At 68.1% G+C, this 228997-nt stretch carries 194 protein-coding genes, 3 tRNA genes and 1 pseudogene (1 of these 198 cut by a window edge); 76 read left to right on the top strand and 122 right to left on the bottom strand.

Translation table 11 applies throughout. The features are described 5' to 3' along the window. Nucleotides 1-18: 18 nt before the first annotated feature. Complete coding sequence (locus LTH96_RS02285) at nt 19-1539, bottom strand: RIP metalloprotease (RefSeq protein ID WP_241464073.1); 1521 nt, start codon at nt 1537-1539, stop codon at nt 19-21. Beyond that, nucleotides 1536-2819, bottom strand: a complete 1284-nt coding sequence (dxr, locus tag LTH96_RS02280; protein WP_241464072.1) for a 1-deoxy-D-xylulose-5-phosphate reductoisomerase — start codon at nt 2817-2819, stop codon at nt 1536-1538. Before dxr ends, LTH96_RS02285 begins: the two co-directional genes overlap by 4 nt. Before the next feature lie 109 nt (nt 2820-2928). Between dxr and LTH96_RS02275 the strand changes: the two genes are divergently transcribed. Then, nucleotides 2929-3396 (top strand): GNAT family N-acetyltransferase, encoded by a 468-nt coding sequence (locus LTH96_RS02275; RefSeq protein WP_241464070.1) that lies wholly within the window; start codon nt 2929-2931, stop codon nt 3394-3396. Between the two features lie 2597 nt (nt 3397-5993). Continuing rightward, nucleotides 5994-6248 (top strand): response regulator transcription factor, encoded by a 255-nt coding sequence (locus LTH96_RS13135; protein WP_370642692.1) that lies wholly within the window; start codon nt 5994-5996, stop codon nt 6246-6248. 16 nt (nt 6249-6264) lie between these two features. Here LTH96_RS13135 and LTH96_RS02265 read toward each other — a convergent pair whose 3' ends face one another. Then, nucleotides 6265-6834 (bottom strand): RNA polymerase sigma factor, encoded by a 570-nt coding sequence (locus LTH96_RS02265; protein WP_241464068.1) that lies wholly within the window; start codon nt 6832-6834, stop codon nt 6265-6267. A gap of 336 nt (nt 6835-7170) precedes the next feature. Between LTH96_RS02265 and LTH96_RS02260 the strand changes: the two genes are divergently transcribed. Next, a complete protein-coding gene (locus LTH96_RS02260) occupies nt 7171-8271 on the top strand; it encodes a Gfo/Idh/MocA family protein (RefSeq protein ID WP_241464067.1) in 1101 nt (366 codons plus the stop codon). Between the two features lie 68 nt (nt 8272-8339). Here the strand turns inward: LTH96_RS02260 and LTH96_RS02255 are convergent, their stop codons facing one another. The 4 genes from LTH96_RS02255 to LTH96_RS02240 are packed head-to-tail and all read right to left on the bottom strand — an operon-like array spanning nt 8340 to nt 12050. Beyond that, nucleotides 8340-9872 carry a cation acetate symporter gene (locus LTH96_RS02255; protein WP_241464066.1) on the bottom strand — a complete coding sequence of 511 codons (1533 nt, stop codon included), beginning with the start codon at nt 9870-9872 and terminating at the stop codon, nt 8340-8342. Next, nucleotides 9869-10390, bottom strand: a complete 522-nt coding sequence (locus LTH96_RS02250; RefSeq protein ID WP_241464065.1) for a hypothetical protein — start codon at nt 10388-10390, stop codon at nt 9869-9871. The genes LTH96_RS02255 and LTH96_RS02250 overlap by 4 nt, the downstream gene beginning before the upstream one ends. Next, the gene (locus LTH96_RS02245) at nt 10390-11148 is read right to left on the bottom strand and encodes a LytTR family DNA-binding domain-containing protein (protein ID WP_241464064.1); all 759 of its coding nucleotides are present in this window, start codon (nt 11146-11148) and stop codon (nt 10390-10392) included. Before LTH96_RS02245 ends, LTH96_RS02250 begins: the two co-directional genes overlap by 1 nt. Continuing rightward, the gene (locus LTH96_RS02240) at nt 11148-12050 is read right to left on the bottom strand and encodes a sensor histidine kinase (RefSeq protein WP_370642653.1); all 903 of its coding nucleotides are present in this window, start codon (nt 12048-12050) and stop codon (nt 11148-11150) included. The genes LTH96_RS02245 and LTH96_RS02240 overlap by 1 nt, the downstream gene beginning before the upstream one ends. A 217-nt stretch (nt 12051-12267) precedes the next feature. On the opposite strand from LTH96_RS02240, the gene LTH96_RS02235 reads away from it, so the two are divergent. Together LTH96_RS02235 and LTH96_RS02230 are read left to right on the top strand one after the other, a co-directional pair. Continuing rightward, on the top strand, nt 12268-12630 hold the full coding sequence (locus LTH96_RS02235) for a DUF485 domain-containing protein (RefSeq protein ID WP_241464062.1): 363 nt from the start codon (nt 12268-12270) through the stop codon (nt 12628-12630). After that, entirely contained in the window at nt 12630-14288 is a 1659-nt protein-coding gene (locus tag LTH96_RS02230; protein ID WP_241464060.1) for a cation acetate symporter, read from the top strand. Before LTH96_RS02235 ends, LTH96_RS02230 begins: the two co-directional genes overlap by 1 nt. 287 nt (nt 14289-14575) lie before the next feature. Here the strand turns inward: LTH96_RS02230 and LTH96_RS02225 are convergent, their stop codons facing one another. The 7 genes from LTH96_RS02225 to rpsB form a co-directional block, all read right to left on the bottom strand. Further along, complete coding sequence (locus LTH96_RS02225; protein WP_241464058.1) at nt 14576-14761, bottom strand: hypothetical protein; 186 nt, start codon at nt 14759-14761, stop codon at nt 14576-14578. A 388-nt stretch (nt 14762-15149) separates the two neighbouring features. Then, the gene (locus tag LTH96_RS02220) at nt 15150-15707 is read right to left on the bottom strand and encodes a DivIVA domain-containing protein (RefSeq protein WP_241464056.1); all 558 of its coding nucleotides are present in this window, start codon (nt 15705-15707) and stop codon (nt 15150-15152) included. A gap of 2 nt (nt 15708-15709) precedes the next feature. Further along, a complete protein-coding gene (locus tag LTH96_RS02215; protein WP_241464054.1) occupies nt 15710-16564 on the bottom strand; it encodes a phosphatidate cytidylyltransferase in 855 nt (284 codons plus the stop codon). Beyond that, nucleotides 16564-17121, bottom strand: a complete 558-nt coding sequence (gene frr / locus LTH96_RS02210; RefSeq protein WP_241464052.1) for a ribosome recycling factor — start codon at nt 17119-17121, stop codon at nt 16564-16566. The genes LTH96_RS02215 and frr overlap by 1 nt, the downstream gene beginning before the upstream one ends. 65 nt (nt 17122-17186) lie before the next feature. Next, nucleotides 17187-17909: a UMP kinase gene (pyrH, locus tag LTH96_RS02205; RefSeq protein ID WP_241464050.1), complete on the bottom strand. Its 723-nt coding sequence runs from the start codon at nt 17907-17909 to the stop codon at nt 17187-17189. Between the two features lie 190 nt (nt 17910-18099). Then, the gene (gene tsf / locus LTH96_RS02200) at nt 18100-18939 is read right to left on the bottom strand and encodes a translation elongation factor Ts (RefSeq protein WP_241464049.1); all 840 of its coding nucleotides are present in this window, start codon (nt 18937-18939) and stop codon (nt 18100-18102) included. Between the two features lie 19 nt (nt 18940-18958). Next, complete coding sequence (rpsB, locus tag LTH96_RS02195) at nt 18959-19900, bottom strand: 30S ribosomal protein S2 (RefSeq protein WP_241464047.1); 942 nt, start codon at nt 19898-19900, stop codon at nt 18959-18961. Between the two features lie 529 nt (nt 19901-20429). Between rpsB and LTH96_RS02190 the strand changes: the two genes are divergently transcribed. Together LTH96_RS02190 and LTH96_RS02185 are read left to right on the top strand one after the other, a co-directional pair. Beyond that, entirely contained in the window at nt 20430-20852 is a 423-nt protein-coding gene (locus LTH96_RS02190; RefSeq protein WP_241464045.1) for a M23 family metallopeptidase, read from the top strand. Nucleotides 20853-20931: 79 nt separating this feature from the next. Beyond that, nucleotides 20932-22131, top strand: coding sequence for an aromatic acid exporter family protein (locus LTH96_RS02185; protein WP_241464043.1), 1200 nt, complete (start codon nt 20932-20934; stop codon nt 22129-22131). A 47-nt stretch (nt 22132-22178) separates the two neighbouring features. Here LTH96_RS02185 and LTH96_RS02180 read toward each other — a convergent pair whose 3' ends face one another. Continuing rightward, nucleotides 22179-23279 (bottom strand): glycosyltransferase family 1 protein, encoded by a 1101-nt coding sequence (locus tag LTH96_RS02180; protein ID WP_241464436.1) that lies wholly within the window; start codon nt 23277-23279, stop codon nt 22179-22181. 67 nt (nt 23280-23346) lie between these two features. Between LTH96_RS02180 and LTH96_RS02175 the strand changes: the two genes are divergently transcribed. From LTH96_RS02175 to LTH96_RS02160, 4 genes are all read left to right on the top strand, one after another. Further along, nucleotides 23347-24405 (top strand): zinc-binding alcohol dehydrogenase, encoded by a 1059-nt coding sequence (locus LTH96_RS02175; protein ID WP_241464041.1) that lies wholly within the window; start codon nt 23347-23349, stop codon nt 24403-24405. A 48-nt stretch (nt 24406-24453) separates the two neighbouring features. After that, nucleotides 24454-24840, top strand: coding sequence for a 6-carboxytetrahydropterin synthase (locus tag LTH96_RS02170; protein ID WP_241464040.1), 387 nt, complete (start codon nt 24454-24456; stop codon nt 24838-24840). A gap of 68 nt (nt 24841-24908) precedes the next feature. Continuing rightward, nucleotides 24909-24982 (top strand) — tRNA-Ile (locus LTH96_RS02165). 100 nt (nt 24983-25082) lie between these two features. Further along, entirely contained in the window at nt 25083-26357 is a 1275-nt protein-coding gene (locus LTH96_RS02160) for a PQQ-dependent sugar dehydrogenase (RefSeq protein ID WP_241464039.1), read from the top strand. Nucleotides 26358-26424: 67 nt separating this feature from the next. Here the strand turns inward: LTH96_RS02160 and LTH96_RS02155 are convergent, their stop codons facing one another. The 3 genes from LTH96_RS02155 to LTH96_RS02145 all read right to left on the bottom strand — a co-directional run bounded on the left by LTH96_RS02155 (nt 26425) and on the right by LTH96_RS02145 (nt 29345). Then, nucleotides 26425-27639, bottom strand: a complete 1215-nt coding sequence (locus LTH96_RS02155) for a glycosyltransferase (protein WP_241464435.1) — start codon at nt 27637-27639, stop codon at nt 26425-26427. Between the two features lie 83 nt (nt 27640-27722). Further along, nucleotides 27723-28364, bottom strand: coding sequence for a CDP-alcohol phosphatidyltransferase family protein (locus LTH96_RS02150; RefSeq protein WP_241464037.1), 642 nt, complete (start codon nt 28362-28364; stop codon nt 27723-27725). Nucleotides 28365-28373: 9 nt separating this feature from the next. Beyond that, nucleotides 28374-29345: a phage holin family protein gene (locus tag LTH96_RS02145; RefSeq protein ID WP_241464035.1), complete on the bottom strand. Its 972-nt coding sequence runs from the start codon at nt 29343-29345 to the stop codon at nt 28374-28376. A gap of 80 nt (nt 29346-29425) precedes the next feature. On the opposite strand from LTH96_RS02145, the gene LTH96_RS02140 reads away from it, so the two are divergent. Next, nucleotides 29426-29872: a TM2 domain-containing protein gene (locus LTH96_RS02140; RefSeq protein ID WP_241464033.1), complete on the top strand. Its 447-nt coding sequence runs from the start codon at nt 29426-29428 to the stop codon at nt 29870-29872. 70 nt (nt 29873-29942) lie between these two features. Here the strand turns inward: LTH96_RS02140 and LTH96_RS02135 are convergent, their stop codons facing one another. Beyond that, the gene (locus LTH96_RS02135) at nt 29943-30812 is read right to left on the bottom strand and encodes a siderophore-interacting protein (RefSeq protein ID WP_241464032.1); all 870 of its coding nucleotides are present in this window, start codon (nt 30810-30812) and stop codon (nt 29943-29945) included. A 226-nt stretch (nt 30813-31038) separates the two neighbouring features. Here LTH96_RS02135 and LTH96_RS02130 point away from each other — a divergent pair, with 226 nt between their 5' ends. Next, nucleotides 31039-31485, top strand: coding sequence for an Hsp20/alpha crystallin family protein (locus LTH96_RS02130; RefSeq protein ID WP_241464030.1), 447 nt, complete (start codon nt 31039-31041; stop codon nt 31483-31485). 99 nt (nt 31486-31584) lie between these two features. Here the strand turns inward: LTH96_RS02130 and purU are convergent, their stop codons facing one another. Together purU and LTH96_RS02120 are read right to left on the bottom strand one after the other, a co-directional pair. Next, the gene (gene purU, locus LTH96_RS02125; RefSeq protein ID WP_241464028.1) at nt 31585-32460 is read right to left on the bottom strand and encodes a formyltetrahydrofolate deformylase; all 876 of its coding nucleotides are present in this window, start codon (nt 32458-32460) and stop codon (nt 31585-31587) included. Nucleotides 32461-32600: 140 nt separating this feature from the next. Beyond that, nucleotides 32601-32672: transfer RNA gene (locus LTH96_RS02120), tRNA-Asn, on the bottom strand. Between the two features lie 65 nt (nt 32673-32737). On the opposite strand from LTH96_RS02120, the gene LTH96_RS02115 reads away from it, so the two are divergent. Next, nucleotides 32738-33343, top strand: a complete 606-nt coding sequence (locus LTH96_RS02115) for a TIGR00730 family Rossman fold protein (RefSeq protein WP_241464026.1) — start codon at nt 32738-32740, stop codon at nt 33341-33343. A gap of 25 nt (nt 33344-33368) precedes the next feature. On the opposite strand, the gene LTH96_RS02110 is transcribed toward LTH96_RS02115, so the two are convergent. From LTH96_RS02110 to dapE, 3 genes are all read right to left on the bottom strand, one after another. After that, nucleotides 33369-33803, bottom strand: a complete 435-nt coding sequence (locus LTH96_RS02110) for a GNAT family acetyltransferase (protein WP_241464025.1) — start codon at nt 33801-33803, stop codon at nt 33369-33371. Nucleotides 33804-33813: 10 nt separating this feature from the next. Then, nucleotides 33814-34527 carry an SDR family oxidoreductase gene (locus LTH96_RS02105; RefSeq protein WP_241464023.1) on the bottom strand — a complete coding sequence of 238 codons (714 nt, stop codon included), beginning with the start codon at nt 34525-34527 and terminating at the stop codon, nt 33814-33816. Between the two features lie 74 nt (nt 34528-34601). Next, a complete protein-coding gene (gene dapE, locus LTH96_RS02100; protein WP_241464021.1) occupies nt 34602-35735 on the bottom strand; it encodes a succinyl-diaminopimelate desuccinylase in 1134 nt (377 codons plus the stop codon). A gap of 87 nt (nt 35736-35822) precedes the next feature. On the opposite strand from dapE, the gene dapD reads away from it, so the two are divergent. Together dapD and LTH96_RS02090 are read left to right on the top strand one after the other, a co-directional pair. Further along, nucleotides 35823-36776 carry a 2,3,4,5-tetrahydropyridine-2,6-dicarboxylate N-succinyltransferase gene (dapD, locus tag LTH96_RS02095; RefSeq protein WP_241464020.1) on the top strand — a complete coding sequence of 318 codons (954 nt, stop codon included), beginning with the start codon at nt 35823-35825 and terminating at the stop codon, nt 36774-36776. A 47-nt stretch (nt 36777-36823) separates the two neighbouring features. Next, nucleotides 36824-37897, top strand: coding sequence for a hypothetical protein (locus tag LTH96_RS02090; RefSeq protein WP_241464019.1), 1074 nt, complete (start codon nt 36824-36826; stop codon nt 37895-37897). Nucleotides 37898-37995: 98 nt separating this feature from the next. Here the strand turns inward: LTH96_RS02090 and LTH96_RS02085 are convergent, their stop codons facing one another. From LTH96_RS02085 to LTH96_RS01975, 23 genes are all read right to left on the bottom strand, one after another. Further along, complete coding sequence (locus LTH96_RS02085; protein ID WP_241464017.1) at nt 37996-39279, bottom strand: citrate synthase; 1284 nt, start codon at nt 39277-39279, stop codon at nt 37996-37998. A gap of 130 nt (nt 39280-39409) precedes the next feature. Beyond that, on the bottom strand, nt 39410-40579 hold the full coding sequence (gene dapC / locus LTH96_RS02080; protein ID WP_241464016.1) for a succinyldiaminopimelate transaminase: 1170 nt from the start codon (nt 40577-40579) through the stop codon (nt 39410-39412). Between the two features lie 38 nt (nt 40580-40617). Continuing rightward, nucleotides 40618-40938: a ferredoxin gene (fdxA, locus tag LTH96_RS02075; RefSeq protein WP_036474056.1), complete on the bottom strand. Its 321-nt coding sequence runs from the start codon at nt 40936-40938 to the stop codon at nt 40618-40620. A 37-nt stretch (nt 40939-40975) separates the two neighbouring features. Beyond that, nucleotides 40976-41440, bottom strand: coding sequence for a hypothetical protein (locus tag LTH96_RS02070; RefSeq protein WP_241464015.1), 465 nt, complete (start codon nt 41438-41440; stop codon nt 40976-40978). Beyond that, nucleotides 41440-43386, bottom strand: coding sequence for a translational GTPase TypA (gene typA / locus LTH96_RS02065; RefSeq protein ID WP_241464014.1), 1947 nt, complete (start codon nt 43384-43386; stop codon nt 41440-41442). The genes LTH96_RS02070 and typA overlap by 1 nt, the downstream gene beginning before the upstream one ends. Before the next feature lie 279 nt (nt 43387-43665). Then, the gene (locus tag LTH96_RS02060; RefSeq protein ID WP_241464013.1) at nt 43666-44721 is read right to left on the bottom strand and encodes an ABC transporter ATP-binding protein; all 1056 of its coding nucleotides are present in this window, start codon (nt 44719-44721) and stop codon (nt 43666-43668) included. Further along, nucleotides 44718-45821 carry an ABC transporter ATP-binding protein gene (locus LTH96_RS02055; protein WP_241464012.1) on the bottom strand — a complete coding sequence of 368 codons (1104 nt, stop codon included), beginning with the start codon at nt 45819-45821 and terminating at the stop codon, nt 44718-44720. The genes LTH96_RS02060 and LTH96_RS02055 overlap by 4 nt, the downstream gene beginning before the upstream one ends. Nucleotides 45822-45834: 13 nt before the next feature. Then, nucleotides 45835-46767: an ABC transporter permease gene (locus tag LTH96_RS02050; RefSeq protein WP_241464011.1), complete on the bottom strand. Its 933-nt coding sequence runs from the start codon at nt 46765-46767 to the stop codon at nt 45835-45837. Next, nucleotides 46760-47686, bottom strand: coding sequence for an ABC transporter permease (locus tag LTH96_RS02045; protein ID WP_241464010.1), 927 nt, complete (start codon nt 47684-47686; stop codon nt 46760-46762). Before LTH96_RS02045 ends, LTH96_RS02050 begins: the two co-directional genes overlap by 8 nt. A 310-nt stretch (nt 47687-47996) precedes the next feature. Continuing rightward, nucleotides 47997-49631, bottom strand: coding sequence for an ABC transporter substrate-binding protein (locus LTH96_RS02040; RefSeq protein ID WP_241464009.1), 1635 nt, complete (start codon nt 49629-49631; stop codon nt 47997-47999). A gap of 178 nt (nt 49632-49809) precedes the next feature. Then, the gene (locus LTH96_RS02035; RefSeq protein ID WP_241464008.1) at nt 49810-51555 is read right to left on the bottom strand and encodes an ABC transporter ATP-binding protein; all 1746 of its coding nucleotides are present in this window, start codon (nt 51553-51555) and stop codon (nt 49810-49812) included. Beyond that, nucleotides 51555-52721 (bottom strand): ABC transporter permease, encoded by a 1167-nt coding sequence (locus tag LTH96_RS02030; RefSeq protein ID WP_241464007.1) that lies wholly within the window; start codon nt 52719-52721, stop codon nt 51555-51557. Before LTH96_RS02030 ends, LTH96_RS02035 begins: the two co-directional genes overlap by 1 nt. Beyond that, nucleotides 52718-54241, bottom strand: coding sequence for an ABC transporter permease (locus LTH96_RS02025; protein ID WP_241464006.1), 1524 nt, complete (start codon nt 54239-54241; stop codon nt 52718-52720). Before LTH96_RS02025 ends, LTH96_RS02030 begins: the two co-directional genes overlap by 4 nt. 141 nt (nt 54242-54382) lie before the next feature. Beyond that, complete coding sequence (locus LTH96_RS02020) at nt 54383-56221, bottom strand: ABC transporter substrate-binding protein (RefSeq protein WP_241464005.1); 1839 nt, start codon at nt 56219-56221, stop codon at nt 54383-54385. Between the two features lie 459 nt (nt 56222-56680). After that, nucleotides 56681-57952 carry a YihY/virulence factor BrkB family protein gene (locus LTH96_RS02015; protein ID WP_241464004.1) on the bottom strand — a complete coding sequence of 424 codons (1272 nt, stop codon included), beginning with the start codon at nt 57950-57952 and terminating at the stop codon, nt 56681-56683. A gap of 39 nt (nt 57953-57991) precedes the next feature. After that, nucleotides 57992-58351 carry a monovalent cation/H(+) antiporter subunit G gene (locus tag LTH96_RS02010; protein ID WP_241464003.1) on the bottom strand — a complete coding sequence of 120 codons (360 nt, stop codon included), beginning with the start codon at nt 58349-58351 and terminating at the stop codon, nt 57992-57994. Continuing rightward, nucleotides 58351-58617, bottom strand: a complete 267-nt coding sequence (locus LTH96_RS02005; RefSeq protein ID WP_241464002.1) for a monovalent cation/H+ antiporter complex subunit F — start codon at nt 58615-58617, stop codon at nt 58351-58353. Before LTH96_RS02005 ends, LTH96_RS02010 begins: the two co-directional genes overlap by 1 nt. Continuing rightward, nucleotides 58614-59021 carry a Na+/H+ antiporter subunit E gene (locus LTH96_RS02000; protein WP_241464001.1) on the bottom strand — a complete coding sequence of 136 codons (408 nt, stop codon included), beginning with the start codon at nt 59019-59021 and terminating at the stop codon, nt 58614-58616. The genes LTH96_RS02005 and LTH96_RS02000 overlap by 4 nt, the downstream gene beginning before the upstream one ends. Continuing rightward, nucleotides 59018-60622, bottom strand: coding sequence for a monovalent cation/H+ antiporter subunit D family protein (locus tag LTH96_RS01995; RefSeq protein WP_241464000.1), 1605 nt, complete (start codon nt 60620-60622; stop codon nt 59018-59020). The genes LTH96_RS02000 and LTH96_RS01995 overlap by 4 nt, the downstream gene beginning before the upstream one ends. Further along, entirely contained in the window at nt 60619-61152 is a 534-nt protein-coding gene (locus tag LTH96_RS01990) for a sodium:proton antiporter (RefSeq protein WP_241463999.1), read from the bottom strand. Before LTH96_RS01990 ends, LTH96_RS01995 begins: the two co-directional genes overlap by 4 nt. Further along, nucleotides 61149-64157 carry a DUF4040 family protein gene (locus LTH96_RS01985; RefSeq protein WP_241463998.1) on the bottom strand — a complete coding sequence of 1003 codons (3009 nt, stop codon included), beginning with the start codon at nt 64155-64157 and terminating at the stop codon, nt 61149-61151. The genes LTH96_RS01990 and LTH96_RS01985 overlap by 4 nt, the downstream gene beginning before the upstream one ends. Before the next feature lie 199 nt (nt 64158-64356). After that, nucleotides 64357-65181, bottom strand: a complete 825-nt coding sequence (locus LTH96_RS01980) for a superoxide dismutase family protein (protein ID WP_241463996.1) — start codon at nt 65179-65181, stop codon at nt 64357-64359. A 61-nt stretch (nt 65182-65242) separates the two neighbouring features. Beyond that, on the bottom strand, nt 65243-66193 hold the full coding sequence (locus tag LTH96_RS01975) for a cation diffusion facilitator family transporter (RefSeq protein WP_241463994.1): 951 nt from the start codon (nt 66191-66193) through the stop codon (nt 65243-65245). Nucleotides 66194-66288: 95 nt separating this feature from the next. On the opposite strand from LTH96_RS01975, the gene LTH96_RS01970 reads away from it, so the two are divergent. Together LTH96_RS01970 and LTH96_RS01965 are read left to right on the top strand one after the other, a co-directional pair. After that, nucleotides 66289-67458 (top strand): amidohydrolase, encoded by a 1170-nt coding sequence (locus tag LTH96_RS01970; RefSeq protein WP_241463992.1) that lies wholly within the window; start codon nt 66289-66291, stop codon nt 67456-67458. Nucleotides 67459-67586: 128 nt separating this feature from the next. Then, complete coding sequence (locus LTH96_RS01965) at nt 67587-67928, top strand: acylphosphatase (protein ID WP_241463990.1); 342 nt, start codon at nt 67587-67589, stop codon at nt 67926-67928. A gap of 55 nt (nt 67929-67983) precedes the next feature. Here the strand turns inward: LTH96_RS01965 and LTH96_RS01960 are convergent, their stop codons facing one another. Then, a complete protein-coding gene (locus tag LTH96_RS01960) occupies nt 67984-70113 on the bottom strand; it encodes a S9 family peptidase (RefSeq protein WP_241463988.1) in 2130 nt (709 codons plus the stop codon). A gap of 128 nt (nt 70114-70241) precedes the next feature. On the opposite strand from LTH96_RS01960, the gene LTH96_RS01955 reads away from it, so the two are divergent. Then, complete coding sequence (locus LTH96_RS01955; RefSeq protein WP_241464434.1) at nt 70242-70850, top strand: DNA-3-methyladenine glycosylase I; 609 nt, start codon at nt 70242-70244, stop codon at nt 70848-70850. A gap of 40 nt (nt 70851-70890) precedes the next feature. Here the strand turns inward: LTH96_RS01955 and LTH96_RS01950 are convergent, their stop codons facing one another. The 5 genes from LTH96_RS01950 to infC form a co-directional block, all read right to left on the bottom strand. Next, nucleotides 70891-71196 carry an RNHCP domain-containing protein gene (locus LTH96_RS01950; RefSeq protein ID WP_241463987.1) on the bottom strand — a complete coding sequence of 102 codons (306 nt, stop codon included), beginning with the start codon at nt 71194-71196 and terminating at the stop codon, nt 70891-70893. Next, the gene (locus LTH96_RS01945) at nt 71193-72164 is read right to left on the bottom strand and encodes an RNA methyltransferase (protein WP_241463985.1); all 972 of its coding nucleotides are present in this window, start codon (nt 72162-72164) and stop codon (nt 71193-71195) included. The genes LTH96_RS01950 and LTH96_RS01945 overlap by 4 nt, the downstream gene beginning before the upstream one ends. A 166-nt stretch (nt 72165-72330) precedes the next feature. Then, on the bottom strand, nt 72331-72711 hold the full coding sequence (gene rplT, locus LTH96_RS01940; RefSeq protein WP_058888465.1) for a 50S ribosomal protein L20: 381 nt from the start codon (nt 72709-72711) through the stop codon (nt 72331-72333). Between the two features lie 49 nt (nt 72712-72760). Further along, on the bottom strand, nt 72761-72955 hold the full coding sequence (rpmI, locus tag LTH96_RS01935) for a 50S ribosomal protein L35 (RefSeq protein WP_241463983.1): 195 nt from the start codon (nt 72953-72955) through the stop codon (nt 72761-72763). A 257-nt stretch (nt 72956-73212) separates the two neighbouring features. Next, the gene (infC, locus tag LTH96_RS01930) at nt 73213-73983 is read right to left on the bottom strand and encodes a translation initiation factor IF-3 (protein ID WP_241464433.1); all 771 of its coding nucleotides are present in this window, start codon (nt 73981-73983) and stop codon (nt 73213-73215) included. Between the two features lie 75 nt (nt 73984-74058). Here infC and LTH96_RS01925 point away from each other — a divergent pair, with 75 nt between their 5' ends. The 8 genes from LTH96_RS01925 (at nt 74059) to LTH96_RS01890 (ending at nt 83280) form a co-directional block, all read left to right on the top strand. Next, a complete protein-coding gene (locus LTH96_RS01925) occupies nt 74059-74439 on the top strand; it encodes a DUF1844 domain-containing protein (protein ID WP_241463981.1) in 381 nt (126 codons plus the stop codon). Between the two features lie 102 nt (nt 74440-74541). Continuing rightward, the gene (locus LTH96_RS01920; RefSeq protein ID WP_241463980.1) at nt 74542-75882 is read left to right on the top strand and encodes a glycosyltransferase family protein; all 1341 of its coding nucleotides are present in this window, start codon (nt 74542-74544) and stop codon (nt 75880-75882) included. Beyond that, the gene (locus LTH96_RS01915) at nt 75872-77230 is read left to right on the top strand and encodes a glycosyltransferase family 4 protein (RefSeq protein WP_241463978.1); all 1359 of its coding nucleotides are present in this window, start codon (nt 75872-75874) and stop codon (nt 77228-77230) included. The genes LTH96_RS01920 and LTH96_RS01915 overlap by 11 nt, the downstream gene beginning before the upstream one ends. After that, a complete protein-coding gene (locus LTH96_RS01910) occupies nt 77227-78498 on the top strand; it encodes a glycosyltransferase family 4 protein (RefSeq protein ID WP_241463976.1) in 1272 nt (423 codons plus the stop codon). Before LTH96_RS01915 ends, LTH96_RS01910 begins: the two co-directional genes overlap by 4 nt. Then, nucleotides 78495-80432, top strand: coding sequence for an ABC transporter ATP-binding protein (locus LTH96_RS01905; RefSeq protein ID WP_241463974.1), 1938 nt, complete (start codon nt 78495-78497; stop codon nt 80430-80432). The genes LTH96_RS01910 and LTH96_RS01905 overlap by 4 nt, the downstream gene beginning before the upstream one ends. Beyond that, nucleotides 80429-81613 carry a phosphotransferase family protein gene (locus LTH96_RS01900; protein ID WP_241463972.1) on the top strand — a complete coding sequence of 395 codons (1185 nt, stop codon included), beginning with the start codon at nt 80429-80431 and terminating at the stop codon, nt 81611-81613. Before LTH96_RS01905 ends, LTH96_RS01900 begins: the two co-directional genes overlap by 4 nt. Continuing rightward, nucleotides 81610-82668: a phosphotransferase family protein gene (locus tag LTH96_RS01895; protein WP_241463971.1), complete on the top strand. Its 1059-nt coding sequence runs from the start codon at nt 81610-81612 to the stop codon at nt 82666-82668. Before LTH96_RS01900 ends, LTH96_RS01895 begins: the two co-directional genes overlap by 4 nt. Nucleotides 82669-82809: 141 nt before the next feature. Continuing rightward, nucleotides 82810-83280 (top strand): hypothetical protein, encoded by a 471-nt coding sequence (locus tag LTH96_RS01890; protein WP_241463970.1) that lies wholly within the window; start codon nt 82810-82812, stop codon nt 83278-83280. Between the two features lie 35 nt (nt 83281-83315). Here the strand turns inward: LTH96_RS01890 and LTH96_RS01885 are convergent, their stop codons facing one another. Both LTH96_RS01885 and LTH96_RS01880 read right to left on the bottom strand, forming a co-directional pair. After that, nucleotides 83316-83975 (bottom strand): response regulator transcription factor, encoded by a 660-nt coding sequence (locus LTH96_RS01885; protein ID WP_241463968.1) that lies wholly within the window; start codon nt 83973-83975, stop codon nt 83316-83318. Beyond that, complete coding sequence (locus LTH96_RS01880) at nt 83972-85618, bottom strand: cell wall metabolism sensor histidine kinase WalK (RefSeq protein WP_241463966.1); 1647 nt, start codon at nt 85616-85618, stop codon at nt 83972-83974. The genes LTH96_RS01885 and LTH96_RS01880 overlap by 4 nt, the downstream gene beginning before the upstream one ends. Before the next feature lie 84 nt (nt 85619-85702). On the opposite strand from LTH96_RS01880, the gene LTH96_RS01875 reads away from it, so the two are divergent. Then, on the top strand, nt 85703-87022 hold the full coding sequence (locus LTH96_RS01875) for a phosphotransferase (RefSeq protein ID WP_241463965.1): 1320 nt from the start codon (nt 85703-85705) through the stop codon (nt 87020-87022). Here the strand turns inward: LTH96_RS01875 and LTH96_RS01870 are convergent. After that, on the bottom strand, nt 86997-87449 hold the full coding sequence (locus LTH96_RS01870; protein ID WP_241463963.1) for a hypothetical protein: 453 nt from the start codon (nt 87447-87449) through the stop codon (nt 86997-86999). The two genes, LTH96_RS01875 and LTH96_RS01870, sit on opposite strands and share 26 nt — an antisense overlap. Nucleotides 87450-87869: 420 nt before the next feature. Between LTH96_RS01870 and LTH96_RS01865 the strand changes: the two genes are divergently transcribed. Next, the gene (locus LTH96_RS01865) at nt 87870-88118 is read left to right on the top strand and encodes a WhiB family transcriptional regulator (RefSeq protein ID WP_036474112.1); all 249 of its coding nucleotides are present in this window, start codon (nt 87870-87872) and stop codon (nt 88116-88118) included. A 3-nt stretch (nt 88119-88121) separates the two neighbouring features. On the opposite strand, the gene LTH96_RS01860 is transcribed toward LTH96_RS01865, so the two are convergent. From LTH96_RS01860 to LTH96_RS01845, 4 genes are all read right to left on the bottom strand, one after another. Continuing rightward, on the bottom strand, nt 88122-89780 hold the full coding sequence (locus tag LTH96_RS01860; RefSeq protein ID WP_241463961.1) for a sensor histidine kinase: 1659 nt from the start codon (nt 89778-89780) through the stop codon (nt 88122-88124). A 51-nt stretch (nt 89781-89831) separates the two neighbouring features. Next, complete coding sequence (locus LTH96_RS01855; protein ID WP_241463959.1) at nt 89832-94664, bottom strand: NAD-glutamate dehydrogenase; 4833 nt, start codon at nt 94662-94664, stop codon at nt 89832-89834. An 87-nt stretch (nt 94665-94751) separates the two neighbouring features. Further along, the gene (locus LTH96_RS01850; protein WP_241463958.1) at nt 94752-96134 is read right to left on the bottom strand and encodes an AAA family ATPase; all 1383 of its coding nucleotides are present in this window, start codon (nt 96132-96134) and stop codon (nt 94752-94754) included. Next, entirely contained in the window at nt 96135-96902 is a 768-nt protein-coding gene (locus LTH96_RS01845) for a hypothetical protein (protein WP_241463956.1), read from the bottom strand. Between the two features lie 203 nt (nt 96903-97105). Between LTH96_RS01845 and LTH96_RS01840 the strand changes: the two genes are divergently transcribed. Further along, entirely contained in the window at nt 97106-97363 is a 258-nt protein-coding gene (locus LTH96_RS01840; protein ID WP_241464432.1) for a helix-turn-helix domain-containing protein, read from the top strand. Here the strand turns inward: LTH96_RS01840 and LTH96_RS01835 are convergent. Continuing rightward, entirely contained in the window at nt 97349-97951 is a 603-nt protein-coding gene (locus tag LTH96_RS01835) for a hypothetical protein (RefSeq protein ID WP_241463954.1), read from the bottom strand. The genes LTH96_RS01840 and LTH96_RS01835 overlap by 15 nt on opposite strands. A gap of 145 nt (nt 97952-98096) precedes the next feature. Between LTH96_RS01835 and LTH96_RS01830 the strand changes: the two genes are divergently transcribed. Next, nucleotides 98097-98948, top strand: a complete 852-nt coding sequence (locus LTH96_RS01830; protein WP_241463952.1) for a LysM peptidoglycan-binding domain-containing protein — start codon at nt 98097-98099, stop codon at nt 98946-98948. A gap of 166 nt (nt 98949-99114) precedes the next feature. Next, on the top strand, nt 99115-99741 hold the full coding sequence (locus LTH96_RS01825) for an Rv3235 family protein (protein WP_241463950.1): 627 nt from the start codon (nt 99115-99117) through the stop codon (nt 99739-99741). 94 nt (nt 99742-99835) lie between these two features. Here LTH96_RS01825 and secA read toward each other — a convergent pair. The 6 genes and pseudogenes from secA to mtrA all read right to left on the bottom strand — a co-directional run. Continuing rightward, nucleotides 99836-102421, bottom strand: a pseudogene (gene secA, locus LTH96_RS01820) (preprotein translocase subunit SecA); the annotation flags it as partial. 253 nt (nt 102422-102674) lie between these two features. Further along, nucleotides 102675-103364 (bottom strand): ribosome hibernation-promoting factor, HPF/YfiA family, encoded by a 690-nt coding sequence (gene hpf / locus LTH96_RS01815; protein WP_241463949.1) that lies wholly within the window; start codon nt 103362-103364, stop codon nt 102675-102677. Nucleotides 103365-103491: 127 nt separating this feature from the next. Continuing rightward, nucleotides 103492-104400: a ComF family protein gene (locus tag LTH96_RS01810; RefSeq protein ID WP_241463947.1), complete on the bottom strand. Its 909-nt coding sequence runs from the start codon at nt 104398-104400 to the stop codon at nt 103492-103494. Between the two features lie 129 nt (nt 104401-104529). Continuing rightward, nucleotides 104530-106254, bottom strand: a complete 1725-nt coding sequence (locus LTH96_RS01805; RefSeq protein WP_241463946.1) for an LpqB family beta-propeller domain-containing protein — start codon at nt 106252-106254, stop codon at nt 104530-104532. Beyond that, nucleotides 106251-108020 (bottom strand): MtrAB system histidine kinase MtrB, encoded by a 1770-nt coding sequence (gene mtrB / locus LTH96_RS01800; protein ID WP_241463945.1) that lies wholly within the window; start codon nt 108018-108020, stop codon nt 106251-106253. The genes LTH96_RS01805 and mtrB overlap by 4 nt, the downstream gene beginning before the upstream one ends. A 77-nt stretch (nt 108021-108097) precedes the next feature. Next, nucleotides 108098-108787 carry an MtrAB system response regulator MtrA gene (gene mtrA / locus LTH96_RS01795; protein ID WP_036473691.1) on the bottom strand — a complete coding sequence of 230 codons (690 nt, stop codon included), beginning with the start codon at nt 108785-108787 and terminating at the stop codon, nt 108098-108100. A gap of 149 nt (nt 108788-108936) precedes the next feature. On the opposite strand from mtrA, the gene LTH96_RS01790 reads away from it, so the two are divergent. The 9 genes from LTH96_RS01790 to LTH96_RS01750 all read left to right on the top strand — a co-directional run bounded on the left by LTH96_RS01790 (nt 108937) and on the right by LTH96_RS01750 (nt 117940). Next, nucleotides 108937-110139 carry a hypothetical protein gene (locus LTH96_RS01790; RefSeq protein ID WP_241463942.1) on the top strand — a complete coding sequence of 401 codons (1203 nt, stop codon included), beginning with the start codon at nt 108937-108939 and terminating at the stop codon, nt 110137-110139. After that, nucleotides 110120-110755 carry a DUF4129 domain-containing protein gene (locus tag LTH96_RS13130; RefSeq protein ID WP_241463940.1) on the top strand — a complete coding sequence of 212 codons (636 nt, stop codon included), beginning with the start codon at nt 110120-110122 and terminating at the stop codon, nt 110753-110755. Before LTH96_RS01790 ends, LTH96_RS13130 begins: the two co-directional genes overlap by 20 nt. Continuing rightward, entirely contained in the window at nt 110752-112053 is a 1302-nt protein-coding gene (locus tag LTH96_RS01780) for a DUF4350 domain-containing protein (protein ID WP_241463938.1), read from the top strand. Before LTH96_RS13130 ends, LTH96_RS01780 begins: the two co-directional genes overlap by 4 nt. After that, nucleotides 112046-113062: a MoxR family ATPase gene (locus LTH96_RS01775; RefSeq protein WP_241463937.1), complete on the top strand. Its 1017-nt coding sequence runs from the start codon at nt 112046-112048 to the stop codon at nt 113060-113062. Before LTH96_RS01780 ends, LTH96_RS01775 begins: the two co-directional genes overlap by 8 nt. Before the next feature lie 105 nt (nt 113063-113167). Next, a complete protein-coding gene (locus tag LTH96_RS01770) occupies nt 113168-114490 on the top strand; it encodes a DUF58 domain-containing protein (RefSeq protein ID WP_241463936.1) in 1323 nt (440 codons plus the stop codon). A 145-nt stretch (nt 114491-114635) separates the two neighbouring features. Next, nucleotides 114636-115790 (top strand): tRNA 2-thiouridine(34) synthase MnmA, encoded by a 1155-nt coding sequence (mnmA, locus tag LTH96_RS01765; RefSeq protein WP_241463935.1) that lies wholly within the window; start codon nt 114636-114638, stop codon nt 115788-115790. Nucleotides 115791-115816: 26 nt separating this feature from the next. Further along, on the top strand, nt 115817-116254 hold the full coding sequence (locus LTH96_RS01760; RefSeq protein ID WP_241463933.1) for a chorismate mutase: 438 nt from the start codon (nt 115817-115819) through the stop codon (nt 116252-116254). Beyond that, nucleotides 116254-117393: a hypothetical protein gene (locus tag LTH96_RS01755; protein ID WP_241463931.1), complete on the top strand. Its 1140-nt coding sequence runs from the start codon at nt 116254-116256 to the stop codon at nt 117391-117393. The genes LTH96_RS01760 and LTH96_RS01755 overlap by 1 nt, the downstream gene beginning before the upstream one ends. A 133-nt stretch (nt 117394-117526) precedes the next feature. Next, the gene (locus tag LTH96_RS01750) at nt 117527-117940 is read left to right on the top strand and encodes a VOC family protein (protein ID WP_241463930.1); all 414 of its coding nucleotides are present in this window, start codon (nt 117527-117529) and stop codon (nt 117938-117940) included. Nucleotides 117941-118061: 121 nt separating this feature from the next. Here the strand turns inward: LTH96_RS01750 and LTH96_RS01745 are convergent, their stop codons facing one another. Continuing rightward, nucleotides 118062-119294: a cysteine desulfurase family protein gene (locus LTH96_RS01745; RefSeq protein ID WP_241463929.1), complete on the bottom strand. Its 1233-nt coding sequence runs from the start codon at nt 119292-119294 to the stop codon at nt 118062-118064. 43 nt (nt 119295-119337) lie between these two features. Here LTH96_RS01745 and LTH96_RS01740 point away from each other — a divergent pair, with 43 nt between their 5' ends. The 4 genes from LTH96_RS01740 to rraA all read left to right on the top strand — a co-directional run bounded on the left by LTH96_RS01740 (nt 119338) and on the right by rraA (nt 123351). After that, a complete protein-coding gene (locus LTH96_RS01740; protein WP_241463928.1) occupies nt 119338-120405 on the top strand; it encodes a J domain-containing protein in 1068 nt (355 codons plus the stop codon). 84 nt (nt 120406-120489) lie between these two features. Then, a complete protein-coding gene (locus LTH96_RS01735) occupies nt 120490-120972 on the top strand; it encodes a tRNA (cytidine(34)-2'-O)-methyltransferase (RefSeq protein WP_370642659.1) in 483 nt (160 codons plus the stop codon). Nucleotides 120973-121030: 58 nt separating this feature from the next. Continuing rightward, entirely contained in the window at nt 121031-122815 is a 1785-nt protein-coding gene (locus LTH96_RS01730) for an anti-sigma factor domain-containing protein (protein ID WP_241463926.1), read from the top strand. After that, nucleotides 122815-123351 carry a ribonuclease E activity regulator RraA gene (gene rraA, locus LTH96_RS01725; RefSeq protein WP_241463925.1) on the top strand — a complete coding sequence of 179 codons (537 nt, stop codon included), beginning with the start codon at nt 122815-122817 and terminating at the stop codon, nt 123349-123351. The genes LTH96_RS01730 and rraA overlap by 1 nt, the downstream gene beginning before the upstream one ends. 21 nt (nt 123352-123372) lie before the next feature. On the opposite strand, the gene LTH96_RS01720 is transcribed toward rraA, so the two are convergent. Both LTH96_RS01720 and LTH96_RS01715 read right to left on the bottom strand, forming a co-directional pair. After that, nucleotides 123373-124122: a PIG-L deacetylase family protein gene (locus LTH96_RS01720; protein WP_241464431.1), complete on the bottom strand. Its 750-nt coding sequence runs from the start codon at nt 124120-124122 to the stop codon at nt 123373-123375. Nucleotides 124123-124159: 37 nt separating this feature from the next. After that, nucleotides 124160-125677 carry a trypsin-like peptidase domain-containing protein gene (locus LTH96_RS01715; RefSeq protein WP_241463924.1) on the bottom strand — a complete coding sequence of 506 codons (1518 nt, stop codon included), beginning with the start codon at nt 125675-125677 and terminating at the stop codon, nt 124160-124162. A gap of 552 nt (nt 125678-126229) precedes the next feature. Between LTH96_RS01715 and LTH96_RS01710 the strand changes: the two genes are divergently transcribed. The 5 genes from LTH96_RS01710 to LTH96_RS01690 all read left to right on the top strand — a co-directional run bounded on the left by LTH96_RS01710 (nt 126230) and on the right by LTH96_RS01690 (nt 131408). Further along, complete coding sequence (locus LTH96_RS01710; RefSeq protein ID WP_241463922.1) at nt 126230-127729, top strand: hypothetical protein; 1500 nt, start codon at nt 126230-126232, stop codon at nt 127727-127729. Nucleotides 127730-127852: 123 nt separating this feature from the next. Further along, nucleotides 127853-128659: a PspA/IM30 family protein gene (locus LTH96_RS01705; RefSeq protein ID WP_241463920.1), complete on the top strand. Its 807-nt coding sequence runs from the start codon at nt 127853-127855 to the stop codon at nt 128657-128659. Nucleotides 128660-128771: 112 nt separating this feature from the next. Continuing rightward, a complete protein-coding gene (gene pdxS / locus LTH96_RS01700; RefSeq protein ID WP_342357709.1) occupies nt 128772-129683 on the top strand; it encodes a pyridoxal 5'-phosphate synthase lyase subunit PdxS in 912 nt (303 codons plus the stop codon). Beyond that, complete coding sequence (pdxT, locus tag LTH96_RS01695) at nt 129680-130291, top strand: pyridoxal 5'-phosphate synthase glutaminase subunit PdxT (RefSeq protein WP_241463919.1); 612 nt, start codon at nt 129680-129682, stop codon at nt 130289-130291. The genes pdxS and pdxT overlap by 4 nt, the downstream gene beginning before the upstream one ends. Nucleotides 130292-130364: 73 nt before the next feature. Further along, complete coding sequence (locus tag LTH96_RS01690; protein ID WP_241463917.1) at nt 130365-131408, top strand: hypothetical protein; 1044 nt, start codon at nt 130365-130367, stop codon at nt 131406-131408. 8 nt (nt 131409-131416) lie between these two features. Here LTH96_RS01690 and LTH96_RS01685 read toward each other — a convergent pair whose 3' ends face one another. After that, nucleotides 131417-132172 carry a methyltransferase domain-containing protein gene (locus tag LTH96_RS01685; RefSeq protein ID WP_241463915.1) on the bottom strand — a complete coding sequence of 252 codons (756 nt, stop codon included), beginning with the start codon at nt 132170-132172 and terminating at the stop codon, nt 131417-131419. Nucleotides 132173-132528: 356 nt separating this feature from the next. Here LTH96_RS01685 and LTH96_RS01680 point away from each other — a divergent pair, with 356 nt between their 5' ends. The 9 genes from LTH96_RS01680 to LTH96_RS01640 all read left to right on the top strand — a co-directional run bounded on the left by LTH96_RS01680 (nt 132529) and on the right by LTH96_RS01640 (nt 143097). Continuing rightward, the gene (locus LTH96_RS01680) at nt 132529-133893 is read left to right on the top strand and encodes a hypothetical protein (protein ID WP_241463913.1); all 1365 of its coding nucleotides are present in this window, start codon (nt 132529-132531) and stop codon (nt 133891-133893) included. Between the two features lie 166 nt (nt 133894-134059). Continuing rightward, nucleotides 134060-135328: a cytochrome P450 gene (locus LTH96_RS01675; protein ID WP_241463912.1), complete on the top strand. Its 1269-nt coding sequence runs from the start codon at nt 134060-134062 to the stop codon at nt 135326-135328. After that, nucleotides 135325-136413: a PEP/pyruvate-binding domain-containing protein gene (locus LTH96_RS01670; RefSeq protein WP_370644356.1), complete on the top strand. Its 1089-nt coding sequence runs from the start codon at nt 135325-135327 to the stop codon at nt 136411-136413. The genes LTH96_RS01675 and LTH96_RS01670 overlap by 4 nt, the downstream gene beginning before the upstream one ends. Nucleotides 136414-136463: 50 nt before the next feature. Continuing rightward, entirely contained in the window at nt 136464-138335 is a 1872-nt protein-coding gene (locus LTH96_RS01665; protein ID WP_241463910.1) for a PEP-utilizing enzyme, read from the top strand. Beyond that, on the top strand, nt 138332-139087 hold the full coding sequence (locus tag LTH96_RS01660) for an SDR family NAD(P)-dependent oxidoreductase (RefSeq protein ID WP_241463908.1): 756 nt from the start codon (nt 138332-138334) through the stop codon (nt 139085-139087). Before LTH96_RS01665 ends, LTH96_RS01660 begins: the two co-directional genes overlap by 4 nt. A gap of 31 nt (nt 139088-139118) precedes the next feature. Further along, nucleotides 139119-139439: a 2Fe-2S iron-sulfur cluster-binding protein gene (locus tag LTH96_RS01655; RefSeq protein ID WP_241463907.1), complete on the top strand. Its 321-nt coding sequence runs from the start codon at nt 139119-139121 to the stop codon at nt 139437-139439. Nucleotides 139440-139453: 14 nt separating this feature from the next. Next, nucleotides 139454-140821, top strand: a complete 1368-nt coding sequence (locus LTH96_RS01650; protein WP_241463905.1) for an NAD(P)/FAD-dependent oxidoreductase — start codon at nt 139454-139456, stop codon at nt 140819-140821. A 12-nt stretch (nt 140822-140833) separates the two neighbouring features. Further along, nucleotides 140834-141574: an HD domain-containing protein gene (locus tag LTH96_RS01645; protein WP_241463903.1), complete on the top strand. Its 741-nt coding sequence runs from the start codon at nt 140834-140836 to the stop codon at nt 141572-141574. Continuing rightward, a complete protein-coding gene (locus LTH96_RS01640) occupies nt 141571-143097 on the top strand; it encodes an aldehyde dehydrogenase family protein (protein WP_241463902.1) in 1527 nt (508 codons plus the stop codon). Before LTH96_RS01645 ends, LTH96_RS01640 begins: the two co-directional genes overlap by 4 nt. A gap of 28 nt (nt 143098-143125) precedes the next feature. Here LTH96_RS01640 and LTH96_RS01635 read toward each other — a convergent pair whose 3' ends face one another. From LTH96_RS01635 to LTH96_RS01620, 4 genes are read right to left on the bottom strand one after another with little or no spacing between them, the layout of a single operon-like run. Then, on the bottom strand, nt 143126-143905 hold the full coding sequence (locus LTH96_RS01635) for an IclR family transcriptional regulator (protein ID WP_342357784.1): 780 nt from the start codon (nt 143903-143905) through the stop codon (nt 143126-143128). Between the two features lie 39 nt (nt 143906-143944). Then, nucleotides 143945-144370, bottom strand: a complete 426-nt coding sequence (locus LTH96_RS01630; protein ID WP_241463900.1) for a DUF1801 domain-containing protein — start codon at nt 144368-144370, stop codon at nt 143945-143947. Nucleotides 144371-144401: 31 nt separating this feature from the next. Further along, nucleotides 144402-145394 (bottom strand): arsenic resistance protein, encoded by a 993-nt coding sequence (locus LTH96_RS01625; protein WP_241463899.1) that lies wholly within the window; start codon nt 145392-145394, stop codon nt 144402-144404. Nucleotides 145395-145449: 55 nt separating this feature from the next. Continuing rightward, the gene (locus LTH96_RS01620) at nt 145450-148263 is read right to left on the bottom strand and encodes an HAD-IC family P-type ATPase (RefSeq protein WP_241463898.1); all 2814 of its coding nucleotides are present in this window, start codon (nt 148261-148263) and stop codon (nt 145450-145452) included. Between the two features lie 413 nt (nt 148264-148676). Here LTH96_RS01620 and LTH96_RS01615 point away from each other — a divergent pair, with 413 nt between their 5' ends. Next, nucleotides 148677-150047, top strand: coding sequence for a hypothetical protein (locus LTH96_RS01615; protein WP_241463897.1), 1371 nt, complete (start codon nt 148677-148679; stop codon nt 150045-150047). 55 nt (nt 150048-150102) lie between these two features. Here the strand turns inward: LTH96_RS01615 and LTH96_RS01610 are convergent, their stop codons facing one another. Next, entirely contained in the window at nt 150103-151278 is a 1176-nt protein-coding gene (locus tag LTH96_RS01610; protein WP_241463896.1) for a M14 family zinc carboxypeptidase, read from the bottom strand. Between the two features lie 450 nt (nt 151279-151728). On the opposite strand from LTH96_RS01610, the gene LTH96_RS01605 reads away from it, so the two are divergent. Continuing rightward, a complete protein-coding gene (locus LTH96_RS01605) occupies nt 151729-152652 on the top strand; it encodes a 1-phosphofructokinase family hexose kinase (RefSeq protein WP_241463895.1) in 924 nt (307 codons plus the stop codon). Between the two features lie 44 nt (nt 152653-152696). Here the strand turns inward: LTH96_RS01605 and LTH96_RS01600 are convergent, their stop codons facing one another. Both LTH96_RS01600 and LTH96_RS01595 read right to left on the bottom strand, forming a co-directional pair. Continuing rightward, nucleotides 152697-154214 (bottom strand): L-lactate permease, encoded by a 1518-nt coding sequence (locus tag LTH96_RS01600; protein ID WP_241463893.1) that lies wholly within the window; start codon nt 154212-154214, stop codon nt 152697-152699. 11 nt (nt 154215-154225) lie between these two features. Beyond that, nucleotides 154226-155230, bottom strand: coding sequence for a 2-hydroxyacid dehydrogenase (locus LTH96_RS01595; RefSeq protein ID WP_241463891.1), 1005 nt, complete (start codon nt 155228-155230; stop codon nt 154226-154228). A gap of 570 nt (nt 155231-155800) precedes the next feature. Between LTH96_RS01595 and adhP the strand changes: the two genes are divergently transcribed. Together adhP and LTH96_RS01585 are read left to right on the top strand one after the other, a co-directional pair. After that, a complete protein-coding gene (gene adhP / locus LTH96_RS01590) occupies nt 155801-156829 on the top strand; it encodes an alcohol dehydrogenase AdhP (protein WP_241464428.1) in 1029 nt (342 codons plus the stop codon). Between the two features lie 107 nt (nt 156830-156936). After that, the gene (locus LTH96_RS01585) at nt 156937-157278 is read left to right on the top strand and encodes a carboxymuconolactone decarboxylase family protein (RefSeq protein WP_241463890.1); all 342 of its coding nucleotides are present in this window, start codon (nt 156937-156939) and stop codon (nt 157276-157278) included. 526 nt (nt 157279-157804) lie between these two features. On the opposite strand, the gene LTH96_RS01580 is transcribed toward LTH96_RS01585, so the two are convergent. The 5 genes from LTH96_RS01580 to LTH96_RS01560 all read right to left on the bottom strand — a co-directional run bounded on the left by LTH96_RS01580 (nt 157805) and on the right by LTH96_RS01560 (nt 165143). Further along, a tRNA-Met gene (locus LTH96_RS01580) sits at nt 157805-157878 on the bottom strand. Nucleotides 157879-158026: 148 nt separating this feature from the next. Continuing rightward, nucleotides 158027-161146, bottom strand: a complete 3120-nt coding sequence (locus LTH96_RS01575) for a UPF0182 family protein (RefSeq protein WP_241463888.1) — start codon at nt 161144-161146, stop codon at nt 158027-158029. Between the two features lie 89 nt (nt 161147-161235). Beyond that, complete coding sequence (locus tag LTH96_RS01570) at nt 161236-162327, bottom strand: PDZ domain-containing protein (protein ID WP_241463886.1); 1092 nt, start codon at nt 162325-162327, stop codon at nt 161236-161238. 52 nt (nt 162328-162379) lie between these two features. Beyond that, nucleotides 162380-163924 carry a zinc-dependent metalloprotease gene (locus LTH96_RS01565; RefSeq protein ID WP_241463884.1) on the bottom strand — a complete coding sequence of 515 codons (1545 nt, stop codon included), beginning with the start codon at nt 163922-163924 and terminating at the stop codon, nt 162380-162382. Between the two features lie 178 nt (nt 163925-164102). After that, the gene (locus LTH96_RS01560) at nt 164103-165143 is read right to left on the bottom strand and encodes a hypothetical protein (RefSeq protein WP_241463883.1); all 1041 of its coding nucleotides are present in this window, start codon (nt 165141-165143) and stop codon (nt 164103-164105) included. Nucleotides 165144-165216: 73 nt separating this feature from the next. Between LTH96_RS01560 and LTH96_RS01555 the strand changes: the two genes are divergently transcribed. Beyond that, nucleotides 165217-165756 carry a M48 family metallopeptidase gene (locus tag LTH96_RS01555; RefSeq protein WP_241463882.1) on the top strand — a complete coding sequence of 180 codons (540 nt, stop codon included), beginning with the start codon at nt 165217-165219 and terminating at the stop codon, nt 165754-165756. A 7-nt stretch (nt 165757-165763) separates the two neighbouring features. Here the strand turns inward: LTH96_RS01555 and LTH96_RS01550 are convergent, their stop codons facing one another. Together LTH96_RS01550 and nudC are read right to left on the bottom strand one after the other, a co-directional pair. Continuing rightward, entirely contained in the window at nt 165764-167956 is a 2193-nt protein-coding gene (locus LTH96_RS01550; protein WP_241463881.1) for an ATP-dependent DNA helicase UvrD2, read from the bottom strand. Continuing rightward, nucleotides 167953-169029: an NAD(+) diphosphatase gene (gene nudC, locus LTH96_RS01545; protein WP_241463880.1), complete on the bottom strand. Its 1077-nt coding sequence runs from the start codon at nt 169027-169029 to the stop codon at nt 167953-167955. Before nudC ends, LTH96_RS01550 begins: the two co-directional genes overlap by 4 nt. 174 nt (nt 169030-169203) lie before the next feature. On the opposite strand from nudC, the gene LTH96_RS01540 reads away from it, so the two are divergent. The 3 genes from LTH96_RS01540 to LTH96_RS01530 all read left to right on the top strand — a co-directional run bounded on the left by LTH96_RS01540 (nt 169204) and on the right by LTH96_RS01530 (nt 173059). Further along, entirely contained in the window at nt 169204-170853 is a 1650-nt protein-coding gene (locus LTH96_RS01540) for a phosphotransferase (protein ID WP_241463879.1), read from the top strand. Nucleotides 170854-171073: 220 nt separating this feature from the next. Then, a complete protein-coding gene (locus tag LTH96_RS01535; RefSeq protein WP_241463877.1) occupies nt 171074-172321 on the top strand; it encodes an MFS transporter in 1248 nt (415 codons plus the stop codon). Between the two features lie 48 nt (nt 172322-172369). Further along, entirely contained in the window at nt 172370-173059 is a 690-nt protein-coding gene (locus tag LTH96_RS01530; protein ID WP_241463875.1) for a TenA family protein, read from the top strand. 7 nt (nt 173060-173066) lie between these two features. Here the strand turns inward: LTH96_RS01530 and LTH96_RS01525 are convergent, their stop codons facing one another. The 4 genes from LTH96_RS01525 to LTH96_RS01510 form a co-directional block, all read right to left on the bottom strand. Further along, nucleotides 173067-176018: a DUF3427 domain-containing protein gene (locus LTH96_RS01525; RefSeq protein ID WP_241463873.1), complete on the bottom strand. Its 2952-nt coding sequence runs from the start codon at nt 176016-176018 to the stop codon at nt 173067-173069. Beyond that, nucleotides 176015-176413 carry a (deoxy)nucleoside triphosphate pyrophosphohydrolase gene (locus tag LTH96_RS01520; RefSeq protein WP_241463872.1) on the bottom strand — a complete coding sequence of 133 codons (399 nt, stop codon included), beginning with the start codon at nt 176411-176413 and terminating at the stop codon, nt 176015-176017. Before LTH96_RS01520 ends, LTH96_RS01525 begins: the two co-directional genes overlap by 4 nt. A 62-nt stretch (nt 176414-176475) precedes the next feature. Next, nucleotides 176476-180147 carry an ATP-dependent DNA helicase gene (locus LTH96_RS01515; RefSeq protein WP_241463871.1) on the bottom strand — a complete coding sequence of 1224 codons (3672 nt, stop codon included), beginning with the start codon at nt 180145-180147 and terminating at the stop codon, nt 176476-176478. Further along, entirely contained in the window at nt 180144-183836 is a 3693-nt protein-coding gene (locus LTH96_RS01510; RefSeq protein ID WP_241463870.1) for an ATP-dependent DNA helicase, read from the bottom strand. The genes LTH96_RS01515 and LTH96_RS01510 overlap by 4 nt, the downstream gene beginning before the upstream one ends. Nucleotides 183837-183952: 116 nt before the next feature. On the opposite strand from LTH96_RS01510, the gene LTH96_RS01505 reads away from it, so the two are divergent. Together LTH96_RS01505 and LTH96_RS01500 are read left to right on the top strand one after the other, a co-directional pair. Next, entirely contained in the window at nt 183953-184738 is a 786-nt protein-coding gene (locus LTH96_RS01505; protein ID WP_241463869.1) for a 3'-5' exonuclease, read from the top strand. A gap of 166 nt (nt 184739-184904) precedes the next feature. Continuing rightward, nucleotides 184905-185945, top strand: coding sequence for a zinc-dependent alcohol dehydrogenase family protein (locus LTH96_RS01500; protein ID WP_241463868.1), 1041 nt, complete (start codon nt 184905-184907; stop codon nt 185943-185945). 75 nt (nt 185946-186020) lie between these two features. On the opposite strand, the gene hemL is transcribed toward LTH96_RS01500, so the two are convergent. The 8 genes from hemL to hemE form a co-directional block, all read right to left on the bottom strand. Next, a complete protein-coding gene (gene hemL / locus LTH96_RS01495; RefSeq protein ID WP_241463867.1) occupies nt 186021-187328 on the bottom strand; it encodes a glutamate-1-semialdehyde 2,1-aminomutase in 1308 nt (435 codons plus the stop codon). A gap of 17 nt (nt 187329-187345) precedes the next feature. After that, on the bottom strand, nt 187346-188476 hold the full coding sequence (gene hemB, locus LTH96_RS01490; RefSeq protein ID WP_241463865.1) for a porphobilinogen synthase: 1131 nt from the start codon (nt 188474-188476) through the stop codon (nt 187346-187348). A gap of 108 nt (nt 188477-188584) precedes the next feature. After that, a complete protein-coding gene (locus tag LTH96_RS01485) occupies nt 188585-189397 on the bottom strand; it encodes a uroporphyrinogen-III synthase (RefSeq protein WP_241463863.1) in 813 nt (270 codons plus the stop codon). Nucleotides 189398-189408: 11 nt separating this feature from the next. Next, entirely contained in the window at nt 189409-190428 is a 1020-nt protein-coding gene (gene hemC / locus LTH96_RS01480) for a hydroxymethylbilane synthase (protein WP_241463861.1), read from the bottom strand. Continuing rightward, complete coding sequence (locus LTH96_RS01475) at nt 190429-191763, bottom strand: ferrochelatase (protein WP_370644355.1); 1335 nt, start codon at nt 191761-191763, stop codon at nt 190429-190431. Continuing rightward, the gene (gene hemQ / locus LTH96_RS01470) at nt 191760-192482 is read right to left on the bottom strand and encodes a hydrogen peroxide-dependent heme synthase (protein ID WP_241463860.1); all 723 of its coding nucleotides are present in this window, start codon (nt 192480-192482) and stop codon (nt 191760-191762) included. The genes LTH96_RS01475 and hemQ overlap by 4 nt, the downstream gene beginning before the upstream one ends. Nucleotides 192483-192589: 107 nt before the next feature. After that, a complete protein-coding gene (locus tag LTH96_RS01465) occupies nt 192590-194179 on the bottom strand; it encodes an NAD(P)/FAD-dependent oxidoreductase (protein WP_241463859.1) in 1590 nt (529 codons plus the stop codon). Nucleotides 194180-194190: 11 nt separating this feature from the next. Beyond that, a complete protein-coding gene (hemE, locus tag LTH96_RS01460) occupies nt 194191-195411 on the bottom strand; it encodes a uroporphyrinogen decarboxylase (protein WP_241463858.1) in 1221 nt (406 codons plus the stop codon). A 59-nt stretch (nt 195412-195470) separates the two neighbouring features. Here hemE and LTH96_RS01455 point away from each other — a divergent pair, with 59 nt between their 5' ends. Beyond that, the gene (locus LTH96_RS01455) at nt 195471-196934 is read left to right on the top strand and encodes a glutamyl-tRNA reductase (RefSeq protein WP_241463857.1); all 1464 of its coding nucleotides are present in this window, start codon (nt 195471-195473) and stop codon (nt 196932-196934) included. Between the two features lie 272 nt (nt 196935-197206). Here the strand turns inward: LTH96_RS01455 and LTH96_RS01450 are convergent, their stop codons facing one another. From LTH96_RS01450 to LTH96_RS01395, 12 genes are all read right to left on the bottom strand, one after another. Further along, entirely contained in the window at nt 197207-198112 is a 906-nt protein-coding gene (locus LTH96_RS01450) for an ABC transporter substrate-binding protein (protein ID WP_241463856.1), read from the bottom strand. A gap of 94 nt (nt 198113-198206) precedes the next feature. Further along, nucleotides 198207-198986 carry an ABC transporter permease gene (locus LTH96_RS01445; protein WP_241463854.1) on the bottom strand — a complete coding sequence of 260 codons (780 nt, stop codon included), beginning with the start codon at nt 198984-198986 and terminating at the stop codon, nt 198207-198209. Beyond that, complete coding sequence (locus LTH96_RS01440; RefSeq protein WP_241463852.1) at nt 198983-199663, bottom strand: ABC transporter permease; 681 nt, start codon at nt 199661-199663, stop codon at nt 198983-198985. The genes LTH96_RS01445 and LTH96_RS01440 overlap by 4 nt, the downstream gene beginning before the upstream one ends. Beyond that, on the bottom strand, nt 199660-200574 hold the full coding sequence (locus LTH96_RS01435) for an ABC transporter ATP-binding protein (protein WP_241463850.1): 915 nt from the start codon (nt 200572-200574) through the stop codon (nt 199660-199662). The genes LTH96_RS01440 and LTH96_RS01435 overlap by 4 nt, the downstream gene beginning before the upstream one ends. Next, the gene (locus tag LTH96_RS01430; RefSeq protein WP_241463848.1) at nt 200571-201476 is read right to left on the bottom strand and encodes a site-specific DNA-methyltransferase; all 906 of its coding nucleotides are present in this window, start codon (nt 201474-201476) and stop codon (nt 200571-200573) included. The genes LTH96_RS01435 and LTH96_RS01430 overlap by 4 nt, the downstream gene beginning before the upstream one ends. Before the next feature lie 11 nt (nt 201477-201487). After that, a complete protein-coding gene (locus tag LTH96_RS01425; protein ID WP_241463846.1) occupies nt 201488-203269 on the bottom strand; it encodes a DEAD/DEAH box helicase in 1782 nt (593 codons plus the stop codon). 11 nt (nt 203270-203280) lie between these two features. Further along, entirely contained in the window at nt 203281-203514 is a 234-nt protein-coding gene (locus LTH96_RS01420; RefSeq protein WP_241463845.1) for a DUF3107 domain-containing protein, read from the bottom strand. A 107-nt stretch (nt 203515-203621) separates the two neighbouring features. Then, on the bottom strand, nt 203622-204272 hold the full coding sequence (locus LTH96_RS01415) for a TetR/AcrR family transcriptional regulator (RefSeq protein ID WP_241463843.1): 651 nt from the start codon (nt 204270-204272) through the stop codon (nt 203622-203624). Nucleotides 204273-204350: 78 nt separating this feature from the next. After that, the gene (locus LTH96_RS01410) at nt 204351-205142 is read right to left on the bottom strand and encodes a carbohydrate ABC transporter permease (protein WP_241464426.1); all 792 of its coding nucleotides are present in this window, start codon (nt 205140-205142) and stop codon (nt 204351-204353) included. A 98-nt stretch (nt 205143-205240) separates the two neighbouring features. Then, nucleotides 205241-206362 carry a carbohydrate ABC transporter permease gene (locus LTH96_RS01405; RefSeq protein WP_241463841.1) on the bottom strand — a complete coding sequence of 374 codons (1122 nt, stop codon included), beginning with the start codon at nt 206360-206362 and terminating at the stop codon, nt 205241-205243. Further along, nucleotides 206359-207618 (bottom strand): extracellular solute-binding protein, encoded by a 1260-nt coding sequence (locus LTH96_RS01400; RefSeq protein WP_241463840.1) that lies wholly within the window; start codon nt 207616-207618, stop codon nt 206359-206361. The genes LTH96_RS01405 and LTH96_RS01400 overlap by 4 nt, the downstream gene beginning before the upstream one ends. Further along, nucleotides 207615-208655 (bottom strand): LacI family DNA-binding transcriptional regulator, encoded by a 1041-nt coding sequence (locus LTH96_RS01395; RefSeq protein WP_241463838.1) that lies wholly within the window; start codon nt 208653-208655, stop codon nt 207615-207617. Before LTH96_RS01395 ends, LTH96_RS01400 begins: the two co-directional genes overlap by 4 nt. Before the next feature lie 137 nt (nt 208656-208792). Between LTH96_RS01395 and LTH96_RS01390 the strand changes: the two genes are divergently transcribed. After that, nucleotides 208793-210667 (top strand): glycogen debranching N-terminal domain-containing protein, encoded by a 1875-nt coding sequence (locus LTH96_RS01390; protein ID WP_241463836.1) that lies wholly within the window; start codon nt 208793-208795, stop codon nt 210665-210667. Nucleotides 210668-210741: 74 nt separating this feature from the next. Here the strand turns inward: LTH96_RS01390 and LTH96_RS01385 are convergent, their stop codons facing one another. Further along, complete coding sequence (locus LTH96_RS01385; protein WP_241463834.1) at nt 210742-211590, bottom strand: PHP domain-containing protein; 849 nt, start codon at nt 211588-211590, stop codon at nt 210742-210744. An 83-nt stretch (nt 211591-211673) separates the two neighbouring features. Here LTH96_RS01385 and LTH96_RS01380 point away from each other — a divergent pair, with 83 nt between their 5' ends. Both LTH96_RS01380 and LTH96_RS01375 read left to right on the top strand, forming a co-directional pair. Continuing rightward, nucleotides 211674-213266: an aminopeptidase P family protein gene (locus LTH96_RS01380; RefSeq protein ID WP_241463832.1), complete on the top strand. Its 1593-nt coding sequence runs from the start codon at nt 211674-211676 to the stop codon at nt 213264-213266. A gap of 160 nt (nt 213267-213426) precedes the next feature. Further along, nucleotides 213427-213702: a GlsB/YeaQ/YmgE family stress response membrane protein gene (locus LTH96_RS01375; protein WP_241463831.1), complete on the top strand. Its 276-nt coding sequence runs from the start codon at nt 213427-213429 to the stop codon at nt 213700-213702. Between the two features lie 161 nt (nt 213703-213863). Here the strand turns inward: LTH96_RS01375 and LTH96_RS01370 are convergent, their stop codons facing one another. Next, entirely contained in the window at nt 213864-214805 is a 942-nt protein-coding gene (locus LTH96_RS01370; RefSeq protein ID WP_241463829.1) for a general stress protein, read from the bottom strand. Nucleotides 214806-214892: 87 nt separating this feature from the next. Here LTH96_RS01370 and LTH96_RS01365 point away from each other — a divergent pair, with 87 nt between their 5' ends. Beyond that, the gene (locus LTH96_RS01365) at nt 214893-216023 is read left to right on the top strand and encodes a P-loop NTPase (RefSeq protein ID WP_241463827.1); all 1131 of its coding nucleotides are present in this window, start codon (nt 214893-214895) and stop codon (nt 216021-216023) included. A 91-nt stretch (nt 216024-216114) separates the two neighbouring features. Here LTH96_RS01365 and LTH96_RS01360 read toward each other — a convergent pair whose 3' ends face one another. Beyond that, nucleotides 216115-216708: a twin-arginine translocase TatA/TatE family subunit gene (locus tag LTH96_RS01360; protein WP_241463825.1), complete on the bottom strand. Its 594-nt coding sequence runs from the start codon at nt 216706-216708 to the stop codon at nt 216115-216117. A gap of 26 nt (nt 216709-216734) precedes the next feature. Continuing rightward, nucleotides 216735-217628, bottom strand: coding sequence for a hypothetical protein (locus LTH96_RS01355; protein ID WP_241463823.1), 894 nt, complete (start codon nt 217626-217628; stop codon nt 216735-216737). A gap of 156 nt (nt 217629-217784) precedes the next feature. Between LTH96_RS01355 and LTH96_RS01350 the strand changes: the two genes are divergently transcribed. Then, entirely contained in the window at nt 217785-218435 is a 651-nt protein-coding gene (locus LTH96_RS01350; protein ID WP_241463821.1) for an O-methyltransferase, read from the top strand. Between the two features lie 92 nt (nt 218436-218527). Here LTH96_RS01350 and LTH96_RS01345 read toward each other — a convergent pair whose 3' ends face one another. The 4 genes from LTH96_RS01345 to LTH96_RS01330 all read right to left on the bottom strand — a co-directional run bounded on the left by LTH96_RS01345 (nt 218528) and on the right by LTH96_RS01330 (nt 221102). Continuing rightward, nucleotides 218528-218698 carry a DUF3117 domain-containing protein gene (locus tag LTH96_RS01345; RefSeq protein ID WP_084479395.1) on the bottom strand — a complete coding sequence of 57 codons (171 nt, stop codon included), beginning with the start codon at nt 218696-218698 and terminating at the stop codon, nt 218528-218530. A 100-nt stretch (nt 218699-218798) separates the two neighbouring features. Further along, complete coding sequence (locus LTH96_RS01340; RefSeq protein WP_241463820.1) at nt 218799-219248, bottom strand: DivIVA domain-containing protein; 450 nt, start codon at nt 219246-219248, stop codon at nt 218799-218801. A gap of 70 nt (nt 219249-219318) precedes the next feature. Next, nucleotides 219319-220245: an undecaprenyl-diphosphate phosphatase gene (locus LTH96_RS01335; protein WP_241463819.1), complete on the bottom strand. Its 927-nt coding sequence runs from the start codon at nt 220243-220245 to the stop codon at nt 219319-219321. Continuing rightward, the gene (locus LTH96_RS01330; protein ID WP_241463817.1) at nt 220242-221102 is read right to left on the bottom strand and encodes an NAD-dependent protein deacylase; all 861 of its coding nucleotides are present in this window, start codon (nt 221100-221102) and stop codon (nt 220242-220244) included. Before LTH96_RS01330 ends, LTH96_RS01335 begins: the two co-directional genes overlap by 4 nt. A 49-nt stretch (nt 221103-221151) precedes the next feature. Here LTH96_RS01330 and LTH96_RS01325 point away from each other — a divergent pair, with 49 nt between their 5' ends. Continuing rightward, the gene (locus LTH96_RS01325) at nt 221152-221784 is read left to right on the top strand and encodes a DUF4870 domain-containing protein (RefSeq protein ID WP_241463816.1); all 633 of its coding nucleotides are present in this window, start codon (nt 221152-221154) and stop codon (nt 221782-221784) included. 50 nt (nt 221785-221834) lie between these two features. Here the strand turns inward: LTH96_RS01325 and LTH96_RS01320 are convergent, their stop codons facing one another. The 5 genes from LTH96_RS01320 to dnaG all read right to left on the bottom strand — a co-directional run. Next, nucleotides 221835-222665 carry an ABC transporter permease gene (locus LTH96_RS01320; protein WP_241463815.1) on the bottom strand — a complete coding sequence of 277 codons (831 nt, stop codon included), beginning with the start codon at nt 222663-222665 and terminating at the stop codon, nt 221835-221837. After that, entirely contained in the window at nt 222662-223651 is a 990-nt protein-coding gene (locus LTH96_RS01315) for an ATP-binding cassette domain-containing protein (RefSeq protein ID WP_241463814.1), read from the bottom strand. The genes LTH96_RS01320 and LTH96_RS01315 overlap by 4 nt, the downstream gene beginning before the upstream one ends. Nucleotides 223652-223772: 121 nt before the next feature. Then, nucleotides 223773-225977 carry a prolyl oligopeptidase family protein gene (locus tag LTH96_RS01310; protein ID WP_241463813.1) on the bottom strand — a complete coding sequence of 735 codons (2205 nt, stop codon included), beginning with the start codon at nt 225975-225977 and terminating at the stop codon, nt 223773-223775. A 44-nt stretch (nt 225978-226021) separates the two neighbouring features. Further along, nucleotides 226022-228727 (bottom strand): phosphoenolpyruvate carboxylase, encoded by a 2706-nt coding sequence (locus LTH96_RS01305; protein ID WP_241463812.1) that lies wholly within the window; start codon nt 228725-228727, stop codon nt 226022-226024. A 208-nt stretch (nt 228728-228935) separates the two neighbouring features. Beyond that, nucleotides 228936-228997, bottom strand: partial view of a DNA primase gene (dnaG, locus tag LTH96_RS01300; protein WP_241463811.1) — the 3' portion only. It continues 1873 nt past the right edge of the window; 62 of the gene's 1935 nt are visible here — the last part of the coding sequence; the start codon falls outside the window, past its right edge; the stop codon is at nt 228936-228938.

Here is a 228997-nt window from a genome sequence, read left to right as displayed (position 1 = left end):
CGCCCGGTGTGGACGCGGCTAGTCGAAGAGGCGGATCGGGTTCACGATGTCCGCATAGATCAACAACACGCCCATGACCAGCAGCATTCCAACGACCACATAGGTCAGCGGCAGCAGCTTGGAGATGTCGAAGGGTCCCGGATCCGGGCGGCCCAGCAGCTTGGCGAGTCGACGGCGCAGGCTCTCATACAGCGCCCCGGCGACGTGGCCGCCGTCGAGCGGCAGCAGCGGGATCAGGTTGAACACCATCAGCGCCACGTTGACCCCTGCCACCAGGGAGATCAGCGAGGCGAAGCGAGACTCCAGCGGGATCTCCTCCTGAGCGGAGAGCTCCCCGGCGATCCGCCCCACACCCACCACCGAGAGCGGCCCGTCGGGGTCCCGCTCGGCGGAGGTGAAGGTGGACACGGCCACGTCGTAGAGGCGCACCGGCAGGTTCGCGACGACGGCTCCGACCGCCTTGGACTGCTCCCACACCACCGGCCCGGCCTCCCAGAACGGCTGCTGGACCAGCTCCTGGTCAGCACCCATTCCGATGAAGCCCACCGGTTCGGTGATGAGCGCGCCGTCGTCGTCACGCTGGGCCCGGCCCAGCCCGTCGCTGATCGGTCGCTCGGTGAGGATCGGGGTCAGCGTGGTGGTGGTCTCCTCACCGGCGCGGACGTAGGTGACCTCGCTGGACTCGTCGGCCGACTCGCGGATCAGCTCGGTGAGCTCGTCCCAGGTGTCCACCGACTGACCGTTGAAGGCGAGGATCTGATCGCCCGGGCGCAGACCCGCCTCATAGGCCGGTCCGGCGGGGTCGTCGGCGGTGCACTCGCTCTGCCCGGCGTCGGCGGCATCGGCGGAGACCACGCATTCGAAGACCTCGCGGACCGTGGTGTTTGGTTCGGCGGTGCCGTGGAAGGAGATGATCCCGGCGGTCAGCGACAGCGCGATCAGCCCGTTCATGGCCGGGCCGCCGAGCATGATGATGATCCGCTTCCAGGTGGGCAGCCGGTAGAACATCCGGTCCTCGTCCCCGGGCTGCAGATCCTCGGCCGCGACCTCGCGGGCGTCGGCGGAGAGCTGCTGGAAGATCCCGGTGGACTGCGAGCGGACGGTCTTGGTCGTCGTGCCGGGTCCGCTGCCGGGTCCGCCGCCGTCAGCACCTGCACTCGACGACGACGCGGCGGGGGCGCCGTACTGGGCGCCGACCTCGCGCAGATAGGGGTCCCGCGGGGCGGCATCCTCGCCCAGGGCGGCCTCGGCCGATTCGTGGTCCTCCTCGACGGGGTGGTTCATCGTCCCGGTCTCATCCGGGGGCGGGTACATCCCGATCATCGCGACGTAGCCGCCCAGCGGGATCGCTTTGACCCCGTATTCGGTCTCGCCGCGGCGGCGGGACCACAGGGTGGGGCCGAAGCCGACCATGTACTGGGTGACGCGGACCTTGAAGAGCTTGGCGGGCAGCAGATGCCCGATCTCATGCAGCGCGATGGACAGCGCGATCCCGAGGGCGACGATCACGATGCCGGCGATCATCAGCAGCGCGATCATGCGCGCACCTGGACTGATCCGGCGGCGATGCGCTCATCGGCGGCGGCCCGGGCCCAGTGCTCCGCGCCCAGGACCTCCTGGAGCGAAGGTGCGGCGCGGCTGCTCGTGGGGTGGTAGCGCTCAAGCACGGCTTCGACCGTGGCGACGATGCCCGGGAAGCTGAGCCGGCCGGCGTGGAAGGCCTCTACGGCTTGTTCGTTGGCGGCGTTGTAGACGGCCATGTGGGTGGGTGAGGCGGCGCAGGCGCTCTTGGCCAGGGCGACGGCGGGGAAGGCCTGCTCATCGAGCGGCTCGAAGTCCCACTGCATGGCCTGGGTCCAGTCGATGGGCACATCGATCTGCTCGAGGCGTTCGGGCCAGGACAGTCCCAGCGCGATCGGGATCAGCATCCGTGGGTGGCCCGCCTGGGCGATGGTGGAGCCGTCCCGGAACTGGACCATCGAGTGGATCCACTGCTGCGGATGCACCACGGTCTGGATGTCCGCCAGCTCGATGTCGAAGAGCAGATGCGCCTCGATCACCTCCAGCGCCTTGTTCACCATGGTCGCGGAGTTGGTGGTGACCACCCGGCCCATCGCGTAGTTCGGGTGTTTCAGCGCCTGGGCAGGGGTGACCTCGGCGAGCGCGGCGGCGTCCCAGCCGCGGAAGGGCCCGCCGGAGGCGGTGACCACCAGGCCGGAGACCTCCGAGGCGCCGCTGAGCTGGGAGTTCCCGTGTGCGGGGACGGAGCAGAGTCCACGCTCATGTCGACCGGAGCTCAGCGCCTGCGCCAGCGCGGAGTGCTCGGAGTCCACCGGGACCAGCTGTCCCGGGCGCTGCAGCGCCTCGGCGACCAGCGCGCCGCCGACCACCAGTGACTCCTTGTTCGCCAGCGCCAGGGTGGCGCCGGAGCGCAGCGCGGCGAGGGTGGGGCGCAGACCGATGGAGCCGGTCATCCCGTTGAGCACGACGTCGGCGCCGGACTCTCCGGCGATCTGCACGGCCGCTTCCTCACCGGTGAGGATCTCGGGGCGGCGCCCCGCCGTGCCGACCGCCGGGGACGAACCCGGCGAGCCGGCTGACAGCGCGCGCTGAAGCTCGCCGGCCGCGCCGTCGTCGGCGATCCCGACCAGCTCGGCGCCGGTTGCGGCGACCTGCTCGGCCAGCAGTGCGGCATTGGACCCCGCGGCCAGAGCCACGACCTCGAATCGGTCCGGGTGTGCGGCGATGACCTGCAGCGCCTGGGTTCCGATGGAACCGGTGGAACCGAGGATCGCCACGCGGCGCTTGGGGGAAGCCATAGCCACCATTATGGCGCACCGAGGTCGCCCGTGATGGGCGTGCACAGTACGCTGGGAGCACAGCAGTTGCAGACCCATGCGGCCACAAGCCGATGAAGGAGCCTCACCGATGATCACACTGCGTGCAGTGGAGACCGAGGACCTGGAGCAGTTCTTCGTGTTCCAGCAGGATGCCGACGCCGCACATATGGCCGCATTCGCCTCGACCAACCCCAAGGACCGCAGCGTCTTCGACCACCATTGGGGCGAGCTGCTGAACTCCGATGACATCATCGTGCGCACCATCGATCGCGACGGCCAGCCTGTCGGCTCGATCGCCGCGTTCGAGGATGAGGACAGCCGGGAGATCACGTTCTGGATCGAGAAGCGCTTCTGGGGCCAGGGCATCACCACCGAGGCCGTGCAGAAGTTCCTCACCGAGTTCCCCGAACGCCCCGTCACCGCCCGCGTGGTGGTGGACAACCTCGGCACGCTGAAGATCCTGGAGTCCCTGGGCTTCACCGAGACCGGCGAAGAGTCCAGCTTCTCCAACGTCCGCGCCAAGGTGGTGCAGGAGAAGATCCTGCAGCTGGGCTGAGCGGCCCTGCGACTCCGCCTGCACCCTTGCCGCGCCTGCCGCGCTGAACAGTGTCAAATCGCGACACACTCATGACATTGTTCTGACCTGGGCCTAGTATGTGTTCAATGCCACTGACGGTGACGTCTTGAACCTAAGGGGGTCCGCGCGTGAACGCCACAGCCGCCAGGGTCGCGATGGGTCGAGACCCGGAGCGCGCGAAGGTGCTGCGCGCGATCTACAGCACTCTTGCCGGGCGGAGTGCCGTCTGCTTCCTCGAGGGCACCATCGGTTCTGGGAAGTCCACGCTCGCGGGCGAGGCGCGAGCCTGGGCGGCCTCCGCCGGACTGACCGTCATGGCCGTCTCCGATCTGACACCAGACGCAGAAGTGGGCGAGGCGCTGCAGCAGCACGGACCGGGCCCGTACTGCCTGGTGGCCGATGACCTGCACCGTGTCGAGCCCGGGATCCAGGCGTCCCTGGAGCAGCTGATCGATCACGGCGCGCTGACGCTCAATGCGGGTCCTCCGGTGCTGATCATCGCGACTGCCTCCCCCACCACCGATCCACTCACCCGTCGGCTCGCGAAGATGGCCGCGCAGACCGGGACCCGGATCACCCTGCGTGGCGTCACAAAGCACGAGCTCGACAAGCTGCTGCGCCAGCACGGCCATCGCCTCGCCGAAAAGTCTCTCGCTGTGGTGCACGCCCGCGCGGCCGGAAACCGTGGCCTCGCACTGCGCCTCGCCGGCGCCGGACTGACCTCCGACGCCATGGCCCGCTCAGTGATTCCACAGTCATTCCTGCAGCCCGAACTCGAGCAGATGGCACCATGTCTGCGCACCTTCCTCGAGGTCCTCGCCCTCGACGGCGGCGACTCGTCGACCGGGCAGACCGCGGAGGTCGCCGCACTCGCCCTCGAAGCGGCCACCCGCACGGTGACGGCCGCGTTGGACGTCGATTCTCTGGTAGATGCGCTCAACCCCATCCTGACCGGCAATGGTCGAGAAGTGTGTCTTCACGATCAAGCCTGGCGCGAGGCGACGGTCGCGCTGATCGACCCTGCCAGGCGTCGGCGGCTGCACGATCTCCTCGCCCGGCGCACGAGCGGTCTCGCACAGGCCAGACATCTCAGCGCGGCCTCCCCCGACGGGGACCCCGAGCTCGGCGACACCCTCGAAAGCGAAGGGATCCGAGCGCTGGAAGCGGGAGACTATTCCTCCAGTGCGGAATACCTTGCGCTGGCCATGGGTGTCAGCCGTGGGCCCGAACGGTACCGGCGGATGGTCTCCTCCTGTCTCACCGTGGGCATCGCGGAGAACCCGGGCGGCATGGCCTCCCTCTTCACGGAGGTCGGGCTGCTCGAAGACCCCGCCCTGGCCGCGTTCTTCCACGCCGGACTGGCGTTCTTCACCGGTCGGCTCGCCGAGGCCCGCCGCCTGCTGCTGACCCAGCTGCGCAATCCATGGTCGAACAAGTCCTTGGACGATCTCACTCATTGGCGCATGCTGATCCTGCTGTGCTCTGTGGAGATCGCCGCGGCCGATGCGCGTGCCGCACAGGCCGCCGTCGCGGCGGCACAAAGCCTTGAGGTCGAGCCCGCCACCCCCATCGACAGGGCCCTGAGCCGAGTGCTGGTCATGCACGAGGTCTACGCGCTGTGGAACTCCGGAGCAGTCGAGGAGTCCATCACTCGTCTGAACGCCTTCCTGATCGAAGCCGCCGATACCGCCGAACACACCGATGCGCTCTACTTCCGCGCACGCGCGCACTTCTACGCCGGCCATACGACTGCCGCACTGGATGATCTGGAGCGCGCCGAGGAGGGCCGGCATCGCCGGGTGGTCCCTGCGGCGGCCCAGCGCGGAATGGCTGAACAGGCCATGATGGAGTTCCAGCTGGGACGCTGGACCGACGCGATCCTGCGCGCGGAGCGGGTGATCGCGATGGCTCGCACCACGCATGACTGGCGTGGTCTCGCAAGCTCCCATGCGGTCCTGGCGATGGCCGCCGTCGCCCATGCCGATGAGACCGCCGCCGCCGAACATGCTGACTGGCTGAGTCATCATGTGACCACCTCCAGCGCACTGCCCCTCTATAACGTCATGACCGCGATGGCCTGGACGGCGAGGATGGCTGGGGACCAGGAGCGGGCCCTCGGCGTGATCGCCGATTTTCGGGGCAGCAAGCTGAGCACCTGGACCGAGCGCGTGGGTCTCATCGGGTGGCGGGCGCTGGAGATCGAAGCGCTGCTGGACCTCGAGAATCCGACCCGAGCGCGGCTTGCAGAGGCCGAGCGACTCCTGGCGACGTTCTCGCAGAAGGTGGCCGCGCACCCCGCGCTGCCGCTGCCCTATGGCCACCCGCAGGCGCTGCGGGCCAAGCTCGCCGCGCAGCGCGGAGATCTCATGACTGCCGTGGCGGACTACCGGGCCGCCATCTGGCTCACCGCAGACTTTCCGCACACCAAGGCCCGACTCCACCACAGCCTCGGCGTCGTCCATCGCGAACGCGGAGAGCACACAGAGGCTGACGATCAGCTCGAGGCGGCGCGGGACATCTTCGCCCAGCTCGGCGCGGCTCCGGAGCTGACCGCGGTCAAGGGCAGACTTCTCTCCGTGGCTGGCCGCTATGCCTCGCTCACTCCGCGGGAACGGGACATCGCTCACCTGATCTCTCAGGGCCGGACCAACCGTCAGATCTCCGAGAGCCTGTTCGTCTCGCAGAAGACCGTGGAGTATCACGTGGCGAACCTGCTGCCGAAGCTGAGGATGGACTCCCGGCGTGAGCTCTGGACCGCGGCGGCGGTGACCTCGCAGCGCACCAGCCCCCCGGAGCAGACGCCGGGATTCGCACCCGGCGTCCGCGCCTGAGCCGGGACCAACCAGCTCAGTCGTAGGCTCGCTGTACGTCATCGGCGCCTCCGGCCGCGAAGGCATCTCCCTCCTCGCGCGCATGGCCTCCCAGGGCCGTCCGCAATGATCTCAGCCCGTAATACATCCGCGTCCGCAAGGTCGCGACCGGAACCCCCGTCTGCGCCGAAAGCTCCGAATAGCCGACGCCGTTCAGCTGGACAGCGGCGATCACCTGGCGGTGCTCGTAGGTGAGTGTGGCCAGGGCCTCATAGAGGACCAGCCGCTCCACAATGAGGATGTCCTCCGTCACCTGCTCGCTCGGCCACTGCATCTTCTCCAGGTCCGACGGCGCCGGGCGCCGGGCGCGGGCGCGCAGGGAATCGATGATCAGGTTCCGCGTGATGGCGAACAGCCATGTCCGCACCGAACCCCGTTCGCTGCGGTAGAGGTCTCTGTTTCGCCAGGCGCGGATGAAGGCCTCCTGAACACAGTCCTCTGCCTCGGCTCGGTCACCCAGGGCCTTGCGCGCGAAGGAGAAGAGAGCCCCTCCATGCGCGGCAAAGGCGTCACGGACGTCCAACTGTGTGTCATCTTCTGCCTGCATCGGAGGCACCCCCTCGTGTGGCGGTGGAGCGCTCCTGGCGGCTGCGGGTCGAGAACTGGTCTTGCCTGGAAGGGAGTGGGCTGAGGGCAGGCGGCGGGGCAGTCACGGCGGAGCTGGGAGGAACAGGCATAGCGAAGCATCCCGGAGATCTGGCAGGGAGTCCTGCAGGGGTGGATCCACCGGCGAAGGGGCCGGCGGGCCCTTGTTCACTCTAGAGACTAAAGTCCACACCCTCCGGGGTGCCCTGGGGTGCCACCCTAGGGTTTTGCCGCTGCGCAGACCATTGTCCGAATCAGCAGCCTGAGGAAAACTCCTGCTCGGTGTATTCTCAGGCCCATGACTGTGAGCCACGCAACGCCGGCGTTTCCCGAAGACTCTCCCCTCGACTCCGCTCGCTCCGCCGAGACACAGGTCGAGACACACCCCGCGGCCCCCGCTCCACGCCCGGGTTCACTGCGCTGGGGCATCCTGGCCACCGGGTTCATCGCCGGGCAGTTCACCTCCGATGCGCTGATCGCCGGACTCGACGTGCGCGCCGTAGGCTCCCGCTCTGCGGAGTCCGCGCAGCGCTTCGCAACCACCTATGGGATTCCCCGCGCCCACGACTCCTATGAGGCGCTCGTGGCGGACCCCGAGGTCGACATCATCTACGTGGCCACCCCGCATCCGATGCACCGCGAGACCGCCGGGATGGCGCTCGAAGCGGGCAAGCATGTGCTCGTGGAGAAGCCGTTCACGCTCAACCGCGCCGAAGCCGTGGAGCTGCGCGACCTCGCCGCGCGCCGGGGACTGCTGGTCATGGAGGCCATGTGGACCCGATACCTGCCGCATATGCGCCGGATTCGCGAGATCATCGCCGCCGGCGGAATCGGCGAGGTCCGCACCGTCTTCGCCGATCACACCCAGTCCCTGCCCACCGACCCGGAGCACCGGATCAACGCGCTGACCCTCGGCGGCGGCGCCCTGCTGGACCTCGGCATCTACCCGATCTCCTTCGCCTGGGACATCCTCGGCGAACCGATCAGCATCCAGGCCGCCGCACATTTCGGTGCCACCGGCGCGGACACCGAGGTCGCCACCGTGATGACCCACCTCTCAGGGGCACTCTCGACGACGACGACCTCCTCGCGCGCGAAGGGCCCCAACACCGCCCATATCGTGGGCACCGAAGGGCGGATCGACATCGACGGGGTCTGGTACACCTCGACGGACTTCAGCCATCGCGCCGCCGACGGCACGCTGCTGGAGCGCTACGAGTCTGCCCGCGACGGTGTGGGCATGCAGCATCAGGCCCTCGCGGCCGAGGACTACGTGGCCCGCGGGGTGCTCGGAGGCGAGCGGCTCAGCGTGGACGATTCGGTGCGGATCATGGGCACCCTGGATGAGATCCGCGCCCAGATCGGACTGCGCTACCCGGGCGAGCCACGGCTGCGCTGAAGTTCAGCTGCACCTGAACTTCAGGTGCACCGAGCTTCAGGTGCCCTGCGTCTCGGGCCGGCTGCGCGTCAGCGGCCCGGCCGCAGCGCGGCGAGCTCAGGCGTGTGCAGCCGTTCCATGACCGCATCGGTGTGACTCGGCGGCTGTTGACGACCGAACCTGCTCACCAGCACCGTCACCGCGAAGGCCAGCGGGACGCACCACAGCGCCGGGGAGACCAGCAGCTGCGTCGCTCCGTCCTGCACCGGGCCCTCCCCCAGGGCCAGACCCAGCACCTGCGCGGTCAGCGAGCTCACCGCGCCCACCGTCATGCCCCAGAACGCGCCCTGCGCGGTGAGCCCGCGCCACCACACCCCGAGCAGCATCACCGGGGCCAGCGCGGAGGCGGTGAAGGTGAAGACCATCGCCACCGCACCGGCGAGCGCCAACTCGGAGGTCGCCGATCCCACCACCAGCGGGACCGTGATCGCCAGCAGCGCACCGAGCCGGAATCCGCGCACGGTGCCGGAGAAGAACTCCTGCGAGAGCACTCCAGACACCGAGACCACCAGCCCGGAGGTGGTGGAGAGGAACGCGGCGAAGGCTCCCCCGGCGATCAGCGCGGTGAGCAGGTCGCTGGCCAGACCGTCGAAGACCGCGGCAGGCAGCCGCAGGATCGCGGTGTCGTGGCTCAGACCACCGGTGCCCGCCAGCGCACCGGCCCCCGTCGTCGTGCCCCAGACCATCCGGGCGATGACCCCGAGCAGCACCGGCAGCAGGTAGAACAGCACGAGCAGGCCCAGCAGGAAGGTGGTGGTGCGGCGGGCGGCGCCGCCGTCGGGGTTGGTGTAGAAGCGGACCAGGACGTGGGGCAGCCCGAGGGTGCCCATCATCAGGGCCACCATCACGGAGAGGCTGCGGGAGAACTCCCCCCACTGGTCCCCGGAGTCGCTCAGCGAGGCCAGCCCGGCGGACCAGGCGCCGTTGAACTCCGGCAGCTCCAGCCGCTCCCAGAATCCGACCTGGAGCAGGATGAACACCGTGGGCACCAGCAGCGCGGTGAGCTTGACCCAGTATTGGACCGCCTGGGCGAGGGTCACCGAACGCATCCCGCCGGTGAGCACCACGAAGAGCACCACGAGGGCGACCAGCAGCGGTCCCACCCAGCCGGGCGCCCCGCCGGTGGCCGAGAGCGCGATCGAGGCGCCATGGAGCTGCGGGACGATGTAGAGCCAGCCGGCGGCGACCACGACGATGACCGTCATCCTGCGCATCATCGCGGAGCGGAAGCGCAGCACCACGAAGTCCGGGATCGTATAGGCCCCGGATCGGCGCAGCGGGGCGGCCATGAACAGCAGCACGATCAGGAAGCCTGCGGTGTAGCCGACCGGGAACCACAGCCCGTAGGTCCCGTGGGCCAGGATCAGCCCGGCCACGCCCAGGAAGCTCGCTGCGGAGAGGAACTCCCCGGCGATCGCCGAGGCGTTCATCCAGGGCGGGACCCGGCGTGAGGCCACGAAGAAGTCCCCGGTGCTGCGCGAGAGGCCCGGGCCGCCGAGCAGCAGGGTCACCGCGCACACCAGGGCGACGGCGCCCAGGACGGCGATCTGCTCACCGGTCACCGCGGGTCCTCGGCGGTCGGGGCGGTCTGGGCGGTCTGGGCGGGTGAGGCTACGGCTGCTGTGCGGGGCCTGGTGCCGGGGCTCTGCAGGCTGAGTCCGAGCACCTCGGCCCACAGCTGCTCATTGGCCTCTGAGCGCCGGCGGAAGTACCAGGCCAGGCCCAGCAGCACCGGGAAGAAGCCGACGCCGGGGACGGCCCAGGTCAGCGGCACGCCCCAGAGCGTGAGCGATCCGAGCCCGGTGGTGACCAGCAGCAGGCTGGTCACCACCACGGTGCAGAAGAATCCGACGCCGAGGATCAGCGCGAGCCGCAGCTGGGCGCGGATCAGCCCACGCACCGCCTGGGCGCGCTGATCGGAGTCTGCTCCGGCGGTACGGGCGTGGTCGGCGGCCTGGCTGCGGGTCAGCAGCGCCTCGCGCACGGTGGGCACCGCCTCGGGGCCGCGAACCGCGATCCGCAGGGCGGCGGGGCCTGTTGGGCCGGTGGGGCCGGTGGGGCCTGCGTCGGAGTCGCTCATCAGCGGCCGGTCTCCAGGCGCTCGCGCACCTGGGGCATCAGCCGTCGGCTGACCTCAAGCTCGGCACCGGGCACTTCGATGAGCATCCGTCCCTGTCGGCGGGTCACCCGCTGCACGTGGATGAGGTTGACCAGGGAGGACCGGTGGGTGCGGATGAACCCGTGCTCCTCCCAGGCCTCGGCAAGCTCCGCGAGCGGGGTGCGCAGCAGGTAGGTCCCGGCCTGGGTGTGGAGCCGGGCGTAGTCTCCATGGGCCTGGACCCAGCGGATGTCCTGCAGGTTCACCAGCACCGTGGAGTCTCCCTGCAGCACCGCGACCCTGACCGGCTCGGGCCGATCCTGCGCGGCGGTCTCCCGGGCCGCCGCCGCCCGACGCAGCGCCTCGGCCAGCCGCTCGCCGCGCACCGGTTTGAGCAGATAGTCCCGGGCTTCGAGCTCGAAGGCCTCCACCGCCGGATGGGCATCGGCGGTCACGAAGACCACCTGCGGTCCGGCCTCAGCCTGGGGCTCGACCGCCGGGAGGTCCCGCAGCCGGCGCGCCAGCGCCAGACCGCTCATCCCGGGCATGTGGATGTCCAGCAGCACCACATCGATCCGTCGCTGCTGCAGCACCTGTTCCGCGCTGCGCGCGTCCGCTGCGGTGAACACCTCGCCCGCCTGGGGTTCGGCGGCGAGCAGCCACTTCATCTGAGACAGCGCCAGCGGTTCGTCGTCGACCACCAGGACGGTCAGGCCCTGCGGATTCACACTCGCTTCCATCAGGATCCTCCCTGGGGCTCATGACGCTGGACTGGCTGCTGCTCTGGGCGGTCTGGGTGGTGCTTCTCGGGCTGGAACGGATCGGGCTGGAACGGATCGGGCTGAAACTTCGGGACCCGCATGGAGACCTTCATCCCGGCCCCGAGTGCGGTCTCCACCACCAGCCCGGCGTCGGCGCCGTAGGCCTGGCGCAGCCGCAGATCCACATTGCGCACCCCGATGTGGGCGTTGCCGGCCTCCCCGTGGAGCACCTGGTGCATCGCTTCGGGATCTGCGCCGTGCCCGTCGTCCTCCACGCTGATCTCGGCATGGGTGGCGGTGTCCGCGGCTCGCAGCCAGACCGTGCCGGATCCGGAGTCCGAATCCATTCCGTGGCGGACCGCATTCTCCACCAGAGGCTGCACCGCAAGGAAGGGGATGCGCACGCCGAGCACCTCCGGGGCGATCTGCAGCTTCACCTGGATGCGGTCGCCGAAGCGCGCCTTCTCCAGCAGCACATAGCTTTCGACCGCGGCCAGCTCCTCGCGCAGCGTGGTGAACTCCCCTTCGGCGCGCAGGCTGTACCGGGTGAAGTCTGCGAAGTCCAGCACCAGCTCACGCGCCCTGACCGGGTCGGTGGGAATCGTCGCGGCGATGGCGTTGAGGCTGTTGTAGATGAAGTGCGGGGAGATCTGCGCGCGCAGCGAGCGCAGCTCTGCCTCGACGAGCTGGCGCCGCAGCTGCTCCTCCACCGGCGCCTCGCTCAGCTGTGCCCGGATCTCCGGGCTGATCACCGCATCCCGGGTCGAGGCGGGGCCGGCGTCGTCGTCGTGGGTGCGGTAGAGCAGGACGGCAGCCAGGATCACCCCGACCACCAGGGCCAGGGCGAGCACCAGGGGGGCGAGCTCTGCCAGGAAATTCATCGTGCTCATCCTATGAGGGCGCGGGTCGATCTGTTGCACAGCTCATGATCCGACCGCCAGGCGCAGCCCGATGACCACTCATCGCTAATCCAGTGCCGCTCATCGCACAACATCGCGCTGAGGCCGATCGTGACCCGGGTCACACTGCACTCTGGAGGTACACACATGTGACCGAGGCCCGCTTCCGCGTGCCGACGCTACTTTTTAAGGAGCCGCAATGACACAAGTCAATGCCCCCGACGCGGGGCCCGTTGACTACCAGGAGGTGCAGGCGCGCGAAGACTTCCAGGAGCTTCGCCGGACGCACCGGAGCTTCGTCTTCCCGATGACGGCGTTCTTCCTCATCTGGTACATCGCGTTCGTGATCGTCGCCGCGTTCTTCCCGGACGTGATGGCGATCCCGGTCTGGGGAAACATCAACCTCGGCCTGGTGCTCGGACTCGCGCAGTTCGTCACCACATTCGTGATCACCGGACTCTATGTCTGGTTCAGCAACTCGAAGATGGACCCGAAATCCTCGGCGATCCGCATCGAGCTCGAAGCCCGAGGCGCGGGCCTTCCTGAGGAGGACAAGCACTGATGAACTCCCTGATCAACGCATCGATCACAGATGCCGGACTGACGCCGCTCGCGACCGCGGCCGCGGAAGCGGGCTCCGACGTCGGCAGCCCGCTGGCGAACATCTCCATCTTCCTCGTCTTCGTGGGCGTCACGCTGTTCTTCGTGATCCGCGCGTCGAAGAACACCAGCACCGCCGCCGACTACTACGCAGGCGGACGCTCCTTCTCCGGCACGCAGAACGGCACCGCCATCGCCGGCGACTACCTCTCGGCGGCGTCCTTCCTGGGCATCGTGGGCGCCATCGCGATCTACGGCTACGACGGCTTCCTCTACTCCATCGGCTTCCTGGTGGCATGGCTGATCGCCCTGCTGCTGGTCGCCGAACTGATGCGCAACACCGGCAAGTTCACCATGGCCGACGTGCTCAGCTTCCGTCTGCGTCAGCAGCCGGTCCGCATTGCCGCAGCCATCTCAACCCTTGCGGTCTGCCTGTTCTACCTGCTCGCACAGATGGCGGGCGCCGGCGCGCTGGTCGCGCTGCTGCTCGGCATCGAGAGCGGGATCGGTCAGTCACTGATCATCGCTGTGGTCGGCTCGCTGATGATCTTCTACGTCTTCATCGGCGGAATGAAGGGCACCACCTGGGTGCAGATCATCAAGGCCACCCTGCTGATCGCCGGCTCTGCCGTCATGACCGTCTGGGTCCTGGCGCTCTACGGCTTCAACTTCTCCGAGCTGCTCGGCGCAGCGGTGGACAACACCGGTGAAGAGGCTCTCCTCGAGCCCGGCCTGCAGTACGGCGCGGATCTCTTCACCAAGCTGGACTTCATGTCCCTGGGCATCGCACTGGTTCTGGGCACCGCCGCCCTGCCGCACGTGTTGATCCGCTTCTACACGGTTCCCACCGCCAAGGACGCACGCAAGTCCGTCGTGGTGGCCATCGCCCTGATCGGCGCGTTCTACCTGTTCACCCTGGTGCTGGGCTACGGCGCAGCGGCACTGCTGGACACCGAGACGATCCTGGCAGCACCCGGCGGGCAGAACTCCGCGGCACCGCTGCTGGCCTACGAGCTCGGCGGGACGTTCCTGCTGGGCTTCATCGCCGCCGTCGCCTTCGCCACCATCCTCGCGGTGGTCGCGGGTCTGACGATCACGGCCTCGGCCTCCTTCGCCCACGACGTCTACGCCCAGGTCATCAAGAAGGGCAAGATCGACTCCGCCGGCGAGGTCAAGGCTGCCAAGATGACCGTGATCGTGGTCGGCATCCTCGCGATCCTCGGCGGCATCGGTGCACAGGGGCAGAACGTCGCCTTCCTGGTGGCGCTGGCCTTCGCGGTCGCCGCCTCGGCGAACCTGCCGACGATCCTGTTCTCGCTGTTCTGGAAGCGCTTCACCACCCGTGGCGCGCTGTGGTCCATGTACGGCGGACTCGGCTCGGCGCTGCTGCTGATCGCCTTCTCGCCCGTGGTCTGGGGCCGCGACACCTCGTTCTTCCCGGAGATCGACCTGGCGCTGTACCCGCTGACCAACCCGGGTCTGATCTCGATCCCGCTGGCCTTCCTGCTGGGTTGGATCGGTTCGCTGACCTCGAAGGTGGCGGAGGATCCGGCCAAGCAGGCCGAGATGGAGATCCGCTCGCTGACCGGTGTCGGCGCCGAGAAGGCCGCCGACCACTAGGCCTTCTTCACCCCCATTCGTTGAGGGGCGGATTCTACGAGTACTTCATGCCGGAAACGGCAGAGGCTGCTCGGAGAATCCGCCCCTCAACTGTGTGTGGTGGGATTTTCGGGACGCCAGCCTTGCTGGACCAGGACACACTGGATGCGTTGGATCCCGCGGCGCCCCTGATCCCCCATGTGGTCCGCGGTGATCCTGACCTCGAGCCAGCCCAGCTGCTCGGTGATCTCGCTGCGGCGCACATCTTTACGGACGCTGCCCGGTGTGGAGTGGAGCTCCTCCCCCTCCTACTGGATCGAGACGCGGAACTCCGGGATCGCCAGGTCAGGCTCGAACCACGGGTGCCCGCTGGGATGCCGGATCACCGGATTCACCCGCGGTTCAGGCAAGCCGGCGAGATGCATGAAGAAGCGCAGTCGGGACTCCTGCGGCGAATCGACGCCTTCGCAGATGAGCTCCAGCGCCTCCCGCACGCCCCAGATAGGCGGGCGAGGTGACCCTGAAGCCTGCGAGGTCGACGATGAACCGCTCAGGCACCGTGATCCGGTGCCCCACAACCAAGTCAGGCCGCTGCACGCGGGAACCTCCTGCGGGGCTGCTGATATGGAACGGCGGCGCGGCATGCCGGAGGCCAGGAGACGCGCCCGTCGTCGTCCTGTCGCCGGCACGAACAGCGCGCGTCGGCGGCGACCATCCCGGGGCAGGTCCAGTGACTCCACGGTATTCAGTGCACACCCGGGCAACGCGCCAGGGGCGGCCGAGGCCTCGGCTGTGGAGCCGGAGCAGCTGATCCGGTCCTGGGGAAAACTCCGCGGAGCCGGGTCCCAGGACCCTCATCGAGAAGAGAGAGAAAGGAAAGGGTCAGCCGACGGAGGCCATGATCTCGGTCATCTTGTCCAGGAAGGCGTCCACCTGGGCCTCGTCGTAGCCGTTGTGGCCGTGGGCGCCGCTGAAGGTGATGGTGCGGACCTCGTCGACGCTCATCGGGTTCTCACCGTCGAGGTACTGCTCAAGCTGGCGGCAGAGCTCGTCGACCTGCTCCTTGCGGTAACCGTTGGAGGCCGAGTGCGCGGGCTCGCGGAAGCGTCTGCCGTCCGGGCGGGAGAGCCGTCCGCGCAGCGGCTCAGCGCGCTCGGCGAGCATCTCGTACCAGGCGTCCTCGCCGTGGGCATCGATGTATTTGTCCCGCTCGGCGCTGGCGAAGGCGTCCTCAAGCCGGTCCAGCGCGCCGTCCACCTCAGCAGGGTCATAGCCGCCGCCGGTCATGGAGAAGCTGACGTCACGGATCTCGGACAGGGCCATGCCCTCGCCGGAGTCATAGGCCACGCGGGCCCGAGCCATGAATTCGTCAACCTCGTCGCGGTTGTACCCCTGCTCCTGGTCGCTCAGAAGCGTGAACAGTGCAATCTCGTTCGCCATGGTCATAATCCTAGTGGCACTCCGCCGGCATCCGCGTTAAGCGCCACGATCACGAAGAACGCGGTGGGCATCGCGAAGACCAGCGAGTCCAGCCGATCCATCACTCCGCCGTGACCTGGGAGGAGTCGAGACATGTCCTTGATGCCGAGCTCGCGTTTGACCATCGACTCGGAGAAGTCGCCCGCGGTGGAGGCGATGACCACGGCGACAGCGAGCACCGCGCCGATGTAGACCGGCTCGTCGAAGATCAGCCAGGAGGCCAGCACCCCGACGCCGGTGGCACCGAGCAGCGAGCCGCCGAAGCCCTCCCAGGACTTCTTCGGACTGATCTTCGGCGCCATCGGGTGCTTGCCGAGGAACACCCCGAAGATGTAGCCGAAGGTGTCGTTCGAGACCACCAGCAGCACGACGACGACGAGGCGCCAGTCACCCTGGTCGAGGTTGAGCAGCAGCACGGCGAAGGACATCATGAACGGCACCCAGCTGGCCACGAAGATCGAGGACAGGATGGAGCGCCCCGGATCCCGGACCTTCCAGAGGGCTGCCGCGACGACGATGGCCAGTCCGGTGGCGATCAGCGCCAGCGTCAGCGCCTCCACCCCGCCGAAGTAGGCGGCGGTGGGCATCGCGACGGCACCGAGGAACAGCGGAATCTTGGGGAGCCGAAGCTGGTGTCCGTTGGGGGTCACGCGCGTCTCGAGCGCGCGGGCCACCTCCCAGACACCCATCGAGAGCAGGATCGTCCAGACCAAGATCAGCATCAGCTCGAAGAAGAAGATCCCGAGCAGTGCGGGCACCAGCAGGACGACGCCGGTGATGATGGCTGCGGGCAGATTCCTCCCAGCTTTGCCCGACATCAGACCTCGAGCAGCTCAGCTTCTTTGCGCTTGCTCATCTCGTCGATCTTCTCGACGTAGGTCTTGGTGAGGCTCTCGAGCTCCTTGGTGCCCCGCTCGCCGTCGTCCTTGCCGACCTCGCCGTCCTTGATGGCCTTCTCGATGATCTCCTTGGACTTGCGCCGGGTGTTGCGCACCGAGACCTTGTGGTCCTCGCCCTTGGACTTGATCAGCTTCACGTACTCCTTGCGGCGCTCCTCGGTGAGGTCCGGGATCGTGATCCGGATCTGTTTGCCGTCGTTCGAGGGGTTGGCGCCGACCTCGGAATCGGAGAGCGCCCGCTCGATGTCGCGCATCGCGGAGACGTCGAAGGGGGTGATCAGGATGGTCTTGGCATCCGGGGTGGCGAAGGAAGCCAGCTGCTGCAGCGGTGTGGCGGAGCCGTAGTAGTCCACCAGCACGCGGGAGTAGATCGCCGGATTGGCTCGGCCGGTGCGCACGGTGCTGAAGTCGACCGAGGTGGCCTCGATGGCTCGTTCGAACTGCTCCTTGGCATCTGCCAGGGTCTCATCAATCACGGGGGTCTCCTTAGGGGATGACGTTGAGGATGGAATTGAGGTTCAGTCTAGTCGGGGCCACCAGGTCAGGGGGTGACCAGCGTGCCGATCTCCTCGCCGAGCAGGGCACGGGTCACGTTGCCCTCCCCCTCCATGCCGAACACGCGCATGTTGAGGTCGTTGTCATTGCACATGGTCATCGCGGTCTGGTCCATGACCCGGATGTTCTTGCGCAGCGCATCGGTGTAGGTCAGGTGATCCAGCTTCTGCGCGTCGGGGGTGGTCTTCGGGTCCGCGGTGTAGACCCCGTCGACCCCGGACTTGGCCATGAGCACCATGTCGGAGTGGGTCTCCAGGGCGCGCTGGGCGCAGACGGTGTCGGTGGAGAAGTAGGGCATGCCCGCGCCGGCGCCGAAGACGACCACCCGGTCCTTCTCCATGTGGCGCACGGCGCGCAGCGGGATGTAGGACTCGGCGACCTGGCCCATGGTGATGGCGGTCTGCACGCGGGTGGGCTGGCCGGCCTGCTCCAGGAAGTCCTGCAGCGCCAGCGCGTTCATCACGGTGCCCAGCATGCCGATGTAGTCGGCGCGGGCCCGGTCCATGCCGGCCCGGGAAAGCTCGGCGCCGCGGAAGAAGTTGCCGCCGCCGACGACGACGGAGACCTCCACCTTGCCCTTGACCGCGGCGATCTGCTCAGCGATCCCGCGGACCGTGGCCGGATCGACTCCCACTGCGCCTCCGCCGAAGACCTCTCCGGAGAGCTTCAGGAGCACTCGGCGGCGGTGTGTCGGTGTCTCTGCGGTCATGGGTGTCCTCCAGGGGATCGTGGGGCGTCGGTGGTGCGGTCTTCCGGGCTGCTGGGACCCGGTGAGGCCGGTGTGGGCACAGAAAAGGGGGTGACCACCTCGTGTGAAGTGGTCACCCCCTTGACGTCTGAACTGTTGAGCTGCGACCAGTCTAGTGGTCAGCCGCCCTCCACTTCAGCTGCGTTGAGTATCAGGCTCCGACGCGGAAGCGAGCCAGACCCTTGGCAGACGTGCCGGCGGACTCGAGGACCTGGGTGACGGTCTTCTTCGGGTCCTTGGCGAACGGCTGGTCGACCAGCACGTTGTCCTTGAAGTACGCGTTGGTGCGACCTTCGATGATCTTGGTCATCGCCTGCTCGGGCTTGTTCTCGGCCCGGGCGGTCTCCTCGGCGATGCGGCGCTCGTCTGCCACGGTCGCTGCGGGGACCTCGTCGCGGGTCAGGAACTGCGGGGACAGCGCGGCGGCGTGCACCGCGATGTCGTGAGCAGCCTCTTTGGCCTGATCCGAGTCGGCGTCGACGGCGAAGAGCACGCCGACCTGAGCCGGAAGGTCCTTGGAGGTCTTGTGCAGGTAGGCGTCCACGAAGGCACCCTCTACCGTGGCAAGACGACGCACGACGACCTTCTCGCCGAGGATCGCACCCTCTTCGGTGACGAAGTCGACGAGCTTCTTGCCCTCGACGTCGGCCTCCAGGAGTGCCTCCACGGTGGTCACGTCGTGGGCGACAGCGGTCTCGAGGACCTTGTCGGCCAGCGCGACGAACTTCGCGGACTTGGCCACGAAGTCGGTCTCGGCGTTGATCTCGACCAGGAAGCCCTTGGTGCCGTTGACGACCTTGGCGGTGACCAGGCCCTCAGCGGCGGAACGGCCTTCGCGCTTGGCGGCACCCTTGAGTCCGCGGATACGGATGGCCTCGAGGGCCTTCTCGGTATCGCCGTCGGTCTCGTCGAGAGCCTTCTTCACGTCCATCATGCCGGCGCCGGTGCGCTCACGCAGGGCCTTGATGTCTGCAGCGGTGTAGTTCGCCATAGAAAAGCAGTTCCTCTCTTTACTTGGCTTCTTCAGCCGGAGCTTCGGTGGACTCGGTGGACTCGGCAGCGGGCGCCTCTGCGGCCGGCTCGGACTGCTCAGCCTTGGCGGGCTCGGCGGCCTCGTCTGACTGCTCGGTCTTGGCTGGCTCTTCGGTCTTGCCGGACTTCTCAGTCTCGGCGGACTTCTCAGTGGCGTGCTGCTCGAGCAGCTCGCGCTCCCACTCGGCCATCGGCTCTGCAGCCGTGCCGGAGCCGCCGCCGCGCTTGGATTCGCGAGCCATGAGGCCATCGGCCACGGCGTCGGCGATCACGCGGGTCAGCAGGTCCACGGACCGGATGGCGTCGTCGTTGCCCGGGATCGGGTAGTGGACGTCATCGGGATCGCAGTTGGTGTCGAGGATGGCGATCACGGGGATGCCGAGCTTCTTGGCCTCATCGACGGCCAGGTGCTCTTTGTTGGTGTCGACGATCCAGACCGCGGAGGGGGTCTTGGTGAGGTTGCGGATACCACCGAGGTTGGACTGCAGCTTGGTGAGCTCGCGGCGCATCAGCAGCAGTTCCTTCTTGGTGTGACCGGAGCCTGCGACGTCGTCGAAGTCGATCTCCTCGAGCTCCTTCATGCGCTGGACGCGCTTGGAGACCGTGGCGAAGTTGGTCAGCATGCCGCCGAGCCAACGGTGGTTGACGTAGGGCTGACCGACGCGGGTGGCCTGCTCGGCGATGGCTTCCTGGCCCTGCTTCTTGGTGCCGACGAAGAGGACGGAGCCGCCGTGGGCGACGGTCTGCTTGACGAACTCGTAGGCAGTGTCGATGTAGGAGAGGGACTGCTGGAGGTCAACGATGTAGATACCGTTGCGCTCGGTGAAGATGAAGCGCTTCATCTTCGGGTTCCAGCGGCGAGTCTGGTGACCGAAGTGGACACCGGAGTCGAGCAGCTGGCGCATGGTGACGACAGGCATGGTATTTCCTTTCAATGCCGGGCTTGGAACATGGAGGACATGCCTCATGCAGCTCCGGCTGGGTTTCTCGGTTGGACAGTGGCCCGGTTCTCTCGGGCTCCTGGCAGAAGAGGGAGGGGACTCGCGTTCTCTCCGCACGGCTGTCCCAGAGTAGAGAACAGCTGTCATGCGGACCGATGAGAAACGCCCCGATCGCTCGGGCAACCTCTGCGCGTAGTCAGCTGATTCAGGCATGCCGAGGCACGAAGAAGTCAACTGCTGGGGTTCAGCTTAGCGGCTCGACGCCGTTTTCCCCAACCGCCACAGGGATCCGCCAGCGCCCTGGATGCTCCACACATCCGCGGACTCGCGGGGATCGGAGTTCGGGGTGGTCGAGGCTGGGTGCATGGGCAGGCGGGGGCGAGGATTCACGGAGGCGAAGGTCGCTGCGCTGAGTGTCGCGCTGCTGATTGTTCTGGGTGGGCTGACGCCGGCCTCGGCGGGGTCATCGGCGGTGGAGCCCTTCTCGGCGGGGCGCTCTTCGCCAACGATGGCACAGGCGCCCTGGCGGCTGCCCGTGGCCGCGGATGAGCTGCGGCCCTTCGCCAGGCCCCCCTCCCCCTGGGGTCCAGGGCACCGCGGGGTTGACCTGGGGCCGTTGAGCGTCGGGGCGACCATCAGGGCTCCGACGGACGGTGAGGTCAGCTTCACGGGCGTGGTGGTGGATCGTCCGGTGCTCTCCATCCGACACGGGAAGGGGTACCTCAGCTCCTTCGAGCCGGTGGAGACCACTCTGGAGGTCGGCGATCGGGTCAGCGCCGGGGATCCGGCGGGGACGCTCGCTGCCAGCTCAGGCCATTGCGATGCACCCTGCCTGCACTGGGGCGTGCGGCTCTATGGGGAGTACATCAACCCGCTGCTGCTCACCGGCGACGTCGAAGCTTCGGTGCTGCTGCCGCTGGGCGACGAGTGATGGTGCCGGTGGAGGGCATCGAACCAGATCTAGTAGGCTCTTGTCCCCCGATCGCCGACCAAGACCCCGAGGAGCACGCGTGGCCCGACGTTCCCAGGAGGAGACGACGAACCGCAGCCACCAGGACGCGAAGAACACCCCTGGGCGCAGCCCGGCATCTGAAGGGGATGCCAGGAAGATCCGACACCTGGTGCAGCGGCCGGAGTTCCTCACCGATCTGCTGCAGATCCTCAAGACCGTGATCGCAGGCACCGGTGCCTGGTGGGTCTCCACCTCGGTGCTGGAATCCGAGCTGGCGTTCCTCGCGCCGTGGACCGCGCTTCTCACCGTCCACGCCACGGTCCATCGTTCGCTCTCCCGCGGCATCCAGACCACCATCGCATCGAGCCTCGGCGTCGGTCTCTCCTTCCTGATCGGCTACTTCCTCGGCGTCAGCCTGTGGACCTTCGCCCTGGCCCTGCTGGTCGGGGTGGTCGCGGCTCGGATCTCCTGGATCCGCGATGAGGGGATCGCGATCGCCACCACCGCGATCTTCGTGCTCGGCAGCGGCTTCGATGATCAAGCGGGGCTCCTCGATGACCGGATCCTCGAAGTCGCCGTCGGTGTGGCCGCCGGCCTGCTGGTCAACCTGCTGATCGTGCCGCCGCTGCGAGACAAGCAGGCCAGCCGCTACGTGGACAGCATCAATGAGCGCATGGGCAGCGTGCTGGTCAGCATCTCCCAGGAGTTCTCCGATTCATGGGACACCGATCAGGCTGAAGCATGGTTCCGGGAGACCGAATCGATGACCGAGGAGCTGAACTCGGCCTGGACCGTGGTGCGCTTCGCCCGTGAATCTCGCCGGGCCAACCCCCGCGCGCGGCAGGGCATTCAGAGCTTCGAGGTCAGCAGCTGGAACTCCGAGCAGGCAAGCTACGAGGAGATCCTCGAACGCGTCGACGAGGGGATCTCCCATCTGCGGCACCTGGCTCGCACCCTGCGAGAGGCGACCTACACCGACGGGGAATGGGACCATCGCTTCCGCGAACAGTGGGCACAGATCGTCGGAGACGCGGGCCGGGCGATCGCAGATCCCGATGCCGAGGTCGCATCCATGCACGACAACCTCAGCTCCCTCTCCACCGAGATGTCAGAGGGCGAGGGACTGCCCGGAGACTCCTGGCCGCTCTACGGCTCCCTGATCTCCAGCGTGCGCCACATCGTCGTCGTCGTCGACGACGTCGCCTCGGCGCGCCAGGCGCGTGAAGCGACATCCGAGAACCCGACCGTCTCGCACTGATCCGCGCGAGACACCCTCCGGGGTCAGCACGAGACAGTCCACCTGGGTCAGCGCCGGGCCGCCCGCCCGTGCCCGGCGAGGCGCTCCCCCAGCGCGACCAGCGCTGAAGCCGAGTCCGCCCAGGAGAACTCCTGGCTTCGCGCCCGGGCCGCGATCGAGGCGCGGGCGAAGGTGGCAGGGTCCTGAAGTCGGCGCACCGCCTGGGCTAGGGCTTCAGCATCCTGCCCGGGGACCACCTGGGTGCCGGCCTCCGCCATCGCCGCTCCCCCGATCTCGCGGAAGATCGGCAGGTCGGAGACCACGCAGGGCGTGCCATGGGCCATCGCCTCCACCACGGGCAGACCGTAGCCCTCCGCCTGGGAGAGCGTCACCAATGCGCTGGCCCGCCGCAGCAGGGTGCGATAGTCGGCGTCGGAGATCCCGTGGTGGAAGACCAGCTGTTCAGGGTCGGCCGCAAGGGTGCGGAGCTGCGCCTCGCGGGCGGCCTGGATCGGGCTGCACAGGTGCAGGGTGTATCCGGGCAGCCGGTTCAGGCCCGCGATGACGGATTCGACGTTCTTGTACCCCATGAAGGACCCCATATAGATGAGCTCCTTCGTCGGCGCCGCGCCCGGTTCGCGGGGGCACTCGACCGCGGGCGGAGCATTGGAGATCAGCTCCACCGGCCTGCGGGTGAGCCGGTGCCGGCGGATCAGCCCGCGGGTGGTCTCGGAGACGGTCGCAACGGCGTCGGCCTGGTTCAGCACCAGCCGCTGAGGCAGATAGGAGAGGTGGTAGGCCCGCCAGCCGAGGCGCACCAGTGCGGGCAGATCCCGCGGCGGGGTGCGGTGTGCGTAATAGATCAGGTCGTGCAGGGTGAGGATCAGCGGGTAGTTCCGGCCCCGTCCCCCCATGGTCTGCATCGGGGAGAACACCACGTCTGGGCGGTGCGGATTGATCTGCCGGGCGACCCAGGGCTCCCGAGCCGAGGTCGGCGAGGAGATCTGCAGATGAGGAAGGGCTGGGAGCAGGTTCAGCTGCTGCGGATCGCTGATCAGCATGGTGACATCGGCCTGTTCGGCGGCCGCCTCCACCAGGGAGGCGGTGAACCTGGAGATGCCGTCGTGGACCTGGGTCCGGGTGTACCGGCAGTCGAAGAAGAGCTTCAGCACATGCCGATTCTGGCACAGCCGTCGACGGGGCGACGGAGTGGACGGCTCTGGCATGATGAGTGTCATGAGCGAGTTGCGTTTCACCGGTGTCAGCGCGGATGTCCAGGGCCACGGCCAGACTCCCGAAACCTCTCGCCAATATTGGACGGAGTCCGCCGACACAGGGGCGCTGCGCGATGTCCCACTCCCGTCGCCCCGCCCCGGCGAGCTGCTGATCGAGACCCTGCACAGCGGCATCTCCCGCGGCACCGAGTCGCTGGTCCACCGCGGCGAGGTGCCCGCGAACATCACCGAAGTCATGCAGGCCCCCTTCCAGCTCGGCGAGCTGCCCTTCCCGGTCTCGCACGGCTATCTCAACGTCGGGGTGGTCCGGCAGGGCAGCGAAGCGCTGATCGGGCGGACGGTCTTCACCCTGGCCGGGCACCGCGAACATGTCGTCGTCCCCGAGTCCGCCGCCCACGTGCTCCCCGAAGACTGCCCCCCGCAGCGGGCGCTGCTCGCCGGGATCGGCGAGGTGGGACTCAACGGCCTCTGGGAGGGGCCCGTGATGGTCGGCGACCGGGTCGCCGTCGTCGGCGGCGGTCTGATCGGGCTGACCACGGCGCTGCTGGCCTCGAAGACGGCGCTGCAGCGTCTGCAGGTCGTGGAGATCGACGCCGAGCGGCGAGCCTTCATCGAATCCCTGGGCCTGGACGCCGTCACCCCCGAGGAGGCTGGACTCGACAACGATGTGGTCCTGCACAGCTCGGCCAGCTCCTCAGGGCTCGCCACCGCACTGCGTCTGGCCGGTGACGACGCCGTGGTCGTGGAGCAGTCCTGGTACGGCACCGGAGATCAGCAGATCCCGCTGGGTGCCGACTTCCATGCCCGCCGGCTTCGCATCGTCGCGACCCAGGTCGGTCAGGTGTCCGGCCCACGGCGGATGCGCCGCACCCGCGGCCAGCGTCTCGCCACGGCCTTAGGCCTGCTCGACTCCCGCTTCGACATGCTGATCAGCGGGCACTCGCCGCTGGCCGAGCTGCCTGCCGTGATGCAGGACGTCGCCACCGGTGCGCCCTGGACCCGGGAGCAGATCCTGCACGTGATCGATCACCCGCTCGCCGCGCACTACGCCTTCGGGTGAGGCTCGCGCAGCGACGATTCCCATCCACCACCACCACCTAGGAGAGCCATGAGCCGATTCCGCCTGACCGTCGATGACCACATCATGATCGCGCACAGCCTGAAGGACCCGTTCTTCGGACCGGCGCAGAACCTCCATGGCGCCACGCTGAGCATCGAGGCCAGCTTCTTCCGCGAGAGCCTCAACGAGTACGGCGTGGTCCTGGACATCGGGGCCGCCACCGAGCTGCTCGCCGCCACGCTGGAGCCGCTGCGCTATAAGAACCTCGACGAGGTGACCGAGCTCGCCGAGAAGTTCACCACCACCGAGGTGATCATCGAGCACATCGCCGAGAAGCTGGTCGCGGGACTCCCCGCCGACCATGGGCTCACGGCGCTGGAGGTGCAGGCCGAGGAGCACCCCCGGGCCCGCGCGTCGGTCAGGGTTCAGCTCTGAGCGGGCAGGCTCGGTAGTATGTCGGAGTGTCCTCGCGACTCGACTCTTCATCGTGCGCGCGGACCCGAGGGGCGTTAGCTCAGTTGGTTAGAGCAGAGGACTCATAATCCTTTTGTCCTGGGTTCAAGTCCCAGACGCCCTACCGTCGAAAGTCAGGTTCAGGCGGGCTGCGTCTGCTGACGAGCCACCGTGACCTCTGTCACACGTTCCGGCCGGGCACACGCTTGAACTAGGGTCGGGTCATGGGACGTCTACCTGCGATATCTGCCGGAATCCTCACCTCTCTGCTGCTCGTCAGCTGCGCCGAACCCTCCACGGAGCAAGCCGGCGACGGTGCTGAGACCGGCACCGACGCGGCAGACTCTCAATCCACAGACCCTGAATCACCAGACGCCGAATCACCGAACTCTGAAGCACCCGACGCGGACCCGAGCCCCGACTCTGACGCTGCGCCGTTCAGCATCGAAGAGCAGGGCAGCTATGACGCCCCCTGGGCGCTGGAGTTCCTGCCCGGGACCGAGCAGATGCTCATCACCAGCAGATACGGCGAGCTGTTCCTGCGCAGCGCGGACGGCTCTGCCGCGCCGGAGGACTCTGCGGACGCCGATGACATCAGCGTGAGCGGCCTGCCCGAGGACATCGTCGTCGAGGGTCAGGGCGGCCTGGGCGACGTCGTCGCCGCCCCAGACTTCGACGACAGTCAGCGCGTCTACCTGAGCTGGATCAACGCCTCGGAGGCGGGCACCGGTGCCGTCGTCGGACACGCGCAGCTGGTGGACTCCGGGGACACTGCGACGCTTGAGGACCTCACGGTGATCTGGGAGCAGGACCCCAAGACCTCCGGCGCAGGGCATTTCTCGCACCGCCTCGCGTTCAGCCCGGACGGAGAGCACCTCTTCGTCACCTCCGGGGACCGTCAGCAGCTCGACCCGGCGCAGGATCTCTCCAGCGGCCTGGGCAAGGTGATGCGTCTGACCCCCGAGGGCGAACCGGCTCCGGAGAACCCCTTCACCGAGGACGGGGACGTCACCGAGGAGATCTGGACCTATGGTCACCGCAATCCGCTGGGCATCGACTTCGACGCCGACGGGGAGCTCTGGATCTCCGAGATGGGCCCCGAGGGCGGCGACGAGCTGAACCTGCTAGAGGCGGGCGAGAACTACGGGTGGCCCGAGGCTTCCAACGGCTCCCAGTACGGCGGCGCAGAGATCCCGGACCACACCGAGGGGGACGGCTTCGCGGCCCCCGCCGCCTGGTGGACCCCCTCCATCTCCCCCGGCAGCCTGATGATCTACCAGGGTGAGATGTTCCAGGACTGGACCGGCAGCGCCTTCATGGGGGCGCTCTCGGGTGAAGCCCTGGTCCGCGTGGAGCTCGACGGCGATCAGGCCGGGGAGGAAGAGATCTGGGACATGGGGGCCAGGATCCGCGACGTGGAGCAGGCCCCCGACGGGAGCATCTGGATCATCGAAGACGGCGACGGCGCCGAACTGCTGCGCCTGACCCCGGCGGAGTGACCTCGGCACAGTGACCTCGCCAGCGGACGCGACGGCAGAGACGCGACGGCAGAGACGCAGGCCTCCGCTACTGCGGGTGCTTGCTCTCGATCCAGTCCGCGCCGCGGTAGAGCTTCTCGAAGGCGTTCATCGTGGTGTTGAGGCTGTGCCGGCCCGCCCGCTCCCGACTGCGCTCCCCCATCGCGGTGCGCTGTTCCGGGCTCATCGTGAACAGCTGCTCCAACCGTGCCGCCAGATGTGCGGAGTTCCCGGGCTCGAAGAGGTAGCCGTTGACCCCCTCCTCCACCAGGTGCGGCAGCGCCAGAGCGTCGGCGAGCACCACGGGAAGCCCGGCTGACATGGCTTCCAGGGAGACCAGCGACTGCAGCTCAGCGGTCCCGGGCTGGCAGAAGACATCGGCTTCGAGGTAGGCGCGGCGCAGCGCGTCCTCGTCGACATGGCCGCGCATCCGCACTCGATCGTCCAGGCCCAGCTCCTGGATCTGTGCGGCGAGACGATCGCGCTGCTCGCCGTCGCCGACGATGTCCAGTCCGATCCCCAGCCCCGGATCGGTCTTGCCGATCGCGTCGATGAGCACATCCACGTTCTTCTCCACGGCCAGACGGCCCACGAAGAGCACCGTGGGCCTCTCGGGCGGGGTCAGCACCTCACCGCGACGCAGCCGGTAGTTCTCGACGTCGATCCCGTTGGAGAGCGGGAGCACCTTCTTGAATCCTGCCCGCTCCATCATGGTCCGCGCCGCCAGCGGGGTCGGGGTGGTCACCACGGCGGCCTTGCCCATCAGCTTGCCCATGTCCCGCCAGGAGTTCTTCGCCACGATCCGGCGGAACCAGGCAGGGAAGGGCAGGAACGGGTCCAGGTTCTCGGGCATGAAGTGATTGGTCGCGATGGTGCGCAGACCGCGTTCGGCGGCGGCATCGATCGCAGCCTTGCCGATCATGTAGTGGCACTGGACATGGACGACGTCGGGCTGCAGCTCGTCCATCAGCCGCCCCATGGCGGGCTCCACCAGCCAGGGCAGGCAGAGCCGGATGTACTCGTGGGTCGGGGCCTTGAATGACCGGAACCGGTGCACGGTGGCCTCGTCGGTGTGTTCGACCATGTCAGGGCCGCGGCTGGTCCTCGCGGCAGCGATGTGGACCTCATGACCGCGGGCCGCCATGTTCTTCGCCAGCCGGTGGCTGAAGACCGCCGCGCCGTTGACGTCGGGCGGGTACGTGTCGGCGGCGATCAGGATCCTGAGCTTCCCACCGGGGTGCTCATCGGGGTTCACCTCAGGCATCTCTGCGGGCTTCTCTGCGGGCTCCCCGGCAGACTTCTCCCCCGGCTCATCACGGCGAGCATCGGCGGGCACGTGGTTCATCATCAGGCGGTCGAATCCTCCTCGGTGTCCGGGCGGGCCTGTGCGCCGCGCAGCCGCGCCGCCTCGCGGCGGGCCTTGATGAAGTAGTCGATTGAAGCAATGATATGCATCGCCGCGCCGAGCGCCAGCAGCACGAAGGCGATGTCAGGAATGAGGCCCTCGCGCAGCATCCCGGTGGAACCCAGCAGGGCCAGCGGCAGCCCGATCAGCAGGCACGCGGTGCGCAGCTTGCCCAGCAGCGTGACCTTCAGCGGAGGCGGTCCCTTGAAGAGCAGATAGGTGTTGACCGAGAGGATCAGGTCGGGGATGACCACGGCGAGCACGACCCAGATCGGCACGATGCCGAAGGTGGCCAGGGTGGCGCTGACGGTGATCAGTGCGAGCCGGTCCGCCAACGGATCCAGCCACTGGCCCACCGTGGACATCTGATCGAAGCGTCGGGCGATGTACCCGTCGATCCAGTCAGTGCTGGAGAGGACGACCAGCACCCAGAACGCAGCCATGTACTGGTCCTGCGCCACGAGCCAGACGAACACGGGGATCAGCAGGGCCCGCAGCACGGTCACGATGTTAGGCGCGGTCCAGAACGTCTCGCGCATGGTGTACTCGAAACCATCCTGGGTTCCGGCACCGATCAGTCTCACCGGGGCAGTTTATTTCTTCACAAGCTCGCGGAGGAAGACTGCACCTGCAGCAGCAGAACCGGCGACGACGGCGAGCGGCTTCCACCGCGCAGCCACGAACTCTCCGGCAGCGTGTGCGCCCGACTCCTGGCCTGCGGCGGCGGGGACGCCCTCGATCTTGGGCTCGGCGGCGGGTGGGACGCGTACCGGCTCACCGGCGGCACCGAGGGTCTTCGGCTTGGGTCCGACCCGGTCGGAGGAGCCGCGGTCGGCCTTGGGCTTCGGTTTGGAACCGCCGCGGGCCTTGGAGCCGATGCTCTCGGCCTTGTCCTTGACGTTCTCAGCCCGGTCCTTGACGCTCTCGGCGATGGTTCGGGTGCTGGAGGTGATCTGGTCCTGAAGCGAGGCCAGGTGATCGCGGCGCAGGCCGGTGCGGCGAAGCAGCTCGCTGTAGGTGGGAGGTGTCGGGGAACCGGCGCCGGGAGTCTTCGCGTCCTTCTTCGCCTGTTCGGCCGCCTGACGCTTGGACTCTTCCTTCTGCCGACGCTTCTCGGAATCCGCCTGATCCAGGCTCTGCGGATCGAAGCGGGTGCCTTCGCGGGCCACTCCGAGATCGAGGCGGAAGCCGCGGATGGCGTCTTCGGGCAGCAGCGGCAGCGTCTTGCGGAACTTGAGCAGCCCGATGAGCGCGAAGATCAGCGCGATCAGCAAGAAGATGCCGGCCACGATGAGCGCGGCGGCCCAGAGTTCAAAGATCAGCGCGAACGCGGCCACGGCGGCGACGATGAGCGCCACCACGAGGAAGGTGAGAAAGACGACGCCGACGACCATGAGGGCCACGGCGATGCCCGCGGCCACACCTTTGGTCTTCATCTGGCCGATGGCCAGCTGGATCTCGTCGTTGATCTGCTTGGGGCCGAGTCGCAGTACGACCTTGATCACATCGAGCAGCGACGTACGGGGCGCCGTGCCCTTTGTGCGGCCGGTTCCGGGCTGAGACAAGACTGCGCCTCCATAAGAGAGATGGTGCTCGAGGGTGGGTGTTCAGTTCACTACAAACTACCACCTATACGATTGAGAACATGGCTGACCAGTACGATTTCGAAGAGCTCTATGCCAACACCTACACCGAGGCTGACCAGCGGGCGTACGAGAGCCAGCCCACCTCGGAGAAACGTTTTGTGATCGCCTGGCTCCTGACACTTCTCATGGGGCCCGCAGGGGCGCATCGGTGGTATCTGAACCGCCCGGTGACGGCGTCGCTGATGGTGCTGGTGAGCATCGCCGCCGTCGCGCTGATGGTCTCAGGATTCGCGAATCTCGGGCTGCTCTGCATCACGATCATCTTCACCTGGACGCTGATCGACCTGATCATGCTGCTCGCCGGGTCCATGCGTGACCGTGCGGACCTGCGACTGGCCGGGCACCGCGAGCGGGCTGGCGTGTGCTCGGCGATCACGATGCTGCTGCTGGCGGTCGGCCTGGTCTTCGCCCTGGTGGTCGGCACCAGTTCAGGGGTGGCGGGCTGAGCCGACGCGGGATGGGCGGAGTCGTCGTTCCTGGTCTCCCTGGCTCGCTGCTCCGCTCTGCGGACCCCGCTCAGTCCTCGATCCGCCCCACCGGGGTGCGCTTCTCGGCCTGGAACTGGTCCTCGATCCGGCCGTTCGCCCAGTATGCGGAGAGTGACATCGCCTTGCGCTCCAGCCCCTTCTGATCCACCAGCATGCGGCGGATCCGCTTCATCTGGGCCCGCTCGCCGTGCACGAAGACCTGCACATCACCTTCCGGGATGGCCAGCTCCTCCAGGTACTCCGCGAGCATCGTGGTCTCCGGGCTGAAGTCGGCCTCGCGGTGCAGCCAGACCAGGTCCATCCCTGCGGGGACATCCAGCGGCTGGCGCTCGGCCGCGTCACGGACCTCGACGACGGCGACCCCGCGCGCGTCCTCAGCCATCGATTCAAGCGCCGAGGCGATCGCGGGCAGCGCGGCCTCGTCACCGGCCAGCAGGTGCCATTCAGCCTCCCCGCGCGGAGCGTAGCCGCTCCCGGGCCCGAAGAAGCTGATCTGCTCCCCGATCTGCGCGTTCTTCGCCCAGACTCCGGCGCGGCCCTCCTCGCCGTGGACCACGAAATCCACCCAGATCTGCGAGTTCTCATGGTCGACGTGGCGGATGGTGTAGGTCCGGGTCGCCGGCATCTGTTCGGTGCGCAGCTGTTCGCGCAGCGCGTCCATGTCATAGGGGCGGCTGAGGTCCAGACCCTCGGGCAGCTGCGCGGCCTCCGCGGCGCTCTGCGGAAGGAAGAGCAGCTTGATGTACTGGTCCGTGGCAGGCGACTCCCCCACGGACTTGAACTCGATCGCCTCGAACCCGGGTCCGCCCAGGACCAGCCGGATCATGTGCGGACTGAGCTGCTTCTTGGCCTCGACGGCCAGGACGTGCTGGATGCGCGTTTTCTTTGACTTGGACACCCCGGCACTCTAATCGAACCGGGTGACCCGGCGGAGGTGAGCCTCAGCTGCGGGGGCCTGTATTGCGACAGAAGCCCGTGCTCGAATCGTTGTCCAATCCGTCGAAAAAGTTGAGTGCATCATGCTCAACTTGGGAATATACTGGGTGTGGGTTCCACAGGAACCGACGCCGCAAGGCACTGACCCAGTCCTATAGAGCGATGAGCATAAGGAGCTGATTGCCGTTATGAACAACTCTCTGACCCGTCTGGACCCCTTCGCCCTGATCGACGATGTCTTCCGCAGCATGCGGACTCCCTCGATGGATGCGGCCCAGCGCCAGGCCGGCTTCGTGCCCGCCGTGGATGCCCATCGCGAGGGTGAGGACCTGGTCCTGCGCGCCGACCTCCCCGGCATCGACCCGGACAAGGACGTCGCGGTCGAACTGACCGGACGCACGCTGACCGTGTCCGGGGAGCGTCGCAGCGAGACCGAGGCCGAGGGTCTGCGCGAGGTGCGCTACGGGTCCTTCTCCCGCACCATCACCCTGCCGGGCGAGGTCTCCAGTGACGCGATCTCCGCGACCTACGAGTCAGGCGTGCTCACGGTCCGCGTGACCGGGGTCTACGCCACCGAGGAGCCGCGCAAGATCCAGGTCACCTCCACCGAGCGCGAGAAGAACCTCGAATCCTGATCCCTCCCTCTTCTCGCTGAGAGGCGGATCCTCCGGCCAGTCTGGGCTTCCCGGCCCGTCAGGCACCCGGAGAATCCGCCCCTCGACGGAGGAGAAGAGCTAGAAGACGATCGTGGTGCTGCCGTTGCGGATGACCCGGTCTTCGCAGTGCCACTTCACCGCGCGGGAGAGCACGGCGCGTTCGACGTCGGCGCCGAAGCGGGTGAGCTGGGCCACGTCGTCGCTGTGCGAGACCCGGATGACGTCCTGCTCGATGATCGGACCCTCGTCGAGGTCCTTGGTCACGTAATGGGCAGTGGCGCCGATGAGCTTCACTCCGCGGTCAGCGGCCTTCTGGTACGGGCCGGCGCCGATGAAGGCGGGCAGGAAGCTGTGGTGGATGTTGATCACCGGAGCCCCGACATGTTCGAGGAAGTCCTCGGAGATGATCTGCATGTACCGGGCGAGCACGATCATGTCGACGTTGCCCTTCAGCAGCTCCAGGTGCCGGGCCTCGGCCGCAGCCTTGTCCCCGTTGATCACCGGCACGTGGAAATACGGGATCCCGAAGGGCCGCACATCTTCGGCGAGGTCGGCGTGGTTGGAGATGACCATGACGATGTCCATCGGGATCTCACCGCGGCGGTGCCGCCAGAGCAGATCCAGCAGGCAGTGGTCGGTCTTGGACGCGAAGATCGCCACCCGCTTGGGCTGATCTGCCGCTGCCAGCGAGTAGTCCATGGAGAAGCGATCAGCAAGCTTCGTCTGGATGGCCTGCTCCACCGCGGGCTTCGCTGCGGCGAGTCCGGGCAGGTGGAACACGGTGCGTTGGAAGAATCGGCCGTCCTCCACGCCGGTGGAGTACTGGTCCAGGCTGATGATGTTGCCGCCGACCTCGGCGATCAGCTCCGAGACCGCCGCCACGATCCCTGGCTGGTCCGGGCAGGAGATGATCAGCCGGGCGATGTCGTGGGTCTTCGTCTCAGGGGCGCTCATCAAGTCTCCGAATCAGGTTCACCAGGTCAGGGCGGCGGGACAGCCTTGCATCATCGAAGCGGCCCCGTCACGGACAGCGTCGCACGAAGCACACTATGACATGAAAAACGCCCCCACCCGTGAGGGCGAGGGCGAATCTGCTCCCCCAGTTGGATTCGAACCAACAACCGCTCGATTAACAGTCGAGTGCTCTGCCGTTGAGCTATGGAGGATTGCGACTACGAAAGTCTAACAGGGGTTCCTGGTCGCTGTGAAATCGCTGTGGAATCATAGATCCGTGACGCCTGTATCTCTCGACACCCCAGCGACTGCCCCTGCCCCGCGGTTCAATGCTCTCACGGTCTTCACCGGTTCCGCCTCCGGAGCTGATCTCGACTACACCGAAGAGGTCCGCCGGCTCGGCACCGCGCTGGCCGGGGCCGGCATCGGCGTGGTCTACGGCGGCGGGAAGGTCGGCCTGATGGGGCAGATCGCCGATGCGGCCCTGGAGGCCGGCGGCGAGGTCCACGGGATCATCCCCGAGGTGCTGATCGGACGCGAGGTGGGACATCATGGGCTGACCTCGTTGGAGATCGTGCCCGACATGCATACCCGGAAGTCCCGGATGGTGGACCTCGGTGATGGCTTCATCGCGCTGCCCGGCGGCATGGGAACGCTGGAGGAGTTCTTCGAGGTGTGGACCTGGCAGTACCTGGGTCTGCACGCCAAGCCGGTGGGGCTCTACAACGTCAAGGGATTCTGGGATCCGCTGTTGGCCATGGTGGACCATATGGTCGATGAGGGCTTCATGTCCGCCTGGCGCCGCGCGGCACTGGTGATCAGCACCGATCCGCAGGACCTGATCGCGAAGCTGCGAGCCTGGACGCCTCCCGCCGGACGCTGAGGCTCAGCCGTCGGGCAGCCGGGCGTCAATCCAGCTCGGTGTCCAGCCAGCGGCCCAGCACCACGGTGTCCTGGTCGGTGTAGCCCAGCGCCCGGTAGAAGTCCTGGACGCCTGCGTTCTCCTGCCGGACCATGAGCATCAGCTTGGGCACCCCGCGCCCGCGCAGCCAGTCCTCGGCCCCGGCCAGGAGCGCCTTGCCGAGCCCCTGGTCCTGATGCCTTTGGTCGACGGCGAGATAGTAGATCCAGCCGCGGTGACCGTCCTGGCCGACCATCACCGTGCCGGCCAGCTCCCCCGCGGCGTCGAGCGCTGCGAGCACCGTGGACTCTTCTCCGGTGAGGGCCCGCCGGCAGTCCTCAAGCGGGTCGTTCCAGGGCCGGGTGAGCCCGGCCTGCTGCCAGAGCCCGACGGCGGCATCGAGCAGTTCTTCGGGGAGCTCGGTGACGCGCAGGTCGGTCACGTCTTCCCTGCTATCTCTGCACCGGGCGGATGGAGATGCTCTCCACCATGGAGGCGTCCTCCATGTCCACCACGGTGCGCGCCGCCTCGGCGATCGCCTGCGGGGAGATGTAGATGCCCCCGTCGTAGTCCTCGTTGCCCATGGACTCCTGCAGGGCGACCTGCATGTCGGTGTCCACCCGGCCTGGGTGGATCGAGGTGACCCTGACCCGGCCCCGCTCCTCCTCGCGCAGCGCGTCGGTGAGCGCACGCAGCGCGAACTTGGTCCCGGAGTAGAGCGAGCTTCCGGGTCCGGCGGTGAATCCTGCCCCGGAGTTGATGCTCAGCACCTGTCCGGTGGATTCGCGCAGCAGCGGCAGCGCGGCGCGGGTCAGCTCCGCGACGGCGAAGACGTTGACGGTGAACATCTCCTGGAACTGCGTCGGAGAGGTCTCCGCGACCGGGTTCATCCAGGCGAGTCCGGCCGAGTGGACGAGCACGTCGAGTCGGGCGAGCCCGGCGGCCTGCAGCGCGGGGGCGATCGCGTCGAGGTCGGTCAGGTCCAGCAGGAACGGTTCGGCGCTGGGCAGGGTCTGCACCACGGCGTCCACGGTCTCGGGGTTCGTCCCGCCGACCAGGATGTGGTGGTCCCGGCCGAGCTCGGCGGCGATGGCCTTGCCGATCCCGCGGGAAGCCCCGGTGATCAGGGCGACTGGACGAGTGCTGGCGGTCTGCTGTTGGGTCATGAAATCAGCTTAGAGGATCCGCTCCGAGGGCTGCCGTGGCGGCGCAGCAGCTCAGCCGTCCAGACCCACGCAGCTCAGCCGTCCAGCAGCCAGCGGTGCAGCGCGGTGTGGCAGTCGCGCAGCGCCTGCGCGGTGACGTGTTCATCGTCGGAATGTGCCAGCAGCGGGTCTCCGGGGCCGAAGTTCACCGCCGGGACGCCCCTGGCCGAGAACCGTGCCACATCGGTCCAGCCGTACTTGGGCATCGGCTCTCCGCCCACGGCGTCGATGAACGCCTTGGCCGCGGGATGGTCCAGCCCTGGCCGCGCGGCCGCGGAGCTGTCGGTCACCTTCTGCTGAGCCGCGCCTATTCCGGCCTCGGCGAGGACCTCACGGACATGGGTGTGGGCCTGCTCCTCGGTCTTGTCCGGGGCGAACCGGTAGTTGATCTCCACCACGGTGGAGTCCGGGATGACGTTTCCGGCCACCCCGCCGCGGATCCGCACCGCGTTGAGCCCCTCTCGGTAGTCCAGGCCCTCCACCGTGATGGTCTGTGGCGCGTACTCGCTCAAGACCCGGAGCAGCCCGGCGGTGCCGTGGATCGCGTTCTCCCCCATCCAGGCCCGCCCGGAGTGCGCGGCGACCCCGGGGATGGTCACCTCGAAGCGGCAGGTGCCGTTGCAGCCGCCCTCGACCACGCCGTGGGTGGGTTCCAGCAGCACCGCGAAATCGCCGTCCAGCAGCTCCGGCACGCGGTTCAGCACCCGTCCGAGACCGGACTTGCTGGCCTCGACCTCTTCGTGGTCGTAGAAGACCCAGGTGATGTCGCGGTCCAGGGAGCCTCCCGCGGCCAGGCGCGCCGCGACGTCGTCGGCGAGCTTCAGCTGCACCGCCACACCGCCCTTCATGTCTGTGGCGCCGCGGCCGTAGAGCACGTCTACACCCTCGGTCTGCTCCCAGCGCGGCGGGACGGTGCCGCGGGAGCCCGGAGTGGTCGGCAGCGGCACGGTGTCCAGGTGCCCGGCGAGGATGATCCGCTGCGCCGCTCCGGTCTCGGTGCGCGCGATGATCGTGTCGCCGTCGCGATGCACGCGCAAGCCCGGCAGGTCTTGAAGCGCGGCCTCTACGGCGTCGGTCAGGGCCGTCTCGTCGCCGGAGACGGATTCGCAGCCGATGATCGCCTCGGTGAGCGCGGCGACGTCGCCGGAGAGCAGTCCACGGATATCCATCCGCCCAGCCTAGGCGAACGCCCCCGCGCATGGGACCCGCAACAGGACGCTCCTGGGCTCCAGCGCCGGAAAAAGTAGGATGGTGCCATGAGCACTGACATTCGAACCGCATCCGGCCATGGCCTCGCCACGGTGACCACCGACGGCACCGTCCTGGACACCTGGTTCCCGCGCCCTGTGATGGCCCCCCTGTCCGAGAACGACGACGCCGAGCTGATCGCCGCCCTGCAGGCCGCGACCGGCGAGGATCCTGACCGCGGGGTCACCACCCAGGTGGTCTCCGTGGAGTCCGCCCTCGACTCCGAGGCGAGCTCCGCCTCCGACGTGTGGCTGCGCCTGCACCTGCTCTCCCACCGGCTGGTCAAACCGCGCACCATCAACCTCGACGGCATCTTCGGTCACCTGAGCAACGTGGTCTGGACCAACTTCGGGCCCTGCGCGGTCGCCGACTTCGAGACCACCCGGCTGAAGCTGCGCTCCCGCGGACACGTCAGCGTGCACTCGATCGACAAGTTCCCCCGCCTGGTGGACTACGTGACCCCCTCCGGTGTGCGCATCGGCGACGCGGACCGGGTGCGCCTGGGCGCGCACCTGGCCGAGGGCACCACCGTGATGCACGAGGGCTTCGTGAACTTCAACGCCGGCACGCTGGGCACCTCCATGGTGGAGGGCCGCATCTCCGCCGGGGTCGTGGTCGGCGACGGCACCGACATCGGCGGCGGCGCGTCCATCATGGGCACCCTCTCCGGGGGCGGCAGGGAGAAGATCACCCTGGGTGAGCGCGTGCTGCTGGGCGCGAACTCCGGTGTGGGCATCTCGGTCGGCGATGACTGCGTCATCGAGGCCGGGCTCTACGTCACCGCCGGCACCAAGATCTCGGTGCTCGCCGATGACCGCACCGTCATGGACACGGTGAAGGCCTCGGCACTCTCCGGCGTGCCGAACCTGCTCTTCCGCCGCGACTCCGTCACCGGCGCGGTCCAGGCAGTGCCTCGCAAGGGCCAGAAGGTCGAGCTCAACGCTGCCCTGCACCGCAACTGAGCCGACACCGGGTCGACGCCGAGTCGACCCAGAGCTGAAAGGTCTGGATGAGTCCCCGCGCTGATCGCCCCATCACCGTCACCCGCACCGTGCACCGACGCCGTCGTCGGGTCAAGGCCGTCGCGGCCATCACCGTGGTCGCGGCCGCCGTCGGCGCGACCGGCTACGGGGCCTGGCAGCTGATCGAGGAGAACGAGTATCTCCTCGATGAACGTTGCTCCGTCACGGTCGGCGAGATGGAGCACCGGCTCACCCCGGCGCAGACCTACTCGGCTGCGCAGCTCGCCGCCGCGGCCGCGGAGCTGGAGCTGCCGGTTCAGGCCGCCACCGACGCGATCGCGATCTCGCTGCAGGAGACGAACCTGGACAACCGGGCAGAACCTGGGGAGGAAGACGCCGAGGAGACGGAGAACGGCGACGAGGCGGAGGCTGCTGATTCCGAGCAGGGGCAGGCTCCGCCGTCGCCGGTGCTCTTCGCCGACGGCGGACCGCAGTGGGACGCGGTGAAAGCCACCAGCTCCACCCCGATCACCTCCGAAGACTTCTACGCCCGGCTGATCGACAGCCGCGACGGCGAGGGCGAGGGTGAGGGTGCATGGTCGCCCGACCTGGGACTCGAGGAGGTCGCCGAGGCGCTGGGCCGACCGCAGAACCCGACGTTCTACCCGCAGCACGAGGAGCTGGCCCGGGCCTTCGCCCGACCGCTGACCGGCCTGCAGCCCATGGTGATGACGTGTCAGCTGAGCCAGCTCGAAGTCCCCGGTCCGGACGCCGAGGGGCTGCGCGGTGAGCTCCAGGGCTCGCTGTCCGGGATGCTCGGCGCCGAGGCGGCGGCCGTGGAAGGCTCCGGCGAATCAGCCGTGGTGCGGATCTCGGTCAGCGCTGTCCAAGACGAGGCCGGGGCCACCGAAGATGATGCAGACGACGCTGCCGAGGACCCAGCGACCGAGCACAGCGAGCCGGAATGGCTGGTGGCGCAGTGGGCCGTGGCCTCCGCGGAGACCTACGGGGTCCAGTCGGTGCACGCCGGCGCCTACGAGTGGCACCGCGATTCGGGCCGCTGGGAGCGCGCGGAGACGGTCAGCGAGGACGCCGTGGTCATCGGCTTCTCCCGCCGCTGACCCCTTAACCGCGTTGAGCGGCGGATTCTCCGACCGGTTGAGGCCGAAAAGGCGCTCAGATGGTCGGAGAATCCGCCGCTCGACGACGGGAGGGAGGGTCAGACTCCGGGGTAGTGGCGCTCGGGCTCGCCGATGTAGATCTGGCGGGGCCGTCCGATCTTGGTGGACGGATCCTCGATCATCTCGCGCCACTGGGCGATCCAGCCGGGAAGCCGGCCCAGCGCGAAGAGCACGGTGAACATCTTCTCCGGGAAGCCCATCGCCTTGTAGATCAGGCCGGTGTAGAAGTCCACGTTCGGGTAGAGCTTGCGCTCGATGAAGTAGTCATCCTCCAGCGCCTTCTGCTCCAGGCGCTGGGCGATGTCGAAGAGCTCGTCGTCGCCGCCGAGCTTGGCCAGCAGATCATCGGCGATGCCCTTGACCACGCGGGCGCGCGGGTCGTAGTTCTTGTAGACCCGGTGGCCGAAGCCCATGAGCCGGACGCCGTCTTCCTTGTTCTTGACCTTCTCCATGAAGGCCTCGGGGCTGACGTCGCCGGACTGGATCTGGCGCAGCATGCCCAGCACGGCCTCGTTGGCGCCGCCGTGGGCGGGGCCGTAGAGGGCGTTGATGCCGGCGGAGACCGAGGCGAAGAGGTTCGCCTGCGAGGAGCCGACCAGGCGCACGGTGGAGGTGGAGCAGTTCTGCTCGTGGTCCGCGTGCAGGATCAACAGCGTGTCCAGGGCCTTGACGATGGTGGGGTCCAGCTCGAACTGCTCGGCAGGCACGCCGAAGCAGCCGCGAAGCAGGTTCTCGACCAGGGTCAGGTTGTTGTCCGGGTAGAGCATCGGCTGGCCGATGGACTTCTTGTAGGCGTAGGCCGCGATGGTGGGGACCTTCGCGAGCATCCGGTAGGTGGAGCGCTCCACGTGATCCTTGTTGAAGGGATCCAGCGAGTCCGGGTAATAGGTGGACAGCGCCGAGACCGCGGAGGAGAGCACCGGCATCGGATGCGCGTCACGGGGGAAGCCGCCGAAGAAGTCGCGCAGCTCCTCGTGCAGCAGGGTGTGCCGACGGGTGACGGTGTCGAAATCGGTGAGCTGCTGCTGGGTGGGCAGCTCGCCGTAGATCAGCAGGTAGGAGACCTCGAGGAAGCTGGACTTCTCGGCCAGCTGCTCGATGGGGTAGCCGCGGTAGCGCAGGATCCCTTCATCGCCATCGATGTAGGTGATCGCAGACTGCGCGTTCGCAGTGTTCATGAAGCCGGGGTCATAGGTGACAGCGCCGGTGGTCTTCAGCAGCGGTGCGATACCGAGACCGACATTGCCCTCCACGGACGAATGCACGGGTAGTTCCAGATCTCCCCCCTGATAATTCAGGCGGGCAGAAGACTGCTCAGTCATGGGTCTCCTTATCAGACACACTAGGGGGACATCATGACAAACCTACCGCTTGGTCACGGTCGGTTGCCAGTTGTGTCATGGTTCACGCCTCGGGGTGTGCCTTTCGCGGGCCCGGGCCCGAGAGCCCGGCTCAGCCCGTGAGCCGGTTCGCCGCGGCGGCGATGCGCTCATCCGTGGCTGTCAGCGCCACCCGGATGTACCCGTTGCCCTGTTCGCCGTAGAACACACCGGGGCCGACGACGATCCCGCGCTGCGCCATCTGATCCACCAGCGCCCAGGTGTGCTCCGCCGTGGCGGCGGAGGGGTCTGACTCCGCCGCGCGGCACCACAGGTACAGACCGGCGACGGATTCTTCGATCTGCAGGCCGGAGGCCTGCAGCGCCGGCACCATCAGCGCACGACGCCGGCGGTAGAGCTCGCGCTGGGCCTGCACGTGGGCGTCGTCGTTCAGCGCCACGGCAAGTGCGGCCTGGATCGGGGCGGGCACGATCATTCCAGCGTGCTTGCGAGTGTTGATCAGCCCACTGATCAGCTCCGGGCAGCCCGCGGCGAAGGCGGCGCGGTAGCCGGCGAGGTTGGACTGCTTCGACGCCGAGTAGACCGCGAGCAGTCCCCGGTGGTCGGCCCTGCCGGTCTCCGGATCGGTCCCGCAGACCCGCGGGTCCAGGACCGAGGGGACGTCGTCGTCCTCGACCTCCCAGGGGAGTTCGGCGTAGCACTCGTCAGAGGCGACCACTGCACCGATGCGGCGGGCGAGCAGGACCACCTCGCGCATCCAGTCGACTCCGGCGACCGCTCCGGTGGGGTTCGAGGGTGAGTTGATCCAGATCAGCTTTACCCGCTGCAGGGTCTCCTCGTCGAGGCTGAGCGGATCATCGGTGGCCAGCGGGGTGGCTCCGGCGATCTGCGCGCCGATGTCATAGGTCGGATAGGCCACCAGCGGGCGGAGCACGACGTCGGCGACTCCGGCTCCCGCGCGGGCACCGAGTCCCAGCAGGGTGGGCAGCCAGGCCACGAGCTCCTTGGAGCCCACCGTGGGAAGGATGTTCTCCGGGTCCAGCCCGGTGACCCCCCGGCGGCGCGCGAACCAGCCGGAGATCGCCTCGCGCAGCGCGAGCGTGCCATGGGTCGTGGGGTACCCGGGGGCGTCGGCGGCCGCGGTGAGCGCCGCCTGGATCACCGCAGGGGTGGGATCCACGGGGGTGCCGATGGAGAGGTTGACGACTCCCTCGGGGTGCTGCCGAGCCTGTTCCAGGTAGGGAGCCATCGCATCCCAGGGGTACTCAGGAAGGGTGAGCATGGAGGCCTCCGCTGGGGTGAGTGGTCAGGGCTGCTGGGTCACTGCTGCTGCGGGGGCAGGGCCGCGACGATCTCGTGGTCTTTGGGGATCAGCCCGACCTTCGCCGCGCCGCCGGGGGAACCGACCTCGTCGAAGAACTCCACATTGGCGCGGTAGTACTCCGACCACTGCGACGGGGTGTCGTCCTCGTAATAGATGGCCTCCACCGGGCAGACCGGCTCGCAGGCGCCGCAGTCCACGCATTCGTCGGGGTGGATGTAGAGCATCCGGTCCCCCTCATAGATGCAGTCCACCGGACATTCATCGATGCAGGCCTTGTCCTTCAGATCCACGCAAGGAAGGGCAATGATGTACGTCATGGACTCCTCTGTCTTTCTACGAGTGCGTAAGTAGAGTCTACCGAGATGCGGCGCGGTCCCGCACAATGATCCACTTGACGAGGACCATGCTGATAAGGGTCACCGCCGCGGTGCCCAGCCACCAGATCACCGAGGCCAGCGTGGGTCCGGGAAGCAGCGCCATGGCCTCGGGGCTGTAGGGCACCACGAGCTGGTCGGGTCCGGGCCAGAGATAGGCGATCGAGGCCACGGTGAAGGTGGTCACGCCCATCAGCATCGGCTCCAGCAGCGAGCCGCTCTTCAGCCCGGCCCACAGCTGCGCCAGCAGGCACATCAGCAGGGCCAGCGCCGCGCCCCAGGGCAGCACGGTCCCGGTCTCGGTGGGCCCGAGCATCAGGATGTTGCCGTGGAGCACGGTGCCCAGGATCCCGAGGACCACCCCTGCGGAGAAGCAGACGCCCAGCAGCGCTGGTCGCAGCGAGCTTCTCCGCGAGGGTGTCGCGGTGTCCTGCGGTGCGGTCATTACTGTGAAGCGCTCTTCTTCTTGCGTGTGTCACGCATGCGCTCGGAGGAGTTCAAGATGACCTTGCGGATGCGGATCGAATGCGGGGTGACCTCCACGCACTCGTCCTCATTGGCGAACTCGAGGGACTCCTCGAGGGTCAGCTTGGTCGGCGGGGTCAGGCCCTCGAAGGAGTCGGCAGCCGCTGCACGCATGTTGGTGAGCTTCTTCTCCTTCGTGATGTTGACCTCCATGTCGTCGTGGCGGGCGTTCTCGCCGACGACCATGCCCTCGTAGACCTCTTCCTGCGGGTCCACGAAGAAGGTGCCGCGCTCCTGCAGGTTGATCATGGCGAACGGGGTCGCCGTGCCGGTGCGGTCGGAGATCAGCGAACCGGAGGTGCGGTACTCGATCAGGCCCTTCCACGGCTCGTAGCCTGCGGCGTAGGAGGAGGCGATGCCGGCGCCGCGGGTGTCGGTGAGGAACTTGGTGCGGAAGCCGATGAGGCCGCGGGCGGGCACCATGAACTCCATGCGGATCCAGCCGGTGCCGTTGTTGGTCATCGTGGTCATGGTGCCCTTGCGGGACGCCATGAGCTGGGTGATCGCACCCATGAACTCCTCGGGAGAGTCCACGATCATGTTCTCCATGGGCTCGTGGAGCTTGCCGTCGATCTCGCGGGTGACGACCTGGGGCTTGCCCACGGTCAGCTCGAAGCCTTCACGGCGCATCTGCTCGACCAGGATGGCCAGCGCGAGCTCGCCGCGGCCCTGGACCTCCCAGGTGTCGGGGCGCTCGGTGGGGAACACCTTGAGCGAGACGTTGCCGATGAGCTCCTTGTCCAGGCGGTCCTTGACCTGGCGGGCGGTGACCTTCGCGCCCTTGACCCGGCCGGCCATCGGCGAGGTGTTGATGCCGATGGTCATGGAGATCGCGGGGTCGTCCACGGTGATGGTCGGCAGCGGCTTGGGGTTCTCCAGGTCGGTGAGGGTCTCACCGATCATGATGTCGGAGATGCCGGCGACGGCGACGATCTCACCCGGTCCGGCGGACTCGGCGGAGACGCGCTCCAGACCCTTGGTGGCGAGAAGCTCGGTGATCTTCACCGTCTTCATGGTGCCGTCCTTGCGGGCCCAGGCGACCTGCTGGTTCTTCTTCAGCGTGCCGTTGAAGATGCGCAGCAGGGCGAGGCGGCCGAGGAAGGGTGAGGCGTCGAGGTTGGTGACGTGGGCCTGAAGGACCTCTTCGGCGTCGTACTTCGGGGCCGGGACGTGCTCGAGGATGGTGTCGAACAGCGCTTCGAGATCTTCGGCGTCGGGCAGTCCGCCGTCTTCGGGCTGGTTCTTCGAGGCGCGGCCGGCCTTGCCGGAGGCGAAGACCACAGGGACGTCCAGCACGGAGTCCAGGTCCAGGTCGGGGTTCTCCTCGGCGACGTCGGAGGCCAGGCCGAGCAGCAGGTCCATGGTGTCGGAGACGACGCCGTCGATGCGCGCATCGGGGCGGTCGGTCTTGTTGACGACCAGGATCACCGGAAGCTGGGCGTTCAGTGCCTTGCGCAGCACGAAGCGGGTCTGGGGCAGCGGGCCCTCAGAGGCGTCCACCAGGAGCACCACGCCGTCGACCATGGAGAGGCCGCGCTCGACCTCACCGCCGAAGTCGGCGTGACCGGGGGTGTCGATCACGTTGATGGTGACCTTGTCCATGCCGGCGTGCTTGGTGGCGGCCGGGCCGGAATAGAACACGGTGGTGTTCTTGGCCAGGATCGTGATGCCCTTCTCCTTCTCGAGCTCACCGGAGTCCATGACCCGGTCCTCGAGATCGCCGTGGCCACCGACAGACTTGGTCTGGGTGAGCATGGCATCGACCAGAGTGGTCTTGCCGTGGTCGACGTGAGCGACGATGGCGACGTTGCGCAGATCCTGGCGCTCGTCAGTGCCTGCAAGTGTACGAGCGGCAGCAGTGGTCATAAGAGGGGCAACGCCTTCCATAGAGGAGAGTGTGACGTGTCTGGTCAGTCGATGTCATGCCTCGACTCGTCCATGTCACTTCGTGGTTCAACAGTGTGGATTCGGGTGGGTCAGAGCGCACAGCGACACGGCCGTGTCGCGACCACACCTTTCCAGTGTACGGCCTCGAACGGCGAGACCGGCAATGATTGTGGTCACCGGCGCTTGAGCTGAGCCTGGGAGGCCGGCTTCGCGAGGCCTGTGCCGCAGGCGTCACCACGCCTGCGACCCAGGCGCCGGCTAGCCGTGGGAGGGGATGACCTTCTCGTTCTGCTGGGCGTGGTGGCAGGCGGTCAGCTGGGTGATCTGACCGCGCGAGATCAGCTCCGGCTCCTGCGTGGCGCAGATCTCGGTGGCCTTCCAGCAGCGGGTGCGGAAGCGGCAGCCCGAGGGCGGGTTCGCCGGGTTCGGCGGGTCGCCCTGGAGCACGATCTGCTCGCGCGCCCCGCGCAGGGTGGGGTCCGGCAGCGGCACCGCGGAGAGCAGCGCCTGGGTGTAGGGGTGTGCCGGACCGGTGTAGATCTCGTCCTGGGTGCCCAGCTCGGCGAGCTTGCCCAGGTACATGACACCGACCCGGTCCGAGATGTGCCGGACGACCGAGAGGTCGTGGGCGATGAAGATGTAGCTGAGCCCGAACTCCTTCTGCAGGTCGTCGAGCAGGTTCATCACCTGCGCCTGGACCGAGACGTCCAGCGCCGAGACGGGCTCGTCGCAGATGATGACATCGGGGTTCAGCGCCAGCCCGCGGGCGATGCCGATCCGCTGGCGCTGACCGCCGGAGAACTGGTGCGGGTACCGGTTGATGTGCTCGGGGTTCAGCCCGACCAGGTCCAGCAGCTCCTTGACCCGATTGCGGATCCCCTGCTTCGGCTTCTCCTCCGGGTGCAGCTTGAACGGCTCGGCGATGATGTCGCCCACGGACATGCGCGGGTTCAGCGAGGTGTAGGGGTCTTGGAAGATGATCTGGATCTTGCGCCGCAGCCGGCGCAGCTCATCGCCCTTGACCGAGAGGAAGTCCTTGCCGCGAAACTTCACGGTGCCGGCGTCGGGCTCCTCCAGGCGCATCAGCAGCTTCGCCAGGGTGGACTTGCCGCAGCCGGACTCTCCCACGATGCCCAGGGTCTCGCCCTCGCGCAGGTTGAAGCTCACCCCGTCCACGGCCTTGACGGCGCCGACCTTGCGCTGGAAGACGATGCCCTGGGTGATCGGGAAGTGCTTGACCAGGCCGTCGACCTCAAGGACCGAGGGCTTGTCGGCGAAGGGGTCCGCGGCCGCGGCGGGAACAGACAGGCTCATTCTGGTGCCTCCTCAGAGACGTCGATCATGCCGGCGCCGGTGGGTGACGGGCGCCGTGTGCGGGTGGCGGTGCCGGCGTAGACGTCCTCGGCGTAGTGGCACGCCGAGAGGTGTCCCTCGGCCACCAGCCGCAGTTCCGGACGTTCGGTCCGGCAGCGGTCGGTGGCGAACTCGCAGCGCGGGTTGAACGGGCAGCCCGGCGGCATGTCGGTCAGCGAGGGCGGCAGCCCCGATATCGCGCGCAGGCGTCCGCCCTCGTCGTCGATCCGCGGGATCGAGGCCAGCAGGCCCTGGGTGTAGGGGTGACCGGGCTTGGCGTAGGTCTCGTAGACGTCGGCGGCCTCCATGACGCGTCCCGAGTACATCACCGCGATCTTGTCCGCGACGTCGGCGACCACGCCGAGATCGTGGGTGATCAGGATCAGCCCCATGTTGAACTCGGTCTGCAGGTCCTTTAGCAGCCGCATCACCTGGGCCTGGACGGTCACGTCCAGCGCGGTGGTGGGCTCATCGGCGATCAGCACGTCGGGGTCCAGGGCGATGGCCATGGCGATCATGATCCGCTGGCGCATGCCGCCGGAGAACTGGTGCGGGAAGTCGCCCGCCCGCTCTTCGGCGCCGGGGATCCCGACGCGCTGCATCATCTCCACGGCCTTTGCCCTGGCCTCTTTGCGCTTCATCCCGCGGTGGACGCGGAACATCTCGGCGATCTGCCAGCCGACCGGCAGCACCGGGTTCAGCGAGGACAGTGCGTCCTGGAAGATCATCGCGATCTTCCCGCCGCGCAGCTTCCGGCGCGACTCCTCGTTCATGGTGAGCAGGTCATCGCCGCGGTAGCGGATCTCGCCGCCGGCGATCCGCCCCGGGGGCATGTCCAGGATGCCCATGATGGTCTGCGCGGTCACGGACTTGCCCGAGCCGGACTCGCCCAGGATCGCGAGGGTCTCCCCCGCGTGCAGGGTGAAGTTCAGCCCGTTGATAGCCCTGGCGACGCCGGCCTTGGTGCGGAACTCCACCTGGAGGTCCTTGACCTCCAGCAGCGGGGCGTCGCCGGGACTGGTGCCGGGGGTGAACCCGGTCGAGGTCTGGGATTCAGTCATGAGATCCAGCCCTTCACTTCTTGGATTTGGGATCAAGGGCGTCGCGGATGGCGTCGCCCATGGTCATGAATGCGAACACCGTGAGTCCCACGAAGATCACCGGGAACAGCAGCAGGTGCGGGACGGTCTGCAGGAACGGCTGCGCATCCGAGAGCTGGAGCCCCCAGGAGATGGCTGGCAGCTGCAGGCCCACGCCGAGGAAGGTCAGCGTCGCCTCGGCACCGATGATGATGCCGGTGAACACCGTGGCGTAGCCGATCACCGGTCCCAGCGAGTTGGGCAGGATGTGCCGGCGCATGATGGTGATCGGTCCGGCGCCCAGGGCGCGGGCGGCCAGCACGAACTCGGAGTTCACCACCGAGATCACCGAGCCGCGCATCAGACGCGTCATGGTCGGCCACATGAAGATGATCAGCACGAAGGCCACTTCGCGCACCCCGCGGGACTCCAGCACGTTGAGGAACACCAGCGCACCCAGGATGTAGGGCACGGCGAAGACCATGTCGGTGATGCGTGAGATCACGGCGTCGACCCAGGAGCCGAAGTATCCGGCGACCAGGCCGAGGACCACCGCGATGATGAAGGTGCCGATGGCGACGATGAATCCGACGGCGATGGAGTTCCGGGCGCCGTGGATGACTCGGCTGTAGTAGTCGCAGCCCTGCACATCGGTGCCGAACCAGTGCTCGGCCGAGGGCGACTGCCGGCTGCGTCCGAGCAGGCACTCGCGCGGATCGGTGTTGGTGAACAGCTGCGGGAAGATCGCCATGCCCAGGAAGAGCACCAGCAGGACCGCGGAGATGATGAACCAGGGGTTCTTCCGCAGCGAGCGCCAGGCATCGGCGAGCAGGCTGGCCTCCTCGACCTTCTTGGTCGATTCTCCGGCGGGTGTGATGGTCGAGTCGATCGGCTCCCCGCGCGCTTCGGGGCGGTGTGTCTCACTCATAACGGATCCTTGGGTCGAGAAGGCCATAGAGGAGATCAACGATCAGGTTGATCACCACGAAGAAGAGCACGAAGAGGGTCACGATGCCGACGACGACGGTGCCCTCCTGCCCCTGGATGGAGTTGAAGACCTGCTGGCCCAGTCCGGGGAGGTTGAAGATCGTCTCCACGATGATGGAGCCGCCGAGCATGCTCGCGAGGTCGGCGCCGATGAAGGTGACGGCGGGGATCAGCGAGTTGCGCAGCCCGTGGCGGGTGATCACCCGGGTGCGCTTCATCCCCTTGGCGGTGGCGGTGCGGACATAGTCGGACTTCAGCGAGTCCAGCAGCTCGCTGCGCACCAGCCGGGCCAGGATGCCGGTGGAGACCGCGGCCATGGTCAGGGCGGGAAGGATGTAGCTGGTGATGCCGTTGTTGATGCCGGCGATGGGGAACCAGCCCAGGTTGAGTCCGAAGACCAGCTGGAGCAGGAAGCCGATCACCAGGGTGGGCAGCGCCACCATGGCCACGGTGGAGACCTGGACGAAGCGGTCGAAGAAGCGGTCGCGGTACAGGGCGGCGAGGATGCCGGCGATGACGCCCATGATGGTCTGGATCACGAGGGTCACCAGGGCCAGCGTCGCGGTGACCGGCAGGCGCTGTTCGATGATGTCGGTGACCGGGCGGCCGTTGAAGGTCGAACCGAAGTCCAGGGCGGTGACGATGCCCCAGATGTATTTGAAGTACTGGACCAGGAACGGGTCATCCAGGTTGTACTGCTCGCGCAGGGTCTCCCTGACGGCGTCGCTCATCGGCCGGTCCCCGGCGAGGGCTCGGATGGGGTCACCGGGAATGGCGAAGACCAGTGCATAGACGATCAGCGTGGAGATCAGGATGACCGGGATGAACTGGAGCAGACGCCGAATGATATAGCGGGTCATTGCTGTCCTTGTGGGTGCGGGTGGTGGCGCGGGTGCGCCGAGCATCTGTCTCGTCAGAGAGGTCTTCTCTGTGTCGAGGGCGACGCCGCGATCAATGATAGGGACTTGGACCCGGTTTTCCGGAATCCTTGCGCGTCGACATGCCAGAGGCGGGGGGGGGGGGGGGGGGGGGGGGGGGCCCCGCCGGGGCCGGTGGGGGGGGAACAACAGGGCCCCCACACGAGCTTTGCTCGGCTCGCCGGGGGCTCCCCGCGCGCGGGGGGGGGGGGGGGTCTTCCCCCCCCCCCCCGCGCCTCTGAAGCGTTGAGGATTACTCCTCGGTCACCACGACCTGCTCGAGGCGGGTGAAGGTGGCCTGATCCATGAAGAGGGACTCTCCATCGATCCGGTCGCTGTGCACCGTGAGGTAGTTGGTGAACCACATCGGGATGACCGGCATGTCCTCGAGGAGGACGGCCTCGGCGTCGGTGTAGAGCTCGGCCGCCGCGTCGGGATCGGTCTCGGCATTGGCTTCGCCGATCAGCTGGTCGAACTCGTCGGAAGAGTAGTCGGCGTAGTTCGAGGAGGCGCCGGTGGAGTAGATGGGCTCCATCGCGTACTGCGCGCTGGGGTAGGACAGGGTCCAGCCCAGACGGTACGGTCCGCTGATCGCCTGCTCGTCGTGGAGACCGAGGTACTGGGCGAACTCGAGGGACTCGAAGGTGATGTCTTCGATGCCCAGGTGCTCGCGCCACTGGTTGGAGACGGCCTCGACCCAGTCTTCGTGACCTGCACCGGAGTTGAAGTAGACGGTCAGCTCTTCAGGTCCGCCGGCCTCTTCATAGAGGTCTGCGGCAGCCTCGGGATCGAACTGGCAGAACTCACAGGTGTTCTCGTTGGACTCGATCAGGTCCGGCGGGATGATGTTCTCGGCCGGGGTCTGCGCGCCGTCGTAGATGTTGTCGATGATCAGTTCACGATCGATCGCCATGGAGAGCGCGTGGCGCACATCGACGTCCTGGAATTCCTCCTGGTACAGCGGGAAGCCCAGGTAGGTGAAGGCAGAGGTGTCGAAGTCCTGGTAGTTCTCGCCGAAGTCGGCCTCCACCGTGGTGCGGCGGTTCGGCGGGGCGGCATCGAGGATGTCGAGGTTGCCGGCCTGGACGTCCAGGTAGGCGGTGTCGACCTCGGAGTAGATGCGCCATTCGATCCGCTCGGGAAGGCCGGGGTTCTCGCCGGCCCAGTCCTCGTAGCGGTTCACGGCGATCTGCTCGTCGTGCTGCCACTCGCCGTCCATCTGGTAGCGACCGTTGCCGACCGGCGCCTCCTCGAAGGCGTCGATGTCGTCGAAGGCGACCGAGGGCATCGGGTAGAACGCCGTGTAGGTCAGCATGTCGGGCAGCGGGGAGAAGGGCTCGGTGAGCTCGATCTCGAGGGTGTACTCATCGACTGCGCGGACGCCCTCCAGCTCCTCGGCGTCACCGTCGACGACCTCCTGGTAGCCCAGGAAGTTGTCGAAGAAGTTGGCGCTCTGCTGGGCGTTGTCAGGGTCGACGGCCCAGTTATAGGTCTCCACGAAGGTCTGTGCGGTGATCTCTTCGCCGTCGTGGAAGGTCCAGTCCTCACCCAGGGTGAAGGTCCAGGTGACGTTGTCCTCGGTGTCCCAGGACTCGGCCACGCCCGCGGTGGGCTCGTAGGTGTCGAAGTCGGTCTGGGTCAGGCCGGTGAACAGGGAGCCGAGGACCCACGAGCCGCAGACCTCGGTGGAGTTCGCGGGGACCAGGAACTGCGGTTCGCAGTTGTAGGCCGAGACGGTGCCGCCGCCGTCGACGCCTTCGGCGGTTTCGCCGTTGTCTCCGCCGTTGTCGCCACCGCCGCCGCAGGCCGACAGCACCAGGGCTGCGGCTGCGGTCACCGCGACGGCACCCGTCGCGCCATGGCGACGGGATGTCTTGTTGACGTGCATATTCGATTACTCCTCGAGAAGATGCGAGCTTTATGGGCATACGGTGATCTACGCGCGAGTGTTGCGTGGGTCACCTGTGGGAGCGAGTTTAGCAGGGCAGTTTTTCAGCTGCGTTACAGGTTCCGTACATGTGACCGTGTTTCACGCGCAGGCGCGCAGAGCGTCCTGCAGGATCTCCTCAGGCGAGCGCGGCGAGCAGACGCTGCCGTTCGGTGCGTCGTCGAGCTTGGACCTCAGGGTCGGGAACCGGGGCGGCTGCCAGCAGCTGCTGGGTGTAGGACTCCTTCGCGTGGCGCAGCACCTGGTCGGTGGTCCCCTGTTCCACCGTGCGCCCGTTCTGCATGACCATCACCTTGTGTGCCAGAGCATCGACCACGGCGAGGTCGTGGCTGACGAAGAGGCAGGCGAAGCCGTAGTGCTGCTGCAGCTCGGAGAACAGGTCCAGCACCGCCGCCTGCACGGAGACGTCCAGCGCGGAGGTGGGTTCATCGGCGATCAGCAGCGTCGGGTTCAGGGTGAGTGCGCGGGCGATGCTGATGCGCTGCCGCTGGCCTCCGGAGAGCTCGTGCGGGTACCGGTTGAGCACGCTGGAGGGGAGCCTGACGGCGTCGAGCAGCTCCCTGGCCCGCGCCATCCGTGAGTTCTTGTCTCCCTCCTTGTGCACGACCATGGGCTCGGTGATGATGTCGCCGATCGGGAATCGGGGATCAAGCGACGCGGCCGGGTCCTGGAAGACCACGCCGATCTCTCGCTTGAGCGTCTTCCTCTCCTTCGACGGCAGCGCCGGCATGTTCATTCCGCGCACGCGCAGCTCACCTTCGGCGACGTCGAGCAGACCCAGCACCGCCTTCGCAACGGTGGACTTGCCGGAACCGGACTCCCCCACCAGACCCATGATCTCCCCGGGCTGGACGGTGAAGTTGAGGTCATGCACCACCCGGGTCGCCCTGCGGCGGAACTTGTACTCCAGCGCGACGTCCTTGGCCTGAAGCGCCGGCGGCGCGACGCTGGCGGCGCCGGCGGCTCCATCGCCGGAGAAGCCGTTGGTCGTGCCGTTGGGCGCGAGGCCGTCAGCTGAGGCATCGGCACGCTCGGTGACGCTCACGCGCTCCGGCTCCAAGGATGGGTCTCCCGCCGCGCGCAGCAGCGGCATCGCCGCGAGCAGACGCCTGGTGTAAGGGTGCTCGGGGTGGCTGAGGATCTTGGTGACCGGGCCGGTCTCCACCACCTCCCCGTTGAGCATGACCACCACGCGGTCCGCCATATCTGCGACCACACCCATGTTGTGGGTGATCAGCAGGATGCCGGTGTTGAGCTCCTCCTTGAGTTCGCGCAGCAGGTCCAGGATCTCGGCCTGGACCGTGACGTCCAGTGCGGTGGTCGGCTCATCGGCGATGATGACCTTGGGCCCGCAGGCGATGGCCATGGCGATCACGATGCGCTGCCGCTGCCCACCGGAGAACTGATGTGGATACTGCCGGATCCGGGTTCGCGCGTCGGGGATGCCCACTCGCTCGAGCAGCTCGATGGACCTCTCCAGCGCCTCTGCGCCGAAGGCGACGTCGTGGACCTGCAGGGCCTCGATCAGCTGATCGGAGACGCGCAGCACCGGGTTCAGCGCCGTCATCGGCTCCTGGAACACCATGCTGATGTCCGCACCCCGCAGCCGGCGCCGCTCGGCGGTGGACATGTTGAGCACGCTGCGACCTTCAAGCAGGACCTCACCGTGGACAGTCGCGTTCTCGGGCAGCAGCCCCATGGCAGTGGAGGAGGTCACGGACTTCCCGGAGCCTGATTCGCCGACGACGGCGACGACTTCGCCGGGCATGACGTCGAAGGAGACGCCCTTGACCGCATCCACATCGCCGAACTCGGTGGCGAAGCTGACCCGGATGTCCTTGTAGCTCAGTACTGGCTCGCGCATCAGGAGTCCCTCTTCTCGTCGGTCGGATCGTGGCCGAAGTCTGGACCGTGATCGCTCATTCCTGCGGGCATCTGCAGCTGGGAGGGACCTCCGGAGAGCTCCTTGACCTGCGTGCCGGCCCGCTCCTCTGCGGTGGCCCGGCCCAGCAGGCCGAAGGCGGTCCGCCAGCCGGGACGGCTCGAACCGGTGCGCTTCTGCCGCGGGTCGATGGCATCGCGGAGTCCATCGCCGATGAAGTTCACGCTCAGCGCGATGGCGATGATGAAGAGTCCGGGGAACCAGAAGAGCCAGGGTCGGGTGGTGAAGGCGTTCTGATTGTTCTGGATCAGCGAGCCCAACGAGGTCTCTGGGGGCTGCACGCCGAATCCGAGGTAGGACAGCGTGGTCTCCAGCAGGATGGCCGCGGCGATGGCGAAGGTCGCGTTGACCACGATCACCCCGATGCTGTTGGGCAACATGTGCTTGAGGATGATTCGAGCCGGGTGGGCGCCCATCGCGACCGCCGCCGAGACATAGTCCTTCTCGCGCAGGGAGAGGATCTCAGCGCGGACGAGTCGGGCGGTGCCGGTCCAGGTGGCCAGTCCGATGAACAGCGCCAGCGTCAGCGTCCCCCCGGGCAGGTTCTGCGCATAGGCGCCGAACACCGCGGCGAGGGCGAGCAGCGGGACCACGATCACCACATCGGTGACGCGCATCAGCACCGCCTCGATCCACCCGCGGAAGTACCCGGCAAGAGCACCGACCAGCACTCCGAGGAAGGTGGAGGCGAAGGCCACGCCGATCGCGACCACGAGCGACTGCTGGATCCCGCGCATGACCATGGCGAAGTAGTCCCGGCCGATGCTGTCCTGGCCGAAGGGGTGGTCTCCGAGGAAGCCGTCGTTGAACATGGTGGGGCGGCCGCCGTCGACCGTGATGCCGGTGGCCAGGAAGCTCTTCGACCACCAGCCGGTCCCCTGGCCGGAGAAACCGATGGAGGTCACCGAGATGATGATGATGAAGACCAGCACGGCCATGGAGACCACGGCAGGCTTGTGCGCGAAGAATCTCCGCCGGACCAGCTGGCCCTGTGAGTAGGAGCGATGCGCGCTGGCAAGTTTCGCATCTTCGGCCTCGGCGGCGCTGAGCACGTCCTCGGGCGGGATGGGGGGTGTCTGTGAGCTCATACTCTAATCCTCGGATCCAGGACCGCATACGTGAGGTCCGCAATCAGGTTGAACAGCACCGCTGCGGCGCCGGTGATGAGGGTGAACGCCATGACGGGCGCGGGGTCGGCGTTGCTCAGGCCGGTCACGAACATGTTTCCCATGCCGGACCAGCCGAAGACCTGCTCGACGACGACGGCGCCGCCGATCAGCCCGGCGAAGTCGAAGGCCACGATCGTGGTCAGCGGGATCATCGAGTTGCGGAAGGCGTGTTTGAAGACGACGGTGCGCTCGTTGACGCCCTTGGCGCGTGCGGTGCGGATGTAGTCCTGGTTGACGGCCTCCAGCATGGAGCTGCGGGTGTACCGGGTGTAGGTGGCCACCGAGACCAGCATCAGGATCGTGGTGGGCAGGATCAGCTGAGTGCCCTGGTCCAGGGAGACCTGCCAGAAGTCCCCGCTGAAGTTCGGCGAGGATGAGCCGATCGTGGCGATCGGACGGGGCTTCATGCCCAGGAATTCGGGCCAGGCCCGCATGAAGTGGTCCAGCAGCACCATGACTGCGAAGAGCGAGGCGGTGATCACGCTGACCGCCACAGCCTGCCCCTTCGCGTGGCCGCCCATGGTTCGACCCACGAGCACGGCGACGGCGATGGTGACCACGAAGAGGCCGACGATGCTCAGCCAGCCGCCCGGAGGGTCGATCAGCAGCCAGAAGGTGGCGTAGTAGGAGACCAGGCCGAGCCCGACCACGGTGAGCGCCGAGTACAGCACGCTGCGGTTCCTCAGTCCGGAGAGCAGGGCGGTCAGACCGAAGGCGAGTCCGATGCCCAGAAGCGTGATCAGCGCGGGGCCGAGCCGGGGCTCTCGGGCGTAGTTCAACGAGTCCAGCAGCGGCATGGCGATCATCACGAAGCCGAACATCACCGCACCGGTGAGCAGCCGCCGCCGGGCGGAGCCGCCGATGATCAGCGGCACCAGGATCGCGGCGACCGCCGCGACCATGAAGATCTGCGTCCAGCTGAAGTGTGGTTCACGCAGCCAGTTGTTGTAGGTGATGCCCATCCAGTCCTTGGCCAGCACCGCGGCCCAGAATACCGGGAGCGAGAAGAAGAGGAAGACGAAGAACGAGACCGCGTAGTCCAGGGAGGAGTACTGCCGGATCGCGGTGACGATGCCGGTGAGGATGCCGATGATGATCGAGAGGATGGTGGCCAGGAAGACCAGGCGCAGCGTGGAGGACGCCGAGTTCGCCACCATGGCGCCGACATCCTGTCCGCTCATATTGGTGCCGAAGTCGCAGGCGCCGACGGCGCAGCCGGCGATCCCGGAGAGCCAGATCCAGTACCTGGAGTACCAGGGCTGATCCAGGTTCATGAAGTCGATGCGCTGCTGGATCAGGAATTCGACGTTGTCGGCATTGGACTCGCGCAGCTCCAGGAGCGGATCACCGGAGTTGATCACCAGGACGAAGACGAGCAGGGAGGCGCCGAAGAGCACCGCGATGGCGCTGAGGAGTCGTTTCAGAACATAGCTGTACACGGGGTGGTTGTACCTTCCACGAGCTGTGGGGGAAGCATCAGTGGGGTTCGATCCGGAGTTCTTCCGGATCGAACCCCACTGATGTCGATGGTCCTGATCAGCTGAGGTGCTCAGCGGAGAGGGACCTGCGGACTGCTGAGATCACTCGGCGCGCTGCCACTGCTCGGCGTTCCACATGATCTGGTCCTGCGACGCGGTGTCGCGGACGTTGCTGATCGTGATGTCCGAGCCGGAGAGCTGCGGGTGCACGTAGAGCGGGATCCCGAACAGGTCGCCCCAGAGCTCCTGCTCGATTCCGATGATGATCTCCTGCTGCTCGTCGGCATCCTCAGTCGTCGCGAGCTGGTTGAACAGGTCGTCCACGGTCTCGTTGGAGTAGCCGCCGTAGTTCTGCGGGCGATCGGTGGAGTAGATGTTCTGCCCCGAGACGACCTGGCCCGAACCGGCCCAGGCGAAGAGCGCAACCTCGTAGTCACCGGTCTCCAGGGCACCGCCCGGAGCGAAGAAGTCCTCGCTTCCCTCGTCGACGATCTCGAAGCCTGCTTCATCACAGGAGGCCTGGATCTCGGCGACGGTGTCCGTGCGACGCGGGTTCGGTCCGGCGTAGCCGATGCGCACCTCGGTGCCGACGGCGTCCTCAGCCTCGAGGATCTCGCGGGCGCCTTCGACATCGACCTCGTCGTAGGTGCCCTCATAGCTCTCGGAGACGATCTCCTCGTAGTTCTCCTCGAAGCTCAGCGACTCGCGGGCGTTGAGCACCGAGGCCTCGGGGTTGACCGGCTCGATCAGGTTGCTGACGATCTGCTGGCGGGGCACGCACATCGCGAAGGCCTCCCGCAGTTCGAGGCTGTCGCTGAAGGCACCGTCGTTGAAGTTGAAGTCAAGGTGCTCCCAGGTGGCGGCCTCACCCTCGTGCAGCACGAAGTCATCTTCGAGACGCTCGAGCTGGCCGCGGGTGTCGACGGTGGCCTGCGGACGGGCGATGTTGAGGTCGCCGTTCTCCAGGGCCTGGACGTGCTGGCCGTCGTTGACGAAGCGGTAGACGATGCGCTCGGTGCCCGGCGCGCTGCCCCAGTACTCCTCGTTCGCAGTGATGGTCAGTGACTCCCCGGCCTGCCAGTTGTCCAGCTTGTAGGGGCCCGTCACGGGAATGAGCTCCTCATCGGGGAACTCACCTGGGTCGGTAAACCAGCCGTCGTTCCAGAACTCAGCTGCCGGTTCCAGCGCCTCGGTGTCAGCCTCGCGCACCGCGGTGACCAGCTCATCGAGCTCCATGTCACTCTGCTCTGCGACGACGTGAGCCGGCAGCGCCGAGCCCACCAGGATCTCCCAGTCGGCAAAGGGCTCGGTGTACTCGATGGTGAAGGTCTTGCCCTCGGGGTCACCCTGGGGGCCTTCGAGCACGCGTTCGCCGTAGGTCTGGGAGATGCCGTTGAAGAGCGGCTCATCATCGGAGTTGGTGAGCTCGGCGTTCTGATACGCCCAGTCGAGCACGTAGTCCGCGACGGTCACCGGTGTGCCGTCTGACCAGCTGACATCCTCTCCGATGGTGTATTCCACGGTGAAGGGATCCTCGCTGGTGACCTCGTAGGAGCCGAAGTCCTCATTGGGGTACCAGACGTTGTCGGTGCCCCAGTAGCCGAAGCCGTCGAAGAGTCGGTTGACCACGACGGAGTTGTACGTGCTGTAGGTCTCCGGGGTGAACCCCTGGTAGCTGATGAACTCGGTCTCACCGATGGAGACCGAGATCTCGTCATCCATGGTCTCCAGGTCACTGGTGTCTGCCTTGCCGGTGTCCTCCGGCTCGGTGGTGAACTGCTGCCCCTCCGCGGTGATCGCGTCGGTGTTGCCGCCATTTTCGCCGTTGGACGTTTCTTCAGCCTCGGCGTCGTCGTTGTCGCCTCCGGGGGTGCAGCCGGAGAGCACGAGTGCGCCGGTGGCCAGAATGGCCGTCGCCGCAGAGAGTTTCCTCAGTTTCACAGTTGCTCCTCATCCTTCAATGCGATGTGACCGGCGCGATTTCTTCCCCTCATCCCTCGAGAAGGTGACCCATCTAACACCGGTTCAATGTGCGAACCAGACTACGGTCGGCACGACCGGCCGGTTGGCCATTTCAATGCGTGTGATGGAATCGTTACCCGACTCAACCGACTGAGATATGACCCAGATCACGGCTCGATTCTGCGTCCGATCAATCCGCGAAAACATGTGTGAAACATGCAACGGCCACCTGGAGACAGAGAAACTCCCGTGCGATTCCGCCCAGGGAATCGCACGGGAGTTACCAGGCGGTCACATGTCCGCACGTTATGTGAGGAGCGCCACTTTGCCGCTTGAAACACGTAAGCAACATTCGGATCAGACTTCTGCTACTCATTGGTAACGGGGGCTGACCTGCGAATAAGTCAGAGTGTTACGTCGCTGTGCCGGGTGTGGTGCTCAGCGCCGCCAGGAGGCCTCGGGATCGGAGGTCTCACCCTGAGTCATGCGCAGCGCCTGGCCCTGCGCCACGAGGTCCTCATACTTCTTGGACTTCTTCTCTGCGGTGCCCATGTCCCGGGGTGGAAGCATGATGGTGCGCTCGGCCTCGATGCCGCTCTGCAGCTGGCGTCCGCGTTCCAGTTCGGAGTCGAACTCGGCGCCCAGCAGCAGCACCAGGTTCATGATGTAGACCCAGATCAGGAAGATGATGACGCCTGCCAGCGCGCCGTAGGTGGCCTCGTAGTTCCCGAAGTTCGACACATAGAAGAACACCGCAGCAGTCGCGAGCACCATGACCAAGATGGCCAGCACGGCGCCGGCGGAGATCCAGCGGACCCCGGGCTGACGCAGATTCGGCGTGACGTGATAGAGCATCGCGATGCAGATCACAGCCACGATCAGCAGCGCGGGATAGGTGGCCCAGTTGAAGATCGTCACGGCGGTCTCGCCGAGCCCCACGGTGTCCCCCACCGCCCGGGCGATGGGCCCCGAGATCAGGAGCAGGAAGACCGCGGTGGCCACCAGCACGAGAAGCCCCGCGGTGACCAGGTAGAAGATCGGACGCAGCTTCAGCAGCGAGCGGCCCTCTTCCACCTCGTAGACCCGGTTCATCGACCGGGAGAAGGCGTTGACGTAGTTCGAGGCGGTCCACAGCGCGGTGAGCAGGCCGAGCGCCAGCCCGATACCTGCACCCTCCACGCTCGTGATGGCTTCGATGGCCGGTCTGATCTGCTCCATGGTGTCGGACTCGAGCATCTGCGCGGCGGTGGAGAGCAGGAATTCCTGGGTCCGTTCGCCCTCGCCGACGAATGACATCAGCGAGACCAGCGCGATCAGCGCCGGAAAGACCGAGAGCACCGTGTAGTAGGTCAGCCCTGCGGCAAGATCCGTGCAGCTGTCGCGACCGAACTCCGTGAGGGTCCGCTTGGCGCTGTACTTCCAGGTGGTGCCGGTCAGCTTCACCGGGGAGGACGTCTTGTGGTCCTCGCTGTCCCCGGAGATGGACTCCTCGAAGTCCTCACGCTGGCGGTTCTTGACCATGAACGGCTGGTCCGCCGCCGCGGAGAGGGTGCCGACGCGCAGCTGGTCACCCTGGTGCACGGTGGCACCGGAGCGGCCCCCGTCCTCGATCTGGTGCCGGGGTGCACGATGGGCCTTCAGGGCACCAGCCGCGCGGCCTGCCGGGTTGGAATTCTTGGGGTGACCCTGCGGGTCGGAATGAGCGCTCATGGACTCAAACTATCGGCATGTGACCTCAGGACCAACTGTTCAACGACCCCCTGACACCTCACGTCTGGTCATAGCCAGCTCGTCGATATGTGTGATCGGAGCGGGCAGGGCGTTGTTGAGGTATCCAGCCCTGGCGATGGCCATGGATCCCACTGCCGAGGTGAGCAGCTGCGCGACGATCGCGATGATCGCTTTGACCAGGTTCAGTCCGCTGAAATCCATCAGCAGCGCGCCGAAGACGATGGACGCCACCCCCAGTCCCGCGGAGGTGCCCACCGCCGAGGCGCGCAGGTAGAGATCGGGCAGCTTGAACAGCCCGATCGCGGAGATGACGATCGTGGCGATGCCCACGAAGATGAACACCAGGCCGAAGATGTCGGCGATGTGATCCGGTTCCATCAGCGGCGACCTCCTGATCCGAGTCGTGCCATCGACAGCGCCGCCATGAAGCCCAGCAGCGTGGCGATGAGGATGATGTCGAAGAGCGCCTCGATATTGGTGCGCAGTCCGATCAGGGCGACGAAGCCGATGGTCGCGAAGAAGATCAGGTCTGCGGCCACAGCCCGGTCCATGGTGCGTGGGCCGATCAGCCCGCGCACGGCGGCGATGACCATGCCGATGGCCAGCAGGATCAGCGCGACCTCGAGAGTCCATTCGGAGATCATCGGCTCTCACCTGCCTCATCCAGCGGACGGACCACCGGAAGCTGGGTCGGACGGCTCAGGTCCCCGGGGACCCGCCGCATCGCGCGCAGCAGCCGGTCCTCCATCTCCTGGATCTCGGCCACCAGCTGCTCGCGGCTCTCCACGAACATCCCGTGCACGTAGAGGATGCCGTGCTCCTTGGAGATGGTGATGGTCAGCGTACCCGGGGTCAGCGTGATCAGCGAGGAGATCATCGTCCACTCGCTGTCGCTGCGCGAGGCGGCCGGCACCGCGATGATCGCGGGCCGCATCTTGGAACGTCCGCGCAGACGCAGCACCTCGGCGGTCACCGTGTAGTTCGAGATGATGAACTCCTTGGCGTACCAGAAGAGGAATCCGATGATCCGAAATGACCAGCTCATCATGCGCCGCTCACCGCCCTCACATAGTCCAATGGGTTGAGCAGGTTCTCTGCCGCGGTCTCCGACCAGCCCATCAGCAGCTCTGCCCCGAGTCCGAAGAACAGGGTGATCGCGGCCAGCAGGATCGCCGGGAAGATCAGCTTGAAGGGGACCTTGACGGCCTGCTTGCCGGCGAGCACCGCGGTGGTGGTCGCCGTCGGCGGTCCGATGGTCAGCGTGGGGGTCTCGGCCTGCGCCTGCACCCGCAGGTAGCGCTTGCCGTGCATGCGCTGCTGATAGGTCAGCGCGCGCTCCTGCAGGTCGTCGGGCTCTGACCCCATGAACACGCCGGTCCAGATCTTCAGCATCGAGAGCAGCGTGAAGATCGAGACCACCACCGCCACGGCGGCCACCCAGTAGTGGGATTCGGCCAAGGTGGCCTGGATGATCGCGAACTTCGCGACGAACCCGGAGAAGGGCGGCAGCCCGGCCAGCGAGAGCGCGGCCACCATGAAGGTCACCGCGATCAGCGGCTCACGTTTGAGCATGCCGCCGAGCTTGTCGATCTCTCCGGTGCCATAGGTCTCTTCGATCGCGCCGGTGGAGAGGAAGAGCGAGGCCTTCACGATCATGTGGTGGAGCAGATAGAAGATCGCGGCGGTGAGCCCCAGCAGGGTGAACAGTCCGACGCCGATCAAGATGTAGCCGATCTGGCTGATCATGTGGAAGACCAGGATGGACCGGGTGGTCTTCTCCCCCACCGCGCCGAGGACGCCGATGAGCATGGTGGCTGAGGTGATCACCAGAGCCACCCAGAGGAAGCGCTCGTCGCCGTCGAAGAGCAGCGAGTAGATCCGGTAGATCACGTAGATCGCGACCTTGGTATGGATCCCGGAGAACAGCGCGGTGACGGCCGGGGAGGTCATCGCATAGGTGCGGGTCAGCCAGCCGTGGACCGGCACGACCGCGGCCTTGATCGCGACGGCGGTCAGCACCACGCCACCGGCGAGGGCGACGGCGGGGTCATCCTTGCCCGCCCCATGCAGCTCCGCCAGGTTCACGGTGCCCGCGGTCGCGTAGACCAGGGCGATGCCCACCAGAAGCAGCGTGGAGGCCAGCAGGTTCACCGAGACATAGATCCGCGCCCCGTGGGCGCCGAGCTTGGCGCCCATCATGGCCAGCAGGCCATAGGACGGAAGCAGCATGACCTCGATGAACACGAAGAGGTTGAAGATGTCTCCGGTCATCAGCGCGCCGGAGACGCCGGCCATGAGCACCAGCACGAAGGGGTGGAAGAACCGAGCCCGGGCCTCGTGGGTGGCCATGGCGAAGAGCACGCTGGCGAAGGCCAGCACCGACATGATCATCAGCACCAGCGCGGAGAGTGCGTCGACCACGAACGGGATCGAGACCCCGTAGTCCCAGAGCCCGACCTGGTGGACCAGCACGGTCCCGTCGCCGGTGGCGATCACCAGCAGCACCGCGAAGATGAAGAGCGCGGCCAGGGTGCCCAGGCTGATCATGTGGCGGGCCAGACGCTTCTTGCGCAGCATGACGCCGACGGCGGCGAGCAGCAGCGGTATGCCGACCGCCAGCGGAAGCAGCGGAGGAAGTATCTCGGTCATCGGGCGTCTCCCTCCTGGGTCTCGGTGGGCGCCGTCGCCTGAGGCGCTGTCGCCCCGGGCTCGGCGGAGGAGGCAGTCCCCGGCGTCTTCTCCGGCCAGGGGTCTCCGGTCTCGTCCTCTCCGCGCTCCACCACGATGTCGCCGGACTCCGTGGTCAGACCGAAGAAGCCGGCGTCGTTGGTGTCGCCGCGGTCAGCGGCGAGCAGCAGGGCCGGCGAGACCTCGACGTCCTCGGTGTCGTCGTCGGTGGTGGTGGTGATCGCCAGGGTCACCATGAACATGGTGATGGAGAATGCGATCACGATGGCGGTCAGCACGAAGGCCTGCGGCAGCGGGTCGGCCTGTTCGCCGAGCTCGCCGGAGCCGATATAGGGCACGCCGCGGTAGGCGGTGTTGCCTGCCGCGAAGAACATCAGGTTCGCGGCGTGGCTGGCCAGGACGAAGCCCAGCACGATCCGCACCATTCCGCGCTGCATGAACAGATAGACGGCCGCGGCGGTGAGCAGCCCGACGGCGATGGCGATGCTCATCGGTCGTTCACCCCTTTCGGTTCGATGTCCGGGTGAACCCCGGGCCAGGACTCATCCGCCTGCACTTCGAACGGAAGGTCGCCGGGGTCGGCGTGATAGCCGGCGGGGACCTTCAGCGTGGAGAGCTCAGATTCGCTGGTGCCGCGCGCGCGGCGGTGTGCCTTGAGCAGCTCCGCAGGGTAGCGCTGCGCCTGACCGAGCCGGTCCAGCGCGACCAGCACCGCGCCGATCACGGCGAGATAGATGCCGACGTCGAAGATCAGCGCCGTGGTGAGTGAGAACCCTGCGTCGGAGCCCCACGGCATCGGGAGTCCCTCCACGATCACGATCGGGCGCAGATAGGAACCCTCGAGGAAGCCGGCGAAGCCGATGGCCGCGCCGGTGATGATGCCGCCGACGATGACCAGCGCATAGTCGAAGCGCAGCTTCACCGAGGTGTCGGAGGGGGCGACCAGGTAGCGCAGCGCGAAGAAGCCGCCGGCGACCAGCGCGGCGATGAACCCGCCGCCGGACTCGTAGTGGCCGCGCAGCAGCAGGATCAGCGAGAGCAGCACGATGAACGGCGCCATCCAGTTGAAGACGCTGCGCATGGCGGTGGTGTTGTCCCCGGCATGATCCAGCGGGGTCCCGGACCATTGCCGGGAGGCGGGCGGCTCGTTGTCCGAGGTGGCGAAGGAGGAGTTCAGCAGCGCCAGGATCGCGAAGCCTGCAACGCCGAGCACGGTGAGCTCTCCGAAGGTGTCCAGCGCGCGGAAGTCCACCAGGATGGAGTTCACCGCGTTGAGCGCGCCGGTCTCCTCGTAGGTGTTGAGCAGGTACCACTCGGCGACCGGGGACTGTCCGCGCCGGCCGGTGAGTGCGAAGGTGGCGGCGAAGGCCATCACGCCGAAGGACAGGGCCACCGCGATGGCGACGCTGCGCCGGGTGCGGGTGACCTTGTGGAAGCGCTTGGGCAGCTTGCGCAGCACCAGGACCAGCACCACCACGGTGAGGATCTCCACGAGCAGCTGGGTCATGCCCACATCCACCGCGCCGAGCGCGAAGTACCAGGCGGCGACCACGAACCCGGCGCCGCCGGCGAGGACGACCGCGGCGGCGCGGTTCTCTGCGATGACCGTGCCGGCCAGGAAGAAGACCAGCAGCCCGATCAGCACCCAGTCGGTCATCCGGGTGTTGCCGGGATCGAACTCTCCGACCACCGGCGCGGCGACCAGGCCGGCGATGAACACGCCGGCAAGCAGGATGCCCGGAGGGGCGAGGTGCACCGCGTGCACGTCGCTGCGTGTGATGTCTCCGACCCGGCGGCCGAAGTTGATGGCCCCCAGTCGCATGGACTCGGCCAGTTCGACGCCGGTGAACGGCAGGATCCTGCGCGGAATCAGGTTGTCCAGGCGGGCTCGCATCGCGACGACGAGCAGGCCGCCGCCGACGATCACCGCGGAGAGCATCAGCTCGGTGTTGAAGCCGTGCCAGAGCGCGAACTCCGCCGCATAGGTCCCGGTCTGAGCATCCTCGCCGGCCCGGGTGATCAGCCCGTCGAAGACGAAGGGGGTGAAGCCGAGCACCAGGCCCGCGGCGGCGGGCAGCAGCGCCGGCAGGTAGAAGCTGGCGGGCGCCTCATGGGGCGTGGTGGGGTCGATGGGCTCGTGGTATTCGTCCTTGGACCCGGTGCCGGTGTAGCTGGTGAACGCGCCGAGCACGATCCGGCCGCAGTAGGCGAAGGTGCCGATGGCGGCGAGAACCGCCATGCACGTCAGCGTCCAGGTCAGCGCGGCGGGCATGTCCGCGGAGAGGAAACCGGCGAGCAGGTGCTCCTTGGAGACGAAGCCCAGCAGCGGCGGGACCCCGGCCATGGAGAGTGAGGAGATCAGGGTGATGACCAGCGAGATGCGCATGGTCCTGCTCAGTCCGTTGAGCCGTCGGATGTCTCGCGAATGCGCCTCGTGCTCGATGATGCCCACCATCATGAACAGCGCGGACTTGAACAATGCGTGGGCGACCACGTGGATCGTGGCGGCCACCAGCGCGGTGGGGGTGCCGATGCCGATGACGGCGACCAGGAAGCCCAGCTGCGAGACCGTGGAGTAGGCCATGATCTCTTTGATGTCGTGGCGCTGCAGGGCGAAGAGGGCGCCCATCAGTGCGGTGGTCAGACCACAGCTGATCAGGAGCACCTGCCACAGCGTGGACTCTTCGAAGACCGGAGAGAAGCGCAGCAGCAGGTAGATGCCGGCCTTGACCATGGCCGCGGCGTGGAGGTAGGCCGAGACCGGCGCGGGGGCGACCATCGCATCGGGAAGCCACAGGTGGAAGGGGAACTGCGCGGACTTGGTGAAGGCGGCGAAGGCGATGAGCACCGCGACCACCGAGGTGAAGGTGGTGTTGTCCTGCCAGGCGCTGTGCGTGAGCGCCTCGGACATGGACGTGGTGCCGGTCTCCACGATGATCAGCAGCACCGCGGTGAGCAGGCCCAGCCCGCCTGCGGCGGTGATCAGCAGCGTGCGCTGGGCCGGGGCCGGGGCCTTGTCTCCGGAGCGGTTGATCAGGAAGAAGGAGCACAGCGTGGTGAACTCCCAGAACACGAAGAGCAGGATCAGGTCATCGGCGATGACCATCCCGCTCATCGCGAAGACGAACATCAGCATCCACAGGTAATAGTCCGAGGTCTTCTTCTTGACCGAGAAGTAGCGGGCCGAATAGGCCATCACCAGGGCGCCGATGAAGAGGATCAGCAGCAGGAAGACCATCCCGAGCCCGTCCAGGCGCAGGCTGAGGCCGACGTCGACCGTGGGAATCCAGGGAAGGTGCTCCTCGATCACTCCCCCATCCAGCAAGGTGCTCAGCCACGGCAGCGTGGCCACCCCGATGCCGGTCAGCGCCACGGCGGCGAAGAAGCCGGTGTCGCGACCGAGGGCGCGGTGGACCAGGGCGGCGATCGGGACCAGGGCCAGAGTCAGCATCAGGAGCACCATGAGCGTCATCGGCGGACCACCGCCGGCGCGCATGAGCGCATGGAAGGTCTTCGCGAGTGCATGGTGCCTCCAGTCGGTGCGGGTGAAACGGCGCGGTGAAGCTCATCGCCGACCAGTCTTCCCGGCACACCAGTGTTCGACTATATCTATGGGGCTGATCTCTCAGCAATCGAGTCGTGCTCATGGAGTGCGGACCATGCTCCGGTGTGATCCGTGCTACGGCAAGTGTGTCCTACTGCTCCTCGACGACGCCGCAGGCCACGCGGCTCACGGAGTCTCCACTGGTCAGGGTCTCGGCGTCGGGGCCGAAATTGCGCTCGGGGACGTTGCCATGGTTGTCCGCCTGGGCGTGGATGATCACGGAGCTGCCTTCTGCGCTGAGCAGGTCCTCCGGCGCGAGTCGATCGCTGACCAGGCTCAGCCAGCCGGTCCGGTCCTGGTTCACCAGCAGGTTCGGCAGATCTCCGGCATGGCCGGGGTGGGTCACTGCTTCGGGCTCTGCGGGCGGGACCTCCTCGGTGAGGTCATTCAGGTCGGTCTCCGGAGCTTCCTCCTGCGGAGCCTCTTCGCCCTCCACGATGCCCATGTCTTCCTCCATGGTCCCTACCAGGTGACCGCCGGAGGACTCGAAGTCTCCGAACACGCCGTCCTCCGAGCTGGACACCGGCTCGCACACGCCGCGTTCGTGGATGGTGATGCCCCGGAAGCCTGCGTCGACGTCGTGGACCTCGGCCTCGACGAGCACGCCGTTCTCGACCTCGGAGAAGCTCACCGTGCCGATGTCGTTGCCCGCCACGTCAGCGATCTCTGCGGAGGCGAATGGCTCCTCGGAGCCGTCCGGACCGGCGCCGCCCGCCTCGCCGTCCTCGTCCTCGGCCTCGGCCTCGGCGAGCTGAGCGTCCCCGGCGTCCGCGTCGTCGTCGGCGAGCGCGGGATCGCTCTGCTCAGCATCTGCATCGCCGCAGCCCGCCAGGGCCAGCGCCGCTGCCAGCGCGATCCCGGCCAGCGGAGCGCCGCGGAACCAGGGGGAGGCGGATCTGTGCGGTGGAATGCTCATGACCGCACAGCCTACCGGGCGCCCGCTCAGGCATGTGCACAGGGGTGGTCGAGGGCGCTGCTCAGGCGTGGGTGTGGGTCTCACCGGCGGCGATGCTGCGCGGCTCGAGCTGGAAGGTGGAGTGTTCCACCGCCACGTCGAAGTGTTCGGCCACGCAGGTCTTCAGCCGGCTCAGCGTCTCCGGCACGCAGCCTTCGCGGAAGCAGGCGTCATCGAGGACCACATGGGCGGAGATCACCGGCAGCCCGGTCGCGACCGTGGAGGCGTGCAGGTCGTGGACCTCCTGGACGTGGTCCTGGGCCAGCATGTGCGCCCTGACCTGCTCCAGGTCAAGCCCGCGAGGGGCGAACTCCAGCAGCACCCGCGCGGTCTCGCGCAGCAGCAGCAGCGCACGCGGAATGATCAGTGCGGCGATGGCCAGCGCGGCCACGGCGTCGGCCTGCTGCCAGCCGGTGGTCCAGATCACGACGGCTGCCACCATCACCGCCAGCGATCCCAGCGCATCGGCGGTGACCTCGAGGAACGCGGCACGCATGTTGAAGTTGGCCTTCCGGCCCGAGGCGAGCACCAGCAGCGAGATCACGTTGCCGGTCAGACCGACTGCCCCGAAGATCAGCAGCTCGATGTGCAGAATTGCGGGCGGTGCGCTGAGCCTGCCGATCCCCTCCACCGCGGCGTAGATGCCCACGCCCAGCAGCAGCGTCGCCTGCAGCAGCCCCGCCAGGATCTCCACGCGCCGGAAGCCCCAGGTGCGCTGGGATGTGGCGGCCCGGTGCATCAGTCCCGCCGCGACCAGGGCGACACCGAGGCCGATGCTGTCGGTGAGTGAATGCACGGCATCGGTGAGCAGCGCCAGCGAACCGGTGACCCAGGCCCCGATGGCCTGCGCCAGGACGACACCCACGGTGATGGCGCAGGCGATCGCCAGCCGACGGCGGTGTGAGCGCGTGCGTGCGGCAGTCTCGGAGGAGGCAGGGTCGTCGGCGCGGGCGCCGTGATCATGGTGGTGCATCGTGGCACCATTCTCCTGCGTTCCGCCGAGATCTCCCAAGCTGCGAGCCGGACGCAGAAGCGTTCTCAGCAAGGCGAGTGCGCTAGAGTCCCCACATGGTTGCTCAGAGAAACTATGTCATCAGCAATGCGCACATCCTGCCCATCAGCGGTGAGCCCTTCGACGGCTCCCTGGTGGTCACCGAGGGCCGGATCGCGGCCCTGGGGCCCGCTGTGGACCATCCTGCCGAGCATGAGGTCATCGATGCCGCCGGCGGCTGGGTACTGCCGGGACTCATCGATGCCCACGTGCACCTGGGGGTCCATGAGGAGGGCGAGGGCTGGGCCGGCGCCGATGTCAACGAGACCACCGATCCGGTGACCGCGGCCGTGCGCGCCCTGGATGCGATCAACCCGGCGGAGATCGGCTTCGCCGACGCCCGGGCCGCGGGCATCACCACCGTGAACGTGAATCCGGGGTCGGCCAATCCGATCGGCGGGCTCGCTGTGGCGCTGAAGACCCAGGGGCGGATCGTGGACGAGATGGTGCTGCGCTCCCCCTCGGGCCTGAAGTCAGCCCTGGGTGAGAACCCCAAGCGGATCTATGGGGAGCGCAAGCAGACCCCGAACACCCGGCTCGGGGTCGCGATGACCATCCGCAAGGCCTTCACCGAGGCCAGGAACTGGCAGGCCAAGGACCCGGCGGACCGGCCCGGGGATCTCGTCTCCGAGGCGCTGGCGCTGGTGCTCGACCGCAAGATCCCCTGGCGCCAGCACTGCCACCGCGCCGATGACATCGCCACCGCGCTGCGCCTGGCCGATGAGTTCGGCTATGAGCTGGTCCTGGATCACGGCACCGAGTCCTATAAGCTCGCCGACGTCATCGCCGATCGCGGCATTCCGGTGCTCTACGGGCCGATGATCGTCTCGCGCTCCAAGGTGGAGGTCCGCGACCGCAGCCCCAGGGCCCCGGGGATCCTCGCCCGCGCCGGGGTGAAGGTCTCGATCATCACCGATCATCCCGTGGTGCCCATCGAGTTCCTGATCCATCAGGCGGCCCTCGCGGTGCGCGAGGGCATGGACCCGGTCGAGGCGCTTCGGGCGATCACGATCAACCCGGCCGAGGTGCTCGGGGTGTCAGATCGAGTGGGGACCTTGGAGCCGGGCAAGGACGCGGACCTCGCGCTCTGGTCCGGAGATCCGCTGGACACCAGGAACCGGGTGCTGCACACCTGGATCGACGGAGCGCTGGTGTTCTCGCACGAGCCCGCCGAAGCCTCGGCCTGAGCCTCCGCGCCGGCCTGAGCCTGGCGCGCCGCGGCGATCCTGTCTCGAGCCACCTGCGGGCGCCTCCCACCGCGCCCGCAGACGGGCGGGACCTGGTGGCTGGACCCTGAGGGTGTTTGACTGGGCGCATGACTGAACCCCTCTCACCTCCCGATTCCGAACAGCCCCTCGCTCCCTCGGGATGCACGACCGGAACCCACGCGCAGATCACCGGTCGGGTGCAGGGGGTGACCTTTCGCGCATCGACGAAGGCCGAGGCCGATGACCTGGGACTGATCGGATGGGTCAGAAACACCGCCGACGGCGCGGTGGAGCTCCTGGTCGGCGGCGACGGTCCAGCGGTGGACGCGCTGCTGCGCTGGGCCGGGAAGGGACCCGAGTCCGCCGAGGTGACCGAGGTGCAGCAGCGTGAGGCGACCGAGGCGGATCTCGCCTCGCTGCCGCAGGCAGGCTTCGAGATCCGTCGCTGACACCAGCACCTCCCTCCCAAGGCGCATCGCTGTGCGACGGATTCCCCGACAGCCCTCAGGAAGCGACGGATGCGGCTGCGCGTCCCGCGGGAGACCCCAGATGCCCGCGGACGGGCTGCTGGTCCGCGGCCGGCGCGGTGAGTCCCAGCTCCTCCGGCAGCGCGGCCGCCTCGCCCAGCAGATGCTCGGCGAGGAAGCCCGAGACCACCTGGTACCAGATCTTCGCGTGCGCAGGACTGAGCACCCAGTGGTTCTCGTCGGGGAAGTAGAGGAACCGGTGTGCGCTGTGTCCGTCCTCATCCGCCGGCAGCCCCGATTTCGCGAGCAGCTCGTACCAGAGCCGCAGCCCCTCCCCGATCGGCACCCGGTAGTCCTTGTCGCCATGGATGACCAGCATCGGGGTCACGATCTTCTCCACATGCAGATGCGGTGAGTGCTCCGCGGCCATCCGCTCATCGAGCTCGTTGCGCCAGTACGAGGCCAAGTCCGTGGTGGGGCCGAACTGATCCAGCGCCCACAGCGAGGCATGGGTGACGATCGCGGAGAATCGGTCGGTCTGCCCGGCGATCCAGTTCGCCATGTACCCGCCGAAGGAGCCGCCCATCGCGGCGGTGCGCGTCGGGTCGATGTCCTTCCGCGCCTCGGTGGCGTCGGTGATCGCCATCAGATCGGTGAAGGGATGTCCTCCCCAGGAGTTCCAGCCGCGCTGGATGAAGTTCTGCCCATAACCGGTGGACAGCGCCGGGTCGGGCAGCAGCACCGCGTAGCCCTGCTCCACCATCAGCCAGGGGTTCCACCGCCAGGTCCAGGCGTTCCAGGAGTTCAGCGGCCCGCCGTGGATCCAGAGCAGCAGCGGTGCCGGCTGCTCCGTCGAGGCGGAGGCGGGAAGCGCAAGCCAGGCCCGCACCGGCGCACCGTCGGCCCCGGTGGTGGTGACCTCGGTCAGCGTGCCGGGCAGCTCCGGACGCACATGGGGATTCTGCAGCCGCGCGGCCTCCCCCGTGCTCAGGTCGATCGAGACCACCTCCTCAGGGAAGGCGTAGCTGGAGCGCATCCCGTAGGCGGTGTGACCGTCAGGGGCCACGACGACGGCGGAGTAGGTGGCGTCCTCGGTGGTGACCTGCTCCACCGCACCGCTGGTGGCGTCCACGCGGAAGACCGGACCGCGTCCGCCCTGGTCGGCCAGCGCGAGCAGTCCTGAGCCGTCCGGCAGCCAGGCCGCGGGGGTGAGCCACAGGTCAGCGTCCTCGGCGAGCCGGGTCAGCGCGCCGGTGTGCAGGTCCAGAAGGTGCAGCTGCGGCTGCGGGGCTCGCTGCGGCGTCGGCTGGGCAGAGCGCACGACGGCGGCGCTAAGCCCATCGGGGCTGATCCCCCCGGCGCTGAAGGTGTACCCGGGTTCGTCCGCGATGATCCGACGCTCACCGGTGGCGGTGTCCACCACCGCCAGAGCGGTGCGCTGACCGGCCCGGACTTCGGGCACGACGACGCTGATCAGCGCGACGGTGCCATCCGGGCTGACCTTCACGTCTCCGCCGAAGCGAGCTCCGAGACCCTCAGTGAGGGGGCGAAGGCTGGCCTGCTCGGAATCCGTGGGGAGGGCCGCGGCGTCGGCCGTGGACTCCAGGGCGAACAGGCTCGGGCGGGCCGGGCCGAGATCGTGGTCCCAGAAGCGGATCGGGTATCCGGTGTGCAGGATCGCCTTGACCGAGGCCTCCTCGCGCTGCCGGTGCAGCTGCTCGTGAGCCTCCTCGGAGCCGGCCCCGGGGAGCAGCGGCGCGGTGAGCAGGATGGTGGACCCCTGCTGGGCGCAGTGCGGCTGACTCACGCCACCGGCGCGTCGACTGACCAGCACCGATTCACCTCCGTCCGCGGGGAGCCTGTACAGGGCGGAGCTCTTCTCCTCGGGCTTCTCCCCCGGGCGGTCCGAGGTGAAGTAGAGATCACCTGTGGCAGAGAACCCCGGAGCACCCTCGCCCTTGGGGCTGCGGGTGAGCCGGCGGGCGGGACGGGCGCCGCTGGGGTCGATCTCCCAGAGCGCACCGGTGTAGCCATCACCTGCGCTGTTGACCGTGGAGACGGTGGTGACCAGCCGGGAACCGTCGGGGCTGAGCGTGAGACCGCCGAGGCGAGGATGGGTGACGAAGTGGTCCAGGTCGGAGAAGATGCTCGAGCTGCGCTGTGTCATGGTGCTGTTCTACCAGCGACCGCCAGCATATGGTTGCATTGTACAACTACCGGCGTGGTGGACAGCGCTACCCTGGTGCTGTGACTTCTGACGCGACCCCCGAGACGACTCCTGCGACGACCTCTGCGATGACCTCCGGACCCGCGATCGGCCCCGACGGTCTGCCCCGCACACCCTGGGCGCTCGGCAGCGAGATGATGCTGCGCTACTACGACACCGAATGGGGGATGCCGATCCGTGCCGAGCACGGCCTCTTCGAACGGCTGAGCCTGGAGGGGTTTCAGGCCGGCCTCTCCTGGTCCACCATCCTGGTCAAGCGGGAGAACTTCCGTGCCGCCTTCGCCGGGTTCGATCCCGAGGTGGTCGCGGACTACGCCGAGGAGGACATCCTGCGGCTGCTCGACGACGCCGGGATCATCCGTCACCGCGGGAAGATCACCGCGACCATCGGCAATGCCCGGGCCACCCTGGCGCTGCGTGACCGCGGTGGCCTGTCCGCGCTGATCTGGTCCTACAAGCCCGAGCAGACCCCCGTGCCGCAGACGATGGAGCAGGTGCCCACCCGGTCAGCGGAGTCAGAAGCCCTGGCCAGGCGGCTCAAGGCGGAAGGGTTCCGGTTCGTCGGTCCCACCACCGCTTTCGCCCTGATGGAGGCCATCGGGATGGTGGACACCCACCTGGTGGGCTCGCACCGCCGGGGCGCCTCAGGGATCGCCTTCACCAACCAGCGCGGCTGAACCGGACGGCGCCGACCAAGAGGGATGATGCAGCACTGAGTCAATGCGGGCGCTGGAGCTCGATGACCCGGTCCATGTCATCATCCGGTGCGAGCCGGTTCCGATCCACCTGTCCGCACCGGGTGCAGCGGTGGAGCAGCAGGAAGCCCTTCTTGCCGGTGTGGTCCACCCCGATGGGTTCCATCGCCGCCCCACAGTCGGCGGCGCGATCGCCCGGGGTGATGTCCACATGCCGGGAGTACAGGCAGCGCGGGCAGTGGTTCCGGTAGCTGCCGCCGAGCTGTCTGGGAATCGGCTGCCCGCAGTGGATGCAGTCGAAGCCGGTGTTCTCGGCCTCCCTGCTCATGCCGTGGGCGCGCTCTCTCCGGCGTCGGAAGTGGCCTCGGCCGAGAGCGCGTGCTGAGCCATCGCGGTGGAGTACATGCAGACCGTGGCCGCGGTGGCCACGTTCAATGATTCGGCAGCTCCGAAGAGCGGGATCGCCACGCGGTGATCGGCGAGCTCGCGCTCAGCGTGGGTCAGTCCGTGGGCCTCGTGGCCGAACAGCCACAGGGTGGGGGCCGCGGGGTTGGCCAGCTCGGCGAGCTGGGTCTCACCCCGGCCATCGGCGGCGAGCACCTGGAAGCCCTTGGCGCGGGCCGCCTCGGTCAGGTCGGCCGGTTCGACCCCGGTGAAGATCGGCACGTGGAAGTGTGAGCCCGCGGCGGAGCGGACGACCTTGGGGCTCCACGGATCCACGGTCCCCGCCGAGAGCACGACGGCGCCGGCACCGGCGGCATCCGCGGTGCGGATGATCGTGCCGGCGTTGCCCGGGTCCTGCAGCCGAAGCATGGCCGCGACCTGCCCGGCACCCTGGGCGATCTGCTCGAGCTGGGCGTCCAGAGCTTCTCGCCGGGTGGAGACAGCGGGGATGCGGCAGACCGCAAGCATGCCCTGGGAGGTCTCGGCGTCGCCCATTGCGCGCAGCGCCTCCGGAGTGGCTTCGCGCAGAAAGACCCGGGCGTTCGAGGGCAGCTGAGTCTCGGGGTTGAAGAGCACCCCGCGCATCCGGTCCAGCAGCGCGAGCACATCGGGGTGGCGCTCCAGGGCTGCGGGATCGAAGAAGAGAGCGTCCAGTTCGGGGAAGGGCTGCGGGCCCTGTTCCTGCTCCCACTGGCGCAGCCAGATCGTCAGCGCCTCGCGGACCGGCTGGGGCCCCTCGGCCAGGAAGAGTCCCTGCTTGTGGCGCGCGGACCGCCCGGCAAGAGCCGCCACGCGGCGGACGCGGTCAGACTTCGGGTTGTCGACGAGCTCGGGGTCGGTGTGCTGGGACATGATTCTCTCTTCTCCTGCTGAATGGACTGCTCATGCATCTCGGGGTGCTCATAGGTTCAGCACGGTGGAGCAGGTGCTGCGTGAATGGTGCTTCGCCAGCGGTGCTGGCACAAAGAAGGCGCCGCCCCCGGTGAGGAGACGGCGCCTTCTGTCACACTGCGTCGAGTCAGACTCGAGCGGCGTTGACGTCCTGCGGGAGCGCCTTGCGGGCGGTCTCGACCAGAACGCCGAATGAGTTGGCGTCGTAGACGGCCAGCTCAGCAAGCATGCGACGATCAACCTCGACTCCAGCGGCCTTCAGGCCCTGGATGAAGCGGTTGTAGGTCATCCCGTGCGAGCGGGCAGCGGCATTGATGCGCTGGATCCACAGGCGGCGGAAGTCACCCTTGCGCTTCTTGCGGTGCTGGTAGTTGTAGACGTACGAGTGCAGCAGCTGCTCTTTTGCCTTGCGGTAGAGGCGTGAGCGCTGTCCGCGGTAGCCGGAGGCCCTGTCTAGGACCTTGCGGCGCTTCTTATGGCCATTGACGGCCCTCTTTACACGTGCCACGTGATATCTCCTTGAGTCTTAAAGTCTTCGGTGATGAAAGTGCTGAGGCTCAGATGCCCAGCATCCGCTTGATGCGCTTCTCGTCAGCCTTGGTGACCAGTTGGTCCCCGGCCAGGCGGCGCTTCAGGCGTGAAGACTTGTGCTCCAGGTAGTGGCGACGGTTGGCCTGCTGGCGCTTGAGCTTGCCAGAACCGGTCAGCTTGAACCGCTTCTTGGCCCCGCTGTGGGTCTTCATCTTCGGCATGGTGCCGTTCTCCTTATGTCGTTCGGACCTGCAACGCCTGTGCTCTCCAGCGACGAGCCGAAGCTCATCTGCTGACGCGGCGGCGCAGAGGTGGGTCATCGACGCGCGGCCGAGGCTGCTCTCGCAGCGACGGAGATCCACGCATCAGACCCCTTTTGGGTGGTGGCGACAGCACCTTGCAGCGCTGTCACACAAACCAGCGCACCAGTCTACGTCATGAGAATGGTGCGCGGGTTCACCGTGAGGAGAGAAGGCCTCTAGAGGTTCTTCAGCTCATCCGGCAGATAATCGGCCATGGAGTTCGAGAGCGGGGTCGCGTCCTTCTTCTCCGTGGGCAGGCGCTCCGCGTTCTTCCGCGAGCGGCGCTCGTTCTTCACCTTGGGAGCCTCGGCCTCGGCGTCAGCCTCGGTCGGCTCCTCCTTCTTGGCCTGGTTCTTCGCCATCGCCTTGGCCTCGGCCTTGGTCTTGAGCGGACCGACGACCATCACCATGTGGCGGCCGTCCTGGCGCGGGGAGGATTCCACGGCGCCGAGGTCGGCGACGTCCTGGGAGAAGCGCTGCAGGAGGCGAACACCCATCTCGGGGCGCTGCTGCTCACGACCGCGGAACTGGATCATGGCCTTGACCTTGTCGCCGGCATCGAGGAAGCGACGGGCGTGACCGACCTTGGTGTTGTAGTCGTGGTCATCGATCTTCAGCCGGAAACGGACCTCCTTGAGCACCGTGGTGCTCTGGTTCTTCCGTGATTCACGAGCCTTGACCGCTGCCTCGTATTTGTACTTGCCGAAATCCATCAGCTTGCAGACGGGAGGTTTGGCCTGGGGCGCAACCTCTACCAGATCCAGATCGGACTCAGTGGCGAGACGCAGGGCGTCTTCAATGCGCACGACGCCCACCTGCTCCCCCTGGGGGCCGACAAGGCGGACTTCTGGTACGCGGATGCGTTCGTTGATGCGTGGTTCGCTGATCTGTCTAGCTCCTGTTGTGAGGAATTCGGTGAATGGGGAGTCACCGGCCAGTGCGCCCAATGAGCTCAACTGGGAGGTGATCGCCGTGTTGAGTGCGTTTAGCGCGGCCGATGAGACTGTGACAAGCTTACCAGCATGCAGAGTGAGCAGAATAACCACGCCGAGAATCCCGATCTCGCCCAGGCGGTCAACCAGCGGTCCCGCGACATCTCCGAGGTGCCCGCGGTGGAGCTGATCAACACCGTCGCCGTGCACCTGATGAGTGCCGCCGCGGTCAAGACCGGCCTCGCCGATGACCCCAAGGCGGAGGAGCTCAAGGACCTCGATGAGGCCCGCAAGCTGATCACCGCCCTTGCAGGTCTGATCACCGCCGCCGCCCCCGAGGTCGGCTCGACCCACGCCGCGCCGCTGCGCGACGGGCTGCGCTCGCTCCAGCTCGCCTTCCGCGAAGAGTCCACCGTCCCGGATGCACCCGGGAAGGGTCCCGGCGAGAAGTGGACCGGCCCGGTCAACTGACCCTTTCATGAGAACCAGATGAGATCAGGATGAGAGAACTCGGAAGAGACTCTCATCCTGGTCTCATCGTTGCTTCACCTGCGGTGACCAGAGTGGTCTTCCATGAGCATCACCGCAGTCCTCTATTCACACGACTCAGTCGGACTGGGCCACGCCCGCCGCAACCGGGCCCTCGCCCACGCCCTCGCCGCAGACCTCCCGCGGCTGACCGATCAGCCGGTGCGCGGACTGCTGATCGCAGGGCATCCGGACGCGACCGCAGACTCGCTGCCCCAGGGCTGGGACTGGCTGGTCCTCCCCGGGTTCACCCGCACCGCTGAGGGCTACGCCTCCAGGAACCTCGATGTGAGCAATGAGCGGCTCTCCTCGCTGCGCCGCTCCACCGCTGCCGCCGCCATCAAGGCCTTGTCCCCCGATCTGTTCATCGCAGATCGGCACCCGTTCGGGGTCGACGGGGAGCTGCTGGACTCGCTGGCCTGGCTGCGTGCCCAAGGCACCCGCTGCGTGCTCGGCATGCGCGAAGTGCTGGACTCCCCCGCTGCCGCTCGCACCGAATGGGCCCGGATCGGCGGAGCATCTGCCGCCGCGAAGTTCTATCACGCGGTCTGGGTCTACGGGGATCCCCTGATCTACAACCCGATCACCAGCGGTGAGATCCCTCAGCCGCTGGCAACCCGGACCCGGTTCACCGGCTACCTCAGCCACGGGCGCCCCACCGACGAGCTCTCCGACTCCAGCGTCCGTGCTCGTGAGCCCTATGTGCTCTCCATGGTCGGCGGAGGCTCCGACGGCGGTCGGCTTGCCCTGGCGGCCGCGCAGGCTCGGGTCCCGGCCGGGCATCGACACATCATCCTCACCGGACCACAGATGCCCCTGGGTGACCACACCAGCGTGGAGCGCGCCGTCGCTGCCTCCCCAGACTCCGCCAACATCCAGGTCACCCGGCTGGCACCGCATGTCCCTGCGCTGGTGCGCGAGGCCGCCGCCGTCGTCTCCATGGCGGGGTACAACTCCACGGCCGAGATCATGGCCACCACCACCCCAGCGCTGCTGGTGCCTCGGGCCACCCATCGGGCGGAGCAGCCTCGCCGAGCTCGGGCGCTGGCCGCCGTGGGCGCCGTCGACATCCTGGCCGCCGGGGAGCTCAGCGCAGCGGCGCTGAGCCGGTGGCTCGGCGACGCGGTGACCCGGCGCAGCGACCGCGGCGCGGTGGACCTTGACGGGCTGACCCGGATCGGAGCGCTGGCGGTCGCGGAGCTGGCGCTCGGACCCGCGGCGGTGCGACGCGCGGCTGCCGATCACACCCAGCAGCCCGCACCCGTGACTTCTCCCGCGAGCGCTGCAGCCGCTGCTCGTGCCCACGCGCCGTCCCCGGCGCCCTGCGCCGCCACACCCCTGACTCCCCAAACTGCCGAAGCGAGGTCCAATTCTCATGTCCGTTGAGCACACCGTCGAGACAACCCCCGCACCGACCCATGACCCGTGCAACGGCACGCCCGCGGTCCCGCGCGATCACGTGGTCGGGTATGTGCTGAAGATGTATCCGCGCTTCTCGGAGACCTTCATCGTCTCGGAGATCCTGGCCAGGGAAGCCGCCGGTGAGCAGATCGTGATCTTCTCGCTGCGGCCGAGCACCGACGCCCGCTTCCATCCGGAGCTGGCCCGGGTCAAGGCTCCGGTGATCCAAGTGCCGCGCAGCTCCACCTCCTCGAAGCTGTGGGCCCAGCTGGCCCTGGCCGCTGCGTCCCCCGCCTTGGCCCCCGGGCTGCAGCGCAGCCTTCCGGAGCTGCTGGCGGCCGGACACGACGACGCACAGCAGGCCGTCGGTCTGGCCCATGCCGCCCACCAGGCGGGAGTCACCCACCTCCACGCGCACTTCGCCTCGATCGCCACGACGGTGGCGCGGCTGGCCGGCCGGATCAGTGGTCTGCCGTATTCGTTCACCGCCCATGCCAAGGACATCTTCCATGAGGACGTGGACCAGCATGAGCTCCAGGCGAAGCTGGCGGAGGCTCATCACGCGATCACGATCTCCGGCTACAACCTCGACGACTTGCGCACCCGATTCCCTGCGGCGGCCCAGCGGCTGCATCTGGTGCGCAACGGCCTGGAGCTCTCTCGCTTCCCCTTCACACCGAATCTCGGAACTCAGCCTGCCCCAGACCCCAGCCTCGAGAGCCCACCGCGTCCTGCCCGACTGCTGGGCATCGGCCGGCTGGTCGAGAAGAAGGGGTTTCATCTGCTCATCGAGGCGGTGGCCAGGCTGCGCGACGAGGGCCTGGACGTGCAGGCCGACATCGCGGGGGACGGGCCCCTGGCGAATCATCTGCAGCAACAGATCGACGACGCCGGGCTGAGATCCTCGGTGCGCCTGCTGGGGCCCTGCACCCAGCAGGAGGTGGCTGAGCTGCTGGGCTCTCATGACGTCTTCGTGGCCCCGTTCGTCATCGGGGCCGATGGGAACGCCGACGGCCTGCCCACCGTGCTGCTCGAAGCCATGGCGCGCGGCATCCGCTGCGTGGCCGCCGAGGTGACAGCCGTGGGCGAGGTGGTCCGCCCCGGTGAGACCGGGTGGCTGGTCCCCGCCGGGGATGTCACGGCCCTCACCGCCGCGGTGGCCGAGGCGATCACGACCGACCCGGGGCATCTGCGCATGCTCGAGGCCGGGCGCACCCTGATCGAGCAGAACTTCGACTCCGCCGCTCAGTCACGCCGGCTGCAGGCCCTGGTCAGCGATCCCGCGTCCCCTGCGGCGCAGAACCGGCTCGCCGCAGTGCAGGAGCCGGTATGAGGATCGGCTACCTGCTCGCTGACCCCGGCATCGGTCTCTTCGGCTCCAAGGGCGCGAGCGTGCACGCCCAGGAGATGATCCGCGCGTTCAGGACACTGGGTCACGAGGTCACCGTCTTCTGCACCAAGCGCGGCGATAAGCACGATGACCCCACCACCGTTTCGGTCCCCGCGGATCTCGCGGACCTGCCGGTCTTCGTGGTCCCGATCTCCGGGAGCGAGGGTGCTGCCGCCCGGGAGGTCGCCGTCGGCCGCAACGCCGCCAGAATGGCCGACCTCGCTGTCGAGGGCGACTTCGATCTGCTCTACGAGCGGTACTCCCTGTTCTCAACCGCCGGCGTCGAGGCCCGAGGGCGCAGCACGGCCCGGCTGGTGGTCGAGGTCAATGCTCCATTGCTCACCGAGCAGCAGCGGCACCGCAGCCTCCACGATGTGGCATCCGCAGAACGGTCCACCCGGGAGACCTTCGCCCAGGCTGACCTGCTCTCCTGCGTCTCCGCGCCGGTGGCGGACTGGGCGCGGGGGATGCTCTCCGCGGAGCCCCACGAAGGGGCCCCGCCGGTGCGGGTGACCCCGAATGGAGTGGATCCGGCACGGTTCTCCGCACGGCGCCCTGACCTGCGACGCACAGATGCAGGGACGACTCAGCAGGACACCGTGACCATCGGGTTCCTCGGCACCCTGAAACCCTGGCACGGCACCGACCTGCTGCTGCGCGCGTTCGCCCAGGTCCTGGAGCGCAGACGTTCCCAGGCTCTCGGCGCGGATGCGCCCCAGCCGGATCTGCGGCTGCAGATCATCGGCGGCGGACCCGAACGAGAGCGCCTGGAGTCCCTCTGCGCCGAGCTGGGCATCGGCGAGCGCGTGGAGTTCAGCGGATCGGTGGCCCCGGCACGGGTGCCGCGGCTGCTGTCCGGCCTGGACATCGCGACCGCTCCATACCCCGCCACCAGCACGCGGGACGAGCACTACTTCTCCCCGTTGAAGGTCTACGAGTACCTGGCCGCCGGGGTGCCGGTGATCGCCTCCGCGCTCGGTGAGCTGACGCGGCTGCTCGAGGGCGGCTCGGCGGGAGCGTGCGGGGAGACGGTTCCGCCCGGTGACCCTGACGGACTCGCGCAGGCGCTGATCCGGTTGGTCGAAGACCCCGCGCGGCGTGCCCGGATGGGGACCGCCGGGCGCAGCCTCGTGGAGGACGAGCACAGCTGGGTGCAGCGCGCACAGGACCTGCTCGCGGAGCTCCCTGCCCTGGAGGTGACCAAGCGATGAGTCGACGATCCGACGCCAGGTCCTCCCGCACGCTGCACCGCCGCGGGGTCATGCGCACCTTGCGCATGGTGCTGCCGCACCTGGGAGAGCACAAGCTCCTGATCGCCCTTGGACTGCTGGCACTGATGGGCGACGTCGCGTTCCGCGTGCTCGAACCGTGGCCGGTGAAGTTCGCCGTGGACGCAGTCTCCGAGGCGCTGGGGGCCCGGGTCGAGGAGACCATCGACTCCAGCCACAACGTGGAGGGGATGATCATCTTCTGGGCGTTCGCGCTGGCGCTGATCGTCGGCGGCCGGGCGATCTGCAACTACGCCTCGACCATCGCCTTCGCCAAGACCGGGGTGAAGGTCGCCGCGAGACTGCGCAGCAGGGTCTTCGACCACATCCAGTCGCTCTCGCTGCGGTATCACTCCAAGGCCTCCATCGGTGACACCTCCCAGCGACTCGTCGGGGACATGGGCCGGCTCCAGGAGGTCGCCGTGACCGCGGGTCTTCCCATGGTGGGAAATCTGCTCACCCTGGTGACCCTGCTGATCGTGGTGCTGATCCTGAACCCGCTGCTCGCGCTGATCGTGATCCTCACCGGCGTCGGATACCTGCTGGCGAGCAGGGTGCTGAGCCCGAAGATCACCTCGGCCTCCCGCTCCACCCGCAAGGGTGAGGGCCAGCTGGTCGGTGATGCCGCCGAGGCGCTGGGCGCCATCCGCGTGGTGCAGTCCTACGGCCTGGAGAAGACGGTGGCCTCCGGCTTCGCCGCCGGCAACGCCAAGGCGCTCAAGGCCGGTATCCGGGCACGGAAGCTCGCCGCCCGGCTGGAGCGCTCCACCGATCTGCTGGTCGGCATCGCGACCGCTGTGGTGCTGGGCTTCGGCGGTTGGCAGGTGCTCCAGGGGTTCATGACCCCCGGGGACATGGTGCTGTTCCTGCTCTACCTCAAGATCGCGATGAAGCCGCTGCGCGATATGGCGAAGTACACCGGCAGGATCGCCCGCGCCACAGCCTCCGGTGAGCGCATCGCGGATCTCCTCGACGAAGAGATCGAGATCCAGGACCCCGAGGATCCGCTGCCGCTGGGACGCGCCTCTGGAGAGCTGACCTTCTGGAACATCAGCGCGAACGACCATCGCGGCACGCCGTTGTTCGAGACGCTCAACCTGAGCATCCCGGCGGGTCAGCGCGTGGGGCTGCTGGGGCCCTCCGGCGCGGGGAAGTCCACCCTGGCCGGGTTCCTCCTCCGCCTCGCCGATCCGGAGGCCGGCTCGGTGCTGGTGGACGGGTACTCCGCGCGCAACGTCACCCGAGCCGACCTGCGGCGCAACATCGCGATCCTGCTCCAAGAATCGGTGCTCTTCAGCACGTCAGTGCGAGAGAACATCCGCTACGGCCGGCAGGACGCCACCGACGTCGACGTCGAGGAGGCGGCCCGGCGGGCCGGTGCCCATGACTTCATCATGGCGCTGCCCGAGGGGTATGAGACCGAGCTCGGAAACCGCGGGGACACGCTCTCCGGCGGGCAGCGTCAACGCGTGGCGATCGCCCGGGCGCTGGTCCGCGACGCGCCGATCATCCTGCTGGACGAACCCACCACCGGCCTGGATCCCACCTCACGGGGAGTGGTGGAGAACTCGATCCGCGAACTGACCCGCGGACGCACCACGGTGGCGATCACCCATGACCTCAGCATGATCCAGGATCTGGACCGGGTGCTCTGGCTCGAGGCCGGACGCATCCACGAGGACGGCACCCCCACGGAGCTGCTCGCCGATGCACACTCGCGGCTGGCGCAGTGGGCGGCCACCCAGCGCAGCGCCGCAGACTCCGGGGCCGGGACAGCGGAACAGCTCAATCCACCGGATCCGACCGCGGCTGCGGGTGGGACTGAGTCAGCAGAGCAGACGGTGCCGACGGACAGGACAGCGCAGGTGAGTCGATGAGCCAGCCTCACACAGAATGGACCGCCGCCGATGAGGCTGCCGCTCAGGCGTCGCGCATCCCGGGGGCCCGCACGTTGCTGGACCCCCACGCGCTCTCGGAGCTGCTGGACCAGCCGGCCACCATCACCCGGGTCAGGATCAAGACCGGACATTCGGTGGTCGCCGCCTTCACCACCGACGACGCCGAACCCGGGTGGGCGATGCTCACCGTCCACGAGGACAAGCTCAACAAGGCCCGACAACGGGCAGCCGATGCTGATGGGCTGGCGCGGTTCTGCGTGCACTCGGAGCACCCGCCGCATCTCTTCAGCGGGAGCCTGTGGGCAGACCCCGTGCTGGGCAAGGACCTCACCGAGGCGCGCCAGGCGTTGAACGGTGCGACGGCTGCCGAGGCGCCCTGGAAGATCCTGCGATACAACCCTCGTCGACGGGTCGTGGCCGCGGTGCCGCCCACCGGTCCCGGGCACGGCGAGAAGATCCTGCGGGTCGCCGCCAGGGGCACCGCCCCTGCGTTGTCGACGGCTCAGCGCTGGCGAGAGCTGGGCCTGCCGCTGGTGCGCAGCACCCCGGTGGGCGGGCGCGGCACCGCCACGAGTGCGCCGCTCTGGGGTTGGGCCGACCTGAGCAGCAGCGCGTATGCTCCGGCCGCGACCACGGCGGGGGCGGCTCTGGGCCGGCTGCACCGGCACACCGCCGGATCCCGGCGAGACCGTCTTCCGATCCAGCCGAGCGGTTCTGCGAGCGCCGTCGCCGCCATCGCGCCGTGGCTTGCGGATGCCGCCTGGGGCCTGGCGGACCGGGTTCGCGCCGCAGTCGACGCGCTGCCCCCGGGCCCGGACTCGGAGCTGCACGGGGATCTCTCCCCCGATCAAGTGGTGATGGCCACGCCTGAGAGTCACAAGATCAGACTGATCGACTTCGACCGCTCCGGCGTCGGTGATCCGATGCGCGATGTGGGCAGCTGGGCCGCCTCCTGCCGCCGGCTGCGGCTGGAACCGCTGATCAGCTCTTTCCTGGAGGGCTACTGCGCGGACGAGGCTCCTGACCTGCGGCGGATCGCTGTCTGGGAGGCCTACGCCCAGCTGAGCTCCGTCACAGATCCGTTCCGGCACCGTGAGCCCGAATGGGCTGACCGGATGCAGACCACGCTGAGCCTGGGCGAGGAGGCGCTGAAACGATGACCAGACTCCCGATGACGAACTTCGCGCTGCCCCCCACCGTTCTCACCGACCAGGGCCGGCCGATGCGTGTGACCCGGGCCTGGCCGCGCCCAGAGCAGGCAAGGCTCTCCTTGGAATGCGAGGACGCAGGCCAGCGCCGCGCCGGTATCTGGGACGGTGCCAGCGCAAGCCTGCAGCCGCTGGGCGCCGATGCTCGGCTGGCCGACCTCGAGGAGTTGGCCCGCGGCGGCGTCGTCGTCTCTCACCGACCCGGAAAACGGGCGGTGGTGCGGCGCGAGGACCAGTTCATCAAGGTGGTTCGGCGCGGCCGCACCCGAACCATCCTGGACGGGATCGAGCGGGCGGACGCGTTCACCGAGTACTTCCGCACCCCCGCGGTGCTGGCGCACACCCGGTCCACGGTGACCTTCGGCGCGCTGGAGGGATCCAGCCTGCACGAGCCGAGAAGGCTGGGTCCGCAGCGGTGGGAACGAGCCTGGGCCGAAGTGCTCAGCGCCTGGTCCCGGTCGGTCTCCTCCTCCGCCGCCGAGGCTTCCAGCAACGGGGGTTCCGACCTCCCCGGCATCCCGGAGCACTCGGCGGATCAGGAGATCGTGGTGCTGGCGCACTGGGCCCGGCTCGTCGAACCCTTTGTCCATCCCGCAGACCAGATGTGGCGCAGCGTCGAACGCATCAGCGAAGACCTCGCGCAGCTGCCTCAGGGGCAGCTGCGCCCGGCCCACCGCGACCTGCACGACAAGCAGCTGCTCTGGAGCCCGCAGAACGGACCGGGACTGCTCGATGTGGACACCGCCTGTCTGGCAGATCCGGCCCTGGACCTGGGCAACCTGCGAGCCCATGCTCGACTGCGGATGCTCCAGGGCATCTGGGAGCGGCACGCAGCCAGGACGGTGGTCAGCGCGGTCGACGCGACGGCGGCGCGGCTGAAGGTGCCGGGCAGGTCCTTGGCCGTCTATGAGCGTGCCGCGGTGCTGCGTCTGGGATGCGTCTATGCCGTGCGGCCGGCCTACGTCGAGGTCGCAGCCGCGATGCGGGCCCACGTGGCGCTGCCATAGCGAGCCGCACCCAGTCGCAGCGCTGAGGGAAGATGAGAATCTTCTCATCCTGGTCTCACGCCTTGCTCACCTTGCAACACGATCATGGAAGATGAGATGAGGAGCCGCTGGTCGGCGTCGAGCAGAGAGGACCTGCGCATCATGAACAGGCAGACAGGCTGGATCATCACCGGGGCCCTGAGCATCGCGGCGCTCGGCGGCACGGTGGCCGTGGCTGAGCTCAGCGGTCCCGACCAGACACAGGATCTCGGCGACGCCTTGGAGGTGACCGGTGAGAGCGAGTCCGCCTCCTCCACCGATCGGTCTACCGATTCCTCCGCCGGCGAGCCGGCTCGCGCCGGCTCAGCACCCTCCGCCACGTCGCCGACCTCAGCACCCTCGGCGGCATCGGCCGAGGAGTCCGCTTCCCGGAGCCCCGCCGCCGTCACCCCGGCACCGCCTTCGACCTACCAGCAGCCACCGCTGGAATCAGCATCCTCCTGGTCCCCGGTCAGTCCGCTCTCCCCGGAGAGCTGGTCCCCGGTGACCCCGGTCAGCTGGTCCCCGGTCTCGGCCGTCAGCTGGTCAGCCGCGTCAGCGGCCAGCTGGTCCCCACCCTCGGCCCCGAGCTGAGTCAGTCTCTCCCCGCCTCAGTGCGGCCGGCCGCGTCAGACGTCGAGCCGATAGCCGACTCCGCGCACGGTCTGGATCGCCCCGGCACCGATCTTCGCACGCAGGTATCTGACGTAGACGTCCACCAGGTTCGATCCCGGATCGAAGCTGTAGCCCCAGACCCGTTCAAGCAGCTGCTCGCGGGAGAGCACCTGTCCGGGGTGGCGCATGAAGGTCTCGGCCAGGGCGAACTCCCGGGATGAGAGGTCATGCTGCTTCTGCGCCACGGCGATCCGCCGCCCATGCAGATCCAGCACCAGCGCGCCTACGGTCAGCTTGGTCGGCTCCTCCGCCGAGCCTCCGCGCAGCCGCAGCCGGATCCTCGCGAGGAGCTCATCGATGCTGAACGGCTTCGGCATGTAGTCATCGGCCCCTGACTCGAGTCCGGCCACGGTGTCGGCCGGGGTGCTGCGGGCTGTCAGGATGATCACCGGCGCTCCGAAGCCCTGACCGCGCAGTCGTCCCAGCAGGCGCAGCCCATCCTCATCGGGCAGCCCGAGATCGAGGACCGCGAGGTCCACCGAGTTGTTCAGCGCGTATTCGAACCCCTCCGACGCCGAGGCGCCGCGCAGCACGGCGTAGCCGGCCGCGCGCAGTCCCTTCTCGACGAAGGACGCGATCCGGTCCTCATCCTCGATGAGCAGAATCTGGGTCATCCATGGCTCCTTGTATCGATCGGCAGCGGCGCGGTGGCGTCGTCGTCGGGGGTCTGTTCGGCGTCCTGGCTCGGCTCCCGGATGTCAGCGGCGCCGCTGTCGCGCGGGATGACCACGGTGAAGCGTGCGCCGACGCCGGGCGCGGACTGGAGGTCCACGCGCCCACCGTGCGCCTGCGCGATCGCGGCCACGATCGGAAGCCCAAGGCCAGATCCAGGTCTGGAGGTGTCGGTGCGCCCGAAACGGTGGAAGATCCGCTCCTGGTCCTCCGCAGCGATTCCCGGTCCCTGATCGCGGACGAAGATCCGGATCTCTGTGGCGGTGAGCTCCGACCCCAGCGCGATCACCGAGCCGGGAGCGGAGAACTTCACCGCGTTGGCCGCCAGCTGCAGCCAGGCCTGGGTCAGCCGCTCGCGGTCCACCCAGGCGGCGCCCTCGACGCGTGACTCCACGATCCAGCGGTGCCGGCCCAGGGCGAGCGCCTTGTCATAGACCTCGTCGGTCAGCGTCCCGATATCGGTGGGCGCGCGCTGCACGAAGCCCGGGCGACCGGCCTGGGCGAGCGTGGTGAGGTCATCGATCACACGGTTCATCCGGGTCAGCTCGTCCAGGGTCAGCTCGCGGGTGGAGGTCACGTCCTGCCGGTCACCGGCGTCGAGGACCTCCAGGTGTCCACGCACGATGGTCAGCGGGGTGCGCAGCTCATGGCTGACGTCGTGGATGAGCTGGTCCTGGGCCTGGAACGACTCCTCGAGCCGGTCGAGCATCTCATTGACAGATTTGGTCATCTCGGTCAGGTCGTCCCTGCCGGTGACCGGGATCCGTTCGGAGAGGTCTTCGCGGCCGATATGCCGGGCGGCGGAGGCCAGCACTCCCACCGGGTGCAGCAGTCGTCCGGCGATCGCGCCGCCCACGATGGCCACCACGCCCAGGGAGAGCAGCGCCACGGCGGCATAGATGAGAAAGCCCTCGGCGAAGACCCTCTTCTCTGCGGTGATGTCATAGGCCATGACCAACGCGCCCACCTGCGGCTCCTCCGCGGTCTCGGTCGACTCGTCAGCGGCGGGATCTGGTGCGTCGGGGTCCGGGGCGTCTGCTGCGACGTTCCCCTGTACCGGGACGATCGCCGTGCGGTAACTGGTGGTCGCAGTCTCGATGGTGACCACGGTGGCCCGTTCGCTGAGCGCATGGGACTCCAGGGCGCGCAGCAGCTGCTCGTCCTCCTCCAGCCGCACCGGGGTGACCGGCGAGGTGAAGGCCACCTCCCCATCCACCAGTCCCACGATCCCTTCATTGCGGGTCGGGATGATCCGCTCCATCGCGGTGCGCACCAGCTCCGCCGGGGAGCTGAACGGCTCACCGGTGCCGGGGTCCACGCCGACCTCATGCAGGACCCGGAACTGTTCGGCGTCGGCCGCCAGCTCGGCGTCGATGCGCCCTTCAACCTGCGCCTGCTGGATCGCGAACGCGGTGTAGCCCGAGACTGCCAGCGCCAGCGCCGCGAGTCCGACGACCGCGGCGAGGATCCGCGCCCGCACGTTCAGCGGGCCCGATCGCCATCCGCGGGGCACACTGCGCCGTGGGCCCGGGACCTCGGCGGACTCCGGACCTGAGTCAGCATCAGGCTGGCGTGAGTGGCTCATCGTGTTCAGTTTCTCATTCAGATCGCCTTGAAGAGGCCCTTCATCGATGAGAGTTCTTTCATCTGTGTGCGAGAGGATGGCGCCATGGCTGAGCATCAGGTGCGCGGGGATCTGCTGGGCGTGCTGCGCGGGCCCGAGGCCGAGACGCTGCTGCGGCAGTCCCTGGACACCTCCGGCATGGAGATGCGCAGCTGGGAGCTGGAGCAGATCTACGCCCGGCCCGGTGCCGAGATCTCGGCCCGGTACCGAGTCCAGTGTGCCGCTCCCGGCGCCGAGGCCCCGACCGGGCCGACCGCGGCCGCCGAGCGCAGGGAGCTGACCGTGGTGGCCAGCACCGTGGCGCTGACCCCGCAGCAGCGCCGCAGCATGGGCGCAGTCCGGGCCGACTCCCTCCAGGGCACCGTGCACCTGTGGGTGCACCCGGTGGACCCGGAGCTGCCGGGGCTGTTCGTGGTGGAGCACCCCGCCGCCTCCCCCGGGGGTGGTCTGGGCAGCCGCGAGCTTCCGGGCGATGCCGAGCTGGAGTCACGGCTGAGCATGGTTCTCGGAGAACAATGCAGGCTCAAGGGTCTGCAGATGCTGGTGCTTCGTCCCCTGCGCCGGGCCGTCTACCGGGCGTTGGTCTCCTCGGCCCGGGGTCAGCGCGTGGTCTACCTGAAGGTGGTCAGACCCGCGCGGGTGCAGGCACTGCTCGAACGTCACGGCTGCTCTGTGCTGATCCCGGCCATCGCCGACGCCGGGGACGGCATCCTGGTGATCGACCAGGCGCCCGGGCTGGCTCTGACCCATCACCTCTACCGCCCCACCTCCCAGGCCGACTCCCCGGTCGACATCGTCCTGCCCGACCCGCAGGTGCTGATCAGGGCGCTGGAGACGCTGCGACCAGAGACTCTGAGAATGTCGCCCCGGGTGCCCGCGGCGCAGCGGCTCGACGGTCTCGCGGAGTCTGCCACCGCGGCGGGGGCTGATCCGCACCGGGTGCAGCGGCTGCGCGAGCGCATCGGCTCAGCCCTGCGCGAGACGCCTGGCCCGGTCGTGCCCACGCACGGGGACTTCCACCCGGCCAACCTGTTCCTGGATGAGGCGGCGCAGCACCCGATGGGTCTCATCGATGCGGACACCGTGGGACCGGGCTACCGGGCCGACGACCTCGCCACCATGCTGGGGCACCTGCTGGTGCTGCCGAGCATCGACGCGGAGGGGTACGCCGCAGTGCCGGAGTTCGCGCAGCGCTTCCACTCGCGCTGCCTGATCGACACAGACCGCATGGATCTCGGCGCACGCACAGCGGCGGTGCTGCTCTCCCTGCTGCCGGGGGCGCGCAGCCCTGAGCAGCGCGAGCATCACCTGCACTGCGCGGAGACGCTGCTGCGGCCGCTCAGTCCTGCGGGTCAGCCTCGCTGAGCCAGACCTGCGTGGGACGGATGAAGAGCAGCACCAGCGCCACAGCTGCCGGCGCCAGGACGGCCAGGCCGATGAGGCTGGCGCCTCCGGAGAAGAAGCTGAAGGAGAGCACCACGATCAGCAGCTGGAGCACCATAGCCGGAGTGCGGGCACCCTGGGCGCCGAGGAAGATCCTGAAGCCCAGCACCACCATGATCAGCCCGAAGAGCACATAGAGCACCACCAGGGCGATCTGACCGGCGGTGTCCAGCACCTGCGGCGGTGAGGCCACGGCGCCGGCGATGGCGTTGAAGGCCACCGTGAGGCCCTGGACGAAGAGGATCAGGAAGATCACCCACACAGCCAGCGGTCGGGGCCGCGCCTGGACGAAGCGCCGCGGCGGCCGCGGGGCGTTGAAATCCGGCTGGACGGAGTCATCTGAGGCCATATCTCCATTGAACCACCCGCGGACCGCGCGCAGGGCCGCCGCACTCCCGCGCACCGGACCCTAAAGAGGACCCTCTGACGTGGAGCTTCTCTGCAGCCTGGGAATCCTGTGACAAAGTACACACTGTTTCGGGGTCATTTCAGTAGTGCGAAGTCTTGTTTGCCAGCCGTTAACATGCCAACGTTGATTGCGTACTTATTCGGGATGGCAGAACACCTCACCCGAGGTCTGGAGCCGTACAGCAGTCCAGGCACTGCGGATCATCTGGACCGTGGAACATTCTGTCGCCTGGAAGCGGATGTGACTCCCTGGAGACTCATGCTCGAGCACCTCACCATGAGGCTCGGTCGAGGAATCGCCGCTGAACACCCAATGACCCGAACATCGGCGCCCTCGAGGCGCCCTAGGAGTAGTGATCCCATGGATTGGCGCAGCCGAGCAGCCTGCCTGGACAAGGACCCGGAGCTTTTCTTCCCCGTCGGCAACACCGGACCGGCCCTGCTGCAGATTGAAGAGGCCAAGAGCGTCTGCCGCCGGTGTCCAGTGATGGACACCTGCCTGCAGTGGGCGCTGGAGACCGGTCAGGACTCCGGAGTCTGGGGCGGCATGAGCGAGGACGAGCGCCGGGCGCTCAAGCGCCGGGCCGCACGCGCCCGCCGCGCCTCCTGAGTCTCACCCACCACTCTTCAACGACGCGGCGAGTATCGGCGCACGGAGCTTCACCCGTGTCCCGGTCCTCGCCGTTTCTGTGCCCGCCTGAGGTTCCGAGCCGACGGCGGTGCCGCCGTCGGACGCGTCGCTTGCGGTCTCCCATTCGATGGATCCGGAGAGCTCCCCGCGGACCAGGGTGCGCACGATCTGCAGCCCCAGCCCAGGTTCCCATTCCTGCTCCGGCAGTCCCACACCGTCGTCGGTGAGCTCCAGCTCCAGGCGCTGACGCCCGGCGGCGTCGGCATGGCGCTGCACGCTCATGCTCACGTGCAGCTCCCGGTGCGCCGGATCCGGGCCGAATCCATGCTCCACCGCGTTGGCGACGATCTCGGTGATCACCAGCGCCAGCGGGGTGACCATATCGGGGGGCAGCTGCCCGAAGCTGCCTTCCAGCGCGGTGATCACCTGCCGGTCTGACTGGGCCATCTCGGCCGCCAGGTGCAGCTGGCGGCGCATCAGCTCATCGACGTCCACCGTCTCTTCCAGGCCCTTCGAGAGCGAGTCATGGACCATCGCGATGGTCTCCACCCGCCTCATGGCCCGGCGCAGACCCTCCCGGCCCTCCTGGGAGTCCATCCGCCTCGACTGCATCCGCAGCAGCGCCGAGACGGTCTGCAGGTTGTTCTTCACCCGATGGTGGATCTCCTTGATCGTGGCGTCCTTGCTCATCAGCTGCTTGTCGCGGCGACGCAGCTCGGTCACGTCGCGGCAGAGCACCAGCGCCGCAAAATGCTCGCCGCCACGAACCTCGCGGGCGCCGTTGCCTGACGAAGCGGCCGACGTCGCGCCGGAGCCGGGCGCCGGGCGGGAGGCCCGGTAGAGCGGGATCGAGCGCAGCGTCACCGCGGCGCCGTGGGCCTCCAGCTCGGCGCGCATCGCACGTCGGCCGGTGAGCATCATCGGCTGGGACTCATCGACCACCACTCCGGTGGCCCGCTGCAGCTCGGACCCGATGCCGGCCAGCGAGCGTCCCTCCAGGGTGTCGGAGACGCCCAGGCGCAGCAGCGCCGAGACCGCATTGGGCGAGGCGAAGGTGATCCGGCCCTCGGCGTCCAGTCGCAGCAGCCCGTCGCCCACCCGCGGGGCGCCGCCGTAGCCGGTGAACTCCTGGCTCGCATCGGGCCAGCGGCCCTCCGCCGCCATGACCAGCAGATCCTCGGCGCAGCGCCGATAGGTCAGCTCCAGCCGGGAGGGGCTGCGCATCGCGGCCACGGCGAAGTGCAGCGTGATCACCCCGACCGTGCGGCCGCGGTGCAGCAGCGGGATGGCCTGGACCCGCATCCGCGCCGGTGATGGCTGGCCCTGATCCGAGGAGTTCGTCTCCACCTGAGAGGTCCAGGCCCGCTCCACCATCGGCTTCAGGTCCGCGCGGATCCGATCCCCGACCACATCGCGGTGGATCAGGGTCTGCGTGGTCGAGGGCCGCGCCTGGGCCAGCGCGATGAAGGAGCGCTCCGCAGCGGAGAGGAACCCCTCCTCGGTGTGCGGGAACCACAGCACCACATCGGAGAACGCCAGATCCGAGATCAGCTGCCAGTCCCCCACCAGCGCGTGCAGCCACTCCACATCATCCTGGGAGAGGTGACGGTGTCCGACGAGCGGATCCTGGAAGACAGCCATATCAGGGCTCCTCGGTGCAGGCGGTGGTGGGAGAGACCAGACGACGACGGCTCACGAGTCGACCAGACCCCGCAGGTGCCGCAGCAGCACGGTCAGCGAGGCGATGTTGTCATCGGCCAGCGCGTCCACCTCGGCCACAAGCTTCTCGGCCCGCGCCAGCTTGGCGCCGTTGTCCTGCTTCCACTCCTCGAGCCGCTGTTCCGGCTCGGCCTCGGCGGAGGTGGCGCGCAGCACCGACGAGGCGATGTCCGCCATCGCGCCGTAGAGCTCGTCGCGCTGAGCTCCGCGGGCCAGGGCCTGCCACTTGTCCTGCCGGGGCAGGTTGGTGATCCGGTTCAGCAGCGAATCGGCGCTGAAGTCGGCATAGACCGCGTAGTAGACCCCGGCGACCTCGCGGGAGTCCAGCTCGAGGTCTCGGGCGAGGGTCGCGATGTCCAGCAGCGAGAAGGCCTCGAAGAGCTGGGAGACCCAGGTCGCCAGCTGCTCGGGCATCCCGGCCTCCAGCGCCTCGGCGTGGAGCCGCTCGACCCGTTCACGGTCGTCGCCGCGCAGGTAGCTGGTGAGCTCGCCGTAGAGCGGGGTGATGTGTTCGGAGTAGGTCTTCACGTCCTCGCGGACCGAGGTGCCGCGGCTGACGTGGTTGATGAACCAGCGCACCGCGCGGTCCAACAGCCGGCGCATGTCCCGGTAGGTGTTGGCCCAGGCGTCCCGGTCGAAGCTGACCGGCAGCTCTCGCATGGCTGCGTCGAAGTCCTCCAGCGCGAACAGCTCACGCACCGCCACGAAGGAGCGCACCACCTGCTCCTCGGCGGCGAAGGTCTCCTCGATGGCACGAAAGACGAACGCGGCTCCGCCGACGTCGATCACATCATTGGCCACCACATTCGCGATGATCTCGCGGTGCAGCGGGTGGCGGACGAGGTGATCGGGGAAGCGCTCGCGCAGCGGGGCCGGGAAGTACTGCTCCAGGGTGACTCCGAACCAGTCGTCATCGGGGACCGAGTTCTCCACCAGAGCGGCCTTGAGCTGGATCTTCGCGTAGGCGGCCAGCACCGAGAGCTCCGGAGAGGTCAGGATCCGCTGTCCCGCCGCGGCGCGCTCGGCGAAGACCTCATCGGTGGGCAGCACCTCGAGCTCCCGGTCCAGGCCCACGGTGTCCTCCAGCCAGCTGATCAGCCGCTGAAAGCTCGGCGACCACTCCCCCACCCGGTGTCGGTCGGTCATCAGCAGCACGTTCTGGTCCCGGTTGGTCTCCAGCACATGGGCGGCCACGTCTTCGGTCATCGAGCTGAGCAGCTCGCTGCGCTCGTCCGCGTCGAGGTGACCCGACGCCACCAGCTGGTCGATCAGGATCTTGATGTTGACCTCATGGTCAGAGCAGTCCACCCCGGCGGAGTTGTCGATGGCGTCGGTGTTCAGCAGCACCCCGTTCTGGGCCGCCTCGATCCGGCCTGCCTGGGTGAACCCCAGGTTGCCGCCCTCGCCGACCACTCGTGCGCGCAGCGACCCGCCGTCGACCCTGATGGCGTTGTTGGCGCGGTCGCCGACCTGATCGTGGGTCTCGGTGGAGGCCTTCACGTAGGTCCCGATCCCGCCGTTGTAGACGAGGTCCACCGGCGCCTTCAGCAGCGCGTTGATCAGCTCCGGGGGCGTGAGCTGCGTCTGCCCCTCGGGCAGGTCGAAGCGGCGGCGCATCGGCTCGGTGACCTCGATGGTCTTCGCGGTCCGCGAGAAGACCCCGCCGCCCGCGGAGATCAGCTCCAGGTTGTACTCCCCCCAGCCGGAACGCTGGGCCGCGAAGAGCCGCTTACGCTCGGCGAAGCTGTCCGCGGCGTCGGGGTCCGGGTCGATGAAGATATGCAGGTGGTTGAACGCCGCGACGAGCCGGATGTGCTCGGAGAGCAGCATCCCGTTGCCGAAGACGTCACCCCCCATATCGCCGATGCCCATGACGGTGAACTCCTCGCGCTGGGTGTCCAGGCCGAGCTCGGAGAAGTGCGACTTCACCGATTCCCAGGCGCCCCGGGCGGTGATGCCCATGGCCTTGTGGTCATAGCCCACCGAACCGCCGGAGGCGAAGGCATCGCCGAGCCAGTGTCCGTACTCCTTGCTGATCGCGTTTGCGGTGTCGGAGAAGGTCGCCGTGCCCTTGTCGGCGGCGACGACGAGGTAGGCGTCGTCCCCGTCATGGCGGATGACCCGCTCGGGGTGGGTGATGACCATCTGCCCGTCGACTTCGCTCTGGTTGTCCGTGATGTCCAACAGGGCGCGGATGAAGATCTTGTAGGCCGCCTGGCCTGCCTCGGCCCACGCCGAACGGTCGACGCTGGGGTCCGGGAGCTGCTTGGGAAAGAAGCCTCCCTTGGCCCCGGAGGGCACGATCACCGCGTTCTTCGCCATCTGCGCCTTCACCAGACCCAGCACCTCGGTGCGGAAGTCCTCCCGCCGGTCGGACCAGCGCAGACCGCCGCGGGCGACCTTGGCGAAGCGCAGGTGCACGCCTTCCACCTGGGGCGAGTAGACCCAGATCTCGTGGGCCGGGCGAGGTGCCGGTGCGGCGTCGATGGTCGCCGGGGTCAGCTTCAGCGAGAGCCAGTCGCGACCCTGGTAGAGGTTGGTGCGCTGGGTGGAGTCGATGAGGTTCAACAGGGCGCTGAGCACCCGGTCCGCGTCCAGCGTGCGGACCTGCTCCAGCGCCTCGACGACCCGCTCGCGCGCCGTCGCGCTCTGGGCCTCCCGGTCGCCTTCGAGATCGGGATCGAACCGGGCCTTGAAGTAGTCCACCAGTGCGGTGGCCATCTCGGGGTTCTGCAGCAGCGAGTCGGCCACGAAGCTGTAGGAGTTGGTGCTGCCGAGCTGGCGGTAGTACTTGGCATAGGCGCGCAGCACGGTGACGCTGCGGATGCTCAGGCCAAGCCGCAGCACCAGCTGGGAGAAGATGTCCGACTCTGCCCGACCCATCAGCACCTGCTGATAGGCCTCCTGCAGCAACCCGATCGTCGCGTCCACGTCGACCGACTCGGGATAGAACAGCCCCAGGTCGTAGAGGTGGAAGGTGGCACCGTCGGGACAGTCGAGCGTATAGGAGCGCTCGTCGAGCACCTCGAGCCCGAAGTCATCGATCACCGGCAGGGTGTCCGTCAGCGTCTTGGGCTCGGTGAGGTAGAGCTTCAGCCGCATGTCTGCCACACCGCTCTCCCCAGAGTGGTAGAAGCTCATCCGCGGCACAGCCTGACCTTCGGCGGCGGCTGACTCCAGGGCCTCGAACTGGGCGGCGTCGGCGAGCGCATCCTCGACCTCGTAGAGCACCCGGTAGTCGTCCGGGAACGCCTCGCCCCACCGTGCGGCGACGGCCTCGGCATGGGAGGAGGAGTATCGGCTCCGAGCCTCGGCGGCGATCCCCTCAGACCAGGAGCGCACCGCCCGAGCCAGCCGCTGCTCCAGCTCCTGCTGGGTGCCGGTGGGCTCAGCGGCGTCGTCGGCCAGGCGAAGCCGGAAGAAGACCCGGGCCAGCACCGAATCGGTGAGCCGGACGTTGAAGTCGATGGACTCCGCGTCGACATGCGCCAGCAGCTCCTGTTCGATGCGGAGGCGCACCGCCGTGTTGTACCGGTCCCTGGGGAGGTAGACCAGAGCCGTCATGAATCGGCCGTAGTGGTCCCGGCGCAGGAAGAGCTTGACCCGGCGACGCTCCTGAAGCTGCATGATCTGCCAGGCGGCCTCCTCGATCTCTTCGATCTCCATCTGCAGCAGCTCATTGCGCGGATAGGTCTCCAGGATCTGCATCAGGTCGTTGCCGGAATGCGAGTCCGGGGCGAAGCCGGAGCGGCGCAGCAGCTGTTCGGCGCGGGAGCGCAGCAGCGGGATGTTCACGATCGATTCGCTGTAGGCGCGCTCGCTGAACAGCCCGATGAACCGGCGCTCGCCCTTGACGGTGCCGTCCGCGTGGAAGGTCTTGACGGCCACGTAGTCCATGTAGGTGCGACGGCGCACGGTGGAGCGCGAGTTGGCCTTGGTGATGACCAGGGCGCGGCGCTGCCCGGCGCGCTGCCGACCGGCGGCGGAGAGTTCGGTGGAGCGCCGGGTGATCGGCTTGCCGTTCTTGTCGGCGAGGATCCCGAGGCCGGTCCCGGTGACCGGATCCAGGTGCACCGACCCGTCGGGATAGTCGGCGAGCTCGTATTCTCGATAGCCCAGGAAGAGGAAGTTCCCGGCGCCCATCCACTCGAGCAGATCGGCCGACTCCTGGGACTCTGGGAGGTCGCTGGCCTCGCGCAGCGAACGACCGGCGGCCTGAGCCTGGGCGACCATCCGGTTCTGATCCCGGTGGCTGGCTTTGACGTCGATCAGGATCTTCTGGAGTCCGGCGACCAGGGTCTCCGCGTCCTCGGCAGAGATCACCCGATCGAGCTCGATGGTGATCCAGGATTCGATCTTGACCAGGTGCTGCTCATCGAACACCGCGGTGAGGTTGGGCAGGGTCTGGGTGTCGCCTGAGGAGACCCCGCGGTGCTCGGACGGCAGGGACTTCACCGAGACCAGCTGGCCGGTGTCGGTGCTGCGGCTGCTCAGCAGGATCGGGTGGACCACCAACGAGATGCCGTGGCCGTGGCGGGTGACCTCTGCGGTGACCGAGTCCACCAGATAGGGCATGTCATCGGTGACGACCTGGACGAGGCTCTTGTCCCCGACGCGGGCCACCTGGACGACCGGGGAGGAGCCGGTCCGGGTCTCGGCGAGGTGCAGGTGTTCGCGCACCCGCTGATGCTGGCGGTCGGCGCTGACCTGGTGGCGATCCTCACTGGCGATGTGGGCGTAATACGCATCGGTCAATGTCTCAAGATCGGCGTCATTGCTGGTCCAAAGAATTGTCTCGGCGGGCATGTGTACTCTCACTCTTTCTGCAGATTTGGAGTACGCGTGGTCCCCCGCTCCGGAGCCGGAGACCGCGCGTTGCCTGTGCCGCTCAGCCTACCGTCTGCCCCGCCGGAACAGGCCTCGACGGCGCACCGAGAGATCGACGCCGGCGAGGCGGGCGATGCTGCGCCGCAGCGCTGAATTCGGGGCGGCCTCGGCGAGGACCTGCCCGGCCAGCAGGGAGGCATCACAGCCCGCCGCGTCCCAGGGCAGGAACGCGTGGATCTGGGCGGCGGGGCCGAGCCGGATCCAGGTCTGGCTGAGCTGATCCCGTGGTGAGCGTCCGATCACCTCGCTGCGCACCTTGTTGATCACCACCTCGGGCTCGGCCAGCGTCGAGGACTCGACGGCGAGTTCCAGAGCCTCCACCGCCTTGACCAGTCGCGGGAAGCCCACCGGGTCAGCGGCCCCGACGGCGAGGATCCTGTCCGCGAGTCCCAGGCAGGTCAGGGTCGCGGCGTTGCGCTGCGGGGCGGTGGTGTCGAAGCTGAGCTCCTCGTCCTCCTCGACCGGGGCGGCGACGTCGATGATCACATGCCCGTAGTGGTTGCGCACCAGTTCCAGCACCGCGGTGAGGCTGCGTTCGCGCAGCTCCGGCCAGCGCTGGGCCCGCGGCAGTCCGGAGAGCAGGCTGAGCCGTGCGCCGCTGATCTGCACGGAGATCGTCGCCGCGTCGAGCGCGGCAGAATCGAGCCTGCCCAGGTCAGCGGCCCGGCAGACCCTGGCCAGTCCGGCGGTCTCCTCCATCAGTCCCAGCTGCGCCACCAGCGAGGCGGCGATGGTGTCGGCGTCGATCAGCAGCACCGAGGCGCCCTGGATCGCGAGCTCGGCCGCGAGGTTGACCGCCACGGTGCTGCGACCGGGGCTGCCCGGGGCGCCCCAGACCACGGTGATTCCGGGTGCCGCATGGCCCAGCGTGGAGGGCGGCCCGCCGTCGTCGTGGTCTGTCGGGTCGTCTGTCTCCACGCCGCCGGGATGGACTCCAGCACCGTCGGCGGTCTGGAGCGTGCTGGGGCTCGCATCGGCAACGGCGGAGGGGCAGCCGCTGGTCGGACCCAGACCGGCGGCGGCGAACTCTGTGACGGTTCCGTCGCTGAGCTCTCGACCCTGCAGGGCCTGCGCCAACGCCGCCGGGCCGACCTCGTCGGTGAAGGTGGGCACCCCGAGCCGCTGCAGCCGGCTCCGTTCCTCCGCGACGTGTGAGACGACCACGACGTGCGTGCCGCCGGCCTGGAGCTCACCGAGCACCGTGGCGGTGAGCTGGTGGGTCTCCCCGATGACCAGCGCGGCATCGGCCCGACCGGCCCGGCAGACGGCGATCAGCTCTGGAAGGTCCACGCAGCGTCGCTCGATCGTGACGGGACCGTGGAGGCCTTCGACGGCGGCGATGTGGTCCACGCTCAGCCGACCCATGGTCACCACGGCCCACCGACTCATCTAGGCCTCGTCCTCTGGCTCTGGCTCAGGACCTGTCTCTTGCTCCTGCTCCTGATCTTGCTCGGCATCTGCCTCGGCTCCGGCCGGGACCACGGACAGGGTGGAGGCCGAACTGGTGGCGCCCAGCAGCGCGGGCAGCTCATCCGGCTCCACCAGCAGCTCCACGATGACGCGCTCCTGGGCGCCGAAGGTGCTGCTGGACTCGGTGATCACCGAGACCTGGGCCGCGGCGGCGATCTGCTCCACCCGGACCTCCTGGTGGGCCCCGAGCGCTCCGGCGTCGGCGGCCCAGACGTCGACGAGGCGTCCCGGCTCCACGCCGCGGGCGAGCGTGTGCTCCACCGCGATCGTCATCGCCTGCCGTCCCTGGGGGTCTTCCTCGGCAAGCGCGCGACGCGGGATCAGCTCGCCCTCATCTACCATGGCGATGAACTCGGCACCGTCCGGCAGGCCCCCGCTGACCGTCAGGTATGCCTCGGAAAGCTCGTCGATCTGCACCTGGACCACGCGCAGATCCTCGGTGGCCAGCCGGTCACCCACGGTGAGCAGCCGGTCGGCGGCGTAGACCTCGGTGGTGTGATTCTGCGTGGTCATCAGCGCGATCACTCCGGAGACCGAGAGGGCCACGATGAGCACGCCTGCGAGGAGCCGGGGATCTCTCCAGCTGGGCCGGCGCAGGCGCTGCCCGGCGGGCACGGATCTGGGCGCCCCGGGCGTCTGCGGACGCGTCCGGGAGTCTGCGCTCGGCGGCGAATGGGGCTCAGGCATGGTGTCTCCCTGGCTGACGGCCCGCCAGCGCGGGCGCACAGGCTCAGCGTAGATACAGGCTCCTCAGAAGACAACGGGTGAAGCAGAACCTGTGCAGAAGGTTTGTGCCGCTGCCGCGTGGGAGAACTCGGATTCCGCCGCCACTGCATGGGAGAATGACGTGAAACGACATCAAACGACATGCGGAATCACGGAGGCTCATGATGCGACGGTTCTTGACCCTCCCCGATGTGGCTGAGGCGCTGAACATCTCGATGTCGCAGACTCGGGCCCTGATCAAGACCGGCGACCTGGAGGGAATCCAGATCGGAGGTCGCGGTCAGTGGCGGGTCGAGGAGGCGAAGCTCGATGAGTACATCGAGCGCCAGTACGCGGCCCAGCGCGCGGCCCGATCGGCTGAAGCCCCCGAGACTCCGGGCGCTTCAGCGATCGAGGACCGGTCGGGCTCAGCTCAGTCCTGAACGGGGCGAGAGCTGCTCGACGTCGGCGCTCTCGCTGCGGAACCAGGCCACCGCGTGAAGCGGGATGACGCGCGCTGATCGCGCTCCCCCGCCCTGACTGCCCCGGGGCAGCAGATCATCCCGCCGCGTCGGAGCGATCTCCACGAAATCCCGGCCTGCCGCGGCGATGAGGCCTGAGGCCAGCAGTCCCTGCGTCCCGAAGACGCTGACCAGTTCGCGGTCTCGAGCCAGTCGCCGCAGCGGCGCCGTGATGCTCAGTCGCCTTCGCGAGGCGCTGGGCTCGCTGCGAGCAGCCGCGCGGGCCATGCCATCGACGGCCAGGATGCTGGTCAGCGGCACCAGGACGCTGTGCGGGAGCACAGCGCCGGCCAGCCAGTCCGCACCGACTGCGCCGACGCGCACCACGAGGCGCTGACCGCCCGCGATCTGCAGACCCAGCTCCCGCTCGCGGTGCGCCCGCAAGCGTTCGGCGAACTCGAGCCGAGAGGCTTCCAGCCTGGAGGCCTCCGCGGCCGCGGCAGTGAGCTCGGCGGTCTGCGCGGCCTCCAACTGGGTCTCGAGATCCTCGAACAGTGCATCCCAGCGCATATCGGTCCCATCTCCACGACCTGCTGTCTGGCCCTGAGAGTACACGATCCGCCGTCACCTCTATTGCAGAGCCGATGAGATTGTGTACACTCAAAAAATATCAAACAGTACTAAATAGCACTCATCACTGACCAGGATGGGCACCATGAGCATTCGCAGCCGAGATCTCGCCTCACCATCCTCGGTGAGGGCAGCCCCCGATGGCAGACTTCAGGATCTGCTGCTGAGCGCGGCGTTCATCGCCAGCGGCCCGGTCCTGTGGTGGTGCGGCGCCGCGATCCTCAGACATCAGCCCGATCTCTGGATGCAGTCCGCCCAGCTCCGAGGTCTCCACGGCATCGAGGTGGCGGAGGCCCTGTTGGGACTGCTCGCTGCGGCATCGGGACTGCTCATCAGCCTCGGCGCGAGCATCGCAGTGCTGGCCGTGCTCACCCAGCAGATCGCCCGCCGGTGCGGCGCCTGGCGGATGGAACGGGTCCTCGCGCAGTTCAGCCCTGGATTCCTGCGGCGCAGCGCGGCGCTGGCCCTGGGCGCCGGGCTGGCTCTGACCACCGTGGCGGCGGATTCCTGGCCCCGGGCGACGACGACCGAGGCCGTCTCTGTGCTGGACGACGGGGCGGCGGGTGACGCGGCGGGCGGGGATCCAGACTCCGCCCTGTTCGACACCACCGCACCACACGATGGTCCCAGCCCCGAACCTGACCGAGGCGCTCCATCACACCCGGAGGCACCCGACTCAGGACTGTTCGTCCCCGAGGCGCCGATCCACGATCGACTTCAGGGCCGGTCGCAGCGCCAGGAGTCGGAGCCCGAGCAGGTCGTGGTCCGGCTGGGGGATTCGCTGTGGGACATCGCCGCGGAGCACCTGGGACCTGACGCCACGGATTGGGAGATCGCCGCGAGCTGGCCCGAATGGTATGCGGTGAACCGGGACCGCATCGGCACCGACCCGGGCATCATCCTTCCGGGAACGATCCTGGACGTGCCGGACTCGTAGCCCCCGGACCAGCCGCACCGCAGATCAGACGATCCGAGGACCAGCGACCGACGCACCAGCGACCCAAGAACCGACGACCCATACGGGAGAGATCATGTCAGTGAGCCCAGCCGGTCAAGAGCCCTCATCTCAGCCAGGCCCCCGGGGCCCTGCGCGGGAGGATCCCATGGAGGCGCTGCGCGCCTTCCTCGACGCGGATCCGCAGCTTCGCGGGCGCACCACCGTCATCCCGGCCCCGGGATCTCCGCGGCACGACCCGGGACCGGTCGCGACGGCGGGCTATCGGCTCATTCGAGAAGATGAGGTCCCGGCGCTCATGCGGCGACTCCGCGGGGAGCGGGAGCCTGCGGGGAATCCTCGACCCCCGGGTGAGTCGCCCACCGCGCTTGCCACCTATCGGGAGGAGCGCCGGCAGATCTGCGCCATCTCCCGCATCGTCTGCCAGGTCACCACTGAGGTGCTTCTGGGCCTGCGCCCGGCCAGCCAGCTGCAGCGGTGGCTCGATCTCGAGGTGCAGCAGAAGGTGGTCGAACGCGCCGCGCTGCTCGCGGAGACCCGCCGGTCCTCGCGCCGTGAAGCGGCAGGCCGGGGAGACCGAGGCGCGGCCGGCTCCGCGGAGACGATCCCGCGACCCCAGCCGTTGACCTTCGGGCACCTGCGTGCGGAACGCATCACCCGGGGCGCATGGGAGGTCGCAGTGGTGTTCGCCGACGGCAAGCGCATCCGAGCCTGCGCCCTGCGGCTGGAGGCCCACCGGCGTCGATGGCGCGTGGTCGCCATGGAACTGGGCTGAGGTGGTCTCCGACCGCAGCCGGGGACGACCTCAGTCCAGGATTCAGCTCAAGGGATCCGCGCGGGGCTCAGCCCTGGGTCGCGGTGGTGTCCTGCAGACCGGGCACGCGCAGCCGCTTGCCGGCGGCGAACATCCGCCCGTCCTTGACCCCGGGAAGGTTCGGTGCGGCGGTCTCGGGAGCCTTCGCGGTGACTTCCGCGCTGAAGAGCAGCCGCACCGAGTCCTCGCGGACGCTGTCGGCCATGGTCTGGAAGAGCAGGAAGCCTTCACGCTGATATTCGACCAGCGGATCACGCTGGGCCATCGAGCGCAGTCCGATGCCTGACTTCAGGTAGTCCATCTCGTAGAGATGCTCCTGCCACTTCTCGTCGATCACGGTGAGCAGCACCCGACGCTCGAGCTGCCGGATCGCTGCCTCCCCGACCTCCTCAGCCTTGTTCTCGTAGGCGACCTTGGCGTCGGAGATGAGCTCACGCTTGAGCATCTTGACGTTGAGCTGATCGATGCCCCCGGCCTCTTCGACCAGGTCCTCGATGCTCAGCGACACCGGGTAGAGCGACTTCAGCTCTTCCCAGAGAGCCTCCAGGTCCCAATCCTCCGAGGAGGAGGAGGTGGTCTTCTCCTCGATCATCAGGCTCACCGCGTCTTCGATGAAGTGCTGGACCTTCTCGTGGACGTCGTCGCCCTCGAGGATGCGGCGGCGGTCGGAGTAGATGGCCTGGCGCTGACGGTTCATGACGTCGTCGTACTTGAGCACGTTCTTGCGGGTCTCGGTGTTCTGACCCTCGCGCTGCTGCTGGGCGTTGGCGATCGCGGAGGACACGAATTTGTGCTCCACCGGGATCTCATCGTCCATGGCCTTGGAGTTCATGATGCGCGCGGCGGCGGCCTGGTTGAAGAGCCGCATCAGGTCATCGGTCAGGGAGATGTAGAACCGGGATTCGCCGGGGTCACCCTGACGTCCGGAGCGTCCGCGCAGCTGGTTGTCGATGCGTCGGGACTGGTGCCGCTCGGTGCCCAGCACGTAGAGCCCGCCCAGTTCGCGGACCTTGTCGCCGTCGGCCTTGGTCTCGGCCTTGGCGCGGTCGAAGACCTCGTCCCATTTCGCCTCGTAGGCCTCGGCGTCCTTCACCGGATCCAGGCCGAGCTTCTCCATCTCGCGGACGGCGTTGAACTCGGCGTTGCCGCCGAGCATGATGTCGGTGCCTCGACCGGCCATGTTCGTGGCCACGGTGACCGAACCCTTGCGGCCCGCCTGGGCGACGATGGTGGCCTCGTGCTCGTGGTTCTTCGCGTTGAGGACCTCATGGCGGATGCCGGCCTGGGCCAGCTTCTTGGAGAGGTACTCGGACTTCTCCACGGACTCGCTGCCCACCAGGATCGGCTGGCCCTTCTCGTGGCGTTCGACGATGTCTTTGATCACCGCGTCGAACTTCACCACCTCGTTCTTGTAGACGAGGTCGTTGTGGTCGGTGCGCTGGCGCTCACGGTTCGAGGGGATCGGGACGACGCCGAGCTTATAGGTCGACATGAACTCGCCGGCCTCGGTCTCGGCGGTGCCGGTCATGCCCGAGATCTTGTCGTAGCTGCGGAAGTAGTTCTGCAGCGTCACGGTGGCCCGGGTCTGGTTCTCCGGTTTGATCCGGACCTGCTCCTTGGCCTCGATGGCCTGGTGCAGGCCCTCGTTGTAGCGCCGGCCCTTGAGGATGCGTCCGGTGTGCTCATCGACGATGTGCACCTCGCCCTGGGAGACCACATAATCGGTGTCCTGGCGGTAGAGCTCCTTGGCCCGGATGGCGTTGTTGAGGTACTGGATCAGCGTGGTGTTCTGGGTCTCATAGAGGTTCTCGATCCCGAGGTAGTCCTCGACCTTGTCGATGCCGGACTCCAGGACGCCGACAGTGCGCTTCTTCTCATCGACCTCGTAGTCCTCGTCGATGTGCAGCTTCTTCACCAGCGTGGCGAAGTCGCTGTACCAGCGCGAGACGTCGCCGGAGGCGGCTCCGGAGATGATCAGCGGGGTGCGCGCCTCATCGATGAGGATCGAGTCGATCTCATCGATGATGGCGTAGTGGTGCTCACGCTGGACCAGGTCATCCAGGGACTGCGCCATGTTGTCGCGCAGGAAGTCGAAGCCGAACTCGTTGTTCGTGCCGTAGGTGATGTCTGCGGCGTAGGCCTCGCGGCGCGCGGCCGGCTTCAGGTCATTGGTGATGGTGCCGACGTTGAGCCCGAGGAAGCGGTAGACGCGTCCCATCAGGTCCGCCTGGTACTTGGCCAGGTAGTCATTGACGGTGACCACGTGGACGCCCTTGCCGGTGAGCGCGTTGAGGTACGCCGGGGCGGTGGCGACCAGGGTCTTGCCCTCACCGGTGCCCATCTCGGCGATCTCACCCAGATGCAGCGCCGCTCCGCCCATCAGCTGCACGTCGTAGTGGCGCTGACCCAGCGTGCGGTCGGCCGCCTCGCGGACAGTGGCGAAGGCCTCGGGGAGCAGCGAGTTCAGTGACTCGCCGTCGCGCAGGCGCTCCCGGAAGCGTTCGGTCTCGGCGCGCAGCTCGGCGTCGCTGAGCTCCTTGAACTCGTCCTCCAGGAGGTTCACCGCATCCGCGTAGGAGCGCAGAGTCCTGAGGATCTTCTTGTCCCCGGTCTTGAGGATTCGTTCAAGCAGAGTGGGCACAGCCAGTTCTCCATCGGTGTCTACTGGTTCGGCGGAGACTCACGATAGGCATGAATCACCATCTGTCATTCTACGCGCTCCCCCCAGCAGCACCCGAACCCATGGCCCCAGGCCCCTCCCCCACACGGTTGAGGGGCGGATTCCGACGAGCATCTCAGCCCGTCTGGGCCAGGAACACTCGGAGAATCCGCCCCTCAACGCAGAAGGAGCCCCTCACGGAGGGGTGATGGGTGGGTGGTGCTGGTGGTGCGGGTCAGGAGGCCTGGTAGGCCAGTTCCTCGACCACCGGTTCACGCTGATCGCCGCCGTTCGGATCCAGCGAGATCACGCCATAGGTCCAGCCCCGGCGGCGGTATACCGCGGAAGGCTGACCCGTCGCGGCGTCCACGAAGAGGTAGAAGTCATGCCCGACCAGTTCCATCGCATCCACGGCTGCGTCAACGCTGACCGGCTTGGCCGGGAAGACCTTGCGCCGGATCTTGATGCTGGACTCGGCCTCATCCTCGGTGGGCGGCACATCATCAGCCGCCTCCGCATCGAGGACCTGTTCGTAGAGCGGACGGTCGGTGGCTGCCGGCGGAACGCTCGCCATCGCGGCGGCGACGTCGGGGGCCCCGTTGTGGGAGGCGTGGGCGCGAGACTTCTTCTTGTCCAGGGTGCGTCGCAGCCGCTCGGTGAGCTTGTTCAGTGCGATCTCGAAGGCGGCGAACTTATCCCCTGCCTGCGCTTCGGAACGAATGACCTTGCCACGGCCGATGACGGTCAGCTCGACGGTCATGCTGGTGTCGGCTCGGCGGTGGGAGTTTTCGCTGGAGACCTTGATCTCCAGGCGATGCCCCTTGTCGGTGAGCTGCTCGATCTTCTCGAGCTTCCCTTCGACGTGCTCCTTGAAGGCGGAGGGGATCGCGATATTTCGGCCAGTGAAGTTGACCTGCAGAGTCATTCTGTCCTCCTCGTATCCGATATCAGACACAGCGGAGACGAGAACGTTCTTCCCCTCGCCGCTGCGATGGGACTGTGAGAAGTACCCATACCTCAGACTAGTTCCCCGGGGCGACCCACGTCACCATTTACGCCTCGGGCGAAGCTCTCACCAGCGGAGATTCCACTTCAGCCCCAGGTCCAGGGGTTGCCGCCAAGACTGCCGCACCGTGGATCCGGGCGCCGGCGGAGGTGAGCACCCGGTGCAGCTCCGCCAGCGTGGATCCGCTGGTGAGCACGTCGTCGACAAGCAGGACATCCGCCCCGGGGAGCAGGCGTCGACCTCGCGGGGTCAGCTCGAGGCTTCCCACCGAGCGACGGCGGCGGGCGCGCGCCCCGCGGGTCTTCTGCCGGCCCTGCCGGGGGCTCAGCGACCGCAGCGCCGCCGCCCGCGATTGGCGCAGCAGCCCCGGAACCCGATGCGGTCGCAGCCCGGCCTGGCGCAGCTCCCGCGCGGAGACCGCGAGGGCACGGTCGAGGAGCACCTGCACCGGATCAAACCCGCGGGTCAGCTGGGAGCGCAACGACGACGGCGGGCTCACCAGCAGCCAGGGCCGTGACCCGGGCACCCAGGCCGCGGACTCCGGCGGCACACGCGCCGCCGCCAGGCGCAGAGCGCGTGCGAGCCCCGGTCCCAGCGCGGCACCCAGGCCGATGGCCCCGTGGTCCTTGAACGCGAGCACCGCTCGGGCCACCAGACCCTCGTAGCGACCGGCGGCGCTGACCGGCAGCACGGTGATCGCAGCCGCGTCCATCAGCAGCGGCAGGGCCATCGCCTGCTCCTCGGCCGCGAACGGCGCGCGCGTCATCAGGCGGAGATCCTCGGCACAGAGCGCGCAGAGCACCAGGTCCTGCTCCGCGCAGCCGATGCACCACACTGGGGTGACGATCCCTGCCGCCGAGCTCAGCGCGGCCCTGACCGAAGCTCCGGTCGGACCGAACCAGACCCGATCCACGGTGCGACCGAGCTGCCCTGGGCGCTGACGCGTGGGATCCATCCTCCGATCATCTCGGCGCAGCGGCCCGCGGAGTCCGCGTCGGCCCAACTGGGGAGAACCGGCTCACCGCGGCAGCGGTGCCCGGCGCTGGGGAGAATCGGCGACCCAGCAGATCAGAGACCCGGGGCCTCAGCCCGGGAACGCCAGATCCCGGACCTCGATCTCCTCCAGCGCCACCCAGGTGTCGCCGGAGAGATTCTGGAAGGGCACATCCACGGTCTCGGCGAAGACCTTCTGCTGGCCCTCCCCCACGGAGATGTTCAACAGCCCCAGCAGCGGGCTGTCCGCCCGGTTCGCGCCGGTCAGCGTGACCCGCTCCGGGGTCATGGTCTCCTCGTCGGAGCCTGCCCAGACATAGAGCGCGTCGGGTCCCTGCCAGCGGACCTCTTCGAGCTCCACCGAGGTCTCCAGCCGCATCGGCTGCCCGAGTCCTCGCGGGATGCCGGTGGAATCGCGGATCACACCGGCCACGTAGAGGTCCCGTTCGCCGTCGTCGTCGAGGATCACCGCGGCCCTGGCCCCGTCCTGAGCGATGCGCAGCGAGGTGATCGTGCGGTTCTCCAGCCAGTCGGCGCTGACCTCCGCGCTGGAGGGCTCCAGGGACTCGTCATAGGCCAGGGCGTGGACCGTGGCGTCGTCGCCCTCCGCGGACGCGGTCCAGGTCCAGCCGTAGTTGTCCATCGATGGGCGGGTGAGGTTGGGGGCCTCGAGCACCGGGTCCTCGGCCCGCTCGGGGCGCAGGTGGTAGAGCTGATCGCCCTCGCCGTTGAGGAACGCGAAGACCTCCTCGGAGGAGGATCCCGGGACCGCCGGTGCCTGCGGGTCCAGGTCAGCGATGTCCGGCAGGCTTCCGATGGAGAGCGTGACCTGGTCGTTCTGTCGGCGCAGCGTGTCGTTCTCGATGCCCACCTGGGTGGAGTCCACCTCTGGGGAGACCTCGATGCGCAGCCGGTCCTCCTCGGGCAGGTCCGCCTGCACCGGGATCTCCAGCTCGCGCTGGGCCACGGTGATCTCGACATCGTTGATCCGGGTGAGCGAGGTCAGCGCAAGGTCCAGCTGCTGCTGCATCAGGACCCGTTCGGCGGGATCGGCGTCCTCGACGCCGCCCGGGGAGAGGTCCACCGCGGCGGTGCTGTCATCGACCGGCACCGAGGCGCGCTCCAGCGTGACGTCGTCGCCGAAGGCTGAGATCACGGCGGGTTCCAGGTAGGGCGCCGGTCCGGCGAGCAGCGCGCTGACGATCTCTGAGGAGATGCCCGGCCGATTGAGGAACCAGCGCTGATCCGGCACCGCGTAGCGCAGCTGTGGGTCGAAGTAGTACAGGGTGTGGGCCTGGAAGGCCTGCTGGAACGAGCCGTCGATGAGCATGGTGCCGTCGGGGGCTTCGGTGATCCGCCACTCCCCCTCGACCTCCTCCACGGTGAAGTCCATGACTTCGGTGGAGTCCTCGGGCAGCCGGGTCAGGATCCCGGCCCCGTCCACCACGGAGTCCACCTGGAACGGGGCGCTCCAGGTGTCCTCTCCGGAGGCCAGCACCGGTGGTTCGGAGGAGTAGACGACGGTCCGCGCATCAGGTCGCCAGTCCCTGGCCGCCGCCGGAGACATGAACTGCCGTGCGATGGCGTAGTCGTCCTGGGCGCCGGCTCCGGCGCGGATGAATCCCGCGACGATCTGTTCTGCGGTCGCGCCGGTCTGCGGCGGCTGCGCCTGCGGGGCGTAGGTGAGGTCTTCGCCTGATTCCGGGGCGGAGGTCCCCACCGGCCCGTCGGTGGGCAGCAGCGGCGAGCAGGCGCTGAGCAAGAGCGTCAGCGCGAGCAGCCCTGTGATCAGCGCGAGCAGTCGACGGCGGATCATGACTCACCCTTCCTCGGCTGGTAGAGCGCCTGTTCGTTGATCCGGTCATGCTGCGGCTCTTCTTCGGAGAGATCCTGGATGTTCTCGATGCGGTACCTGTCGGTGGCCCGGTAGACCGGAGGCAGCGCCATCGGCGAGGCGCGGTAGGGCACCGACTGTCGGCGCGGCAGCACCAGCCGGAAGCAGGAGCCCTGACCCTTCTGGCCCCACGCGTCCAGGGCACCCTGGTGCAGCCGGGTGTCCTCGGTGGCGATCGAGAGGCCGAGCCCGGATCCTCCGGTGGTGCGCGCCCGGGCCGGGTCGGCGCGCCAGAAGCGGTCAAAGACGTGGGCGACCTCGGAGGGGCTCATGCCGATCCCATGGTCGCGCACCGCGATGCCGACCGCGGTGGGGCTGGAGCAGACGATCACATCGACCGGGCGTGCCTCGGCGTGTTCGATCGCGTTGTTGATCAGGTTGCGCAGGATCCGGCTGATCCGTCGGGCGTCGACCTCAGCGAGGAAGTTCTCTCCCTGGACCACCAGGCCCAGCGGGGTGTTCGAGCTCTCCGCCAGCGGCTTGGAGCTGATCAGCACCTCCCGGACGAGGGCCAGGAGGTCGACCTCAGCAGTGGCCAGCTCGGCGGCGCCGGCGTCGAACCGAGACATCTCCAGCAGGTCCGAGAGCAGCGCCTGGAACCGTTCCACCTGGTGGTGGAGCAGCTCGGTGGAGCGTCGGTTGATCGGATCGAAGTCATCGCGCGACTCGTGCAGCACCTCGGCGGCCATGCGTACCGTGGTCAGCGGGGTGCGCAGCTCGTGGGAGACGTCGGAGACGAAGCGCTGCTGCATCTTGGAGAGGTTCGCCAGCTGCGTGATCTGCTCCTGCAGGTTCGAGGCCATCCGGTTGAAGGACAGGCCCAATCGGGCGATCTCGTCCTCCCCGCGCACGGCCAGGCGCTGGTCCAGCTGACCGTCGGCGATCCGTTCCGAGACCTCGGCGGCCTGCGAGACCGGACGCACCACCGAGCGGGCGACCCAGGCGGCGATGGCCATGTTGATCAGCAGGATCGCGGCACCGGCGACGAGCATGGTGCGGAAGACGAAGGCGACGTTCTCCTGGACCGGGGAGAAGTCGTAGACGAAGTAGAGCGCATAGGGGTTGCCCTGCACGTCGACCTGAGTGCCGAACGCGATTCCGGGCGAATCATTGGTCCGGTTGGCGTTGAGCTGGACCGCCTGCCAGTACTGGCCGGTGCCCCCGGCGACGGCAGCGTTGAGCTCATCCGAGATCAGGCCCGGTGGGAGGCCCCCGGAGGTGATGCCGTCGACGTAGAGATTCTCTCCGCCCTCCAGCGGCAGCAGGATGACCTCGCGCTGGATCTGCGCGGTGGAGTCGTCCACGTCGTTGAGGATCGACTGGATGTCCTGCTGGGCCTCGGTCCGGCTGCTGGTGCTCAGTGCCGCGAAGCTGCTCCGGATCGCGTCCAGGCCATCGGCGGCCTCCAGCTCGGCCTGATCGAAGCGCTCCTGGAAGAGTCCGGAGGTGACCTGCTGCACCAGGAAGGCCGCCACGGCCATGGTGCTGATCATGGTGAGCAGACCGGTGAAGAAGACCGCGCGGATCAGCAGCGAGCGCGCCCACAGCCGAGGCAGTCCGCTGATCTTCCGGGCGGTTCCGCCGAAGGTCCGCTTCTCGACGGCAACCTGCTCGCCGTCGGCGGCCTCGGCCGCCTTCGCGGCCGCGTCGATCTCCTCCTGCGGGTCCCGGACACGGTCCCGGACCACCGGGACGCTGCCGGTCGAGGTCGCCGAGGACCGTGAGGCAGCCTGATCTGCGGAGGGCTCAGCTTCACCAGGAATGACTACCCCTGCCCTCCGGCCTTGTAGCCGACGCCGCGCACGGTCTGCACGATCTCGGGGTTCTCCGGATCCTTCTCGATCTTTGAACGAAGTCGCTGCACGTGGACATTGACCAGTCGGGTGTCGGCCTGGTGGCGGTAGCCCCAGACCTCCTCCAGCAGCATCTCGCGGTTCCAGACCTGCCAGGGCTTCTTCGCCAGCGCGGTGAGCAGGTCGAACTCCAGCGGGGTCAGCGAGATCCGGTGCTCGCCGCGGCGGACCTCGTGACCGGCGACGTCGATGCTCAGGTCCCCGATGGTGAGGTTCTCTCCGTCCGGGCGCGCATTGTGGTCAGCCGGACGCAGTCGAGCCCGCACCCGGGCGACCAGCTCGGCGGGCTTGAAGGGCTTCGGCACGTAGTCATCGGCGCCGGCCTCGAGTCCGCGCACCACATCGGCGGTGTCGGACTTGGCGGTCAGCATGATCACCGGAGTGTCGGCCTCCTCGCGGATCTCGCGGCAGACCTCGATGCCGTCCTTGCCGGGCAGCATCAGATCGAGCAGGACCACGTCCGGCTTGGAGCTGTGGAAGGTCTCCAGGGCGTCTTCGCCGTTGAAGCAGAAGGTGGGCTCGAATCCCTCGTTGCGCAGCACAATGCCGATCATCTCCGCGAGCGCTTCGTCGTCATCGACGACCAGGATTCTGGCTTTCATCTGCTCTCCATCCATAGGGGTCCTGCGGCGCAGAGCGTCTCGCGCGCGCAGATTTGGGCCCAGTTTCCAGGCGGCACCGCATTCAGGATATATGAGAGCGGTAGGCTGGGCGCAGAGGGCACTCGCGCAGACGCGCTTGAGGAGGGGCGATGATCCGGACAGCGGAGACACACCGTGATGCTCGGCCGCGGCCGGGCCTCGGTTCTGCGCCCTCGCGCGCCACGCAGGAGCCCCCGCTGACCCCGGGCTCGGTCTTCCCGCTGCGCCGGATGGTCGCAGATGAGCTCTTCAGCGCCGCCGTGGCCGTGATCCGTCGATCTCCGAAGGCCGTGCTGGGCGTCCCCTTCCTCGCCGGGCTGGTGAACTTCGGGCTGACCCTGGTGATGATGCTGGTGCTGCCCTCGTCCTCCTATATGCGCATGCTCACCGACCCGGACGCCTTCGAGGACCCGGACCTGGCGCTGGGCGTGGCCACGGATGCCGCATTCCTCTGGGTGACCTTTGCGAGCTCCGCGGTGACGTTCCTGGTCATCGCGGTGGCCACTGCCTATATGGTGCTGCCCACGCTGCGTGCCGCCTACGGCCTGCATACCGGGATGGGCCAGACCGTCCGGCTGCGGCTGGGCCGACTCGGTCCGACCGTGGTCAACCTGCTGGTGCTGGGGCTGATCCTCACCGTGGTGGCGCTGCCGGTGTTCTTCGTCGCGGTGCTGCTGCTGGTGATCACCCTGTTCTTCGGGGCCGTGGTGGTCCTGCCCGGGCTCTTTCTGGCGCTGTGCTGGGTCACTGCGGCGGTGATGTACGCCCCGCTGACCGTGGTGGTGGAGCGCATGGGTCCCTTCGCGGCCCTCGGACGGTCCTGGCGGCTGAACCGTGGACGCTGGTGGCGCAACATCGGGCTGGTCGCGCTGCTCTACGTGATCCTCGGACTGGTCTTCACGATCGCCTCGATGCCGCTGATCCTCGCCGTGGCCGCCTCGGAGCTGATCGAGAACAGCCTGACCACAGGCGGGGAGTGGGCCGGCTTCGCGGTGTTCGCGCTGACCGAGCTCTACGGCACGGTGCTCTCCACGCTGTTCATCGGGGTGGTGGGCACGGTGATCTCGTTGATGTACCTCAATGCCAGGATCCGGCAGGAGGCCCTGGATGTGACGCTGCTGGCTGCGGCCGATCCGGTGCGAGGCCCGCTGGCTCCGGCCGACCCGCATCAGGTGGGGCTGCCGGGGCAGGCGCAGCCGGCGGGGCCGGCGGAGCCTGCCCGGACCGGCGCCGATCGTCTGGTCCCCGGGTCGATCGAGCACCTCCAGGAACACTTCGCGGAGGTGAGCCTCGGTGCAGCCCGAACCCGATGAGGCCCGGCGGCTCCTCGAGCAGGAGCTCAGCGATCCGCGCTATCAGCGCGACGCGACCGGTCCGCTGCGCGAGGCCGCAGACCGCTTCTTCGGCTGGCTGGACCAGCTGAGCCTGAACCTGGGTCCGCTGAACCTGCCCCTGGGACCGGTGCTGCTGCTGGTGCTGCTGCTCGCCGCGGTGGTCCTGTGCATCGTGCTGGTGCGGCCCCGGCTGCAGCGCGGCACCGACTCTGCGGAGCTGCTCACCAGCCCCGCCGGCGTCACCGCGGAGCAGCTGCGCCGGCGCGCCGAGTCCCACGCCCAGGCCGGACGCTTCGACGAGGCCTGCCGGGAGCTCTTCCGTGCCGTGATCCGGGCCGCGGAGGAGCGCCAGGAGCTCACCGAGCAGGCAGGTCGCACCGCCACCGAGGCTGGCGCGGCGCTGGCGCGGGCGCACCCCGTCCAGGCGCAGCAGGCGATCCACGCGGCAGAGCTGTTCAACTATTCCCGCTACGGCGGCGGTGCGCTGCAGCGCACCGACTACGACTCCCTGCTCACCCTCCAGGAGCGGCTGCGGTCCTCTCCGGCCGAAACTCAGCAGCCTGAGCGCCTGCAGACTCAGGGGGCGCGGCGATGACGACGACGGCGACGCTCGGCTCCACCCTGCGCAGCGGGTTCCAGCGCTGGCAGTTCTGGCTGCTCCTGCTGGTCCTGGGCGTCCTCGCGGTGGCACTCGTCCGGTCGGTCAGCGACGAGGACCTGGATCGCTTCGGCCTGGGGAACACCTCGCTGGACGGGTACGCCGCACTTTCCGAGGTGCTCGAGGACCGCGAGGTTCAGATCCACCCGGCCCCCTCCGCGGAGATCGCCCGCGAGCTGCTGACCGAGCATCCCGGGGCCCCGCTGGTGGTCCTCTCCACCGGCGACGTCCCCGACGACGCCTTCGTCGAGGGCCTGCGCGCACGCGGGGACCGACCCGTGGTGCTGCTCAGCGAGGGCTCCGAGCTGCTCAGCGCGCTGCACCCTGAGGGTCCGGAGCTCTACGCCGGAGCGCACCCGGGCGGTGGATCCGGCTCAGCCCTGGAGGCCGGCGCCCAGTGCCCGCTGGACGCCGCGGTGAACGCCGCCACGGTGCAGGCCCCGGGCGCGCTGTTCTACAGCGATGAACCGGGCTGCTTCACCGGATTCTCCGATGACGCCGGTGACGCGCAGATGCTGATCGAGACCGACGCCGGTGTGTTCTTCGGGGCGCCGGCGGCGTTCACCAACCAGAACATCACCGACGCCGGGCACGCGGCGCTGGCGCTGTGGCTCTTCGGCGCCGAGGACGACCTCATCTGGTACACCCCGATGGGCCTGGACACCCTCGATGACCAGCAGTGGGCCTCCCCCATGGACTTCCTCCCCGACTGGGTCACCCCCCTGGCCTGGTGGCTGCTGCTCTGCGTGCTGGTGATGATGCTCGTGCTCGGGCGGCGTCCCGGCCCGGTGGTGGGCGAACCGCTGCCGGTCCAGGTCCCCGCGGCCGAGACCGCCGAGGGGCGCGGCCGGATGTATCAGAGCGCCAACGCAGTGACCGCCTCGGCACAGACGCTGCGCAGCGCCCACCTGATCCGGCTGGCCCGGCTGCTCAGGCTCGGGGCCGCCCCGCGGGAGGCGAGCATCATCGACGCCGCCGCCCGGCAGGTCCGCCGCGACCCCGCCCAGCTGGGCGCGCTGCTCGCCCGGCAGCCGCGACGCAACTCAGACCTGGTCGCCTACGCCCAGGCGCTGGCGCAGCTGGAGGACGAGGTCCAGCGCGCCGCGCTGAGTCACCACCCCAGCGGTCGCCACACCAACGGTCAGCAGGACACCGGTCGCGGCTCAGGGCCGCGCAACGAACAAGACCCCACACACCTGAACCACCAGCAAGGGAAGAACACCAGCAATGACTGAACCGCATATCGCCGCCACGCAGAACCATCAGGCCCCGCACCCCCTCGGAGACCAGGCGGCGCACCAGCTGCGCGACAAGTTCCAACAGGTCCGCGGCGAGGTGGCCAAGGCGGTGGTCGGTCAGGACGCCGCGGTCACCAGCGTGCTGATCGGGCTGCTGGTCCGCGGCCATGTGCTCCTCGAAGGTGTGCCCGGGGTGGCCAAGACGCTGCTGGTCCGCGCGATCTCCGCCTCGCTGAGCCTGGACACCTCGCGGGTGCAGTTCACCCCGGACCTGATGCCCGGCGACGTCACCGGCTCGCTCGTCTATGACTCCAAGACCGGGGACTTCAGCTTCCGCGAGGGCCCGGTCTTCACCAACCTGCTGCTCGCCGACGAGATCAACCGCACCCCGCCCAAGACTCAGGCCTCGCTGCTCGAGGCCATGGAGGAACGCCAGGTCTCGGTGGACGGGATCAGCCGGGCGCTGCCGGATCCGTTCCTGGTCGCCGCCACCCAGAACCCGGTGGAGTATGAGGGCACCTACCCGCTGCCGGAGGCCCAGCTGGATCGGTTCCTGCTCAAGGTGCACCTGGACCTCCCCCACCGCGGAGAGGAGATCGAGGTCATCCGCCGCCACGCCGCCGGGTTCAACCCCTCCGACCTCGCCGGCGCCGGAGTCCGCGCCGTGGCGGGCGCCGAGGACGTCCTCGCCGCCCGCGCCCAGGTCCGCCAGGTCGCCATCGCCGGTGAGGTGCTCGCCTATATCGTCGACCTCGCCCGCGCCACCCGGGAGACCCCGAGCTTCCAGCTGGGCGTCTCCCCCCGTGGCGCCACCGCCCTGATGAACGCCGCCCGCGCCTGGGCCTGGCTCTCCGGACGCGACTTCATCACCCCCGACGACGTCAAGGCGCTGGCCCCGGCCTGTCTGCGGCACCGCGTCTCGCTGCGCCCGGAGGCGGCGATGGACGGGGTCAGCATCGACGACGTGCTGCAGTCCATCCTGGCCACCGTCCCGGTCCCGCGCTGAACGGCGGCCCGGACACGTGACCACCCCTGAGATGGCCGCTGAGTCGGCAGCTGAGATGGACGCTGAGATGGACGCTGCGATGAACTCCGCAGAGGGAGCCGCCCGATGGTCCTGACCCGACGCTTCCTCTACCTGGCGCTGGTGCTGAGCGCCGCCGTCGTCGTGTTCCCGGCCCCGGCGACGCTGCTCGGCTGCGCGCTGCTGCTGGTGCTGCTCGCCGCGCTCGACATGGTCCTCGCCGGCTCCCCGCGCAGCGTGCGGGTGGAGCGCGTGCCCACCACCGACGTGCGGCTGGGTCAGCCGACGACGGCGAGCACCACCGTGCATCACCACGGGTCGCGACGGCTGCGCGGTCAGGTCAAGGACGGCTGGCAGCCCTCCGCCGGCGCGCGCCAGCAGGTCAGTCCGATCCAGCTGGGCCCCGGGTCGAGCTCCCGGATCGAGACGGCGCGGATCGAGACGGCGCTGCGGCCCACCCGCCGCGGAGACCTGCACAGCGAACACCTGAGCCTGCGCTCGATCGGTCCGCTGGGTCTTGCCGGACGCCAGGTGACCCACCGGGTCAGGCACACCCTGCGGGTGCTGCCGCCGTTCCACTCGCGCCGGCATCTGCCCTCGAAGCTGCAGCGGCTGCGCGAGCTCGACGGCGCCACCGCGGTCCAGATCCGCGGGGCCGGGCACGAGTTCGATTCGCTGCGCGACTATGTGCGCGGCGACGATGTGCGCTCCATCGACTGGCGCGCCACGGCCCGGCGGCAGTCCTCCCAGGGCCAGCACCTGGTGGTGCGCACCTGGCGGCCTGAACGTGACCGGCGGGTGATCCTGGCGCTGGACTCTTCCCGCACCTCCGCGGTGCGGATCGAGGACGAGCCGCGGCTGGACTCCGGGATGGAGGCGGCGCTGCTGCTCGGTGCGCTCGCCGCCGGCGCCGGGGATCGGGTGGACTACTTCTCCTTCGACCGCGGGGTCAGCTCCCAGGCCCGCTCCGGGATGCGCGGAGATCTGCTGCACCAGATGGCCGAGGCGATGTCCACGGTGGAGCCCCGCCTGGTGGAGGCCGACTTCTCCCAGCTGCCGGGCCAGATCCGCATGATCAGCTCCCAGCGCAGCCTGCTGGTGGTGCTCACCTCGCTGGACTCGGGGTCCCTGGAGGAGGGCCTGCTCCCGGTGCTGCCGGCGCTGAGCCAGCGCCACCTCGTGGTGCTCGCCGCGGTGCGCGACCCCGAGCTGGACCGGCGAGCGCGAGCCCGGGAGACCACCGGGGAGGTCTACCGTGCGGCCGCCGCCGAGCGGGCGCTGATCGAGAAGGAGGCGCTGCGCCGCCAGCTGGCCTCGCTCGGGGTCGAGGTCGTCGAGGCCACCCCGCACCAGCTGCCCCCGCAGCTCGCCGACACCTATATCCGGCTCAAGGCCTCGGGCCGGCTCTAGCGCCGGCGGCTGACGAGGCACCGCTGGCAGTCGGATGAGCGGCGGCTGACCGGCGGGAATGCACCGACCCCCGGGATTGCTGAATACTGGGCATCAGCATCTCCACTTCCACGGAGCGCATCATCGTCGATCGGAAAGTCATCTCATGAAGGTATTGGCAGCCATGTCCGGCGGAGTGGACTCCGCGGTGGCCGCGGCCCGCGCCGTCGACGCCGGCCACGAGGTCGTCGGGGTCCACCTGGCGCTGAGCCGGATGCCCGGCACGCTGCGCACCGGATCCCGCGGCTGCTGCACCATCGAGGACTCCTCCGACGCCTGGCGCGCCTGCGAGAAGCTCGGCATCCCCTTCTACGTCTGGGACTTCTCCGAACGCTTCAAGGCCGACGTGGTCGATGACTTCATCAGCGAATACGCCGCCGGCCGCACCCCGAACCCCTGCATGCGCTGCAACGAGAAGATCAAGTTCGAGGCGCTGCTGGACAAGGCGATCGCGCTGGGCTTCGACGCGGTGGCCACCGGCCACTACGCCAAGGTCTTCCGCGACGCCGAGGGCAGCCCGGAGCTGCACCGGGCAGCGACCTGGACCAAGGATCAGTCCTATGTGCTCGGCGTGCTCACCACCGAGCAGCTCGAGCACTGCATCTTCCCGCTGGGCGAGACCCCCTCGAAGGACCTGGTCCGCGCCGAGGCGGAAGAACGCGGACTCTCGGTGGCGAAGAAGCCCGATTCCCATGACATCTGCTTCATCCCCGACGGCGACACCCGCGGCTGGCTCGCCGAGCAGATCGAGCTGCGCAACGGCCCGATCCTTGATGCCGAGGGCGAGCAGATCGGCGAGCATGAGGGCTCCGAGGCCTACACCGTGGGCCAGCGCCGCGGGCTGAAGCTCGGCCACCCCGCACCGGACGGCAAGCCCCGCTTCGTGCTGGAGATCCGACCGAAGGACAACACCGTGGTCGCCGGGCCGCGGGAGCTGCTCGAGATCGACCGGCTCACCGGGATCCGGCTCTCCTGGGCCGGAAGTCCGGTGCCCGAGGCCGCCACCGGTGGGTGGTTCTCCCTGGACCTGCAGATCCGCGCCCACGCCGACCCCGTCCCGGCCCGCGCCCGGGTCGAGGCCGAGCATCCGGAGACCTCCACAGGCGCCCCGAGGCTGATGGTGGAGCTCGACGAGGCCCTCCAGGGAGTGGCCCCCGGACAGACCGCGGTGATGTACCAGGGCACCCGGGTGCTGGGGCAGGCCACCATCGACACCGCCCGTTCGAAGAACTACCAGCCGGTGAGCTCGGCCGCCCGGTAGGCAGGGCGCACCAGTAGGCTGGGTGCATGAGCACAGATCCCCGCGCCGGCGAGGCCGCCGCCCAGGTAGAACCCGAGATCCTCGATGAGCTGCTCTCGATGCGGGCGAGCATCGACAACATCGACGCGACCCTCGTCTACCTGTTGGCCGAGCGGTTCAAGGCCACCCAGCGCGTCGGGGTGCTCAAGGCCAAGCACCAGCTCCCTGCGGCGGATCCGGCCCGGGAGAAGAACCAGATCGCCCGGCTCAAGCGGCTGGCCAATGAGGCCCAGCTCGACCCTGAGTTCGCCGAGAAGTTCCTGAACTTCATCATCGAAGAGGTCATCCGCCACCACGAGGCGATCTCCGCCTCCTCCGGCGCGACCGGCGGCCCGGGGCCGTCCCCGACTGACCCGGCATCGTCGGGAGCCGTCACCGAACCCGCACCCGCCGCCGCTCCCGCCGACGATTCGGCCCGGCGCTGATGCCGCTGCGCTCCACCGCGGCCGGTGTGATGCCGGGGACGAATCTTCTGCGCAGCGCCGAGCTCCAGGCCGCGGAGCTGCCGGCACCGCACCTGCCCGGACTGCCCGAGCTTCCCGGGCGCGGGCTGCACTCCCAGCTGCTGGGCCGCAGCCTCGCCCAGCTCTCCGAGCTGGCCACCGAACTGACCTCCTACGGCTGGCGGCTCACCCAGCGTCCCGGCGCCGATGATCAGCGCGCGCGCGGCTGGCTGCGCTCCGATGTGGACACCTTGGCCGATGTCCGCGGGCAGCGCCGCGAGGCCGGACTGGACACCCCCGACGACGGTGGGTTCGCCGCTCCCCTGGTGCTCGAGCTGCTGGGACCGATCAGTCTCATGGCGGGGCTCGCGCTGCACTCCGGGGAGAAGGTGCTCACCGACCACGGGGCGCGCCGGGACCTGGCCGCCTCCCTCGCCACGGGGGTCGCCGAACACCTGACCCATGTGCGGCGGGCCTGCGCGCCGTCGTCGTTGACGGTGATCATCACCGAACCCGACTACACCCGCGCTCGCGGCGGGCTGATCCCCACGGTCAGCGGCTACCGGAGCATCCGCGCCCTGGACCGTGAAGAGGCACGCGGCCACCTCGGCCTCATGATCGAGACCCTCCGAGGCACGGGGGTGGAGGAGATCCTGCTGGACCTCGGCGGCAGCGTGGAGCCTGAACACATGCAGGACTTCCGGGCGGCTCAGGGCCCGCGAGCGAGCGGCTTCAGCGTCGATCTCACCGTGATGCAGGCACTCGGCTGGGAACGCACCGCCGAACTGGTGGAATCCGGTGCCACCATGCTCGCCTCCACGCTGACCGGCGCCGAGACCGCCGCGGCCGCGCGTCCTGCCTCACGGGACGCCGCACGCCGCGGTGAGACCCAGCTCCCCCCGGTCAGCGACATCGCGCGGCGGCTGCGCGGACCCTGGGACCGGCTCGGGATGCCGCTGAACAGCCTGGAGAGCTTCATCCTGGTGGGCTCCGCGGACCGCCACCAGGGGGAACCTGCCCGCTCACAGTTCGCCGCGCTGACCGAGCCCGCCGCGATGCGGGTGCTCACCCGGGTGCGCGACACGGCCGAGGCGCTGCGCGACCAGATCCGCGAGGCCTGAGCGGCTCATCCCCGCCCGGTCCGAGCGCCCCTTCCCTCGCGTGGGCACTCTGCGGTGGAATGGCCCCGTACGCGGACCCGCTTGCCGCCGCAAGCCGCCCACGCAAAGGGCACAGCACCTGAGAGAGGTCCCGATGGAGCAGCGACTCTCCCTGATCACCCTCGCTGTGAGCGATCTGCCCGCAACCCGGCGCTTCTACGTCGACGGTCTCGGCTGGGCGCCCAGCGTGGAGGCCCCGGGGGTGCTGATGCTGCGCGCCGGGGCGCACCTGCTGCTCTCGCTCTGGGATCGCGGCGAGTTCGAGGCCGAGGTGGGCCCGATCATGACCGGCGACGGGGTAGCGCCGCTGACCCTGGCGCATAATGTGGCCACCCGTCAGCAGGTCGACGCGGTCCTGGACCAGGCACGCGACGCCGGCGCGACGGCGATCCAGCCGGCCGAGCGCCGCGAATGGGGCGGCTACAGCGGGTACTTCGCCGATCCGGACGGGTTCCGCTGGGAGATCGCCTGCGCGCCGGGCGAGGTCAACGACATCGTCCTGCCCTGAGCTGAGCCCTCGACCGCATCCCCGTTCGCTGGGCGCTGGGCGCTCTGCGGGGGATCAGACGCCGCCGGGACCCGCATTCCGTCGCAGACCGCCCCGCGCAGTGCGCTTCTTGCTCCCCGGTTCAGCGCCGGGCGGCGGCCATTCCGGCGATGCGCGCCTGGGCGATCACCGCGGGCAGCGCGGCGGCCAGCGCGGCGACGTCGCGCTCCGTCGTCGTCCAGCCCAGGGTGAAGCGCTGGGCGCCGCGGGACTGTTCCTCGCTGAGGCCCATCGCCAGCAGCACGTGGGAGGGACGCGGGACCCCTGCGGTGCAGGCCGAGCCGGTGGCGGTGTCGAAGCCGGCCATGTCCAGCATGAACAGCAGCGAATCACCCTCGGCGTCGTCCACGGTGATGTGCAGGTTGTTCGGCAGCCGCAGCTCCGGGTGAGTCCGCGGGTCCGGTCCGCGCAGCGTCACCCCGTCGAGCCCGACGACGGCGTCCATCAGCTGATCTCGCAGCCGCGCCAGCCGCTGGGCCTCCTGCGCCTGGGCGGCGACCAGCTCCTCGGCCACGGCGGCGAAGGAGCAGATCCCGGCGACGTCGAGCGTGCCGGAGCGGATGTCGCGCTCCTGGCCCCCGCCGTGCAGCACCGGGGTCAGCACCACGTCCCGGCGGACCAGCAGCGCGCCGATCCCCACCGGGGCGCCGATCTTGTGTCCGCTGATCGCCAGGGTCGCCGCACCGGAGTCGCGGAAGCTCAGCGGGGCCACACCGGCCGGCAGCGAGCCGAACGCCTGGACCGCATCGGTGTGCAGCGGCACCCCGAAACGTGCGCAGAGCTCCCCGATCTGCGCCACCGGCTGGATCGCGCCGGTCTCATTATTGGCCCACATCACGGTGACCAGCGCGACGGACTCCGCCGAGGCCGCGAGGGTCGCCTCGAGTGCGCGCAGGTCCACGATCCCGTGGGCGTCGACGGCGATGATCCCGAGCTCGGCACCTTCGTGGGCCTCGAGCCATTCGGCGGTCTCGAGCACCGCGTGATGTTCGATCCCGGGCAGCAGGATCCGACGCCGGGCCGGCTCCTGCGCGCGGCGCTGCCAGTAGAGCCCCTTGACCGCGAGGTTGTCCGCCTCGGTGCCTCCTGAGGTGAAGATCACCTCGGACGGGTCGGCTCCGAGAGCGCGGGCGAGCTGCTCACGGGCGGAGTCCACCGCCAGGCGGGCGCGGCGGCCGGAGCCGTGGAGCGAGGAGGGGTTCGACAGGGCGGGCATCACCTCGGTGAGCACACGCATCGCGGTGGGCTTGATCGGGGTGGTGGCGGCGTGGTCGAAGTAGGATCCGCCGGGCGGGGCGTCGGGTGCAGATGACATCGTGTCCACGATTCTACGCTTTTGGGGCTATCGTGAATCTTCGATGAGCAGTCACCCCGGAGATCTCTACAGCGTGCTGGGCATCGGCCCCGACGCCGACGCCCAGGCTGTTCGCGCGGCCTATCGCAAGCAGGCTCGGCGCGCCCATCCCGACGCCGGCGGCACGGCCGAGGAGTTCCATGAGGTCCAGTCCGCCTGGGAGGTCCTCGGCGATGAATCCGCCCGGGCCGCCTATGACCGCAGGCTGCGCCAGCCGCAGCGCGCGGAGGCCGATGAGGATGCTCAGACCGACGGGCCCACCTACGGCCGTGGCCCCGGGTTCGGCGGCACCGGCTTCGGCGGATCCGGTGCGGCGTTTCGGACCACCGCCTCGGGCAGCACCTCGGCGCGCTCGTCCAGCGCGGATTCTGCCCGCACGCCGTCGGGGACCGCCCACCTGGCCCCGGTCTACATCCCGGACCTCTCCCGGCCTGAGCCGCTCTCGCTGCCGCTGACCAGCCAGCGCACCCATGGCCGCTTCGCCTCCCGCGGGATCTTCGGCGGAGGGCGTGCCCGCCGGGCCGAACGGATGGGCGCCCTGCTGGAGAAGCACGTCCTGGCCGAGCTGCCCACCGCACGGCTGTTCAACGCGGTGGCGCTGGAACCGGCGGGGAAGGATCGCCGCGGAGCCAGCCGGCCCCCGCGCGGACCAGCCGTCGATCACGTCCTGGTCTGCGGCGACACTCTGGTGGTGGTCTCCTCCCTCGAGGTGCCCGCCGCAGCCGCATCCTGGGATGGCCGCAGGCTTCACGCCGCCGGCCGCTCGCTGGCCCTGCCTGACCTCACCGGGGAGTCCCGGCTCCTGCGGGCCACGCTGGAGGCGGCGATGCGCGAGACCGGCCGTGAGACCAGCCTGAACCTGGGTCAGCAGATCGTGCTTCACTCCCCCGACGGCGGCATGCAGAGCCCAGTCGTGGAGTCACGCGGCACCGGAGCCGGACGGGCCCCGCTGGCGCCGGCGCGCGCCTTCCGCAGCATCCGCGAACAGCTCGCCGCCTCCGCGCAGGCCAACGTCATCGACCGGCACCTGCTCGCCGCGCTGCGCAGGCAGCTGCAGCACCCGCAGGAATAGCGGACCCGCCGGCGTCGTCGCCCCTCCCTGCGCCGGCGCCCGGCCGGAGCCCCACCGCACCCGGCCGCGCCCGGCGCCGGTAGGATGACCGGCGTGAACACTCCGATTCGTGTGCTGGTGGACCAGCCTGAGATCCCCGGCAACACCGGCAACCTGATCCGGCTGGCCGCGGTCACCGGGGTGGAGCTGCATCTGGCCGAGCCGATCGGCTTCGACTTCGCCGACGCCAAGCTGCGCCGAGCCGGACTCGATTACCACGATCTGGCGGTGATGACCGTGCACCCGAGCCTGGAGGCCGCGTATGCGGCGCTGGCCCCGGAGCGCATCTTCGCCTTCACCGGCGAGGGCAGCGTCACGCACACCTCGGTCACCTACCGCAGCGGCGATGTGCTGCTCTTCGGCCGAGAATCCACCGGGCTCGATGATGCGGTCAAGGCCGATCCCCGGATCACCGAGCGGGTGCGAATCCCGATGCTCGCCTCCCGCCGATCGCTGAACCTGGCGAACTCGGTCTCGATCGCCGTCTACGAAGCATGGCGTCAGGACGGTTTCACCGGGGCCGTCTGAGGCTCATCAGGGTGTTGGTGACGCTGGAAGCCGCTGAGGATCGATACACTCACCAACCATGGACACCGCCTCTGACCGCCCTGCCTCGGACCGCCCCGACGACCGTCCCGACGGCGGTCTGACCCGCGCAGAAGTTGACCGCGGATCCGCACATGAGACCTCTGGTCTCGAGGACTCCGGAAGCCGTGAGACCTCCTCCGAAGACGCGCAGCTCGACGCGGCTGAACGCACCGAGGCCGGGTACACCGAGGATGGGCACACCGAGGATGGGCACACCGCGGCGAAGCATGACGGTCCCGAGTACGACGACGTCGACCAGCCCGACTCCGCCGACCCGCACCGCGACCCGACGCTGAGCGAACTCCTCGCCGCTTCAGCCCGCGGATACCAGCCCTCCTTCGCCACCTTCTACGAGGCCACCTCCGACGTGGTCTACGGCTTGGCGCTGCTCATGCACGAGGACCCCGAGGGGGCGCAGAGGTCCACGCTGGCGGTCTATCAGCAGCTCTGGGACCAGGCCGATGAGCGCGCCCAGGATCTCCGGCTGCAGTCCCAGGCCTCGGAGCTGCTCACCGATGAGCATGCCGCCGACGAACAGGCCCCCGACGACGCCTACCGGCCCACCGAGTACGAGCTGGTCCTGGAATGGCTGGTGCCGCTGGCGCATCGGATCATCGTGGAGCGCTTCCGAGACGGCCTGGCCACACCGATCCAGCTCTCCGTGGTCCCGGCCGAGGAGGGTGGTGGCATCGCGGGTCTTCCCGAGGAGATCATCGATGACATCAGTGTGCTCTCGGACTCCCAGTCCCAGGCGCTGGCGCTGAGCTATCTTGCCGGCTACACGCACCAAGAGGTGGCCGCGACGGTGCGGGCCGCCGTTCCGGCGGTGAAGTCACGTCTGCGTGACGGCATGACCCGGATGCACGCCCGGCGCACCAACCGTGAGGCGGAGCTGGATCCGATCCTGCGCGCAGCGGTGACGAAGAAGGACGTGCAACGCTCCGGCGCGGTCAACCGGAACTTCACCGAGGACATCGCCGCCGACGTGGAGCACGGGCTGCTCGTGGAGCTCGCCGAGATCCACGCCCTGGACGCCATCGACAACCGGGAACGCGCCGTGCTGGATGCGGCCGCAGTGACCGCGGACGAAGCCACCGCGCGCGCCTGGGACACCCGGGTGCTCTCCGCCCGACGCACCCTCGCCGAGGTCTTCACCGCCTACCCGGTCGTCCCGCCTGGGCAGCTGCTCGATGAGGTGCTGCACAACCTCTCCGATCAAGACGTCGGGATGGGGATGGTGGAGTCCATCTCCAGCCACACCGAGGTTGCACCGAAGCGGGAGCCTCTGGTGAAGCGCTGGATGATCGTGACCGGACTCGCCGTCGTGGTGCTGGCCGCAATCCTGCTCATCTGGAGCTTGACCGTGGGTCAGGACGTGCAGGCCACTGCCGACGGGGACCCCGAGGCGCGGGTCGTCGACGGCATCGAGCTCGCCGAGGGGGGCACCGCACGGGCGGTGATCTCCGCGGCCGAGAACGTCGGCTACGTGGACTTCTCCGCGGTCGGCGAGCTCGAGGGCGACGCCACCTACCAGCTCTGGCTGATGCCGCGCGACGACGGCCAGCCCAGTTCGCTGGGCAACTTCACCGCCGCCGAGCTCGAGGAGGAGGTCGTCACCCTGCGCAACGTCGAGTCGAACCGGGCGCTGCAGATCACCGTCGAGCAGATCCGCGGCGAGGAACGCCCGACAGGCGAGACGGTCGGAGAGATCGAGATGCGCGAACGAGTCACCGATGGCCCGCAGTACGGCGGGTCCGCCGACGAGGATGAGGAAGAGGACTGATGAGCGCAGAATCCGTGCCCACCCCCAGCACCGACCCTGAGCCTGCTGCAGGCCCTGAGCCCACCGGCTCTGACTTCGCGACCTGCGACCTCTACGACGCCGATGAGTCTCTGCAGTCGCTCTCGCTGCAGCTGCTGAACCTCGGCGGCCGCGCCCGCTTCACCGGCCCGATCCGGACCATCAGCTGCCACCGGGACAACGGCCTGGTCAAAGAGCTGCTGAACTCCCCCGGCGCCGGCGCTGTGCTCGTCGTCGACGGTGCAGGCTCGCTCGACTCGGCTCTGCTGGGGGATATGATCGCCGCCTCGGCGATCGAGAACGGCTGGGCCGGAGTGGTCATCCACGGCGCCGTCAGGGACCGTGAGCAGCTGGCCGAGATGGATCTCGGGGTGCGCGCGCTGGGCTCTAACCCACGGAAGTCGGTCAAGGACGGGCTGGGCGAGGTCGACGTGCCGGTCCAGTTCGGCGGCGTCACCTTCGTGCCGGGAGCCACCCTGTGGTCCGACGCCGACGGCGTGCTGGTCACCCCCGCCTGAGCCGCAGAACTCGGCTGGGCCTCAGAACCCGCTGATCGTGTCCGGCGCGTTGACCGTGACCCAGTGGAACTCCTCGGCGAAGCCGCCGGCACCGTGGATCTCGCGCATCTGCTCCAGCACGAAGTCCTCCATCCGCACGGCGTCGGGATGCTGACTGAAGTGTGCCCGCAGCGCGGTCATCTTCGCTGACTCCTGGCCGGTGACGTCGAGGCGGAGGTTCACCCGCTCCTGCGGGGCGGTGGTCAGCAGCAGATGCCGGATCTTGAACGCCTCGAGGCCCGCGGCGGCGAGCTCCGGGTAGGCGAAGGGGTTCTCCACATACGGGTAGGAGGCACGAACCACCGCCTCACCACAGGCCAGATGATCAGGGTGGGCCTTCTGCAGCCGGTCCCAGGCGCGCTCCGGATGCGGTGAGATGACCACTTCGGGCCTGACCTGACGCATGATCCGCACGATCTTCCCGACCAGCTCGGCAGTGGGCGCGACGAAGCCGTCCCGCTCGTCGAGCAGGATCACCTCGTCCACCCCGAGCGCCGCGGCCGCCTGGCGCTGTTCAGCCTCACGCACCCGGGCCATCTCGGCCCCGTCACGCCCGGGCTCGAAGCCGCCGGCATCGCCTGCGGTGAGCAGGCACAGGGTCACCTGCACGCCCGCCGCGGTGAAGGCTGCGATGCTGCCCGCCGCGCCGAAGTCGATGTCATCGGGATGGGCGCCGAAGGCCAGCACCCGGCTGATGTCGTGCTCGGCAGCGAGCTGAGCGGGGGTCGTCAGCGCCGAGCCAGAGGCTCTGGCTGCGAGAACGTCAGACTCAGGTCGCGCCAAGGGTCACCTCTGCCTCTTCCTGCTGCCCGTCCCGCACGAAGCTGATCGTCACGCTCTCACCGGCCGGGTATTCACGGATCGTGGCGGTCAGCGCGAGGGAGTCTTCGATCCGCCGGTCGTTGACCGCGGTGATGATGTCACCGGTCTCCAGGCCGGCCTCGGCGGCCGGGGTGTTGCCAGGAACATCATCGATCAGCGCGCCGACGGTGAAGCCGGGCATCACCGGAGCGAGTCCTGGCTCGGCCTCCTCCGGAACCTCCTGGGAACCGGCGGCGGCGACCGTGACCCCGAGCAGCCCGTGCGAGACCTCGCCGGTGTCGATCAGCTCCTGCGCGACTCGCTGCGCATAGTCGATCGGCACGGCGAAGCCCACGCCGATGGATCCGGCGTCGGTCTCTGCCGCCCCGCCCGAGGAGGCGATGGCGACGTTGACTCCGATCACCCGGCCCTCCCCGTCGACCAGGGCGCCGCCGGAGTTGCCGCGGTTGATCGCGGCGTCGGTCTGGATCACGTTGAGATGGATCGAGCCCTGGGTGGGGGACCCTTCCATGTCCGGGAAGTAGAACTCGAAGCCGTCCTCCTCGACACCCTCCTCAGGGGCCTCCGGGGCATCGGCACCCTCGTCCTCCACCGCGGAGGAGGCGACCGAGATGGTGCGGTTCAGGGTGGAGACGATGCCGTCGGTGACCGTGCCGGAGAGGCCGAGCGGGGCGCCGATGGCGATCGACTGGTCCCCGACGTTGAGGTCACCGGAGGAGCCCAGCTCGGCGGGCTGGATCCCCTCGATGTCCTCCAGCTGGACGACGGCGAGGTCGCTCAGCGGGTCGGTGCCCACCAGCGTGGCGTCGGACACCGAGCCGTCGCTCATCCGGACTTGGATGTCGGGGTCGGGAGCGGCTCCGCCGAGGGTCACCACGTGGGTGTTGGTCAGCACATGGCCTTCCTCATCGAGGATGATGCCCGAGCCCGATCCGCCCTGTCCGCCTTCGCTGACCGCCAACGTCACCACCGAAGGAGAGGCCTTCGCCGCCGCGGCGGTGACCACGGTGGCAGAGTCGGGGTTGTTGATCTCGATCCCGCCGGTCGAAGAGGTGCTGATCCCCCCATCGTCGAGCACCGCCTGGCTGCCTGCCACCATACCGCCGCCGAGCAGTCCGGCGAGCAGCACCGCGAGCGCCAGGCCGCCGACGCCCACCGTGCGCTTGGGGCGCGGCTGCTGGCTGGGATCAACGAAGGTAGCCCCGGAGCCGTACCCGCCATAGGCGTCATAGCCCTGCCCGGCATAGGAGGGGTCCTGGTCGTACTGGGCCTGGCCGTACTGGGCCTGGCCGTACTGGGCCTGGCCGTACGGACCCTGCTGATACGCGCTCTGGCTGTACTGCTCTTGGCCGTACGGGCCCTGGCTGTGCCCGCCCTGACCGTAGCCGCCCTCCCCGGAGGGGGACTGCTGGGCTCCCGGCGCGCCTGAGGGAGAGGCTGGCCATCCGGCGGAATAGGACTCCACCCCGGCCGGTCCCCCCGAACCCGCGTCCGAACCCGTCTGCGGGCCGGGCGCAGTCTGCTCCGCTGAATCCCGCTCCCCTGGTCCAGCCGAAGCAGACGCAGGGAAGACAGGATCGATCCGCGCGGTGGCATCCTCCGGAGGGTCGACGTCGTCCCGGCGAGGGCCGTTGTGCGGATCTGAACTCATGGTGGAACCTGCCTTTGTGGTCTTGCGGTGCAATAGTGTGGCGGCCGGAGCGTGACACGCATGCTCTCGCTGGCTCGACTGCTATTGTCAGCGCTCATCCTGTATCGATGACGATAACGGCCTGGGCGCCTCCTGGACGATTCCCGGAGACGCCGAGTGCCTGACGTGCGGCGGAAAGGACTTTCGAGGTGACCCGCACCCGGAAGCCCGCGATCCGCACGCCGCACCCCCGCCGGCCCGCCCACCTCCGCCCTCTGGGACGCCAGGACGCCGGGATTCGGGCCTGCGGACCCCGCCTCCTACGCTCACAGACGAGCTGACCGTTCCCCGATAGACGATGTCTGAGGCCACTTATAGACTCGGCCCATGGTGCCCGACGTACTCCTCAATCCGCCCATCACCCTCGGGATGTTCGTCATCGGCCCGCTGCTGATCGGTGCAGTCATCCTTGGCCTGATCGGTCTCGGTGCAGTGTGGCTCTCCGGCGGCAAGAAGCAGGACCGCCGGCTCCAGGGCTTCGCGAACAACCAGCAGCTCTCCGGCGGCCAGAACTCTCGAGCCGGCTCCGCGGAGGAGCGTCGGCTGGCCAAGATGAGCCTCGAGGAGCTCCGCCGCGAAGCCGGTTCCCTGCTGATCGCAGCGGACAACGCGGTGAACTCCTCCGAGCAGGAGATCCTCTTCGCCAGCGCCGCCTACGGCGATGAGCAGGTCGCCCCGTTCCAGAAGGACGTGGACGAGGCGCGGGAGCACCTTCAGGAGTCCTTCCGGATGCAGCACACGGTCGACCGCGACCCGCCGGAGGACGAGGAGCAGGCGCGCGAGCTGCTGCGCAAGGTCATCGCCAACTGCCAGCGGGTCAACGAGACCCTCGAGTCGCACCGCCAGGACTTCGAGTCCCTGCGCAGCCTCGAACTCGACCCGCGCCCGGCTCTGGACCAGCTGCGCACCCGGATCGGTGAGTTCCGCAGCCGCCGTGAGCAGGCCGCGAAGCGCCTGCCCGACCTGCAGTCCAGATACGACGACGACGCGCTCACCTCCTTCACCGAAGCCCTGACACACTCCGCTCGCAGCCTCCAGCACGCTGACACCTCGGCCGATGACGCCGAGAAGGCGCTCACCGGCTCAGCGGCGTCGGACGCGGTCGTCGCGATCCACGCTGGAGAAGAAGCCGCCGGGGAGGCCGGAAAGCTGATCGACTCCCTCGAGGAGACCCAGCTGCGGCTGCGCAGCGCCGAACAGAATCTCGGCATCGGACTGGACCAGACCGAGCAGGACATCGCCCAGGCCCGCGCCACCATGCAGGCGGGCCAGTCGGCAGAGCTGGCCGGACCCATCGCCGCCGCCGAGGCAGCGGTCAAGCAGGTCCGGCGCGCCCTGGACTCCGGGGAGAAGACCAACCCGCTGGAGCTGCTGAACTCACTGGAGATCGCCCACCGGGAGCTCGACGAGCCGCTGAACGCTGTCCGCGACCAGCAGGCCAGGGACCGGCGAGCCCGCGAAGTGCTGCAGACCGAGATCCTCACCGCCCGGCACCAGGTGCAGTCCTCCCGGGACTACCTGCGCTCCAAGCGCAGCGGCGCCACCTCAAGGACCCGGATGGCCGAGGCCGAACGCACCCTCGCCGAAGCCGAATCCATCGGAGACGGCCAGCCTGCCAAGGCCCTGGAGCTGGCCACCCAGGCCAAGACGCTGGCCGTGCAGGCAGCCCAGATCGCCCGACAGGAATCGGCCGAGGATGCACTCAGCGGCGGCGGAGGCTACGGCGGCGGGTTCGGCGGATTCGGCATGCCGGGCGGCTACGGCTACCCCGGCGGCCGCAGGCCCATGGGCGGGGGCGGCTTCGGGCGCCGTCGGCGGATGTTCTGACGCAGAAATATCGAGCAGCTGGGTCTTCACCGGAGCCGCGCCATGGCCGTGACCAGCACCCGTGACTAGTATCGACAACGTGAGCAATCGATAGACATTGATACACAAGGAAAGGTGAACACTGTGAGCAAGCAGTCCATTTTAGGTCGCATGTCCCAGCTGGTACGCGCGAACGTCAACGCCATGCTGGATCGCTCCGAGGACCCGGAGAAGATGCTCGACCAGATGGTCCGAGACTTCACCAACAACATCGCAGAGGCCGAAGAGGCGATCGCCCAGACCATCGGCAACCTGCGCATGATGGAGGACGACTACAGCGAGGATCTCGAGAACTCACGGTCCTGGGGCCAGAAGGCACTCGCCGCGTCCCGCAAGGCCGACGAGTTCCGCGACGGCGGCAACACCGAGAACGCGCAGAAGTTCGACAACCTGGCCAAGGTCGCCATCCAGCGTCAGATGGAGGCGGAGTCCTCGGCGAAGTCCGCCGAGCCGACCATCACCTCCCAGCGCGAGATCGTGGACCGGCTCAAGACCGGCCTCGAGCAGATGAAGACCAAGCGTCAGCAGCTGGTGAGCAAGCGTGACGAGCTGATCGCCCGTTCCCGCGCCGCGCACGCCCAGTCCCAGGTCCACGACGCGGTGAAGACCATCGACGTGATGGACCCGACCTCCGAGGTGGGACGCTTCGAGGAGAAGATCCGCCGCGAAGAGGCCAAGGTGCGCGGGCAGAACGAGCTGGCCGCCTCCTCGCTGGACGCGCAGTTCGAATCCCTGGAGGACCTCGGCGAGCAGGCCGAGGTCGACGCCCGGCTCGCGGCGCTGAAGTCCGGCAGCTCCGCGCCGGCAGCCCTGGGCGCCGGGTCCTCAGATGGCCAGGCCACCGAGGACTACACCGCGCAGCTCGAAGCTGAGGAACGCGACCGCGCCTGAGCGCAGTATGACGTCGGTTCGGCGGTCCCGCTGAAGTGATGAAACAATGGGGAGTGAACGCGATGTTCACTCCCCATTGTCATCGCAGCAACCCAACCTTCAGGAGACCTCCGTGACCACTGAGTCCACTTCACACACTGCTGCCGCCACCGGCGCGACCGCGGTGAACACCGGACTGGCCCAGATGCTCAAGGGCGGCGTGATCATGGACGTGGTCACCCGCGAGCAGGCCCGCATCGCCGAAGACGCCGGTGCCGTCGCCGTCATGGCCCTCGAGCGTGTGCCCGCCGACATCCGCGCCACCGGCGGTGTCGCCCGGATGTCAGACCCCGACCTGATCACCGGCATCATCGACGAGGTCTCCATCCCCGTGATGGCCAAGGCCCGGATCGGTCACTTCGTCGAGGCGCAGATCCTCGAGCACCTCAAGGTCGACTACATCGACGAGTCCGAGGTGCTCTCGCCTGCCGACTTCACCCACCACATCGACAAGTCCAAGTTCAAGGTGCCCTTCGTCTGCGGCGCCACCAACCTCGGTGAGGCGCTGCGCCGGATCACCGAGGGCGCCTCGATGATCCGCTCCAAGGGCGAGGCCGGCACCGGCGACGTCTCCGAGGCGATGAAGCACATCCGCACCATCAACGGAGAGATCGCCCGGCTGACCTCCCTGGCCGAGGATGAGCTCTACCTGGCCGCGAAGGAGCTGCAGGCGCCCTACGCGCTGGTCAAGCAGATCGCTCGCGAAGGACGCCTCCCCGTGGTCCTCTTCGTCGCCGGCGGCGTGGCCACTCCCGCCGATGCCGCGATGATGATGCAGATGGGCGCCGACGGCGTGTTCGTGGGCTCGGGCATCTTCAAGTCCGGCAACCCCGCCGAGCGCGCAGCCGCCATCGTCAAGGCCACCACCTACTACGACGACGCGGGCGTGGTCGCCGAGGCCTCCAAGGGTCTGGGCGAAGCCATGGTCGGCATCAACGTCGCCGACCTCCCGGCACCTCACCGGCTGGCCGAGCGCGGCTGGTGAGCACACCCCGCATAGGGGTCCTGGCGCTGCAGGGAGCCGTGGCCGAGCATGCCCGCGCCCTGCGCGCCGCCGGGGCCGAGGTCTCCACCGTGCGCCGTCCCTCCGAGCTTCAGGGCTTGGACGGGCTGATCGTGCCCGGTGGTGAATCCACCACCATGGCTCGGCTTGCCGCCCCGGTGCGACTCATGGAGTCCATCCGGGAGCGGCACGCCGAGGGTATGGCGATGTTCGGGACCTGCGCCGGCATGATCCTGATGGCCGATCAGATCCTCGACGCCGAGGCGCTCAACGGTTTCGAGCGCATCGGCGGCCTGGACGTCGTGGTGCGGCGCAACGGCTACGGCAGCCAGCTGGAATCCTTCATCGGTCCGCTTCAGGTGCCCGGGCTCCCCGGAGATGACCCGACCCCGTTGGAGGCCGTGTTCATCCGGGCCCCGGTCATCGAGTCCCTGGGCGTCGACGTGGAGGTCATCGCCTCCTGGCAGGACCGTCCGGTGGCGGTTCGGCAGGGACGGATCCTGGCCGCGAGCTTCCATCCGGAACTGACTCCGGATCACCGCCTGCACCAGTATTTCGTCGAGATCAGTGCGGAGCAGACCGTCAGCTGACCTGAAAAGTGGCCCCGGTTCAGGCATGATGTCCCAGAGATGCCGCACGCGGACCTTCGACTCTGGAGAACACATGACTGACGGACCACACCACGGGCAGAGCTCCACCGGGCCGGCCGCGCGGGCGGCCGATCCGAACACGCCCCAGGTCCAGCTGCAGATGCTCGCCGGTGACCATCCCGAGCTGCGTCCGCTGATCGCGGAGAACCCCAACACCTACCCCGAGCTGCTTCAGTGGCTGGGTGCGCTGGGCGACCCAGCGGTCGACGCCGCCCTGGTGCGACGCTCCGCCGGGGCCGATGAGTTCTCCGCCGTGCGCGAGGATCACCCCCAGAGCTACGACCAGAGCTACGACCAGAGCTACGACCAGGGTCATGCCCGGAGTCACGCCCAGGCGCAGCCGCGTCCTGGCTACTACCCCGCCGCCCCCACCGGCCCAGCGCCCTGGGAGGCGTCGGCCGCGCCGCTGTCGTACGCTGACCACGAGCCGGAGCCGCGACGTCGTGGCGGCGGCACCTGCGCGATCATCTTGCTGATCCTCCTGGTCGCTGCCGCCGCTGTGGTCGCCGCCTACTTCCTGATCTTCAACGGGGTCTTCAGCGGCGACGAGGACCCGGCCGACGAGACCTCGATCTCCGAGGAACAGACCGACCAGGGCCCGGACACGGGCGAAGAGGGGGCCCAGGACTCGGACGAGGGCACCCAGGACGACGACGCTGAAGCCGACGGCACCGAGGACGACGACGCTGCGGACGACGACGCCCAGGCCGCACGGCCAGCACCCGAAGGTGCCCAGGACATTCCCGCGTTCACCGCACCCTCGGGCAACATCAACTGCGCCATCGGCGAGGACGAGCTTGAATGCAACATCCTGGACTACAGCTTCGACACCCCCCAGGGCTGTGACGGACCCGCGCGACTCTCCGTCGGGTCTGAGGACCCACAGCTGGACTGTGGCAGCACCGAGGGCGCCAACTCGGCGACCCTGCAGTATGGCCAGTCCGCCAGCAACGGCAGGTTCGCCTGCGTCTCCTCCGAAGCAGCTTTCGAGTGTTGGAACACCGAGACCGGCAATGGATTCACCCTGTCCCGCGAGGGCTACCAGCTGCAGAACTGACCCGTCGATCAGCCCCCGCGGCGCTTGATGAGGGCGAAGACTCCCCAACCGAGGTACTCACGTTGATAGCGGGTATATCGAACAGGCTCCCTGGTGAGTTCGTCCCGAACCTCAGCGGCCAGTTCGTCTGCGGGGTTCTCATCGAGCCAGCGGCGCAGGTTGAGCCACTGGGCAGCCTGATATCGGTCCCAACTGTCCTGATCCGCCAACACCATCTCTACGACGTCATAGCCGAGATCCCCGAACTGTCCGAGAAGATCGGGCAGCAGCAGGAAGTCCTCCGAGCCCGAGGCGCCGCACCCTGCGGCGGTGTCATGGTCCGGAACCTCGCGACGCCAGTAGGGCTCCCCGATGAGCACCATGCCTCCTGGACGGAGGCTGCGCTCGAGCAGCTCGATGGTTCCGGCCACGCCGCCTCCTATCCAGGTCGCACCCACGCACGCGGCTACGTCTACGGCTTCGGCAGAGACGTAGCCGGTGGCGTCATCGTGTTCAAAGACGACTGAGCCTTCGACGCCGAGTGCGACTGCGCGGGCGCGGGCACCAGCGGTGAAGGCCGTGCTGATGTCTACCCCGACCCCCGTGACCCCGTGGTCACGCGCCCAGGTGCACAGCATCTCCCCTGACCCGCTGGCGAGATCGAGGATCCGGGTCCCGGGCTCCAGACGAAGAGCCTCTCCGAGGGCTTCGAGCTTGCGCGGCGTGAACGGGTTGTGGATGCGGTGGCTGCTCTCGCGAATGGCGAAGATACGTGGAAGGTCCACGATGGATTCTCCTGACGTCTGATGGGACTATGCCGCGCGCAGAGGGCCGCCGGCCTGAATCGACAGCCGCTGCCCGGACCGGCATGGCTGCTGCAGGTATGAACGCTTGGAATCGCACCCGCGGGGTACATCTTCACCTGCGGGGACCGTCTCTGTCTGGGTGTGGGGGCCGATCGAGGTGCCTGGCACGGAAGATCGACGCCGTCGTCGGGGTCGAGTTCTGGGGCCGTACCCCACTGCACCAACAGTGACCGGACTCTGTCAGTCTCGACGGCGAAGGTAAACTTCGGTCGAACCGCATTGTTCACGCTGCACGGCTGGCCTGGTTCGCCGCCGTCGGGACCGAAAAGGAACGTATGGCTTCGAACGATCACGAGCTCGGTGGCATCGCCGCCGATCCCCGCACGGATTGGGAAACGCTGCACTGGATCGCAGAGAACCACCCGTCCCTGCGCGCGACCGTTGCGGAGAATCCCGCCACCTACCCGGAGCTGCTCGAAGCGTTGGCCTCGATCGGGGACCCCGAGATCGACGCGGCCCTGTCCCGTCGGGAGGACGCTCTGTCGACCTCCGCGGACAACACGAGCCCGCCCCCTCCCCCGGCACCTTCAGCACCATCGGCCCGCACCCCGTCCGATCCAGCGCCCACGGTGCGCGACCTGGATGACACGGGCGACCCGGACGGCGAAGACCCCCCAGGCGACGTCGAGGCCACGGGCGAGCTGGACGCCGTGCCCGCAGATGAACCCCAGAAGACCACCGGGGACGACTGGTTCGCGACCGGTTCCTTCGACGCCGGGGCAGCTGGCACCGGCTACTCCACGATCGCCTCGCCCGCTCGGTATGCGGCGGCACGGCCTGCTGCGCCACCCAGGAGGCGCGGGTCCAGGGCGCCGAAGTTCGTGCTGGCCGTGCTGCTGCCGGTTCTGGTGCTGGTGGCGCTGAGCGCCCTGGCGCTGTCTCTGCTGGACCGAGACTCCCCCGAGGACACCACGGCGGCCGAGACATCCGCGACGGAGCAGCCCTCGGATGAGGGCGAGGAAGACTCCGCGGAGGAGCCCGCGCCGAGCCCCACGCCGGAGCCTCCGACCCCGGAGGAGCTGCGCGCCGAAGTGGCGGCGCTGCCGGAAGAGTCCAGCTGTGAATCCCCCGCCGAGGACCGCGAGGTCCTCGCCGCGCTCGCGTCGGCGGCCTCCGAGGACGGCAGCTGGATCGAGTCGTCGGACGGGACCCTGGTGCAGGAGGCGCTGATCGGGCTGCAGGAGAGCTGCGGCAACACCCACGCAGCGGCGCTCTTCCTGGACCTGCGCGAGTCTGAGGAGACCGCCAACGCTCTGCGCGGCACGGCCCAGGACATGGGCTCCGCCTGGATCCAGGCGTCCTTCCCTGCACAGGGCCAGCAGCTGAGCTCCTTCGTCTCCCCCGATGGCAATGTGCTCTGCGAACTCTCGGACACGCTGCGCTGCCGGGTGCTGCAGCACAGCTTCACCGCCCCCGAGGGCTGCTCCGAGGGTGTCACCTACGCCATCCGCGTGGACCGCACCGCGGAGCCGGACTGCGAGAACCCGGTCGCCCAACAGGGTCAGCCGGTGCTGGGCTACGGCCAGACCGCGTCGAACGAGTTCTTCGCCTGCACGTCCTTCCAGTCACAGATGTCGTGCTGGAACCAGCTCACCGGCGAGGGCATCAACCTCTCGGCGAGCCGGAACTGGACCTACTGAGAATTCCGCAGCACCGCACTGCTCCTCGCACCAGGCGCGGCGAGCTGACAACAACGATTCCACTCAGTGGAAAGATGTCATACCCGAGAGAACGTGATCCAGGACACACTGTCATGTAGTCCGCATATTCACGGGGCGATCCGCCCACTCTCGAGGAGTCCACTCGATGTCTGCACAGGCCACGCAGTGCCCGTTCGGTCGCGGCGCAGAGGCGCCCGCCGACCACCACGGATTTGAGCCGTTTCAACAGGAAGACCCGTTCCCCGCCTATCAGCGGCTCCGCGACGAGCAGCCAGTGATGTACGACGAGCGGGTCGGCTACTACGTCGTCTCGCGCTACGACGACGTCAAGGCGGTCTTCGACGACTGGGCGACGTTTTCCTCAGAGAACGCCCAGGCCCCGGTCCGCGAGCGCGGCGCAGAAGCCCGGCAGATCATGGAGGACGGCGGGTTCACCGCCTACTCCGGCCTCTCAGCCCGACGCCCTCCTGAGCACACCAGAATCCGGGCGGTCGCGCAGAAGGCCTTCACCCCTCGGCGCTACAAGGTCCTCGAACCAGCCATCCGTCAGAACGCGTCGGATCTGCTCGAGAAGATGCTCAATGATCCGCAGCGGCACGGCGACATCTTCAGCGACCTCGCTTACGAGCTGCCCACAGTCACCATCCTGACCCTGATCGGGGCGGATATCTCCAGCGTAGACACGTTCAAACGCTGGTCCGATTCACGGGCAGCCATGACCTGGGGCGACCTCAGCGACACCGAACAGATCCCTCACGCCCACAACCTGGTCGCGTACTGGCAGGAGTGCCAGCGCCTGGTGCGAGTGGCCCACGAGCACGGCGGCGACAACCTGACCGGCGACCTCGTCCGCGCCCAGCGGCAGGGTGCCGAGATCTCAGACCACGAGATCGCGTCGCTGCTGTACTCGCTGCTTTTCGCCGGACATGAGACCACCACCACCCTGATCGCGAACTGCTACCGCGTGCTGCTCTCCCACCAGGATCAGTGGTGCCGGCTGGTCGAGGACTCCAAGGCCATCCCTGCCGCCGTCGATGAGGTCCTGCGCTACTCCGGCTCCATCGTGGCCTGGAGGCGCAAGGCGCTGACCGACACCGAGGTGGGCGGCGTGTCGATTCCCGAGGGCGCCGAGCTGCTGCTGGTGATGGGGGCGGCGAACCGCGACGAGGAACGATTCGAGAACTCGGAGGTCTTCGACATCTCCCGTCCCAATGCCCGTGAGCACCTCTCTTTCGGCTTCGGCATCCACTACTGCCTCGGCAACATGCTGGCCAAGCTGCAGGCCAAGATCGCCCTGGAAGAGGGCATCCGCCGCATTCCCACCCTGCGGCTGGTCGAGAACCCCGAGACCCCCTTTCGCGAGAACCTCTCTTTCCGCGTCCCCACCACCGTCCCTGTCACCTGGGAGGCATGAGCATGCAGACCGACCCACTGCTCCAATTCTTCGACGACGGCGGCACCGCCGACCTGTCCCGGTTGGGCGGCAAGGGCATGTCCCTGGTGACCATGACCGACGCCGGCATGCCCGTGCCCCCGGGTTTCATCGTCACCACAGCCGCCTATGACCTGTTCATCGACCAGGCACATATCCGCGAAGACATCCACCGACTGCTCGACGGGCTGGACCCGTCGCTCCCGGCGGAGGTCGACAACGTCTCAGCCGAGATCCGGGAGGAGATCTGCTCCCGCCCGGTCCCCGAGGCGCTCAGAGAATCCACCCGCAGCGGCTACGACTCGCTGCAGTCCCGGTTCCCCCAGACCGTCCCGGTCGCCGTGCGATCCTCCGCCACCGCCGAGGATCTTCCCGACGCCTCCTTCGCCGGCCAGCAGGACACCTACCTCTGGCTGTGCAGCTTCGCCGACGTCTCGGAGCACATCCGAAAGTGCTGGGCCTCGCTCTACACCTCCCGGGCGATCATCTACCGGCTGAAGAACGGCATCCCGGAGGATGACCTCTCCATGGGCGTGGTGGTGCAGAAGATGGTCAACGCGCGCGTGGCCGGAGTGGCCATGACCCTGGACCCCGGCAACGGCGACCGGTCCAAGATCACGATCGACGCCTCCTACGGACTCGGCGAGACGGTGGTCTCGGGCACCGTGACCCCAGATCACCTCAAGCTGGACAAGGTGACCCTCTCGGTGGTCTCCCAGCACATCGGGGCCAAACAGATGGAGCTGATCCCCGATGCAGGATCCAAGACCCTGCACGAGCACCCGGTGGAGGCCGAACGGCGGGACCGACTCTGCCTCACTCCGGAGGAGCTCACCACTGTCGCGACGATGGCCAAACGCGCAGAGAAGCACTACGGACTGCCACAGGACGTGGAATGGGCGCTCGACGCTGACCTCCCAGCAGGGGAGAACCTGATGCTGCTCCAGGCCCGTCCAGAGACCGTCCATGCCAATCGTGCGCCGGGCGAACCGGCTCCGACCGCGGCGATCAGCGGAGCGATCGACCTGTCCTCGCTCACCGCGTCCATGCTCAAGAACTTCACCTGATCCACACATCCCCGCCGGGACGCCGTCGTCCCTGCAGAGAGGAACCTGTCATGCCCATGAAGTCATTCCCGAAACCGTCCGACCTTGCCGTCCCAGCGGGCGCAGAAGGCTGGGAGGAGATCTACCCCTATTATCTGGTGTTCCAGGATGCGCTGCGCGACGCCGAGGATCAGAAGTTCTGGTTCTGCGACTCCCAGCACTGGCCCACCGTGTTCAAGCCCTTCGAGACCATCGGCGGAGAGTTCGCGGTGAAGTGTCTGGGCCAATACAACGCCCGGCATCTGCTGATCCCCAACGCCGACGGCATCGAGTTCCGCGTCCACCTGGGCTACCTCTACATGTCCCCGATCCCGGTCGCCCCGGAGAAGATCGCAGCCCGGTTGCCCGAGTTCGAGCGCCGGATCGGTCACTACTTCCAGAACTGGGACTCGATGCTGGAGCAGTGGAAGATCAAGGTCCGCGCCACCATCGATGAGATGGAGTCGCTGACCTTCGCCAAGCTGCCGGACAAGGTGCCGATGGAGGACATCCTCAGCGGCAAGGCCAAGGACGGCTCGGAGGTGCTGCTGGAGAACTACGACCGGCTGATCCAGCTGGCCTACCAGAACTGGCAGTACCACTTCGAGTTCCTGAACCTGGGTTACATCGCTTACCTCGACTTCTTCAACTACTGCAAAGAGGTCTTCCCTGACATCCCGGACCAGTCCATCGCGATGATGGTACAGGGCGTGGACATGGAGCTGTTTAGGCCCGACGACGAGCTCAAGACCCTGGCTCACCTGGCCGTCGAGCTGGGGCTCCAGGAGCAGTTCAACGCGCCCCACGAGGTCACCGCGACACTAGAGGGGATCACCGGGGCCTCCGGCGGTGAGCGGTGGATCGCCCGCTATGAGGAGGCCAAGGACCCGTGGTTCAACTTCACCGTGGGCAACGGGTTCTATGGCCACGACAAATACTGGAAGGACCACCAGGACATCCCGCTGGGGTATATCGCCGACTACATCCGCCGCCTGGACGCCGGAGAGTCGATCATGCGCCCCAAGGAGGCGCTGATCGAGGAGAAGGAGCGGGTCATCGGTGAGTACCGTGACTTCCTGGACACGGAGTCGGCTGCGATGTTCGACGCCAAGCGGGGCCTCGCCGCGACCGCCTACCCCTACGTGGAGAACCACAACTTCTACATCGAGCACTGGACCATGGGCGTATTCTGGCGCAAGGTCCGTGAGCTGTCCCGGATGATGTACGCCGAGGGGTTCTGGCCAGAGCCGGACGATCTGCTCTACCTGAACCGCAACGAGGTGCGCGACGCGCTGTTCGATCTCGTCACCGGCTGGGGCGTGGGCGCCCCGCAGGGCCCGATCGGGCCCTACCACTGGCCCGCGATCATCGAGCGTCGGCGCAAGATCGTCAGCGCGCTCAAGACGGCACGGCCGGCCCCGGCGTTGAACACTCCCCCGGAGTCGATCACCGAACCCTTCACCCGGATGCTGTGGGGCATCACCACCGAACAGGTCCAGCAGTGGTTGGGCAACGACGAGAGCACCGGGGATGGGATCCGCGGGATGGCGGCCTCGGCAGGCACAGTGGAGGGCTACGCCCGAGTCATTCACGACGCCGACCAGCTCTCCGAGATCCAGCAGGACGAGATCCTGGTCGCCACCATCACCGCCCCCAGCTGGGGACCGGTCTTCGGCAAGATCAGCGCCACGGTCACCGATATCGGAGGCATGATGAGCCACGCGGCCATCGTCTGCCGCGAATACGGGCTGCCGGCGGTCACCGGCACCGGCAACGCCTCGACCACGATCAAGACCGGACAGTACCTGCGCGTGAACGGCGCCACCGGCGAGGTCGAGATTCTGACACCCCCGGTGCAGGGCCCCGGAGCTCACTCTCACCAGCACGTCGAGGCTCCGGCATGAGCCCGGACCCGGCCGCGCGGACGGTGCTGGTCACCGGTGCAGCCGGAGGGCTTGGACGGGCCTTCGCGAACGGGTTCGCCGCGGACGGAGACCGCCTGGTGGTCGCCGACATCAACCTCGAAGGTGCGCAGCAGACCGCCCGCGGCATTGAAGACACCGGCGGCGAGGCGCTGGCTCTGCAGGTGGATGTCACCGATCCTGCCTCGACCCAGGCTGCGGCGCAGGAGGCGGCTGCCTTTGGCGGCGGAAGCATCGACGTGCTGGTCAACAATGCCGCGATCTACGGCGCTGTGACCCGGTCTCCCTTCGAGGACATCGACCCTGCGGAGTGGGACCTTGTCATGGGCGTCAACCTCAAAGGGCCCTGGCTCATGTCACGGGCAGCGAGTCCCCACCTCGACCGGGGCGGGGCGATCGTGAACATCTCCTCGGCCACCGTCTACTCCGGATCCGAGCAGTGGATGCACTATGTCGCCTCCAAAGGTGGGGTGGTCGCGCTGACCCGGGTCATGGCCCGGGAGCTGGGGCGGCGCGACATCACGGTCAACGCCATCGCCCCAGGGTTCACGCTCACCGAATCCAGCCGCTCCCTGATGGAGGACGCTGAGACCTACGGGGTGGAACGCGGATCCCTGAAGCGGGCCAGCGAACCCGAGGACATCGTCGGAACCGCGCTGTTCCTGGCTGGCCCGCACAGCCGTTATATGACCGGTCAGACCATGGTGGTCGACGGCGGCCGCCAGTTCATCTGAGAACTTCCAGCTGAGAATCGAAGGAGACGCAATGCCTACCGTGCACTACACCGACGCCGAGGGCGCGGTCCGCGAAGTAAAGGCCACGGCCGGAGACTCCGTGATGGAGACCGCCGTGCGCAACGGGGTCCCCGGAATCGTCGCCGAATGCGGCGGCTCCCTCTCCTGCGCGACCTGCCATGTGTTCGTCGCCGAGCAGGACCTCGCAGATCTCGCACCCATGGAGGACATGGAGGACGAGATGCTCTATGGCACCGCAGTGGACCGCCAGATGAACTCGCGGCTGTCCTGCCAGCTTCCGCTGCGTGAGGACCAGACCCTCCACGTGCAGACCCCAGAGACCCAGGTATAGGACCAGGTAACGCCATGTCACACGCCACCGCAGACACCACAGCTGGGACGGGCCGGTCCGTCGAAGCCAGTCGCGCCGGATCCAGCCCGGCGCAGGCCTCTCCGGTGGGGGTCCTGCCCGCAGGAATCGCACCTGAGCTCACCGATCTGCTGATCGTCGGGGCCTCACAGTCCGGGGTCCAGCTGGCGGCCTCCCTGCGGGCGCTGGGCTGCACGGACCACATCACCCTGCTCGGAGATGAGGCCCACCGGCCCTACCAGCGTCCGGCGCTGTCCAAGGAGTTCCTGCAGGGGACGATGGACAAGGAGAAGCTCATCTTCCGCACTGCCGAGTACTGGGAGGACCATCGGATAGCCCTGGCCCAGGACGTGCGCATCACGGAGGTCGAACGGTGCCACGACGGCGGTGGGACAGCCGTCTCTGCCACCGGCGATCGAATCCGTTTCCGCAGGCTCGCCCTGACCGTGGGGGCACGTGCGCGTCGCCTTGATGTGCCCGGCGTCGAGCTGGACGGGGTGGTATATCTTCGCAATGCCGACGACGCGTTGAAGCTGAAGGAGCTCGCCGGCGGTGCCCGCGACGTCGTCGTGATCGGTGGTGGCTTCATCGGTCTGGAGGCGGCGGCCTCGATGCATGCCATGGGCAAGCGCGTCACGGTGCTGGAGTACGGGCAGCGTCTGATCGGACGCGCGGTGGGCGAAGCGACGAGCGAGTTCTTCCTCCAGGCTCACCGCGAGCGCGGAATCGACGTCCGTCTCGAAGCCCGCTTCACCCAGATCACCGGCGACGACGGCTCCGTCACCGGGGTGCAGCTCCAGGACGGCACGGTGGTCAAGGCCGACATCGTGCTGATCGGCATCGGCGTGGTGCCCAACACCGAGCTCGCAGAGTCGCTGGGCCTGGCGGTCGACAACGGCATCCGCGTGGATCGGCACGCCCTTGCGTCCGACGGCACCACCGTGGCGGTGGGAGATGTGGCGAACCTGCCGAACCCGATGCCCGGGGCACCCGTGGGTGAACGGATCCGTCTGGAAAGTGTAAACAACGCCGTGGAGCACGCCAAGGTGGCCGCATACGCGCTCATGGGCCGGCGTGAGGAATACACCGGGACCCCCTGGTTCTGGTCGAATCAGGCCGACCTGAAACTTCAGATCGCCGGACTCTCGCTCGGGCACGATCGCACCCTCGTCCGCCGTGATGAGGAGAAGGGCCGGTTCGCCGTGCTCTACTACCGCGGTGAACAGATCATCGCCGCAGACTGCGTGAACAACCCTCTGGACTTCATGGCCGTGAAGAGCGCCCTGTCCAACGGAAAGAACATCCCTGCCGAAGAGGCATCGAACCCGTCCGTCGCATTGAAGTCCATCATCCGCGACGTTTGAGAGAGGCTGAGCATGAGCATCAACCAGAACTACCCACAGTGGGCACCCAGCGAGCCGGACACCCACACGCGGGACCCTCGCGCCGAAGAGTTCGCCCGCAGCCACCCCATCCTGCCCATCCCTACCGGCCAAGACGTGGAGACCGCCCCGATCGCGATGACTCCCAGCCGCGGTTTCACCCAGCTGTGGAACTCCGTGGCGCCGGAGACCCGAGTGCGCGGCAACTCGATCCACCTGCCTCTTTCGGTTGCCTACGCCGAGCGCCTCTGCGACGCCTATCCCGAGGCGGACCGAGAGCTGGTACTGGTCAGCATCCTGCTCCACGACACCGGGTGGGCCCACGTCGACGAGTCCAGGATCCTCAGCGAGGGATTCGGGGGCGACTGGCGCAAGGCCGCGATCCGGTATGAGCATGAGGAACAGGGGTGCGTGGTCGCACGTCGGGTGCTGCCGCCGCTGGGTTATGGCGCCGATTTCGTCGAGCAGGTCTGTCAGATCATCGACGGCCATGACACCCGGGCCGTGGCCTATTCGCTGGAGGACGCGCTGGTCCGCGACGCCGACCGGCTGTGGCGCTTCGACACCGCTGGCATCGCGCTGGCCAGCTCCTGGTTCGCGATGGACACCTCCACCTACTGTGATCGACTCGAGCGAGAGATCATCCCCGAGCTGCTCACCGAGGCAGGCGTTCAGATGGCCCGCGCCGACTTCTCCCGGTCCTCCTCCCTGCTGCGCACGGAGGCCCTGCGATGAGCCAGCCTGGGCCCACGACACCCCCGACGGCCGCCGAGCGCCGAGCTCACCTGGACCTGCCGTACACCGCGGTCCATGATCACTTCATCGGCGGATCCTGGCGCGCCACCAGCTCGCAGCGCCGCAACGACGTCACGGATCCCGCCACCGGTGAGGTCTGGGGGTCCGTCCCGGATGGCTCGGCCGAGGATGTGGATGCGGCGGTGGCCAGCGCCCGGGAGTCCTTCGACCACGGACCCTGGCGGCGACTCCCGGCCGCGATCCGCGCCACGCACCTGCTGCGCATCGCGGAGGAGGTGGAGCGCCGTTCCATTGAGATCGCGGCGACGGTGTCCCGGGAGAACGGCACCCCGATCGCGGAGTCCTCCGGGGCGGCCGCGAACGCCGCGGGCATCCTGCGGTACTTCGCGGGCCTGGCAACGCTGCTCGATGATCCCGATGAGCGAGCCTTCCCCACCGACCCGACCCGCAGCACCCTGGTCCACAGGGATCCGATCGGTGTATGCGCCCTGATCGCACCCTGGAATTTCCCGATCAACCTGATGGTCATCAAGCTGGCCCCGGCGCTGCTCACAGGGTGCTCGGTGGTCATGAAGCCCGCCTCCCCCACCCCGCTGTCCTTCCGATACATCCTCGACGCCTGCCGCGCCGCCGGGGTCCCCGAAGGGGTCGTGAACCTGGTGACGGGAAGCGGCCGTCTCGGCGATGCCCTAGTGCGGCATCGAGACGTGGACAAGGTCGCCTTCACCGGATCCACGCCGGTGGGACGCAGCATCGCGGCCGCCGCGGGAGAGCTGCTGCGTCCGGTCACTCTGGAGCTCGGAGGGAAGTCCAGCGCGCTGGTGCTGCCCGACGCGGATCTGGATCTGATGGCGTCCCGGCTCATCAAGTCCTGCCTGCGCAACACCGGCCAGACCTGTTACATCTCCACGCGGATCCTTGCCCCGAGCCATCGTTATGCCGAGATCGTCGACATGGTCGCCGAGACGGTGCGCAGCCAGCCGCAGGGCGACCCGCTGAACCCCGAGACGGTCTTCGGACCCTGCGCGACGGCATCTCAGTTCAACACGGTGCGCGGCTATGCCGAGTCGGGACTGGCCGAAGGTGCCATCGCCATCACTGGCGGTCGGCCGAGCACCATGAGCGGCGCGCTGGAACGGGGCTACTTCATGGAACCGACCGTATTCTCCGAAGTCACCCCGGAGATGCGCATCGCTCGGGAGGAGATCTTCGGCCCGGTGCTCACGGTGCTGCGTTATGACGATCTCGACAATGCGCTCGAGGTTGCCAACAACACCAGCTTCGGGCTCGGAGGCATCGTCTTCGGTGAAGATGAGGAGCACGCCCAGCAGGTGGCAAGACGCATGGACACCGGCAGCGTGGGCATCAACTTCTTCGCCTCCAACCATGCGGCGCCCTTCGGGGGGCGTCACGATTCAGGTCTCGGGACCGAATATGGTCCCGAGGGACTGGCGGCGTACCTGAGCTACCAGTCAGTCCACCGAAGCGCCACACGCAGATGAGCGCGGCGAAGCCGCGCTCAGGTCAGTGTCAGTGCTCCCGCGGCTCGTCCGGCAGCGGCTCCACCAGTGAGCCGAACAGGGACTCCAGTGGGATGTGAGCCGTGTGTTCCTCGATCTTCTTAGCCACCCCGCGCAGCACCGGCAGGTGCCGCGTCATGGTGCGTCCATGACTGGAGGGGACCACGAGTCCTATACCGCAACCGATGCGACCGCTGTGAAACACGGGAACTGCGATCGAACAGGAACCGATGCGCACCTCTTCCATGGTGACCGCGTATCCCTGCTCCTTGACCTTTGCCAGCTCCGCGGAGAGCCGCTCGGGGTCCACCTGGGTCGCCGGCGTGAGCCGCTCAAGTGGGCGTTCCAGATACCCGGAGCGCACCCAGGATTCATCGTGAGCAAGGATCACCTTCCCCACGGCTGTCGCGTGGAGCGGAAGCCGTCCCCCCACTCGGGAGGCGCGTGGAATGCGCCTGGTCCCATAGATCCGTTCGATGTACAGCGCTGAAGTCCCATCCCGCACTGCCAGCTGACTGGTCTCCCCGGTGAGTGAGTAGAGGTCCTGGATGAACGGTCGCGCGGTCTCGCGCAGCTGCCTTCCCGCGTTCTGTGCGATCGCCCACAACCGGATTCCCAGCTGGATGTTGCCGTTGGCGCCACGGCTGAGGAGTCCCCATTCGACGAGTTCGCCGACCAGACGGTGGGTAGTGGACACCGGGAGGTCCGCCTGGGCGGCCAGCTCGCTCAGCGGCATGGATCTGCGCGAGGTCTCGAAGACCTCCAGGATGGCCAGGACCTTCGAGGTCACGCTGCGCCCAGAAGTCCGATTGCCCCCTGCCATGACGGGTCAGACAACCTCGGGGTTGAGCGCCCGAGCGCGCGCGATGAGGCTGCGGAACTCTGCATGATCCAGATGCTCCAGCGTCGTGAAAGTCAGCGCAGCGGCGCCGACCTTCACCCGGCCGAGCCGATCGGCTCGCTCTTGGATCAGGTGATTGCCGTCCTCGGCCGCGTTGACGTAGACGGAGAGGTGCTTGGTCTGCTCCGCGAGCCCGATCAGGAACCAGTCCACAGCGGCGCCGCGCGGCTTGGGCTGACGCAGCCTGCCGTATCCGATGATCGTCTGCTCCGTGCCGCCCCACATGCGTCCGCGCCAGAGCACCCGGCTGATTCCCGGCAGCTCGGCGGTGATCCAGCCGTCCAACACGGTCATCTCTGCAGAGCGCCCTGCGGCCTTGAGGTAGTCCTCGACGCTGTCTGTGACCGGTTCCATGACCTGAGCCTACCGGGCGGTGCGGGACGCCTCACCCGATGCTTCGTGGTTCCCACGGCGCTGACGGTCGGACGTCGGGAAAGAGCACGCGGGGAACGAACCAGAGGCAGAAGATCATGCCGAAGAGTTCGACGAGGGACTGCATGACCACCACGATCGCGGCGGTCTCCCAGCCCGCGGGGAGGGCAAGCGCGAAGGGCAGCACGATGAAGGAGTTCCGGGTGCCCATCGAGAATGCAAGGGTGCGCCCCTGGGCGACGTTGAGCCGGGCGACACTCGCCAAGACCCTGGACAACACCAGACTGATGGCCAGGAACAGGCTCACCACCATCAGCACCACGGGCAGCAGGTGAGCATCGTGGACGACGGAGCCGACGTTCGCGACGGCGATGAGCAGCACCACCACCGCCAGCAGCGGCACCGGCCACCACCCGAGACGAACGACCACGGCCGCTCCCGCCGGACTGCCTCCAGCCCAGACCTCGGTCAATGCGGCCAGCCCCAGTGGCAGCAGCACCACCAGGAAGGCGGGCCAGATCTCCGCGGGCGCAAGCACCACGCGTAGGTCAGCATCTGACATCAGCCACAGGTAGAGCGGCAGAAGCAGCAGCTGGAGCACCAGCAGCACCGGGGTCAACGCAGTGGCCCGGGTGGCGTCGCCTCGCCCGAGCTGACTGAAGGTGATGAACCAATCGGTGCATGGCACCAGCAGCACCAGCAGCAGTCCCAGCTGCAGCGCCTGGTTCTCGGGCACGAACTGGATCAGCACCCAGACCACCGCCGGCAGCAGCACGAAGTTTCCGAGAAGCGCGGCCGCCATGAATCGCCCCTCGGTGAAGGCCGCAGGCACCGCTGCCATCGGCACCTGGGTGAACGTCGCGTAGAGCAGCAGACCCAGCGTCGGCCAGATCAGCACATCGGCGGTGACGCCCAGCTGTGGGGCGAGCGTGCCGAGGCCGAGGCCGCACGTCACGGCGGCGAGGTAGAACCACACCTGGTGGCGTTCCAGGGTCTCTCGCCTCACGGGCACCTCCTGCAGATTCCTCGACCAATTCCTGTCACAGGTCCGTGACCGCGATCTACTCACCCCGCCCAAGCCGCGAGCGGCGTGAGCGCCTCGGCGGTGACGTGCGATTCGCACGGTACCGCCCCGTTGCTTTGACCACCTCGACCAACAGGAAGCTTGCGAGGGCGTAACCGAACGCGGTCACCCATTGAGCTGGGGAAAGTGGGACGGATCCGAACCATACCTGGAGGGGTGGCAGATAGGTATACGCAGTCTGCAGCACGGCAAGTACGGCGATGGAGATCCACACTGCGCGATTCCCCGTGAGGACACGGCGGGTGATGCTCGAGCGACGCAGCAGGCGCACATTGAACAGAACGGCGATCTGAGAGACCACCAGCACCGCCACCGCGGCAGCGCGTGCGGCATCCAGGTCGGCGCCGGAAGCGAGTGCGGCGAAGAACGCTGTGGTCGTCACGGCGGCCACCACGATACCCGTTCCCGCCAACGCCAAGAGGCTGCCTGCGAGGATCGAGTCTTCGGGCGGTCGCGGTGGTCGCGTCATCGTTCCAGGTTCGACGGGCTCGTAGGCGAATGCGAGCGACAGAGTGACGGCGGTGACGAGGTTCACCCAGAGAATCTGGGTGGGCTGCAGCGGATCCGGATAGCCGACCGCGACTGCGGTGAAGACGACGAGCGCCTGTCCGAGGGTCGTCGCCAGGATGAACACCACCGACTTCTGCAGGTTGTCGTACACGCGCCGACCCTCACGCACGGCTCGCTCGATGGTAGCGAAGTTGTCGTCGGCAAGGACGACGTCGGAAGCATCCTTCGCGGCCTCTGTGCCCTTCATGCCCATGGCGACGCCGACGTCGGCGCGGGTCAGCGCGGGAGCGTCGTTGACTCCGTCGCCCGTCATCGCGACCACCCCGCCGAGGGACTGCAGAGCCGCAATGATGCGCATCTTGTGTTCAGGACTGGTTCGCGCGAACACATCGACGTCGCCGACCCTGGCCCGCAGCTGTTCGTCGTCCATGTGGTCGATGTCCGCCCCGGTCAGCGTGGTCGCGGCGGTATCGGCGAGTCCCATCTCCGTGGCGATCGCGTGGGCGGTGAGTGCGTGGTCACCGGTGATCATCTTCACCCGGACGCCTGCGTCCTGGCACTCGCCGATCGCGGCTGTCGCTTCTGGCCGCGGCGGGTCGGCGATGGCGACGATTCCCAGCATCACCAGGCCTCGAAGCTCAGCATGTTCGACGGTCACCGCATCCGATGGCATATCACGGCGCGCGGCTGCGAGGACCCTCATGCCTTGGGCGGTGTATGCATCGATCAGTGCATGCCACCGAGCGGGCTCTATCGGATCCTGCCCTCCGTCGGCCCGACGCTGAAACTCGCAGAAGGTGAGAAGACGGTCGGGTGCGCCCTTCACTGAGACGAACTGTTCTCCCGATTCGGACTGATCAAGGGTGGCCATGTACTTCACCTCGGCGTCGAACGGGAGCTCATCTCGGCGCCCGTATCCAGCCAGGTCGACGCCCGCTTTGCGGCCGAAACTCATCAGCGCACCTTCGGTGGGATCGCCCACGACTCGCCACTCGCCGGCAGCCGTGTGATCGAGGCGCGCGTCGTTGCACAGCGCCATGACGAGCGCCAGTTCAAGAAGGTCAGCACAGGACGAATCAACCACCGCACCATCTCGCAGCACCGACCCATCAGGGTTGTATCCCTCGCCCGTGACCGTGTACTGGGAAACAGCTGTCGCGGCAGCGCGCACGGTCATCTCGTTCTTGGTCAGGGTTCCGGTCTTGTCCGAGCAGATGACGGTGACCGACCCGAGGGTCTCTACTGCGGCGAGTCGACGGATGATCGCTCGCTGTGCGGCCATCTGCTGCACGCCCAGTGCGAGGGTGATCGTCACGACGGCGGGCAGACCTTCCGGCACCGCAGCTACCGCGAAAGCGATGGCCGAGGGCACCAGCTCTTCGAACGAGTCACCGTGCAACACGAACCCGAGGGCCACCATGACGGACATCAGCACGAGCGCGGTGGCAGTGATCTGGCGCCCGAGCCGGTTGATCGAACGGATCAGTGGGGTGTCGGTGCGCTCCACGTCGCGCACCAGCTTCTGAATGCGCCCAAGTTCTGTGCGGGTTCCCGTGGCGGTGACGACCGCCTCGGCACGTCCCGCTACTACGACCGACCCGGCGTGGAGCATGTTGTGCCGGTCACCGAGGAGCGCTTCATGTTCGACTGGCCTGGTGTGCTTCGCTGCGGGCACCGCCTCACCCGTCAGCGCCGCCTCATCGGCCCTGACGTCACGTACTTCGACCAGCCTCGCGTCGACCGCGGCGCGGTCACCGGCATGGACGCGAATGATGTCCCCTGGTACAAGCGTGGTTGCTTGGATGTCGTGCCATCCGCCATCGCGTCTCACCGTCGCGCGCGGAGAGAGCATTCGGCGGATCCCACGCAGCGCCTTTTCGGCCTGTCCCTCCTGGATGAATCCGATCATGGCGTTGATCAGGGCGACCGCGAAGATCACGGACGCGTCGATGTAGTCGCGCGAAACGAGCTTGATCACCGCTGCCACGAGGAGGACGTAGATGATGGCGTTGTTGAACTGCGCCAGGAAGCGCAGGACCGGGTGGGTGCGCGAAGGCTCGGGGAGACTGTTCGGCCCGAAGTGCGTATGGCGCCGGTGCACCTCGTCCGACTCAAGTCCAGAGCGAGTGGTGGCGAGGCCCTCGAGCACGTGAGCGGCGGAATGGGCGTGAGGCTTGTTCGGTGAACCCGAAGCGGCGGCCGGGTGGTGGGTGAGGTCGGCCGGCGAACGTTGCCGTCGCTCACCTCGCGGGTGCGACTCCCCCAGATTCACAGCGGACATCGCGCCCTCCACTCGTTACCCTCGATCGTTGAGATCTGGGGGCACCCACTCGCATCGCGACGTCGATGGCCCTCGCCAGTGTCTCCCGAGCCGTCCCGGCGCTCCTCTCCTACCGTGCCGGGCGGGACACTCATCGAATAGGGCCGATGGTCCTGCCTGTGGGACTTCCGGCCCTGCTCGAGGCGCGCGCCCCACTGGATGGTGAAGGCGGCGAAGGGCGATGAACGTCCGCGGCCGAGCGATGTGGTGCTCTTCTCTGAGGGGCGCCGCCGCGCAGAGGACCAGCTCGCGTCGATCCCGGTGGTGGCGATGGCGGGCCGACGTACCTTGTTCGCGCCCATGTCCGGGAGCATGCTGGTGCGAATCCGAGGCGTTCTCCGAAGCCTCCCTCCAGATCGAGAGGCGCGGTGCACATGGGTGTCGCTGAAACCCGGGACCAGGAGATTGCAAGGCTGTCGGCGGAGGTCGCCCGGCTGCAGTCGAAGCTGCGGACCGAGCCGATGGAGGCGCCACCGCCCGCCCCCACGCGCCGGACCGGACGTGGACGCGCGTTCCTCGCCGCGCTGCTGCTCGCGCTCGGGGTGTTCCTCGCCCCGCTCGCCGTCGTCGCAGCATGGACGAAGACCGAAGTCACCAACACCGACCAGTTCGTCGCCACCGTGTCGCCGATCCTCGAGGACCCGGCCTTCCAGGCCTTCCTGGTCGACGAGATCACCGCGGCCATCAATGAGGAGATCGACATCGAGACGATCACGTCCGACCTCTTCGACGGAATCGCGACCCTCGACCTCCCGCCCAGGGCCGCCGCCGCGCTCCAGCTCCTCGAGCAGCCCGCGGTGGAGGGCGCCCAGTCGCAGATCCGCTCCACGACCGAGCGACTCATCGCCTCGGACGAGTTCGAGCAGGTGTGGGACCAGTCGCTGCGGATCAGCCATGCCCGGCTGACCGCCGTCCTCAGCGGGGACACCTCCGGCGCCGTCGTGATCAGCGACACGGGCGAAGTGGGCATCCAGATCGGACCCATCATCGCCTCCGTCAAGGAGCAGCTGACCGCGCAGGGGTTCGCGCTGGCCGACCGCATCCCCGACGTCGACCGGACGGTCGTCGTCGCCCAGTCCGATGAGCTCGTCCAGGCACGCACGGCCTACCAGGCGCTCGACGTGCTCGGCTTCGTGCTCCCCTGGGTGAGCATCGGCCTGCTCGCGGGCGGAGTCCTCGTCGCGAGGAGGAAGGCGAGGGCGTTGATCTGGGCCGGCGTCGGTCTGACGTTCGCGATGGCGTTCCTCGCGCTCGGCGTGGCCGTCGGACGCATCGCCACGGTCGCCTCGATCTCGCCGCAGCACCTGCCGTCGAGTGCCGCCGAGGCGGTCTACGACGCCCTGGTGCCCCTGCTCTGCTCGACGGTGCTCGCCGTCGGGGTGACTGGCGTGACCACCGCCGTCGTCGCCTACCTCGCCGGGCCATTCCGTGGCGCCATCGCGGTCCGCCGCCTGACCGTCGACACGGCCAGGCGAACACGTGCTGCGGCGGAGAGCGCCGGGGCGACGACCGGCCGGTTCGGCGCGTTCCTCTACCGCGCCCGCCGGTACATCCGGATCGCGATCGCCGTCATCGGCGCGGCGATCGTGCTGCTCGTGAGGCCGCTGACGCCAGAGGTGACCCTCTGGACCGCGATCGGCGCGCTCATCGCCATCCTGCTGCTCGAACTGCTGCAACGGCCACCCTCCGTTGAGGTCGACGGCGAGGCCGTCCCTGAGGCAGCACGGCGAAACCCCATCCCTTGAACACGGGGGATTCTCCCGCCAGCCGGCAGGGAGAATCCCCCGTGTCCAGCTCCGCCTACTGAGCCGGAATCGTGCCTGCGTAGTCAGTCAGGTATCCAGTCGTCGGCTGATGAGGGATCTCATCCCACCGCTCCGGATCCTCCTGCTGGATCTCTCCCGTCGCCATTCCGATCAGAAGCTCCTCCAGTGCCAGCACATTCTGCCGGACCGACTTGCCACGGGCTTTCTGGCCCAGGCTCCCATCGGAGGTGTTTCCACTCGTCTCAAGGAAGACGACCGGGTTGCTGTGACCTTCCGGATTCAGTCCCTGGTAGTCCAGGCCCAGCATCATCGCTGAGACGACGCCACCCTTGATATCGATCTCCAGGCCGTTGCCCACCTGGTAGCGATCGATATTGATGGAGCCGTACTTCGAGAGTTCATCGAAGACATGGACCATCATCTGCCGGGTCAGAACGTCGTAGGTACCATCTGCAAGACCCGGCAGAGTAGGTCCACCCGGGGCCAGGGAAATTCCGAGGGACAACGTGACGTCATCACCTGTTCCCCATTGCTGCTTCAAGCCTTGGTGGTGGATGTCCACACCGAAGTCAGGTTTCACCATGGTCCAGTATTCGTAGAACGCCAAGGACTCTTTGGCCGCGAACCCTGCTTCGGTCCAGTCACGGTTGAGGTCTACTCGCCGTTCACTGCCGTTCTCATTGAGTTCGGGGGAACCGGTCAAGTCGTTCCAGAGGATCGTCTGACGGATATTCGCCTCGGAACCGTCCGGGTTGTACATCGGGATGATGTGGAAGGTGTACTTCTCACGCAGCAGGTTGTAATCCGCCGAGCCGTTCGTGCCCAGGTCCTTGAGCAGAGTCAGCAGGGACTCGGTGCCGTAGGGCTCATTCCCGTGAATGCGTCCCTGGAGCCAGACCTCTTCCGGGCCCGTCCCCACGGTGGCGACATAGAGGTCACGGCCCTGTTCGGAGGTGTTCACTGAGGTGCCGGCCTCGGCCAGGGTGAAGACATCGACGTTGAAGCGGGAGGTCTTCTCGAGTTTCTGCAGCTCCTTCTGCACATCCGCGTAGGTCAAGATGCTGGAGATGTTGGTCTGCCCGTTGGGCGAGGGGAAGTTGGCGCTCGCCACTGCGGGTGCGACGCCGGCTGGTGCGGCGAGCATGAGTGACGCGGCGGTCACGACGGCCGCAAGGCGGCGACGACGACTGGTCGGCTTGGTGGACTGCATGTGTCTCCTAGAGGTGCTGCTGATGCCACCGCGCTATACGAGCTGGCGGCAGCCCCGACCGTCGGTGCCCGGGGCCAACCATGAGGGTATATGTGATTTACATCACTGCTGGGCAGCGACACAAACACGGGACGCCTGCGGCCTTTCACGCTTGACGCGACTCTCTGCTTGGCAGTCCGCCCGGGCATCCCCTGAGGGCTTCCGGCGCTCCCCTCCTGCCCTGTCCATCAGGACACTCATCCCAGCAGGGCCGATGGACTTGCCGAGGGGACTTCCGGCCCTACTCGAGGCGCACGCGCCACTGGATGGTGAAGGCAGCGGAGGGCGATGAACGTCCGCCGCCGATCGATGTTGGGCTTGTCTCCGGGCGGTGCCGCGCACCGAATCGTTGCCCGTCTTCTTGGGCTTGTGTGGTCGAGGAAAGGCAGAGAACCAATGCACTCACCGATCGTGACGCTGACGATGAATCCCGCCCTCGACGTGTCGAGCTCGGTGGATCGGGTGCGCGCCGAGCACAAGCTGCGCTGCGGACCGGCTCGCGTCGATCCCGGTGGCGGCGGGGTGAATGTGTCCCGCGCGATACGCAACCTGAACGGCAGCTCCACGCCGATATACCCACTCGGCGGTCCCACTGGCGCGAAGTACCGGAGGTTCGCCGCGGATGAAGGGATCGACGGCACGGTGATCGCGATCGCGGGTGACACTCGGGAGAGCTTCACCGTCGACGAGACGTCGACGGGCGATCAGTACCGGTTCGTCCTGCCGGGGCCGGCCCTGAGCGAAGCGGAGTGGCACGACTGCCTCTCAACCGTCACCGCCCATCTCCCGCACGGTGGATACCTTGTTGCCAGTGGAAGTCTCCCACCCGGGGTGCCCGAAGACTTCTACGCCATACTTGCCCGCTCCGTGGCCGAACAGGGCGTTCACCTCGTGGTCGACGCGGCAGGGGTCCCGCTCCACGCGGCCCTGGCCGAAGGAGTGTTCCTGATCAAACCGAGTCGGGACGAGCTCGCCGAACTTGTCGGGGCTGACCACGAATTGAGTCCTGAAGAACAGCTCGACGCTGTTCGCGACCTCATCGACCACGGTCGCGCGGAAGTCATCGCGCTCACCATGGGATCGGCGGGCGCCCTGCTCGTCTCTGCGGCGGGGGCGCTGCGCCTGCCGACGCCGAAGGTGCAGGTGGCGAGCCCGGTCGGAGCCGGTGATGCCTTCCTCGGCGGTCTCGTGCTGCGCCTGGCCGAGGGCAGACCCCTCGCTGAGGCCTTACGGACGGCCGTCGCGGCAGGAAGCGCGACCGCGATGTTGCCCGGAACCGAGCTCTGCCGCGCCGAAGACGTCACGCGGTTCGAAGCTGAACTGCCCACCGTGTGACTCGTCTTCGACCTCTTCCAGGTGCTGGGAGGTTCGACCTCAGGTCAGCGCGTGAAGGCAAAGGCCAGGAGACCTCCGAGCGCGACATAGAGAATGGCGATGGGAAACGTGGAGCGCAGCACCTTTCCCTCTTTCCCGGTGAGGCCCACGGTGGCGACGGCGGCCACGATATTGTGCGGGCAGACGATATTGCCTACCGCGGCTCCGAATCCCTGTGCCCCGAGGAGGGGCAGCGCCGGAAGGTCTGCAGCGTGGGCGGCAGTGGTCTGGAGTTCCGTGAAGAGCACGTTGGACGCGGTGGCGGAGCCGGTGACGAACGTCCCGAACGCTCCGACGGCTGGGGACAGCAGAGGCCACGCTATCCCGATGCCGGCCGCCGCGTAGGCCAGCTCGTTGGTCATCCCGGCATAGGACATGGTGCGGGCGATAGAGATCATCGCGACCAGCGCCGCCAGCACCGGGCCGAGCTGCCTGGTCGCAGTGATGAATGCCCCACGGACATCGCGTCGCGAGGCCCGCTGGAGGACCGCTCCGGAGACAAAGGCCACGGTCAGCAATGCCGCCGGGTGGAACAGCGGCTGGACGCTGCCGGTGAACCCGGTACCGGTCACCCACTCGATCGTGACGCCCTCAAGCTGGTCTCGGACCGGAGGAATCAGGCGAGTCGCGAGGACGAGAAGCACCAGGACCAGGTACGGGGCGGCTGCGCGCAGCAGCCCTCCTGGGTCACCGGCCTCCGCAGGTCCACCGCCGGAGATGGCGTTCTCCAGGCGCCGCCGTCGGACAAGGAGTGCGGCGAAGATGGCGACACCGGCGATGGCACCTCCTAGCGTGGGCAGCTCAGGACCGACAAAAGCGGCGATCAGGCCATAGGGCACAAGGAAGGAGACGGCGGCCAGGACACCCCAGGTCCATAACCTCCTGGTACCGGGCATAGCGCGGTCGATGGTCAGGACGACTGCGGCTGTCAGGATCCCGCCGAGGATGACGTGGTAAGGAGCCGTGGCCCTTGCCAGCTCCGTCCCTGAGAAATCCACCAGCGCACTCTGCGCCAGCACCGGCGTGCCGATGGCACCGAAGGAGACTCCGGCGGCGTGGCCCATGAGGGCCGCCGCCACGGCACGCACCGGCGGGAGACCTGCGGCGACCAGGAAGGGTGCGGCCAGCGCCACCGGCGTACCGAACCCAGCGGCACCCTCAAGGAACAGCGCAAAGAACCAAGCCACCAGGAGCGCCCCCATCCGGGGGTCCGGGTGGAGGCGGGCCAAGCCGGCGTGCAACCGCTCGGCAGCGCCGGTGCGTTGCTGGAGGTAGTGGATCCCCAACGCGGGACCGATGATTCCCGCCACCGTCGCGGCGATGAATGAAGCCTCGGCCACCACGCCGGCCGTGCCCGAGACCACGCTGAACGGATCCGCCGGACCCCCGAAGCCGAAGGCCGCCACGGCCAGCACCAGGGTGAGCGCGGCCGTCACCAGCCCTGCCCTGGCTGCCGACCAGTTGGCGACAGTCATGAGCACCAGGACCAACAGGACCGGTACAGCTGCCAGGAATGCCAGCATCTCCTGCCCCGCTACTCTGCGAGGTCGTCAACGGTGATCTGGTTCAGGACTTCGCCGCGCGCCGCCGCCGTGAGATTCTCCATCGTGGTGGTCACGATGTGCGTCATCGCGTCACGGGTGAAGAACGCCTGATGGCCGGTGATCAGCACGTTGGGGAAGGTGAGCAGTCGCGAGAACTCGTCATCGTGCAGGACCTCGTCCGAAAGGTCTTCGAAGAACAGATCTTCCTCTTCTTCGTACACGTCCAGACCCAGGTAACCGATCTTCCCCTGTTTGAGGGCATCGATCACCGCGCTCGTGTCGATCAGCGCACCTCGGCTGGTATTGATGAGCATTACACCGTCACGCATGCTGGCAAGACGTTCAGCCTGAATGAAATGGTGGGTCTGCGGTGTCAGCGGCAGGTGCAGCGAGACGATGTCACTGTCTGCCAGCACTTCTTCCAGAGGCAGGTACTCCACTCCCATCCTCCGGCACTCCTCGCTGGGGTGGGGATCACTCACTACCACCCGGCAGCCGAAGCCGAGCATGATCCGCGCGAAACAGGTCCCGATCCGGCCAGCGCCCACGACTCCCACCGTCCTGCCGTGGAGATCGAATCCCATCAGACCGTTCAACGCGAAGTTGCCTTCCCGGACCCGGTTGTAGGCCCGGTGGATCTGGCGATTCAATGACATCACCAGGGCCACGCAGTGCTCCGCCACGGCGTGCGGGGAGTATCCCGGGACGCGGGAGACCGAGATTCCGAGCTTCGCTGCCGCCTTCACATCCACATTGTTGAAACCCGCAGACCGCAGCATCACGTTGCGGACACCTAGCCGGCTGAGACCATCGAGCACGGGCCCGCCCACGTCGTCGTTGACGAAGACACATACCGCCTGAGCGCCTGCAGCCAGCGGAAGGGTCTCAGGCGACAAACGGGTCTCCAGGAAGGAGAGCTCATGCCCATGGGCGACATTGGCGTCCGTCAGGAACTGCTCGTCATACGGCTTTGCACTGTAAACGGCCACCCGCATGCCCTGCCTCCGCCTGTTTTCGCCGATCCCATCCCCGGTCTCCCGAGCCCGAATCCACTATGTGGTCCAGAAACGACGGCAGATAGGGCCGTTGGTCCCACTAGCTGGACTGACCAGGGACGTTGGTCAAGTCAATGTGATCCGCTGATCTGAACCCTGGCGCAAGGAAAGCCTCCTGCGGTCCCGTCGACCTGGTGACCTCTGATCACAGCCGCTGCATCGTCAGGCGCGTGGAAGAACAGAGGTGGGAGCGCGATCAGGATGATCTCCCTCCACGGCCGAGCAGACGCGAGCGCCCCTGCGGATGCAACGTGGATGCAACTCGAATGTGACTAGAGTCACGCCAAGAGGCCGCGTGAACAACAGCCCGCTCCGTGGAGTCGGCATGGTCCAGACGCAGACCCGACTGGTACTTGGACGTTGGTCCGGGAACAGGCGTCAGCAGGCGGCCTCCGTCTCGACCCGGACCTCAAAGAGAAGACCCGCCACGATCAAGGAGCCATCATGAGCAATGTCACCGCTTCCTCCACTAGTACGGACTCGGACACCCAACAGGCCCACCAAGGCACGATGAGGGCAGCAGTCGTAGAGGCCTTCGGGCAGGACCTCGTCATCAAAGAGGTCGCCATTCCCGAGCCAGGGCCGGGCCAGGCCCTGGTCAAGCTCATCTCCTCCGGCGTCTGCCACACCGACCTGCATGCCGCCGAGGGCGACTGGCCGGTCAAGCCCAGTCCGCCGTTCATCCCCGGCCACGAAGGCGTGGGGACCGTGGAGAAGCTGGGGGAAGGCGTCACCGAGCTTTCCGTGGGCCAGCTGGTGGGCAATGCCTGGCTGTGGAGTGCCTGCGGAACCTGCGAATACTGCCGTACCGGATGGGAAACTCTGTGCGAGTCTCAGAACAACGGTGGCTATAGCGTGAACGGATCGTTCGGCGAATACATGATCGTGGACGCCAAGTACGCCCCCCTCATCCCTGATGGTTCAGACCCCTACGAGGTCGGACCGGTGCTCTGCGCCGGTGTGACCGTCTACAAGGGGCTGAAGCAGACGGAGGTCCGCCCGGGCCAGTGGGTGGTCATCTCTGGCATCGGCGGGCTGGGCCACATCGCTGTCCAATACGCAGTGGCCATGGGCATGCGGGTCGTGGCGGTTGACGTCGCCGACGACAAGCTGGCCCTGGCCAAGCAGCACGGTGCCGAGATCGTGGTCAACGCCATGATGACGGATCCGGCCATCGAGATACAGGAGAAGACCGGCGGGACCCACGGCGTCCTGGTCACCGCCGTGCACCCCAAGGCCTTCGGTCAGGCCATCGCCATGACCCGCCGCGGCGGCACCATCGTGTTCAACGGCCTGCCTCCGGGAGACTTTCCCGCCCCGATCTTCGACATCGTGCTGAAGGGGCTGACCATCCGCGGATCGATCGTTGGCACCCGCCAGGACATGGTGGAAGCCCTGGAATTCTACGCCCAGGGGAAGATCCGTCCCACCTACAGTCGCCGTCCACTCGAGGACATCAACGCGATCCTCGACGAGATGCAGCACGCCAAGATCGAGGGGCGTGTGGTGGTGGACTACAGCGCTGCCCCGCAGCGCTGACCGAGTCGCGCACGAAGCGCGGAACGGAAGACGCCACACACGTCGCCAGTCGAAGATCCCGTGGATGAACACTGCATACAAAAATAGAAACGTGGAAGAGCAATAATATGATGCATTACGACTCGTCTGACGTAAAACACATGCAGACTATAAAGGAGGGATCCCCGAAAGGATTCGAGGCTTTCGCGGCGTTTGATGGCGCCGTATTCTCCGAAAACGATCATGTGTTGTCCAAGAAACTCCGCGAACTCATTGCGATCGCAGTAGCGACCACAACGCAGTGCCCACATTGCGTCGAGATTCACTCCAGGGGTGCGTATAAGGCTGGTGCGTCCGAAGAGGAAGTGTCCGAAGCCGTGATGGTCTCCGCAGCACTTCGGGCAGGTGGCGCTGTGACGCATGGTTGGATGGCAATGAAGTTCTTCCAGGATGAGGCGAACAGTGAGTGACGCGCGTTCCTGGTCGACTCTCGTTCGCTCAGGCCCCGCCCACTGGTGAGGCTCGAGGGCGGGCCGAACGTCGTCGAAGCGCGAAGAACCGCCGTCGTGAGAGTCACCGGAGCCCAGCCTCGGCTGAACTCCAGTGACCGAGTGCCCTCCGGGGTCTGCGGCCCTACGAGCAGCAGCTGAGGGTCCGATCCGCTCACGGACCGGGAGCACCCCATGGCGGCCCTCCGCGGGACCTTGGCTTCTGCGGTCTTGACCGGCACAGATGTCCAGCGATATCCGATGGGGTTGCTCGACCGCCGAGGAGAGCCTGGTCCGCGGAATCTGGCACCCTGACGAACCTGCCGCACTGCCCCAGGTCGACGGCGTCCCGCTTTTTCTCAGCGGGGGCTCCGCGGTACGGCAGGCAGGCTCATCCAACGACTCGGCCAGAACGAAGGAATCTCAAAGTCAGAGCGGAGTTGAGACTCCCCCAGGGCAAGCAAAAGGCCCCGGACCTGGTGTTCCCCAGGTCCGGGGCCTTATCTCGTTGCGGGGGCAAGATTTGAACTTGCGACCTCCGGGTTATGAGCCCGGCGAGCTACCGAACTGCTCCACCCCGCGTTGCGACTTGTTTAGTCTACGCACACATTTCCTGAGTGCAAAATCGAAATGAACTGTTCGGAGTGTGATCTCCGACACCCGCCTCCCCGTCCGGGCCACAAGGGTCCGGACGGGGAGATTCTGGGGGTCTCAGATCAGCTCCGAGTGATCACTCGTCCAGGTCAGCCTCGGCCTGCAGGGCATCATCGATGGCCTGCTGCAGCTGCTCCTGGGCTTCGCCGTAGGCGGCGAAGTCACCTTCGGCGAGTGCCGCCTCTGAATCCTGGAGCGCCTGGCCTGCGCGATCCAGGGCGTCGTTCAGACGCTCCTGAGCGGGACCGGACGGCGCGGTGGGACCGTCGGTCTCATCGGCGTCGGTCTCGTCCTCGGTGGTGGCCTCTTCCTCAGCAGGCGCCTCATCCTCGGTGGTGGCATCGTCCTCAGCGGGGACGTCACCCTCGGGGACATCGAGCTCGGAGTCCACAGCGTCGCCGGTGACGCCTGCACCATCAGCCACTGCGGCTCCGGAGTCGCCGCCGAAGACCTGGTCGAGAGCCTCGTCGAGGGTGTCAGCGAAGCCGACCTCCTCGCCGTAGGCCACCAGCACCTTGCGCAGCGCCGGGTAGGCGGCCGCAGTACCGGTGGACTGCACGTAGACCGGCTGGACATAGAGGATGCCCCCACCGGCGGGAAGGGTGATCATGTTGCCGTTGATCACTTCGGAAGCGCCCTGACGCAGCAGGTTCAGCTCCTGCGAGATCTGCGAGTTCGAGTCGAAGTTCGCCTGGGTCTGGCCGGGGCCAGGCACGGCGGTGTCACGCGGAAGCTCCAGCAGCCTCAGCTGGCCGTAGTCCTCCGCCTTCACCCCGTCCTCACCCGTGCCGGCGTCACCGGCGGCGGCGAGGAAGCCGTAGAGCACGTTGCGCTGCTGTGCACCTTCAGCGATCTGTGGGATGAACGTACCGGTCAGCGAGAAGGAAGGCTCCTCCTGGTCGGGCATCTGCAGCGTCATGTAGTACGGCGGCTGCGCCACGGAGTTCTCGTCGTCGGCGGTCGGATCCGCAGGAACGGACCAGGCGTCGTTGTTCTCGTAGAACGTGCCGGGATCGGTCACGTGGTAGCGACCGAGCAGCTCGCGCTGGACCCGGAACATGTCCTCGGGGTAGCGGACGTGATCCAGCAGCTCCGCCGACATGTTCTCGTAGGGCTGGAGCGCGTCGGGGAACACCTCCTGCCAGGCGCGCAGGATCGGATCCTCGGTGTCCCAGGCGTAGAGGTCCACCGAGCCGTCATAGGCATCGACGGTGGCCTTCACCGAGTTGCGGATGTAGTTGACCTGTCCGGTGAGCATGGGGGCTCCCTGGGTCAGCGCATCCGTGGTGGCCTGCTCCAGCTGCTGCTGGGCCGAGTAGGGGAAGTCGTTGGAGGTGGTGTAGCCCTCCACGATCCACTTCACCCGGCCGTCGACGATCGCCGGATAGATGTTCTGATCGACGTCGAGGAACGGTGCGACTTGCTGCACACGTTCACGCGGCTCGCGGTCGTAGAGGATCTGCGACTCTTCGTTCATATCCCCGGAGAGCAGGATCTCAGGGGACTGGAACTGGATGGCGTAGACGAGCCGGTTGAACAGGCCGCCGACGGCGGGGCCACCCTCACCTTCGAAGGTGTAGACGGTCTCGGTCTCGGAGTCTGCTGCCGCCGGACGGTCGAGCTCCAGCGGATCGGCACCCTCGGGCGCACCGACGATCGAGTACTGCGGCGAGTTCTCACCGAAGTAGATGCGCGGCTCATAGTCCTCATCCGAGGCCAGCTCGCCGCGGGTGGGGATGCCCTGCAGCGTGAAGCTGGGGCGTCCTTCGGGGGTCACGGTGTTGGCGTTGGCCGCGACCAGGCCGTAGCCGTGGGTGTAGATCAGGTGACGGTTGACCCAGGAGGCGTCGGTGGGCACGTTGAGCTCGCGGGCGGCGATCACCGTGTCGCGGCGTTCGCCGTCGATCTCGTAGCGGTCGAAGCTCAGCGTGTCGGGGAAGGAGTAGTACTGGCGGAACTGCTGGAACTGACCGAACGCGGCGGAGACCAGGTTCGGGTCCAGCAGGCGGATGTTCTGCGTGTTGGCCGCATCCTCCGCGAGTGCGCCCGGGGTGGCCGAGGCGTCGGCCTCGTAGCTCTCCTGCTCGATCTCATGAAGGCCGTAGGCGTAGCGGGTCAGCTCCATGTTGCGCTCGATATAAGGCGTCTCCAGGGTCCGCTCCGAGGGCTGGACCTGGTACTCCTGGACGAAGAACGGGACCAGGCCGCCACCGATGATCGCGGTGATCAGCAGCATCGCAGAACCGATGATGGAGAAGCGCCAGCGGGCGGTCACGGCGGTGATGATGAAGATGCCGGCCACCACCACCGCGGCGACGGCGAGGATCGCCTGCGCCGGGATGACGGCGTTGACGTCGGTGTAGAGCGCGCCGGCCCAGGTTCCGCTCTGGTTCTGCAGGGTGGCGTAGCGATCGAGCCACCAGTTGGCACCTTGGAGCAGCAGGAACAGAGCCGCGGTCACGGCGATGTGCCAGCGGGCTGCCTTCTCGACCACGAACTTGCCGTTGGCCTCGATGCGGATGCCGCCGAAGAGGTAGTGGGTCAGGATGCCGGCGATGCCGGCGACCAGCACGGCCGAGATCAGGAAGCCGTTGATGAATCCGAGGAACGGCAGGGTGAAGACGAAGAAGGCGAAGTCCATCCCGAATTCGGGATCGGTCATGCCGAAGGGCTGCTGGTTGAGGAACAGCATCACGTTTTCCCAGCTGCCCTGGGCCGCGGTGCCTGCGAAGAGGCCCATCAGCACGGGCAGGCCGATCATGAACAGGCGACGCATCGAGTTCAGTGTGCGCTGGTAGCGGATCACCGATTCGTTCATCTGGCTCTGCACCGAACTGGGGCGGGTGCGGAAGGCCAGGAACAGGCTGAGCCAGACCAGGCCTGCCATCACCAGGAACGCGATCAGGAAGATCACACCGCGCGCGATGCGCTCGGTCCAGAAGACATCCTCATACCCCAGCTGGTTGAACCAGAGGATCTCGGCGTAGAAGCCGGAAGATGCCACGAAAATGCCGATCAGCGCGGCGATGATGACGATCGTCAGCACCAGTGCTGACGGCCGCCGCGGCCCGGAACTCCTAGCTGGCCGGTCGGAACCGGACCCGCCGGAGTTGTCGCCGTCGTCCCCGCCCGAACCGGAGCCGAACAGGCCTCCGCCGAACGGGTTCGCGGACCCGAATCCCTGAGAGAAACTCACGGATAAACCCTCGTCTCTATATATGTGCTTGGATACATCGGTGTTGCTGGTGGGTCAGGCAGCTGACCCGGCTGGACCGGCGCACCGGTTCAGCTTCCGCAGGGCTCGAGCCCCGCGAGGAAGTCTTCGTCTGCGTCGCGGACCGCCTCGACGATCGCGCGACCTTCGGACACGTCATCGACCGCGTAGGTCGACAGCCCGCCGGGCACCCGCCCGTCGAGTTCGGCGCAGTTCGCTGCCGGGACGAGGAAGTTCTCGATCCCCTGGGAGCGTGCACCGACGACCTTCTGAGCGATCCCGCCGATGGGCCCGACCGTGCCGTCCGGGTCCACCGTGCCCGTGCCGGCCCAGTTCTCCCCGCCGGTCATGGACTCTTCCGTCATGGAATCCACGAGGCCGAGGGTGAACATCAGCCCCGCGCTGGGACCGCCGACACCGTCGAGCTGGATGTCGACCTCCACCGGGAACGCGAACTCGTTCTCGAGCATGATTCCCACGTAGTAGTCGCCATCCGCTTCTTGGTAGGTGGGGACCTCGTAGTCGAGCTCCTCACCATCGCGAAGCACTGTCAATGCTACCGGCTGACCTGCGGCGGTGTTGACTGCGTCACGCAGCCCCTCGAGTCCGGTGATGGAGCTCCCGGCCGCCGCGGTGACCCGGTCCCCGGGCTGGAGCTGCTCGTTGGTGCCGACCTGGACCGCCTCGGCGGTGAAGTCGATGACGGAGAGCTCCTGGTCATACCCGATGCCGAGCTCCTCCAGGGCCGCAGCCACCGCAAGATCCTGGGAGCTGGTCATCGCGGCGGTGTTCTGCTGCTGGACCTGCTCGGCGGTGGTGCCGGAGGGGTAGATCAGCTCGTGCGGCTGGATGTCGGTTCCGGGGCTGAGCCAGCCGGTGACGGCCTCCGGGACGCGCACCGTGGAGGTGGGTGCCCCGGCGACGAACACGGTGGTCAGGTTCAGCGAACCCTCGGTCGGGTAGGTCGGTTCTCCGTTGACGGAGATGACGGCCTGGTCCTCGATCTCGCCGATGGTGTTGAACATCGGGCCAGGGCTCTCCACCAGGTAGGGGCTGGGAAGCAGCAGGCTGAGCAGTCCAATGATGAGCGCTGACGTGCCGGCCGCCGCCTGCAGGCTTCTCCGCAGACTCAGCCTCTTCGGTTTCGGGGTGTGCTCAGTCATGATGATCGTCACTCATCATCTCATCTGTGACCAGCCGCACCGGAAGATGACGTCAGGCCCCCGGCGACTTGCCGTCGTATCCGCCGTCGAGCAGCTTCTGCAGCTCCTCGTCGATCTTGGCGGTCTCTTCCTGACGTTCCGCGCGGCGCTGCTGGAATCCGGTCGGATCGTCGAGGTCCTGCTCGTCGGGCTGGACATCGGGGTGGCCCCAGACGTCATCGCGTCCGGACATCCCCTCGGTCTCGCGCAGGTGCGCCCAGAGGGCGGCGGCGTCGCGGAGCCGACGGGGACGCAGCTCCAGTCCCACCAGTGCGGCGAAGGTGTCCTCGGCCGGTCCCCCGGAGGCCCGACGGCGGTTCATCGTCTCGCGCAGCCGGGACAGCGATTCCAGGTGCTCGGCGGCCTGGGTGACGACGTCGTCCACCCAGCCCTCGACCAGCGCCAGGGTGGTCTCGATGCGCTTCAGCGCGGCCTCCTGCATGGGGGTGCGCTCCTCCGGGAAGAGGCCCTCACCGAGGATGGAGTTCATCGCCTCGGGGTTGTTCGGGTCCATCTGGCTGGCGGCCTCTTCGATCCGGTCCATGTCGATGTGGATCCCGGCGGCATACTGGCCGACGGCGTTGAAGAGGTCCTGCTCGAGCCAGGGGGCGTTGTTGAACAGGCGCATCCGGGCGGCTTCACGCAGCGCCAGGTAGAGCAGCACCTCGCGCTTGTCCACACTGAGGCCCTTGCTGAACTCGCGGACGTTCTTGGGCAGCAGCGCGGTGGTGTTGCCGGCCAGCGGCAGTCCGGTGTCCGACGAGGAGACGACCTCCTTGGCGAGTGCGCCCACGGCCTGGCCGAGCTGCATGCCGAAGGCCATGCCGCCCATGGACTCGATCATGCCGGTGATCTGCTGTGCGCCGGCTCCGCCCATCATGGACTCGAGCTCCGGGGGAAGGCCTGAGCCTTCCTCGCCGAGCTGGTCCTTGATGGCGCTGCCGAGGGCCTTGGAGACCGATTCGGCGACCGGTTCGGTCAGCCGCTTCCAAGAGTCGAAGGTCTCCTCGACCCACTGGGCGCGGGACCAGGCCTGGCCGATCTGCCCGGCGGTCTCGAAGGTGGTGGCCCCGTCGAGCCACATGTCCGCCAGGCGCAGGGCGTCGTCGATCTCCTTGCGCTCGGCGGCCGAGACGCTGGGGTCATCGCCGGCGGCGGCCTGGCGTGCGGCCTGCCGCGCCATGGACCAGTTGACCGGGCCCTTGTCCTCGTCGGCAGGGTTCTGCATGGCGGAGAACATGGACTGGACCTGTCCCATGATCTGCTGCATCATCTGCGGGTTCATATCGGCCATGCCGGGGATCTGCGAGGGGTCGAATCCGGGAGGGAGGCCGGGGATTCCGCCCTGATCACCGGCGCCTGCACCGCCACCTGCGCCGGGGGTGCCGGTGAAGCCGATGCTGGGGCCGCGCTTGGCGGCGTCGTCCTTGTCGGCGTCATCACCGGGGGTCTGCCCGGGCATCTGCCCGCCGAAGAGCTGTTTGAAGAACTCCTCCATGGGGTCACGTGGGTCTTCCCCGTTGCCCTGGTCGTTGCTGCCGGAGTTGTTCTGGCTCATCGGACGCTCCCTGTGGTGATCCTGGTTCGGCCTGAGAGACTCCAGCGTATCCAGCGCGGCTCGGTGATGTCTGTATGGGCGCGGTCAGTTCGCCACAGGATGAAGTCGGGCTGTGATGTTGACGGTGGGGCTGCCCCTTCTCAGCTGTCCTGCTCGCCTGTTCTGATCCCTGCCCTCATCACCCGGAGACGGGAGTGTTCAGCCGGCAGGCGCATTCCGGGTGTGGGCTCACCTGCTCCAGGCTGAGCTTCCCGGTCGAGGCGGAGAGGCCGATCATCCGCGAGGCGGTCTGCGGCGTGACCTCGCCATCGATGGCGAGCTGGACCTCGCGGGCGAGAAGGCTCGCCACCACCGTCGCAGACTGCGGGTCCTCCTGATCCAGGGGAGGATTCGCGGTCGGATGCTGTCCTGCGAGCGCGGTCTGCACGGTGTCCCAGTGCGGGTCTGCTGCGGCGCCGTGCAGCTGCAGGCACTGCGGGCAGGGGCCGTGGTCGCGGCTGAGCAGCGGACCGATCTGCCACTGGTCGGGGCCCGCGCCCAGCGGGTGCCGAACCACCGGCAGCACCAGCTGGGCCCGGGCGGCTGCGGCGGAGAGTCGCGCCGGGGCGACGGCGCGCCGGGCGAAGATCACCTGGATGTCCACCGGCTCCTGCGGCAGCGCGGGCGGGGTGTGCGGGATCGGGAGCGAGGTGTTCGCGGCGGACGCCGAGGTCTGCCGGGCGGGCGCCGAGCAGGTGATGACTGCTGCTTCGGGGTCCTGCCGCAGGCAGGACCGGCGCACCGCGACGGCGCGGGTGAGGCCCACCGCGGCCGCGGGATACCCGGCCGCCACGTCGGCCCGGTCGACGAGATGATCGTCGCGCAGCAGCAGCAGGCCCAGGGGCAGGCGGGTCAGCTGCTCGGCGAGAAGCGCAGCCGGGCGGGGCAGCCCATCGATCAGCACCGCCGCCAGCTGGCGTCGCGCCTGCACCCGGATCGCCGCTGCGGCGGTGGGCGGGCAGCCCTCGGCAGGGCGCGGGCAGCCCTGCTCGGGACAGGAGTCTCCGTCGTCGGCAGCTTCTTCGCCGCGGGTGACGCTGACCGGTTCCTGCAGGCGTTTCAGGGTCTGCCGGGCAGGGCCGATGATCCGCACGGCGCGGTCACCGGCGCCGAGCTGGATGGTGCGCGCATCGAGCACGAAGACGTCTTTCCATTCCGCGGGCAGTGTCCCAGGATCCATCTCCCTATCGTGCCAAGGCCGGGATGGTCGGGCTGAGTTTTCCACAGTCTTGGGCCGGGCTAGGCTCCTTCTCATGGCGTCGAGGCAGCTTCAGCAGCAGATCACGGTGGACGGCCAGCAGGTGCTGGTGGTCCGCTCGACTCGGCGCACCCGAACCATCTCGGCTGATCAGGTGGCGGGGACTCTGCGCCTCCGGGTTCCCGTGCGGCTGAGTCAGCGCGAGATCGAAGACCACGCCCGAGCCTTTCAGAAGAAGCTCAGCCGCCGCGCGGCACGGCGACCGCGCAGCGATGAGGAGCTGCTGGCACGGGCATCCGCGCTCTCGGCCCGCTATCTGGACGGCGTCCCGCAGCCGGAGGCGGTGAGCTGGTCCACCCAGCAGCACCAGCGCTGGGGCTCCACGACATCGACCACCGGGACCATCCGACTCTCCTCGCGGCTGCGTGAGATGCCGGTCTGGGTGCAGGACTCGGTGCTGGTCCACGAGCTGGCGCATCTGATCGAGCCCGGGCACGGGCCGAGCTTCAAGGCACTGGTCGCGAAGTATCCGCGCACCGGCGAGGCCGATGCGTTCCTTGCCGGCGTCAGCTGGGCCGACCACCACGCCGACTGAGCCCTGATCAGACCTCTTTGAGGATCTCACGGAGCCGGTCGCCGTGCTTCTCGAGCTTGCGCTCGCCGATGCCGGGGACCTTCAGCAGCTCCGCGTCCGAGGTGGGCTTCAGTTCGGCGATGACCTCCAGGGTGGCGTCGGTGAAGATCACGAAGGCGGGCACCTCGAGCTCCTTGGCGTAGTCGCTGCGCCAGGCGCGCAGCTTCTCGAAGAGCGCCTCGTCGTAGCGGGCGGGGCAGCTCTCGCAGCGGCGCCGCTTGACCTCGGTGGCCACCGTGAGGATCTTCCCGCAGGTCGAGCAGGTGGAGGCCTTCTTCTTGCGCGCCGCGGCGTTGGGGCTCAGCCCGCCCGCCGAGGGGATGATCTTCCGGCCCGGCTCCTCGATGCCCATCTCCTTGCGCAGCGGGCGCAGGAAGCGCGAGGGGGTGCGGCGGCCGCGGCCGCCGGTGTGCCGGGAGGCCGCGGAGGAGAGGAAGAGGAACTTCCGTGCGCGGGTGATGCCCACGTAGAACAGCCGGCGCTCCTCGTCGACCTCCTTCTGGGTCTTGGCGAAGGTGATCGGCATCAGCCCTTCGGAGAGTCCGGCGAGGAACACCGCCTCCCATTCCAGGCCCTTGGCCGAGTGCAGCGAGGCCAGCGTGACGCCCTCCACTGTGGGAGCATGCTGCGCGGCGGAGCGCTCCTCGAGCTCGGTGATGAAGCTGCGCATGGTGAAGTCTTCGCGCTCGGTGGAGAGCTGGTCCGCGAGCCCCACCAGAGCCGCCATGGACTCCCAGCGTTCGCGGACCGCGCCGGTGGCCTCGGGGGCCTTCGCGGAGTAGCCGTGGGAGGAGAGGATGTCGCGCACACTCTTGGACACCGTGTCCCCGGCGTCGTCGACCAGTGAGGAGGTGCGCAGGGCGGCGAGCGCCTCGCGGACCTCCCGGCGGGAGAAGAACCGCTCGGAGCCGCGCAGCTGGTACGAGATCCCGGCAGTGGCCAGGCTCTGCTCAAAGGCCTGGGACTGTCCGTTGGTGCGGTAGAGGATGGCCACCTCGGAGAGCGGCACCCCTTGTTCCTGCAGCGCCTTGATCTCGGAGGCGATCCACCCGGCCTCGGTGTCGTCATCGGCGTGCTGGATCAGCTTCGGGACCGGGCCGCGCTCGCGCTGCGAGATCAGCTGCAGCGGCTCGGGCCAGGGCGCCGGATCGGTGAGGCGAACCGTCTCTCGGGTGCGGTCGGCCAGCAGCGAGTTCGCCAGCTTCACCACCTCGGGGGTGGAGCGGTAGTCACGGACCAGCTTGACCAGGTTCGCCTCGGGGTGGCGGCGCTTGAAGCCGAGCAGGTAGTCCGGGGTGGCGCCGGTGAAGGAGTAGATCGTCTGGGCGGCGTCGCCGACCACGCAGATCTCGTCGCGTCCACCGAGCCAGAGGTCGAGCATCCGCTGCTGCAGCGGGGAGACGTCCTGGTACTCGTCGACCACGAAGTGGCGGTACTGCTGGCGCACCTGGGCGGCCACCCGCTCATCGTCCTCCAGGATGCCGACGTTGAGCAGCAGCACGTCCTCGAAGTCGATCAGGTGCTTGTCCAGCTTCACGTCCTCATAGGACTGATACAGCTTGGCGAAGGTGCGGTGGTCCACTCCCCCGGGCGCGGGCCGGCCAGCGCCCTCGGCGGTGGCGACCTCCAGGTAGGACTCCGGGGTCAGCGTGGAGACCTTCGCCCATTCGATCTCGCTGGCGAGGTCGCGCAGCGCGGCACGGTCGGTGGTCACGTGCAGCCGGCGCGCGGCCTCGGCGAGCAGCCGGACCTTGTGGTCGAGGATCTGCGGCATGGTCCCGCCGATGGCGACCGGCCAGAAATACTGCAGCTGGCGCAGCGCGGCGGCGTGGAAGGTGCGCGCCTGGACCCCGGGGGCGCCCAGCGCGCTGAGCCTCGAGCGCATCTCGGCGGCGGCGCGGGCGGTGAAGGTCACGGCGAGCAGCCGGTGCGGGTCATAGACCCCGGCGCGGACGCCGTAGGCGATCCGGTGCGTGATCGCGCGGGTCTTGCCGGTGCCGGCCCCGGCGAGGATGCACAGCGGACCCTTCAGCGTGGAGGCGGCCAGGCGCTGTTCCTCGTCGAGTCCGTCGAGGATCGCTTCGGGCGGGGCGGCGGCCAGCTGGGTGGCGGAGAGCGTGTGTCCGGTGGAGGAGCTGGAGGAGAAGGCGGGCTGACTCATCGGGGCTGCTGTCCTCGCTGACCGGGCCGGCCGTTTGTGCTGCCAGTATTCGCGCGGCTGGGGGCCGGGCGCGGCTGGGCATCGGAGACCGCGTTGATCAATGTTCCGTGCCAGCGTTCGATCAGCGCCCGGGAGATCGAGGAGCGGGTCGGCAGGGTGACCTCCCCGGCCTCGGCCGCCTCGGTGAGCTCTGCGCGGGTGAACCAGCGGACGTCACGGATCTCGTCGCCGTCGGGCCGGGCCACGGAGGGATCACGGGCCACGGCGAAATGCCCGAGCATCAGCGAGCGTGGGAAGGGCCAGGACTGTGACCCCATATAGCGGATATCGGAGACGACGACGCCGGCCTCCTCCTCGATCTCACGGGCCAGTGCCGCTTCCACCGACTCCCCGGCCTCGACGAACCCGGCGAAGGTCGAATAGCGGCAAGTGTCCCAGCGGTGGGCCGAGCCCAGCAGGATCCGGTCATCAGAGTCCAGCACTGCGGTGATCACGGCGGGGTCGGTGCGCGGGAAGGTCTGCGCGCCACAGTGGGGGCACACCCGGCGCCAGCCCGAGACCTCCACCTCGGTGGCGGTTCCGCAGGAGGCGCAGAAGCGGGTGCCGACATGCCAGGCGGTGATCGCCAGCGCCTGGGTGAGCAGGGCGGCGTCGAGCGGGGTCAGCTGAGATCCGGCGAAGGCAAGGTCAGCCCAGGTGGTCCCGGTGGTCCCGGCGGCGACGTGCTCATCGGCGGGCTTGGGGTGCGCCACCGTGACCACGTGAACGAGCGCGGCCGCGCCACCGCGGCTGCCGGAGACACCGTTGCTGGCAGCTCCGTCGGGCAGCTCGGCGGGATCCACGGCACCGAGCGCCACGGCACCCTCGGGCAGCGGGCCGGTCGCCTCTTCGTAGTCCAGCCGGTTCCCACTGAGCCGGGCGCGACGGCCGTATAGGCGCAGCACCCGGGTGCCGGGGGTGGACCAGACTTCGCTGAGCCATTCGGGGCGTTTGCGCTGGGCGTCGAGGCGGTCGATCCGGGCCCCGTCCTGGGGCAGGACGAGCAGGCCTTCACCAGGGTCCCGGAGGTGCATATGCATATCCTCCACCGTACCGGGCCCGAGACCGCGGGGAGCACCCGCAGGACCTGTGTGGACAGCGAGGATCGCCGCACCGAGAGGACCGCATGAGTGCCAATCCCGTGTGATTTCATCAATTCAGCGTGGCCCGGCCGCGCGTATGGGGTCTGACCCCATACGCTGGTCCTCGTGCGATGGACATCGATGGAACTTGCGGCCCTGGCGACCGCGGCAGTGCCGGGCCTTTCCCCGACCGGCGTGGCCGCGGCGGCCGACGACGCCCGCGACTTCACGTCCGCCGTCGTCATCGACTCTGAAGGTCACCGCTGGAGGATCCGCTCTCCGCAGCATCAGGAAGCGGCGATGCGTCTGGAGACCGAGCTGCAGGTGCTGCGCGGCTTCTCCACCGGCATCCGCGCCGAGCTGCCCTTCCGGGTCCCCTCCGTCGCCGGCGCCGTGCGCCGCGGGGAGATGCGCACCTTCGTCTACAACCACCTGCCCGGCACCTCGCTGGAGCTCAGCGAGCTCTCCATGCAGCCGCAGGCCGTCATCGAGGACATCGGGCGCACCATCGCCGCGATCCATGACCTCGACGAGGCCGTGGTGGACAACGCCGACCTGCCCCGATACTCCGCCGAGCGATACCGCCAGCGTCGACTCAACGAACTGGACCAGGCTGCCACCACCGGGGAGATCCCGGCCCTGCTGCTGCGCCGCTGGGAGCACGCCATGGAGGACCGCGAGCTCTGGGGCTTCACCCCCGCCGTCACCCACGGGGACCTGCACGAGGATTCACTGCTGATCGAGGGCAAGCGCGTCATGGCCGTCACCGGTTGGACCGACCTGCACAGCGGGGATCCGGCGGATGACTTCGCCTGGCTCACCGCTGCCGGGGATGCCGAGTTCACCGAGAAGGTCCTCGCCGCCTACCGCCGCCACCGCACCGGCGAGGTCGACGAGCACCTGATGCGCCGCGCCGCCCTGACCGCGGAGTTCGCGCTGGCCCAGTGGCTGGTCCGCGGGCACGCCAGTGAGAACCCGGAGATGATCGCGGAGGCGAGGGGTCTCCTGGAACAGCTCAAGACAGACATCGAGACCTACGGCGGACAGCCGATCGCATTGACCCCGGTGGCGGGCGATGAACCCGCCGCGCCCGCCGAGGAACAGGACTCCCGTCCTGTGGCCCGCGCTGGTGCCGCGGCGACCGTGGCCGACACCGGCGAGTGGGCGGACTCCGGTGAGGACGACGACGAGCCCGCCGTCATCACCGACGCCGGTGCCTCCCAGACCAGCCACCACCAAGACCTCACCGAGGACGCCGGCGCCACCGGCGAGGTCCCGGCGTTCGCGCCCCGCCCGCTGCCCGGGGATGAGCCCACCGGCTCCATTCCGGTCATCGCGAACGAGCCCCCTGCCGAGGAGCCCATTCCCGACGTGATCTTCGATGAGGAGGACGAGGGCGACCTCCCGATCCACCCCGATGAGGCCTCGGAGCGTCGGGCGAAGGATAAGCACTTCTTCCCCGCGGTCGCCTCGGCGACTTCGGCGGCCTCCACGGGGTCTGCATCTTCGGCCCAGTCGGCACGTTCCGCCGAGTCTGCCCAGTCCGCCGCCTCGGCGCAGTCGACATCCTCCGCGCAGTCTGTGCCGGCTGCGCAGCCGGTGCCCCCCGTGCAGCCGGCAACAGCAAACTCCTCGGAGCAAGGCGAATCTCCCGATTCACCTGAGTCCCCGGACTCACCAGAGTCTGCCGACTCCGCCCCTTCCCCGGAAGAATCCGAGGGCGGGAACGAGTCGATCTATCATCGGCACCCGGGCCTGCGCCCACCGACCGCCTAAATCTCCTGGTTCGGCCTCCTCACCGCCGAGGAGAGGCCTGTCCAGGACACCTGCACGTCAGGCCCTCAACGTCGAGGTGCGGCGCCGCCCCGGGAATGATCCCCGCCGTGGCGCAGTTGTCGGATGAGTGTCTTCTCCCGGCTTCTCGGATTTGGCAGGCTCGACGCGCGCTCTGACAGGTGCACCCCACCATTGACCGGCTGCAGCACAGGATGACGATATGACCACGGCGGAACAGACCTCAGCAGGCACGACCTCTCCGAGCGCGACCCCCGCGAAGCCCAAGTACACCCGCAGACAGGTGGCGCTGGCGATCGTGGCACTGTCCATCGGCGGGTTCGCCGTGGGTGTCACCGAGTTCGCGATCATGGGGCTCCAGCTTGAGGCCGTCGCCGATCTCGGCATCACCATCCCGCAGGCCGGAATGCTGATCAGCGCCTACGCCATAGGTGTGGTCATCGGCGCGCCCATACTTTCAATCCTGGGTGCCAAACGGGAGCGGAAGGCCTATGCCCTGCTTCTGCTGGGCGTCTTCGTGTTCGGCCATGTGCTGAGCTTCTTCGCACCGAACTACGAGACCATGTTGATCGCCCGGTTCCTCTCCGGACTCCCCCACGGCGCGTACTTCGCCGTGGCTGCGCTGATGGCGGCCGAAATGGCGGGCCCTGCCAAGCGCAGCCGTGCGATCGCCGTCGTCCTGGGTGGTCTGGCGATCTCCAACGTGCTCGGCGTACCCGTGGTGACCGCGCTGGGTCAGCAGTTCGGCTGGCGCTGGATGTTCATCTCGGTGATCGTGCTCGCGCTGATCACCATGGTCGCGGTCGCTCGCTACGCGCCGCGGCAGATGCCCCCGGCGAAGGCCACGATGCGTTCCGAGATCAAGGGCCTGAAGAACAAGCGGCTCTGGGTGGGCATCATGCTCGCCGTGGTCGGCTTCTCCGGGATGTTCGCGCTCTATTCCTACATCGCCCCGGTCAGCACCGAGGTCACCGGCTTCCCAGAGAGCGCGCTGCCCTGGGTGGTGGGGCTCTTCGGTGCCGGCATGGTGGTCGGCAACTTCGTCGGCGGCTGGGCGGCGGACAAGTCCGTGCTGGGCACCGTGGTGGTCGCAATGGCCCTGGTGGCGGTGTTCATGGTGCTCTTCGCCTACACCGCGCACATCCCGGTGCTGATGTTGATCTTCCTGTTCCTGGTCGGCCTCTCGGCCAGCGCGCTGGGCCCGTCGATGCAGACCCACCTGATAGACACCGCCCCGGATGCACCGCAGCTCGCAGCCTCGCTGCACCACTCCGCGTTCAACGCCGCCAACGCGCTCGGCGCCCTGGTGGGCGGCCAGGTGATCGCCGCCGAGATGGGCTTCCGCGCCCCGAGCTATGTCGGCGCCGGAGCCGCCGTGCTGGGTGTGGGCGTGGCGCTCTATGCGATCCACCTGACCCGGAAGATGAAGACCCCGCGCGTCGCGATCTGAGCGCTTGCTGCTCCTCAGCGCACTGCGTGAGACCCGTAGGCTGAGTCCATGAGCTCCCCCACCACGTTCTCCACGACCGCCGACGTCGCCGCGGACAGCTTCGCAGGACAGCTGCGGCTGGCCACGGCTGAGCACTGGGATGCCTCGGTGCATCATCGGTTCATCGACGAGCTGTTCGCCGGGACGCTCAGCGATGAGGTGTTGGCTCGATACCTGGTGCAGGACTATCAGTTCTTCGACGCCTTCGTCGCGATGCTGGGCGCCTGCGTGGCCACCACTGATTCCAAGCCGGCCCGTCTGCGCTTCGCCGCGCAGCTCGGTATGCTCGCCGCCGATGAGGACGGGTACTTCCAGCAGAGCTTCGCCGAGCTCGGAGTGCCCGCGTCAGAGACGATGAGTCCGGAGCTTGCCGCTCCCACGGCGGAGTTCATCGCGCAGATGTGGGAGGTGGCGCGGTCGAGGGACTATGCGGATCTGCTGGTGGTGCTGGTGATCGCGGAGTGGCTGTACCTGGACTGGGGCCAGCGCGATCTGCCGCTGCCCGAGTCGGCGAAGCACCGGGGCTGGATCGACCTGCACCGCGGCGAGGACTTCCGGGCGTGGACCCAATTCCTGATCGATGAGCTCAACCGGGTGGCTCCGCCGCTGGAGTCCGACGACGGCGCGCGATTGGCCGCACGGTGGAAGCGGGTCGTGGCGATCGAACGGGCTTTCTTCGATGCGGCGTACTCTTCCTAGGCGGGGTCTAAGCGGTCAGTGTGGGGTGAAAGTAGTCGTAGAGACTGTGCGGTACGGGTTCGTTGAAGCGCAACAGCATTCGTACGACCGGCAATGGCGCACCTTCCTCGTTGGCCATGGTCGTTTCCTCCGCATCCTCGGACCGCGCTTGGCCAAGATAGAAGAAGTCGGTCCCATCGGCGTCGTCCCTCTTCACGAAGACGTGGAGATCCACGGAATTTTCCACGATCGCACGCACTTCTCTACTCGCCAATGAGCGTCGGCTCCGGGTGAACCATCGCATGACACTTGGGTCGAGCAACTCGTCCTCGTAGGCGACACTCGCCTCGACGTCATGGCCCTTGTGTAATGTCACAAAGATCGGGCACTGACCTGAGGTGACATCGGTGCGGTAGCCGTACATCGTTGATGCGTTGCTGCGATCCCAGCCCAGCAGTCTGGCCGCGTCTCGGCGGGAGTACCGCATTCCGGGCGTGAATGGGCGATCCGGCAAATATGCCTGATTAACGTGAGCGGCAGTCTTGAGAATGTCGTTCACTTTGTCCGCGAAGTTGGAATCGCGTTGGTATGCCTTGGCAACCGCAGGAACGAGTCGCAGGGCTCCAGCCGGCGTGCGCTCCGCGACGGGCGCCTCGTAGCGTGCTCGATCCCCCTGGTTGTAACCTTCTAGCATGAAGGTTGCCTGGGCACTCTGCAGCACGTCCGGCCCGGATGGGAGCTTCTGACCTTCCAGTACCTCGCGCAGTTCAGTGTCGGTTACATCAGTCCTCGACAAGAGCTCGCGCAGCAAGAGTGCCTCATGCGGCCGCTTAGCGGGCAAGACCTCATGGGATAGGAGACTTAGTGCACGCGACTGAGTTGAAGAAAGTCCAGATGGCATCTTGAGTGTCTTGGCCACGAGCGCCGGGAAGTGCTCTAGACGAGTGGCTAACACCAGGGGATCCACCGAGTCGTGTTCGACGAAGTCCCAAAGTCTAGGTACGCGACCTAGACGCTGCTGGAGCAGCTCAATTTCCCCCCGCAAATGACGCAGGTGATCCATCTTCGCGTCGGCGATTGCCCGAAGCACTCGCTCCCGAGCGATCTCATCGAACCGGACACTGGACATTCCGGGCAAGACGCCGTCTTCCTCCGCGGCGTTCAAGTTCTTTCGCAATGACTCCTTGTTCATCGACTTGTCCCCAAAAAGCGCGATGGGAATGAGGTAGTTGTTCGCGTAATTACCAATGAAATCAATGACCGTGAGATGGTCTTTTCCCGGCGCTTTGCGCAGCCCACGCCCGAGTTGCTGCACGAAAATGATGGCCGACTGCGTTTGACGCAACATGACGACTTGGTTGATTGACGGGATATCGACGCCTTCGTTGAAGATGTCCACCGACAGCACGTAATCGAGCTCTCCGAGTTCCAACAGCTTCACTGTATTCTCGCGGTCTTCGACCGAGTCTTCCCCGGTCAATGCCGCTGTTCGCAAATTACGCCCATTGATGGATCGCTGGTTCAACTCAGCTGCTAGTGCATGTGCCTCATCCTTGCGACTACAGAACATGAGGCCTCGGGTCGGAACGCCTTGCTGGGAGTACTTGTTAATCGCGTCGACGATATGCGATGTCCGCACTGCTCCCGACAGGCGGTGGAGACCCGTCTCTTCAGAAATCGTCGAGCCGTCATCGAAGATCGCGTCCGCCACACCGAAGTAATGGAACGGGCTGAGCATGTCGGCCTCCAACGCATCATGGAGTCGAATCTCGTACGCAACCTTGTAATTGAAGAGCTCATATATATCCGCCCCGTCATTGCGTTCCGGTGTCGCTGTCATGCCCAACGCAAAATCAGGACTGAGGTAGTCGAGAACGCGTCGATAAGACGCCGCCCCGGCGCGATGAACTTCATCAATGAGCAGGTAGTCAAAGTCGGTGGGCGAGAGCTGTCCCAGGACGTCTGGTCTGGCGAGGGACTGGACGGTGGCGAACACGTAGCGTCGATCGAGTTGTTTAACGGACCCGGCGAGCTTTCCATAATCATCGCTAGGTCCACCCAGTACGCGTTTGAATTCAGACATCGCCTTGTCCAGAATTTGCTCACGGTGCGCGACAAATAGCAGGCGCCGGGGAGAAGCGGAACGCGCATCAAGTGCGGACAGAATGGTCTTTCCGGTCCCGGTGGCGGAAATGACGAGTGCTCGTTGGTGCCCCGCCACACGGATGGCTTCGATGGCCTCCAGCGCCTCGGATTGCATGGCGTTCGGCTGGATTTTCGCTCGGCCAACTTCGATGGGATCGCTATCTGTCGGTTCCTCGTCTGCAAGCGATTCGATACGGGAGGTATACCGAGCTTGCACCTGAAGGGCGTCGAATTTCTGACGGTATGCCTCGATCCACCCGGAACTAAGGGGTCTCGTCGAAGCGAACTCATTGGCTACAAGGACAGAAAGCTGGGCGGCCAGCTCACTGTCCGGTCCTGCGGAGACCTTCATGTTCCACTCGTGATTGCGGGTCAAGGCGGATTCCGTAAGGTTCGCGCTTCCCACGAGGGCTGTCACGCTCTTGTGGTGCTCGAAGACGTAACCCTTGGGATGGAAGGCCCGAGAACTGTGAAGTCCCACTTCAACATCGATTCCGAGCTCACGCAGATGCAGGAGGTCCTCGAAAGTACTGGGTGCGTTGAAGTTAAGATAATTCGAGGTGACGATGCGCCCCTGCCCGTCAAAATCGAGCAAGTCTTGTTTGAGCATCGCCAACGCGCCGGGCGTGACGAAGGCGACTGAGAAAAAGAATGAGCGGCTCAGGCGAAGCTGCTCGCGAATGGTCCGCAGGACGGTGCTTCCCGTTTTGCGGTCATTCAGAACCAACTCAGGTGAGTATCTCCCCAGTCCGGTGCCCTCGGCGCAAATGAACCCCCGACTGACGTCGCGCGCTAGTTGATTCTCCGCGTAGAACAGATCGGGGCGAGCGCTCATGAGGTGAGGGCTCCTCGGATGATCTCGATCGCTGGGATGTCAGCGGGCGCCCACCTGAGGACTCCGAGGTCACTCGGGCTGAGCCAAATCACGTCAGCGTGTTCTGTCAGCCGCGGCGTGCCCGACGTGAGCTCGCAGAAGAAAGTGGTCAGGGTGACGACTCCGAAGTCGTACTCATATGTTGTCGTGGTGACCTTCTCCCCCACCTCAACAGTGCACTCAAGTTCTTCGGCAATCTCGCGCTGGAGGGCTCCGCGTGGGCTTTCGCCCGGCTCGATCTTCCCGCCGGGGAACTCCCACATGTCAGGCAAGCTGCCTTCGGGGCCTCGCTGAGCGCAGAGTATTTTTCCGCCATCGACGATCACTGCGCCTACAACGTTGATTTCCTTTTTCACGCGCCCCCTTTAGTAACATCTAGACAGTCAGTCTCCTGATCATCCTATTTAAGTCTCTTGGTTCATCCCCCGAAGTGTTGCCGAGCCGTGTAGATGTACTGCCTCAGCGCTTCCTGCTCCGGGAGATCCGTCCCTGGCACGGTGACCCCGTGCTCCACATAGAAGAACGACGCTTCGATCTGCTGCAGCGGCACCCCGTAGAGCCGGTGAAAGGCCAACCGGTAGACCGCCAGCTGGATCTGCTTCTCGCGAAGGTCTTTGCCGGTGGGCACCATGCCGGTCTTCCAGTCGACCAGGTCCCAGCTGCACTGCTGCATCTGAGCATTCCGGTCCTCCGCTGACTTCAGCTCCCAGCGCTCGAAGTCGGCTGCGGTGAGGTCCTGGCCGGCGTCGTCTTTGCCGAAGATGGCATCGATCCGGCCACGGACGACGACACCGTCCAGTGTCGTCTCCACCGGGATCTCCGCTGCGTATAGGCGTCGCTGCGCCCATTCGGTCTGGGTGAACCGTTCCTTGACCGTGGAGAGGTCGAAGGTGTCGTCCAGGTCCTCATCGCCGCGGTGCGGCTCTTCGATCCCGGGCAGCCTGCTGCGGGTCTCGTAGAACTCTTCGATCCATTCGTGCATGACGGTGCCGCGGCGTGCCGCCTGGGAGGGTTTCACCGGCACGGGGCGCCGGGCGAACTCGGCCATGGATTCGGCGTTGCGGGCCATGCCCACCACGCTGGAAACGCTGATGTGCGCCGGGAAATGCGGCTTCCCGGTGCCGCGCTGCTGCTCACGCGCCCGGTCCACAACCCATTCTGCCTCCTGCTCCCAGGGAGTCAGCGGCAGCGCCGCGGCACCGTCATGGGCGGACGTCGCATCGGGCTGATCACGATCGGTGATGGCTTGTTCCACCAGCTGGGCGGCCCGGGTCAGCGCGGCCCGGCGACCGGGCTGCACCTTCGGTGACTCCACCGTGTTGATCTGGGGCAGCGTGGTCTGCTCGCCCTCTGCGACCTGTCGCCGGTAGCGCCCCATCGGCAGCGGAGCCAGCGGGTCATAGGGCCACTGGGCGCCGAAGAGGTCATTGCCCACCGGGTTGTTCTTCATATCGATGACCTCTGCCCACTCCAACGCAGCCGAGGCGTCGCCGAAGCCATCGGCCACCTCGCGGATCTCCTCGAGAAACTCCGAGGGCTCCTTGCCGGCGGAGGTGCCGTAGAAGCAGGCGCCGGTACACAGCAGCAGCTTCTTCGCCCGCGTCACCGCGACGTACGCCAGCCGCCGTTCTTCCTCTCGGCTGAAGTCCTTCACGTCATCGGTGAAGACCCGGTTGTCTTCGGCGAACTGCTTCCAGCCGCCCACCCCGGCCGACACTGCCCAGGAGCGCAGATCAGGCTGTTCGGACTCCCACTGCGGGATGCTGCGGCGATCTCCGCGCAGTCGGGCCGGGAGCATGCCGTTGCTGCCGGTCCAGCGGTCGGCCTTCGCGCTGGGGAACTTGTCCTCGCGCAGACCGGCCACGGCGACCACGTCCCATTCGAGTCCCTTGGACGCATGGATGGTCATCAGCTGGATCGCGCCGGGGGTCGGTTCGACATCGGCCTGTTCCAGGCCGCGTTCCTTCTCCTCGGCGGCGTCCAGCCAGTCCAGGAAGCTGCGCAGGTCCGGAGTGGTCTCGGTGGCCGCGTAGCTCTCGGCCTGGTCGATCAGCGCGTCGAGCTGGCGGGCGGCGTAGTGCTGCTCCTCCCACGGCCGGGCCGCAACTTCGATGTCGAGGCCGGTGTCGCTGACGATGCGCTGGATCAGCACGCCCAGGTCCAGGGTGGCCCACTGGCGCAGCCGGCGGATCTGTTCCTTGGCCAGCAGCAGCCGGCGGTGCCCCTCGGCGGACAGGCCGAGCTGCTCGGCATGGTCCGGGGAGTCCTTGAGCCGTTCCAACGCTTCGACCAGTGAGGCGCGTTCGTCCATCTCGAGTTCGGTGGACTCGTACCGGTCCTCGGCGTCGGTCACCCCCTCCCCCGACTGTGCGCTGCCCTCGTGACGCTCGGAGATCGGCGCGCGCAGCCGCAGCCCCTCGAGGTCGCGGGCTGAGCGCTGCAGCTGCAGCAGGTCGCGGGGCCCGATCCGGTAGCGGGCTCCGGCGAGGATCCGGATCAGCGCGTCGGAGCGGCCGGGGTCGGCGATGACCCGCAGGTAGGCGAGTACTTCGGCCACCTCCGAGGTGCTCAGCAGCCCGGAGAGTCCGACCAGCTCGTAGTCCAGTCCTGCGAGGCGCAGCTGTTCGGCGATGGTCTCCAGCTGGGCCCGGGTCCGGGCCAGCACGGCACAGCTCGGGGCCTCCCGATGCGGGTCGCGCTGCGGGTCGGGCTGAAGCGCGGCGCTGAGCTGTTCGGTGATCGCCTGGGACTCCTCGATGTCTGAGGTGTACCAGCCGTAGCGCACGGTGGCTGTGTGGGCGCCGTCAGGTGGGCTCAGCGGTTTGAGCTGCCCGCGCAGGTGCGCGTTGTGCGCGCGCCACGGCTTGTCCAGGGAGTCTGCAGCGTCTGGGGCGAAGGGAGTCACCAGCCGGTTGGCGACATCGAGGATCCGCTCTCCGTTGCGCCAGGCGATGGTGAGCTGCAGCAGTGCTGCGGGCCGGCGCTGGCCTGAGGCAGGGTCCACCGCGGGGAAGGACTGGGGGAAGTCGAAGAGCTGACCGGCGGAGGCGCCGCGGAACCCGTAGATGGACTGGTTGGGGTCTCCCACGGCGGTGACCGCGTGGCCCATCCCGCCGCCGGAGCCGCTGGCGCCGTAGAGGCTGCTGAAGAGCGCGAGCTGCGCGTAGGAGGTGTCCTGGAACTCATCGAGGAGCACCACCTTGTACTTCTCCCGCTCGGACTCCCCTGCACTGGGGACGTCCTGGGCGATCTGCGCGGCGAAGCGCAGCAGGTCCCCGTAGTCCATGAGCCCCTCGGTGAGCTTCTTCTCCTGGTAGCGGCGGACCAGCTCGGCCATCTCGCGGCGCACCCGCAGCGCGCGGACCAATGAGGTCTGGTCCTTGCTCAAGGCCGCGCCGGCTTCCTGCCAGGCGTCCACCCGGGCCAGTTCGACGTCGAGGTGCGCTTCCACCGCGTCCGGGGACTGCAGATGCTCGGCGCAGTCCCCCGCCAGACGCATCACATATCCGGCGAGGCTCCCGGCCGACTGTTCGGCCTCCACCAGCACCTCGGCGCGGTCATAGGCGCTGACCAGCCGGTGCACCAGCTGCCAGGCCTTGGCCTCCCCGATGAGCTGGGTCTCCGGTTCCAGTCCGATCTGCAGACCGTATTCGGTCACCAGCGTGTTCGCATAGGAGTGATAGGTGGAGACCGCCGGGGCGAGCAGCTCGGAGATGTCCGCGTGTTCCACGGTGTCGGAGACCTCCACGGGCACCACATCGGCCGGGGAGATCAGCTCCGCCTCGAGCAGCTGCTCGAGCTTCCGTGTGATCCGCTCGCGCAGCTCCCCGGCGGCCTTCTTGGTGAAGGTCACGCCGAGGATCTGGTCGGGGCGCACGATACCGTTGGCGACCAGCCAGACGACCCGGTCCGCCATGGTGGCGGTCTTGCCAGAGCCGGCGCCTGCGACGACGAGCATGGGGTCCAAACCGGATTCGATGACGGCCTGCTGTTCGGCGGTGGGGTAATGCCGGTCCTGGGCGGGGGTGTCTCGCTGGAGCGCGTCGGCGATGTCTCGGGCGCTGTAGCGCATGGTCTCCAGGGTCATCATGGCTGGGTCACCTGTTTCGTGTTCTCGCAGAGCGGGCAGAGCGATCCGACCAGGCAGCGCTGTTGATTCGGGGAGTGGTAGGCGGAGAACACGCGGCCGCTCATCACTTGGGCGGCCTGGGTCAGCTGTTCCAGCGGCCAGGTGTCCTCCGGTCCGAGCGGGGGCTGTTCTTGAAGGTCGGTCTTCGACACGGTGGTCCCGACATGCAGCAGCGCGGCACCTCTGCCCGGTGACGGCGCGGGGTTGGGCTGAACGGCTTCCACGTCGGCATCGGGGTCGGGGCGCTTCTCGTCGGCCGTCTCTGGAGTTGGCCCTTCCTCCGCGTCCTGCAGGGCGCGGTCCACCGCCCCAAGCGCGACCAGCAGCTGATAGGAACCGAGCTGCCCGTGGGTGGGGATCTCGATCTGAGCGGGTTTGTGCCGGCCGGTCTTGAGGTCGATGACGAAGAGCTCGCCGGCCTCGGTGCGTTCCACGCGGTCGATCACGCCGCGGATCAGCACGGATCGAGTCTGCACCGGACCACCGGTTTCTTCCGGCGGCAGTGGGATCTCCAGGCTGGCTTCGACCTGCAGCTCGCGGGCGATGACCTGGCGGCCTTGGCCTTCGACGTGGCCGAAGTAGCCCGCGAGCTTCTTGAGCATGACCCGGGCACGGGAGCGGTCCTTCTCGGTCTCCCAGCCCTCCTCGCGTCCCAGGCTGTCCCAGCGTGCGTCGAGCTCGGCCGTGAGCACCTCGCGGTCGGTCTCGGCCGGGTGGTGCTCGGCGATCTCGTGGATCAGGGATCCGAGCATCCGGCTGAAATCGGTGGCCTCGACGCCTCCGGCGGCGCCGGTGAACCATTGCAGCGGTGAATCGATGGCGCTCTGCACCGAGGACGGGGAGACCCTCACGGTGTCCTCAGCCTCGAGCAGCGGTGCGGTGGTGCTGAGCTCGGGCAGCCCCCACCAGGTGTTCGGCTCCGCGCCGATGAGTCCGCCCTCAGCGAGGACCGCGAGCGCCCGGGCCGCTGCCCGGCGCTGAGTCTCAGTGGTCTCATCGATGCTGGGCTCGGTGAGAAGGGCGGCATCGTCACTGTGTTTGGGGGAATCCGCGGGGTCGTCGTCGAGCTCGGCCTGGATGCTGATCTCCAGGTGCCGGCGCAGCTCGGCGATCAGCCGGTGGGCGGTGATCGGGCGAGGGATGGCGCCGCTGCGGGCTTCGCGCTCCCCTGGAGGCACCACGAGGTCCAGGAGCATTGAGGGGCTCTCCTCCTGGGCGTGCACGGCCACCGCGTAGAGACGGTTCTTGGCTCGGGAGACCGCGGAGGCGAAGAGCCGGTACTCGTCCTGGAGCACGTTCATCCGTTTGACCAGCAGCGACTGGGCGGAGGCGTCGGCGCGACCTTCGACGACGTCCACCAGGTGACCGCTGCCCAGCAGCTGTCCGCGTGGGTTGAGGTTCGGCCAGGCCCCTTCCTGGAGCCCGGTCAGGATGACGGTGTCAAACTCCCGACCTGCCGCGCTGGCCGGGGTCAGGACTTCGATCGCCGCATCGACGGCGGAGGTCTTGGCCAGGGTGTCCATGGGGAGTTCGAGGCGTTCGATGTGGTCCACGAACGCGATCGCGGAGGCCCCGGGGTTCTGGTCGGAGAAACGTTCGGCAGCCTGGAAGAGCGCCATGACCGCATCGAGATCATGGTCGGCGCGGCGTCCCTCGGCGCTGGACCAGCGGGTCAGCCCGGCCCAGTGGCGGCTGACGTCGGCGGCGTTCCAGATCTCCCAGAGCAGCTCCTCGGGTCCGCTGGAGGGCCCGGCGGCGGCGTGCCCGGCGGCGAGCATGGCGGCCACCCGCTCCAGTCCGCGGGTCAGGTGTTGGAAGCGCGACTGAGTGCGGACCGCCTCAAAGACCGGGTCGGCCGCATTGTTCGCGGCGGCGACAAGCAGCTCGTCGGAGCTGCGCGGTTCGGCGGGGTCTGCGTCTGCACGCAGCCGGCGGCGCTCCTGGCTGCGCAGCACCTGGCGCAGGCTGCGCAGCGTCATCGAATCGGTCTCGCCATAGCGGCTGGTCAGCAGTGCGAGCACCTCGGGCAGCGCGACGGTGTCCGTCGGAACGGGCAGCGGGTCGGGAGCCTGCTCCGGATCTTGCGCAGGACTGGACTGGACGGTGACCAGGCGCAGCACCCGCAGCAGCGGGGCCACCGCGGACTCCTGGTTGAGGATGACATCGCTCATGGATTGGCGCACCGGGACGCCCTGGGTCTGGAACATCCGCACCAGCCGTTTCAGCAGCGCGCCGTTGCGCGCGATGACGGCGATCTGATCGAAGGGCACCCCATGTCGGTGGTGCCGGTCCAGGACCTCCTGCAGGACGAACTGCTCGGCCAGGTAGTCCCCGGGCACGATCTCCACCGCGCAGGATCCGGCGTCCGCCGGCGCGGGTGCGGGCTGTTCCGTCAGCGGCTGGTCGAGCGTCGGCTGTCCATTGGAGGTTTCCGCAGCGGAGGCCTGTGCAGCAGCACCCTGCGCCGCGTCGGCCCGTTCAGCGGTGGTCTCGCTGAGCAGCTGCAGCCAGCGCTGGCGAGGCTGTTGGGGTCCGGCCGGGGCGATCCGGCGCAGGGCGCGGGCGTAGGCCCGGCCCACCTCGGGGGTGATCCGGTGATTGCCCTCGAGCACCATGACGCTGGGCTCGACCCCTGGCAGACCGCCGTGGGGATCTGGGGTCATCGCCCCGGAGATGCTGCGCCGGACGATGCCCTCGATCTCGGCGTCGGTCTCGGGATTCAGGCTCAACACGCTCTGCGCGGTGACCCGGCGCGGGGCCACGGTCCAGCTGCGCAGCTTGTCCGGCCGTGCGCCGCGAAAGCCCTGGACCGCGGTCTCGGGGCTGGCGAAGGCGAGCACGTCGGCGCCGGCGCCGATCAGACGCAGCAGCCGATACACCGAGGGGGTGGCCTCCTGCAGATCATCGACGATGATGCGGCGCAGTCGCTCTCGTTCGGTCGCGAGGAACTCGGGGTTCTCCTCGAGCAGGTTGCAGGCCTCGTTGATCAATCCCGCGGGGTCGAACGCGTCGGCGTTGGCCCCGGCGTCGAGATCCTCACGGTAGCGCTGGTAGAGCTCCGCGGCGGCCGCCCACTCCGGGCGCCGGCACTGCTCGGCCAGGCCGCGAAGCTGATCGGGAGACACCCCGTACTCGGCGGCGCGGTCGAAGAGCTCACGGATCTCCTTACGGAAACCATCGGTGCCGGCGGCCTCCTCCAACGAGGTCGGCCAGATGATCGGCGGCAGACCGCTGGCGGGATCCACGGCCAACAGCTCACGGATGATGCTGTCCTGCTCGGCTCCGGAGAGCAGCCGGGGCCGACGCGCGGTGAAGCTGAGGATCTCCCGGCGCCGAGCCTCCCCGAGCAGCCAGAAGGCGTAGGACGCGAAGGATCGGGAGGGCTGCTCCGAGATCGACCCACCCCGGGAACTGGCGTCCCGGGCGGCCCAGGCAGCTTCGACCTGGTCGCGCAGCACTGCAGAGGTGGCGCGGGTGGGTGAGAGCAGCAGCAGCCGGGAGGAGTCCTGTCCGGATTCGAGATGACGCAGCGCAAGCTCCGCCGCCAGCGTCGACTTGCCGCTGCCGGGACCACCGAAACTCAGGATCGGCCCATGTCCGGGGCGTTCGGCGGCGGCGAGCACCTGATGCTGGGACTGATCGAACTCCATGGGGATCATTCAATCAGAGCCCCCGGACATGACACGGCGCAACCCAGCGCGACCACGCACCGGCGGCGCAGGGTGATGTCCGCGGTCATGTCCCACCGGCGCGCTACCGTAGTGCCATGGCCGAGACCCCCACCCTCTTCGAGATCACTCCCAGCAGCGAGTCCTGGCACACCCGCCGCCGGGTCGGCTTCGACCTGGAGACCACCTCCCGGGATCCACGTGTAGCGCGGATCGTCTCCGCGGCGCTGGTGATCTTCGACGACGCAGAGGTCAGCGCCGACACGGCAGCCGGCAGCGGCGCTGAAGCCGGTGCGGTCGAGCCCGCCGGTCCGGGCGCGCAGCGCGTGCGCACTCGGGAATGGCTGGTGGATCCCGGGGTGGAGATCCCCGCCGAGACCACCGCCATCCACGGCATCTCCACCGAATACGCCCAGGCCAACGGTCAGCCGGCGGCTGAGGCGGTCGCCCAGATCACCACCGCGCTGGCACAGGAGTTCGCCGCCGGCAGCGCCGTGGTGGTGATGAACGCTCCCTATGACTTCACTGTCTTGCAGCAGGAGGCGCTGCGCCATGGGGTGGAGTTCACCGAGCCGGTCGGGGTCATCGACCCGCTGGTGATCGACAAGCAGGTGGACAAGTACCGTCGCGGAAAACGCACGCTGAGCCAGATGTGCCTGCACTATGAGGTCGAGCTCGACGCCGCCCACTCGGCGACCCCGGACGCCTGGGCCGCGGTAGAGGTGGCCTGCGCGCAGGCGCAGCGCTTCCCGCAGCTGCAGATCCCGGCGCCCGAGCTGCACCGGCTCCAGGCCGGATGGAAGGTCGGGCAGTCGGCGGACCTGCAGGAGTATCTGCGCCGCACCCGTCCCGACGCCGTGGTCAGTCCGGCATGGCCGGTGTGAACGCCGAGGCGACCCACTCTCCGACGTCACCGATGATGTTGTGGAGGGCGGACCTTCCTGACTCGAAGGGTGGAACGACCGGCGAAAGACTGTAGCGTTCCACCCGTCAGTGCCCAAACGGTGCAGGCACGTGACGGTGCCGGGCGCACAGGTAAGATCCATCCTCATGCGCGCAATGGTGATGGATGAGATCGCAGGGCCCCTGGACGTCCGGGACGTGCCCGACCCCGCCCCGCCCGCAGGCGGGGTCGTCGTGGAGGTCCATGCGACCGGCCTGTGTGGCAGCGACTGGCATGCCTGGGCCGGACACGAGAAGCTCACCCTCCCCCATGTGCCCGGTCATGAGCTCGCCGGGGTCATCTCCGCGGTGGACCCTGGGGTGCGGAACTGGCACGTGGGCGACCGCGTGACGGTGCCCTTCGTGTGCGGCTGCGGGGCCTGCGACTGGTGCCGCTCCGGCAACGCCCAGGTGTGTCCCGATCAGCAGCAGCCCGGCTTCACCCACGCAGGCTCCTTTGCCGAACACGTCGCTCTCCACGCCGCCGACACGAACCTGGTGGCCATCCCCGAGGGTGTCTCCTTCGAGGCCGCGGCCGCGCTGGGCTGCCGGTTCGCCACCGCCTACCGGGCGCTGACCGCCCGAGCCGGTGTGCGCGCCGGGGAATGGGTCACCGTGGTGGGCGCCGGAGGTGTGGGGCTGAGCGCGGTGATGATCGCCAAGGCGATCGGCGCCCAGGTGATCGCGGTGGACCGCAGCCCCGAGGCCTTGCAGGCGGCCCGGGACCTTGGCGCCGATCATGGGATCCTCGCCGACGGGCGCGATGTCCCGGCAGCGGTTCGCGAGATCACCGGTGAGGGCAGCGATATCTCCGTGGACGCGGTCGGCAGCGAACAGACCTGCGCGGCGGCGATCCTGAGCCTGCGCCGCCGCGGCCGCCACGTCCAGATCGGTCTGCTGCCCACCGAGACCGGACTCTCCGCGGTCCCGATGGCCCGCGCCATCGCCTGGGAGCTCGACCTGCTGGGAAGCCACGGCATGGCCGCGACCGACTACCCCGGGATGCTGGCCCTGATCGCTGAGGGCACGCTGCGCCCGCAGGACCTCATCGAACGCGTGGTCGGGCTCGAGGAGGCGGCCACCCTGCTGCCCGCGATGCAGCGGTCCGCGACCCCGGGGATGACGATGATCAACCCCAGGCTCGCGTGATCAACGCTGGCCGCCGAGGGTCAAGGCTGACGTCTCACCCGTGACCCTCGGCCCTTGAACCTTAAGGCTGACCCCTCAGGGCTTGGCCTGCGCGGCGGCCTTCGCGGCGGAAGGCAGCGCATCCAGGATGCGGCCGATGGCGGCGTCGTCGTGGGCTGAGGACAGGAACCACGCCTCGAACACGCTCGGCGGCAGGTAGACCCCGGCGTCGAGCATCGCGTGGAAGAACGGTCCGTAGCGGAAGGTCTCCTGGGCCTGGGCGTGGGCGTAGTTGTGCACCCCGGTGGCGGAGGTGCCGAAGGCCACCGAGAACAGCGAGCCGACCTTCTGCAGGGAATGGTCCACCCCGGCGTCGTGCAGCGAAGCCGTGAGTGCGTCGGCCACGACCTGCGCCTTGGAATCCACGTGCGCGTAGACCCCGGCGGTGGCGTGCTCCAGGGTGGCCACCCCGGCGGCCATCGCGACAGGGTTCCCCGACAGCGTGCCGGCGTGATACACCGGTCCGGTGGGCGCCAGGTGTTCCATGATCTCGCGGCGCCCGGCCAGCGCGGCGGTGGGCAGCCCGCCGCCGATGACCTTGCCGAAGGTGAACAGGTCCGGCTCCCAGCCTTCGACCCGTCCGGAGGCTCCCCAGTAGCCCGCCTCGGTGATCCGGAATCCGGTCATCACCTCGTCGAAGATCATCAGCGCGCCGTGGCGCTCGGTGATCTCGCGGATGAACGCGTTGAAGCCCTCTTCAGGGACCACCACGCCCATGTTGGCGGGGGTGGCCTCGGTGATCACCGCGGCGATGCGCTCGCCATGTTCGGCGAAGACCGCCTCGAGTCCGGCGCGGTCGTTGTACTCCACCACGATGGTCTCTGAGGCCTGCGCCTCGGTGACCCCCGCGGATCCGGGCAGCCCGAGCGTGGCGACCCCGGAGCCGGCGGCGGCGAGCAGCCCGTCGGAGTGCCCGTGATAGCAGCCGGCGAACTTCACCACGATGTTGCGACCGGTGACCCCGCGGGCCAGCCGGATCGCGGTCATGGTGGCTTCGGTGCCGGTGGAGACCATCCGGATCATCTGCGCGCCGGGGACCCGGCCGCGGACCAGTTCGGCGAGCCGCGCCTCGGAGGGGTGGGAGGTGCCGAAGCCGAGTCCGGCGTCCACCGCGGCGTGCACGGCGGCGATCACCGCAGGATGCCTGTGCCCCAGCAGCGCCGGTCCCCAGGACCCGACGAGGTCCACGTACTCGGTGCCCTCGGCGTCGCGCAGGTAGGGCCCGTCGGCGGAGACCATGAACGCAGGGGTCCCTCCCACCGAGCCGAAGGCGCGGACCGGGGAGTTCACTCCCCCGGGCATGAGCTCGCGGGCTGTGTCGAAGAGTTCCTGGTTCGTGGTCATCGCGGAGGAGGGTCCTTTCAGCTGACCGGCGGGAAGCCGGCGTCGGTGCGGGGTTGGTCGGCAGGGCGGGTCGAGGCTGTGGGCCGACGGGGCTCGATCGGCGGGTGCGCGGGCGCGCTCGGCGGCGTCTGCGCACCGGACGCCGAGGCACTCCCGCGTGACCCGGCCAGCTCCTCGCGCAGCCATCCGGCCACCTCGGCGGCGTAGTAGGTCAGCACGTTGGTGGCGCCCGCGCGGCGGATCGCGATCAGCGATTCGGTGACCACGGTGCGCCGGTTGATCCAGCCATTGGCGGCGGCGGCCTCGATCATCGCGTACTCCCCGGAGACCTGGTAGGCCGAGACCGGGACGTCGCTGATCGCGGCGGTGTCGGAGAGGATGTCGAGGTAGGCGCTGGCGGGCTTGACCATCACCATGTCCGCGCCTTCGGCGAGATCCAGCTCGACCTCGCGCAGCGCCTCGGTGCGGTTCGGGGCGTCCATCTGGTACTGCTTGCGGTCACCCTTCAGCTGGGAGTCCACGGCCTCGCGGAACGGGCCGTAGAAGCCGGAGGCGTATTTCGCGGCGTAGGCGAGGATCGGCACGTGCTGGTGTCCGGCCTCGTCCAGGGCCTGGCGGATCACCGCGACCTGGCCGTCCATCATGCCCGAGGGTGCGACGACGTCGGCGCCCGCCTCGGCCTGGGCCACGCCCATCTCGGCGTAGACCTCCAGGGTGGCGTCGTTGTCCACCTCGCCGGCCTCGTCGACGAGCCCGCAGTGCCCGTGATCGGTGAACTCGTCCAGGCACAGGTCGCTCATCACGACCAGGTCCTCGCCGACCCGGTCCTTCACAGCGCGGATGGAGCGGTTGAGGATGCCTTGCGGGTCCAGGCCGGCGCTGCCCTGGGCGTCGCGGGTGGTGGGGATGCCGAAGAGCATGATCCCGGCCAGGCCGAGGTCGCGGGCCTCTTCGGCGGCGGTGAGCAGGGAGGCTTCGGTGTGCTGCACCACTCCGGGCATGGAGCTGATCGGCACCGGTTCGGTGAGGCCCTCGCGGACGAAGACCGGCAGGATCAGGTCGGCCGGGTGCAGCCGGGTCTCGGCCACCATCCGGCGCATGGCGGGGCTGCGGCGCAGCCGGCGGGGGCGCTGTTCGGGGAAACTCACGTTCGACTCCTGGTGATCAGGGGGATGACGGTCGGTGCGCTCGGGCTGGCGGCGCGTCACTGCGCAGCCGGTCCAGCTCAAGCGTGTCGCCGCCGGTCAGTCTAGTTCTCAGCGACCCAGGGCGGCCATCACAGCGTCGGCGCTCGGCTCAGAGAGAACACTGGCGGCGGGGATGCCGCGGCGAGAGAGGGTCTTGGCGGTGGGCCGGCCGATGGCCAGCAGCCGGACCCGCTCCGGGACCCCGAGGTCCGCGAGTCCGTCGGCGGCCGAGGAGCTGGTGACCAGCAGAACCGTGGGGTCCACGTGGGTCAGCCGGTCGCGGCGCAGGTCCGCGGCGAGCTGATCGAGGTCCAGGAGGTCTTCGCGGGCGGGCTGCGGGAGCAGCCGCCGGTCCGAGTCGCCGGGCGCGAGCGCTCCGTCGACCACCAGGCAGTCGGTCTCATAGGCGCTGACCTGGGTGACCTGCCAGCCGATGGCGCTGAGACCGTCGCGCAGCTGGGACCGGGCCTGGGCCGACTGCGGCAGCAGCAGCTCCGTGTTCGCACCCGGGGCCGGCTCGGGGATCTCCTGGATCATCCCGGCCGCACTCTTCTCCGCCTCAGGCATCCACGGGGAGGTGATGCCGGTCAGCGTGCGCAGCACCCGGGCAGTGCCGGGGCCGACGACGCCGACGCGTCCCTGTGCCGGAACGGTGCCGTCCCAGCCCAGCTTGACCAGGGCCCGGACGGTGTTGGCGCTGGTGAACAGCACCCACGCGAAGTCCCCGTGTGAGAGCCGCTCGAGCGCCGTCGTCAGCTCGGTGGTGTCGGCGGGCAGTCGCTGTTCGGTGACCGGCAGGAACTGGACCTGCAGTCCGGCGGCGCGCAGCCCTGCCTCCAGCGGGCCCGCCTGTGCGGGGTCTCGGGTCAGGGCGATGCGCATGGTGCCAGCTTCTAGGAATCCACGACGTGCTGCAACAGCCCGAAGTCCTCGGCGAGCAGCTGCTCGGCGACATGAGTGCCGAGCTGGATCGCCCGGTCCACCGAAACCCGGCGATCAGCCCCGGCCTCGATCGAGATCTCGGCCCCGGCGCGCTGCACCTTGGTGCCGTCGGGCGCGCAGATCACCGAGTCCAGCCGCAGGGTGGCGCCGCCGTCGGGATTGTCGTCATAGCGGGCGAGCCCGCCGATCGGCGCCGAGCAGCCGGCGTTGAGCTTCGCCAGCAGTCCCCGTTCGGCGGAGGTCTCCAGCCGGGCCGGGATGTCGTCATAGAGCGCCAGCGCCATGCCGAGCGGCGCCGTGGGCTCGGCATCCTCGGCGCGGACCTCCACGGCCAGGGCTCCCTGTCCGGGGGCGGGGAGCATGACCTCGGTGGGGATCAGCTCGGCGATGTGGTGCTCCAGGCCGAGCCGCTTCAGCCCCGCCCCGGCGAGCACGACGGCGTCCAGGTCACCCCGGGCGGCATTCGGTGCCTGCGGTGAGGCCTCGGCCGCAGACCCATGGCCGCGGACCCGGGCCAGCCGGGTGCCGACGTTGCCGCGGATGTCCACGATCTCCAGATCAGGTCGGGCGGCGCGCAGCTGTGCGGCCCGGCGCGGGGAGCCGGTGCCGACCTTCGCGCCCTGCGGCAGCTGGGCCAGCGGGACGTCATCGGCGGAGCACAGCGCATCGCGCACGTCTTCGCGAGAAGGCACCGAGGCGATCGCAAGCCCCTCGAGATCCTTGGCCGGCAGGTCCTTGAGCGAGTGCACGGCCACATCACAGGTCTTGTCGAACAGCGCCTGGCGCAGCGCGGAGGCGAACACTCCGGTGCCGCCCATCTGCGCGAGCGGCCCGGTGAGGATGTCACCCTCGGTCTTGACCGTGATGAGCTCATATCCGGCGTCGGCGTGGGAGGCGAGCGCCTCGGCCGCCGTCGTCGTCTGGGTCAGCGCGAGCTTGCTGCCGCGGGTGCCTACGGTGAAGGTGGGCATCTAGCTCCTTGCGACATCTTTGCGGAAGCGGGTGCAGTTGCAGGGACCACAGATGCCGGACCACTTGCCGGGCACGACCTGCTCGCCGAAGCCGACGGGCTCACCGTTGACGCCCTGCAGGTACTCGCTGAGCACGTCGATAAGTCCGGAGACGAACTTCTCCTGGATGCCAGGGGTCGCGGCGCGGTGGTAGGCCAGGCCGAGCTCCGCGGCGGTGTCCTTGGCCTCGGTGTCGAGGTCCCAGAGCACCTCCATGTGATCGGAGACGAAGCCGATGGGCATCACCACCACACCGGCGACGCCGGCCTCGGCGTCTTCGGTGATGGCGTCGTTGATGTCGGGCTCCAGCCACGGGGTCTTCGGGCTGCCGGATCGGGACTGGAAGGTCAGTGAGTGCTCCAGGCCCTCGGCCTCTTCGACGCTGGCCATCAGGTGGCGCGCGACGGCGAGGTGCTCGGCCGAGTAGACGTCGGTGCCGTATTCCTCGATCACCCGGTCCGGGCCCATGGCCTCGGCGTTGCGGCTGGGGATGGAGTGGGTGACGAAGACGATCTTCGGCTTCGCCTCGGCCTTTCCGGCCTGCTCGAGCTGCGCCCGGACATCGGCGATGCCGGCGGCCAGGGCGTCCTTGAACGGGTCGATGAACGCCTTGTCCATGAAGAACTGACGAACCTTCACCACGCTCATCTCCTCGCGCAGCCCGGTCTCATCCAGGGTGAGTGAGAAGTCCTCGCGGTACTGCCCGCAGGAGGAGTAGCCGTTGTACGCGGAGGTGACCAGCGCCAGGATCCGACGGTGTCCGGCAGCGTGCATCTCGCGGAAGGTCTCGGTGAAGAAGGGGTTCCAGTTGCGGTTGCCCCAGTAGATCGGGATGTTCAGCTGCCGGGCGGCGACCTCGGCCTCCAGCGCCCCCTTGAGGTCCCGGTTCTGCTGGTTGATCGGGCTGATCCCGCCGTTGGCGCGGTAGTGCGTGGCGACCTCTTCTAGCCGCTCATCCGGGATGCCGCGACCTCGGGTGACGTTGCGCAGGAATGGGAGCACGTCATCCTGACCCTCGGGGCCGCCGAAGGAGGCGAGCAGGATCGCGTCGTAGTTGCCCGGCTGGTCCTTGGTGGAACCCTCGGCATAGTCCACCGGAAGCGGAGCCGGCGCCTCGGCGGCGTCGGGGCTGGTCTCGGTGCCCGGGGTGGGCGTGGCCTGGGAGGAGTCCGCCACTGCCGAGGCGGCCTGCGCCTCGGTGGGGTGATCGGAGGTCTCGGTCGGGTGCGCCGGTCCGGCGTTCCCGGCTGATCCGGTGTTCTCGGCCGATTCGGCGTTGTCGGGGGTGATCGTCACAGCAGAACCTCAGCGATCTCCGACGCGGCCTTCAGGCGGCGTCCGGTGTAGAAGGGAATCTCATCGCGTACGTGATAGCGGGTCTCGGACTCGCGCAGCTTGCGCATCATGTCGACCAGATCGGTGAGCTTCGGCGCCTCCAGCGCGAGCAGCCACTCCCAGTCGTTCAGCGCGAAGGCCGAGGTGGTGTTGGCCAGCACCGAGGGGAACTCCTGGCCGAGCATTCCGTGCTCGCGCAGCATCTTCCCGCGCTTGGCCGGGTCCAGCAGGTACCAGTCATAGGAGCGGTTGAACGGATAGATGACCAGCCAGTCCTCCGGCGGCACCCCGAGGGCATAGGCCGGGACGTGGCTGCGGGCGAACTCGGCGGTGCGGTGCACGCCCATGGCGGAGAACGCGATCCGGGTCTGCGAGAACATCGCGGTGCGGCGGATGCGGCGCACCGCGGCCTGCAGGCCCTCGGCTGAGGGGCCGGTGACCCAGGTGAGGATGTCGGCCTCGTCGCGCATGGCGGAGACGTCGTAGGTGCCGCGGAAGCTGACCTCCTGCTCGGCGAACGCTCCGGCAAGCTGGTCGAACTCGACCTCCACGTCGGCGCCCTGCGGAGCGGGTCCGGTCCGCGCGAAGACGGTGTAGAGGGTGAACCAGTCTTTGCCCGAGGTGTTGACCTCTTCGGGCGTGCGCTGGGCGTTGCTGCCGTAGCTCACAGATGCCTCCATCAGCATTGATCGTCCGTGCGGGACCTCAGGTGACGATGTCCCGCATCCAGCTTATCGCCCGGACTTCCACGGTTTTCTACATGACGTCGAAAAAAGTGACGGACGGCTCAGGAGCGGACGCTGAGGATCGCTGCGGCCGCCGCGCGGGCGTCGGGCACCACCCGGGCCAGTCCGGTGCCGGCGAACCAGGCGCCGATCATATGGAGCCCCGGCTGCCCCCCCGCTGCCGCCCCGCCGGAGGCATCAGCCAGCCGCTCGCGCAGCGCGGCGATCCGTTCGGCGTGCCCGGCGGAGCTCTGCGGAAGCGCCTTGCGCCAGCGGATCACGCTGGCCTCGAGTATCTGCTCGGGTTCGATCGGCAGCCCGAAGAGCGCACCGACGTCGACGGCGGCGGCCTGCAGCAGCGCCTCGTCGCTGGACTCAGCGCCGAGCGCGTCCTGGTGGGTCTGCCCCACCCGTCCATAGGAGAGGCGCACCACGTGGTGACCGGGTCCGTGGGCGTGGGTGACGGCGGTGTCCGCCCATTCCCATTTGGAGCTGATGTGCGTCATCGCCTTGGCGGCGATGTCCCTCACCTGCGGCGCCACCAGCACCCCGGTGCCGCGCGGGTGGTCGTCGAGCTCGGGGGCGTCGAGGATCATCGAGACCAGGGCGACGCCGCGGCCCGGGTCCGGCGCGCCGGCGGCCTGAGTGCCGTCATCTGGACCTCCTGCCGGGGTCAGTCCGGTCAGGTCCAGTCCGCTCAGGTCGACCACTGAAGAGATCAGCTGCACAGCGGCAGGGGCGTCCAGGGCGAGGATCACGTGGTCCGGTCGTGTCCCTCCACTCGCTGCAGTCCCGGCGGCCAGGGCGGCCAGGTCGGTGACCTCCGTGTTGAGCCGGATCTCCGCGCCGAGCTGGAGCAGCTGCGCCTCGAGCGCGCCGACGAGGCGGTTGAGTCCCCCGTGCAGCGAGTTCACCGCCGAGCCGGGAGGGGCCTTGGACTTCACCAGCGCCACCGCTCGGGCCAGCGAGCCCTCGCGCAGCATCGCCTCGAAGAGTCCGGGGGCGGCGTTGTTCATGTCCAGGTCGTCGGGGTCAGCCGAATGCACCCCCGACACGATCGGGGTGACCAGCCGATCCAGCGCGGCCTGGCCCATCCGGTCCCGGACCACCTCGCCGAGGGTGATCTGCCCGGCCCGAGCCTCATGGGCCTCGGCCCAGTTCTCCATGGAAGCAGTGAGATCCTCGGCGGCGCGGCGAGCTTCGGCCTCTCCGAGGATGGCCACCACGTCCGGGGACAGCGGATCGGCCGGGATTCCGAGGATTCCGGTGGCCGGCAGCGGAGCGGCAAGATCAGGCAGCTGCAGCCATGCCGCGGAATGCTGCGGGGCGACCACCTGCTCGTCCAGGCCGAGCTCCTTGAGCAGCCGGGGCACCACGGGTGAGCGGGTCGCGAAGGCCTCAGCTCCGGCGTCGTAGGCGACGCCCCCCATGACGTGGGCGCCGATCGCCCCGCCCAGCCGGTCATCGGCCTCGAAGATCTCCACCGTGGCGCCGGCGCGGGCCAGATCCCAGGCGGCGATCAGCCCGGCGATGCCCCCGCCGACCACGGCGACATGCGGCGGCGAGGCCGAGGCGCTCGACCGTTCGCTCACCGGGGCGCTGACCTGTGCGTTGACGGGTTCACTCAACGAAGCGTTGATCTGGGCGTTCATTCAGGCGGAGCTCAGTCCTCGTAGCCGATCTCGTGGATCAGGCTGACCACGCGGGTGAGCACCTCCGGGTCGGTCTCCGGGGGCACCCCGTGACCCAGGTTGAGCACGTGCCCGGCGGCGCCGGAGCCGGCCGCGATGATCGCGCGCACGTGCTTCTCCAGCACGGGCCAGTCGGCGGGCAGCAGCGCCGGGTCGATGTTGCCCTGCAGCGGCGTCTCCGCACCCACCCGACGGGTGGCCTCGGCGAGGTTCAGCCGGTAGTCGACTCCGACGACGTCGGCGCCGGCCACGCGCAGCAGGTCCAGGATCTCCCCGGTGCCGGTGCCGAAGTGGATCAGCGGGGCGGTGACCCGGTGACCCGCAGGCGTGGTGCCGCCGAGGTCCTGGACATGGGTGAAGGCTTCGGCGGAGTGGCTCAGCACGTGGCGGGCATAATCCTCGCGGCCCAGTGATCCGGCCCAGGAGTCGAAGAGCTGCGCGGCGGAGGCGCCGGCCATCAGCTGGGCGCGCATGAACCGGCCGGAGACCTCTGCGGCCCAGGCGGCGAGGGCGTTCCAGGTGTCGGGGTCAGCGTGCATCATGGTGCGCGGTCCCAGGTGGTCCCGGGAGGGCTTGCCCTCCACCATGTAGGCGGCCAGGGTGAACGGGGCACCGGCGAAGCCGATCAGCGGGGTGGAGCCGAGCTCGGCCACGGTGCGCCTCACGGCCTCGGTGATCGGCGCGAAGGCGGCGTCGTCGAGCGTGGGCAGCGCCTCGACGTCGGCGCGGGTGCGCACCGGGGAGCCCAGCACCGGGCCCACACCGGGCTGGATCTCGACGTCGATCCCGGCCAGGCGCAGCGGGATGACGATGTCGGAGAAGAAGATCGCGGCGTCGACGTCGTGCCGACGCACCGGCTGCAGCGTGATCTCCGAGGCCAGCGCGGGGTCCAGGCAGCTGTCCAGCATCGTGGTGCCCTCGCGCAGCGCCCGGTATTCGGGCAGCGAACGGCCGGCCTGCCGCATGAACCACACCGGGCGGCGGTGCGGACGTGTGATCTCCCCCGCACTGTTACGCCCGCCGCGATACTGATTCAGCAGAGCGGAGTCGGCGGTGAGCCCGGTGAGCAGCGGGTGGTCCTGCGGCAGCTGCGCGGTGGAACCCTGAGAACGAACGGCCGCCCGCGGGATCGCGGTGACGGAGCCGGTGGCCGGGGAGGACGCGGCCATGCCGGCGAAAGATCCAGAAGTCATATGCCACATTCTCCACTTTTCCGCGCCACACTTCGACCCGCTGTAGAATCGATGACGTCGTGGTACTTATTTCACTCGTTGCCACCCACTCGGAGCTGGACCTCGAGACGGTGGGCACTCTCAGCTCAGGAGCGGCCGAACTGGCCGGTTCCGTACACATGCCTGCCGTGACGCTGGCGACGTGCAACCGCATGGAGATCTACGCCGAGTCCACCGGCGGCTCCCATGATGACGTGCAGACGACCCGCGAACAGCTGCTCGACGCTGTCGCAGAGACCTCCGGCCTGGACCGCGAGCTGGTCGGCCGCTCGTTCCGCACCCTGGTGGAGGACGACGCCGTCTCTCACCTCTTCGAGGTCGGCGCCGGTCTGGACTCCGCCGTGATCGGGGAGCGCGAGATCGCCGGCCAGGTGCGCAAATCCCTGGCCGACGCCCAGCACGCCGGGACCATCTCCGGAAGCCTCACCAAGCTCTTCGAGACCGCGTCGCGGACCGCCAAGGATGTCGGCACCCGCACCGCGCTGGGCTCCCGCGGACGTTCCATCGTCTCGGTGGCCCTGGACATCGCCGGGGACATGCGCGGCGACGGCTCCACGTTCTACCCCGGCGCCAAGATCGTGCTGATCGGCACCGGCGCCTACTCCGGGACATCGCTGGCCCAGCTGGTCGAGCGCGGGGTCACCGACATCGGGGTCTTCTCCGGCTCCGGCCGCGCCGAGGACTTCGTGGCCGAGCGTGTCGGCGGCGCCCGGGCGCTGCAGATGCAGGAACTGCCCGGGGCCTTCCGCAACGCCGATGTGATCATCGGCTGCTCCGGCGGCAACCGGCGGATCACCGCCAAAGAGGTCGAGAACCTGGCCGGACTCTCCGGAGACACCCGGCGGGAGAAGCCGCTGACCGTCATCGATCTCGCACTGTCCCATGACTTCGATCCCGATGTCGCCGAGCTCGACGGAGTGGACCTGATCACCCTGGAATCGGTGAAGATGGCCGCCCCCGGGGAGACCGAGGACTCGGTTCAGGAGGCGCGCGACGTCGTGCGCTCGGCGGTGAACCAGTACCTCACCGAGCGTCGCGAACGCACCGCCGACGACGCCATCGTGGCGCTGCGCCGGCACACCCAGTCGCTGCTGGACGAAGAGATGGACAGAGTCCGCAAGCAGCACGGCTGCACCGGAGCCACCGAAGAGGTGGAGTTCGCGGTGCGCCGGATCGTGCGCAAGATGCTGCACGCACCCACCGTGCGAGCCCGCGAGATGGCCGCCGAGGGGCGCACCGAAGACTATGTGCGCGCGCTCCAGGACCTGCACGGCATCGAGGTCACGGTCCGCCAGGAGACCACGCGCGCCACCCCGGCGAAGCGCCGCCGGGCCGAGGACTTCTCCGCCGCGGAGCTCGCCCAGATGGCCAGCTACCTCACGAAGGTCCCCGTCGGCGGGTTCTGTCAGCACCATCGCCCCGGCGAGTTCGAGATCGAACGCATCGACGCCGTGCGCCACATCCACATCCGCCGCGCCAGCTGAGCCGCCTCTCCCCCGAGGCGAAGCTTGACCTCGCTGAGGAACTGCGGGCAGAGCAGCTCGTCCACGCCGCGGAGGTCGACCCGGTCGCGGCGCTCCAGTCTGCAGACGGTCTTGACGTGGAAGTGTTCTCACTCCATGCAGCAGGTCGCATGCGCGTGGTGGTCGGGAGAAGAGATCGTAGACCTGATGGTCTGTCGCAGGGCTTCAGCCCCACGGGTCGCCACAGGTCTACGATCTCTTCACCCCAGGGAGGGGCTTCCCGATGGTTCAGATCAGTCGAGGCCCTGTTCGCTGAGCCAGTCGGCGGCGACATCGGCGGGATCGGCCTGGTCATCGACGCTCTGGCTGTTCAGTGAGATCAGCTCCTCGCTGGTCAGCGCGGCGTTGACCTCGTCGAGCACCGCGGCGGCGGCCTCGTCGACCCGTTCGGAGACCACCGGGATCACGTTCTGCGGCAGCACCAGCTCCTCGGGATCCTCGAGCACCACGAGGTTCTCCGACTCGATGATCGGATCGGCGCTGTAGATGTCGGCGACCTCCACGTCCCCGCTCAGCAGCGCGTCCACGGTCAGCGGCCCGCCGGAGTCCTGGACCGTGACCACGCTGATCTCCACGCCGTAGACGTCCTGGAGCCCCTCGGGCCCATAGGGCCTGGTCTCGAACTCGGAGTTCGCCGCGATGCGCAGATCCTCGATCCCGGCCAGGTCGGACACCTCGGTGAGGTCATTCTCCTGCGCGAACTCGGAGGTGACCACGAAGCTGTCCTGGTCGGTGGCCTCGGCCGGCTCGAGCACGCGCAGACCCTCGGGCAGCGCCTCCCCGAGCGCGGCGGTGATCTCCTCGAGGGTCGCCGCTTCGGCGGCCTCGTCGTAGTACTGCAGGAAGTTGCCCGCATACTCGGGAAAGACGTCGATGGCGCCGGATTCGATCTCCGAGACATAGACCTCCCGCTGACCGATCTCGAACTCGCGCTCGACCTCGATCCCCTCGGCTTCCAGCGCCTGCGCGTAGAGCTCGGCGATGATGGTGTTGGAGTAGTACTGCTGGGATCCGATCACCAGGGCCTCGCCCTGTTCGGCCTCGCCCTCACCATCCTCGGCGAGCGGGTCTCCGCCGCCGCAGCCGGTCAGCGCCAGAGCGGCGATCGTTCCTGTGACCCAAAATCCGGTGGTCCTCATCTGTCGTCCTCTTTCTCTCGGCAGCTCCCACTTCAGCGGCAACTTGTCCTAGGAGAAATCTTCGCAGAAACACCAGCTCACCGGCAGAGGGTGCTCAGTGCGCAGTCACATTCGCGCGATTCTGGTGCGGTGCTTCAGGACTCGAGGCCTCCGGGCGCCCGTTTGCGCGCCGATTCCGGGGGTCTCGGCGGGGGCCGGAGACGCGCTGCGGTCCGGCGAGCCCCGGGACCTGGCGGAGCAGCCGCTGGGTGACACCGAAGGCCGCGTCCACCAGGATGGCGAGCAGGATCACCACCAGGGAGGCGCCGAGCATCACGGAGTAGTCGTAGGTCTGCAGCCCCAGGAACAGCTGACGCCCGAGCCCGCCGGCCCCGACATAGGCCGCGAGCGTCGCGGTGGCGATGATCTGCAGCGCGGCGAGCCGCAGCCCGCTCAGGATCAGCGGCAGGCCCAGCGGGATCTCCACCCGGGTGAGGATCTGCCAGCCGCTCATCCCCTGGGCGCGCGCGGCGTCCACCGTGGCCTGGTTCACCGATTCCACCCCGGCGTAGGCGCCGGCCAGCACCGAGGGCGCGGCGAGGATCACCAGCGCCACCATGGGGGCGGTCAGCCCGATCCCGGTGAACAGCGCCACCAGGGTGAGCAGGCCCAGCGTGGGCAGCGCGCGGGCGGCCCCCGTGGCCACGATCGCGAGTCCGCGACCCTTGCGGGTGTGTCCGATCGCCAGGCCCAGCGGCAGCGCGATCACCGCGGAGATTCCCAGCGCAAGCAGGGTGTAGCCGAGGTGCTCGAGGGAACGCGCCCAGAGCCCGCCGGGCCCGGCCCAGGCCTCGGCGGTGAGCAGCCAGTCCAGGGCTTCGAGGATGTTGGTCATGCGGAGACCTCCCGGGCCCGGGCCGGCAGCGGACGACGACGGCGGCTCGGCTGCTGCCACGGCATCAGCATCCGCCCGGCCAGGACCAGCAGCAGGTCGCAGATCAGCGCGAGCACCACGGTCATCAGGATCCCGGCCACGATCGAACCGATGATGTTGCGGGCGAATCCGTCGGTGAACAGCGAGCCCAGCGAGCTGACCCCGAGCACGGCGCTGACCGAGACCAGGCTGATCGAGCTCACGCAGACCACACGCACCCCGGCGAGCAGGGCGGGGCCGGCGAGCGGGAGCTCCACGGTGAAGAATCGTCCGACTCCGGAGAACCCGATGGCGGTGGCGGAGGTGCGCACGTCGTCGGTGACCGCGTCCAGCGCCTCCGCGGCGGAGCGCACCATCAGGGCCAGTCCGAAGATGGACAGGGCGATGACCACGTTGAGCGGGTCACGCACCGAGGTGCCGATCAGCGCGGGCAGCAGGATGAACAAGGGCAGCGAGGGCACCGCGTAGAGCAGTCCGGTGCCGGTGAGCACCGGCTCGCGCAGCACCCGCACCCGGTTCGCACCCCAGGCCAGTGGGATCGAGAGCACGAAGGCGATGATCACGGCGGGCAGGCTCAGCGCCAGATGCGCCAGCGTGAGCTCCCCGATGCGGGGGAGGTTGTCCAGGACCCAGGTCATGGGTGCTGGACGGGATCGGCTCGGACACTGTCGGGCTTGGCGCCGTTGAACTGGGCCCCGCCGGGCTGGCCGCCCCCGGGCTGAACACCATCCGGCTGGGAGTCCACCACACCCAGGGGTCGGCCCTGGGCGTCGGAGATGAGCCAGCCGCCGTCGTCGGCCGTGGCGGCGGTCAGCGATCGCCGGCCCGAGTCCAGGCCCAGGAAGCGCGAGACGAAATCGTCCTGCTGGTTCTGCACCAGCTCCGCTGGGGTGCCTGCGGCGGCGACCTCGCCGCCGGCCTTGAGCACCACGATCTGGTCGCCGAGCGTCAGCGCCTCGTCGATGTCGTGGGTGACGAAGATGATGGTCTTCTTCAGGTCCGCCTGGACCCGGGAGAGCTCGCGCTGCAGCTCGACGCGCACCAGCGGGTCCACGGCGCCGAAGGGCTCGTCCATGAGCAGGATGTTGGGGTCGGCGGCGAGTCCGCGGGCCACCCCGACGCGCTGCTGCTGGCCGCCTGAGAGCTGGCCGGGGTAGCGGGTCCCCAGGGAGGCGTCGAGACCGACGATCTCCATCAGCTCGTAGCCGCGTGCCCGAGAATCGGCCCGGGAGGCGCCGTTGAGCCGCGGCACGGTCGCGATGTTGTCGATGACCCGGCGGTGCGGCAGCAGCCCGGAATGCTGCATCACGTAGCCGATGCGGCGACGCAGGGCGACCGGCTCGGCGTCGGACACATCTTCATCGTCGATGAGCACGGCCCCGGAGCTGGGGTCCACCATCCGGTTGACCATGCGCAGCAACGTGGTCTTCCCGCAGCCGGAGGAGCCCAGCAGCACGGTGGTGGTGTGCGAGGGCACGATGAGGCTGAAGTCCTGGACCGCGGGGGTCCCGTCCGGGTAGGTCTTGGTGACCTGCCGAAATTCGATCATGACGCCTCCATCAATGCCTGTCGGTGGACCTGCGCATGCTCACCCAGACGATTCTCCATCACATCCAGGGCCTGCGGGGAGGAGTCGATGCAGATGAAGCGGCGCCCGGTCTCCACGGCCACCGCACCCAGGGTTCCAGAGCCGGCGAAGAAGTCGAGCACCCAGTCCCCCGGGTTCGAGGAGGCCTGGACCATCCGACGGATGAGACCGACCGGCTTCTGCGTGGGATACCCGGTCTTCTCCCTCCCGGTGGGCGAGACGATGGTGTGCCACCAGACGTCGGTGGGCAGCTTGCCCAGCGCGACCTTCTCCGCGGTGACCAGCCCGGGGGCCATATAGGGCTCGCGGTCCACGGCCTCGGCGTTGAAGATGTAGCCCGAGGGGTTCTTCACGTAGACCAAGATGGTGTCGTGCTTGGTGGGCCAGCGCTTCTTGGTCCGCCCGCCGTAGTCATAGGCCCAGATGATCTCGTTGAGGAAGGACTCCCGCCCGAAGATCGCATCGCAGAGGACCTTCGCGTAGTGGACCTCGCGGTAGTCCAGGTGCAGGTAGAGCGTGCCCTCATCGGCGAGCAGCCGCCAGGCGTGGAGCAGCCGGGGCTCGAGGAACTCCCAGTAGTCGGTGAAGGAGTCGTCGTACTCGGCCAGCGCGCGGCGGACCGTGTCATAGCTGCGCCCGGCGAAGCCCACCCGGTTGCCCTCGCCGTCGGGGCGCCGGGTGTTGGTGGTCTTGGTGGCCCGCTGGGCCCGCCCCGTGTTGAAGGGCGGGTCCAGGTAGATCACCGTGAAGGCACCGTCAGGCAGGTCCGGCAGGAGCTCGAGGTTCTCGCCCTCGAGCACCTGGGATCCACCGCTGGGGTCGAAGCTGCCGCTGCTCGCCGCAGCCTTCTCCCCGGTACTCACATCGGGGCCGTTCAGCTCTCGCTGGAGGTGGTGTCGCCGCCTGAGCCGGAGCCACCACGACGACGACGCCGCCGCCTTGGCTGCGTGGCCGAGTCTGATCCCTCAGCCGACGCCGCGGACTCAGCTGGCTGACCCTGCTGGGTCTGCGTGGCTGAGCCGGAGTCCTCGCCGCCGCGGGTGCGGCGACGGTTGCGGCTGCGCGGGGCAGCTGCGCCCTCGGGCGCCGGAGCGGAGTCCGTGGAGGAGCCCCGGTTCGAATCTTCCGTGCGGCTGCCACCGCGGCCGGAGTCCCGGCCGCCGGAGCGTCCGCCGCGTGAAGAGTCGCGATCACCGGAACGACCGCCGCGACCGCCGTCACGGTCGCCGGAGCGTCCGCCGCGACCGGCATCGCGGTCACCGCGTCCGCCGCTGGACCTGCGCTTCTCGGGGCCGCCGAGGTCTTCGAGCTCCTCGGCGTCCAGGCCGGCCTTGGAGCGCTTATGCCGCGGCAAGCGCCCCTTGGTGCCCTTGGGGATGTCGAGGTCCTCGTAGAGGTGCGGCGAGGAGGAGTAGGTCTCGATGGGTTCCGGGATGCCCAGGCCGAGGGCCTTGTCGATGAGCTTCCACTTGGGCATGTCCTCCCAGTCCACGAAGGTCACGGCGATGCCGGTCTTGCCGGCGCGGCCGGTGCGGCCCACGCGGTGCAGGTAGGCCTTCTCGTCATCTGGGGCGGTGAGGTTGATGACGTGGGTGATGTCGGTGACGTCGATGCCGCGGGCGGCGACGTCGGTGGCGACCAGCACGTCGATCTTCTCGTTGCGGAAGGCGCGCAGGGCCTGCTCGCGGGCGCCCTGGCCGAGGTCGCCGTGGATGGCGCCGGCGGCGAAGCCGCGGGACTGCAGCTCCGCGGAGAGCCGGTCGGCCTGGCGCTTGGTCCGGGTGAAGACGATGGTGCGGCCGCGGCCCTCGGCCTGAAGCAGACGGGCGATGACCTCGTCCTTGTCCAGGTGGTGCGCGCGGTAGACCAGCTGCCGGATATCCTTCTTGGTGATGCCCTCATCCAGCGGATCTGCGGCCGAGATGTGGGTGGGCTTGGACATGTAGCGACGCGCCATGGCGACCACGGGGCCGGGCATGGTCGCGGAGAAGAGCATGGTCTGGCGACCGATCTCCGGGACGGCCGAGAGCAGGGTCTCCACGTCGGGGAGGAAGCCGAGGTCCAGCATCTCGTCGGCCTCGTCGAGGACCACGATGTTGACGTTCTTCAGCTTCAGGTGGCGCTGCCGGTGCAGGTCGATCAGTCGGCCGGGGGTGCCGACGACGATCTCGACGCCGCGATCCAGCTCTTCGATCTGCGGCTCGTAGGCGCGGCCGCCGTAGATGGTGGCCACGCGGATGCCGCGGCGGGCGGCGGCGACCTTGATGTCGGAGGCCACCTGCACGGCGAGCTCGCGCGTCGGGGCCACGATCAGCGCCTGGGGCGCTCCGGGGGCCGGAAGGTCGTCATAGCCGGCGTCGTCGGGGCTGGTCACGCGCTGGATGGCGGGGATGCCGAAGCCCAGCGTCTTGCCGGTGCCGGTCTTGGCCTGACCGATGATGTCATAGCCGCCCAGCGCGATCGGCAGGGTCTCCGCCTGGATCGGGAAGGGGGTGGTGATCCCCTTGGCGGCGAGGGCCTCGACGATCTCGGGGCGCACATTGAAGTCTGCGAAGGTGAGGCTGGAGGCTTCGACGGCCTCGACGAGCTCGGGGTCAACGGCGGAGATGGTGGCGTCAATCTCGGCGGCTGAGGACTCGGTGGTCTGTTCAGTCATGGGTACTTTCATTAGGCGACTGCGGCTGCGAAGCCCACGGTCTGTTTGGTGTCGGAGCCGATCTCCACATAGCCGATGGACGCGACGGGCACGACGATCTTCTTGCCCCGGCGGTCCTCCAGGCTGAGCAGCGGCTGCGCGCCTTCGATGGCGGCGGCCACGGCCTGCTCGATCTCTTCGGGCTTGGCGTCGGTCTCGATGACGATCTCGCGAGAGACGTGCTGAATGCCGATACGTACTTCCATGCCAACTCCTTGAATCTATGGGCTTCGCCCACTTCGAAGAGTTCCGCAGGTGCCCGTATGCGGGCGCATGCAGAGAAGCGGGCGGGCTTACCTGCCCCCGAGTCTACCTACCTTGTGCTTTCTGTGCTTTCAGACTCTTTCGGGAAGCCGGAGATTCCGCGCCAAGCCAAACGCGCGGTCAGCTCGGCCGAGACCTCGCGGTCCGGGCGCTCGGAGAGTCGGCTCCAGTGCCGGGCCGCGGAGAGGGCCATGCCGATCAGACCGTGACCGAGCATCGTGGCCTCGGCCATCGGCTGGCCGGTGTCATCGGCGATGACCTCGGCGATCGCGCCGGCCATGCCGTCGTGGAAGCGCTCGAGCCGGTCCTCGACCTCTTCGTCGTTGTCCATCCCTGAGGTGAAGACCAGCCGGTAGGCCTCGTCCTTGCGGGAGATGAACTCGTAGAAGGCCCCCATCGTGGCCTGCACCCGGTCCTTGTTGTTCTCAGCCGTCGACAGCGCCTGGGTGAGCTCATGCTCCAGGGCGCTCAGGTGGGTGTCCAGCAGCCCGAGGAACAGCTCGTGCTTGCCGGGGAAGTGCTGATAGAGCACCGGCTTGGAGACCTGGGCGCTCTCGGCGATGTCATCCATCGAAGCCCCGTGATATCCCTTGGCCACGAAGACCTGCAGCGCGCACTCCAGCAGCTGGGTGCGGCGCTGCTCCCGGGGCAGCCGCTTGGCCCGCACGATGCCGGCGGGGTCTCTGATGCTCTGGCTCATGGGGACAGTCTATTCAGGGGTCGCGCAGAGGCCACCGGCGCCCGGGCCGGGACCCGGGACTTGGATGCCGTGGGGCGCTCAACCCTTCTCCGCTCCCGCGTTCGCCCCCTGGGTGAAGTAGCGCTGGAACACGATGAACACCAGCGCCGTCGGGATCGTCATCAGCAGCGCCGCCGCCATGGCGACCGGATACTGGTTGCCGGAGCCCAGCCCACCGGTGGTGAAGCCTGCGACGCCGCGCGTCAGCGTGTACAGGTCCGGGTTGTTGGTGGCCACGATGAAATGCCCCAGCTCGTTCCACGATCCCTGGAAGGACAGGATCGTCAGCGTGATCAGCGCCGGCTTGGCCATCGGCAGCACCACCGACCAGAAGGTCCTGAATGTCCCTGCCCCGTCGATGCGGGCCGCCTCCTCCACCGACTCGGGGATGGTCTCGAAGAACTGCTTCATGATGAAGATGCCCGCCGCGTCGATCATCAGCGGCACGATCAGCGCAGGGTAGGTGTTGTAGATCCCGACATAGTTGAGGATCAGGAACTTCGGGATCAGCAGAACGATCCCGGGCACTGCCATGACCGCGAGCAGACCGGTGAACAGCGCGATCCGACCGGTGAACTTCAGCCGGGCCAGCGCGTAGCCGGCGAGGGAGCAGAAGAACACCCGCCCGACCGTGACGCAGAGCGTGACGATCACACTGTTGGTGAACCAGGTCGGATAGTTGGAGCTGAACAGCGTCTCCCACGCTCCGGTGGTGAAGGGGTCGGGAGTCAGCGACAGGGCGTTGCCGGTCGCATCGGGATCGGTCTTGAAAGAGGTGACCAGCTGGATGATGAAGGGGTAGATGTAGAGGAGCGCGAAGAAGAGCAGCATCCCGTAGAACCAGTACTTCTTCACCCGCGAGGGCCGAGACTCCCCCACCGCTGCGAGTTCGGGAGTGACCGGGACGCCGTCGTCTTTGGGGGGTGCACTCATGAGCTCTGGGCCTTTCGCTGGGTCTCTTCGACGATTACTCGGGTCGGGCGCCGTCGCTGCCGCCTGACGCCGCGGTCGGCCCGCTTCTGCGCGGAGGCGTCCTTGTCCCGCATGAGCCAGCGCTGGGTCGTGGTCAGGATGAAGATGATCGCGAAGAGGATGAACGCGATGGCCGCGCCCTGGCCCCAGTCGCCATTGGTGAAGGCCGCCTGGTAGGACAGATACGCCGGGGTCAGCGTGGTCTTGGCGGGCCCGCCCTGGGTCATGACATACATCTGGTCGAAGACCTGCCAGGTCCCGATGAAGCCGAGCGTCACCACCAGCAGGATGGTCGGGCGCAGATGCGGCACCGTGACGTTCATGAATCGCTGCCACTTGTTGGCGCCGTCGACCATCGCCGCCTCTTCGACCTCGACGGGCAGGTCCTGCAGGCCGGCGAGGAAGAGCAGCATGAAGGTGCCGGCGGTCGTCCAGATGACCTGCATCATGATCGCGCTCAGCGCCACCGACGGCCCCGAGAACCACTCCCAGAAGGAGAGCCCCATCACCGACGGACTCGTCATCCACGACGGCGGACTCGCGATGCTCCACAGGCCGACCGCGTCACCGAAGATGTGGATCAGACCACGAGAATCCTGGAACCAGTTGGGGCCGTTTACACCGAACCAGCCGAGCACGTTGTTGATCGCCCCGCTGCCGGCGAACAGGAAGAGGAACAGCAGCGAGATGGCGACCGAGGACACCACCGAGGGGAAGTAGAAGGCGGTGCGGAAGAACGTCCGGCCCCTGAGGAACCTGTTGTTCAGCAGCACCGCGAGGCTCAGCGCCAACATGGTCTGCAGCGGCACGACGCCCAGGACGTAGTAGAAGGTGTTGCGGAAGGAGATCATCAGGTCCTGCCGGGCCAGTCCCGGATCAGCCAGCAGGGCGTTGTAGTTCTCCGTGCCGATGAAGTTCACATCACCGGAGATCGGGCTGCCGCTGCCGCTCCAATCACTGAGCGAGACCCACAGCGCCATACCGATCGGGGCGACCAGGAACACGCCCAGCACGATGATCGCCGGGCTGACGAAGAGCCACCCCGCGCCCTGTTGGCGCTGTGGGTCTCGAGACTTCACTGCTCCAGCACCGCCGACGCGTTGGAGTCGAAGCTCTCCATCATCTGCTGCAGGTCCGCGCTGCTGATGCCTTCAAGCTGAGAGTTCAGATCCGCCACCACCTGGGTCATGTCCGGGGCGTTGACCGGGCCGCGGCCGTAGTCGCCGCCGGCGATGAACGGGGCGTCCTCGGGGAACGCCGAGGAGTAGTCCTCGGTGGCCGCCTGGCGTGACGGCATCACGCCGAAGGCCTCGGCGAACTCCAGCTGCTGCTCAGGAGTGGAAAGGTGGTTCACCAGCTCGACCGCCTCGGCCTGCGCCTCGGAGTCGGATGCGACGCCCCAGCACTGGCTGAACAGCAGGGTTCCTGGTCCTTCTGAGCCCTCGGGGAGCTCGGCGACGGTGTAGTCGACGTCCGGGTAGTCATTGCTCATGGCACCTCGGATCCAGTTTCCCTCGATGGTCATCGCGGCGCGCTCGGTGCCGAAGGCTTCGCCGCCCCAGCCGGCGTCGACGTCACCGGCATAGGCGAAGCTGCCCTCGGCCATGTTCTCCTTCACGTACTCCAGACCTGAGAGCACCTCTTCGCTGGCTCCGGTGGGTTCGGTCGCGTCCTCGTTGAGCCACCAGCCGCCGTTGCCGACGACGAAGGCGCCGACCCGATCGACGCCGGGAGAGAAGACCAGACCGGTGGTGTCGCCTTCAGTCAGGGTCTCGGCGACCTCGGCGAGCTCCTCATAGGTGGTGGGGATGTCCTCATCGGTCAGACCGGCGGCCTCCCACATCTCGGTGTTGATCTGCAGCCCCAGGGTGGAGAAGTCCTTGGGCGCGCACCACTGCGTGTCCTCGTAGGTGAACGCCTCCTGCAGGGCAGGGAAGTAGTCCTCGTTGTCCTCGGCCTCATAGGCGTGGAGGTTCCCGTCCGTGGCCTGCTGCGCGACCTGGGCCGCATCGAGGTAGAAGATGTCCGGCGGGTTGCCGCCGGCGAACCCCTGGGCCAGCTCCTGGTTCATGTCCGCGGCGACGCGGACCTCAACCTCGTTGCCGGACTCCTCGGCCCACTCTGCCGCCGCCTCTTCAACGGCTGCGGTCTCCGCTTCACCCGAGGAGGCGATGAGCATCACCAGGTCGGCTGAGCCCTCGGCGGAGGTGGCCTCCTCGGCGTCGCCACCGGTCTCCTGGTCCTCGAAGCCGTCGCCGCCGCACGCGGTGAGGGCGAGGACGCTGGCGAGCCCGACGGCGAACGGGGCGGCGAGGCGGTTCTTCTGGTTCTTCATGGCGTGCCTTTCGTTGACGTGGTGACGGTGCTGGCACCAACAGTGAGGGTCGGGAGGAACAGGGTGCCCTGGGTGGGAGCGGGCGCTCCGGCGAGCTGGTCGTGGACGATCGTGAGCAGGTGTTCGGCGATGTCGTCCAGCGGCTGGACGAGGGAGGTGATGCCGTGCAGATGGGCGGTCGCTGAGCCGTCGAAGCCGGTGATGCCGAGGTCGCGCCCGGGTTTCCACCCTCGGGCCAGGGCCGCCTGCTGCACCCCCAGGGCGAGGACGTCGGAGGCGCAGACCACTGCGTCCCCGATCGCAAGACCATCCAGCAGGACCTCCGCTGCGGTGATCGCCTCGGTCAGCGACTGCGGGGCAGCTGCCTCGGGGCCGAGGACGACGTCGTGGCGCTCGACGCCGTCGAGCCAGCCGAGCCTGCGGTCGTCGCCGACCGCGGAGCCTGCCGGCCAGCCGAGGAAGCCCACGGCGCGGAAGCCGCTCTCGGCCAGGTGCGCCACGGCCGTTCTGGTGCCGGCGGAACCGTCGACGTCGGCCCACCACACCCGGGATGAATCGTCATAGATCCGCCCGAAGGAGGCGTACGGGATTCCTGCCTGCTCCAGCCAGTCGGGGCGCGGGTCCGCGGGGTGGGTGTCGGTGAGCACGAATGCGTCGACGAGGCGCCGCCGAACCATGTCCTGGTAGCCGTCGAGCATCGGAAACGCCTCGCGCGAGGCGAAGGGCACCATATGGCAGGCGTGGCGCGGGGCTGAGAGGGTCAGCGCGGTGAGGAAGGGCAGGGCCACATCGCTCGGGATGTCCGTGACGGCGTTCAGCTCTGTGCCCACGGCACCTGCCCGTTGGTGCCGCAGCGTGCGAGCCGCGCTCGAGGGGCGGTAGTTCAGCTCATCGACGACCTTCAGCACCCTCGCGAGGGTGTCCGGGCTCACCCGCTCGGGACTGTTGATCGCATTGCTCACGGTCTGGCGAGAGACGCCGGCCGCGCGCGCCACATCAACGATCGTGGCCCGCGCCGGTTGGTGCGAATTCAGCATCAGCTCACCTTGATTCTTGATCTTCACGTCGATGTGGGTAGCATTAGATCGTTCATTTGAACGTTCATAATGTGTCCCAAGTCATAATGGACCGGCGACGTTCGCCTGTCAAGACGAAGCAAAGATCTGGAGCTCTCATGTCCGAACAGCAACCTTGGCTGCACGATCTGGAGATCGCCGTGAACGGCCCGGCGACTGCCCTGAGCGCCGGATCCGGCCGGATGGGTGAGGGGGCCACCGGCTGGATCGTCGATGACCGACGGATCCTGCGCAGCCTGTATGTCTGCCTCTCGGACGAAGACACGGTGCCGATCGCGGCGTCGAGCTCCGGGCCCACCTCTGACTTCTGGGGCGCAGCTCGGCATCTGGGAGACCCGGGAGCCGACCCGACCGTTGATGTGCATCAGTCGACGCAGGTCGGACTGCATGAGCTGCTCATCGAGATCACGGTCAGCTCTCGAGCATCGAGCCCGGTGAACACCGTGCTCCAGGTGTCGGTGGGTTCCGACGGCATCGACCTCTCAGAGGTCAAGGGCGGTCACACCGACGGCGCGGCACCCGAGATCGTCATGGATGAGCAGATCTGGTGGAGCGATGCGCGCCACCGCACCACCCTGCACGCGAGTCCTGCACCTGCCTCGGTGGAGCGACTGGACGCCAGTCGCTTCCGGCAGACCTGGCCGCTGCAGCTCGGCCCGGGTGAGAGCCGCACCGTGAGCCTGCGCTTCGACGCGATCCGGACCAGCCGCAGCGCCCACGATGCCGACTCCGGGGTGATGGCCTGTGACTGGGATGATCTCGAGGTCACCGGGGACGACGCCTGGCGCGACCTGGTCCGCACCAACCTCACCGATCTGAAGCACCTGCTGCAGAAGGACCCAGAGGCTCCTGAGGACATCTACGCCGCCGCCGGGACCCCCTGGTACCTGACCCTCTTCGGGCGCGACTCGGTCTGGGCGGCCCGCATGATGCTGCCCTACAGCCCCCGGCTCGCGCGCGGCACGCTCCGGACCCTGGCACGTCGGCAGGCGCGATCAGCCGACCCGGTGACGGCCGCCGAGCCCGGCAAGATGCTGCATGAGGTGCGGCGGGAGATCTATGCCCAGGGCGAGATGGAGCTCCCGACGGTCTATTACGGCACCGTCGACGCGACGCCGCTGTGGATCGTGCTGCTGCACGAGTCCTGGCAGGCGGGACTCGACCTCGGTGAGGTCCGCGAGCTGCTGCCGAATCTGCTGGCGGCTCTGGACTGGCAGGCCGGCGCGGTGGACGCGTCACCTGACGGCTTTCTGCGCTACGTCGATCACAGCGGCAAGGGTCTGAGCAACCAGGGTTGGAAGGACTCCGGTGATTCGATGCGCCGGGCCGATGGATCTATCGCTCCGGCGCCCATCGCCCTGCTGGAGGCACAGGCCTACGCGGTGCAGGCCGCCTATGGAGCAGCCGAGCTTCTGGACGCCCTGGGCGAGCCGGGGGCGCAAGGCTGGCGCGCCTGGGGTGAGTCACTGGCGCAGCGCGTGCGCGAGAACTTCTGGGTCGACCACGACGGCGAGCGCTTCCTGGCGATGGGACTCGACGCGGAGGGAGCCCCCCTCGATGGTGTGGGGAGCAACATGGGCCACGCGCTGGGCACCGGGCTTCTCACCAAGCAGGAGGAGGACCTGGTCGTCGAGCGGATCACCCGACCGGACATGCTGCGCCGCTTCGGCATCGGCACGCTCTCGGCCGAGAATCCCGCCTATAACCCGACCGGTTACCACACCGGCTCCGTGTGGGTCCACGACACCGCCATCATCCTGCGCGGAATGGCTCAGGGCGGCTACACCCAGCAGGCTGACCAGGTGTTCGACGCTCTGGTGCGGCTCAGTGCGCGCAGTCGGCATCGTTTCCCGGAGTTGATCGCCGGGGAGCCTGTGGGCCGGGAGCCGGTGCCCTACCCGGCCGCGTGCAGGCCGCAGGCGTGGTCGGCGGCCAGCGCCGCGGTGCTCATGCAGCACGCGCAACGGCGCTGAGACCGACGGGGGATGCGGCTGCCGGGACGCGCTGACGCGACTGCCGCTCCAAAACCGTTGGGACCGCCTGGGTGCTAGGGGCGGATCGGCGCGATCCCGGTCGCGATCTCGCACAGCGCCTCGACCGTCCCCCAGGGGGTGGTGTTCTCCCCGATCAGATTGGCCTTGCCGGTGCCGTGATAGTCCGAGGAACCGGTGACGAGCAGGTCATGGCGCGCGGCCAGCTCGCGGAGCACCTCGCGGCCCGACTCGGCGTTGTCCCGGTGATAGACCTCCACGCCAGCGAGGCCTGCGGCCACCATCTCCTCGAGCTGCTCGGCACTGACCGTGCGGCCGCGCGCCGAGGCCATGCCGTGGGCCAGGACCGGGACTCCCCCGGCCGCGCGCACCAGTCGGATCGCGGTCACCGGGTGCATGTTCTCCTGGCTGACGTAATAGGGGGACGCTGAGTGCAGCAGGTGATCGAAGGCCTCCTGCCGATCGGCCACGGCGCCGATCCCGACCAGGGCGTCGGCCAGGTGCGGCCGCCCGACGGTGGCGCCGGCGCTGACATGCTGCTCCACCGTCTCCCAGGTCAGCGGGAAATCCACCGAAAGCCGGTCGGCGATCCGTCGAGCACGGTGCAGCCGGCCATCGCGGGCCTTCTCCACGGCAGTGGAGAGTCCCGGGTGCAGCGGGTCGTGGAGGTAGCTGAGCAGATGGACGCTGATCCCGTTCTCGGTCAGCGTGGTGATCTCCATGCCCGGCAGCAGGGTGATCCGGTGCTCGCGCGCAGCCGCGATCGCCTCGTCCCAGCCGGAGGTGGTGTCGTGATCGGTCAGCGCGAGCCCCTGCAGTCCGGCGGCCGCCGCCGCGGCGATCACCGCGGCAGGAGATTCGGTGCCGTCGGAGACATGTGAATGGGTGTGCAGGTCCACGCTCATGCGCTCCAGCCTACCGGCCAGCACCCGTGACGCCGGGCTCGGCGGGCCCACCCGAGAAGGGGTGCCCACCTAGACTGGATCTCATGACCAGTTCAGAGAAGCACGAAGAGTTCGACGTCGTCTCCCCCGCCTCCGCCGCGGGCTTCACCCCCGGGCAGGCGCAGGATCTCGGAGACCGGGTGAACAACCGCTCACAGCGGCCCACCTCCGAGGCTTTCAAGGATTTCATGGCCTCCAGCTGGGCGCCGGCCGAGCCGGTGCAGCACGAGCGTGATGAGGTCGCCACCCACGCCGCCGCACGGCGCAGCGCGGTCTCCGCACAGTTCCCGAATGAGCGCCTCGTGATCCCCGCGGGCCCACACAAGGTGCGCTCCAATGACACCGACTACCGGTTCCGACCACATTCGGCCTTCGCCCACCTCTCGGGCCTCGGCGTGGACCACGAACCAGGTGCGGTGCTGGTCTTTGAACCTGTGGACGAGGGCACCGGCGATCACGGCTCCCGCCATGAGGTGACGCTCTACTTCAAGCCGATGGCCGGTCGAGACACCCAGGAGTTCTACGCCGACGCACGGCACGGCGAGTTCTGGATCGGTCCCCGGCCCGGGTTGGAGGAGTTCTCCCAGCGGCTCGGGCTGCGCACCGCCGACTCCGGTGCCCTGGAGGTGGCCGTGACCAAGGAGGCCGGGCCGGTGGAGTTCGGCGGCACCAGGATCCGGCTTCTGCGGGAGGTCGATCTGGACGTGGACGCCCTGGTGGACACCTCACGGATCAACACCACCGTGGACCTGGAGACCTCTGACGCCTACGACGGCGAGCTCGCCGAGGCGCTCTCCGAGCTGCGACTGGTCAAGGACGCCTGGGAGATCGCGCAGATGCGGGTCTCGGTGGAGGCCACGATCGCTGGCTTCCACGACGTCGTCGCCGCCCTGCCTCGCGCGGCCGACCATGCGCGCGGTGAGCGGATCGTGGAGGGAGCGTTCTTCGCCCGCGCTCGCCTGGAGGGCAACGATCTCGGTTACGACACGATCGCTGCCGCCGGAAACAACGCCACCGTGCTGCACTGGATCCGCAACCATGGTGCGGTGCGCCGTGGGGACCTGCTGCTGCTCGATGCCGGGGTGGAAGCGGACTCGCTCTACACCGCTGACATCACCCGCACGCTTCCGGTCACCGGTGAGTTCTCACCCACCCAGCGGAAGATCTATGACGCGGTCCTGGCCGCTGCCGATGCCGCCTTCGCGGTGGTCCGCCCCGGGATCAGGTTCCGTGACGTCCACACCGCGGCGGTGCGCGTCCTCGCCGAACACCTCGACGACTGGGGCCTGCTGCCGGTCAGCCTGGAGGAGGCCCTGGACGAGTCGGGTCAGCATCACCGCAGGTGGATGCCGCACGGCACCAGCCACCACCTCGGCCTGGACGTCCATGACTGCGCGCAGGCCAAGCGTGAGCTCTACCTCGACGGAGTGCTGGAACCAGGAATGGTCTTCACCATCGAACCCGGGCTCTACTTCAAGAATGAGGATCTGGCCGCGCCTGCGGAGTTCCGTGGAATCGGAATTCGGATCGAAGATGATGTGCTGGTCACCGAGGACGGCGCGGAGAGTCTCTCGGCATCACTGCCGCGCACGGCGCAGGAGATTGAAAGCTGGATGCGGGGCATCTGGAATTCGTGAAGACCGCGTTCCTGACGCATGAATAACTGTGATACAGAGGCTATAGAACTGTGATGTAGACGATCTCTGTCAGGCACAAATGAACGCAGAGTCCTGCGTTCCAGGGTTTACTCTGGAATAAGTCGAACCTGACAGGTTCAGAATCCATAGGAGGAACATCATGGGAATTATTGCTTGGCTCGTACTGGGCCTCATCGCCGGCGCCATCGCTCGGGCCATCCTGCCCGGCAGCCAGCCCGGCGGCTGGATCGCCGCACTCATCACGGGTGTGCTCGGCGCAATGCTCGGTGGCTTCATCGCCTCCGCCGTCTTCGACGTGAACGTCAATGACTCGTTCTTCGATCTGCCCACATGGCTCTTCGCCATCGGTGGCGGTATCCTCGTCGCCTTCATCTGGCAGGCCATCACCGGTCGCCGCGGTCGCAAGACCGTCTGAACCACTTCAGCGCGGGACGCGGTTCTTGGCTGAACCGACACCGCACTGTCTTGGAGGCAGCTACAGAAGCGCCCCGCACGTCCGAGCTCCACTGGAGCGTCGGATGGACGGGGCGCTTCTGTGTGTCCCGGAGAGTTCCTGGGCGGACTGAGGCGCTGAGCTCAGCTGCGCGGCGAGTCCTCCGGGCGGGTCCGGGGCGTGTCTGTCCCAGCCTGTTCAGGTGTGTGGGGCGGCACGGGGGCATCAGTCTGCTCCGCGGAGTCTGCTGACTGCGGCTCAGCTGAGCCCGTGGGCTCCTCGGCAGGTTCTTCGGTCGCGGGCATGCGCACGCCGTAGCGGGGGCGGCCATCGGGAAGGTCGTTGTACCCGGCGACCGGCTGCTGGGGAGCCGATTCGGCCGCCGTCGTAGTCTCCTGGCCTGGAGTTTGCTGGTCTGAACCCGGTGCGTTCTGCCCTGGTGCGGGCTCTCCGGGCACCTGCCGTGCTGATCCCTGCTGCGCGAAGGCCTGCTGCGCCGGCGCCGACACCGGCCGGGCCGACGTGGAGGCCGACGGAGCAGGAGCCAGCCGCGCTGAGGACTGTGAGGTCGGATCGTTGTAGGCGTTGAGGCTCATCACCCCGGCCCCGGGGACCAGCTGCCGGGCCCGGTGGGCGGCAGAGAACTCGCAGACCACGTCGAAGGTGGTCGCCACCAGCTGGGAGGAGGAGGCATACTCGCGCTTGCCCTTGCGCATGGCAAAGCCGATGACCCCGATGATCATCCAGATCGCCGTGCCCAGCACCACCGCGAACGCCAGGTTGTAGATGCTGGCCTCCGGGCTGAACAGGTAGATCAGGAGTCCGATGAAGGCACCGAACATCGCGCCCTGCGCGGCTCCCCCGAGCGCGACGCGCGGGTAGGTGAGCCGGGTGCGGATATGCTCCACCGAACGCAGGTCGTTGCCCACGATCGTCAGCGCCTTCACGTCGAAGTCCTCGGCAGCGGTGAGATGATCCACGACCTTCTGCGCATCCTCGTAGGAGCGGTAGCGTCCCAGCAGCTCCCCACGAGGCAGCCCCCCGTTGTTCATTCCGCCTGCATTGGTCCCAGCATTCATCGACATTCCCCCATCATCTCAGGTCGGCTCCTGCGGCGGAGCCCTGAGGAGACCGGCGACGCCAGGGCCAGCCCTGGCTCGTAGACTGAGGCGGTGTCTGATCCCGCCATCACCGAACGCATCCGCCAGCGCCTCAACGAGGTCATCGATCCGGAGCTGCGCCTTCCCATCACCCAGCTGGGCATGGTGGGTGAGATCACCGTCGACGACGCCGGCGCCGCCCAGGTGGGGGTCAAGCTGACCATCGCGGCCTGCCCGATGCGCAGCCGGATCGTCGAAGACGTCACCGCCGCCGCCGTGCGCGCCGAGGGGGTCTCCACGGCCTCGGTCCAGCTGGGCGTGATGACTCCCGAGGAGCGCGCCGCCCTGAAGGACCATCTTCGCGGCGGTGAGACCGGGAAGGTCAATCGCTTCGCGCAGCCCGAGAACCTGGCCCGGGTCTACGCCGTCGCCTCCGGCAAGGGCGGGGTGGGCAAATCCTCGGTCACGGTGAACCTGGCCTGCGCGATGGCCGCGCAGGGACTCAAGGTCGGCATCGTCGACGCGGACATCCATGGGTTCAGCGTCCCGGACCTGATGGGCATCACCGACAAGCCCACTCGGCTGGATGAGATGATCCTGCCGCCGGTGGCCCATGGGGTGAAGACCATCTCGATCGGGATGTTCGTCGAGGGCAATCAGGCGGTGGCCTGGCGCGGCCCGATGCTGCACCGGGCGGTGGAGCAGTTCCTCACCGACGTGCACTTCGGCGATCTCGACGTGCTGCTGCTGGACCTGCCCCCGGGCACCGGCGACATCGCGATCTCGGTGGCGCAGCTGCTTCCCGGCTCGGAGCTGCTGGTGGTCACCACCCCCCAGGCCGCGGCGTCGAGCGTGGCCGAACGTGCCGGCGCGCTGAGCTCGCAGACCAAGCAGCGGGTGGCCGGGGTGATCGAGAACATGGGGCCGATGACCCTGCCCGACGGGTCCAGCTTCGAGCTCTTCGGCTCCGGCGGAGGTCAGCTGGTGGCCGACCGGCTCAGCGAATCCTTGAAGAGCACGGTCCCGCTGCTGGGCTCGGTCCCGCTGGACATGAATCTGCGCGAGGCCGGCGACGACGGCGAGCCGGTGGTGCTCTCGGCCCCTGACTCACCGGCCGGAGCCGCACTGCGCGCAATCGCCGCCCGGCTGGCAGTGCAGCCGCGCGGGATGAGCGGCCGCAAGCTGCCCGTCAGTCCCGCCTGACGCCTCCGCACGCGTCACCTGGGCTTAGGTGTGCTTCGGCAAGGAGGGTCGGGCCGGTCGATCGGGCAGTGCCCGGTGGAACGGAGCGGCCTCAGGTGGCTTCGGTGTCGAAGGGGGCGGCGGCGTCCAGCTGGTCTTCGGAGTCGGCATTCCGCACCGGAGGCTCGACGGCGGCCCCCCGCGTGGCCACGTCTGACGAGGGCCCCAGGTCCGACGAGGGATTCTGACTCGTCGCCGCCCCGGCCATGCCGGCGGCGATGGCGCCTGAGGCTCGCTTCGCAGCCGCGGGAGGGACTCCCCCGCTCGGCGCGCTGGGCGCCGCAGGGCTGGAGCCGTTCTTGCTGCGGAAGAGTTCGCGCGGGTCGGTGGCGGCTCGAGCCGAGTCCAGGGTCCCGGCCACCGCGGAGCGGGTCTCGCGGAAGTCCTCGCCGTATTCGTTGCTCAGCGCGTCGCGAATGATGCGGCGCGGATCGTATTGCCGGGGGTCGTAGCGCTTCCAGTCGACGTCGTCGAAGTCGGTGCCGGTCTCGTCCTTGAACCGGCCCTTGGCATCTTCGGCCATGTCCCGGGCCTGACGTGCCCAGCGGGCCAGGTTTCGGGCGTACTGCGGCAGCCGCTCGGGTCCGAGGATGACGAGCGCGAGAACGATCAGGATCACGAACTCGTAGGCGTTGATACCAGGCACAGCTCAACCCTACCGTCAGCGTCGACTCAGTCGGTGAGCCAGGCGAGCAGCTCCTCGAAGCCGCGTTCAAGCCGCTCGGAGCCGGTGGGGACGATCGGCAGCACCTGCACCCGGGAGCGGTCGGTGGCCATCACCCAGTTCGAGATCTGCTCAGCGGTATCCGCAGGAAGATCAGAGGTGACCACGTACTGCACCCGTCCGCTCTCCATGGCGGCGGTCCATTCCTCCGCCTCTTCGGAGACGTACAGCTCACAGGCATCTCCGGTGCGCAGGGTGAGGGTCTCCCGCAGGGTCGCCGAGGTGTCGACGACACCATCGAGCTTCGACTCCAGGGCGGCGAGCTCCACCCCGGTCTCCTCCGGGCGGGTCTCCGAGATGTCCAGCCGGTGCTCACCGTCGGTGAGCCTCAGCTGGACCGTGCGGATGCCCTCGACCACCCCGGTCTCCGCGTACTCGGTGGACAGCCCGAAACCCGACAGATGCGGGACGGACCAGCCCAGGCTCTTGAGCGAGTTCAGGCTGTCCAGCGGGATCTGCTGGATCTGAGTGCTCTCGGGGGCACCCGGCAGTGTCGCGTCGGAGGCGTCCACGGGAATCAGATTCAGGTCGGTGCTGGTCAGCGGGACGCTCGCGGCACCGTCGCCGAGAGTCTCCTCGCCATGCTGCTGGCTGGACTGTGAGCCCTGCGGCAGCAGCGACTGCACCGAATTGATCTGCGGCAGTGCGCGTCCGCCGATGACCCATGCGGTGACGAAGACTAGAACTCCGAGCAGCGCCAGCACGAACAGCGTCAGCGCCACAAGCCACCCGGCGCGCGGCCGAGTGGCTTCGTGGGCGGCCGCTCCGCGCTGCCAGCCGCGGTGTGAGCCACCGCTGCTGACTCCGCGAGCAGACGGAGTGCTGCTATCGTGCCTGGTCATCCTGACTATCATGAAGGGTAGAACTGGGCAGAAGCTGAAATTCTTCTGAACATCAATCGCCTCAGGGTGCCGAACCGCACCTCGAGATGCAGCCAACCCGCAGGTGCACGTGCACCTGAGCGCCCGGTTCATTCACTCGCACGCAGAGAAGGTCCCATGAAAGCTCAGCACCCCCAGCAGTCGGCCAAGCATTCAAGCTGGGCGTACGCGGAACAGCACGCCGAGGAGGAGCCTGCGCTGCTTCAGGCGCGACGTCGCGGCGAAAGCCTGGGCGTGCAGCCTGTCAGCCAGGGGGTGGCCTCGCTGCTGACCGTGCTCGCCGCGAGCACCAGGGCTCACGCCATGGTCGAAGTCGGCACCGGCGTCGGCGTCTCTTCACTCGCTCTGCTGCGGGGAGGAACCCCGGATGCGGTCCTGACCAGCATCGACTACGAGGCCGACCATATCCAGGCGGCCCGAGAGACCTTCCGAGACGCGCGGCTGCCCTCGGCGCGGACGCGGCTGATCACCGGAAGGGCGGAACAGGTGCTGGCACGGCTGACCACTGGTGGCTATGACCTGGTGTTCGTCGATGCGGAGGCGACGCATGCCGCGGAGTACGCCGAACAAGGAGTCAGGCTTCTGCGCCCCTCGGGTCTGCTGATCATCAACGACGCGCTGGACCATGATCGCCTGGCCCGCCCTGCGGTGCGGGATGAGTCCACGCAGCGGATGCGGGAGCTGGAGCGTCGTCTGCTCGAGGACGATCGTCTGCGCACAGCGATGCTCGGGTCCGGGACAGGACTGCTGGTGGCGGCACGGCGCTGACCAGCGGCGAGAGCGCGGGGCTCAGCTGCGGCGCGGGACGGACGATACAGTTCGGGCCGGTCGCGCTGTGCACGACCGGCCCGAACCGAAGCTCATTCTCCGACGGCCTTGATGAGGCACTGCTTGAGTGCCTGGGCCTCTTCATTGTTGATCTCCAGCACCAGACGGCCCCCTCCGTCGATCGGCACCCGCATGATCAGGCTGCGGCCCTCCTGAGTGACCTCCATCGGACCGTCGCCAGTGCGCGGTTTCATTGCAGCCATCGAGTGCATCCCTTCCGAAGTTCTCTAGCGTGCGTGTCCATGCCTGATGCAAAGATCCAGCGCCTGAACTGAATCTATTATCTCGCATCTGCGAGGAATGTCACTCCACCCGCGGAAATTCAGGTTTCGGATCGGCCTGCGAGGGCAGCCTTAGATCCTTGTCAGGCACGGCATGAGCGCGATCCGAGGGACCCGTGTCAGGTTCTACAGTGACTTGATACCTGCTTTCCTGGGGCTCGGACGGGGCCTCGGCCGCGCTCTGCGCCTGGTGCGACTGACCTCCTTGAAGCTCCCGAAGCTGCTGCCCGAGCGCATCGAGGAGCCGGTCCACCTGATCCATCCGGTATCCACGCACCGCAGAGTCGAGACGGACCTCCTGCAGGTCATCCGCGGTGATGTGCTTCTCGGCTCTGCGCCGCAGCAGATCATCCACATCGGACTCGCGAAGATCCGTCTCCTCTCTGGGCGCCGAAGCGCCGTCCCAGCGGCCCAGCAGGGCTGCCACCACCAGCGCGAGCAGGACCACGGCGAGCAGGTATAGCCAGAGCATGGGGTCAGCCTATCCCCCGCCCCCGGCGCGCAGCGCTGCGAGTTCGACGCTCGGAGCCCGGCCTCGAATCTCAGGGCTGCTGCAGGTTCAGCTGGTCCTGATCCAGGGGCAGCTCGTCCACCGGTGGGGCGTCGCTCATGTCGGGCTGGGTGATCAGCACGAACAGCGCCAGTCCCACCACGTAGACCGCGAAGATCTTGAAGTGCCCGCGGTAGAGCAGGCGCAGCACCATCCACAGGGCGCCGGCGCCGACGACGGCGGCCACCGCGAATCCCAGCGCGTAGTCCTGCCAGCCCAGGAACAGTCCACCTTCGAAGCTGCCCGGGTCGAGCAGGCTCAGCGACTGCAGCCCGGTGGCGGCGACGATCGTGGGAATCGCCACGAAGAAGCTGAACTGCGCCGCCAGGCGCCGGTGCATGCCCAGCGCCAGCGCCGCGGCGATGGTCAGCCCCGAGCGGCTCAGCCCTGGGAACAGCGCCGCCGCCTGGGCCAGGCCGATCACGACGGCGACCAGCACCGTCATCTGGGCGGCACCGCGCCAGGTGGTCTTCACCGAGTCCGACCACCACAGCACCGCGCCGGTGATCATCAGCATCACCGCCACCGCCCAGGGGGTGGCGAAGACGTCGGTGCCGTAGGCGCGGATGAGCAGTCCCAGGACCCCGGTGATGGCAGTGGTGAGCAGGCCCAGCAGCGCGAGCCGCAGGTGGATCAGGTGCCGCAGCGTCCGGCGTCGGCGCCAGAGCCCGAGCTCCCGCCAGATGCCTTTGACCAGCCGCTTGAGCGGGCGCCACATCACCACCGTGACGGAGACCATCGTGCCCAGGTGCACCACCAGGTTGTAGAGGATCATCTCCGGGGTCTCCGGGGAGGGCAGCGGCGACCCCTCGGCCGCCAACCATTGCTGCACCAGCACCAGGTGGCTGGAGGAGCTCACCGGAATGAACATGAACAGCCCCTGGATCGCTCCCAGGAGCACCGATTCCCACAGACTCATCGAGCGCGGCGCTCCACCGTCTCGTCGGTCCCATCCGATCCGTCCATCGCGTGCAGCGCCTCGCCGGTGACCGCCTGGACGAGGACCGGCAGAAGCGTCCCCGCCGGGCCGCGCAGCCGGTGGTGCATGGCGTCGCTGAGCTCGGTGGGCTCGGGATTGATCTCGATCAGCGGGGTCCCGCGCTCCATGCCGAGCAGCGGCAGCGAGGCCGCCGGCTGGACCAGCCCGGAGGTGCCCACGACCAGGATCAGGTCCGCGGCGCGCATCGCGTCCGCAGCGGCGTCGAACGCCTCCATCGGCAGCGGCTCGCCGAACCAGACCACTCCGGGCCGGATCAGCCCCTCCTCGCAGACCTCGCACAGCGGCGGATCCACTGGCTCTGCGGGCGCGGCGGCGCCGTCGTACTGGGGGGCCGCAAGTTCGGCGGGCGCATCGCATTCAGCGCAGCGGTGGGCCGTGATGCTTCCATGCAGATGCGCGAGGACCTCGGCGCCGGCACGTTCATGCAGGTCATCGACGTTCTGGGTCGCGATGCTCAGTCTGCCTCCGGCTCCGCCGAGCTGCCGCTGCCACTGCGCCAGGGCCTGATGTCCGGGGTTCGGCGAGACCTGTCGGATCAGCGCGGCGCGCCACCGGTACCAGGTGTGCACCAGGGCAGGGTCGCTCTCGAAGGCTTCCGGGGTGGCCAGGTCCTGGGCGGAGAAGCGTTCCCACAGGCCGGTCTGGACCTCGCGGAAGGTCGGCACGCCGGACTCGGCTGAGATCCCCGCGCCGCTGAAGACGGCCACGTGACGGGCGGCGCGTGCGAGGGTGAGGACGTCATCGGGAATGGGCGGAGCATCGGACTGATCACACATGTCCTCCACCGTATCGATCACAGCCGGTGAAGACTACGCTGTTCATCACGTGAGCGTTCTCGGTGAACCCCATGGCCCGGCACGCCCCGCCGACTTCGGAGGAATGATGAGTCAGCCCACCCACCCCTCAGGTGCAGATGGTGAATGGCAGCAGGGCCCCGACGGACAATGGCGCAAGGCGCCGCCGGAGCAGGACGCAGCCGGAGGTCCGGTGCCGCCGGCCCAGGCGCCTCCCGGCCAGGCTCCACCGGCCCAGACCTCCCCGGGCCAGGTTCCTCCCGGCCAGGCGCCTCCTGGCAGCGGATCGGGTGCCGCGGGCGGTCCTGCAGCTCGACCCGCTGCTCAGCCCGGGGTGCCGGTGGGTGCGGGCGAGGAGCAGGGCTGGGGCGTGGCGATGCACCTGGGCGGGGTCTTTCTCTCCTGGCTGGTGCCCCTGGTGCTGTGGCTGGTGTTCCGCGAGCGCAGCCGGATGCTCGATGATCACGGCAAGGAGGCGCTGAACTTCCAGATCACCTTGTTCATCGCCTATATCGTCGGCGCGGCCACGACGATCATCCTGATCGGCTTCCTGATCCTGTTCCTGGCCTGGGTGCTCTCCGTGGTGTTCAGCATCTTGGCCGCGATCGCCGCCTACAATCGTCGGCCCTACCGCTACCCGCTGACGATCCGCTTCATCAAGTGAGCCTGCTCCAGGTGAGCTGACCCAGCCGGTCCCGCAGAAGCTCAGCCGGATCAGCTCTTGCGGTTGTAGAAGTACATCGAGAGCGGGCCGAAGACCCCGATCAGCACCGCGCAGTAGACCAGCACCAGGGTGACGCTGGAGAACTGTCCGACGCCGGCCATGAGCTCACGGATCGCGGTCACCACGACCGAGACCGGGTTGACCTCCACCGCACCCTGCAGCCAGCTCGGCATCGTGGCGGGGTCCACGAAGATGTTCGAGGCGAAGGTCAGCGGCATCATGATGAACATCGAGATGCCCATCGCGGCCTGTTCGGTGCGCACCAGCAGCGAGATCACCGTCCAGACCCAGGAGAGGCTGAAGCTGAAGACCAGCAGCAGCACGAAGGCCATCAGCACCCCGACCATGCCGCCCTCGGGCCGGAAGCCCATCAGGAAGCCCACGCCCAGGATGATGGTGCCGGCGAGGACATAGCGGACCTGGTCTCCCAGCAGCGCGCCCACCAGCTGAGCCGGACGCCAGGTGGGCAGCGAGCGGAACCGGTCGAAGACACCTTTGGAGATGTCGCGGTTCAGCGTCAGGCCGGTGTACATGGTGATCATGATCATCGTCTGCACGAAGATCCCGGGGATCAGCCACTGCACGTAGCCGTCCACCGATCCGGCGATCGCTCCGCCGAAGATGTAGGTGAACATCACGGTCATCATGATCGGGAAGACGGTGACGTCGAATAGCTGCTCGGGGATGTGTTTGATCTTCAGCAGCGCCCGCCACCCGTAGGTCAGCGAGGCGCTGACCGCGCCCGCCGGGGCTGGTCGTTGATCTGCCGGGACCAGGACGCTCCTGATCCGCTGGTTCTGGTCCTGCGCCGTGGTGGTCACGCCGCCTCCTCCTGTGCGTCTGCGGTCGCGCCGTCAGTCGCCTCGGGTGCTGTCTTGTGGCCGGTCAGGGCGAGGAACACCTCGTCCAGGCTGGGCTGGCCCAGCGCGAAGGTCTCCACCGCGAGCGCGGAGTCCTGCAGCGCGATGAGCGCGGCGGCCGCGCGGGACTCGTCTTCGAGTCGGACGGTGAGCGCCGCCGGGTCTGATTCGCGCAGGACCTCGGCCCGCAGGGTGCGGCCGAGGATCGCGGCGGCCTCTTCACGGCGGGCCGGGTCGGCCACCCGGACCTTCAGCGCGCCGGTGCCGACCTGGGCCTTGAGCTGCCCGGGGGTTCCTTCGGCGATCACCTTGCCGGTGTCGATGACCGCGATCCGATCAGCGAGCTGATCGGCCTCCTCCAGGTGCTGGGTGGTGAGCAGGATCGTGGTGCCGCCCGCCACCAGGGTTCGGATGATGTCCCAGACCTGGTTGCGGCTGCGCGGATCGATCCCGGTGGTGGGTTCGTCCAGGAACATCAGCTGCGGGGTCACGATGAGCGAGCCTGCGATGTCGAGGCGGCGGCGCATGCCTCCGGAGTACTTCTTGACCTGCCGGGCGGCCGCCTCGGTGAGGCCGAAGGCATCGAGCAGCGTCATTCCGCGGACCTTGGCCTGGCGGGCGTTGTAGCCGAGCAGCCGGCCCAACAGCATCAGGTTCTCGATCCCGGTGAGATCCTCATCGAGGGAGGCGAACTGGCCGGTGAGCGCGATCTTCTCACGGATCGCCTTGGGCTCGGTGAAGACGTCGTGGCCCAGCACCCGGGCCTCCCCCGCGTCGGGGCGCAACAACGTGGCCAGCATCCGGATCGCCGTCGTCTTCCCGGCCCCGTTGGGGCCGAGCACGCCGTAGATGCCGCCCTGGGCGATGTCCAAGTCGATGCCGTCCACCGCGGCGGTGGAGCCGAACCGTTTGACCAGCCCGCGCGTTTCAATGGCTGGCACACTCATGCGCAGCGATCCCCCTGGAAATGGTGCTGAGAAGCTCGATGTGATCAGCTCGCCGCTGCACGCGGCGAAGCCCGATTTCACGGCTCCAGTCTAGTCCGCCGCCGGCGCAGGGGAACCCCTCTCAGCCCAGCTGCTGCCAGAGCCAGCGGTAGATCAGCGCATTCATCATCGCCTGCTGCGCGGGGTTCGCCGCGCCGCCGTGGCCGCCCTCGGTGTTCTCCCAATAGGTGACATCGGCGCCGAGCTCCTCCAGGGCCGCAGTCATCTTCCGGGCGTGCCCGGGGTGCACCCGGTCATCACGGGTGGAGGTGGTCAGCAGCACCGGCGGGTAGTCCACGCCCTCGCTGACCAGGTGGTAGGGCGAGAAGCTCTGCATGAACTCCCAGTCGGCGGTCTCCGGGTCGCCGTATTCCGCGCGCCAGGAGGCTCCGGCGAGCAGCTGGGCGAACCGGCGCATGTCCAGCAGCGGCACCTGGATGACCACCGCACCGAAGAGCTCGGGATACTTCGCGAGCATGTTGCCGGTGAGCAGTCCGCCGTTGGAGCCGCCGCGGCAGGCGAGCTTCTGAACCGTGGTCACCCCGGTGCGCACCAGGTCCCGCGCGACCGCGGCGAAGTCCTCGTAGGCGCGATGCCGGTTCTCCTTCAGCGCGGCGTGGTGCCAGCCGGGACCGTATTCACCGCCGCCGCGGATATTGGCCACCGCGAAGACTCCGCCGGCCTCCAGCCAGGCCTTGCCGGCCAGCCCGAGGTAGCTCGGGGTCTGTGAGATCTGGAACCCGCCGTAGCCGTAGAGGATCGTCGGGTGCGGCTCCGGTCCGGCGATCTGGGCGGCGCCAGGAACCGTCTCGGGGTCGGCGGCCTCCACCGCCTGGACGGCGTCGGCCCGGCCGATCAGGAAGTACGGGATGCGGGTGCCGTCGGCGCTGGTGGCGAAGCTCTGCACCGAGGCGAGACCGTCGGAGTCGAAGCGTTCGGGCGCCTGTTTGATCAGCTCCAGCGACGCCGGCGCGCCGGTGCGCAGACCCTCCAGGGTGCCGCGGTAGAGGCTGGTGGGGGTGACCCAGTCGTTGCTGGTGACCCAGACCTCCTCGGACTCCTCCTCGTCCACCGCTGCCACGCCGAGGGACCCGTGGAGCTCGCCGAAGACGGCGCTGGCCCGCCATCGGCCGGCCTCGCGCCAATGCGCCTCGACCCGGTGGATCACGTCTTCCATGATCGTCACCAGGATGGTCTCACGGGTGACCGTCACGTCCAGCAGCGCGGCCGACTCGGTGGGTTCGAAGAGCACCCGCAGCTCGGGCTCCCCGGCGATGAACTGCTCGGCTTCGCCGACGATCAGGCTGCCGCCGCGGTAGGCCACGCCGTGGTGGGTGAAGTCGGTGCGCGGGCGCAGCACGATCAGGTCCCGGTGAAAGCCCACGGAGACGTCGGTGGGCACCTCGATCAGCGTCATCGCGTCCTGCGCGGAGGGATCGATCAGGTATGTCTCACGGTCGTAGAAGCCCAGCAGCCTCACCCCGAAGTGCCGCTCGAATCCGGGGGTGCTGTCGAAGCCTGCGACGGCGGTCATATGGTCCGTCTCGACGCTGAGCACCGCCTGAGCGTCGGCGAGCTTGGTGCCGCGATGCCAGCGGCGGGCCACCCGCGGGTAGCCGGAGCTGGTGACCGCATCGGCGCCGTCGTCGTGGGTGAGATAGACGGTGTCGGCGTCGATCCAGCTCAGCCCGCCCTTCCCCTGCGGACGGTGGAACCCGCCCTCGGACTCCGGGATGAAGCTCCGGGTCACCAGGTCGAATTCGCGGGTCACGTCGGCGTCGGAGCCGCCCGGAGACAGCGAGATCAGGGTGTGCCGCCACGGGTTCGTGGCAGGCTGGCCGGCGGTGTCGGCTGGCGGGCTCTGCCCACCGGCGCCGCGCGGGCGCAGCACCTCGGCGCCGTGCCAGACCCAGGTGACGCCCTCCTCGGCGCTGAGCGCGTCCAGATCCAGCAGGACCTCCCAGTCGGGGGTCGCGCTGCGGTAGGAGTCCTCAGTGGTGCGCCGCCACAGGCCCTGCGGGTGCTCGGCGTCGGTCCAGAAGTTATAGAGGTGCTCTCCGCGCTTGGTCACCCCGGGGATCCGGTCCGAGGCGTCGAGGATCTCGCGCAGCTCGGTGCGCAGCGGATCGAACGCCTCGTCCTGGATGCGCTCCTCGGCCCGGGCGTTGCGCTGATGCACCCACGCAAGCGCCCGCTCCCCGGTGACCTCCTCGAGCCAGAGATGCGGATCGGCCTGCGCCGGATCGAGGTCGGGACTGATCAGGGGTTTCACCGAGGGCACTGTCATCCCCCAATCCTAGCCACCTGCGTCGTGCCGCGGCTCTGCCGAGATCAGCCGGTGTTCTGCAGGCCGGCGGCCACGCCCTTGAGCGTGATCAGCAGCAGGTTGCGCGGATCATCGATCTGATCATCGGCCAGCTTGCCCGAGCGCAGCACCCGCAGGGCGCGCAGCTGGATCAGCGAGAGCGCATCCACATAGGGGTTACGCAGCTGCACCGCCCGGCCGAGGACCTGGTGCTTCTCCAGCAGCCGCCGCTGGTCGGTGATCGCGAGCACCCATTTGGAGGTCAGGTCGAACTCCTCGAGCACCACCGCGGTGAGGTCCTCGCGGTCCCCCAGCGCCAGGTACCGCTCGGCGATGCGCCGGTCGGTCTTGGCCAGGGACATCTCGATGTTGTCGATCAGCGCGCGGAACAGCGGCCATTCGGCGTAGGCCTGGCGCAGCTGCGCAAGGTCCTGCACCGATTCCAGCGCGCTGCCCAGCCCGTACCAGCCGGTGAGGTTGATCCGGGCCTGGCCCCAGGCGAAGTTCCACGGGATCGCGCGCAGGTCTTCGAGGGATTCCACCGAGAGTCCGCGCTTGGCCGGGCGGGAGCCGATGGCGAGCAGCCCGACCTCGTCCTGCGGGGTCACCTCGGCGAACCAGGGCGCGAAGCCCTCGGCGTTGACCAGGCCGTGGAAGCGTTCCCGGGAGACGGCGTCCATCTTCTCGGCGAGTCCGGCGTAGCGCCGGGCGGCCTCGGCGTTGCGGCGTTCGGTCGAGGGTGCCGAGGCCATCAGCGTGGCGGCGGCGACCTGCTCGATGTGGCGCAGCGCGATCTCCGGGTTGCCGTAGCGGGCGGAGATGACCTCCCCCTGTTCGGTGACCTTGAAGCGCAGATCCACCGAGTGCGGGGGCTGCGCGAGGATCGCCCGGTTCGCAGGTCCGCCGCCGCGGCCCAGCGCGCCGCCGCGACCGTGGAACTGGGTCAGCGTGATCTCGTGCTTGATCCCCCAGGCGGAGATCTTCTCCTGCGCCTCATAGAGCGCGAGGGTGGCGGAGACCGGGCCGACGTCCTTGGCGGAGTCGGAGTAGCCCAGCATGACCTCCATGCGCCGGCCGGTCTGCTCCAGCCGGGCCTGCACGGCCGGGTTGGTCAGCATCTCCTCGAGGATCTGCGGGGCGTTGCGCAGGTCCTCATAGGTCTCGAAGAGCGGGATGACGTCGAGCACCGGGGCGTTCTCGGGTCCGCCGAGCGCCTTCTCGGCGAGGGTGTAGACATCGGCGAGGTTCTGCGCGGACTGGGTGAAGGAGACGATGTAGCGCCGAGCGGCGTCGACTCCGTAGCGCTGCTGCACCGAGGCGATCGCGCGGAAGGTCTCCAGCACCTCCTCGCCCGGCACGGCCATCTTCTCCACCGAGTCGGGGTCCTCGAGCCAGGCCAGGGTCTGGGCGTGCACCTTGGAGTGCTGGCGGACCTCGAGCTCGGCGAGGTGGAAGCCGAAGGTCTGGACCTGCCAGATCAGCTCCTGCAGGTCACCGTAGGCGGCCCGGTTCGCGCCGGCCTCCACGAGGGAGTCCTGCACCACCCGCAGGTCCGCGATCAGCTCTGCGGGCACGGCGTAGGCCAGATCGGCGTTGCGCTCCCGGGTGGCCTGGATCCGTCCGGTGATGGCGAGCAGCACCTGGCGGTGCGGCTCTCCCGGGGAATGCTGGGAGGCCTGCTCGGCGAGCTCCTCGGAGAGCTGGCGCTGCCGGTTCCACAGCGCATCGAGCTTGCGGCTCGGCGGGGTGTAGCGGTCATCGAGGGTCAGCGACATCCCGGTGCGGCGGGACCGATCTTCCAAGTCGGCCAGGACCCGGTCGGCGGCCTGGGCCACGGCCTTGCGGGTGATCGTGGCGGTGACGTTGGGGTTGCCGTCCCGGTCTCCGGCGATCCACGAGCCCAGCCGGATGAAGGCCGGCGCCTTGGGCGCCTGCGCGCCGGAGTCCTCGCCCTGGAGCCAGTCGTCCATCCGGCGGTAGGCCTGGATGAACACCGAGGAGAAGGAGGAGTCGAAGATCCCCAGCGCGGTGCGCACCTCGTCCAGCGGTGAGGGGCTGGAGACGCGCAGCTGCGCGGTGCGCCACATGTTGTCGATCTCTTCGAGGAGCTCGCGCCGGTTCTTGGCCAGCTCTGTGAAGCCGATCCGCGGATCATCGCGCACGTCGAGCAGCGCTCCGATGCGGCGCACCGAGGCGGTGATCGCGTTGCGGCGGGCCTCGGTGGGGTGGGCGGTGAGCACCGGGTGGAAGCGCAGCTCCTTGAGCCGGCGCTCAGCCTCGCGCTCGCCGACCTCTTCGGCGAGGTGGGTGAACGCGGCGGCCACCGAATCTGAGGGCTGCTGCTGGGCGAGCGGCAGCTCGCCGTCACGGGTGCGCAGGGTCCGCACGCGGTGCTGCTCCTCGGCGAGGTTCGCCAGCAGGAAGTAGGAGGTGAACGCGCGGGCGACCTCTTTGGCCCTTTCGGCGGAGAAGGAGGAGACCAGCTCCTCGGCGCGCTCCAGGATCTCGCCGCTGGAGTCCTCCAGTGCCGCGATGGTCAGTTCGCGCAGCGCCTCGACGTCGGCGAGCAGACCCTCGGAGCCGTATTCCTGGAGGACCTGGCCGAGCAGGCCGCCGAGCAGGCTGACGTCGCGGCGCATCGCCTCGGGCACCTCATGGGTGGCTTCGACGCGGGTGACGCTGCCGGTGGCCGGCGAGCTCGCCTGCGCAGGGACGGGTGTTTCCTGGGGCATGTGAATCTCCTTCTCGGATGCTTCACGTGACCCCATCGTCACGCTGATGAACTTGTCCTGCTGCTGCACTTCATCGAACTCTGAACTTCAGGGAGTGCCGGGGTGCCCGATGTGGCGGCGCTCACTGCGTCTGGGGCAACACGTTATCAAGACTGGTGGCGGCTTCGAAGTCCGGTGCGGCTGGACAACGGTTCACAGAACGTCAGGCTCAGCCCCATTCGGCCTCCCGCAGCGAACGACGACGACGCTCCAGCTCCATCAGCTCACGGT

The organism is Nesterenkonia sp. LB17, from assembly GCF_022565915.1.
GTDB lineage: Bacteria > Actinomycetota > Actinomycetes > Actinomycetales > Micrococcaceae > Nesterenkonia.
Note: the sequence above shows the minus strand (reverse complement) of the source record. Positions and strands in the feature narration are given on the sequence as shown.

Excerpts from the sequence above, each read along its gene's own strand:
- LTH96_RS01735 (WP_370642659.1), top strand. The coding sequence starts at position 120,490 with ATGACCGGCGTGAACACTCCGATTCGTGTGCTGGTGGACCAGCCTGAG.
- dxr (WP_241464072.1), bottom strand. The coding sequence starts at position 2,819 with ATGGCTTCCCCCAAGCGCCGCGTGGCGATCCTCGGTTCCACCGGTTCC.
- LTH96_RS01305 (WP_241463812.1), bottom strand. The coding sequence starts at position 228,727 with ATGCCCCAGGAAACACCCGTCCCTGCGCAGGCGAGCTCGCCGGCCACC.
- LTH96_RS01730 (WP_241463926.1), top strand. The coding sequence starts at position 121,031 with ATGGACACCGCCTCTGACCGCCCTGCCTCGGACCGCCCCGACGACCGT.
- LTH96_RS01905 (WP_241463974.1), top strand. The coding sequence starts at position 78,495 with ATGAGTCGACGATCCGACGCCAGGTCCTCCCGCACGCTGCACCGCCGC.
- LTH96_RS01555 (WP_241463882.1), top strand. The coding sequence starts at position 165,217 with ATGGCGTCGAGGCAGCTTCAGCAGCAGATCACGGTGGACGGCCAGCAG.
- LTH96_RS01655 (WP_241463907.1), top strand. The coding sequence starts at position 139,119 with ATGCCTACCGTGCACTACACCGACGCCGAGGGCGCGGTCCGCGAAGTA.
- LTH96_RS01790 (WP_241463942.1), top strand. The coding sequence starts at position 108,937 with ATGATCCGGACAGCGGAGACACACCGTGATGCTCGGCCGCGGCCGGGC.
- LTH96_RS02265 (WP_241464068.1), bottom strand. The coding sequence starts at position 6,834 with ATGCAGGCAGAAGATGACACACAGTTGGACGTCCGTGACGCCTTTGCC.
- LTH96_RS01595 (WP_241463891.1), bottom strand. The coding sequence starts at position 155,230 with ATGCGGGTGGCCGTTTACAGTGCAAAGCCGTATGACGAGCAGTTCCTG.
- LTH96_RS01960 (WP_241463988.1), bottom strand. The coding sequence starts at position 70,113 with ATGACACAGCGCAGCTCGAGCATCTTCTCCGACCTGGACCACTTCGTC.
- LTH96_RS01350 (WP_241463821.1), top strand. The coding sequence starts at position 217,785 with ATGAAAGCTCAGCACCCCCAGCAGTCGGCCAAGCATTCAAGCTGGGCG.
- LTH96_RS01395 (WP_241463838.1), bottom strand. The coding sequence starts at position 208,655 with ATGCTGAATTCGCACCAACCGGCGCGGGCCACGATCGTTGATGTGGCG.
- LTH96_RS01550 (WP_241463881.1), bottom strand. The coding sequence starts at position 167,956 with ATGAGTCAGCCCGCCTTCTCCTCCAGCTCCTCCACCGGACACACGCTC.
- LTH96_RS01465 (WP_241463859.1), bottom strand. The coding sequence starts at position 194,179 with ATGAACGCCCAGATCAACGCTTCGTTGAGTGAACCCGTCAACGCACAG.
- LTH96_RS02275 (WP_241464070.1), top strand. The coding sequence starts at position 2,929 with ATGATCACACTGCGTGCAGTGGAGACCGAGGACCTGGAGCAGTTCTTC.
- LTH96_RS01895 (WP_241463971.1), top strand. The coding sequence starts at position 81,610 with ATGACCAGACTCCCGATGACGAACTTCGCGCTGCCCCCCACCGTTCTC.
- LTH96_RS01560 (WP_241463883.1), bottom strand. The coding sequence starts at position 165,143 with ATGGATCCTGGGACACTGCCCGCGGAATGGAAAGACGTCTTCGTGCTC.
- LTH96_RS01755 (WP_241463931.1), top strand. The coding sequence starts at position 116,254 with ATGCCGCTGCGCTCCACCGCGGCCGGTGTGATGCCGGGGACGAATCTT.
- LTH96_RS02015 (WP_241464004.1), bottom strand. The coding sequence starts at position 57,952 with ATGAGCGCTCATTCCGACCCGCAGGGTCACCCCAAGAATTCCAACCCG.
- LTH96_RS01690 (WP_241463917.1), top strand. The coding sequence starts at position 130,365 with ATGACTGACGGACCACACCACGGGCAGAGCTCCACCGGGCCGGCCGCG.
- LTH96_RS02010 (WP_241464003.1), bottom strand. The coding sequence starts at position 58,351 with ATGGAACCGGATCACATCGCCGACATCTTCGGCCTGGTGTTCATCTTC.
- LTH96_RS01845 (WP_241463956.1), bottom strand. The coding sequence starts at position 96,902 with ATGCCTGAGCCCCATTCGCCGCCGAGCGCAGACTCCCGGACGCGTCCG.
- LTH96_RS01885 (WP_241463968.1), bottom strand. The coding sequence starts at position 83,975 with ATGACCCAGATTCTGCTCATCGAGGATGAGGACCGGATCGCGTCCTTC.
- LTH96_RS02085 (WP_241464017.1), bottom strand. The coding sequence starts at position 39,279 with ATGACTGAGCAGTCTTCTGCCCGCCTGAATTATCAGGGGGGAGATCTG.
- LTH96_RS01760 (WP_241463933.1), top strand. The coding sequence starts at position 115,817 with ATGAGCACAGATCCCCGCGCCGGCGAGGCCGCCGCCCAGGTAGAACCC.
- LTH96_RS01665 (WP_241463910.1), top strand. The coding sequence starts at position 136,464 with ATGCCCATGAAGTCATTCCCGAAACCGTCCGACCTTGCCGTCCCAGCG.
- mnmA (WP_241463935.1), top strand. The coding sequence starts at position 114,636 with ATGAAGGTATTGGCAGCCATGTCCGGCGGAGTGGACTCCGCGGTGGCC.
- LTH96_RS02240 (WP_370642653.1), bottom strand. The coding sequence starts at position 12,050 with ATGAATTTCCTGGCAGAGCTCGCCCCCCTGGTGCTCGCCCTGGCCCTG.
- LTH96_RS01340 (WP_241463820.1), bottom strand. The coding sequence starts at position 219,248 with ATGCTCTGGCTATACCTGCTCGCCGTGGTCCTGCTCGCGCTGGTGGTG.
- pyrH (WP_241464050.1), bottom strand. The coding sequence starts at position 17,909 with ATGACCGCAGAGACACCGACACACCGCCGCCGAGTGCTCCTGAAGCTC.
- adhP (WP_241464428.1), top strand. The coding sequence starts at position 155,801 with ATGAGGGCAGCAGTCGTAGAGGCCTTCGGGCAGGACCTCGTCATCAAA.
- rraA (WP_241463925.1), top strand. The coding sequence starts at position 122,815 with ATGAGCGCAGAATCCGTGCCCACCCCCAGCACCGACCCTGAGCCTGCT.
- LTH96_RS01330 (WP_241463817.1), bottom strand. The coding sequence starts at position 221,102 with ATGTGTGATCAGTCCGATGCTCCGCCCATTCCCGATGACGTCCTCACC.
- LTH96_RS01670 (WP_370644356.1), top strand. The coding sequence starts at position 135,325 with ATGAGCATGCAGACCGACCCACTGCTCCAATTCTTCGACGACGGCGGC.
- LTH96_RS01710 (WP_241463922.1), top strand. The coding sequence starts at position 126,230 with ATGGTGCCCGACGTACTCCTCAATCCGCCCATCACCCTCGGGATGTTC.
- LTH96_RS01585 (WP_241463890.1), top strand. The coding sequence starts at position 156,937 with ATGATGCATTACGACTCGTCTGACGTAAAACACATGCAGACTATAAAG.
- dapC (WP_241464016.1), bottom strand. The coding sequence starts at position 40,579 with ATGCTCACCCTTCCTGAGTACCCCTGGGATGCGATGGCTCCCTACCTG.
- LTH96_RS01510 (WP_241463870.1), bottom strand. The coding sequence starts at position 183,836 with ATGGAGTTCGATCAGTCCCAGCATCAGGTGCTCGCCGCCGCCGAACGC.
- LTH96_RS01775 (WP_241463937.1), top strand. The coding sequence starts at position 112,046 with ATGACTGAACCGCATATCGCCGCCACGCAGAACCATCAGGCCCCGCAC.
- LTH96_RS01865 (WP_036474112.1), top strand. The coding sequence starts at position 87,870 with ATGGATTGGCGCAGCCGAGCAGCCTGCCTGGACAAGGACCCGGAGCTT.
- LTH96_RS02235 (WP_241464062.1), top strand. The coding sequence starts at position 12,268 with ATGACACAAGTCAATGCCCCCGACGCGGGGCCCGTTGACTACCAGGAG.
- LTH96_RS01995 (WP_241464000.1), bottom strand. The coding sequence starts at position 60,622 with ATGACCGAGATACTTCCTCCGCTGCTTCCGCTGGCGGTCGGCATACCG.
- dapD (WP_241464020.1), top strand. The coding sequence starts at position 35,823 with ATGAGCACTGACATTCGAACCGCATCCGGCCATGGCCTCGCCACGGTG.
- LTH96_RS01375 (WP_241463831.1), top strand. The coding sequence starts at position 213,427 with ATGGGAATTATTGCTTGGCTCGTACTGGGCCTCATCGCCGGCGCCATC.
- LTH96_RS01945 (WP_241463985.1), bottom strand. The coding sequence starts at position 72,164 with ATGTCCCAGCACACCGACCCCGAGCTCGTCGACAACCCGAAGTCTGAC.
- LTH96_RS01335 (WP_241463819.1), bottom strand. The coding sequence starts at position 220,245 with ATGAGTCTGTGGGAATCGGTGCTCCTGGGAGCGATCCAGGGGCTGTTC.
- LTH96_RS01440 (WP_241463852.1), bottom strand. The coding sequence starts at position 199,663 with ATGACCTGGGTCCTGGACAACCTCCCCCGCATCGGGGAGCTCACGCTG.
- LTH96_RS01975 (WP_241463994.1), bottom strand. The coding sequence starts at position 66,193 with ATGCACCACCATGATCACGGCGCCCGCGCCGACGACCCTGCCTCCTCC.
- LTH96_RS02175 (WP_241464041.1), top strand. The coding sequence starts at position 23,347 with ATGAGCGAGTTGCGTTTCACCGGTGTCAGCGCGGATGTCCAGGGCCAC.
- LTH96_RS01805 (WP_241463946.1), bottom strand. The coding sequence starts at position 106,254 with ATGATCCGCCGTCGACTGCTCGCGCTGATCACAGGGCTGCTCGCGCTG.
- LTH96_RS01875 (WP_241463965.1), top strand. The coding sequence starts at position 85,703 with ATGGCTGAGCATCAGGTGCGCGGGGATCTGCTGGGCGTGCTGCGCGGG.
- LTH96_RS02040 (WP_241464009.1), bottom strand. The coding sequence starts at position 49,631 with ATGCACGTCAACAAGACATCCCGTCGCCATGGCGCGACGGGTGCCGTC.
- LTH96_RS01950 (WP_241463987.1), bottom strand. The coding sequence starts at position 71,196 with ATGAGCAGGGAGGCCGAGAACACCGGCTTCGACTGCATCCACTGCGGG.
- LTH96_RS01880 (WP_241463966.1), bottom strand. The coding sequence starts at position 85,618 with ATGAGCCACTCACGCCAGCCTGATGCTGACTCAGGTCCGGAGTCCGCC.
- LTH96_RS01450 (WP_241463856.1), bottom strand. The coding sequence starts at position 198,112 with ATGAGGACCACCGGATTTTGGGTCACAGGAACGATCGCCGCTCTGGCG.
- LTH96_RS02190 (WP_241464045.1), top strand. The coding sequence starts at position 20,430 with ATGGCACAGGCGCCCTGGCGGCTGCCCGTGGCCGCGGATGAGCTGCGG.
- hpf (WP_241463949.1), bottom strand. The coding sequence starts at position 103,364 with ATGACTCTGCAGGTCAACTTCACTGGCCGAAATATCGCGATCCCCTCC.
- LTH96_RS01850 (WP_241463958.1), bottom strand. The coding sequence starts at position 96,134 with ATGAGTCGGTGGGCCGTGGTGACCATGGGTCGGCTGAGCGTGGACCAC.
- LTH96_RS01370 (WP_241463829.1), bottom strand. The coding sequence starts at position 214,805 with ATGTCGATGAATGCTGGGACCAATGCAGGCGGAATGAACAACGGGGGG.
- LTH96_RS01445 (WP_241463854.1), bottom strand. The coding sequence starts at position 198,986 with ATGACCAACATCCTCGAAGCCCTGGACTGGCTGCTCACCGCCGAGGCC.
- LTH96_RS01570 (WP_241463886.1), bottom strand. The coding sequence starts at position 162,327 with ATGACTGAGCACACCCCGAAACCGAAGAGGCTGAGTCTGCGGAGAAGC.
- LTH96_RS01630 (WP_241463900.1), bottom strand. The coding sequence starts at position 144,370 with ATGGAACCGGTCACAGACAGCGTCGAGGACTACCTCAAGGCCGCAGGG.
- typA (WP_241464014.1), bottom strand. The coding sequence starts at position 43,386 with ATGACCACTGCTGCCGCTCGTACACTTGCAGGCACTGACGAGCGCCAG.
- LTH96_RS01860 (WP_241463961.1), bottom strand. The coding sequence starts at position 89,780 with ATGGCTGTCTTCCAGGATCCGCTCGTCGGACACCGTCACCTCTCCCAG.
- LTH96_RS01650 (WP_241463905.1), top strand. The coding sequence starts at position 139,454 with ATGTCACACGCCACCGCAGACACCACAGCTGGGACGGGCCGGTCCGTC.
- LTH96_RS01835 (WP_241463954.1), bottom strand. The coding sequence starts at position 97,951 with ATGCGCTGGGATGCACTGTTCGAGGATCTCGAGACCCAGTTGGAGGCC.
- LTH96_RS01530 (WP_241463875.1), top strand. The coding sequence starts at position 172,370 with ATGAGCTCCCCCACCACGTTCTCCACGACCGCCGACGTCGCCGCGGAC.
- LTH96_RS02030 (WP_241464007.1), bottom strand. The coding sequence starts at position 52,721 with ATGAGCTCACAGACACCCCCCATCCCGCCCGAGGACGTGCTCAGCGCC.
- LTH96_RS01620 (WP_241463898.1), bottom strand. The coding sequence starts at position 148,263 with ATGTCCGCTGTGAATCTGGGGGAGTCGCACCCGCGAGGTGAGCGACGG.
- LTH96_RS01675 (WP_241463912.1), top strand. The coding sequence starts at position 134,060 with ATGTCTGCACAGGCCACGCAGTGCCCGTTCGGTCGCGGCGCAGAGGCG.
- LTH96_RS01535 (WP_241463877.1), top strand. The coding sequence starts at position 171,074 with ATGACCACGGCGGAACAGACCTCAGCAGGCACGACCTCTCCGAGCGCG.
- LTH96_RS01870 (WP_241463963.1), bottom strand. The coding sequence starts at position 87,449 with ATGGCCTCAGATGACTCCGTCCAGCCGGATTTCAACGCCCCGCGGCCG.
- LTH96_RS01640 (WP_241463902.1), top strand. The coding sequence starts at position 141,571 with ATGAGCCAGCCTGGGCCCACGACACCCCCGACGGCCGCCGAGCGCCGA.
- LTH96_RS02060 (WP_241464013.1), bottom strand. The coding sequence starts at position 44,721 with ATGAGCCTGTCTGTTCCCGCCGCGGCCGCGGACCCCTTCGCCGACAAG.
- LTH96_RS01925 (WP_241463981.1), top strand. The coding sequence starts at position 74,059 with ATGCAGAGTGAGCAGAATAACCACGCCGAGAATCCCGATCTCGCCCAG.
- LTH96_RS02220 (WP_241464056.1), bottom strand. The coding sequence starts at position 15,707 with ATGGCGAACGAGATTGCACTGTTCACGCTTCTGAGCGACCAGGAGCAG.
- LTH96_RS01740 (WP_241463928.1), top strand. The coding sequence starts at position 119,338 with ATGAGCAGTCACCCCGGAGATCTCTACAGCGTGCTGGGCATCGGCCCC.
- LTH96_RS01415 (WP_241463843.1), bottom strand. The coding sequence starts at position 204,272 with ATGAGCCAGAGCATCAGAGACCCCGCCGGCATCGTGCGGGCCAAGCGG.
- LTH96_RS01985 (WP_241463998.1), bottom strand. The coding sequence starts at position 64,157 with ATGCGCGCCGGCGGTGGTCCGCCGATGACGCTCATGGTGCTCCTGATG.
- LTH96_RS01780 (WP_241463938.1), top strand. The coding sequence starts at position 110,752 with ATGACGACGACGGCGACGCTCGGCTCCACCCTGCGCAGCGGGTTCCAG.
- LTH96_RS02160 (WP_241464039.1), top strand. The coding sequence starts at position 25,083 with ATGGGACGTCTACCTGCGATATCTGCCGGAATCCTCACCTCTCTGCTG.
- rpmI (WP_241463983.1), bottom strand. The coding sequence starts at position 72,955 with ATGCCGAAGATGAAGACCCACAGCGGGGCCAAGAAGCGGTTCAAGCTG.
- LTH96_RS01385 (WP_241463834.1), bottom strand. The coding sequence starts at position 211,590 with ATGAGCGTGGACCTGCACACCCATTCACATGTCTCCGACGGCACCGAA.
- LTH96_RS01745 (WP_241463929.1), bottom strand. The coding sequence starts at position 119,294 with ATGTCATCTGCACCCGACGCCCCGCCCGGCGGATCCTACTTCGACCAC.
- LTH96_RS02045 (WP_241464010.1), bottom strand. The coding sequence starts at position 47,686 with ATGACCCGCTATATCATTCGGCGTCTGCTCCAGTTCATCCCGGTCATC.
- LTH96_RS01970 (WP_241463992.1), top strand. The coding sequence starts at position 66,289 with ATGGTTGCTCAGAGAAACTATGTCATCAGCAATGCGCACATCCTGCCC.
- LTH96_RS01810 (WP_241463947.1), bottom strand. The coding sequence starts at position 104,400 with ATGGATCCCACGCGTCAGCGCCCAGGGCAGCTCGGTCGCACCGTGGAT.
- LTH96_RS01615 (WP_241463897.1), top strand. The coding sequence starts at position 148,677 with ATGGGTGTCGCTGAAACCCGGGACCAGGAGATTGCAAGGCTGTCGGCG.
- LTH96_RS01565 (WP_241463884.1), bottom strand. The coding sequence starts at position 163,924 with ATGAGCCAGAACAACTCCGGCAGCAACGACCAGGGCAACGGGGAAGAC.
- LTH96_RS01420 (WP_241463845.1), bottom strand. The coding sequence starts at position 203,514 with ATGGAAGTACGTATCGGCATTCAGCACGTCTCTCGCGAGATCGTCATC.
- LTH96_RS01485 (WP_241463863.1), bottom strand. The coding sequence starts at position 189,397 with ATGCGCATCGCCCTGACCCGAGACCCCGCACAGGCGGGCCCGCTGGAG.
- LTH96_RS01910 (WP_241463976.1), top strand. The coding sequence starts at position 77,227 with ATGAGGATCGGCTACCTGCTCGCTGACCCCGGCATCGGTCTCTTCGGC.
- tsf (WP_241464049.1), bottom strand. The coding sequence starts at position 18,939 with ATGGCGAACTACACCGCTGCAGACATCAAGGCCCTGCGTGAGCGCACC.
- LTH96_RS02000 (WP_241464001.1), bottom strand. The coding sequence starts at position 59,021 with ATGATGAGCTGGTCATTTCGGATCATCGGATTCCTCTTCTGGTACGCC.
- rpsB (WP_241464047.1), bottom strand. The coding sequence starts at position 19,900 with ATGCCTGTCGTCACCATGCGCCAGCTGCTCGACTCCGGTGTCCACTTC.
- LTH96_RS01680 (WP_241463913.1), top strand. The coding sequence starts at position 132,529 with ATGGCTTCGAACGATCACGAGCTCGGTGGCATCGCCGCCGATCCCCGC.
- LTH96_RS01600 (WP_241463893.1), bottom strand. The coding sequence starts at position 154,214 with ATGCTGGCATTCCTGGCAGCTGTACCGGTCCTGTTGGTCCTGGTGCTC.
- LTH96_RS01390 (WP_241463836.1), top strand. The coding sequence starts at position 208,793 with ATGTCCGAACAGCAACCTTGGCTGCACGATCTGGAGATCGCCGTGAAC.
- LTH96_RS02130 (WP_241464030.1), top strand. The coding sequence starts at position 31,039 with ATGAACAACTCTCTGACCCGTCTGGACCCCTTCGCCCTGATCGACGAT.
- LTH96_RS02260 (WP_241464067.1), top strand. The coding sequence starts at position 7,171 with ATGACTGTGAGCCACGCAACGCCGGCGTTTCCCGAAGACTCTCCCCTC.
- LTH96_RS01980 (WP_241463996.1), bottom strand. The coding sequence starts at position 65,181 with ATGAGCATTCCACCGCACAGATCCGCCTCCCCCTGGTTCCGCGGCGCT.
- hemE (WP_241463858.1), bottom strand. The coding sequence starts at position 195,411 with ATGACTTCTGGATCTTTCGCCGGCATGGCCGCGTCCTCCCCGGCCACC.
- LTH96_RS01505 (WP_241463869.1), top strand. The coding sequence starts at position 183,953 with ATGGCCGAGACCCCCACCCTCTTCGAGATCACTCCCAGCAGCGAGTCC.
- hemQ (WP_241463860.1), bottom strand. The coding sequence starts at position 192,482 with ATGGAGGCATCTGTGAGCTACGGCAGCAACGCCCAGCGCACGCCCGAA.
- LTH96_RS01500 (WP_241463868.1), top strand. The coding sequence starts at position 184,905 with ATGCGCGCAATGGTGATGGATGAGATCGCAGGGCCCCTGGACGTCCGG.
- LTH96_RS01965 (WP_241463990.1), top strand. The coding sequence starts at position 67,587 with ATGACTGAACCCCTCTCACCTCCCGATTCCGAACAGCCCCTCGCTCCC.
- LTH96_RS02250 (WP_241464065.1), bottom strand. The coding sequence starts at position 10,390 with ATGAGCGACTCCGACGCAGGCCCCACCGGCCCCACCGGCCCAACAGGC.
- LTH96_RS01425 (WP_241463846.1), bottom strand. The coding sequence starts at position 203,269 with ATGACTGAACAGACCACCGAGTCCTCAGCCGCCGAGATTGACGCCACC.
- LTH96_RS02005 (WP_241464002.1), bottom strand. The coding sequence starts at position 58,617 with ATGATCTCCGAATGGACTCTCGAGGTCGCGCTGATCCTGCTGGCCATC.
- LTH96_RS02050 (WP_241464011.1), bottom strand. The coding sequence starts at position 46,767 with ATGAGTGAGACACACCGCCCCGAAGCGCGCGGGGAGCCGATCGACTCG.
- LTH96_RS01750 (WP_241463930.1), top strand. The coding sequence starts at position 117,527 with ATGGAGCAGCGACTCTCCCTGATCACCCTCGCTGTGAGCGATCTGCCC.
- LTH96_RS01345 (WP_084479395.1), bottom strand. The coding sequence starts at position 218,698 with ATGGCTGCAATGAAACCGCGCACTGGCGACGGTCCGATGGAGGTCACT.
- LTH96_RS02035 (WP_241464008.1), bottom strand. The coding sequence starts at position 51,555 with ATGCGCGAGCCAGTACTGAGCTACAAGGACATCCGGGTCAGCTTCGCC.
- LTH96_RS01310 (WP_241463813.1), bottom strand. The coding sequence starts at position 225,977 with ATGACAGTGCCCTCGGTGAAACCCCTGATCAGTCCCGACCTCGATCCG.
- dapE (WP_241464021.1), bottom strand. The coding sequence starts at position 35,735 with ATGGATATCCGTGGACTGCTCTCCGGCGACGTCGCCGCGCTCACCGAG.
- LTH96_RS01400 (WP_241463840.1), bottom strand. The coding sequence starts at position 207,618 with ATGAAGAACCAGAAGAACCGCCTCGCCGCCCCGTTCGCCGTCGGGCTC.
- LTH96_RS01830 (WP_241463952.1), top strand. The coding sequence starts at position 98,097 with ATGAGCATTCGCAGCCGAGATCTCGCCTCACCATCCTCGGTGAGGGCA.
- LTH96_RS02170 (WP_241464040.1), top strand. The coding sequence starts at position 24,454 with ATGAGCCGATTCCGCCTGACCGTCGATGACCACATCATGATCGCGCAC.
- LTH96_RS01315 (WP_241463814.1), bottom strand. The coding sequence starts at position 223,651 with ATGAGTGTGCCAGCCATTGAAACGCGCGGGCTGGTCAAACGGTTCGGC.
- LTH96_RS01660 (WP_241463908.1), top strand. The coding sequence starts at position 138,332 with ATGAGCCCGGACCCGGCCGCGCGGACGGTGCTGGTCACCGGTGCAGCC.
- LTH96_RS01770 (WP_241463936.1), top strand. The coding sequence starts at position 113,168 with ATGGTCCTGACCCGACGCTTCCTCTACCTGGCGCTGGTGCTGAGCGCC.
- LTH96_RS01955 (WP_241464434.1), top strand. The coding sequence starts at position 70,242 with ATGACCTCCGGACCCGCGATCGGCCCCGACGGTCTGCCCCGCACACCC.
- LTH96_RS01900 (WP_241463972.1), top strand. The coding sequence starts at position 80,429 with ATGAGCCAGCCTCACACAGAATGGACCGCCGCCGATGAGGCTGCCGCT.
- LTH96_RS01840 (WP_241464432.1), top strand. The coding sequence starts at position 97,106 with ATGCGACGGTTCTTGACCCTCCCCGATGTGGCTGAGGCGCTGAACATC.
- LTH96_RS02215 (WP_241464054.1), bottom strand. The coding sequence starts at position 16,564 with ATGTCGGGCAAAGCTGGGAGGAATCTGCCCGCAGCCATCATCACCGGC.
- LTH96_RS02245 (WP_241464064.1), bottom strand. The coding sequence starts at position 11,148 with ATGGAAGCGAGTGTGAATCCGCAGGGCCTGACCGTCCTGGTGGTCGAC.
- mtrA (WP_036473691.1), bottom strand. The coding sequence starts at position 108,787 with ATGAAAGCCAGAATCCTGGTCGTCGATGACGACGAAGCGCTCGCGGAG.
- LTH96_RS02140 (WP_241464033.1), top strand. The coding sequence starts at position 29,426 with ATGGCTGACCAGTACGATTTCGAAGAGCTCTATGCCAACACCTACACC.
- purU (WP_241464028.1), bottom strand. The coding sequence starts at position 32,460 with ATGAGCGCCCCTGAGACGAAGACCCACGACATCGCCCGGCTGATCATC.
- LTH96_RS02285 (WP_241464073.1), bottom strand. The coding sequence starts at position 1,539 with ATGATCGCGCTGCTGATGATCGCCGGCATCGTGATCGTCGCCCTCGGG.
- hemC (WP_241463861.1), bottom strand. The coding sequence starts at position 190,428 with ATGCCCACCTTCACCGTAGGCACCCGCGGCAGCAAGCTCGCGCTGACC.
- LTH96_RS01380 (WP_241463832.1), top strand. The coding sequence starts at position 211,674 with ATGACCAGTTCAGAGAAGCACGAAGAGTTCGACGTCGTCTCCCCCGCC.
- LTH96_RS01435 (WP_241463850.1), bottom strand. The coding sequence starts at position 200,574 with ATGATCGAATTTCGGCAGGTCACCAAGACCTACCCGGACGGGACCCCC.
- LTH96_RS01825 (WP_241463950.1), top strand. The coding sequence starts at position 99,115 with ATGGAGGCGCTGCGCGCCTTCCTCGACGCGGATCCGCAGCTTCGCGGG.
- LTH96_RS01515 (WP_241463871.1), bottom strand. The coding sequence starts at position 180,147 with ATGATGACCCTGGAGACCATGCGCTACAGCGCCCGAGACATCGCCGAC.
- LTH96_RS01410 (WP_241464426.1), bottom strand. The coding sequence starts at position 205,142 with ATGCTGCTCTTCTTCGCGCTCCTCTACATCTACCCCTTCATCATCCAG.
- LTH96_RS01610 (WP_241463896.1), bottom strand. The coding sequence starts at position 151,278 with ATGCAGTCCACCAAGCCGACCAGTCGTCGTCGCCGCCTTGCGGCCGTC.
- LTH96_RS02055 (WP_241464012.1), bottom strand. The coding sequence starts at position 45,821 with ATGACTGAATCCCAGACCTCGACCGGGTTCACCCCCGGCACCAGTCCC.
- hemL (WP_241463867.1), bottom strand. The coding sequence starts at position 187,328 with ATGACCACGAACCAGGAACTCTTCGACACAGCCCGCGAGCTCATGCCC.
- LTH96_RS01355 (WP_241463823.1), bottom strand. The coding sequence starts at position 217,628 with ATGACCAGGCACGATAGCAGCACTCCGTCTGCTCGCGGAGTCAGCAGC.
- LTH96_RS02070 (WP_241464015.1), bottom strand. The coding sequence starts at position 41,440 with ATGACCGCACCGCAGGACACCGCGACACCCTCGCGGAGAAGCTCGCTG.
- LTH96_RS02105 (WP_241464023.1), bottom strand. The coding sequence starts at position 34,527 with ATGACCCAACAGCAGACCGCCAGCACTCGTCCAGTCGCCCTGATCACC.
- LTH96_RS01890 (WP_241463970.1), top strand. The coding sequence starts at position 82,810 with ATGAACAGGCAGACAGGCTGGATCATCACCGGGGCCCTGAGCATCGCG.
- LTH96_RS01855 (WP_241463959.1), bottom strand. The coding sequence starts at position 94,664 with ATGCCCGCCGAGACAATTCTTTGGACCAGCAATGACGCCGATCTTGAG.
- fdxA (WP_036474056.1), bottom strand. The coding sequence starts at position 40,938 with ATGACGTACATCATTGCCCTTCCTTGCGTGGATCTGAAGGACAAGGCC.
- LTH96_RS02230 (WP_241464060.1), top strand. The coding sequence starts at position 12,630 with ATGAACTCCCTGATCAACGCATCGATCACAGATGCCGGACTGACGCCG.
- LTH96_RS01920 (WP_241463980.1), top strand. The coding sequence starts at position 74,542 with ATGAGCATCACCGCAGTCCTCTATTCACACGACTCAGTCGGACTGGGC.
- LTH96_RS02155 (WP_241464435.1), bottom strand. The coding sequence starts at position 27,639 with ATGCCTGAGGTGAACCCCGATGAGCACCCCGGTGGGAAGCTCAGGATC.
- LTH96_RS01645 (WP_241463903.1), top strand. The coding sequence starts at position 140,834 with ATGAGCATCAACCAGAACTACCCACAGTGGGCACCCAGCGAGCCGGAC.
- LTH96_RS01990 (WP_241463999.1), bottom strand. The coding sequence starts at position 61,152 with ATGAGCATCGCCATCGCCGTCGGGCTGCTCACCGCCGCGGCCGTCTAT.
- LTH96_RS02090 (WP_241464019.1), top strand. The coding sequence starts at position 36,824 with ATGAGTCCCCGCGCTGATCGCCCCATCACCGTCACCCGCACCGTGCAC.
- LTH96_RS01915 (WP_241463978.1), top strand. The coding sequence starts at position 75,872 with ATGTCCGTTGAGCACACCGTCGAGACAACCCCCGCACCGACCCATGAC.
- LTH96_RS01525 (WP_241463873.1), bottom strand. The coding sequence starts at position 176,018 with ATGAGCGCTCGCCCCGATCTGTTCTACGCGGAGAATCAACTAGCGCGC.
- nudC (WP_241463880.1), bottom strand. The coding sequence starts at position 169,029 with ATGCACCTCCGGGACCCTGGTGAAGGCCTGCTCGTCCTGCCCCAGGAC.